Source organism: Paenibacillus sp. 05T425, assembly GCF_056396205.1.
Genome location: NZ_JBFTLA010000010.1, coordinates 115,344 through 316,456 on the forward strand (window position 1 = coordinate 115,344; position 201,113 = coordinate 316,456).

The window sequence follows — 201,113 nt, forward strand, 5'->3', positions numbered from 1 at the left end:
AACTGGATCGAAAATGTTCGTGACTGGTGTATTTCCCGCCAATTGTGGTGGGGACACCGTATTCCGGCATGGTACAACGATGCTACCGGCGAGATTACCGTATCGCGCGACGACGTTCAAAATACGGAGGGCGCAACGTTCACACAGGATAACGACGTACTGGACACTTGGTTCAGCTCTGCTTTGTGGCCGTTCTCGACGCTTGGCTGGCCGGAGGAGACGGAAGAATTCAAGCGCTACTACCCAACAGACGTGCTCGTTACGGGCTACGACATTATTTACTTCTGGGTAGCGCGAATGATCTTCACGGCGCTTGAATTCACAGACGAAATTCCGTTCAAGGACGTGCTGATCCACGGTCTTGTCCGCGACGAGAACGGGCAGAAGATGTCCAAGTCGCTTGGCAACGGCGTTGATCCGCTCGATGTTATCGAGAAGTACGGCGCGGACGCTATGCGTTATATGCTCTCAACGAGCAGCACGCCAGGTCAAGACTTGCGTTACCGCAATGAGCGTGTCGAGCAGGCGCGCAACTTTGCCAACAAAATATGGAACGCATCACGCTTCGCGCTTATGAACCTGGAAGGGTTCACCGCAGCGGATATCGATATTACGGTTAATCTCGGCACGTCCGACCGTTGGATCCTGCATCGTCTGAACGAAACGGTGCGCGATGTTACCCGCCTAATCGACAGCTACGAGTTCGGCGAGACGGGACGTTTGCTCAATAACTTCATCTGGGACGATCTTTGCGACTGGTATATCGAGTTTGCCAAGCTCAGCCTATATTCAACAGACGAAGCGGCTAAAAAAGCGACGCAGTCCGTCCTTGCTTATGTGCTTGACCGTACGCAGCGCTTGATTCATCCGTTCATGCCGTTCATCAGCGAGGAAATTTGGCAGCACTTGCCGCATGTCGGCGAGACGATCACGCTTGCGGAATGGCCGGTATACGATGCGGCGCTTGAAGCGCCTGAAGCAGTGAAAGAGATGGAGCTGCTGATGGGCCTCATCCGCTCCGTGCGTAATATTCGCGCAGAAGTGAATGTGCCAATGAGCAAGAAGGTCGAGCTTCTCATCAAGCCTTCGAGCGAAGCGGAAGCGGCGATTCTCGCGCGCAATGAAGAGTTCATCAAACGGTTCTGCGGCACATCGATGCTGGAGACGGGAACTCACATTAATGCTCCGGACAAAGCGATGTCAGCAGTCATTACGGGAGCGGAGCTTTACTTGCCGCTGGCTGGCTTGATTGACATCGAGCAGGAAATCGCCCGTCTTGAGAAGGAACGTCAGAATTTGACGGCCGAAGTTGAGCGTGTGGAGAAGAAGCTGGGCAATGAAGGCTTCGTAGCGAAAGCACCGGCTAAAGTCATCGAAGAGGAAAAAGCGAAGATGGCCGATTATGCGGAGAAACGCGAGAAGGTAGCGGCACGTATTGCGGAATTGCGCGGCTGAGATTAAGGGAAGAAGGATCGATACGTATGACGGAACAGTTCAACGAGCAGCGGCCGGCAGGGCCGCTGCATTCCTATACTGAAGCGGTGGAGTGGATTACAGGCCTCATCCCATTCGGCATCCGTCCGGGCCTTGACCGGATCGAGAAGCTGATGGAGCTGCTGGACAATCCGCATCGCAGATTGAAGTTCATTCACGTTGCCGGTACGAACGGCAAAGGCTCGACATGCTCATACTTGACAAGCGTGCTGCTTAAGAGCGGTTATGATGTCGGTACGTTCACGTCGCCTTATATTACGAAGTTCACGAATCGCTTTCAATACAATGGCGTGGATATTGAGGAAGAGACGCTGCTGAAGCTTGCGAATGAGCTGAAGCCGCATGTCGAGGCAATTGCAGAGACGGAGCTCGGTTCGCCGACCATGTTCGAGGTATCGACGGCTCTTGCTATTTTGTTCTACGCAAAAGTGACGTATCCTGACTATGTCGTGTGGGAGACCGGACTCGGCGGCAGGCTGGACGTAACGAATATCGTTCATCCGGTTGTGTCGGTCATTACGAACATCGGACATGATCATATGGATCGTCTCGGCGATACACTTGCTGCAGTCGCGAGCGAGAAAGCCGGCATTATTAAGGCCGGCATTCCGGTCGTTAGCGCCGTATCGCAACCGGAGGCAGTAGCTGTTATTAAGCAAACTGCTGCCGGTAAGCATAGCACGCTTTATTTGCTCGGCGAGCAATTCAGCGAGACGGCCGTTTCCGTTCAGGAAGACGAGCAGACTTTCCGCTTCGACGGATTATTCCGCTCGATCGAGCCGCTGACGATTACGCTTAACGGAGCGCATCAACGAACGAATGCGGCAGTTGCCGTCATGACGCTAGAGGTGCTGCGTCAGTACAATGCGCTTGTCGTAGAGGATGAAGCGCTGGAGGAAGGACTTCGGGCAGCAGCTTGGGCGGGCAGACTTGAGATGGTTTCGCGCTCGCCGCGTATTTTGCTGGACGGAGCCCATAATCCGGAAGGCGCGGAGACGCTCGTAAGCGCGCTTCGGTCAACGTATAAGTACGACCGTCTTCATCTCATGATGGGGATGCTGGAGAATAAGAATCATCAGGATGTACTCAAGCATATACTACCAATAGTGGATACGCTTATATTGACCGAGCCTGATTTTCGAATGAAGATGGATGCACCCGCGTTAGCTGCTATCGTTAGCGATATGAATAATCAACAGCCTGCGGAAAGCTCGTTCGAGCTCATCGTAGAGCCGGATTACCGCGCTGCGCTTCAAAAATTACAACAGTTAACCGGGGAAACAGACCTTGGGGTCGTGACAGGCACGCTATATTTGATTGCTGACGTTCGCTCCCGCATATTGTACAACTCGGATTCTGAAAAAGGTTGGTGAACCGTCTTTGAATACGGCAGAACACGTTCATTTCATCGGAATCGGCGGTTACGGAATGAGTGCCATAGCCCGCGTCATGCTGGAAATGGGCTATAAGGTTACCGGTTCCGATGTCGCGCGTCAGGAGCTTACGGAGAAGCTCGCGGCGAAGGGGGCCGATATTTATATCGGCCATCAGCCCGAGCATGTGAATGGAGCAGATTTGGTCGTTTATTCGACTGCGATCTCGAAGGACGACGTCGAGCGGAGAGCGGCGGAGCAGCTTAACATCCCTGTTCTGCACCGCTCGCAAATGCTGGCGAGATTGATGAATATCGGTAAAGGCATCGCCGTTGCAGGCGCGCACGGGAAGACGACGACTTCCTCGATGATTGCCCTTGTTATGGAGTCCTGCAATGCTGATCCGACTTACATTATCGGCGGCGAGATTGTTAACTTAGGTACAAACGCGAAGGCAGGCAAAGGCGAATACGTTGTTGCGGAGGCCGACGAAAGCGACGGGTCGTTCTTGCATTATCACCCTACGCTTGCAATCGTGACGAACATCGAGCCAGACCATTTGGAAAATTATGACGGAGACTTCGGCAAGCTGAAGGCAGCGTATGTTCAGTTCCTGCAGCAAGTCAAATCCGGCGGCAAAGCTATCGTATGCGCGGATGACGATAATGTGAAGGAACTGATCCCGCTTGTGTATACGGGAGCGGAAGGCGAATCGCAGCTTGTGACGTACGCTATCGATGGCGAAGCGGAATATAAAGCGAGCAATATCGTCTTGGGCGACCGCAAAGTATCGTTCGATATGACCCATAACGGAGCATCTCTCGGTACGATCGTGCTGTCCGTTCCAGGCMGCCATAACGTATACAATGCAATGGCGACCGTGATCACTTGCTTGGAATCGGGATTGTCGTTCCGGGAAATCGCCGAGGCGATTCGCGAGTTCAGCGGCGCGAAGCGCCGCTTCCAGGTGCTCGGGGAAGTCAATGACATTCTGGTCATTGACGATTACGCGCATCATCCGACAGAGATTCAAGCGACGATCAGTGCGGCCAAAGCAACGGGCAAACGGATCATTGCCGTATTCCAGCCGCAGCGGTATACGCGGACATTCTTCTTGTTCGATCAATTCAGCCGCGCTTTCCCGGAAGCAGATGAAGTCATTATTACCGACATCTACTCTCCGGCGGGCGAGCAGCAGATCGAAGGCGTGCATTCGCATAAGCTCGTTGAGCTTATTAAGAGCAACAGCAATGCGAACACTCTATATCTGCCGACCAAGGAAGACGTCCTCTCTTATTTGACGGAGCACGTAGCGCCGGGCGATCTTGTCATAACGATGGGCGCAGGCGACATTTGGAAAGTAGCTGATCAGCTCGCCAAGTCGTTGAAGGCCGCCAACTAAACATATATACGATAAGGGGCCGTCCCAATAGCCAGTAGGCTGCGGGGACGGCCCTATGTTATTTAAGCGCACAAGTGTAAGGAAACGAGAAGTCGCTATTTTGGAGAAGTTTGATTGAATCGTGGGGCTAAAGTTCAAATAGCGTTTACTAGGTTCGTTACACGCTCACATCTCGAATATATCCGCAAATAACGCTATACCGGTTCCTTAGTCTATTTAGGTGGGGAGAAACGACCTGGAAAGTTAGGGTGAACGTCTTAGAAGGCCGGCTAACATCCTTCGTCGGTCTAAATCTCTCACTTGTCTCATAGAATACTAGCAGAAGCTATGGGACAAGGAGAGATTTGCATGAGCTCAAAAAACCGGATTACCTATCGTTTTGACCAGGCAGGTCGCAACGTGACTGATAAACCTATCAAGGAGGCTAAGCGTACGGATACTCATGCGGAGAATGCGGGGAGTCCGGCGAAGTCGAATGTCGTGCCTCTATATCCGCCGCATGAATCGCCCGTTATGAGCGAGCTGACGCCCTGGAACAGCCCGTTCCAGGAGGACATTGTGGCGTTGGAGCAATTAATTCGCGACATAGAGCCGAATTCGAAAGAGAATGCTTCAGGCAAGCTGCCGCCTAATTTTTCGGCGAAGGATGGATTCCAAGGACCGATTCTACTAAATAAATTGGATGCTCCTCTAGCACCGCCCGAAGGTGATCCGTTCGAATCTGTCCTGCTGCCTATCGATGATAGCGAAGCAGAGAGGAAACCTTTGGCAGCCGCGGCTAAAGCCGACAACGGACTAAATTACGAGGCTTCAAACGAACTCTTTTATGATGAAACAGAGGATTTAAGCAGAAACAAAGGTAAATACAAAGCCGTTCGTTACAAAAGACCATCGTCTCCGCCATCTTGGTTCAATGTTTTTTTATCTGTCGCAGGCGCGCTTGCAACGGGAGCGTTGTTCGGTTATTTGCTGCTGTCGCTGTTCACAGGGTCGCCCGTACTGCCCGGCGGCGAGAAAACGGCAGACGGCAAACAGTCCCCTGCCGTTGATACGAATGTCGATCAGCCCGCAACAGGCGGAGTGGGAGTCAGCGATCCTGATTCCGATCCGAATGAAACGCTGCCTGATGAGAGAGGCCCGTTAACAGACGGACCAATGGCCGTATTGACTGGTCTTGACCAAACCTACTATTTGTTGCAATTCGGCGTGTTCAGCAACACGGAAGGCAGAGATACGGCGCTCGCCCAACTGAAGGACAAGGGGCTTGCCGCCGCGGCGCTGGCGACGAAGGATGATTACCGCGTATTCGCCGGAATCGCCGGAAATAAAGATCAAGCGACAGCGCTGCGTGCCTCGATGACGGATACCGATCTGTTCGTTAAGGCACTAACGGTCACCGCGCCTGGCGAATTTCCTTTCGATGGCGATGCCGCAGATGCCCAGAAGTTCTTCGAGCGGACGAGAGACGTCGTCCAAATGTTGGATGATTTGGCTCTGGCGCAGCTCGAGCAACCGACTCTATCGCCGCTTAGCGATGCCGCATCCGTTGCATGGGAGAACAATTACCAGCTGTGGAAACAGGCGGTGCCGATTATGCAGAAAGGCACGAAGTCCGCGGAAAATCTAGCATTTCTGAACTCTATCGTCACTGCTCTAGACAATGCGGCCAAAGCGATGCTTGAATATGACAAGAAACCTTCCGCGTCACATCTCTGGTCTGCGCAATCCTCGTTAATGGCAGCGGTCATTGCACAAAAAGGGTGGTTTGAGTCCATCAGCGCATTGTAAACGAATAGGGATCTGCGTATAATAGAATCAGGTGTCATTTCGTGGCGAGAGGCGTTGAAAGATGAAGAAAAACGGCTGGATCCTACTCATTTTCATCGTATTAGGCTTATTAGCCGGCACGTTGGTTGCCAGATGGCTTACTCCGGTTCCGGGAATATCATTTCTTACGGATCCGCTTGAGGCTGCTTGGTCGCCTGCAATCGATTTATATGTACTCAGCTTCAATCTGTCGATTCATCTGCAAGTTAGCATGCTAAGCATCATAGGTGCTATAATTGCTATCTGGCTTTACCGCAAAATATAAGCTGCCCAAGCGTACTTTCCTATTTCCGGACACAGCCGAGCCGCGGTGGCAGCAATGAAGGAGCATAGTCATCCATTAATGGGACATACACAACTAGGCAATGAACCGATAAGCCGGATTGTATTGGCTTCTTCGTCACCGCGCCGGAAGGAACTGGTTGCATCGCTGGGCCTTTCCTTGCCGGTTTATATTTTGTCTACCGATACCGATGAATCGATTGAACTCGGCTGGAAACCGGATTATGTCGTCGAGCAGCTCAGCTTGCGGAAAGCCTCCGCTGCTGTCCACATGCTGCAAAATGAATCCGATAACCAGCCGTCGCTCGTTATTGGAGCAGACACGATCGTCGTGCTAGACGGAGAAGTGCTCGGCAAGCCGAAGGACGAAGCAGATGCGAAGCATATGCTGCAGCGTCTGCAAGGGCGATCCCATGAGGTTTATACAGGGGTGGCCTGCGTACCTTCCATGAATGGCGAGACGATTGTCATGCACCGTATGACGAGGGTGTGGATGAAGCCGCTTAACGACAAGCAGATCGCGAATTATGTCGCATCGGGCGAACCGATGGACAAGGCGGGCTCCTATGGCATTCAGGGGCTCGGCGCAACGATAGTCGAACGCATTGACGGCTGTTACTTCAACGTCGTCGGATTGCCGCTGTCGCTGCTCTCGGACATGCTGGCGCGTTATGACATTGCTGTGTTTTGAAGGAATGAATGAGTATTTGACGTTATGCGAATGAAAACAAATGTGAATGGAACACATGCAACAACCCGATAGGCGGATAACACATGCCTGTCAGAGTTTGATGGAAGCCGGTTAGCTCAAAGTCGTCGATTTGCTACCGCAAGATGCGGTCATACAATATAGAATGGCCTTGAAAGCATTTTTTTTCAAAAATTAGGCAGGATATGAGAGAAATCTAATGTAGCGAAGGCGGGATCGGGACATGGAGCCGCAATACTCGGTTTTGCGTGATGTCCCCCATGAAGAACGTCCAAGAGAGCGCATGATGCGATATGGGGCAGAAGCACTTAGCCATGCAGAGCTGCTGGCTATCTTATTACGAACCGGCACGCAGCGGCAATCCGCGATTCATCTAGCGGGTTCGGTCTTGCAGCAGTGCGGGAGCTTGCGCAATTTGATGGATATGAGCATGGAGCAATTGACCGCTATCCGCGGCATCGGACCGGCAAAGGCGCTGCAATTGCGCGCCGGCATCGAGCTAGGCAGACGCATTACGCGGAGCAAGCTGGGGGAAACGGTTACGGTTCGCAAGCCGCAGGATGCAGCTGACTATGTCATGGAGGAGCTCCGTTATTTGAAGAAGGAGCACTTCCTTTGTCTGTTTCTCAATACCAAAAATCATATTATTGCCCAAGAAACGTTGTCTGTAGGTACGCTCAACGCCTCGCTGGTTCATCCTCGCGAAGTATTCCGAGCAGCCATTCAGCGCAGCAGCGCGTCGATTATATGTGTCCATAATCATCCTAGCGGCGACCCAACGCCAAGTCCGGAAGACATTGCGCTTACGAAACGACTGGTGGAAGCGGGAGAGCTCGTCGGGATCGAGGTATTGGATCATCTGGTCATCGGGGACGCGCGTTTTGTAAGTTTGAAGGAACAAGGATATATGTAATATAATATAAGGGATTGTGCAATGAGAAGGGAGCAACATCATGTTTGGTGGTTTTTCGAAAGATTTGGGAATTGATTTGGGTACTGCGAATACGCTCGTATTCGTGAAAGGCAAAGGAATTGTCGTAAGGGAGCCTTCCGTGGTAGCCCTGCGTACCGATACGAAAACAATTGAAGCTGTAGGCGAGGACGCCAAAAAAATGATCGGCAGGACGCCTGGGAACATTCGCGCGGTTCGTCCGATGAAGGACGGCGTTATTGCCGACTTCGAGACGACGGCTACGATGATTAAATATTTCATTCGTCAAGCGCAGAAGCAGCGCTCGTTGTTCCCGCGCCATCCGAACGTGATGGTATGCGTGCCGTCCGGCATTACTGCGGTTGAGAAGCGTGCGGTTGAGGATGCGGCGAAGCAAGCCGGCGCGCGTGAAGCTTATACGATCGAAGAACCGTTCGCAGCTGCGATCGGTGCTGATCTTCCGGTATGGGAACCAACCGGCAGCATGGTTGTTGATATCGGCGGCGGTACTACCGAGGTTGCGGTTATCTCGCTAGGCGGCATCGTAACAAGCCGCTCGATTCGTGTAGCCGGCGACGAAATGGATGAAGCGATTATTCAATATATTAAACGTGCGTACAACCTCATGATCGGCGAGAGGACATCGGAGCAACTGAAGATGGAGATCGGCTCGGCTTTGCCGCTGGACATGCCTGAGAAAATCGAAATCCGCGGCCGCGACCTCGTATCCGGCTTGCCGAAGACGCTTGCGATTACATCGGATGAGATTACCGAGGCGCTTACGGATACGGTGAACTCGATCGTGGATGCCGTTAAGATTACGCTTGAGAAATGTCCTCCCGAGCTTTCTGCCGATATTATGGATCGCGGCATCGTTCTTACAGGTGGCGGAGCGCTGCTTCGTAATTTGGACAAGCTGCTGCAACGCGAGACGGGCATGCCTGTTATTGTAGCGGACAATCCGCTTGACTGCGTTGCAATCGGAACGGGCCGTTCGCTGGACAATATTCATCTGTTCAAGAGCAGAGGCAGTTCGTCGTCGCGCTCCAAGCGATAAGAAGCGTCCATAGGGGAATGGATATGAAACGGGCAGGTGATTGAGCTGTTTAAGCTAATGCGAAATAAGCGGATGTTTATGCTTATGATCGGGTTTATTCTGTTCATTGCGGTAATCGGCTTCTCGCTTAGTGACCGCAAGGAATTGACTTGGCCGGAAAAATTCATCAAGGATACGTCCGCATACGTTCAGCAATGGTTTTACAAGCCCGCTGGTTCTATAGCGGGCTTCTTTGAGGATATAAGCGAGCTTCGTCTTCTCTATGAAGAGAACGAGCAATTACGTATAACGGCGGCGGCATACGCTAGAGAAAAAGTGAATTACAACTTCGTGCAGAAGGAAAACGAGCGGTTGAAAGAAGCGCTCTCCTTCACCGAACGCCAGAAGCAAATGTATAACTATAATTATCTCATTGCACAGGTTGTATCGGTAAGCAATGACGCCAACAACCGTTCGATGAATATTAACCTTGGCTCCAAAAACGGCATTAAGCCGAATATGGCGGTAACGACGATTGACGGACTTATCGGACTTGTTGATTCCGTAACGCCGTATACGGCAACGGTAACGCCGATAACGGAGCTGGATGAATCGTCGCCTACCTTCAACTCCATCGCGGTTACGGTAATGGGACGCGAGGATCGTTCCTTCGGTATTCTTAGCAGCTATAATACGGAGACGCAAAGACTTCTTATGACGAAGATCGCAGAAATCGATCCGATGACCGTCGGCGACACTGTCATTACTTCGGGACTCGGAAATGTGTATCCCCGAGGTCTGGTGATCGGCAGGGTGGAGACGAAGCAGGTTGGCGATTTCGGTCTGACATATACGGCAACCATCGATCTTGCTGCAAGCTTTGATCATTTGACCGAGGTGTTTGTCGTAGAGGTTCCCGCATTGGAGGACGTCAAGGAATGACGATTAACCGTATTATCGGGTTGATGATTCTTTTATTTATTGTAGAAGGCACTATTATGCCGTGGATTATTCCTGCGGGGTACGGTGAGCGCATTATTACCCATTTTACGTTCGTTATGGTTATCTACTCTGCGATGTACAGCGGAAGACATTATGCCTTATTGTTCGGGATTGGCTTTGGCATGTTGCAGGATATCGTATATTTTGGACATTTGATCGGGGCTCATGCTTTCGCAATGGGACTTATCGGGTATTTCACTGGCGTATTGTTTGAACGCAAGCGAGCCACAATCATGATGGCGTTATCCGTGATCGGCATAGCCTGCTTGCTGTACGATACGATGATCTTCTTTATATACAAAGCATTCCGAATTACGAACGAGACGTATGCCTGGGCGGTGCTCGATCATATTTTGCCTAGCTTATTCATCCAGCTTGCGTTCGCGTTGGCGGTTTATGTGCCGGCAAGACGCATGTTCGAGTCGCAGAATAAGCTGAAKACCGAAGAAGAGGAACAATGATTAGCAGCCGAAGGCAGTTTTCTCGGTAAATATTGGGGCATTAGCAGGAATTTGCGCCTTGCGTCAAGAATCCAATAGGTTGGGGAGGGGCTAACGTGACCGAGAAGCAACATATAATGATAAAAGGCGTTAAGGAAGGTCTCGTGTTCCTTCTCAACGATCAGTGTGAATTCGCTACACTATTGGATGAGTTGCAATATAAGCTGGAGAAGACGCACCAACAATTGCTGACAGGGCCGCTCGTGCACGTGCATGTGAAGCTAGGGACACGGCAATTGTCCGATGATGACAAAGAGCGGATTAAGACGGTCATTCGTTCGCAGGGCAATCTGATGGTTCAGTCGATTGAATCCGAGGCGAAGGCAGTAAGCGAGCAGCAGGTGAACGCTCAGCAGCTTCACGCTCTGACGACGATCGTAAGATCGGGCCAGACGGTCGAGCATGATGGCGATTTGCTGCTGATTGGCGATGTGAATCCGGGTGGAACGCTTCTATGCACCGGCGACATCTATGTGCTCGGCGCGTTGCGCGGCGTAGCGCATGCCGGGACAAGCGGTCGAACCGATGTTATTATCGCAGCTTCGCTAATGAGGCCGACGCAGCTTCGGATCGCTGACGTCATAAGCAGGCCGCCGGAGGAATGGATGACCGGGGATGCGGCAATGGAGTTTGCTTTTCTGAACGAAGGCCGTATGCAAATTGATAAAATTACGCATTTATTCCGCATCAGGCATAATCCTATTATGTTTAAAGGAGTGTAGAACATGGGAGAAGCGATTGTTGTAACATCGGGCAAGGGCGGCGTCGGCAAGACGACGACATCGGCCAATTTGGGTACAGCTCTAGCGTTGCTTGGCAAAAAGGTATGCATGGTCGACACGGATATCGGCCTGCGCAACCTGGACGTTGTAATGGGGCTCGAAAATCGGATTATATATGATTTGGTCGACGTAGCGGAAGGCCGCTGCAGGCTTAGTCAAGCGCTTGTGAAAGATAAGCGTTTCGACGAGCTGTACATGCTGCCTGCCGCACAGACGAAGGATAAAGATTCTGTAACGCCTGAGCAAGTGCGCGACATCGTGCTGGAATTAAAGAAGGACCATGATTATGTCATTATCGATTGCCCGGCGGGAATTGAGCAAGGCTTTCGCAACGCGATAGCGGGGGCGGATCGAGCCATCGTTATTACGACACCGGAAAATGCGGCTGTCCGCGACGCCGATCGCGTAATCGGCTTGCTGGAACAAGAAAAAATACCAGCTAAGCTCATCATTAACCGTATTCGCCAAAATATGATGAAAACCGGGGAAATGCTTGATATCGATGAAATTTGTCAGGTGCTTGCAATCGACCTGGTAGGTATCGTCCCTGACGATGAGAAAGTCATCTCTGCAGCGAACAGCGGCGAGCCGACCGTTATGAATCCGGCATCCCGCGCAGCTATCGCATACCGCAATATTGCGCGCCGTATTCTGGGAGATATGGTGCCGCTTATGCTGCTCGATGAGAAGGCAGGCGCGTTCAAGCGTTTCCGCAAGTTTCTTGGAATAGGATGATTGCCCCGTGCTTAACAAATTAAAGAAGCTTGACTGGGGGATATTAGGCATATTGCTCCTCTTCATGGTCATTAGCTCCGTGGTTCTCCACAGCGCGACGATCAATGATCCAAGGTATGCCAGCTCGGATACGAAACAAATTATTTTTTATGCGCTCGGTTTTTTTGTAGCGATTGTCGCTTCCATGTTCGATTACCGAATCGTGCTGAAGAGCTGGCATGTGTTATATGGCATAGGGGTTACGTCGCTTATACTCGTTTATTTCGTCGGAGCGAAGATCAACGGTGCGCGAGGCTGGTTCAAAATTACGGAGACGTTAACGATTCAGCCCGCAGAGATCGTGAAGATCATTATTATAATAGGCATTGCTTACTTGATGGGACGAAGGCAAGGCGACAAGCTGACCTTCATGCGGGATTTGGTGCCGATCGGCGCATTCGCCGCTTTGCCGTTCATGCTCGTTATGATCCAGCCCGATCTAGGGAATGCCATTATCTATTTGGTCATCGTGCTCGGCATGCTGTGGATCGGCAACGTCAAGTACACGCATGTGCTGATCGGCCTTGGAACGGTTATTGCGAGCATCGTGTTATTCGTCAGTCTGTTCACGATGTTCAATAACGAGATCAAGGAATTTATGATTGATAAGGAACTAACGCACTGGTATGAGCGTATCAATACGTACATTAACCCGGAAGAGGCAAGCTCAGACGCGAAGCATCAGTCGCTTAATGCGAAGATCGCGATCGGTTCAGGCGGGCTGAACGGCGACGGATACTTAAAGGGAGATATGAAGAACGGCGGCTTCGTGCCTTATCCTTATTCGGATTCCATCTTCGTCGTCATCGGAGAGGAATTCGGCTTCCAAGGCGCGGCGATTCTGCTGCTCCTGTACTTCCTGCTTATTTATCGAATGATCATTGTCGCGTTCAAATGTTATGATATGAAGGCATCGTTTATTGTTATTGGCATTGTATCGATGTATGTGTTCCAGGTGTTCCAAAACATCGGCATGATGATCGGCCTTATGCCCATTACGGGCATCACGCTTCCGTTCATCAGCTATGGCGGCACGTCGCTGCTGCTTAATATGTTGTCGATCGGACTTGTGTTAAGCATCAAGTCTCATCAAGAGGTATATGAGCTGGCGGATTAGATATCCAGCTCAGCTTAACGAACCGTTCATGCGGAAAGCATGTACGGTTTTTTTGCGTATTGAGCCGCATACTTGTCTACTCCCGCTCATAGGATGAAGGAAGTGATAGTGATACAAGCTCTCTCTAGGGCAGGGGAGGAAGAACGAGATGAATACGAAGGATAGCGTGAAGCTGCGTCGGCAGCAAAAAATAAAGCAGTTGATGGAGCAGCAGCCGGCCGGCAAGGAAACGGAGATGCCTTTCTATGACGGTGGCGCTACTGACGCGCCGATCTATTACGAGCCCGCTTATCGCGAAGAAGCGATCGAGCTCGATCCGGAGACTGCTTGGAAGAGCAATCCGAATCCTTGGGCAAGCTGGCGGGAGGATGTAGGGTTCGGCGACCATAAAACGTTCATTAAGAGCGCTTATGACCCGACAAGGCATGCGAAACCGCCCAAAAAACATCCGTTCCGGCGTGAGCTCATGTGGAAGCTCGCAATTGCCGTGTTGCTATTCGGCGGCGTGTGGGCGATGTTCGGCAACGATTCGGAATGGTCGCTTAAGGGACAGGCGATCGTGAAGAACGCTTTGACGGAAGAGATTGATTTTGCAGCGGCAGCTGCCTGGTATAAAGAAACGTTTGCAGGAGCGCCATCCTTTATTCCGATCTTCGAGGACAATAAGGGCGAGGCGATCGGCGCTGACGGAACGGTCAAACTGCCGGTCGTCGCGCCGCTTGCAAGCGGTGCGCTCGTTCGTACGTTCGCTGAGATGCTGAACGGCGTGGAACTGGCCGGCGCATCGGAGGAGACGGTTGTAGCCGTTGAGACGGGACAAGTTATTGTGATTACGGACGGAGACGACAAAGGCGCATCGATCGTCATACAGCACGCGAATAAGCGCGTAAGCGTGTACGGCAAGCTGGGCGAGACGGAAGTAAAGGTAGATGATTGGGTGGAAGCGGGCGACCCGATCGGCAAGTTGTTCAAGTCGAACGATACGGAGCCGAGCTTGCTCTATTTTGCGGTAATGGAGAATGACAAGTATGTCGATCCTCTGGACGTGATTCCGTTTGATTAAATGGAAAGGGATCGTTTGGTCGGTCCATCCGTTGTTCGTCATGATTATGTTGGCATCGGTATTCACTGGTTATTTTGCCGAGCTGTTGACGTTGTTTCTCTTAGTTATCGTTCATGAGCTTGGACATGTCATCATGGCTCGGAGCTTTGGCTGGACGGTACGGGAGGTAAAGCTGCTGCCGTTCGGCGGCGTTGCGGAGGTCGAAGAGGCCGGGGGAGTATCGGCGGCCGAGGATGCGATGGTCGCGATTGCCGGGCCGCTGCAAAATCTATGGATGGGACTGGCTGCTTGGGGCTGCGGGCAGCTCGGATTATGGGATGCGGACTGGGCAACGTATGTGTGGAAGGCGAATCTGATGATTGGCATGTTCAATCTGCTCCCGATCTATCCGCTCGACGGAGGCAAGCTGCTCCAGGCAGCGCTTAGTTACGTGATGAATTATTATTCCATGCTTATCTGGTCGGCTCGAATTAGCTTGTTGCTCAGCGCCTGTATGATCATCGGCTCTTTGCTGCCTTGGCTGATCTATGCGGATGGCATTCAATTGAACTTGCTCGTTGTCGGCTTCTTTTTGATAATGACGAACTGGACGTATTCGCGCAATCGTCCTTTTTTGTTCTACCGGTTTCTCATGCATCGGGGCCGAGTGGCGGCCCGTGTTCTAACGCGCGGCGAGCAGGCGAGTCCGCTCATCGTTAGCGGAAGACAGTCCATTCTGTCGGTCGCGCGATTATTTCGCAGGGAGCGATATCATCTCATCTATCTAGTCGAGCCTTATGACAAGCAGGTGAAGGTGCTGCCTGAGCAAACGATAGTTGAGGGGTGTTTGTCGGATCATAATCCAAATCGTGCAGTATTGGAGCTTTTCAGGTAAAATAAATGAAAAGCGACTGGATGGTGATGCCCGGAATGAAGCAAATGTTCATGCACGCAAGCAGCGAAATGCTGCAGACTGCCGTGCTGCAAGACGGCCGACTTTTCGATTATTTCGTCGAGCGAGCCAAAGGAAGCGGTTTGGTAGGCAATATATACAAAGGTCGTGTCGTCAACGTATTGCCGGGCATGCAGGCGGCTTTCGTCGATATAGGAATCGGCAAAAATGCGTTTCTGTATATCGATGATCTGCTCCATCCCCACCTGGAGAAGCAGCCCGAGACGAAGCCGTCGATACAGGACGTAGTAAGTGCTGGCCAAGAGCTGATCGTACAAGTGATGAAAGAGCCATTGGGCGGCAAAGGGGCAAGAGTGACCACTCACTTCTCCTTACCGGGCCGTTGGCTTGTCTATATGCCGATTGCCGATTATATCGGCGTATCGAAGAAAATTGCAAGCGAGCAGGAGCGATTGCGGCTGCGTGATATTGGCGAGCAGCTGCGCAAAAACGAGGAAGGCTTCATAATCCGTACAGCTGCAGAAGGCGAGAACGAGCGAGCGATTGCGGCCGATGTATTAGAGCAGCGAGAGCTGTGGAGATTAATCGCGGCAAAGAGCGTGCAATCGAAAGCGCCTGCGGTGCTCCATTACGAAGCGGGTCTGCTGCGGCGTGTCATAAGGGACAATATAAAACCGGATATTGATGAGGTATGGATCGATGACCCCATCAGGCATGCCGAGGCAGCTGCTCTGCTGAAGGAGATGGCTCCGTCATTAAGCGAGCGGCTTCGACTGTACAAGCTGCCTGCATCGAAGGCGCTCTTCGACGCTTATCGAGTCAACGATCAGATTCATTCGGCTTTCGAGCGTAAAATATCGCTGCCGAGCGGCGGCTATCTCGTATGGGACAAGACCGAGGCGCTCACGGTTGTTGATGTCAATACGGGCAAGTTCATCGGCACATCCGATCTGGAGGATACCGTCTTCCAGACGAATATGGAAGCGGCCGCCGAGATTGCCAGACTGCTGCGAGTGCGGGATGTAGGCGGTATCGTCATTATAGACTTTATAGATATGGAGCAGGAGCATAATCGCGAGAAGGTACTGTATCAGCTTATGGAAGGCACTCGTCCTGATCAAACGAAATGCACGGTCGTTGGCTGGACAAGGCTTGGCCTCGTAGAGCTGACGCGCAAGAAGTCGCGCGAGAATTCTTTTGCGAATACGTGAGAATAGGTTGATCTAGGCAATAATGTATGATAAACTGTTTTGGTGTATGTCTGACACATACGTGAATCAGGCATATGGATACCGCTCCGATCGGGTAAGCAAGCGCATGCGGCATACGTCGCAAGCCACCTGGATTAGGCGAGTCTTCGAAAATAAGGAGGTGCACTAACTATGTTCGCAATTATTGAAACTGGTGGCAAGCAATACAAAGTCCAAGAGGGCGATGTGATCTACATCGAGAAACTGGACGTTAACGCAGGTGAAAATGTAACTTTTGACCGTGTTTTGGCCGTATCCAAAGGTGAAGGTCTTGTGACTGGAACTCCGGTTGTTTCCGGTGCGACGGTTTCCGCTAAAGTCGAGAAACAAGGCAGAGGCCAAAAAATCATCGTTTACAAATACAAAGCCAAAAAGAACTACCGCCGCAAGCAAGGTCATCGTCAACCGTTCACAAAAGTAACAATCGAGAAAATCCAAGCGTAAGAGGAATTTCGCGATGATTGACATTACTTTTGTCAGGCAAGCCGCTGACAGGCGTATCGTATCCTTCGCTGTCGTAGGACATGCTAAGTATGCGAAGCACGGTAAAGATATCGTGTGCGCCGGCGTATCGACCGTTACGGTTGGTACCGTCAATTCGATTGAGACATTAGCAGGCGTAGAGCTTCCCGCTCGGATGAAGGACGGCTGGCTGTCATCGGATATTCCGGTGCTCCAGGACGCCGAAGCCGACGGAAGAATGCAGCTTTTGCTTGAATCGATGGTTGTCATGCTTGAGTCGATAGCTACATCATACGGCAAACACGTCGTCTTGCATGAGACGCTTGTATAAGCGCCCTTGAGGACGAATTTTATCATTAAATTCCTTAAACAAGGAGGGAAATTACTATGTTGAAACTGAATCTTCAGCTATTCGCTTCGAAGAAAGGTGTAGGCTCCACGAAGAACGGACGTGACTCGCAGTCGAAGCGCCTTGGCGCTAAACGCGCTGACGGTCAAGTCGTATCGGCAGGAAGCATCTTGTTCCGCCAACGCGGAACGAAGATCCACCCAGGAACTAACGTAGGCATCGGCAAAGACGACACTCTTTACGCTAAGGTTGAAGGCGTAGTGAAGTTCGAACGTTGGGGACGCGATCGCAAAAAAGTGAGCGTATACCCAGTTGATCTGGCTCCGGTAGCCGCAGCAGTAGAAGCTTAATTTTTGACATTTGCATCAAGCCCCGGCCTGCATCGCGCTAGGCCGGGCTTTTTTTTGTGCTGGTAAGTGACCAGTAGTCCTCGCGCATGCTATACTGGATAAGCTAGGAAACACGGGTGAAAGTGGGTTTAATCAAATGGAACGCTTAACAACGCCTAAGTATTATGCAGCGGCATCGGTGTTACTTCCTTGCGCTGCTGTGCTTATATGGCCTTCTAAAGTGTGGTTAACTGCTGTGTTTCTCATTTGGATCATCGCTGCGGCCGGTTTCTGGATCCGGCTAGAACGGAAGGAATACGAGGAGCGCAGTGAAAGAACGATTCATTCGTTGCAGTCATCGGCTATTCGGACGTTGAACCATCATCGTCATGACTGGATGAATGATTTGCAGGTCTTGTATGGCTATATTCGGCTTCAGAAGCTGGATAAAACGGTTGATTATATGGAGAAAATAAGAGAGAAGATGGGCAACGAGAGCAGCATCGGCAGGCTTGGCAGCCCGTCACTGGTCAGCTTCATTCAATCGTTTCGGACGATGACGAATGCGCTGGAGCTTGAAGTCGATGTTAAAGGCGAGATACAACTTAGTGAATTCGCTGGTGATTGCGACAAGATTGCCGATACTCTTATACATACAATCAATGCTTATCGCTTCGCTACGAAGCCTGGGCATGGAGCTGTAGCGACGCTGCGCGTGGAGCTGTCGAAGGATAGCGGGGCGCTTTATGCGGCATTTTATTATGAGGGCGAGCTTATGAACGAACAGCAATGGAAGCAAAAAATACAACAGCAGTTGGAAGGCGCGCCTATGCAACCGATCAACTTCGAGCAGCCTTATTCCAAGGTGCTGCTGAAGGCGGAATTGCGCGCTTGAACGGGGGTACACCATGTTTGTCGATAAAGCGAAAATATTTGTAAAAGGCGGCGACGGCGGCGACGGCATCATCTCATTCCGTCGCGAGAAGTATGTCGAGAACGGCGGACCGGCAGGCGGCGACGGCGGTCGCGGCGGCGACTTGATCTTCCAAGTCGACGAAGGATTGCGTACGCTCATGGACTTCCGCTATCAGAAGCACTTCAAGGCGCAGCGCGGCGAGCGCGGCAAAGTGAAGACCATGCACGGCGCAGGCGCTGAGGATACAATCGTCCGTATCCCGCCCGGAACGGTCATCATCGATGATGATACGCAGGAAGTCATCGCGGATATGACGCGTCATGGTCAGAAGATTGTCATTGCGAAGGGCGGGCGCGGCGGACGCGGCAATACCCGGTTCGCGACAGCGAACAATCCGGCTCCGTACATTTCGGAGAACGGAGAGGAAGGCCAAGAGCGCTGGGTCGTGCTGGAGCTGAAAGTGATGGCGGACATCGGACTGGTCGGATTCCCAAGCGTAGGCAAGTCAACGCTGCTCTCGGTCGTATCCGGTGCGAAGCCGAAGATCGGCGCTTATCACTTCACGACGATTACGCCGAATCTAGGCGTTGTCGATGTCGGAGATGGACGCAGCTTCGTCATGGCAGATTTGCCGGGCTTGATCGAAGGCGCACATGAGGGCGTTGGCCTCGGCCATGAGTTTCTGCGCCATGTCGAGCGTACGAGGGTCATTATTCACGTTATCGACATGTCGGCGTCCGAAGGACGCGATCCGTTCGATGACTGGGTGAAGATCAATGCCGAGCTTTCGCTATACAACGAGAAGCTGGCGGATCGTCCGCAGATCATTGCTGCCAATAAGATGGACATGCCGGAGTCGGCTGATAATCTTGAGCTGTTCAAGCAGCAGCTTGACGAGGTGCGCGGAGAGCGGACCTATGAGATCCTGCCGATATCMTCGCTAACGAAGCAAGGAATTCAGGAGCTTCTGTACAAGGCGGCAGACGTGCTGGATACGGTCGTCGAGCAAGCTCCGGTCGAAGAAGTGAAAGATATCGAAGAGCGTAAAGTATATACGTACGAGAAGCGCGAGGAGACGACATTCACCATCCACAAGGAGGACGAAGTATTCGTCGTCGTGAGCGAAGGCATCGAACGTTATATGAAGCGTATGAACTTGAACTCGTACGACGCTGTAATGCGATTCGCACGTATGATGCGCAAGATGGGTGTCGATGCGGCGCTGCGCAAGCAAGGTGCGAGAGACGGCGATATGGTCAGAATCAACGACTTCGCTTTCGAGTTCTTCGAGGGCAATGATTACGATCCGAACCGGTAGACGTAGCAGTTCCTGAATGTTGTGCAAAGAAGCTTCCATATCCACTATATAAGTGGGGATGGAAGCTTCTTTTTGCGCACATAAATCGATATTCATGTTGCAGCCGATATGACGATGGATATCCTTTTTTATTTTGTACCAATTGGAAATTCTCTACAAGATCGTGGAATTGTTGTCGATATTAATGTCATCACATTGCTAAGTACTAAGGAGCGAATCATGACATGAATCGATTTATGAGGGTTTTGACGTTAGGTGTATTCATAGCTATCGGCATGATAAGTGTAAACATGAATGAGGATTCTGTTTCTGCGGCAACAACTGCCCAAAGCAAAATAAAGGTAATGATTGACGGTAAAGCAGTCAGCTTGGAGAAGCCGCCAATCGTTATTGGCGGAACAACATTTGTGCCGTTAAGAGGTATCTATGAGAAGCTTGGAATCGATGTGAAATGGGATTCCAGCACGAGAACTGTAACGGCGACTAAATATGCCAACAAAGTAGAATATACGATTGGATATAGTTGGGCCAAAATAAATGAGTACACTTATCTAAACTTGAGCGAACCGGGTCAAGTTATCGGAGGTACTACAATGATTCCGCTACGATTCGTAGGGGAATCATTTGGCGCAGATGTTCGCTGGGATAGTTCAACGAAGACGGTATCCATATCTACGGAAGAGAAGTTGTTAGCTACGATGTCTTCTGAGCCGACGGGCAACACGAACTCCAATCTGAACCAGAACGGGGTCGTGGTCGTTCAAGGGGATTGGATCTATGGCGTTGAGGATCCCGCGAGCCAAGCTCAAAATGGCGGTTACTTATATAAGAGCAAACTAGGGGGAGAGGATAAAGTCAGCCTTTTTCCAGGGAATATCGTTTCTTCATTGAATATTCAAGGCGACTGGCTGTATTTCGTGAGTGAACGGGATGTTTACAAGATGAAGACCGATGGCAGTTCGATCGAGAAGCTGACAGAGGATCAGACCGTCTATAAAGTGTATGTCATGAATGATTGGCTCATCTACACAAATCATGACGGTATTTATCGAATGCGTGCAGACGGCAAGCGTTCACTGAGGGTAGTTCAAGTTGCCAACGTTGAAGAGATATCTGTTTCGTCAGGTTGGATATATTATAGTTTCATAGCCACAAATAAAGAAGGTACGTATCCTACAGCTATCGGGAGAGTGAGAGTAGACGGATCGGCTGCATTTATTTACGACAACGATCTCGGTTATTATCTTAAAACAATGTCGGTGAAAGGAGATTATCTCTATTTTATATATTTGAAGAAAAGTGAGTTTATTTTAGCAAGGCAGCATGTAGGCGATGGAAACATCGAAGATTTGGTGACCGGGGCAAGCCAAATGAATCTTAATGGAAATACGATCTATTATATTTCGGATGATGATAGACTGTACCGACGTGAATTGGATGGGGAAGATGCCTGGAATACGGCTGAGTTGCCAAACGCTTGGGCTATTCAATATTTTACGTTTCAAGGCGACCGACTTTATTATTATGATAACTTGATTGATAGCAGCAATACGGAACAAGGCAAGTTGTATTCACTTGATCTGAAAACGAAAGAAACGAAAAGTGTCTTCGGCAGAACCTATTTCAGTGGCTACAATCAGGCAATTATTGCCGATAAGTACGGAAGCGATTATTCATTCATAAATTCAAAGCTAGCTGATACGTATAAAAAAGCGAAGGAAATTGTGCAGTCTACGATAACGTCAGACATGCCGGAGAGGGAGAAAATTAGAGCGGTTCATGATTACGTAGTGCTGAATGCGGCTTATGATTATGACAATTATAAACGAGGAACGATACCGGATGATTCATATTCGGAGTATGGCATATTAATGTTGAAGACAGGTGTGTGCGAAGGCTACGCATTGACTATGCAATTATTGTTCAACCTGGCTGGAATTGAATCGTATTACCTGGCAGGAACGGCTAACGGCGGTGGTCATGCATGGAATGTAGTTAAACTGGATGGTAAATACTATCATCTGGATGCGACTTGGGATGATCCGGTGCCTGATCGTCCTGGCAAAACGCGTTACGCCTATTTCCTCATCTCGGATGAGCAGATGGCTCAGGATCATAAATGGGATATGGAAAGCTTAAATAGGCTGCTCGGTAGATAGACCCGAAAGAGACGGCGAAAGCCGTCTTTTTTTGCTGCAGACGAATTATTAGTCCTAATGTCATTCTTACCCGCGATTTAACTATTGCCCCAAGCTGGAAATTCCGATATAATGTCCACTATAGGAATACATTTGTCTTTTTGAGGAGGACGTATAGTGACTGAGCGCTATTATGTCGTTCGAGAGGACATTTTACCGGAAGCGATTATTAAGACGATACAAGTGAAAGAGATGCTCGGACGCGGCGAGTCGCTTACCGTACATGAAGCGGTGGAGCGCGTCGGACTTAGCCGCAGCGCCTTTTATAAGTATAAAGACGGCGTATACGCGCTCAATCAGTTGGAACGCGAGCGCATCGCAACGATCTCGATGGATCTGGAGCATCGCTCCGGCGTGCTGTCCACGGTGCTGGGCCTTGTTGCCGGCCTGGAAGGCAATGTGCTCACGATGAATCAGAGCATTCCGCTGCAAGGATTCGCGAACGTCGTCATTTCGGTCGATATATCGCAGCTATCCGGGGAACTGTCATCGCTTGTCGAGACGCTCCGCAATCAGGCGGGCGTTCGCAAAGCATCCGTTATAGGGCAAGGCTAACAGCAGGCAGCAGCTTGACACATATTGGAGGGTATTATTATGAAGCCGATTAAGGTAGGTTTATTAGGTTTAGGAACAGTTGGAACAGGCGTTGTCCGTATCGTAGAAGGACACCAGGACGATCTGCAAAGCCAAGTCGGCTCTCCGATTGTAATCGAGAAGGTGCTCGTTCAAAATAAAAACAAATCGCGCAGCATTTCAATCGACGCGGACAAGATGACGGAGGACCCGTGGGAAATTATCCGCCATCCGGATATCGACGTCATCGTTGAGGTAATGGGCGGCGTAGCGCAAACGAAGGAATATATCTTGGAAGCGCTGGAACGCGGCAAACATGTCGTAACGGCCAATAAAGATTTAATGGCGATGCACGGAACGGAAATTTTGGAGAAGGCGAAGCGCCATCAATGCGACATCTTGTATGAAGCTTCAGTAGCGGGCGGCATCCCGATTCTGCGGACGCTAGTGGAAGGCTTTTCTTCGGATCGCATTACGAAGATTATGGGCATCGTGAACGGAACGACGAACTTCATCCTCACGAAGATGAGTCAGGAAGGCGCGTCGTATGCCGACGTGCTGAAGGAAGCGCAAGAGCTCGGGTATGCGGAAGCGGATCCGACCTCCGACGTTGAAGGGCTCGACGCTGCTCGCAAAATGACGATTCTCGCGACGCTTGGTTTCCACACTAACGTAGCGCTTGAGGACGTATCTGCGCAAGGCATTTCTTCGGTTACGAAGGACGATATCGCTTACGCGAAACGTCTCGGCTACGAAGTAAAGCTGCTCGGCATCGCAGAGCGTCAAGACGATCTGATCAGCGTCAGCGTTCAGCCGACAATGGTGAAGCAATCGCATCCGATCGCTTCGGTTAACGGCGTATTCAACGCTGTGTATGTGCACGGCGAAGCGGTAGGCGAGACGATGTTCTATGGCGCAGGCGCAGGCGAACTGCCGACAGCTACTTCGATCGTTGCCGATCTTGTTGCGGTTGTGAAGAACATCAAGCTTGGCGTTAACGGCAAGCAAAGCGGCGGCGCATACAAGGAGAAGAAGCTCAAGACGGATGAGCAGATCTCGTCGAAGTACTTCCTGCTGCTGCAAGTAGCTGACCGTGCTGGCGTGCTCGCACGCATTACGCAAGTGTTCGCTGATTTCGAAGTCAGCCTGGAATCGGTGCTGCAACAGCCGAACCCGAACATTGCGCAAGCGGAAATTATCGTCATAACACATGATGCGAACAAAGCGGCTATCCAGAAGGTGCTTGCAAGCTTCGAGTCGCTCGACGTCGTACACAAAGTGAAGAGCGTATATCGCGTCGAAGGATAAGGGGAATAGCAGCATGAATAATCGTCGAGTAATTGTTAAGGTGCCGGCTAGCACGGCTAACTTGGGTCCCGGCTTCGACACGCTGGGCATGGCCCTTTCGTTGTATGCATGGATCGAGATGAGCGTAGCTGATCGGACAGAGTTCCAATTCTATGGGGATCAGATGCAGGGCTTGCCTCGCGACAAAAGTAACTTACTCTATAAAGTAGCCCAGCTTGTATTTACTGAAGCGGGCGTATCCATACCTGAGCTGTCGATCTCGATGGTCAGCGATATTCCGCTGACGCGCGGCCTCGGCAGCAGCGCCTCGGCGATTATCGGGGCGCTGGCAGCGGCTAACGCGCTGATCGGCAGTCCGCTCACGGACGACAAGCTGTTCCAGATGGCAACAGCGCTAGAAGGTCATCCCGACAACGTCGGGGCCTCGCTGTTCGGAGGCATCGTCGTGTCGGCATGGGACGGCCAGCGCGCGGATTACGTGCGGCTGGCGCCGAATGAGAGGCTGGAGACGCTTGTTGCGATTCCAGCGTTCCAGCTCTCTACGGAGAAGGCGCGGCATGCGCTGCCTTCGCAGATCAGCATGGCCGACGCGGTATTCAACGTCGGCCGCAGCTCGCTGCTCGTCGCGGCGCTGGCCAGCGGCGAGCTTGGCCTGATCCGTCATGCGATGAAGGATCGGCTGCACCAGCCTTACCGTGCAGCTCTCATCCCCGGCATGACGACCATCTTGGAGCGCGCAGCCGACTATGGCGCGCTGGGCGCAGCGCTCAGCGGAGCGGGTCCGACGCTGATCGCGTTCGTATCAACCGATTGCCCGGACAAAGGGGCGATCGAGCAGTTTCTGCTGGATACATTGAAGCAAGAGGGCATCGAAGCGGAGACGCTATGGCTAGCGCCGTGCCCGAACGGCCCACAAATAACGGTAGAGGACATATCGGCGGTTGCCCCTATGCCGCTCCCGGATCGAATTAAAGGAGAAGTTAAGGCATGAAGACAATCGCACTTTTACCCGCTGGTTCGGTATCGGATGAAGCGGCGAAACATTTTATCGGAACGCAAAATGTATCCTGGGATCACCATCGCCTCATCTCCGACGTGTTCTTATCTACCGTGAATGGCGTCAGCAATTATAGCGTCATTCCAATCGAGAATACGATTGAGGGCTCGGTCAGTCTGCATTTGGATTGGCTCGTGCATGAGGTAGACTTGCCGATACGCGCTGAGTGGGTATATCCATCGATTCAGAACCTGATCGGCAGGAAGAGCGAACTGCTTGGCGAAGACGGCGAGATCGACTTCAGCCGGATCAAGAAGGTTATTAGCCATCCGGTCGCCATGGCTCAATGCCTGCAGTTTCTTCGCAGCAAGATGCCGCAGGCGATTACCGAGCATGTAAGCAGCACCGCCGAATCCGTTCGTATCGTGCGAGATAACCCGGGTCAAGGCATCGTGGCGATCGGTACGACAACGGCCGCTGCGAATAACGGGCTTGACATACTGGCAAGCGGTGTGACCGATCATGACAACAACTATACGCGGTTCTTGCTAGTCGGACCTGAGGCGTATTCGGAGCGTCAATCGGATTCGGAGAAGACAAGCATTCTAATTACGCTGCCGGAAGACTTTCCGGGCGCGCTGCATCAGGTGCTTGCGGCGTTCGCATGGCGGAAGATCAACTTATCGCGCATCGAATCGCGTCCGACGAAGAAGAAGCTCGGAAATTACTACTTTTTCATCGATATCGATATGTCGCTGGAATCCGTGCTTCTGCCCTCGGCTTTGGAAGAAATCGAGGCGCTTGGCTGCCAAGTTCGCATTCTAGGATGTTATCCTAGCTTTACGTATGAGCAGCTCGCTGTAACCGAATAGAGATAGGATGCCGGGGATGTTGCCCTGCATATAAAGTGAAGTTAGGCCCTTATGACAAAATATGGGCCAAGCTTCACTTTTTTTTTGCGTGAAAGTGGAGACACCTGCCCATATTCTGCATAGGATGTAAGGATCGATAGCAGGCATTAGCCGTGCCTTGTTATTCAGAACGTGACAGGAGGTAATTGGCGCGTGAAAATTCATATCGTAAAAAAAGGCGAGTCGTTATACTTAATCGGCCAAAAGTATAATGTAACGCTGGAAGAAATTTTGAAGCTTAATCCGGGGATCACGAATCCGGACGCAATCGAGATCGGGATGAAGGTGAAGATTCCATCCAGTCATCCAGGGAGCGGCGGCGGCATGGACATTATGCACCAGCATGTCGTGAAGCAGGGCGATACGCTTTGGAAACTGTCCAAGTCATGGGGAGTTCCGCTTGCGGACATGATTAAAGCGAATCCGCAGCTCAAAAATCCGAATGTGTTATTGACCGGCGAGATCGTTAACATCCCGAAGGTAGGCACGACGCCGTCTGATGTGACAGGTCTTCCGGGCACGACCGTGGCGCAAAGCGCTGGCAATCAGAAGTCGCTTATGCAGAACGTCCAAGGCTGGGTCGGCAAGCTTAGCACGGCGCCTATCATAGGCAAGACACCGACCGGACCGGCCACGACGACGCCTGGCAAGACGTCTACTGCGCCAGCTGCCGGGAAGACACCAACAGCGCCGATCGTCACTCCAACGCCTCCAGCGCCGTTGCCAGCTCCTCCTCCGGCAGCTGTGAAGCCAGCGCCAGAGAAGACAAAGCCGGCTGAGAAAATCAAGCCAGCCGAGAAGACGAAAGCAGCGGCAGAGAAAACACTTCCGATAGAGAAGCCGGTTGAGAAAAAATTATCGCCTATTCATTCGGAGTATCAACCGAACGTTGATCTGTTCAAGCAATATGGCATTCCTGCAACGGAAGCGATGTCGTTGTACGATTTGCCGAAAGCGCCTGAAGCCGTATCGCCAGCCATGCAACAGCCTTTTTACGGCGGTTATGGTAACGGCTATGGCCAGCCGATGGTGCACCCTGCACAGATGGGAACGGGCTATGGCAATTGGCAGCAGCCTACGCCGTTCAGCCCTATGGTCAGCCCTGCAGCTGAAAATGCTGCAAATGCTTTGAACGCAATGAATGCTGCTCATGCAGCCAACGCAGCCAATGTAGCTCCACTGGCGAATGCTGCTAATGTGTCGCCTTTAGCGAACACGGCTCATGCCGCCAACGCCGCTAATGTGGTTCAAGCTGCGAATGCCGAAGAATGTCCGCCGGGTATGGTCATGACGACGGGAGGCTACGGCTACGGCAATCCGTTCGTGTCCCCGCAAAGTGAAGGGCCTTGGGGATATGGAGCGCCAATGGTAAGTCCATTTACTCAAGGGCTTGGTGAAAACAACAGTCCGCTTGTAGCAGGAGCCAGCACATTGCCAGAGCAAGACCATTATGGTCACGGCATGGTGTCCCCAGCGTCCTTACAGCCAGAGTATGGCCACTACGGTCATGGCATGGTGTCTCCAGCGTCCGTACAGCCTGAATATGGTCACTACGGCTATGGAGGCATGGTGTCCCCGGCATCCGTACAGCCTGAATATGGCTACTACGGCCAAGGTGCTGTATCGCCAGCATCGATGCAGCCGGATTACGGGTACGGAGGGGCCGTCTCTCCGATTGCCGGCGGCCATGGGTACTATACGCCATATCCAACATGGCCGCAAACAGCAGGAGCCGGAACGGGCCCAAGCAATGATTGCGGCTGCGGCGGAGAGCGCGAACCTCAGGTGGGCGCGAACGTGTCTGAAATTAACGAATCACCAATCGGAACCAAGCCGGCTGTGGCGAAGAAGTCTACCAAGAAGGCCGTTATCCGCACAATCTCTACTCGTTCCAGCAAACCAAAGAGCGGGTTCAGCCGTCCATGGATTAATCGATAAGTAAATGCAAAGCAAAGAGCAGGCGAGGAGACAATCTCCTAGCCTGTTCTTTGTACGTTCAAAACATTTGGCGCTTATTGAATAATTAGGAAGCAGTGGTGCACACTAACAGCAAAAATACAATAAAGGGGTCTTCCTTATGATGGAATTCAGCCTTTGGAAGCAGCTAAAGCGACGTTTGCGCCGCAAACGAAGGCCGTTATGGATGTTGGGAGGTTTGTTGCCTCTCCTTATTATGACTGTTGCCATTCCACAGCAGGCATATGCAGCCCTTTCTATGGAAGACAATCACGCGACAGTCCTCCAGGCGCTCCGCAGCCAGCATGGGCCGGTTACGGTTAACGTTCACCGGCTGTACGTATGCGGAGAAGAGATGAGGCCGCTTGGACGCATCGATTCCAAGCAGCTTGTTCAGCTGCTTACCGCCCATCCCGAATGGGAAGCGGCAGCTTTTGATCAGAGCAGCAGCAGTCTATTGATTGAGCATCATGTCGACGATTTGTCGGCCTACTGCAAGAGCCATGCCTATATCGGAATGGATAAGGACGGCAACCTAACCTTGTTCGACGGCGAGCCGAAAAAAGAGAAGGTCGTGCGGACTTTTTTCCAACTGGATGTCCGTTACATGGAGAGCAGCCTACCGCAGGACAAGCTGGATCAACTGACTCGGGGCATACGGATTAGCGATATCGACGAATATAACAGCGTATTATCGACGTTCAGCGATTTTGCACGATCAGATAACGAGAAAGTGATGAAACCGTCGTACTAGATTGCAATTAAGAAGAGCGGCCTGTTCAATCAGGTCGCTCTTCTTGTTATGTCGGTGCTAGACGGATGATAGGCTCGAAATATCAAACGCGCGTTCTCATTCTCGGCAAGTTTTGCTATAATGGAAGGATGATTAGTGTTCATTGAGGGAGTTGGCGGGTTGCGAGTACTAGGAATTGACCCCGGTATTGCGATAGCGGGCTTTGGATTTATTGATAAGATGGGACATAAGCTGACCCCCGTACAATATGGCTGCATTCAGACTGAGGCGCATACGCCTCCCGAGGAGCGGCTGCTCCAAATCTATGAAGCCGCAGGCGCGCTCATGGATAAATACAAGCCGGATTCCGTTGCCGTCGAGAAGCTGTTCTTCAATCGCAACGTAACGACCGCGTTTGCCGTCGGTCAGGCTAGAGGCGTTATTATCCTTGCCGCTGCGCAGCGGAAGCTGCCGGTAGCGGAATATACGCCGTTGCAAGTAAAGCAGGCTGTCGTCGGATACGGCAAGGCGGAGAAGCGACAGGTGCAGGAAATGGTCAAAATGTTTTTGAAGCTGTCTGCTATTCCGAAGCCGGACGATGTGGCCGATGCGCTCGCCATAGCGATTTGTCATGCCCATTCGGCTGTATTGACTCAAAAAATAAATGAGGTGAACCGTTCGTGATCGATTTTTTAAGAGGACTTGTCGTACATATGGATACTGAGTACATCGTCATGGACGTAAGAGATACAGGCTATCGCGTGTTCACGCCTAATCCGTATGCTTTCGCGAAGAAGGAAGAGGCGGTTACCGTCTATATTCATCATCATGTTCGCGAGGACGCCATTCTGTTATTCGGCTTCGAGACACGCGAGGAGCAGACGTTATTCCGCAAGCTGCTGGAAGTGTCGGGCATCGGTCCGCGCGTTGCGCTTGGCATTCTCTCAGCCGGCAAGCCGGAAGCCATCATATCGGCCGTACATAACGAGAACATTGCATTCTTGACGAAGCTGCCGGGCATAGGCAAGAAGACGGCGCAGCGCATTATATTGGATCTGAAGGATAAGCTTGCAAACTTCGGAATGAATACCGGCTTGTTCGCGATTGGCGGACTGTCTCCGGATATGGAGGGCGCTGCCGGTTCGAAGCAAGGTGCGGGCACGGCATGGCAGGAAGCGCGCGAAGCATTGATCGCGCTTGGTTACACGGCTGCTGAGTTAGACCGCGCTTGGAGCGGGCTCGAGCAATCCGTTACGGCGGAGGACAGCGTAGAAGTATTGATGAAACGGGCATTGCAGCAACTGTTCAAAGGTTGACGGAAGGAGAGTAAGCTTACATGGATGATCGAATCATATCCGCTAACCTGATGATGGAAGACCAGGCAGCCGAGTTTAGTCTTCGTCCGCGTTATTTGGGCGAATACATCGGGCAGACGAAAGTGAAAGAGAACTTAACGATATATATCGAAGCAGCTAAGATGCGCAAGGAAGCGCTTGACCATGTGCTGCTCTATGGGCCGCCGGGGCTCGGCAAGACGACGCTGTCCAACATTATAGCCAATGAGCTTGGCGTTAATCTGCGGACGACGTCCGGCCCTGCGATCGAGAGACCGGGCGATCTTGCAGCTCTGCTGACGAATCTGCAGGAGGGCGACGTACTGTTCATAGATGAGATTCATCGTCTTCATAGAACGGTCGAAGAAGTGTTGTATCCGGCGATGGAAGATTTCGCCCTCGATATTATGATCGGCAAAGGTCCGAGCGCAAGATCCGTTCGCCTTGACTTGCCGCCATTCACGTTAATCGGCGCCACAACGCGCGCGGGCTTATTGTCTGCTCCGCTTCGTGATAGATTCGGCGTCGTTAGCCGATTGGAGTTCTATACGGTGGACGAGCTTGCCTTCATTATCTCCCGCACCTCCGAAATATTGAATGCGGGTATTGTCGGCGAAGCGGCTATGGAGATCGCCCTGCGTTCAAGGGGGACGCCGAGGATAGCCAATCGCCTGTTGAAGCGGGTTCGTGACTTCGCGCAGGTTCGCGGCGACGGCATCATCACGCAGGAGATTGCTGGTCTAGCGCTTGAATTGCTCCAAGTCGACCCGATGGGACTGGATAGCATCGACCACAAGATGCTTCATGCGATGATGACGACTTTCTCAGGCCGTCCTGTCGGACTAGATACAATAGCCGCAACGATCGGCGAAGAGAGTCAGACGATAGAGGATGTGTACGAGCCGTATTTGATGCAAATCGGATTTCTGCAGCGAACGCCTCGCGGAAGGATTGCTACCGAGCAAGCCTACCGCCACTTAGGAATTCCTTATCCGGACGGAAACCGGTAATCAATGCCGGCAACAGCACATTGCACATAAGGAGAGGAGTAAGATCATGTCCGTAAATATGAAGCGGCTCGCGCTTTCAGCGCTGTCCGCCTTGCTGCTTATATCGTTATGCGCTGCGATTCCCGCGCAGGCAGCAGTACCCAAGCTCGATACGATCCGAGTCGCTATGTTCTTACAATTGCCTGGGAAATATACTGACACTACTGCTGCCGCCACATTCTCGGCAGCTGGCGGGCTGTCGATCGGCTTAAGAACGCCAAGCGGCGTTCAGAAATGGTTCCAGACAGCAGCAGGCTCGCAAACAAGGTTTGCATTGGACAGCTTCAAGGTGAAGGTGTTCGAATCATCCAACTTCGCATCCGCTCAAGCCGCTTACAAGCGTATTGTTGCAGCGAAGGGAGCGGGCTATCTAACTTCGGCGGCGAAGAAAGGAACGATCGTCTATCAGGTCACCGAAGGTACCTATGCGACGCTAGCCGATGCGAAGACAGCTATGACGCGTTGGGCGACAGATGCAGATCTTGCTAAGCTGACAGCTGGGTACAAGTCTTCGGTGCAAGGTGTGCTTCGGTTGGAGACACCGGCAATCGCGAATAAGGCAGCAGCCGTAACAACTATGAACAGCTACGCGGCTGCCGGCTTGGATGCGTATGTAGCTGTACGCGCATCGGCTGCAGGAGCTGCTGTATATTCGGTAATGGTCGGCTCAGCTGCCGACGCAGCGGAACTGCAGATCGTTAAGGCTGCTGCAGCGGGTGTAGCTGGCGCAGCAACGCTCAAGCAAGCCGACGCGGCAGCGCCATATTTGCTGCTGAAGAACGATCATGCCGTTACCGGCAAGGCGGAGAGCAGCCTTGAGCTTTACAGCTTCCCGCAAGCAGCCATGAAGATATGGATCGAATCGCTTGCAGCCGACCCTATTAAATTGACGGAGAGAAGCGGTCGTACCTACCGAGGACAATTCGAGCTCAGCTCGCTTAACGGGGCAATGGCTGTTGTTAACGAGCTTCCTTTCGAGCAATATTTGTATTCGGTAGTTGGCAGCGAAATGTATGCCACTTGGCCGGCGGAAGCACTTAAGTCACAGGCCGTTGCGTCGCGTAACTATATCCTCTCCAAAGGATTTGGTTTCCAAATCGCCAATGTCGTCGATACCGTGCTAAGCCAAGCCTATAATGGCGTTGGTTCAGAGCGGCAATCAACGATCGATGCCGTCGAGGCGACTCGGGGCGAAGTGTTAATGTATAACGGCAAGCTGATCGAAGCGTTGTATTCATCGAATGCCGGAGGCATGACGGCGGATGCGACAGAAGCATGGAATAATTCGATTGCATACTTGCAAGCGATAAAGAGCCCGGATAATTCTTCTGAGACAGGCTTGAAGAGCTGGTATAGGGTCGTGCTTTCAAGCGGCTTGATCGGTTATATCCGTGAGGATCTGCTTAACGATACGGGCTCGACGACGGCTGCCGGAAGTAAAATCATGCAAGTAAACACAGACAGCACGAAAGTGAGGCAGCATCCCGTTATTCAAGACACGATCACGTTGATCGCGACCGTTAATTCGGGAACGAAAGTGACGGTGCTGGAGAAGACGATCGAATCCAATTCAATGACTTGGGTTAGAGGGCCTTATAAACCGGAAGAGCTGCTCACGGTTATTAATGCGAGAGTGAAGACGAAGATAGCAGGTCCGATTCGGACGCTTGAGGTTAGTGGGCGCGGGCCATCCGGCCGAGCGACGGAAATAATGGCTAATGKAACGAAGCTAGACGTAGCGAATCCCGATGCGTTCAGATCCACGCTAGGCGTACAGGGCTCATTGCCTAGCACGAAGTTCCAAATCGATGAGACTGCCAAGGTTGCTATGATCGGCGGGGGCTCTCAGCAAAGAATGAAACCTAATGACAGCAGTCCCGTATATAGCATTGGCGCCGGCGGCAAGACGACAGAGCTTACGGATACGAATCTGTTCATTCTAGACGGCAAAGGCAATCTCAGAGCAGCAACGAAGGAGCCTTCGTTCCGATTTGTCGGAACCGGCTACGGACACGGAGTTGGAATGTCCCAGTTCGGAGCGCTTAGCCTTGCACAGCAAGGGTATGACTACCAATATATTTTGAAATACTACTATAAAGATGTAACTATCGCTAAGGAATGATTGCAACGTTATGAACGTAGATTGGTTTGACTTTGAATTGCCAGAGGAACTTATCGCGCAGACGCCTCTGCTGGAGCGTACCGCTTCAAGGCTGCTTGCGCTGAACAAACGGACAGGTGATATCGAGCATCGCACCTTCACCGACCTGGAGCAATATGTCCAGGAGGGAGATGTTCTCGTATTGAATGATACGAGAGTGATGCCGGCAAGACTTATGGGCATGAAGAGCGATACAGGCGCCAAGGTTGAGCTGCTCCTCTTGAAGCAGCTCGAAGGAGATCGTTGGGAGACGCTTGCCAAGCCCGCCAAACGCTTGAAGATCGGCACTCCTCTTTCTTTTGGCGACGACGGCAACGGTAATCCGTTGTTGCGGGCGTATATTGAAGAAGAAGGCGATATGGGTGCGAGAGTCGTGCGGTTCGAATATGAAGGTATATTCCCCGAGCTGCTGGATCGACTAGGCGAGATGCCTCTGCCTCCTTATATTAAGGAGCGGTTGGAGGAGAAGGAACGTTACCAAACGGTATATTCGAAGCATGAAGGTTCGGCAGCTGCGCCTACCGCAGGACTTCACTTTACGAAGGCGTTTCTGGAGCGGCTTCAGAGCAAAGGCGTTAAGCTTGCTTACGTAACGCTGCATGTTGGTCTTGGCACCTTCCGTCCGATGTCGGCGGAGAAGGTAGAGGACCATGAGATGCACGCCGAATATTATGAGCTGGATGAAACGAACGCGAAGCTGATCCGTGAAGCTAAGGCTGAAGGTGCCCGTATTATCGCAGTTGGGACAACCTCCTCTAGAACGCTAGAAACGGTCGCACAGCGTTATGGAGATGAGCCGATTGGGGCGTGCAGCGGCTGGACTTCGATATTTATTTTTCCGGGCTATGAATTTAAGCTGGTGAATGCGTTGTTAACGAACTTCCATTTGCCGAAATCAACGCTCGTCATGCTCGTCAGCGCTTTGGCGGGACGCGATCATATTATGGCTGCTTACCATGCTGCGATTGAGGAACGATATCGGTTCTTCAGCTTCGGCGATGCGATGTTTATTTATTAACTATAGAAATAGGGTGCGAGAGCAGTGGCAGTCAAATACGAATTTATTAAACAATGCAAGCAATCGGGAGCGCGTCTAGGACGCGTTCATACACCGCATGGCGTGATCGAGACACCGACTTTCATGCCTGTAGGCACGCAAGCGACAGTGAAGACGATGAGCCCTGAAGAACTTAAGGCAATGGATGCCCAAATCATCCTTAGCAACACCTATCATTTATTTCTGCGGCCTGGCCATGATCTCATTAAGCGTGCGGGCGGGCTGCATAAGTTCATGAACTGGGATCGTCCGATCCTGACGGATAGCGGCGGCTTCCAAGTATTCAGTCTAAGCGAAATGAGAAAGATCACAGAAGAGGGCGTTCATTTCCGTTCCCACTTGAATGGAGACAAGCTGTTCTTGTCACCGGAGGTGGCAATGGAAATTCAGAATGCGCTCGGTCCGGATATTATGATGGCATTCGATGAGTGCGCGCCGTATCCGGCTGAGTACGACTATGTGAAGCAGTCTCTTGAGCGGACGACTCGTTGGGCAGAGCGCTGCTTGAAGTCTCATGCAAGGCCGCATGATCAAGCGTTGTTCGCAATCGTTCAAGGCGGGATGTTCAATGATTTGCGCATTCAGAGCGCTAAGGATTTGACTTCCATGGATTTCCCGGGGTATGCTATTGGTGGACTAAGTGTAGGCGAGCCTAAGCATCTTATGTATGATGTTCTGGACCATACCGTTCCCATTCTGCCTGCCGACAAACCTCGTTACTTGATGGGCGTCGGTTCGCCTGATGCTTTGATAGAAGGGTCCATCCGCGGTATCGATATGTTCGACTGCGTTCTGCCGACCCGGATTGCCCGTAACGGGACAACGATGACAAGCACGGGAAGACTCGTCGTACGCAATGCAAAGTACGCAGAGGACTTTGGTCCGCTTGACCCGAATTGCTCTTGCTATACATGTACGAACTATTCGCGGGCTTACATACGGCACTTGCTTAAAGCAGACGAGACGTTTGGCATGAGGCTGACAACGTATCACAATTTGCACTTCTTATTGCAACTCATGAGGGACGTTCGCCAAGCGATAATGGATGACCGGCTGCTTGATTTCCGGGATGAATTCTTTACGCGGTACGGCCTGTTCGATAATGAGAAAGGGTTTTGAAAGGGGGGATTACGATGTGGCTAGCAGCAGATGCAGGTGGCGGTACTAATATTTTAGGAATGATTTGGCCGTTTCTTCTTATGTTTGCGGTATTTTATTTTCTTCTAATTCGTCCGCAACAGAAGAAGCAGAAACAACGTTCGTCCATGCTTAACCAAATCAAGAAGGGTGACAAAATCACTACGATTGGCGGTTTGCACGGAACGGTAGTAGAGTTGACTGACGATACGGTTATTATTCGCGTAAACGATACGACGAAGATGACGTTCGAGCGCAGCGCGGTTAATACAATCGTGAGCGCGGCTCCTACAGCAGCGGTTGACTTGGAGAAATAAGCTTATACATGTAAAGGAGTTGTCCTGCTAGGTTGCGTTAGCACCTGTCGGACAGCTCCTTTTTTAATTGGATTGTATCCGTTTGAATGGAGCTCGGAGACTGTCGTTTCATTATGGGCACTCCAGCCCTAAATCGAAGTACAAGACCTCTCTTGCAGATGTTGCGTTTGCCTGTATTTCATACAGGCTAAGCGGTCCTAATTGCCTGTAAAGTGACTTTTGAATGGAATTGATACAGCCAAAACCGGCCATTTAGCCCTCAGTAGACTTTTTCCGTCCATTTGACTGCACAAAATCCACTGAAACTCCGAAATCTTCTCGTTCCTATCCTTTTGACTGTATGAAATCCATTCAAAAAATCGAGCACATCTCTACTAGGCAGAATGAATCAACAGTCTTAATCGTCCAAGCTAATGAGGAGGGAGAGATGATATTGGTATTGGTTATTATGGGTCAAACGGATAGTAGGCAAGCTTCGGCGACTAACTGGGAGTAGTATGCGCTTATTTTCGCATATTAACGCCAATCATCCCTCCAAAAGCGCCTGCAAGCGCTGCCGCGCCAACAATAAGCGCACTGCGGAGCGTAATCGATGCATCAGATGCCAAGAAACTGATTATTAATACGATTAGACCGTATATTAGTCCTAATAAAGCTCCGTAGTACCAACCGCGCTTCTCCGTTCGTTTCCCTGTTGCGAAGCCGCCCGTCAAAGCTGATACAGCATGGACAATGAGCGCTCCCGATGGCAGATTCGCTTCCTTCATACTGGTGAAGTGCAGCAGAATCGACAAGAGCAATGCGCCAGCCGCCAGCCACAATATCGAAAAAACGATTCCCGCCGCTATCGGTGAAGAGATGACCATAGCTTTAGGACCTTGCTTGATCGAGTTCATCATTCGTTTCATCCCGCCTTTTCGTACGTATTATTAATCCTTATGGTCAAGCTTGATGGAATATTACGGCTTGTCATGTTTTATTCAAGTTGGAGGGGGCATTTGCTGTTGCCAATTATTCGTCTGTCGCCGCTCGTATGATGTCTGGAGGCGGAGGCTAGAATAGCTTTACGGACAACAACAACTGAACACAGTTGGCATAACATGTCGAGGAGGCGGATTCCAGTGGAGTTTTGGAGCCTGTTAGTCCGGACGGTTATTATTTATTTCGTTGTATTTCTCATCATGAGGTTCATGGGAAAACGCGAGATAGGCAAGTTATCGGTGCTTGATCTCGTTATTTCGGTTATGATTGCCGAGATTGCGGTCATTGTCATCGAGGATGTGGGACGGCCGATGTGGGACGGCATACTGCCGATGGTCGTGCTCATGCTTATTCAAGTGGGGAGCGCTATCGTTTCGATGAAAAATCGCAAGCTTAGGCTGCTGCTCGACGGAAAACCGAATGTCATTATCGACAAGGGTAAGATTAACAAGGATATTATGCGCAAGCAGCGCTATAACTTGGATGACCTTATGCTTCAATTGCGTGAAAATAAAATCAGCTCCGTAGCCGACGTTGAATTTGCGATCTTGGAGACGAGCGGCAAGCTGTCCGTCATTCCTAGGGAGAACACGGCTGCAGCGGATGAATTGAATGACGGCACCGACGAGGAGTCAACCGAGAGAAGTACGTCTTCTATCGCTATCGCGGAAGCGGATGAACAGAAGGTTAAGCCGGAATGGAGGAAAAACATCATTCCTCCTCATTATCGGTTCGAAATATTGCCGATACCGCTTATTATGGACGGCAAAGTGCAGGATGAAAATTTAAGCAAAATGGAAAAAACGAGATTTTGGCTCAAAAATGTGCTGCAGGAAGAAGGCGTAACCGACTTTAAGGACGTATTCTTCTGTACGATCKATCATCGCGGCAAACTATTCGTCGACACGCATAAGCGACGTCCGAACTAAGAGCAAAAGACAGCGTAGAGGCTACTCTATACGCTGTCTTTTTTTCATTATTTAAACCATCTTCGCAATAAGGGGATTCGAATCATGTCGTAACGGTCGATGAATTTCATCCAAATCATGAGCAGCAGGTAGACGATCGCGCTGGCTGCGCAAGCAATAATCAAATTGATCCATTCCGCCGAAAGCGGCTCTTGATTCATCGTAAAGCGCGCGGCGGCTCCCATGATGAACATCGCTGCAATCACTTTGACGAAGTCAAGAAGCTTCATTCGGAAGCCGATAAATCGAAGCACGCTAATCGCATGCAGCAGCGTAACGAGCACGATATTGACGTTGATCGCGATAAGCGCGCCGTAAATGCCGAACTTCGGATCGGACGCTAGCTGCACGATCAATACAAGCTTGACGGCTGCTCCAAAGAAGGTGTTGACTAGCGCCGTACCAGGCTTATCGAGCGCTTGGAGGGCAGCCTGAAGCGGTCCTTGCAAATAAATGAACAGCCCAATCGGTGCGATAAGCTGCAGCATAGGGGCAATATCTGCATTGTTGTATAGAATGCGGCAGATGGGTTCGGCAAATAATAACATGACGACTACGAAAGGCGCTCCGAAAACGAGGGACAGCCGCATCGATTGGTGAAGCCGCTTATGAATTAAAGCGCGATCCCCCTTGGCTGCAGCCTCCGACAGAGACGGGACAAGCGAGACGGAGAGCGAATAGGTGAGCGCGGTTGGCAGAAGCAGCAGCGGAATAATCATCCCTTGCAGCGCGCCGTACTGAGCGGTTGCAATACCCGTTGCAATGCCTGCTGCCGCCAAGCTCCTTGCGGTGAAGATCGATTCCAGCAAGTATGACAATGAACCGACGAGGCGGCTGCCTGTTACGGGAATCGAAAGGCTAAGCAGCCGCCGAAGCGCTGGTGTTGCCTTCGTATTCGCAGTCGATTTTTCAGCAAGACCGCTTTCCCTTTTGTCACGCATGTATCTCCATAGCAGCACGGTGAAACCGCCGATCTCCCCTACTACTGCGCCAAGCATAGCTCCAGCCGAGGCCCATTCCAATCCTCGCGGCAGCAGCAGATACGCGAAAGTGAGGGAGGCGATTATACGGATAACGGTCTCCGTAATTTGCGAGATCGCGCTTGGAAGCATATTTTGTTTGCCTTGAAAATAGCCGCGATAGACCGATGAAACGGCAATGATGAGCAGCATCGGCGTCATCGCGACGAATGTGCGGTACACACGCTCGTCAGGAAGCACATGGGTCGTAATCCAAGGGGCGAACAGCAATAGAAGGGCTGTCATGCCGATACCTAATGTTGTAACTAGCCCCATTGCAGCCTTGAATATTTGCTTCACCCGGGCGGAGTCGCCTTGGCTCTCGGCTTCGGCGATCCACTTCGCAACGGCCAGCGGAATGCCGCCTGTTATGATGGTGAGCATGACCGTTAAGAACGGATAGCTTAGTTGGTATAAGCCAACGCCTTCGGCCCCGATAATGCGAGGCAATGCGATTCGCGGCACAAATCCGAGCAAGCGATTGATGATGCCTGCCGCCAGCAGAATCATCGCTCCTTTGATAAACGTTTGCTTCGTCATAGTTCATTGCCTCTTCTCTTCCGTATAGGGATGGCCCGCTTATTTTCGGATCAATGATTAGACAGGCTGGTAGTATCATCTTTATGCGAAGCATGTCCGGTTCAATGTCAGTCATTTTTGTGAAATCGTGATTACAGGGCAGGAATATGTACAACGGGCATCGAATAATACATGTCAGTCCGCTTACAGAGGAACAGATTAGGGGAGGTGCGTCATGGCTATCGAAAGCGAAGAGCTCAGCGTAATGATCGAGGAGTTGTGCAACAGCAAGGCAGAAGAATTCAGACTGATCGGCTACGAGCATGTTACGGGCAAGGAAGTATGGGAGTGCGTAAATGCAAAGTATGTCAAGAAAGGGCAGCCTGAATTGCATCAACTCGTCAATGACATCTTATCGCTTAAGGTGACGCAGTTCATGAATTATATGACGCTCAGCGCGTTCAAAGGAACTCCATTCTAACGAAAGGAGTTCTTTTCTTTTTGACTCGTTTTTGCAGCGTCTGTATAATAGGAATATTGAGATCATAAGGAGGATTCAGACGTATGTTTGGGAAGAGAATATTTGCCTTCCTTGCGATCGTGGTGATTATGTTTGGCGTAATCGCTTGGACAAGCCCGTCGCTCGTGAAAAATGTTCGATTAGGCCTTGATTTGAAAGGCGGCTTCGAGGTTCTGTACGAGGCGGTTCCGCTTGAAGGCGGGGAAGCGGTTACACCTGAATCGCTGAAAGAGACGGCGAGAAGCCTGGAAGAACGTGCTGACGCGCTCGGTATCGCCGAGCCGGAGATTACGACTGAAGGCACGAACCGTATCCGCGTTAAGATTGCGGGAGTTACAACGGAGGAAGAAGTTAAAGAAGTGCTTGCAAAGCCGATTAACCTTACCTTCCGCGACCCTGATGGTAAAATCAGGCTGGACGGCAGCGACTTCGTTCCGGATGGCGCGGGCATCGGTTATGACGAGTTGAACCAGCCGTTCGTAACGATCAAGCTGAAGGATGCGAAGAAGTTCGAAGACCTTACAAGAGAATTGATCGGTAAAACGTTAGCGATATATCTTGACGAAGACCCATTGTCAGCACCTATGGTCAACAGTGCGATCCCAGGCGGATCTGCAACGATTACGGGCAATTACACAACAGATGAAGCGAAAGACTTGCGCGACAAAATCAATCTGGGCGCATTGCCGCTCCAGCTTAACGAAAAATATACGCAATCCGTAGGCGCGAAGCTTGGACAAGAGTCGCTTCAGGATACAGTTACAGCAGGCATTATCGGTACGGCCATTATCCTCGTGTTTCTCGTTATTTTGTTCCGGATTCCGGGCGTCGTTGCTGGTATTACGGTAATAACGTATACGTGGCTGTTAGTTGCCGTGTTTAACTTGATGAATGCGACGTTAACCTTGCCTGGTATAGCGGCCTTCGTTCTCGGAATAGGGATGGCCGTCGATGCGAATATCATTATGTACGAGCGGATCAAAGAAGAGATTCGAAGCGGCAAGAGCTTGCTGTCGTCGCTTAAAGCCGGTTCGAAAAACTCGTTCCGTACGATCATGGATGCGAACATTACGAATATTATCGCAAGCGCCGTGTTGTATTACATCGGCAACGGTGCGATTCGTGGCTTCGCGCTTACGATGATATTCAGTATTCTTGTAAGTATGCTTACGAATATTTTCTTGTCGCGTTTCCTTATTATGCTGTTAATTAAGAGCAATATGTTTACGAAACCAAGCTACTATGGCGTGAAGGAGGCTGAGATTCGTGAACTATAATACGAAGATTCGGTTCGATTTTATTAAGAATCGGAATAAGTTTTTTATATTCTCGATCGCGCTGACTGTATTGGGTATTTTATCGCTGCTCATCTTCAACCTGAACTTCGGGGTTGATTTCAAAGCGGGTACGAATATGGATATATCCGTTGGCAAGAGCACGACGCAAGCGGAAGCGAAAGCGGTAATCGAGCAGGCGGGTATTAAAGGCATTACGCCGACAGTCGGCGGTGCGGGCAACGAGCGTGTATCTGCAAGGTTCGACGAGGTGCTCTCGCAAGACAAGATTACGGAAATCAAGAAGCTGTTCACGGAGAAATACGGCGAGCACGTATCGGCGGAGGTTAACGTTGTATCGCCAGATATGGCACAAGAGCTAGGCATTAAGACGATCTGGGCGATACTGATCGCCAGCGTCGCGATTATGATTTATGTGATGATTCGTTTCGAGTGGCGCTTCGCGCTTGCGGCGAATATTGCGATCCTGTATGATGCATTCGTCGTTATCGCGCTATTCTCGATCTTCCGGCTGGAAGTCGATCTGCCGTTTATCGCGGCGGTGTTAACGACGATCGGTTACTCGATAAACGACAAAATCGTTATTTTCGACCGGATCAGGGAAAATCTTCGCTTCGGTCAATTCAAAAGCCGCGAGCAGCTTGCGGAGATGGTTAACGCGAGTATTTGGCAAACGATGGCACGGAACATTTATACGGTACTTGCCGTGTTAGTTGTAGCTCTCAGCTTGTTCATCTTCGGCAGCGAATCGATCAAACTGTTCGCCCTGGCGAAAATTATCGGTCTGACAAGCGGCGCTTATTCTTCGATCTGTATCGCGAGCCCGTTGTGGCTCATGTTCAAAGGCGATCCGAAGACGAAGAAAGCGGCCAAAGTTTCAACAACGCCATAATAAAGATACAAAGCAGCGGTTAGGTTTGCGCAAGCGAGCCTAGCCGCTCGCCTCGCTTACGAGGCTGCAGAAGGAATAAGTTAATGCTTACGAAGTAAGTTTTGCTTCGCAAAACTTTTTAGGAGGGTGCCATGTCAACCGCACAGCGATATGCACAAGCAGAGGCCGAAGGATGGTCCGGCTTATGGGGACACATGCTGCTTACAATTATAAAAGGCGTAGTCGGCTGGCTGTCGGGCAGCAAAGCGTTGCTTGCTGACGCATTCCGTTCGGCTGCCGAGGCTGCGGGAGCTTTTGCCGCGCTGTCAGGGCTGCGCGACAATCGTCTGCGTAAGGAAAATAAGAAGACGATAACGACGAATAAGCAAGTGTCCGGCTCGAGTACGGGAGCACGAATTTTAATGTCTGTTCTGCTGCTCATTATCGGTTTGGAGATTGGTATATCCGCCATCCGCGAATTAGTTGAGGGCGTTGTTGATGCGCCTCACTGGAGCGCCCTTGTGGCGATTGCTGCAGGCTGGCTTTTCAAAGAGTTGTTCTCAGCGCAGAAGGAGAGGCATTCCGGTCTATATTGCTCGCTCGCGGCCTTTATCGGCGCTGGTGCGGCAATGGCCGGTAAGGCGCTGGACATTTCTGCTCTTTATTATTTTGACCCGGCAGCGGCGCTCGTCATAGCCGTTATTGTCGTGTACAACGGCTTCCAATTGGTACAGGCAATCGCCCGGAAGGACGCCAAGCAAGAGGCTCATGAAGAAGATCCGGATGAGCTTATGCAGCTTATTCAACGGGTGGAAGGTGTTGTAACGGTTGAATCGTTGCGCGCTAGGGAACATGGACATTACGTTGTTGCTGACGTAGTCATTAGTGTCAATCCGCGTATTACCGTACTTGAAGGACAGGAAATAGCTAAGCGTGTAAAGCAACTGCTGATGAAACGATTTTTGCATCTGACTGATGTATCTATATATGTAGAGCCGTACGATCCAGGTTATCCGTACAAATCGAATCATGATCCGAATCAGGAGCAGGTGCCAACGCTGCTGCAATAATGGCTGTGAGCAGACAGCGGAAGGGGGAAGCTTTTAAAATGATCCATAGGAAGACAAGATGGGAGATCGCGCCATGGAGCGAGCAGGACGAACGCCAAGCCGGTCTTATAGCTCAGGCGCTTCGCGTACCGTCTCTTGTTGCGAGACTGCTTGTCCAGCGAGGCCATAACAGCCCCGAGGCGGCAACGCGCTTTATCAACGGAGGGGAAGAACATCTTCACGATCCGTATTTGCTTCTAGGCATGGATAAGGCGGTGGAGCGCATACGAGCTGCCGGAGCTGCCGGGGACAAAATTCGCATATACGGCGATTACGATGCCGACGGCGTCTCAAGCACATCGTTGCTTATCTATTTATTTCGTCATTTAGGCTATCATTTTGATTATTATATTCCGCATCGCGCATTGGAAGGGTACGGTATGAACCGCGCTGCAATCGCACTGGCGGCCGAGGAAGGCGTTAAGCTGATCGTTACGGTCGACACCGGCATAAGCGCTTATGAAGAGGTCGAATACGCGAAGGAGCTCGGTGTAGAAGTAGTAGTAACCGATCATCACGAGGCACCCGAGCGTATTCCGAACGCGTATGCGGTCGTTAATCCGAAGCAGCAGGGCTGCGGTTATCCGTTCAAAGGGCTTGCAGGCGTCGGCGTAGCGTTCAAGCTTGCTACGGCGCTATTGGAGCGCCCTCCGCTGGAATGGACCGATATTGTCAGCTTAGGCACGATTGCGGACTTAATGCCGCTAGTCGACGAGAATCGCATCTTCGTCAAATATGGCTTGGAGCGGATTCGCTCCGATGCGGGTGTCGGCTTCCGAGCGTTGTCTGAGGCTTGCGGCATTGAGCTTGATGTCATGACATCAACGTCTGTTGCCTTCGGTATCGCGCCGCGTATCAATGCGGCAGGACGCCTCGATCATGCGAAGCGGGCCGTTGAGCTCTTAACGACGACCGATTACGATACGGCTATATTAGCTGCATCGGGTCTCGACAGTTTAAACAAGGAACGCCAGCGTATTGTAGAATCAATGGTAAAGGATGCCGAGCTACAGTGGCTTGCGAAGTGTGCAGCGGCAGAAGACTCAGGCAAACCTTCGCCATCGGTCATTGTGCTTGCAGGGGAAGGCTGGAATGTCGGCGTAATCGGCATCGTAGCTTCGAAGCTGCTTGAACGGAATTATAAACCGGTGATCATACTCGGTATCGATGAACAGACAGGTATGTGCAAAGGGTCGGCCAGATCGATAGAAGGTTATGATCTGCACGCCGCTTTGACGGAATGCGAGCAATGGCTCGATCATTATGGCGGACATCAGGCCGCCGCCGGCATGAGCCTGCATCGTGATCATTTGGAAGCCTTCGAACAGAAGTTATGCGAGCTTGCACAGGCATGGCTAACCGAAGAGGACTGGATACCGAAGACGGCAGTCGATATTGTATGCAAGCTGGATGACGCATCGTTAGAAACAGTCACGCAGCTTGCTCAGCTTGAACCATTCGGGATGGGCAACCTTTCTCCGCGGCTGTTGTTCCAGTCGGTTGAGCTTGCAGAGAAACGAACGATAGGCAAAGAGTCGAAGCATCTAAAGCTGCTGCTTGGAAGCGGCAGAAAGCTGCTTGATGCCATTGGCTTCAGCATGGGGCCGATATCGGAAGGGTTGGATCCGGGCTGTTCGATCGATATCATTGGGGAACTATCGATCAATGAATGGAACGGCAGACGCAAGCCTCAGCTTCAACTCCAGGATCTTCATTACCAAGCCGGAGAGAGAAGGCAGCAGTTCCCTGAACGGGAGCAGTTTATTATCATATACCAACAGCTTAAGAAGCTCGGCAGCGCTCCGCTTGACGGCTTGATCGCTAAGCTTGCAAGCCAGCATAAAATGCCCCTAGAGACGATAGAGCTAATGCTCGATGTCTTCGAGGAGCTAGCTTTCATTGAACGGCGAGACGGCTTGATGAACGCGGCATTGTCTCCAAGCAAGCGGGACTTATCCACTTCAAAACGTTATACGGATGCGCGAGAAATTGCCATGTTGCAGAAAGCGTAGATTATGTTAGGATAGAACAGTGATACAAGGAATAGAAAGGGTTGACGGTTCGTGTCGAATACAGAATACAACTTTAAAGATTATATAAGGGTCATCCATGATTTCCCGCAGCCAGGCATTCGCTTCAAGGATATTACGACTTTGCTTAAGGATGGCGGCGCTTATCGCGCAGCGATTGAAGAAATGCGCAAAGCCGTTGCTGATATGAAGATCGACATTGTTGCAGGTCCTGAAGCGCGCGGCTTCGTGGTAGGAGCTCCGCTTGCGCTTGCGCTAGGCGTAGGCTTCGCCCCTATTCGCAAGAGCGGCAAGCTGCCAGGCGAGACGATTACGGCAAGCTACGACCTCGAGTACGGTAATGATCAGCTTGCTATGCATAAAGATTCGATTCAGCCGGGACAGCGCGTTCTGATTGCTGACGATTTGCTTGCGACGGGCGGAACAATTGCGACTTCAATCAACCTTATTCGTCAGCTTGGCGGAGAAGTTGTGGGAGCTGCGTTCTTGATCGAGCTTGCATACTTAACTGGACGCGAGAAGCTAGAAGGCATTGATGTATTCTCGCTTATGACCTATAACTAACGACCAATCCGCTGCCCGCAGCGGGATCAACCGCCACTTTCGCTGCCTTATGGACGCGGGAAGGGCGGTTTTTGCCAATATTAGAGGAAATTAGCAGTGGTAGCTGTTTACGCTGAACAGTTGACGCAATGCTGTAGTTACAGGCATAATATTAGAAAACTCGGAAAATGCATGGGCGGTCCTCATCTGCGATGCTTTCGATAGAATTACCGACATTATATTCACAGCATAAATTTCATCGCGAAACGAGCTTGTGCTGCCATTACAAATGGCTTCAGCTGTTTACGCTTTAAATTTATTGGTGAGTGAACCTCCGGTATCACCATCACAGCATAAATTTCATCGCGAAACGAGCTTGCGCTGCCATACGAATGGCTTCAGCCGTTTACGCTTGGAAAGGGAAGTTTCATGGGCATTGAGCAATTACTTGAGAAGGCATCCGCCTATATGAAAGAGCAAGACCTCATACGCATTCAGGAAGCCTATGATTTCGCGGAACAAGCCCATCACGGACAAGTTCGAAAATCGGGAGAGCCCTATATCCTTCATCCGGTTACGGTTGCAGATATCCTTGTGGATATGCAGATGGACGTGCTGTCGATTATCGCAGCGCTGCTTCATGACGTTGTAGAAGATACGACCGTTGATTTGCAGACCGTGCGCGCGAAATTTGGCGAAACCTGTGCGATGCTTGTCGACGGCCTTACGAAGCTGGAGAAAATCCGTTTCCAGTCGAAAGAAGAGCAGCAGAACGAAAATTATCGTAAAATGTTCGTCGCCATGGCGCAGGACATTCGCGTCATCTTGATTAAATTGGCGGATCGTCTTCATAATATGCGGACGCTTAAATTCCAGTCCGAGGAGGCGCAGCGGCGGATCGCTTACGAGACGCTCGAGATCTTCTGCCCAATCGCGCACCGGCTTGGTATTTCGGCGATCAAATGGGAAATGGAAGACATCGCTCTTCGTTATTTGAATCCGCAGCAATATTATCGCATCGCCAATTTGATGAAGAAGAAACGTGCTGAACGCGAGCAATTTATTGAGGACGTCATCTCAAGAATTACCGAGAAGCTCGATGAAATGGGTATTGAAGGCGATATTTCGGGCAGACCGAAGCATCTGTACAGCATTTACAAAAAAATGACCAGCCGCAATAAACAGTTCAACGAAATTTACGATTTGATGGCTATTCGGATCATCGTCGACAATATCAAGGACTGTTATGCGACGCTGGGCATCATTCATACGCTTTGGAAGCCGATGCCGGGCCGCTTCAAGGACTATATCGCTATGCCGAAGGCGAATATGTACCAATCGCTTCATACGACGGTCATCGGTCCTAACGGAGAGCCTACCGAAGTACAGATTCGTACATGGGAAATGCATCGGACGAGCGAATACGGTATCGCGGCGCATTGGGCTTACAAGGAAGGCTCGATTGTACCAGGCGGAAGCTTCGAAGATAAGATGACGTGGTTCCGTGAAATTTTGGAGCTTCAACACGAAGCGCGTGACGCATCCGAATTTATGGAATCGCTCAAAATGGACTTTTTCGCCGATTTATTATTCGTCTTTACGCCGAGCGGGGAAGTCATTGAGCTGCCTGCGGGCTCCGTTCCGCTCGACTTCGCCTACCGCATTCATACGGAAGTCGGAAACCGTACGATTGGCGCGAAAGTAAACGGAAGAATCGTACCGCTCGATCATAAGCTTAAGACTGGCGATATTGTCGAGATTCTGACCTCGAAGCATTCTTACGGACCGAGCCAGGATTGGGTGAAGATCGCTCAGTCTTCCCATGCAAGAAGCAAGATCAGGCAATGGTTCAAGAAGGAGAAGCGCGAGGAGAACGTGGCGAAGGGCCGCGATCTGCTGGAGCGTGAGCTGAAGCGCCTTGGACTTGAGCCGTCGGCGTGGCTGAGCGAGGATAAGCTGCAGGATGCAGCCGGCAAGTTCGCATTCAATGATATTGAGGATATGATGTCGGCCATCGGCTTTGGCGGCATAACGGCAGCGCAGATCTGCACGAAGCTGACGGAGAAGTTGCGCAAGGAAGCCGAAGAAGCGAATCTRATCGAGCTGACAAGCGAGCCGAAGGAGCTTAAGTCTCCGGGTGCGAAGAAACCTCGCCCTAACCACGGCGTTACCGTGAAAGGTATCGATAACCTGCTCGTTCGTTACGCACGCTGCTGCAATCCTGTTCCAGGTGACGCGATTGTCGGTTATATAACGCGCGGGCGCGGCGTATCCGTTCACCGCATGGACTGCCAGAACATCCCGTTCGGCATGGACGGCGAAGAAGCGGAACGCGTGATCGAGGTCGAGTGGGAAGAATCGACAGACGCCAATTACAGCGTTGACATCGAGATCACCGGTCATGACCGCCGAGGTCTGCTGAACGAGGTACTGCAGGCGGTATCCGAGAGCAAGACGAATATATCCGCCGTGACAGGACGTTCGGTCAAAAACAAAATGTCGCTCATCCATATAACGGTGCTCATCCGCAACATCGATCATCTCTCATCCGTGGTCGAGCGCATTAAGCGAGTGCAGGACATCTATTCCGTTCAACGGACGATGCAATAAACGAAGGAGCGTCAGCATACATGCTTGTGTGCTGGCGTTTTACATATTGGGGGATTAGTGAAGTGAGAGTCGTCGTACAACGAAGCAAGGAAGCGAAGGTAGTTATTGATGGCGAGACTGTAGGAGCAATCGACTTTGGTCTCGTGCTGCTGATAGGCATTACGCACGAGGATACGATTGACGATGTGAAATGGATGGCTGACAAAGTGGCAGGATTGCGTATTTTCGAGGACGAGTCGGGTAAAATGAATCTTGCCGTAACCGATATCTGCGGACAGTTGCTATCAGTATCGCAGTTCACACTGTATGGGGATTGCCGGAAGGGGCGGCGTCCGAACTTTATGGCGGCAGCTAGACCGGAGCAAGCGGAGCCGCTGTATGATGCGTTCAACGCTGCGTTGCGTGAACGCGGGCTTAAGGTCGAGACTGGACGTTTCGGCGCGATGATGAATGTGGAGCTAGTTAATTCCGGGCCGGTGACGCTTATTTTGGAGAGCGGCGCTTAAAGGGTGCAGGAGCGGGCAACAATAAGCATAATACGGCGGCTTGCCGAAGGCGGGCGGCTTTAAAATGCGAATTGGAGGACGATACCGCTTATGCATCAATCACGCAAGGAACAAGGGATAGAGCGCGCGATGAGAAGGCTGCTTCATCCGGATCGACGGGAAGCGAGAGCGATGGCCGAGCTGGAAGAGGATGTGGAGGCGGCCGAGGAGTGGGCAGGATTTCCCCAGCATCCGAGGCGCGACAACCCTTAGTTTCGATGAAACAGTGAGGCTGGCTCACTTAAAGATGAGGGTAATTTCGCTGAATTACACAAATGACGATTACTTGATCGATTTAGTGAGGTAAATCTCATAACCATGAAGCTAGGTTCACGGGAAGTAAGGTTTACCTCACTGTTTGTACGTGAAACGGAGCAGGCGGTCGATTTGAATGAGGATGGCAGCAGTAATAGTGAGATTTGCCTCACTTCTAGATGGTTTAGACAAGGCATAGATTGCAGTGGCAAAGGTTCGTCGTAAAAACGCTTACGAATTTGTAATATTACTGTAATCAATCTCTAACTTTTTCTTAACACTGCTGTCCTATAATAAACCTCGACCCCCTTTTTTAAAATATATTTTACTTTTGGACCTACAACTCGTTTGTAGGTTTTTTTCTTTGTATGGGCAGCATAGATAAGAGCCGCTTGACTTTACACGTCGCGACAGGTAAAATAAGTCCTCAGTATAACTAAATTGGATTTGTTGATGGGAAAAAGTAATTCTTCTCGTATACCCAGAGAGGGGCGCCACTTGGCTGCAAGCGTCCTTATAACGATTGAATGAACAGACCTCCCGGAGAACAGACAGTGAACCTCGTAGTGCGCAAGCTATCAAGCTTGTTCTTACGTAGAAGTAGCTGGCTGCGGCTAACGGACGTTAACCGTTTTGAAGCGAGTCACCTTCCAATAGGAAGCGGCTCGGAATGTGGGTGGTACCACGGGAGATACACTCTCGTCCCTTTCGGCGCAAGCCGTTAGGGCGGGAGTTTTTTTGTGTTCAAATGAGAAAGCAAATGACTAACAATGGCAGGGGGCTTTACGATGGCATTTCAAAAATCTCCGGGAACGCAGGATATTTTGCCGGGCGTGGTGGAGAAATGGCAGTACGCGGAGCAGAAGGCCCGCGATATTTGCCGCCGGTATAATTTTCGCGAAATAAGAACGCCGATCTTCGAATCGACGGAGCTGTTCCAGCGTGGTGTCGGCGAGACGACGGATATCGTGGAGAAAGAGATGTACACGTTCACCGATCGCGGCAACAGAAGCGTCACGCTGCGCCCGGAAGGAACGGCGGGCGTTGTCCGCTCCTACGTGGAGAATAAGCTGTATGGCGAGCCGGACGTAACGAAGCTCTATTATGTGGGGCCGATGTTCCGATACGAACGTCAGCAAGCGGGGCGTTACCGCCAGTTTCATCAATTCGGCATCGAGGCGCTCGGGTCGGTAGATCCGGCGATTGATGCAGAGGTAATTGCGCTCGGCTACACGTTCTACACCGAGGTCGGCCTGAAAGGCGTCCGCGTCGAGATCAACTCGGTCGGTACGCCAGCCGTTAGAGCGGTGTTCCGCGAGCGTCTGCTTGCTTTCCTAGAGCCGAAGCGGGAACTGCTTTGCAAGGACTGCCAGTCGCGCATGGATCGTAATCCGCTCCGCGTGCTTGACTGCAAAGTCGATCAACAGCACTTCACGGACGCGCCGTCGATTCTGGACAGCTTGGACGAGGAATGCAGCAACCACTTTGACAAAGTAAAAATGTATCTTAGCGACATGGGCATCCCGTTCGAGATTAATCACAGGCTCGTCCGCGGTCTCGATTATTACACGCATACCGCTTTCGAATACAAGGCGGAAGGCATTGGCGCGATCGATACGATCGGCGGCGGCGGCCGATATAACGGTCTTGTCGCAGAGATCGGCGGTCCCGATCAACCGGGCGTCGGCCTCGGTCTTGGACTTGAGCGGACGATCATGCTGCTTGAGCATCAGGCAACCGAGCTGCCTGCGCTGAATGAGGTGGATGTATATCTCGTAGCGTTAGGAGAAGCGTCCGAGCGTGAGGTAACGAAGCTTGTCTATCAATTGCGGCAGCGCGGCGTACGCGCAGAGCGCGATTACCTCGGCCGCAAGATGAAGGCGCAGATGAAGTCCGCCGACCGTCTGCAAGCGAAGTTTACAGCTATCCTTGGCGACGACGAGCTTGCACGCGGCGAGATTGCGCTGAAGGATATGGCCAAAGGCGAGCAGCGCCAAGTCGCGCTGGATAAGCTTGCCGAAGAGATATTGGGTTCAAGCAACAGTTAAATAGATGAACGATGGAATGAATTTATCACCCATTAGAAGAGGAGCATGAACATTATGACTATGATGTTAAAAACGCATAACTGCGGCAGCTTGACGAAAGCCGACGTAGGGCAATCGGTAATCTTGAACGGCTGGGTACAACGTCGTCGCGACCTTGGCGGCGTATTATTTATCGATCTTCGCGACCGTACGGGTATCGTTCAAACGGTATTCAACCCTGATTTCTCCGGTGACGCGCTCGCTATTGCCGACCGTGCCCGCAACGAATTCGTACTTGCCGTAGAAGGCAAAGTCGTAGAACGCGATCCAGAAACGTACAACGCGAACCTGGCAACAGGCGAGATTGAGATCCGCGTAACGAAAATCGAAGTATTGAACGCAGCCAAGACTCCTCCGTTCCCAATCGAGGATGGCGTTGAAGTAGACGAATCGCTTCGTCTGAAATACCGTTACCTGGACCTGCGTCGTCCGGAAATGCAAAAAACATTGCTGCTTCGCTCGAAATCGGCTAAGATTTTCCGCGATTTCCTTGACGGAGAAGGCTTCATAGACATTGAAACGCCAATCCTGACGAAGAGCACGCCGGAAGGCGCTCGCGATTACTTGGTACCAAGCCGTGTGCATGAAGGTGAGTTTTTCGCGCTTCCGCAATCGCCGCAAATTTTCAAGCAATTGCTGATGGTCGGCGGCATTGAGCGCTACTACCAAATCGCACGCTGCTTCCGAGATGAGGACCTTCGCGCTGACCGTCAACCGGAATTCACGCAAGTCGACATCGAGACGTCGTTCCTGTCGCAGGATCAATTGCTAGCTCTTATGGAACAGCTTGCTGCTAAGCTGCTTCGCGAGACGATTGGCGTCGAGCTGGCGCATCCGTTCCAACGCATCACTTACGCGGACGCGATGAACAAATACGGCTCCGACAAGCCGGATCTTCGTTTCGGCCTGGAAATCCAAGACATTACCGACATCGTATCGACGAGCGAAGTGAAAGTGTTCGCAAGCGTTGCTGCTGGCGGCGGCGTTGTCAAAGCTTTGAACGCGAAAGGCTGCGCGAGCTGGAGCCGCAAGGAGCTAGACGACCTGCAACCGTTCGCGGCACGCTACGGCGGCAAAGGTCTTGCTTGGATCACGGTGAAGGACGGCGAGTGGCGCGGTCCGATCGTGAAGTTCTTGAAGCCTGAAGAAATTGCAGCTTTGACAGAGCGTCTTCAAGTTGAAGAAGGAGACTTGCTTACCTTCTCCGCCGACAAGAAAAAAGTCGTTGCCGACGTGCTTGGCAACCTGCGCCTGAAGCTAGGCCGCGACCTCGGTCTGATCGACGAGTCGCAATTCAAATTCGCATGGGTCGTTGACTTCCCGCTGCTTGGCTATGATGAGGAAGCGAAACGTTATGTTGCAGAACATCACCCGTTCACGCGTCCGAACGAAGATGACCTTCATTTCTTCGATACCGATCCAGGACAAATCCGCGCGCAAGCGTATGACCTTGTTCTGAACGGCTACGAAGTAGGCGGCGGTTCGATGCGTATCTACAAACGCGAAGTACAAGAGCAAATGTTCAAAGCGCTTGGTTTCACAATGGAAGAAGCGCAAGAGAAATTCGGCTTCTTGCTTGATGCTTTCGAGTACGGAACGCCTCCGCACGGCGGCATCGCCTTCGGCTTCGACCGTCTCATCATGCTGCTTGCCGGACGCACGAACCTGCGTGAAACGATTGCCTTCCCTAAGACGGCAAGCGCAACGGATCTGCTCTGCGATGCGCCTTCCGAGGTGGAATTGTCGCAGCTTGAGCAGCTTCATATCCGTACCGTGCTTAAGCCTAAGCCGGTTGCGGCAGCTGCCGGAGCGGCCAAGGAACAAGGCGAATAATAGACGAAGATTAGCAAAGGAGGCGGCAGCTGAATGCTTCATCAATTTTCACGTACGGAGCTGGCTATAGGGCCTGAAGGACTCGAGCTGATGAAGGGGAGCACGGTTGCCGTGCTCGGCATCGGCGGCGTCGGCTCGATCGCGGCGGAGGCGCTGGCTCGTACCGGCGTCGGCCGCATTATTCTGATCGACAAGGACGTTGTCGATATTACGAATATTAATCGGCAGATTCATGCGCTGACGACGACGGTCGGAGAGCCTAAGGCCGATCTGATGCGCGACCGCATTAAGCTTATTAATCCGGAATGCGAGGCGATCTCGCTGCGGATGTTTTATACGGAAGAGACATATGAGCAGCTGTTTGCTTATCCGCTCGATTACGTGGTTGACGCTTCGGATACGATTTCGTACAAAATCCACTTGATCAAGCAATGCCTGGAACGGAAGATTCCGATCATCTCCAGCATGGGCGCTGCGAACAAAATGGATCCGACGAAGTTCCAAGTCGTCGACATCTCCAAGACGCATACCGATCCGATAGCGCGCGTCGTTCGCACGAAGCTGCGCAAGGACGGCATCAAGAAGGGCGTTAAGGTCGTATTCTCGTCCGAGCTGCCGAATAAGCCTCGTGAAGATGTTACGCAGCGAATCGTGCCGGAGAACGCGCCGGAAATTCGCAAAGCGCAGCAGCCGCCGGCAAGCAACGCTTTCGTTCCGCCAGTCGCGGGACTTATTATGGTGAGCGTTGTGGTCAAGGATATGTTGGAGGCCGGAGGCATCAAGGTATGAATGCGGAGCTCGTCAAGAAGCTGCGCTTAAGCGCCGAGATGGCAGTGCTCGTCATTCAGCCGCCCGATAGCAGCTATTTGACGGAGCTTGGCTTATCCGAGCTGGCTGTGGAGGCTGAGGCAGGCGAAGGGCATTACGATTACGTACTGCTGTTCGCCAGATCACTTGCCGATCTGGAGGCCAAGGGTCCGGCCGCGATTCGCTCGCTTAAGGAAGACGGCATGCTTTGGATCGCTTATCCAAAGGGGACGTCCATGATTAAGACCGATCTGAATCGGGATACGGGCTGGAAGCTCATGCAGACGATGGGGATGGAAGGCGTGGCGATGATCTCGATGGACGATACGTGGTCCGTCATGCGCTATCGCTCCGCATCTGCTGTCAAGAAGAAGCCGGCGAGCTTGAAGAAGGCTGCTTCCGCATCCGTGGCAGCGGTACAATCCTCCTCTGTCGCGGCGGAGACAGTAATCCCTGAGGATGTAGTCGCAGCGTTCGGCCAGTCGCCGGCAGCCCAGCAGTTCTTCGGAACGCTGACCGCTGCTATGCGCCGCGATTACGTTAACTGGGTAACAGAAGCGAAGCGCGAGGATACGCGTACGAAGCGGATTGCGTCGATGGTCGAGAAGTTAGAGCACGGCCTGAAGCGTCCGACGGACAAGCTATAAATTGGGAAAGGACCATGACTTGAGCGGCTTAGCGCCGCTTCGGTCATGGTCCTTTTTTTTTTGTTGGGCTGTTACATGACAAACATCCACCTCTGTAACGGCATATGTGCTCATTGATGAGGCAATAAATATAACTGCAAAATACGGAATAGACTGTTGACCGCAACGCTGGCGAACAAATGTGCTTGTATGCTATGATCGAGTTAACAGATTAACAGGTGGAGAAGGTAGAGGGACAGCATGGACTTATTTTCATACCAAGAGGAAGAAGCGCCGAGGGCAAGGCTGCTGGCTGATCGAATGCGTCCGCAGACGCTGGATGAATATATTGGACAAGAGCATATTGTGGGAACGGGCAAGCTGCTTCGCAGGGCGATAGAGGGCGACCAAGTGTCATCGATCCTTTTATACGGTCCGCCGGGATGCGGCAAGACGACGCTGGCTCATATTATATCGCTGAAGACGGCAGGAGATTTCGTTAAGCTGAACGCGGTCGATGCGTCGGTGAAGGATGTGCGGGAGGTTATCGACCGTGCCCGCGTGAGCAAATCGATGTACGGCAAGAAGACGATCCTGTTTCTGGACGAGGTCCATCGGTTCAATACATCGCGTCAGGATGCGCTGCTGCCTGCTGTGGAGCAGGGCATTATTATTTTCATAGGGGCGACGACGGAAAATCCGTTCCATCATGTGAACGGCGCTTTGCTGTCGCGCTCAACGCTGTTTCAATTGGAGCCGCTGGGCGAGGAGCATGCGTACGAGGCGATGCGCCGGGCGCTCGTGGATCGCGAGCGCGGCCTCGGCTTCATGACGCTGCATGCCGACGAGGAGGCGCTGCAGCATATCGCGTCGATGGCCGGCGGCGATATTCGCCGAGCGCTCAATGCGCTTGAGCTGGCGGCGGTGACGACGCCTTCCGAGCCCGACGGCTCGGTGCGCATTACGCTGGAGGTTGCGCAGGAGTCGGTACGCAAGCCGTCCATTCGTGCCGACATGTCCACGCAGTATGACGTACTGTCGGCGTTTCACAAGAGCGTGCGAGGTTCTAGCGACGCCGCGCTGTTCTGGTTCTTGTACGCGGTAGAGAAGCTGGGCATGGACCCGATGACGTTCATTCGGCGGCTTATCGTCGCGTGCAGCGAAGACATTGGACTTGCCAACCCGCAGGCGATGATCCAGGCAGTGACGGCGATGGACGCCTATCACAAGATCGGCTGGCCGGAGGCGAAGTACAATATCTCGCAGGCGATTTTATTCGCGGTCGAGAGTCCGAAGTCGAACGCCACAGCGATCGCCATCGGCAATGCAACGGCAGCAATCGAACGGGCGGGAAATGCCGAAGTGCCGCTGCATCTGCGCGATACGCATTATAAGGGTGCACAGCAGCTCGGGCATGAAGGGTACAAGTATCCGCATGATTACCCGAACCATTACGTGAAGCAGCAGTATTTGCCCGACGTTTTGCACGGAGCTGCTTTCTATAAAGCTACAGACCAAGGCACGGAAAACAAAATACAGCAAAACCAGAATCATCGAAAATCGTCGCATTAAAATTTTGGAAATTCCGATTGACGCTGGAAATGTTATATGATACCATTTAAAGCATACTAATCCACTAGGAATAAACGGTATACCGGTTAACCGGAGACCCTATCTAATCAGATAGCGCGTCTTCGGTTTTTTTATTTTATTATCGCAATAGAACGAGGAGGCAGACCAATGAGCAAGGCAAACAGGCAAATCAAGCTAGGCGCTTTCTTAATGACGCCCGGCCATCATGTAGCGGCGTGGAGATATCCGGATACGGAAGCTTCGGAAGTGTTGAATTTCAAGTTTTACAAAAAGCTGGCCCAAATCGCGGAGCAAGGCAAATTCGACTTGTTATTTCTCGCTGACGGTTATGCGGTATCTGAAACGTATCCAGAAGCGGTTACTCAGACGGTTACGGTGCGGCCGGAACCGATTACGCTGTTGTCCGCGTTATCCTCGGTAACCGAGCATGTCGGACTTGTCGGGACGGTATCAACCACATACAATGAGCCGTTTCACGTAGCCCGCAAATTCGCTTCGCTCGATCATCTTAGCGATGGCCGGGCAGCCTGGAATGTGGTTACCTCGGGAAATCCAGCCGAAGCGAAAAACTTCAACAAGGATGACCATTTGCTCCATTCGCTTCGTTACGAGCGCGCGCAAGAGTTTCTTGATGTGGTGAAGGGCTTGTGGGACAGCTGGGAAGACGATGCTTTCGTCTATGACAAGGATAACGCGGTATTCGCCGATAGAAGCAAGCTGCATACGCTTCACCATAAAGGGGAGTGGTTCTCCGTTCGCGGTCCGCTCAACGTGGCCAGACCCGTACAAGGGTATCCGGTCATTGTGCAAGCAGGCGCTTCCGAGCCAGGCAAGGAGATTGCGGCAAGAACGGCAGAGGTTATCTTTACCGCCTGGCAAACGCTAGAAGAGGCGCAAGCATTCTATTCGGATGTGAAGGGACGGTTACGCAAATACGGTCGTTCGCCGGATGAACTGCTCATCATGCCGGGGGTATTCCCGATCATTGGACGTACGGAAGAAGAAGCGAAAGAGAAGAAAGCCCAATTGGAGCAACTGATTCCTTTGGAGGCCGGGGTAAGCTTGCTCTCCAATCTGATTAGCGTGGATCTAAGCCCGTATCCTGTTGACGGCCCGTTGCCGGATCTTCCCGAGCTCGAGCAAATTAACGGGGGGAAAAGCCGCTTCACGCTGCTGAAGGATTTGGCGGAACGAGAGGGCTTAACGATTCGGCAATTGTATCAACGAATCGCGGGAGCTAGAGGACATCGCGAGATTCTTGGCACGCCTGTCCAGATTGCCGATCAATTGGAGGAATGGTTCGTTAACGGCGCTGCAGACGGCTTTAATGTTATGCCTCCTTATTTGCCGGGCGGCTTAGAGGATTTCACCCGGCTCGTTGTACCTGAGCTGCAGCGCAGAGGGTTATTCCGTACCGAATACGAAGGAACGACGTTAAGGGGCAATTTAGGACTCAAAAGACCTCCGCACCCCGCTGTTGTTCAATCATCATTCGAGAGCACAATCGAAACCGACCGGTCAACCGGAGGTCTTGTCTCCCCTAATAAGGCAGATGAGGCCTCTTTTCATTCCGTGAAGAGGTAGGAGGAGAAAGATGACCATGAACAAAAGTCAGGAGACAATCGCAACGACAAGCCGGCGTACCATTCGACTGGATGAGAAGCTCATCGGCGCTGCAGAGGAGCATACAGCCTATGGCCGTGAATGGACGAAAGTCGCGCATGTAACGGACAATGCGGAGCATCCGCTTAGGGAGCAGGCCTACCTGCTGCCGAGTTCACTGGATGATCTGAGGCGCAAGAGAACCGGATATTACAGCTTATCCGATGGCGGTTCGGTATTCGGAAACGGTTGGGCTGATTACGCGCATTCCTTGCTTGCGGGGTGGTACGGACATGTATCCTTGCTATCTTCTGTGAATCCGCCAGCAGCTAAAGGACGATTGGCGGCTCTGTTCCAGCAAAGCTTAAAGCAGCGGGCGATTATTACGACTTCATTCCAGCCAATAGTTAGAAAAAACGCGGATCTGCCGATTGTTCAGTATACGAAGGAAGGTATAACTTTGCATGGCGAGCAGACCTTTGACTCCGATACGTTGTTCGCGGACGAATTACTGGTGTTCATTCGTGAACAAGGGGAAGCAGCGCCTGCTTCGGCGGTTCTTATTCCCGTTCAATCTGCCGGATTAGAACTCAGACCGTATGGAGCCCAGGCAGAGAGCCTGAACGCAGGTGTTCAGGTGTCGTACGAACATGTAGTGATACCGAGGGAGAGAATATTGCACGATAACGATGCTCCGGAGCTTCGCAGTCTGCTAGGTCATCACCATGTCAAAGCGATCGCCGACTACCAATGGGTATCGAGACAGCTTGATGCGCTGGAGCTTGTTACGGGCACGGCATTCGCTCTGGCGGAGCTGACAGGCGAGGTCAAGGAGCTGCATATTCAAGGCGACCTAGGCGAGGTTATTCAAAATGTGGAGACGTTAAAGGCGCTGATCCATGCTGCGGAGATCGGGGCGGATGCCGGCTTAACCGGAATCGTTCTGCCTTCGAGTGTTCCGCTGGAAGCAGCTCGCAAAGCAGGCGGCCTCTATTATGCTCATGCCGTGCAAGTGTTGCAACGGATAGGAGCCGGCATATTTGTGCGTGACCAGCATCTCTTGCGGCAAAGGAAAGAGGGGGAGAAGCCAACGATCCTCCAGCTGGCTTGGCGGCTCTCGGGAAGCGCGGAGGCTGCTAAGCGCAAGCTGCATGAGTTGCATGCGTTTGGAGATCCGATTGTGCAGTCGTCAGAGTTGTTCAGACAATATCCCGTACAGGTGCTGCGTGAAAGATATAAGCAATTCTGGCAAGGCATTGATACAAGGTCGAAAGCAAATCCAAAGGAGGCTCAGCTATGACGGTAAAGATAGCGGCGAGAAAGGTTGGCATGCAGTTTAAAGCATTGAATGAGGCTGGCAAGAAAGACAGTATATCGGTGCTCGACGACTTCGATCTAGACGTCAAAGAAGGAGAATTTCTTGCTATACTCGGGCCGAGCGGCTGCGGCAAGTCGACTTTCTTGAATATATTGGCGGGGCTATCCCGCCAAACGGAAGGAGATATCGAGGTTGACGGCAAGCCGATCAACGGAGTCGACAAGAAGCACGGCGTCGTGTTCCAAGGGTATGCGCTGTTTCCATGGCGCACGGTGCTTCAGAACGTCGAGGTAGGCCTGCAAATTCGAGGGGTTCGAGCGAAGGAGCGGAAGGAAATCGCGCGTGAATATATCCAGCTTGTCGGCTTGCAAGCGTTCGAGAACCGTTATCCGCATGAGCTGTCCGGCGGCATGAAGCAGCGTGTAGCGATTGCCCGTTCGCTAGCCTACGAGCCGGATGTGCTGCTCATGGATGAGCCTTTCGCTGCGCTTGACGCGCAAACGAGGGAAATCCTTCAGTCGGAGCTGCTGCGTATTTGGGATTCGAAGAAAAAAACGATCGTGTTCATCACGCACAGTCTGGACGAGGCGATCTTCTTGGCCGATCGGGTCGCGGTCATGACGGCAAGACCCGGCAAAATTAAAGAGTTGATCGACATTCCGCTGGAGCGACCGCGACCGGCCGATATTCGCAATTCCGAGGCGTTCGTCAAGCTGCGCCAAAGAGCGTGGGAGATCTTGAAGGATGAAGTAGATAAATCCGATTCATTGGGTCAACTTGGAGTTAAGCCGGCGCCTGCACACACCGTTGTAGCAATAGCAGGAGCACATGGGGGAGGACAGCCGTACCAGGTTGCCGCTGAATTATTGCCCGAGAAGGCAGCGAACCATGGCTAAGACGGATGAAGGATGTGAGTGCTTATGACGTCAACGGCAGGAAGCCGCTATATACAAAGATTGAATGACGGAAGAAGAGTATGGCTGAACGGAAATATCGTACCGGATATAAGGTCGTCCCCCGCCTTTCGGGGGACGATTGAATCGGTGGCAGCCATTATGGATCTGCAAGACGACCCGTCTGTAGAGCAACAGTTAACGTTCATTGCCGAGACCGGGGCTAGAGCGAATCTTGCCTTCCTCATACCGGAGCAGAAGGAGGATTTATTTCGTCGCAGCCATTCCTTCAAGCTATGGTCGGATGCTACATTCGGCGTTATGAGCCGCGTCGGCGGATTTTATCGCTCGCAGTTGACCGGTTGGCATATTGCCAAAGGACTGATCCGCGATGAGCAACCGCAATTTGCCCAAAAAATATCCGATTACTTCGCTTACGTAAGAGATAATGACTTGCTTCTTACAGCGGCGGGTCATGATCCGCAGATCGATAGGACGAAGCTTGCGTCGGAATTAGGCGATCTGTACACTGCGGTTCGCATCGTGCGTGAGACGGAAGACGGAATCATCGTAAGGGGCGCGAAGATGATTGCTACAGGCGGACCTTATATGGATGAAATCATGGTCTCTCCTCATAGCAAAAAAACAGGCGACGAGCAGCAATATGCCGTCATGTTCGCCATTCCTGTCAATCAAGAGGGTGTTCATCTTATTTGTCGGGAATCGTTTGCCTCGGARCGAGATGAATGGGAGGATCATCCGCTCAGCGCGCATTACGATGAGATKGATGCCGTGCTCGTATTCGAAGATGCGCTGATACCTTGGGAACGGGTGTTCATTAAGGAAGATCCTGAAGCGATCTGGAAAATCCGCTCCGATCGAACGGTATCTTCGCTCAGCCTGCACGAGAACATCGTTCGTTTGGTAAGCAAGCTGGAATTTACGGCAACGGTCGGCAACGAGCTTGCTGAATCGATAGGCATTACGAGATTCGCGCATGTTCAGGATAAGCTGGCCGAGCTTTTCTTCCAGCTGGAGTCGATCAGATCTCTTCTCTTATCCGCCGAGCATCATGCGATCTATAGCCCGCATGGCGTATGGGAGCCCGCGCTTCAGCCGATCTTGACGGCCAAAAACTTAGGCAATCGTTATTATCCGAGAGCGCTGGAAATCCTTCAGCAGCTATCGGGCGCCGGGATGCTGCAAGTGCCGTCTACCATTGCCGAGCTGAGAGGCCCGCTTGGCACCCAGTTACAAACCTATTACCGGGGGGCGGACCGTGGAGCGGAAGAGCGAGTCAGACTGCTTAAGCTGGCTTGGGAGCTGGTAGGCAGCCAGCTGGGCGCCAGGCATGAGCTGTATGAACGCTTCTATGCGGGCGATCCCGTACGTACATACGCAGGCCAGTATACCGAGTACGACAAACAAGCGCTGCTCGATAAGGCTTTGCGCATATCCGTATGATCCCCGTCATTCGGCATCGTTTGTTCCGTATCGCGGTCGGGTTTACGCTGCTGCTAATGGCGCTTCTCGCATTCCCTTATGCGTCTGTATCCGCACATTCGTCATTGACGAGAGCAATACCGGCACCGGATAGCCGACTGGAAGCTTCGCCTCCGGAAGTTACGCTATCGTTTAACGAAAGAATTGAGAATACAGGCTTTGAGGTAAAGGTATATAACCGTCAAGGACTACCGGTTACGGAATCCGAGGCGGTCATAGATAAGAATCGAAAAACGTTGACTTTAGCGCTCCCGCGGCTGGAGGGCGGAGGTTATACCGTCACTTACCGTCTCCTGTCGGCAGACGGTCATCCGATCAAAGCATCGTATGTATTCACGGTAGGAGCAATGACGGACGCCAATATCGGCTATTCCTCGGCTGCGCGTCTTCATGAAGAGCATGATATCGGGAAAAATGCAGGTTATTGGGTCATAAGAGCTTTCTATTATCTCGCTTTGCTTGCCGCGACTGGCTGGGCTGGCTTGCAGCTATACGCCAAAGGGCTCGTCGATGAGAATCGTCGGAAATATATGCAGTGGCAAAAGCTTCTGCTAACGGTACTGTTGCTGGCGTACGGGCTCCTTGCTTGGAGCGATTACCGCAATTTGGCGGAAGAATTCGAAGCGTCTGACCTCACTGCTATACTGACCCGTACATCGATTGGTATTTCTTACATGCTTTCCTTGGTTATCGCCGTCGCTGGATATTTCATATTAGGCAGGCGGAAAGGCGTCGATGCGGGTTGGGTGCTGTTGCTTATCGCTGCTAAAGGCTTGAATGGCCATGCTATGGGATTTGCAATTCCGATCGTGACATTCGCGCTAGATGTAGCGCATTTGGTTGCGGCGAGTCTATGGGCAGGTGTTCTGCTTGCATTCGTAGCGTTCGGAACAAGAAAGAGAAGCAGCAATGCCGAATCGTACTATCCCGTGCTCTCGCAAACAGCTCTTATAGCAATCGCTCTGCTTGTCGTCAGCGGCCTGACCACTGCAATCTTGTATACGGACGGCTTCAAGCATCTGCTCGATACTTGGTGGGGAAGGTTGATGCTTGGCAAAGCCGGGCTTGTGCTGCTCGTGATTGCAACAGGCGGACTCATTCGCTCGCAAATCAGAAAGCGAAGGCGAAGCCGATTGTTTGCGTGGTTGGGCGTGGATCTCGTATTGTTCGTGGCCATCATCGCAATAACCGGCATATTCACGTACCTGAATCCGCTCGCCGCGACAGGGCCGCTATTCTGGCATGAGAACGTGAAGGGCGTACATATTGCCGTCATTATTACGCCTAACGAGCCGGGATCTGTCAATCAATTCAATGTTTCCGTTGGCGGTCAAGCCGCAGGAGGCAGCGAAAAAGAGCTTAGAAAGGTAACGCTGCGGCTGCATTACGAGGATAATCCGGATATTGCGCCGGTCGATGTCGCATTGAAAGAGGTCCGAACGAATGGAAGCCCGTTAAGTCTTTACGACTTTAATTACAGCGTAGAAGGGAACTATCTCTTGTTTCCCGGCAAATGGAAGCTTGAGGTGCGCGTTCTGAACGCGGACGCGGATGAATTCGCGACCGAGAAAGTGTTCTATAGCGAAGCAAGATAGGAAACCCGGTCAGCAATAAACAGGAGGAGAGGGAGAGGTTATGAGAAGAGTATTACCGATAGCGATTATCGCCGCACTGTGGCTGACGCTATTCGCCGGAACGGCTTCGGCGCATGTAACGGTATCTCCTGCGGAAACGACGCAGGGGTCGTATGAGGTGTTTACGGTAAGAGTTCCGACGGAGAAGGAGTCGTCGACGACGAAAGTGGAGGTGTTATTCCCGGACAGCGTATCGATAAGCCGCGTACAGCCGCAAGCAGGGTGGAGCTACCGATTCGATACGAATGCGGACGGTAATCATACGGCGATCGTATGGACGACGGAAGGAGAAGGTCTGAAGGACGGCGAGTTCGGTGAATTCAAGCTCCAGGGCAAGGTGTCGGATGATGCGAAGGAGCTTGTCTGGAAAGCGTTCCAGACGTATGCGGACGGTTCGGTAGTGGAATGGATCGGAGGCGCAGAGGCGGATACTCCTGCTTCGGTTACAAAGGTGCTTCCCGGAACAGGCAGCGACGGCCACCATGCTGCAGGCGCGGGGCATGTTCTAGCCAGCTCGCCGCCCAATTCGGGTTATGAAGGTTGGCTAAGCTCATCCGCTTTCTATGTCGCGCTTGCGGCGCTGGCCGCTGGAGTTATCGCCTTGTCTTTGACGCTGCGTAGAAGAAAAGGAATTGCTTAACGAAAGTTACTATTTTCATATGAGGAGCGTAAAAAAATGATAATCGACAAATTAGCAAAAAAGGGACATTTAACAAAGCTGGCCGCCATCATCGTGCTGGCACTTTCGATTAGCGCATGCGGCAATGCCGGTAATAAAGAAGGAAATTCCACTACAACTGGCAATAGCGGGGCCGCGTCGGACAATAAAGAGATCGTAGAATTCAAATATCCTGACAACCCGGGCTTTGATCTCGTTTACTTGGCAGATGAGCTTGGTTATTTCGACGGAACGACAACCAAACCAAAGTATGTCGGCAAAATAGCCGCACCGCAAATTATTCCATTGGTCGGCACGGGCGACATCGATTTTGGCTCCCGTATGGTGCCGCTTGTCATATCGGCAATTGCTAGCGGCGCCGACATTAAAGTCGTCTCCGCAGGGGGCAAGACGCTTCAAGAAGCACCGCATATGAAGTATTTCGTAAGGGACGACGGCAGCATTAAAACGCCTAAAGATTTGGAAGGCAAGACGATTGGATTCAATAGCTTCGGAGCTTGCGCGGAATTTGTATCGAAGAAATGGTTCAAGGAGCAGGGAGTCGACATTAGTAAAATCGAGTTCCTCGTCGTACCTGACGATAAGCAGGAGCAGACGCTGGAGCAAGGCGGAATCGATCTTGCCATTATCCATGCGCCGTTCTCGGGCAAAGCGGAATACAATGAGAAGCTGGTCAAACTATGGAGCGACTACGATCTTGACGGCGGGTTAGGCGGAATGGCCCCGTACAGCGTAAACGGCAAATTCGCGAAGGAGCATCCGCAAGCGGTTAAGGATTTTGTATCGGCAATTGCCAAAACCGCGAATTGGGTCAATGAAAATCCAGATGAAGCAAAAGGAATTATTGCGAAGCGGCTCGGCGTAGATGTGAAATATATCGATCGCTTTGCATATGTGGATGACCTGGTTGTAACGGAGGATCCGATTCAATACTATATCGATATTTTGGAAGAATACGACAAAATTCCGAAGGGCAAGATTACGGTCAAGGACGTATATAMGAATGAATTCAATGAATTCGCCGGGAAGACGGCTGCTATAACGGACACCGACAAAGAGAGCGGCAGCGATGCTACTACGTAACGGTATCTTTGTTCTTATAAATCCAACTAAACCAATGAAAGGAGTATAGTATGAAGTTGAACACTAAATGGCTTTCAAAAACGATCGATCGCAGTTTGGCGATTCTATTATTCTTCGTCGTATGGGAGCTGCTGCCTCGTCTCGGCATTGTTAACCCGGCCTACTTAAGCCCGCCGTCCGATGTTGTCATCTCCATTGGGAAGCTCATCTCGAACGGAGAGCTTTGGACGCATGTCTCGGCAAGCTTGCGCAGGTCCTTATCCGGCTTGCTGCTCGCGATTGCATCCGGTACGCTGCTCGGTTTGCTGCTGGGCTGGTTCAAGCGCTTCGAAACGATTCTGGATCCGTTGCTGCAGTTGGCAAGGCAGGTATCGGCATTCGCCTTGTTCCCTGTATTCATTCTTTTTCTAGGTATCGGCGAATCTTCCAAAACGGCTATTATTTTTTGGGCATCGTTCTGGCCGATTCTGCTCAATACCGTGAGCGGCGTCAAGCATGTCGAGAAGCTGCTTATCGATTCGGCAAAGTCTATGGGCGGCTCGCAGCTGTTCATTTTCTTCCGGGTTATTTTGCCGGCGGCCGCTCCCAGTATTTTCACGGGCATTCGCTTAGGCGGGGCTTATTGTATCACGGCATTGGTAGCTGCTGAAATGATCGGCTCCTCGGCGGGGCTTGGCTTCTATATTCTCAACTCGCAGGAAATATTCCAAATTCCAGATATGTATGCAGGCATTATTTTGCTTGCGGTAGTAGGTCTGCTGCTCAATTATGTGCTTGCCTTGATCGAGGCGCGGTTCACACGCTGGCGGAAAGGTCTGGCGAACAATGCCTAGCTATAGGAGGCAGTCGGTATGAATAGGTTGCAGGGCGGCATAGCTTGGTTACTCCTGCTGGCGGCTTTGTCGCTGCTGATAGGCTGTACTCGGCAGCAATTTGCCGCCGGGCCATCTGCTGAGCAAAAGATCCGGTTGCCTGTCGAAGCAGGCAAGCTGAAATTCGGTTACAGCGGCAACAGCATCTTCATCGGACTTAAGGAGCAAGGCAAGCTTGAGGCTAAGCTTGCTTTGCAATCGATTGTTCTGGAATGGACGTCGTATGATGACGATGCGGCATTGTATGAAGCGATTGAGGCGGGGCGTGTCGATATCGGCTCGGTAGGCGATGCGACTCCCGCTTTCTTGTATAGGGAAGGTTCGTCTGTTGTTTATTTGGCTGCCGAGCCAGCGAATCCGACCGCTTATGCCGTTGCGGTGCCGCTGGATTCCGACATCTATTCGGCGGATGATCTGAAGGGAAAGAAGATAGGCTACACTTCTTATTCGAATGAGCACTTGCTGCTGCTTCAAGTCCTTGCGAGCGTACAGCTGAAGCAGAAGGATGTGAAGTCCGTAGAGCTCAGTCCAGCAGAAGTAGAACCCTCCTTCGCGGATGGGAAGGCGGACGCTTGGGTGATCGGCGAGCCTGAACGGAGCGAGATCGAAGCTCTTGGCTTGCGAGTCATCGCAGATGGCTCAGCTTCGGCGGCGAAGCGCGATATCTTAGTGTCTACACAAGAGAGCATGGAGGGAAGAGAGGCGTTATTCGAGCTCGTATTAGCGGAAATCGGAGTTTACGAGGAATGGGTGACAAGCAACGTTCACGATGCAGCCGAGCTGCTTACGACTCATACGAGCATCGAACATATCAGTTGGCTAGGTGCGTTCAGCCGCAAAGCTTACGGTACAGCACCCCTGCTGGAGAGTATCGCCAAGGATGAACAGCTTGTCATAGACACGGTCGCTTCGCTAGGCGGGAGAAAGAAAGAGTTCGGCGTTGATGAATTATTAAAATGAAAAGGCAGATCCCGTGTTGGCAATTATGCTGCCAGTGGGAACTGCCTTTTTTAGAGTTTAAACAATCGAGAACATGAGGCCAAAATATCCGAACGCCGCTACGAGAAGCCCCATCAGAAATGCGGGCATCAGGCGGTTCGCGCGATACATCCAAATGAGTCCGCCTGCCATTAGCAGAGCGGCTGCAAACATCAGAATGCTCTCGAGGCCGGGCTTGAATGCAATCGAAATGTCCGGACTAAAGCTGCCTTGATACAAGCCGGTGAACAATGGCGACGGCGACACGGACTGCAGCGTTTCCTTCACCGTATGCGGCGGGGCTTGTTGACCTAGAACAGCGGTTGCAATCAGTACGAGAAGCGCTACGATACTTTCTGCCTTCAGCCATCTTCGCGGATTGAATGCTGCATCGCGTGCGGCAACCTTCTTGTATACGAACCCGTTCGTGAAGGCGAAGAAGAGTAGCGGCAGTATGAGCAAGTGCTTAATAAGAAGCATCTGGCCGTAGGGGAGCATCCAAGCGTTCACATATTCAGGCGTTGTGAATGTCATCAACATAATGCCTGCGCCGATCGCAACGAGGACAGCGCCGATCGCAACAGGCGAGAACCAGCCGAGGAACGCCTTCCAGTTGTCATTGTTGACCGAGAACCAGCTTACGACGAACAATATGCCGATCCATATGCTGACTGCCAAGAAGTGCGCCGAATGGACGACGAGCCCTTTGAACCCGTACAACGATGAGGCATGCCCTGCATATCCGAGCCAAACGATAAGCAGCAGGGTGATGAACAAAGCGACCTTCGGCATATGCTTGTCTGTGTTGAACGCTTTGATGCCGAGCAGACAGAGCAGACCGGCTGAGCCGACAACGGTCCAAATCCACGCCTTGCCGATGTTAAAGTCGAGCAAAATACTTTTCAAAATAGAGCCGTAAGACATATCGAAGTCCCGAACATATATGACGGCGTTATTATGTATAGGAACATAGGAGAGCAAAGGGATAGCGATGGTGCATACAACGAGCAGCCAGTTCGGTACTCGGACATCAGGCCTTCTCTGCTCCGGAATAATCCGGAGCAGGAAGCCGCCTGTCAATAGCGCAAAGCAAATGTACAGTAAGCTTTCGCTAATGTAGGTCATCTATTTGCGCCTCCGAGCAAGTAATACTACAGCCGCAATTACGATGATTGCACCAATGACGATTACTGCGGTAGTCGTCCCGCTGATGCCAGAGCTATCCTCATCGCTTGAGCTCGTGTCGGGAGCTGCGGTTTCTGCAGGATTGTCTGTAGCGGCAGGCGTGTCAGTAGGCGCCGTTGTCGGCGCGGTCGTTGCTGCCGGCTCTTCCGTTGCAACCGGTGCGACGGTAGGTTCAGCGGCTTGCACGGTGAATGCATATTCGCCTTCTACGGAGTGTCCGTCCGTTCCGATGATTGTCCATTTGACGGTGTAGATACCATTCTGCAAGGCGCTTGGAACCGCAGCGCTCATCGTCTTGCCGTCAACAACGGTCTTATCGGTAGTAACCTGTTCACCAGCAGCATTGAACAGCTTCAGATTGCTCAGGTCCTCGATCTTCGTATTATAGGAGAGCTCGATGCTCTGCGGCGACACGGCAACAGTAGAATCTTTCTCGGGTACTGCCGTTTCAAGTTTGGAATGGGCAGATGCAACCCCCGGTACGAGCCAGAGAGCTGCGAGCAACAGTAACAGTATTTTTTTCACGGTAATCCTCCTGAAAGATAGTATGGTAGAGATGGGTCGTATACAGAATCTGATTGAATTATATCAGATTAACGTTTGCGTTAGCTTAAAAATAAATGGCTTATTCGTCTCAGCATTATGACAAATTTATGTCCGAATGGGCTTAAGGTATGCATGTTGGCGGGCTTACGGCGAATATACTTCATTACACAATACACAAAGATTGCCAAATCTTTGGCTAACAAAGGAGGTGCGCCTGTCATCGCCGCAGGCTGTGCCTAAGCGAGTGGCAGGAACCGATTGGGTGAACCTCTACCGCTCGGATTGTCTTTAACGCTCATTGTCGTTTTGGTGTTTATGAACGGTTTTTTTGTCGCTGCCGAATTTGCGATGGTGAAGGTACGGGGAAGCCGTATCGACGCGCTGATCTCCGAGGGACACGCGCGCGCGAAGCTGGCCTCACGCATGACGAACAACTTAGACGCCTACCTGTCCGCTTGCCAGCTAGGTATTACGCTTGCATCGCTTGGTCTCGGATGGATTGGTGAGCCTGCCGTCGCCAGCCTGCTTGCGCCTTGGTTCGCTCAGGTCGGCTTTCAGAACGAAGTGTTCATCCACACCGTCTCGTTCATTATTGCATTTAGTTTTATTACGGTTTTGCATATCGTGCTTGGGGAGCTCGCTCCTAAGACGGTCGCCATTCGAAAATCCGAGACGGTAACGCTGCTGACGGCGACACCGCTCGTTTTTTTTCACAAGCTGATGTATCCCTTAATATGGCTGTTGAACGGCATGGCTAATCAGTTGCTTAAAGCGATCGGCATCGAGCCGGCAACGGAGAAGGATGCAGCGCATACAGAGGAAGAAATACGTATTCTGATGAAGGAAAGCCACAAGAGAGGACTCATCGACAATACGGAGCTGACGCTTGTTGATAATATATTTGATTTCACAGAAACGAACGCGCGCGAGATTATGATTCCCCGCACCGAGATGATTTGTTTGAACACGGCGCTGACGATAGACGAGAACAAACGAATCGCGCTGGAGCAGATGCTGACGCGGTATCCGGTGTGCGAGAACGATAAAGACAATATTATCGGCTTTATTCATATTAAGGATTTGCTGAAGGACACGGCGCATAGCATCACCGATATTGCACAAATTACGAGGCCGATTACGTCCGTGCCGGAGTCCATGCAAATTAGCATGCTGCTCAAGCTAATGCAGAAAAAAAAGACGCAAATCGCGATTCTGATCGATGAATACGGAGGCACATCGGGGCTTGTTACGCTCGAAGATATTATGGAGGAGATTGTCGGGGAAATCCAGGATGAGTTCGACGAGGAGCGGGCCGATATTGAGAAGCGGGATGATGCTTCCTACTCCATTAACGGACTCATGTTAATTGAAGCGGTTAACAGCTACTTCGGACTGGATATTGATACGGATGATTTCGATACGATTGGAGGATGGATCTATTCGCAGATCGATATTCCGCCTAAGCGCGATCAACGGGTGCATTATCCCGGCGGGTTCACCTTCATCATCGAAGAAACCGATCATTTGCGCGTATCCCGCATTAACGTGCGCAAGGATGACTGGGATAAGGGCGACGATAGCGGAAGCTCCAGCCAGTTTGGCTAACGGCAAGGTATGGTGAGAGTGGTTTGTTGCGGACCATAGGAACGCTAATTGAGCGTTTCAGCGATAAAGGAGCTCGTTAAGGACACAGGAGTCGCTAATTCGACAGAAGTGAAAATATTTATTCGAGTTTTACGTTATAAGGGTTTCTAGAGTCCGCAATATGACCAATGTTACTTGATGCGAGTGATTAGCTCCTTCTGAGTCCGTAATGTATTTGTATCTGGGTAGAGTGCATGGGGACGAGGCGCATGGGATAAGCTGAAGCGTTACAATAAGAAGGGATGCCTGATAAATTTCAGGGCATCCCTTATTGTTGTGCTTATTTGGCTTGCAGTTGCGCTTCGAATGCTGCTGCGTCGACCTTGTGGACGACGTCGATCGTGCCGCCGCCGAGGCATACTTCGCCGTCATAGAGAACGACGGCTTGGCCAGGCGTGACTGCCTTTTGCGGCTTGTCGAACACAATGTCGGCAGTGCCGTCCGCACGCATCGTAACCGTTACGCCTTGGTCTTGCTGGCGGTAGCGGAACTTGGCCGTGCAGTGGAACGGAGCATCAGACAGCGTTGGCGCAATCCAGTTAAAACCGCTTGCGGACAAGCTGTGCGAGTATAGGCTGGCATGCTGCTCGCCTTGAACGACGTACAGAACGTTGCTCTCCAGATCTTTGTCCGCAACGAACCATGGCTCGCCTGTGCCGGATCCGCCGATGCCAAGTCCTTGTCGCTGACCCAGTGTGTAATACATAAGGCCGTCGTGGCGGCCTTTCTTCTCGCCGCTGCGAATATCGATCATATCTCCGGAGCGGGCAGGCAAGTAGCCGCTTAGAAACTCCTTGAAATTGCGCTCGCCGATGAAGCAAACGCCGGTGCTGTCCTTCTTTTTCGCCGTATACAATCCAGCCTCTTCGGCAATGCGGCGAACTTCCGGCTTCGGCAAATGGCCGATCGGGAACATCGCTTTCTCAAGTTGCCTCTGATTAAGCGAGCTTAGGAAGTAGGTCTGATCCTTGTTCGAATCGACGCCGCGAAGCAGCTTCGTGACGCCGTCTGCATCTCGCTCTACACGTGCATAATGGCCGGTAGCCAAGTAGTCCGCTCCAAGCTCAAGCGCGCGCTGCAGGAAGTCTCCGAACTTAATCTCGCGATTGCACATGACGTCCGGATTAGGCGTGCGCCCCCGTTTGTATTCATCCAAGAAGTAAGTAAACACTTTATCGAAATATTGCTTCTCGAAATTAACGGTATAATAAGGGATGCCGATCTGGTCGCAGACACGGCGAACGTCCTCCGAGTCCTCTTCGGCCGTACAATGGCCGAACTCGTCGGTATCGTCCCAGTTCTTCATGAATATGCCGACTACGTCATAGCCTGCTTGCTTGAGCAGCAGCGCCGTAACGGAGGAATCAACGCCTCCGGACATGCCGACGACAACTCTCGTCGAGCTGATTGGTTTTGTCATAGGTGAAACACCGCCTTGCTTGTCATTTCGTGAAAATCACGTCTATTGTAACATACACGCAAAAGTTTTTCATGAAGATGACAACCTTTTTGCACATGGCAAGCGGGGGATATGTTAACATAGAAGTAATATGGGAATACAGTGGATTAAAGAGCAATATGAACAACGATGAATGCAACAACAAAATATGATGAATTTAAAGGGGTGCCTACACTTGAAAATTTCAACGAAGGGCCGTTATGGCTTAACCATTATGATGGAACTTGCAGCAAAGTTCGGCGAAGGACCGATCTCGCTGAAGAGCATTGCGGAACGCAATCATTTATCCGAGCACTACTTGGAGCAGCTCGTCGCTCCGCTTCGCAACGCAGGGCTCGTTAAGAGTATTCGCGGCGCATACGGCGGCTATATTCTATCGAAGGATCCCGAGCAGATTACGTCGGGCGATATTATTCGTATCCTTGAAGGTCCAATCTCGCCTGTTGACTTCACGGAAGAGGACGACCCGGCTAAGCGCGACCTGTGGCTTCGCATTCGCGACAGCATTGCAGCGGTGCTGGATTCCACAACGCTTGCCGATATGATCAACTTCCAAGATGCCGGCGAAGCAGACAGTTATATGTTCTATATCTAAGTAAGGATGCGACTGCAATGATGAATAGATATTACTTTGACCATGCGGCGACGACGCCGATGCATCCCGAGGTTGCGAGAGCGATGCTCGAGGTCATGCAAGGTCCGGGAGGCAATCCTTCCAGCATGCATGCGTTCGGCAGAGAAGCGAAGCAGCAGGTGAACCGCGCCCGCGACCTCATCGCGGCGGCGATCGGCTGCCGACCTGCCGAGCTGCTGTTCACCTCCGGCGGAACGGAGAGCGACAATGCGGCGCTGGTCGGGGCGGCGCGCGCGATGCGGCGGCGCGGCAAGAGCCATATTATAACAGCAGCAACCGAGCATCACGCCGTGCTGCACACCTGCGAGTGGTTGAGCAAGGAGGAAGGTTTCACGGTAACGTACCTTCCCGTTCAGCAGGATGGACATATCGCTCCGGAGGCGGTTGCATCTGCAATGACCCCTGAGACGGGGCTCGTAAGCATCATGCATGGCAATAATGAAGTCGGGACGATACTGCCGATCGAAGAGATAGGCAACATTGTAAGAGCTGCCGGTGCGTTGTTCCATGTGGACGCCGTCCAAACTTTGGGAAGCGTGCCTTATCGCTTGAACGAGCTGCCGATCGATCTCATGAGCTTCTCGGCGCACAAGATTAATGGCCCGCAAGGCGTGGGCGCATTATATATAGCGAATGGTACGCCATATGAAGCAATTCAGCATGGCGGCTCGCAGGAACGCAAGCGCCGGGCAGGCACAGAAAACGTGCCCGGCATTGTTGGTTTTGCCGCGGCTGTTGACATTTGTGTGAACGAACGCAATCAGAAGCAACCTTTTATGGACAAGCTTCGTAATAGATGGGTAGAGCTGCTTAGAAACACATTGCCAGATGTGGAGATCGTCGTAAACGGGAGCGAGGAGCATCGCCTGCCTCATATCGTTAATATTAGTTTCGTCGGTATTGATACCGAGACGATGCTCATGAACCTCGATTTGGAAGGCATTGCGGCTTCAAGCGGATCGGCCTGCACCTCGGGGGCGCTGGAGAGATCCCATGTGCTTAGAGCGATGGATATTCCGCAAGAGCGGCTTCTTTCAGCGGTAAGATTTAGCTTCGGTTTGGGGAATACTATGGAGGAATTAGAAGAAGCCTCGCAGAAAATAGCGACAATTGTGCGGCGTATTCGAAAGTAACCTTTAGGAGGCCTCGAATCAAGGCGTGATTAAACTTCAACGGCTTATTGGACTGCCCGTGATCGTCATTCATTCGGGTAAGCTGGTTGGAACGGTTAAGGATGCGTACTTCGATGAGCATTGGCAATTGCAAGGGCTTGTACTAGAGAGTCCGAGATGGCTCGCATTATCACTCAAGATCGTTCGCTGGACAGACGTGCTGACATGCGGCGAGGATGCAGTCATTATTGGCAGTGAGGGCGCGGTTGTGAGGCTGAAGCCGAAGGAGCTGCTGCGATCCTTCTATACCGGGATCGTCAAGCTGAAGGATTTGCCCGTGGTTACGGTGCAAGGAAATCAACTGGGCCGAATATCGGATGTTTATTTTTATCCGTTTCAGGGTACACAAATAGTAGGCTACGAGCTTACGGACGGTTTTGTTTCGGATCTGATGGAAGGGCGTAAATGGCTGAAGGCGCCGAGTGATCCAGATACCGTATTACTCGGGGAAGACGCGATTATCGTTCCTGCTGTCAGTGAAGCGGAATTGGAGCCTGTCGCAGCTTCCAATTTCAAAGGATAGGGAGAAATGTTAGATGATGAGATGTCCGAATTGCAATTCGAAAGATATCGGCAAGATCGGTTCCCACCAGTTCTACTGCTGGGGCTGCTTTATTGAACTGACTGTTAACGGCGACAAAATGTCGGTTTACCAAGTGGAAGAGGACGGAACGTTAAGCTCGCTTGATGATTTGTTCTTCGAAGAAGAGATTGCGGGATCGCAGGTTCAGATTAACTAGTCGGCCTGCGCCATTCGATATGAACGTTAAAGCGCGGCCCTATGAGGGGGCCGCCTTTTTTTTGCCGCCTCAAGGATGATTTGCACCGCTTGTACATATACTTTATCAGATCCGGCATGTGCGCTCGGAAGACAGCGAAAGCAGGATGAAGATTGTACGGAGGTGTGGACGGTGGAGCGTTTCACGAACAGCCGTCTGTTTGTTTGGCTGGTTTATCTCATACTGGGCTTAATCGCGATTTATTTGCTGCTGCTTATTAAGCCGCTGCTGCTTAATGTATATGTTTTTTTGAGAGCGGTGCTCGCTCCCTTTATTATCGCTATGATCATATCCTACGTGCTTAACCCGATCGTCTCGATGCTGCATGAACGCAAAGTGCCGCGAACGATTGCCGTGCTCTTGATCTATGCCGTGTTCTGCGCTGCCATTACGGTGCTGCTCGTCAATCTGATTCCGATGTTCATCGAACAAGTGCAGGAATTCAACCGTCATGTGCCGGAACTGTCGATGCGCGCCCAAAATATTGTGTCGGACATTAACAATACGTCTTTCTTGCCGGAGAGCTTCCGCGGGGGCATCAACAAGTCGCTGCTGACGATGGAGAAGAAGGTATCGGAGAGCTTGCTCGGCTTCATTAACAATATCGGCTCGATGCTGAACGCGGTATTCATCGCCTTCATCATTCCGTTCCTTGCTTTCTATATCCTGAAAGATTTCGATGTATTCGAGAGAACGGTCATTACTTACGTGCCGAAGTCGCATCGCAAGAACACGGTCAGACTGCTTAAGGACATCGACTCCGCGCTTGGCAGCTACATTCGCGGTCAGTTCCTCGTCTGCTTGATCGTTGGCGTGCTTGCCTACCTCGGCTATCTTATTATTGGAATGCCTTATGCGCTTCTGCTCGCGGGCATTGTGGCGATAACGAACGTCATTCCATACATGGGTCCGTTCTTCGGCGCTGCGCCCGCGCTCTTAATTGCTTCGACCGTTTCTCTGAAAATGGTGCTGCTCGTCGCCATCGTCAATACGGCTTGCCAAATTCTTGAGGGCAACGTCATCTCGCCGCAAGTGGTCGGCAGAACGCTTCATCTGCACCCGCTGCTCATCATCTTCGCATTGCTTGTCGGCGGTGAACTTGCAGGTGTCGTCGGTATGATTCTAGCCGTACCGATCTTCGCTGCTTGCAAGGTCATTGTACAGCACATGTTCGCTTACTACGTGCGAAGAAAGATCATTTGACAGCGGCTGACGGCGTAGCTATAATTTGATACTAGTAGAATAGTGCTATACACTAGGAAAGCTTTGACGAAATGAAGTAAGCCGCTGCCCGTCAGCCAGAGAAAAGCCTCTTCGTTGTCTGTCCCGATATAGGGCGGCAGCGTCGGTTGAGAAGGCTTGATGACGAAGAACGGCCGAAAGCTGATTTCGGAGCGTGAATGAACTTCGCCGGTTGGACCCGTTATCGTCTTCTAAGGCGATTGCATGTGCGTGGAATAACGGCGCAGCAATAACCAGGGTGGTACCGCGAATGCATTTCGTCCCTGTCTCTGACAGGGGCGTTTTTTGTTTTCCCACAATAGAGGAGGCGTACTTATTATGAAAGCTAGTGAAATACGTGCCAAATGGCTTGCTTTCTTCGAAAGCAAAGGCCACAAAATCGAACCAAGCGCATCGCTCGTCCCGCATAACGATCCGTCCTTGTTATGGATCAACGCAGGCATGGCGCCGCTTAAGCCTTACTTTGACGGGCGCGTCGTGCCGGAGAACCCGCGCATTACGAATTCGCAAAAATGTATTCGCACGAATGACATCGAGAACGTAGGCAAAACTCGCCGTCACCATACGTTCTTCGAAATGCTGGGCAACTTCTCTATTGGCGACTATTTCAAGGAAGATGCAATTACGTGGGGCTGGGAATTCTTGACGAGTCCGCAATGGATCGGCTTCGATCCGGAGCGTCTGTCGGTAACGGTCTACCCGGAAGATGAAGAAGCTTTCGCGCTGTGGAATAATAAGATCGGCCTACCAGCAGAACGCATCTACAAGCTGGATGAGAACTTCTGGGATATTGGCGAAGGCCCTTGCGGTCCGTGTACTGAAATCTTCTACGACCGCGGAGACAAATACGGGGATCTATCCGATCCTGAATGCTGGCCAGGCGGCGAGAATGAGCGCTTCCTCGAAGTATGGAATATCGTATTCTCTGAATTCAATCATAATAAGGACGGCAGTTATACGCCGCTTCCGAATAAAAATATTGATACAGGCGCAGGACTGGAACGTTTCACTTGCGTACTGCAAGATGCGGATTCGAACTTCGATACCGACCTGTTCTTGCCGATCATTGACCGCACCTGCTCCATTGCTAGCGTGAAGTATCACGTGAACGCTGAGCATGACGTTGCACTTAAAGTCATTGCAGACCATATTCGTACGGTTGTATTCGCGGTAGGAGACGGTGTTATGCCGTCGAACGAAGGTCGCGGCTACATTATCCGCCGTTTGCTCCGCCGCGCAGTGCGCTACGGCAAGACGATCGGCATCGACCGTCCATTCCTTTATGGATTGACAGGTATCGTAGGCGAAGTGATGGGCGTGTATTACCCAGAGGTGGTAGACAAACGCGAGTTTATCGAGCGCGTTATCCGTACAGAGGAAGAACGATTCCATGAAACGTTGTCCGATGGCCTTGCGATGCTCGCTGAGCTGGTAGCTGCGGCAACGAAGGCGGGAAGTAAAGAAATTAGCGGCGACGATGCGTTCCGCTTATACGATACGTACGGCTTCCCGTTCGACTTGACGGAAGACTTCGCTGCAGAGAACGGGATGACCGTTGATCGCGCAGGCTTCGATGAAGCCATGGAGCAGCAGCGCGAGCGCGGCCGCGGCGGCCGTCGCGAGACGGGCAGCATGAAGGTGCAAGGCGGACCGTTGTCCGACTTCACGGTTAAAAGCGAATTTGTTGGCTATAATGAACTGGTAACTGAGTCCCAAATTACGGCTATTGTTGCCGGTGATGAAATGGTTGAAGCGGCTGGCGAAGGTAGCCAGGTTCTCGTTATTCTTGACCGCACGCCATTCTATGCGGAGAGCGGCGGACAGATCGGAGACCGCGGTACGATTACGGGCAATGGCTTCACGCTGCAAGTCGAGAACGTGACGAAAGCGCCGCACGGCCAAACCGTTCATCATGCGGTCGTATCGTCTGGATCGGTACGTTCGGGAGAGACGGTGCAAGCTGTCGTAGCGAAGCCAATCCGCGAGGATATTATCAAAAATCATACGGCAACGCACTTGCTGCACAAAGCGCTTAAGGAAGTGCTCGGCGATCACGTTAACCAAGCGGGCTCGCTCGTAGAAGCTGAGCGTCTGCGCTTCGACTTCTCGCACTTCGGCAGCATTACGGCAGAAGAGCTTGTCGACATCGAGCGCCGCGTGAATGAGCAAATATGGCTTAGCACAGGCGTTACAATCGAGAACAAATCGCTTGACGAAGCGAAAGCGATGGGCGCTATGGCGCTATTCGGCGAGAAGTACGGCGACGTTGTACGCGTCGTGCAAGTCGGCAGCTATAGCCTCGAACTTTGCGGAGGCTGCCATGTAACGAATACGTCGCAGATCGGACTGTTCAAGCTGCTGGGCGAGAGCGGTATCGGCTCCGGCGTAAGGCGGATCGAAGCGGTAACCGGCAAGCACGCTTATAACTACCTGGAAGGCCAGCTTGATCTGTTGAAGCAGTCGGGGGTTCTGCTGAAGTCGAACACGTCCGAAGTGCCTAAGCGGATTGAAGCTTTGTTCGGTCAAGTGAAGGAGTTGTCGCGCGAGAACGAATCGCTGCAAGCTAAGCTGAGCCGTATTGAAGCGGGATCACTTGAATCGCAAGCGAAGACGGTTAACGGTATCTCGGTGCTTAGCGCTAAAGTCAGCGCGCCATCGATGGACGCGCTTCGCAGCATCGTAGACGAGCTCAAAGTGAAGCTTCCTTCGAGCGTGATTGTGCTTGGCGCCGTGCAGGACGATAAGGTGAACTTGGCGGCAGCGGTGTCTGCCGATCTCGTGAAGAAAGGCTTCCATGCCGGCAAGATCGTGAAGGAAGCGGCTGTACATTGCGGCGGAAGCGGCGGCGGCCGTCCGGATATGGCCCAAGCAGGCGGCAAAGACGCATCCAAGCTCGATGAAGCGTTGAAACTTGCGCAAGAACTAGTTGTAAGCAGCGCAAATGTGATATGATAAGGATGTATATCTAGCCGAATAAGGGGGCAAAAGCAAGGAAACGCGCTTTACGCCTCCTTAGGCGCTTGTAAATGCAGTTTTGGAAAGCGAGGTGCTGGCGATGAGTTCAATGGACCAAACGATGAAGTTTAATGTGAAGGCGGAGGGAGTCGAATCTTCTTCTGGAGACATCCTGCTTGCCGTACACGAAGCGCTTCTAGAGAAGGAATACAACCCGATCAACCAAATCGTTGGGTATTTGTTGTCCGGAGATCCTGCGTATATTCCGCGGCACAACAACGCCAGAAGTTTAATCCGCAAGAAGGAACGGGACGAATTAATTGAAGAGCTTGTCCGCTTCTACTTGAATTCTAAGAAATCATAGGTCTCGCGCTTGTACCATAAGAACAATACGATTAAGCTTAGGAGCCAACGCAAGAGATGAGATTAATGGGATTGGATTACGGAGATCGGAACATCGGCGTCGCGATAAGCGATGCGTTCAGATGGACGGCGCAAGGAACGGGCGTCATCGAGCGCAGGCGCGATGGGGGAGAATTCGACCGCATTGCCGAGCTGGTGAAGGAACATGAGGTTAGCGAGATCGTTGTCGGCTTGCCGAAGAACATGAACGGAACGATCGGGCCGCGTGGCGAAATTTGCATCGCATTTGCAGATCAGATCCAGCAGAAACTAAACATACCAGTTCACCTTTGGGATGAACGGCTGACGACGGTAGCGGCCGAGAGGACGCTTATCGAAGCGGACGTCAGCCGGAAGAAGCGCAAGCTAGTCGTGGACAAAATGGCGGCGACGCTGATTTTGCAAAATTATCTCGATTCTAAAACGAAAAGGTGAGGGTAACGATGACAAAGGACGACATGCAGTTTGAAGAGCCGGAAATTATTTATATTCCGGATGAGGACGGCAACGAGGAAGAATTCGAAGTCATCATGAAGTTCGAAGTTGACGGCTCGGATCAAAAATATATGATGGTCGTTCCGCTTGCCAGCGACAACGAGGAAGAGGACGAGGTGTACGCTTTCCGTTACGAAGAAGAAGGCGACGATCTCAAGCTCTACACGATCGAGGACGAGGAAGAGTGGAATATGGTCGAGGAGACATTCAATACGCTGCTCGGCGAAATAGAGGAGCAGGATTAATGTCAACGACTGAAGGCGGAGCGCCAAAACGTCTGTCCGTGCTTAAGGAAGCATTCGGCAAGGAGATTGAGCTTGTCGCAGAGGACGGCGGCATGGAGCTGTACGTAATTAAGGCTGAATTCCAACTAGGCGACATCGTATACGCAGCACTGCAGTCTGAAGCTATGAGCGGCGAAGATGAAGTGGAGCTGTTCCGAGTCATTCAAGACGGCGAAGAGCCAGAGCTTGAAACGATCGAGGACGATGAAGAATGGGAAGCGGCTGCCGAGGCCTATGACGATCTGCTCTTTGCAGACGATCAAATGCCTTAAGCGACCGCAAGCGATATACAAGCAAGGAAAAGGGCGGTCTACAACCGCTCTTTTTCTTGAATTCGTTTGTCATAAGAGTCGAGGAGGGTTAACAGGTTGGACAAGTCCATTCATCGGCAGGAGCAGAGCGAAGGTAAGGCTCGTTCCGGTCCAAAGCGCAGCCGCATCACGATGTGGGTTATATTGAGCTTGCTAGGCATATTCATTGTCGGTGCCGGCAGCGTTGCTTACTACATCTGGAACGGCTTGCAGCCGACAGCTGCAGGGGAAACGAAGCGAATCGAAATTGCTAAAGGGATGTCAGCAATTAAAGTATCCGATTTGCTGGAAGAGCAAGGTATTATTCGCAATTCATTTATTTTCAAATATTATTTGAAGCTGAACGATCAAGGGGCTAGGTTCCAAGCCGGGCAATACGATCTCAATCCCGGGATGGAGCATGACGCCATTATCGCGAAGCTGAATGCTGGCGATACGGTGCAGGCAGAGACGATTCACTTCACGATTCCGGAAGGCTTCACCGTGCTTCAAATTGCCGATAAGCTTGCCGAACAGGACTTGATCGACAAAGCGAAGTTTCTAGACCTTGCAGCTAGTCAGACAGCATGGGGAGATGCGGAGGCTGTTCGCCAAATTCCGGATAATGCCGAGCTGCATCAGCGGCTGGAAGGCTACTTGTTCCCTGAAACCTACGAGATGAAGGTAGGCAGCACGGAGGAAGACATTATTAAGCGCATGACAAGCGAACTTGATCGGAAGTTAGGCGAGCTGTCTGAAGATTGGACGGATGAGCTGGAAGCGAAGAAGCTGACATTGCATGAGCTGCTGACGATTGCTTCGCTCATTGAACGAGAGGTCGTCGCCGATGAGGAGCGCGCCCTTGTTGCAGGCGTTATCTATAACCGCATAGCCGAAGGTATGCCGCTTCAGATTGACGCTACCGTTCAATATTTGCTAGACAAGCCTAAAGAACGGCTGATGGAGAAAGACCTGCAAATCGAAAGTCCTTATAATACGTACAAGATTAACGGATTGCCGCCGGGACCGATCGCAAGTCCAAGCATCGCTTCGATTGAAGCGGCATTGAATCCGGAGCCTTCCGAATACTTTTATTATGTAACGAAGAAGGACGGTACGCAGACGCATTTGTTCGCGAAGACGTACCAAGAGCATTTGAGAAATATCGATAAGAGCAACGAGACAGCGGGTTAACGTTGCGTCATGCAAGATTAGTTAGCGCGGCAAGTCTAGGGGATACAACGGGCCCCTGCGACTTGCTGCGCGAAGCTGTTTTATGAGATCCTGGGAGGAATGGAAGATGGCTTACAAGCCGGAATTACTAACGACGGCCGCCTCGATGGAAGAGCTGGAGCGGTTGATGGAAGCGGGCGCTGATGCGTTCGTTATAGGGGAGTCGCGTTACGGCGCAAGACTCGCGGGACAATTCACTTTGGAAATGATAGCTGAAGCGGTGAAGATTGCGAAGCCGCGAGGCGTCACAATATATGTTGTCATTAACAATCTGATCGATAATGCAACAATTGAGTCGTTGCCGGCTTATATATCCGGCCTTGCGGCAGCAGGCGTAGATGCCATCGTGTTCGGAGATCCAGCCGTTCTAATGGCAGCTCGGGTGAATGCGCCGGGAATGCCTCTTCATTGGAATGCGGAGATGACATCGACTAACTATGCGACTGCTGATTATTGGGGTCGCAGAGGAGCAACCCGTTTCGTGCTTGCCCGCGAGCTTAATATGGAGCAGATCGTCGATATCAAAGCGAATACGAAACTGCCGATTGAGGTTCAAGTGCATGGCATGACGAACATTTATCATTCCAAGCGTTCGCTTGTGAACAGCTACATGGAGCATCAGCAAGAGCCGGAGAAGCTTGAAGACTCGAGCTTAGAGCGCGGCCTGTATGTGATGGAGGCAGAGCGTCCTGACGAGAGGTTCCCGATCTATGAGGACGCTAACGGTACGCATATTATGAGCTCAGGCGATATCTGTATGCTGGATGCGCTGCATGAGCTGCTTGAGGTTGGCGTGGACAGCTTGAAAATTGAGGGCTTAATGAAGCCGATCGAATATAATGAAACGGTCGTTCGGGCTTACCGCAAAGCGATAGATGCCTATATTGCCGATCCGGAAAGCTATGAATTCCAAGAGCAATGGCTTGACGACATTCGTGCGGTGCAAGATCCGAAGCGCGAGCTAACCTACGGTTTCTTTTTTAAAGAGCAAGTGTATTGATAGAAAGGTGGGACAACAATTGACGGCAACGACAAAAACAACCCCGCGTTATCAGGGGAAACGCCATAGGCTGGATAGACCGGAGCTGCTTGCTCCTGCGGGAAATTTGGAGAAGCTAAAATTTGCTATCCATTATGGCGCGGATGCGGTATATATCGGAGGGCAGAAATACGGTTTGCGTTCGAATGCGGACAACTTCAGCTTCGCTGAAATGAAGGAAGGCGTTGAATTCGCGAACCGATATGGCGCAAAAGTGTTCGTAGCGACGAATATATATGCCCATAATGAAGATATTGCAGGGCTAGAGGATTATTTGCGAGGCCTTCAGGAGGCTGGGATCTCCGCCATCATTGCAGCGGATCCGATTATAATCGAGACGGCGCAGCGAGTAGCGCCATTGCTTGAGGTACATCTAAGCACGCAGCAATCGACATTGAATTGGCAAGCCGTGCAATTTTGGAAAGAAGAAGGACTGCCGCGCGTCGTGCTTGGCCGCGAGACAAGCTTCACAGAAATCGAAGAAATTAAGAAGCATGTCGATATCGAAATCGAAGCTTTCATTCACGGCGCGATGTGCTCCTCGTATTCGGGCCGCTGCGTGCTGTCGAACCATTTCACAGACCGCGATTCGAATCGCGGGGGCTGCTGCCAGTCATGCCGCTGGAAGTATGATTTGTTCGTGGATGACGCGCCGTTGTACGGCGAAGGCGAGGATCAATTCACGATGGGCTCCAAGGACTTGTGCATGATCGAATATTTGCCGGAGCTGATCGAGGTTGGGGTAGACAGCTTCAAGATTGAAGGCCGCATGAAGAGCATTCATTACGTGGCAACGGTTGTTAACGTATATCGTCAAGCGATTGATGCGTACTTTGCCGATCCCGAACATTTTGAGCTGAAGCAAGAATGGGTGGAAGAGATCAACAAAGCGGCGAACCGTCCGCTGAATACAGGCTTCTTCCTCGATACGCCGGGTGCGGAGGATCATATATACGAGCCTGAAGAGAAGGCTGCGCCTTATGACTTCGCAGGCATTGTTGTCGATTACGATGCAGAGACGGGATTGGCAACTGTACAGCAACGAAACCACTTTAAGCCTGGTCAAGAGGTAGAGTTCGTCGGCCCGGGCGGCAGATTCTTCAAGCAGACCATTACCGAATTGTTCGATTCGGAAGGGCAGCCGCTTGACGCTGCTCGTCATCCGCTGCAGCATATCCGCATTCGTACCAGCGAACCGGTTAAGGCGATGGATATGATGCGCAAGAAGATAGGCAAAAAATAATCATTCGCAATGAGGGATCGCAAATGGCCAAGCACAAGAAGAAGCAAGGGGCGCCATTCAAGAGTACGCAGCCGAAGGAAGAGAAGGATAATGGGCTGCTGTTAGGCGACTTGCTGAATGCAGATACGATTAAGAAGCTTAAGGGGCAAGCGGAAGAGCTGAAACAGCAGGAAGCTGCGAAGAAGCTGCAAGCTCGCCAAGAGGAAGAGGAGCGCAAGGCACAGGAGCAGAAGCGCAAAGAAAACGATTTTGCTTATTTACTGGAGAACAGCGATCCGAATTGGAGCAAACATAAGTAATTTATAGGACTAAAGCCTTATCTTCGACAGAAGATAAGGCTTTTTTCAATTCTATTATTTCTAATTGACAAGTATCTTCCGATATAAAATAATAGACTGTAAATAGGTATTCCAAATATCGGCAAGATTCGCTAGCATCAGACGAATCCTTATAGGCTAACAATTAAAAAGGCGGTGTCTTTCCTAATGAAGAGCAAAGAGAACAAAGAGCAAAAGCCCAAAAAAGAAAAGAAGCAAAAACTGCCCAAGGGCGTTAACGACAACCCTTCAGCAGCCGTTTTGAAAGCGCAATCAGGATTGAAGAAAGCAACAGGTTTGTTGCAATCGGTAGGAGGCGCGCTCAAAGAAACGAAGATATCCAACCCGATTAAGTCAGTCGGGACAAAGCTGTTTTTAATCATTTTTTGCTCCATCATCGCCTGTGTGTTGACGGTAGGGCTAATGGCATATTCGCAAGCCAAATCAATCGTAGAACGCAAAGTATCGGATGCAAGCTTCCAAACCGTTAATCAGGTAGCAAGCAATCTAGACGTTATTTATAAAACATATGAAGATTTATCGCTTCAAATTTTGATCGACAAAGATTTCCACACGATCGTTCGATCGATTCTCGAAGGAGAAGACGATTACACGAAGTTCGAAGCGAGCCGCAAGTTAGGCGATAAGATGCAAAGTTATGTCATGGGCAACAATTCAATCCTTGGCATGGTGCTGCTGCCGATCGTTCCTGAACTGGACATCGTGACGGTGGGCAGCTCCACGACGACAAAGGCCGAAGAGCTTATGAAGAGCGAATTTTTCCAAAAGGCGATTGACGGCTCCGGCAAGACGGTATGGATCGCTCCGCAGGCAGATGGATTATCTACGACAGCAGGGCAAGCTTCCTTTGGGGTAAGCCGCTTGATTAAGGACAGTACGTCGAATGAAGCGTCTTACGTGCTTCTTATTGACATTGGATTGAACAGCCTAAGTGAGCGTTATAAAGATGTGGAGCTTGGCGAAGGCAGCCAAATGTCGATTATCGATGAGGCCGGCAATTATGTTGCGAACCTGGATGCTTCTCTGATTGGCCAGCCTACAAGCATTGGGTTGCCGAAGGAGGGCGAAGAAGCGTGGGAAGGCTCGATTAAGACCTCGGATCAGAACGGCGAGGACGTGCTGGCAGCCTACAAAACATTCGAAACGATGGATTGGAAGCTGGTCGGAACGATTCCGGTCAACGAGCTTGTGAAAGACGCGAAGGTTATTCGCAATATGACATGGATTACTGCTGCGGTAGCTGTATTGATTGCAATCGCAATCGGTGCGCTTGTCCTTACGACAATTGCTCAGCCGCTCGTGAATATGCGCAATCTGATGAACGAAGGAGCGCGCGGCAACCTGACGGTTCGATCACGGATGAAGAAGCGCCAAGACGAGATCGGTGAGCTTGGCAGCAGCTTTAACCTGATGATGACGCAGATTACGGCACTGGCTCAGCAGACGACACGTTCGGCGGAGGATGTGCTTAGTACGGCAACCGAGCTAAGTGAAGCTTCCCGCAAGACATCCGTATCGGCGAAGGAGATCGCGGTCGCGACAGAGGAGATTGCAGGCGGAGCAACCAGCCTTGCAATGGAAGCTGAAAGAGGCACGGATCTTACGAATAATATTAACGAGCAGATGAAGCAGGTTATCGAAGCCAATGAGCAAATGGCAAGATCGGCAGGCGAGGTCGACCATGCAAGTAAGCAAGGTACAACTTACATGGGCGTTCTCATTCAGAAGACGGGCATGACCGAGGAAATGACGCGCTCCATGGTCGAGAAGGTCGATGCGCTTAAAGAAAGCACAGGCTCTATCGTTAAGATTCTCGACGTGCTTAACAACTTAACAAAGCAAACTAACATTTTGTCGTTAAACGCAACGATTGAAGCTGCAAGAGCAGGGGCTGCGGGTAAAGGGTTCATGGTCGTAGCCGACGAAATCCGCAAGCTGGCTGATCAGTCCCGTCAATCGATCGACGTAGTTGCTAAGATTACAGAGAAGATTCGGAAGGAAATCGATGAGACGGTAAGCGTGCTGTCGGATGCCTATCCGTTGTTCCAAGAGCAGATTGGCTCAGTTAAGGAAGCGAACCAAATCTTCTTGACGGTTCAAGGTCAGATGGGTCAATTCGTTGAGAAGCTGGATCTGGCTACCGAATCGATCAGCAAGCTGGATGAAGCACAGGCGGTTATGGCGGAAGCGATGACGAACGTAAGCGCCGTAGCCGAGGAGTCCTCGGCAACCTCAGAAGAGGTTGCTTCCCTCAGCAGCGAGCAGCTTAGCGTTAGCCAAAGCTTGGTGCATCTGTCCGAGAAGCTTGACGCTGTATCGCGTGAGCTGAAGGAATCGTTGTCCGCATTCAAAATTGAATCATAAAGCATGGATTTGGAGCCCGTCTGCTACCGTGAAATTCACGGTTAGACGGGTTTTTTGTTTGTTGCAGAATGCATGATCCTCGAAAAACGTCTATTTTTGATGACTAACTATCACAGGAGTTCATGCAAACCCATAGAATAGAGGACGATAGGAGGATGAAGATGGTTAAATTAATAGCAATAGATGATGGTCATGGACTGGAGACCCCTGGCAAGCGAACGCCGTCTCTTCCCGATGGTACGGTCATGAGGGAAAACGAATTCAATAGAGCTGTGGCTGCGCAGCTGGACGTGCATTTAAAGCGCTGCGGCTTCCAGACGCTGCTCGTTGCACCGGGAGACACGGACATCCCGCTTAGCAATCGTACGAATACGGCGAATAAAGCGAAAGCCGACTTCTATATTTCCATTCATGCGAATGCGTATGGCGACGGTTGGAATAACGTAAGAGGTATTGAAACGTATCATTATCCCGGCAAAACCTCAGGCCAGCAAGCGGCCAAAATTATTCATAATCAGTTGATTCAAGGGACAGCGCTGCCGAATCGAGGCGTCAAGGAAGCGAACTTCCATGTGCTGCGCGAGACGACTATGCCTGCGGTTCTTGTCGAGCATGGCTTTATGACAAATATGGAGGATGCCTTGCTGCTGCTGTCGGAGGCTTATCGCGCGGAGTGTGCGGTCGAGCTGGCGAAAGGCATTTGCCAGCTGTTCGGTGTCGCTTATATCCCACTTGTGACTGCGGAGCCGAAGCCTGAACCCAAGCCGCCCGTAACGGAGCCAAGCGAACCGGAGGAGGAGATTGCATTGCTCTCGGTAGAGGACGCTAACAAAATCATTGCTTTCTTGTCTGCTTCTTATATGGCAACGACCAACAAGGAGGCTCGCAAAGAGTTCAATCGACTAGCGAACGAGCTTCGTAAAGCAAGCGGACAGAAACCGACATAATGGGAAACGTCGATCGGATGATCGGCGTTTTTTCTTTGAATGCGAATAGCAGCATGCAAGAAATGAGCTTGTCAGGAGGTTTGCTCATATGGGGACAAGGGAGATACTGTAAGTAACGGGCAAGCAAGGGAGATTAAGCTTTATGGCAAAAGGGATATCGAGAAGAGTATGGGCGGCGGCGCTCGTTCTATTTTGTATTATGATTTTATTCATTGTGCGTCTTGCATGGCTGCAGCTATTGCCGTGGAGCTCGCATGCGGCGGTTCATGCCGCCGTGAATCGCGGCGGATGGCAGCGGCTCTCGGTTATTCAGCGGCAGCGGAATCTGGTGCTTGACAGCGGGAGAGGTGATTTTGTCGACCGCTACGGGCAGGCGATTACCGGTGAAACGTATTCGGCTGCTGCTTTTTTTCCTGTACGCCCGGACGCAAGGGGCGAAGCGGGGACGGTTCGCCAACTTGCGGCATTGCTCGGCGTATCTGCTGAGCAACTGCAAAGCTATTGGGATGCGGTCCGCGAGCCGGTGTTCTGGACGGCTGGTGCCGGAAAATTGCCATTGCGGCTTAAAGCGGAGCAAGCTGAAGCGATTGAGCGTCTAGGTCTAAACGGCGTAAGCGTGCTGCCTTATCGGAATCGGTATGTGAGCGGCTTCGAGGCGAAGCATATGATCGGCTTCACAAGCCAGCATCCGGAGTGGCTGGCGGCGAACCACTCGAAGGAGCTTGCTAGCGGGAAGCGGAAGCTGAATGAGCAGGTGGGCGGGGCGGGACTTGAGAAGTCGCTAGACAAGCTGCTGCACGGCATCGGCGCAACTTCGGTGTCGTATTTCATCGACGGCCGGAATGCGCCTGTCCATGGTCTTGACTATCGGATTACGCAGCCTGGAAATAGCTATTACCCGCTGAAGGTGCAGACGACCATTGACTTGAAGCTGCAAAATAAGCTGGAGGCCTATGCGGACGCACAGGGGCTTAAGGAAGGCGCGATTGTCGTGCTCGACGCTGACAATGCCGATGTTATCGCTATGGTGTCCCGTCCAAAGCTGAAGCCCGGGCAATTCGAATCATCGGACGGCAGCGAGTGGAGCAATCATGCGCTGACGGCTGTTGCGCCGGGCTCGATCTTTAAGCTTGTGACGGCGGCAGCAGCCATGGAAGCCGGCGTCGTCAGCAAGAAGGAGAAGTTCCATTGCAATGGCGAGTACGGCAAATATGGACTTAGCTGCTGGAAGGAGGGCGGCCATGGAACGATTACGCTCCAGGAAGGTCTTGCCCAGTCCTGCAATATCGTGTTTGCTACGATTGCTGAGCGTATGAGAGCCGCTGAGCTGCAGCGTGTCGCCTACGCGCTTGGTATCGGGCGCAAGGCAGGCTGGCATCGGGACAAGCCGTTCGGGCCGTTCCGCAGGCCGCTTAGGCTGCTTGAGGAGGAAGAGCAGGGACAGCTCTTCGCGGGTGTTGATAGAGGTGCGACGGGGGGGATGTCGCAGCAGGCTCTTGCCGCCGTAGATGGCGGCGTTATGGCGCAGAGCGGCATCGGGCAGCGGGACGTGAGAATGTCGCCGCTTCAGGCCGCGAACTTGATCGTGACGCTGCTGCACGAGGGGCGCGTCATGGAGCCGCGCCTCGTCAGCGAGATCCGCTATGCGGACGGCCAGCGGATGGTGAAGCTGCCCGCACAGCGGGCGCAGGGCGGGCGTGGCCGCATTCATGCGGGCACGACCCATGCGCTGCTGCGCGGCATGCGGGCGGTCGTCGACCATGGAACCGGTCGATCGATCCGCCAAGGGGTCTGGACGGTAGCCGGCAAATCCGGCACCGCCCAGACCGAGCGAGCGGGCGTAGCCCTGAACCACCAGTGGTTCACGGGCTACGGCCCGGTCAAGTCGCCCCGCTACGCCGTTGCCGTGCTTGCGGCGAACCGTACGCCTGGCAGTCCGCATCAGGCGACCAAGCTGTTCCGCGGCGTCATGGATATCGCCGCCCGCAACGAAAAAGAGATGAAGCGCTAACTTGCGTTAAACATCGTGCGGTTAGGACAAAAAAAGCGGTGGCATAGGATCAACCTGCGCCACCGCTTATTATTAGTCCTTCTTATCCGTGCCCGCAAGTCCCGTTGCCGACTCGGCGGTCAACGTTGTGCCGGCCTTGCTCTGACCGGCAGCCTCGCCGCCCGCATCGTCTTCGGGGGAAGCCGTGTCGAATTCGCCAAGAGGCGCTCGAATCCAACGGTGGAAGTACCCCTGATCGTATAGCGACTTAATGAGGATCATCAGAATTGGCGACAGGATAACGCCTGAGATGCCGAATAGTTTCAAGGAAACGATCATGAACGCAAGCATCGTGAAGGCGGATACGCCAAGGGAATCACCCGTTATTTTTGGTTCTAATATTTGGCGTGTGATGACGACCACAAGGAATAAAGCCGACAACCAGATTGCAAGCGATATTTTGCCGACGATAATCAAATAAATGATCCATGGTATGAACACCGTTCCGACGCCCAGCAACGGCAATATATCGAAGATCGCTGCTACGACCGAAATGACGAACGCGTTCTCGACGCCAAGCAGCACGAGCGCGACTAAGATGACAATGAACGTGATGCTGATCATTTTGGCTTGCGCTTTAATGTATAGCGCGATTCCCTTGAACACGTTGTCGCGCAGGAAGAAAAACACCTTTTTGAACGTTTTTGGCGTTTTGTCTTCGGCCGTTTTCTTCCAAGATTTAATCTCGATACTTAAGAAGTAGGCGAGAATTGTACCGATAACGACGTTCACGACAAACGCAGAGAAAGAAGAAACGTAATTGACCAAGTTAAGCAGGACGGTTTTGCCGAATCTGCCCAAATAGTCCGTAATGCCGCTAATAAGCTCGGTCGAACGCTCGACCAGATTTAAGTTCGGCGGAAGCGTCTCAAGCTGCTCTTGAATTTGAGCGGTGCTCTTGGCGACTTGCTTCTCCAGCATCTCCTGATACTTCGGAAAGTTGTCGATCAGCTCCGAGCCTTGTTTCGTTATCAGGTAAGCAGCACCCGAGAAGGCGCCAAGGATAAGAATGATGAACAATAATATCGAGATGCCGGTTGCAATCGACTTCTTAATGCCGAGCTTGTTCAATCGCCGAGCAAGCGGCTCGATGCACATAAAGATAAGGAAGGAGAAAAAAATCGGCGTCGCGATCCGATACAAATAGCTGAATGAATACATAATGAGATAGACCGTGAGTGCGATCAACGCAATGTCGAACGCCGTTCTCCAATATTTTTTATAAAATGGCAGCATGTCGTGGCTCCTTCTTCCAAATTCATATTTCCAATAAGATTGTACTATAGTTTTTAAAAAGATGCCTATTTTTTAATGCAATATGCTACAATTAAAGTTATCGTTGTTGTTTTGTACCGCTATCCATTCGTCGACTAAATCATATAACGGTGGGGAAAACAAATGGTAAATTTGTTGTTGTGGATTTTATATTTTGCGACTTTGTACGCCTTCCTGCCTGGAATTATTAGCCGAACTTTCGGTTATCGCGTGTTCAAGCGCGGACGTGTGGAGAAAGAGATCGCATTAACGTTCGATGACGGTCCGGATGCCGAGTTCACGCCGGAGCTGCTCGATCTGCTCGCGCGCTATAAAGCGAAGGCGACTTTTTTTGTCGTTGGCTCCCATGCGGAGGGACAGGAAGGGCTGTTGTCTCGAATGAAAGCGGAAGGGCATGTTATCGGCATTCATAACTATGTTCACAAGTCCAACTGGCTAATGAGACCGGGTACGGTTCAACGCCAGATTGAGATGACGAACGACATTATCGAGAAAGCGACCGGCAAGCGTTCGATTTATTATCGTCCGCCATGGGGGATCGTAAACGTATTCGACTTTGCGAAAGCAGGGTACTTGCACATTATTTTGTGGTCGGCGATGTTCAGTGATTGGAAGCTGAACGTAGGGGCTGAGAAGCTGAAGAAACGGATGATGAAGCGACTGAATCCGGGCGAAGTGCTGCTGCTGCATGATTGCGGAAGAACGTTCGGAGCTGATCCCGAGGCCCCTAAGAATATGCTTATAGCGCTTCAATCGTATTTGGAGGAAGGCACGAAGCAAGGCTTCCGCTTCGTTGGCATCGACGAGATGATCAAGCTGACAGAGGCGGCACGCGTAGGCCATGCGTCGATCTGGAAACGAAGCCTCATCTCAAGTTGGCTCATGTATGAAAAAGCTTATCATGTTCTGTTCCGCTTGAAGCAGGTCGGTAAAGGAGATCCTACCTTTTATTACCGCGTTACGAAGTATAACGGCGAGCCTGTGCAACTGGAAGAAGGAAGCCGCATCGTGAAGGGCGATCATATAGCCGAGCTGCATTTTGACAATAAAATGTTGTCCAGCATTGCAATGAAGGCCAAGTCGCCGGTAGCGGCGGGCATCAAGATGCTGCGCGAGATCGATGAGGCTTTACCGCAGCTGGCGGATCAGTTGGCCGTGGATGCCGAAGCGCAGGACATTAAGGCCGTGTACGGCGTTACGATGATACACCGGGGCGCCGATCGCCTCGGCTTCGAAATATTCCATCTGCCTGAGGGCTGGTTCGCTCGCGCTACAAGAGTTTATTTGAAAGTTCTGATGAGCGTGTTGACGAACAAGCCGCGAACACTGAAGAAGAAGCAAAGCCAGAACAAAGAGGCGTTCTCCCCTCGGATGCTGCTTATGCCGGCTTCGACGATCAGACGTTATGCGACGAATAAGCTTAATAAGCTGCAAGAGGAAACCGAGCGTCTCACGGACGCCGTGGAAAGATCGATTGGCGCAGCTGCCGACGAGGCTGCTCAATTAGGTACGAAGACAACAGCCATATAGGAACGGATCGGAATGGTATTATTGCTAATATTGCCGGTATATCGAGGTTAACGCCTTCATATGCCGGCTTTTTTTCTTTGCTGACTGCAAATACACAAAAAGGCGGAACATGGTTATCCATGTTCCGCCTTCCTATACGAGGAGCTAATTACATTTTCATTACGCCGCCCGTGCTGGCGGATGTAACGAGGTGAGCGTAACGCGCAAGGTAGCCGCGTTTGATCTTAAGCTCGAAGCCAGGCCATGCGGCACGGCGTTTCTCGAACTCTTCGTCGCTGATGAGCAAATCCATCGTACGGTTGTTCATGTCGATCTCGATGATGTCGCCGTCTTGTACGAAAGCGATTGGTCCGCCTTCAGCAGCTTCCGGCGATACGTGGCCGATACTGATGCCGCGGGACGCGCCGGAGAAACGTCCGTCTGTGATAAGGGCAACCTTCGCGCCTAGTCCCATGCCGACGATTTGCGACGTAGGAGCGAGCATCTCAGGCATGCCAGGGCCGCCGCGCGGTCCTTCGTAACGGATGACAACGACGTGGCCTTCTTTGATCTTGCCGTTAGCGATACCGTGAAGCGCATCGTCTTGGGAATCGAAGCAGATAGCAGGACCTTTGTGGTAGCCGCCAACCGACTTGTCGACAGCGCCTGTTTTAATGATTGCGCCGTTAGGTGCAAGGTTGCCGAACAATACAGCCAGGCCGCCGCGAGCGGTATGCGGGTTGTCGATCGTGTGGATGACTTCCGTATTCTGGATCTCGCAGCCTTCGACGTTCTCGCGAAGCGTCTTGCCCGTAACCGTCAATGTAGTGCCGACCAATGCGCCTTCCTTCTTGAACAGCTCGTTCAGAACGGCGCTAACGCCGCCTGCTTCGTGCACGTCCTCGATGTGCCAATCGGATGCAGGAGCGATTTTAGCAAGATGCGGTACGCGCTCTGCTACTTCGTTGATGCGCTCGATTGGGTATTCAATGCCTGCTTCGTGAGCGATAGCAAGCGTGTGAAGTACAGTATTAGTCGAACCGCCCATTGCCATATCAAGCGCAAAAGCGTTATCGATTGCGTCTTTCGTAACGATATCGCGCGGCTTAATGCCGAGATCGATAATTTTCATAAGCTGGCGAGCAGCTTCTTTAACGAATTCTTTACGTTCCGGGGATACGGCAAGAATCGTGCCGTTGCCTGGCAATGCAAGGCCAAGGCCTTCAGCCAAACAGTTCATCGAGTTCGCCGTGAACATACCGGAGCAGGATCCGCAAGTCGGACAACCGAATGCCTCAAGCTCGAACAATTGCTCGTCGTTGATTTTGCCTGCTTGGTGAGCGCCAACGCCTTCGAATACGCTGGATAGCGAGATCGAACGGCCGTCGGATGTTTTGCCGGCTTTCATCGGTCCGCCGCTGACAAGCATCGTAGGGATATTGACGCGAAGCGCGCCCATGATCATCCCTGGCGTAATTTTGTCGCAGTTCGGGATACAGACCATGCCGTCGAACCAGTGCGCGTTAACGACCGTCTCGATCGAGTCTGCAATGATTTCGCGGCTTGCAAGCGAGTAGCGCATGCCGATGTGGCCCATTGCGATACCGTCGTCGACGCCGATTGTGTTGAATTCGAAAGGTACGCCGCCAGCTTCGCGAATCGCTTCCTTAACGAGCTTGCCGAATTCTTGAAGATGCACATGACCGGGAATAATATCGATATAGGAGTTGCAAACTGCGATAAAAGGCTTGTCGAAATCTTCCTCTTTAACGCCTGCGGCACGCAATAAGCTGCGATGCGGTGCGCGGTCGAATCCTTTTTTGATCATGTCTGAACGCATTCTCTTAGCCGCCATTATAAAGCCCCCTTAACATAATTGGATCATTGTGGAATAATAAAATTCGTCATGCATGCATGACGTTATAAAAAACATCGATACTCACCAGTTTATCATATCGGACAACCGTTGGCTACAGAGTTGACTGCTCATTAATGAAGCGTTAGGCAACGTATGGGAAAGGGGAAGAAAGCTAAAGAAATCATTAAGAAACGCTTAAACATTGTGAAATTGCGCCGTACGACAGGACATGTCGAATCGAATCCTGTATAGTGAGCTCATCAAAGCTTGCGGACTCAATGACGAAAGGGTGGTTAAAAGTGGATCGACGCATATTAATTGTAGACGATGAGCGGGAAATTGCCGATCTGATCGAAATTTATTTGAAAAACGAAGGGTTCGAGACGGTGAAAGCTTATGACGGCGAACAGGCACTGGATACATTCGTGAAGCACTCGTTCGATCTCGTCATTCTCGATATTATGATGCCCAAGATGGACGGACTTGAAGTATGCAGACGGTTGCGGCAGAATCAAGCCGTGCCGATTCTCATGCTGAGCGCGAAAACGCAGGATATGGACAAAATAATGGGGCTGATGACGGGTGCGGACGATTATATGATCAAACCGTTTAATCCGCTTGAGCTGCTTGCGCGGGTACGCTCCTTGCTGCGCCGTTCGTATCAGTACAATACTCCTTCGGCAGAAGCGCCCGTGTCTGCGCGCGAAGATCGCGAGCTGCGTCTCGGCCCTCTCCGCATCGACAGGCTTAGCCATACGGCGGAGGTGAACGGCAAGGCGCTGCATCTCACGTCTACGGAATTCGGCATCCTATATTTGCTTGCGGGCAACCCGGGGCGCGTCTACAGCGCGGAGGACATTTTCCATCATGTATGGAAAGAGAAGTACTTTGATTCAAACAATACGGTTATGGTGCATATAAGCAAGCTGCGGGATAAGCTCGATAAGGAGCTTGGAGAAAAGCTCATTATTACGGTATGGGGGGTTGGCTACAAAATTGAAGGGTAACATCGCTTGGCGTCTTATGTGGCGCTTGATTTGGCATTTGGCGCTCAGTATGGTTCTGGCCGTTATTTCGGTTGCCGCTGCATTAATGGTCGTTGAAACGTTAGTTTCCGGCACGGTGTTTCGTTCCTATCTGCGTGATATTGTCGATATTTTCGGAATGAGCGTACTGACGTATACGGCTGGCGTAATTTTATTTTTTGTTTATTTTTTCATATTGCAATGGCTGCAGTATCGTTACCTGATAACAATTAATGATACGGTAAACCGGATCGCAAACGGCCAACTCGACTTTGATTACCAAATGGAAGTGAATGTGCGCTCGCCGTTTGGACCAATGGCCGGCAATCTGAACCGTATGGCTGGCAGACTCGATCAAGCGCTTTTGGAGGAACGAAGGGCTGAGCAGGCCAAGAACGAATTGATCACGAATGTATCGCATGATCTTCGGACGCCGCTCACTTCCATTCTCGGGTATTTGGGATTGATCGAGCAGGATCGATATCGGGATGAGGTGGAGCTTCGCCATTATGTCCAGATTGCCTATTACAAGTCGCAGCGGCTTAATGTGCTCATCAACGATTTATTCGATTATACGCGCATGAGGCATGATTCCGTAGCGATCCAGCGTATAAGCTTCAATCTGATCGAAGTGCTTGGTCAACTGCTTGTCCAGTATCATATGCCGCTGCAGGAAGCGGGAATGGAAGGGCGCCTGCATACGGTTGAAAAATCGATGATCGTTAGCGGAGACCCGATCATGCTCGTGCGCGTATTCGAAAATTTAATCGCTAATGCGATGTCATACGGCAAGGAAGGCAAACTGGTGGAACTGCGCGTTCAGCGCGATGCTTCAGGGGCGAAGGCTACTGTAGAAGTCATCAACTACGGCGAGCCGATCTCCGCACTTGATCTGCCGCATATATTCGAACGATTCTACCGCGCGGATAAGTCGCGTACCGAGTGGGCCGGAGGCTCGGGGCTTGGGCTTGCGATTTCGAAGAGCATCGTCGAGAAGCATGGAGGGTATATTGATGCGGTAAGCGACGCGAGCCGGACGGCATTCCGGGTAACCTTGCCGGTTGTTAAGGAATAGTGAGGCCATTTTAAGGTTTTCTTATGATTTATTTACGTTCTCCTTAAACTGCGGCTTCTATAATGAAGCCAAGCATGAAGGAGAGGGGTATGAATCATAATGAGACAACAAGCAGGACAAACGAATCGGAATCCTAACGGCGGCGGATTTAAGGTAAGGGTCATTGGAGTCGCGGTTGTTGCTATAGCGTGTTTTTATTTGATTAACGTTTGGCATGGAAAGACTGGCGCGGCTGCGCCGCATGTTGAGGCGAAGGCTGCGATCATGATGGATGCAGGCACTGGTGAGGTGTTGTTCGAGAAAAACGCGGACGTAGCGCTTCCGCCGGCCAGCATGTCGAAAATGATGACGGAGCTGATCGTGCTCGATCTCGTTAATGAAGGCGCGCTGAACTGGAACGAAGTCGTAACGACGAGCCGGTATGCGGCAGGCGTACCGGGCTCCCAGGTTGGCTTTAACGCCGGTGAGAACTTCACGGTACGGGAATTGTTCGAGGCGCTGACCGTTCATTCGGCTAACGATGCCGCAGTCGCCATTGCCGAGTATGTGGCGGGGAGCGAGCCTAAGTTCGTTGCCTTGATGAATAGCCGAGCAGAGCGAATCGGAATGTCCGAGCAGGCAGTATTCGCGAATGCGACAGGACTGAATCGCAACGACCTGACGCCTTTCGCTGAATCCGCTTCGGATGGCGATACAATGCTTACTGCTTCCGATATTGCGCTGCTCGCTGGACATCTGTTGAACAAATATCCGGAAGTGCTTGAAGTGACGAGCCGAAGCAGCATTAAGCTTGCGACCTCTGGACAACGACTTGCCTCTACGAATCAGATGCTGGCAGATATGCCGTTCGCCTATCCGGGCAACGACGGTCTAAAGACGGGTTATACGCCTGAGGCCGGTTATTGCTTCACAGGTACGGCTAAGCAGGACGGACGTAGGCTGATCACCGTCGTCATGGGGTCGGCAACATCGGAATCGCGGTTCGAGGAGACACAGCAGTTGTTCAAGCTTGGCTTCCACGGGCAGAACGGTGGACTGCTCACTGCTGTTCAGAATAGTCTCGGACTAATGGGAGAGACGATCATTGGCTTTGGCCGTTAGATGAATGTTTGGTTATCTATATATAGATGGATGTGTAGTCCAGTTGCTGGCATTTATGCGGCGGCTGGATTTTTTTTGCATGCTGGAGATTGACAAGCATAAGCTTTCTATTAAATAAGGTCGCTTCTCGCATTTCTAGAGAAAAACCGTTCTCTATGGAAATACATGTATGTCGATGTCATAAAATCTAACATCAATTATTTACTTCCATTGTGGGGGTGTCTATAATGGAAACATTAGGAGAAAAAGAAGAGGTGGAACGATGCAGTTAACCGAACGCGAGAAAGAAAAGCTGCTCATCACAGTTGCGGCGGATCTGGCTAGACGCAGAATGAATCGTGGCGTGAAGCTGAATTATCCGGAAAGCGTCGCTCTTATTACCTCTGAAATCATGGAGGGCGCTAGAGATGGTTTAACGGTAGCGCAGCTTATGGAATACGGGACGACTATACTGAAGCGCGATCAGGTCATGATTGGTATTCCGGAGATGATCCATGATGTGCAGGTCGAGGCGACGTTTCCGGACGGTACGAAGCTGGTAACCATTCATCATCCGATAAGCGGCTGACAGGACATTATTGTGAAGGGGGCATGGCTTTGATACCAGGACAATATCGGACGGCTGCTGGAGAGATTGAGCTTAACGCAGGCCGCAGAAGAGCGCAGCTAATCGTCGTGAATACGGGTGATCGCCCTGTGCAGGTTGGCTCTCATTATCATTTTTTTGAAGTGAATCGCGCATTGACCTTTAATCGGGAACAAGCTTTCGGCATGCGTTTGGACATTGCCGCAGGCACAGCGGTACGTTTCGAGCCTGGCGAGGAGAAACCGATCACGCTCGTGGAGCTAGGCGGTTCGAAGCTCGCATACGGACTAAACGGCTTAAGCCGCGGCAAGGCGGAGATGGGCCAAATGCCGGATGACGTTCGGGAGCGGCTCGCCGCTTGGGAAGGGGGACAAGCATGAGCAGAATGGATCGTCAAAGCTATGCTGCTATGTTCGGCCCAACGACAGGCGATGCGGTCAGACTGGCGGATACAGAGCTGTGGGCGCAGATTGAGAAGGATTACACCTTTTACGGGGATGAATGCAAATTCGGCGGCGGCAAAGTCATTCGTGACGGGATGGGTCAGTCCAGCGGTGCATTGAGGGATGAAGGCGTGCTCGATACGCTTATTACGAATGCTGTCATCATTGATCATTGGGGCATTGTGAAGGCGGATATCGGCATTAAGGATGGCTTGATCGTAGGCGTCGGCAAAGCGGGAAATCCGGATATTATGGACGGCGTAACGCCGAACTTAATAGTCGGCGCAAGCACGGAGGTCATCGCCGGCGAAGGCAAAATCGTTACCGCGGGCGGCATCGACTCTCATATTCATTTTATATGTCCGCAGCAGATCGAGACGGCATTATCGTCCGGCGTGACGACGATGATCGGCGGCGGGACAGGTCCGGCTACCGGGACGAATGCGACAACCGTAACGCCAGGAGCCTGGCATATGAGCCGGATGCTGGAGGCGGCAGAGCATTTCGCGATGAATATCGGTTTCACGGGCAAAGGCAACGCCTCGTTCACCGCTCCGCTCATTGAGCAGATCGAAGCTGGTGCGATTGGGCTAAAGCTGCATGAGGATTGGGGAACAACTCCGGCAGCCATCGATGCTTGCTTGCAAGCTGCCGATCAATACGATGTGCAAGTCGCGATTCATACCGACACGCTTAATGAAGCGGGGTTCGTTGAAGATACACTGGCGGCCATCGGCGGCAGAACCATACATACGTACCATACGGAAGGAGCTGGCGGCGGCCATGCGCCGGATATTATCGTCGCTGCAGGCGAGCTTAACGTATTGCCGTCATCGACGAATCCGACCCGCCCGTTCACGATCAATACGATCGAGGAGCATCTCGATATGCTCATGGTCTGCCATCATCTGGACAGCAGCATACCTGAGGATGTCGCTTTTGCCGATTCGCGGATTCGGCCGGAGACGATAGCGGCGGAAGATATTTTGCATGACATGGGCGTGTTCAGCATGATCAGCTCTGATTCCCAGGCGATGGGCCGAGTCGGCGAAGTCGTCATCCGTACCTGGCAGACTGCTGACAAAATGAAGCAGCAGCGCGGTCCGCTCGCTCCAGACACGGAGGACGGCGATAACTTCCGCATTAAGCGGTACATTGCCAAATATACGATCAATCCAGCGATTACGCATGGGATCTCGCATATTGTCGGTTCGATCGAGCCGGGCAAGTTCGCCGATCTCGCCATCTGGCAGCCGATGTTCTTCGGGGTTAAGCCCGACCTAGTACTGAAGGGCGGCATGATTGCCTATGCGCAGATGGGCGATCCCAATGCTTCGATACCGACGCCTCAGCCGGTATTCGGCCGGCCGATGTTCGGCAGCTTCGGCAAGGCRGTTCAGAGCAGCTCGATTACATTCGTGTCGCAAGCGGCCTTTGACCGTGGGATAGCAGAGAAGCTTGGGCTTCAGAAGCGGATCGAACCGGTAAAGGGCTGCCGTTCGGTGACGAAGAAGAACATGATCCATAATGATGCGACACCGACGCTGAAGGTCGATCCGGAAACGTATCATGTGACGGTCGACGGGGAGCATGTCACCTGCGAGCCCGCTGAAGTGCTGCCGATGGCTCAGCGTTACTTCTTATTTTGAGAGGAAGGGGGTAGCCGGTTGAACGACAATGTACGATGGCTCGCCATGCAGCAATTGCTTGATTCCGCGCTGCCGATCGGCGGATTCTCCCATTCCTTCGGTCTGGAGACACTCGTGCAGGAGGGAAGGTTGACGTCATCCACCGCGCTATACAACTATGCAAGTACGATGCTGCTCCAGAGCTGGGCGACGTCGGATGCGATGGTTATCAAAGCGGTATACCGAGATGCGCGGGCTGAAAGCTGGGAATCGCTATGGGCGGTCGAACGGCTTGCGCATGTGCAGCGAGTATCGTCTGAGACACGCGGCGGTGTAGAGAAGATGGGGCGGCGGTTGTTGCAGCTCGCTTCTGCGATTCATCCGCAGCTCGATTGGCTTCCGCTTCAATCAGCGTTGAAAGAAGGCCGATGTTTCGCGACTCATCCGTTAGTTCACGGCTATGCATGCTGGCAGCTCGGATTGTCCGAGGAGCGCGCGATTCAAGGCTATTTCTACACTTGTATTGTCACATGCATCAACAGCGCGCTTCGGCTAATGTCGATTGGTCAGACAGAAGGCCAATCTCTCATTGCGAGATTGACTCCGTTAACGGAAGACGCACTCGCAGTTGCCGCTCGCTTGCAGCCTGAGGAAGCTTACTCGAATATGCCGATGGCGGAGCTTGCCATGATCCGGCATGAACGTTTGTACTCGCGGTTATTTATGTCATAGGCTTTGCGAAAATCCAATATAGCAGCTAATTAGGCTCCAAATATGTGTTCTATCCTGCAAAAATCCAATATAGCGGATAGTTGTGGTTTTCATTCTATATAGTTGGCTTGAGAAAGAATCTAAAACAAAAACGGAGGAATGAATATGTGCCAAGGACAAGGACATACACATCAGGAATGGGAAAGCCCGATTATAGATGCTTCAAGACCGATACGCATCGGCATTGGCGGTCCGGTAGGCTCAGGCAAGACGGCGCTTGTTGAACGATTGACGAGAGAGCTGCATGAAAAATACAGCTTGGCTGTCATTACGAACGATATTTATACGAAAGAGGATGCGCGTATTCTGTTCAATACCGGCGTTCTTCCCGAAGAACGGATTATTGGCGTGGAGACGGGCGGCTGCCCGCATACGGCGATTCGCGAAGACGCTTCGATGAACTTCGAGGCTATTGAGGAGCTGGAGCGCCGTTTCCAGCCGCTTGAGCTGATCTTCATTGAGAGCGGCGGCGACAATCTGGCGGCTGCCTTCAGTCCGGAGCTGGTTGATCGGTTCATCTACATTATCGACGTAGCGCAAGGGGAGAAAATTCCGCGTAAAGGCGGTCCGGGCATTATGCGCTCCGACCTGCTAGTCATTAATAAGATCGACCTGGCGCCTTATGTCGGCGCTAGCCTTGAGGTGATGGAGGCTGATTCGCTGCGGATGAGAGGCACGCGCCCATTCGTATTTTCCAATATGCACGGCGGCGATGGCGTTGATGAGATTGTAAGCTGGCTGGAGCATGAGATTGCCCATGCGCGCGGCCATGCCCACTCCCATACGATCCAACTGGACAGCACTCCGCCAAGCCATCGCCATTCAGCTTCCTAATGAAGCAAGAACATTATGCGGCTGACGATGTCAGCATAGAGCAAGAGCAGCTCAGCATTGCATCAGGCATCGGCATGCCCCTTAGAATATCGGAGCTTCGCGCGGTCTTCGCTGTTGGCGTTGGACAGACGTATGTTGCAAGCAAATATCATACGGCACCGATTAAAATCGCCAAAGCATTTCCGATCGACGGACAGCTCGCAGTCATCGTTATGGATGTATCGCCCGGGCTGCTGAACGGCGACCGTTATGCGATGGAATGGATTTGCGAGGCTGGCGCGCATGTGATGATTACTAATCAATCCTATATGAAGGTCCATCCGAGCATGCCCGGCTGCGGTTCGTCGATGCTTCAAACCTTTGAGCTTGCCGACAACGCAATTGTCGAGAATATGCCTGAGCCGGTTATGCTCTTCAAAAATGCATCGTTCGCGAATGAGTCGATCGTGCACCTTCGTCCCGGCGCCGTATGGATGCAAGCCGACGTCCTTTGTCCAGGGCGGACGCTGCGGGGCGAAAGCTTTGACTACGTCGGCTACCGTAATTCGTTAACGGTGTACTATGAGGATGAACTTATATTCGCGCAGCGTCAACGGATCGAACCGAAGCAGCAGCGGCTTGAAGATGCAGGCTGCATGGCCGAGATGACGCATTTGGCGACGTTTTATTTGTTCTCCGATCGAATTTCATCCGCCCATCTGGAGCTGCTGCAAAATAAGTTGGATGAATACAGCGGGAATGAGTCTTCCGCCCGTCACAGCATAATAGCAGGAGTGTCGCGAACGCATAGGCACGGAATTGCCGTTACAGCGGCATCTACGGCAGCGTGGCCGTTGCAGGGGCTCATGCGCGAAATATGGCAGACATGCAGAGAAGGGTTGCTCGGTAAGCAGCCGCTTCGTTTCATGCAAGGGTAGCGCTGGTGACTGAAGCAGCTTAAATGCTGTCCCTTAAGGTTGTTTTTCGCCTTTAGGGACGGCTTTCTTTTTTTTAGTCAGGATTGACGCCGCAAGCTTTAAAAACTTATACTTCTCTAAAAGTAAGCCATTTACGACGATTAGGGGAGATGGCAGGTTTGAACGAGAATAATCATGACAAATTAAGTTTAATGCGGCAACTCGACGAGTCGTTTCGCCTCGTTCGAAGACAAATTAATATGGAATGGAATAGCTACAACGTACATGGATTAGGCATCACGCATGGCAGAATGCTCGTTATTCTTGGGCAATGCGGTGCTCTTAAGGCTTCATCGCTGGCTGAACAGCTTGGGATTACGAGCGGCGGAGTAACCGGTATTGCGGATCGGCTGATTGAGCTTGGCTACATCKAGCGCGAGCGGGGCGAGCAGGATCGGCGCGTCGTCATGCTTAAGATTACGGATGAAGGCAAAAAGATGGTTGAATTAATCGACCAAGTTCGCGATAAAATGATGGTTAGGCTGTTCGACGGCATGACGTTAGAGGATATGCAACAGAGCTTGCGTATCTTTCAAATTATGGAGAAGAATATGGAGAAAACGAAGTCTAAGGCCTAGGATGCGATACGGTTGACCTATAGAAAATGTTCTTATCGCATGAAAGCGTATGATTTTGTTACAAATCGATGTATTATTCGACATTTATCACCGTTCGGCCCCGAAATGATGTAGAATAGAGAAGAAATTTGTCGAATTATTAGGATTGACAAATTCCGATAATACAACTAGGATTAAGAGGAATTAGACATCAATTATTTAGGGGAGATTAGGATGAAGAAAACAATCGTACTGGCTCTAGCATTGATTCTGATGGTAGGCTTAGTCGCTGCTTGCGGCGGTAACAAAAACAATAATGCAGGCAACACAACAAATAACGGCGCTGCTGAGGGCAACAACGGTGGCGATAAGAAAGACGCAAAGAAAATTGCGCTCGTATTGCCTGAGAAAATCGGCGTTAACAAGTTTTTCGTATTGATGGATGAAGGCTTCAAAAAAGCGGGCGAGGAATTCGGCGCGGAAGTGAAAACGATCGAGTCGACTGACCCTGCCGGATTCGAGCAAAACCTTCGCGCAACGGTTGCCGAAGATTATGATCTGATTATCACGGCTACGTTCCAAGCAGAAGACGCTCTGAAAAAGGTAGCAACTGAAAATCCGGACAAGCCGTTCGCGATTATCGATACAGTCGTAGACCTTCCTAACGTGCGCAGCGTTAACTTCCGTGAGCACGAGGCTGCTTACTTGATGGGCGCCCTAGCTGGCCTGTCCACAAAAACAAACACTGTAGGCGCTATTGTAGCAATGGATGCACCGTTGCTTGGCAAATACACTTCCGGCTTCGACCAAGGGCTTAAAAGCGTGAACCCGGATGCGCAGTTCCTCGTGAACTACGTAGGCAGCTTCGCTGATCCAGCGAAAGCGAAAGAACTTGCTTTGCTTCAATTCGACAAAGGCGCTGATTACATCGCAGGTATGGCTGCAGTTGGCGACAACGGCGTATTCGAAGCAGCTAAGGAAAAAAGCTTCTTCACTTCCGGTCAAGATACAGACCGTACGGACGAAGATCCTGCGCATGTCGTTCTGTCCCAGTTGAAAGGTACGGACGCGGTTGCTTACGAAACGGTAAAAGCATTCGTAGAAGGAACCTTCGCTTACGGCGCAGCCGACTACGGTTTGAAAGAAGGCGGCGTAGGTCTCACTTACGTAACGAAAGAAACAGCAACTCCGCTTAACAGCTTCATCAGCCAAGAAAATGTCGACAAAGTAAAAGCAATTGCCGAAGACATTATTTCTGGTAAAATCGTAGTTGAGAACCCGCTTACGAAATAATAGCTAATGTCGGCTGCTGACCAGCAGCCGGCTAGTTATCTCCTTCAATAGAACCTACCTCTGCAGCAAATAGAGGCGGTTCTTTTGTTGTGATTAGAGAAGAAAGGAGCTGAACGCCTTAATGCTGCTGCAAATGGACAATATTACAAAATCGTATGGAAGCGTCACGGCCAATAGCGGCGTAAGCTTCAACCTGCAGAAAGGCGAGATCCATGCCCTAATTGGCGAGAACGGTGCCGGCAAAACGACGCTGATGCGTATTTTGTACGGAATGGAGAGCCCGACAAGCGGTGAAATTAGGTTGAACGGGCAAGCCGTTTCATTTGACAGCCCTGCGGCTGCAATCGCGAATAAGATCGGCATGGTTCATCAGCATTTCATGCTTTTCCCCTCGTTCACCATTGCTGAGAACATTGTAATCGGACGAGAGCCGTCGAAGGTCGTAGGCTTCGATCGCAAAACGGCGATTGCCGATGTCGATGCGCTGAGCAAGCGTTACGGGATGCCCGTCGATCCTACGCAAAAGGTGGAGGAGTGCTCGCTGGGCGTTCAGCAGCGCGTCGAAATATTGAAGGTGCTGCATCAAGGCGCGGAAATCATTATTTTGGACGAGCCGACCGGCGTGCTGACTCCGCTTGAGGTTAAGGAGCTATTAATTGCGATTAAGGAGCTTGCCCGTACAGGTAAGAGCTTCATTATTATTAGCCACAAGCTGCAAGAAATTATTGAAGTTGCCGACCGCATTACGGTTCTCCGCGACGGTAAAGTAACCGGTTCGATGAGAGCGGCGGATACGAATGAGGACGAGCTATCGCGTCTCATGGTTGGACGTGAATTAGTGCAGTTAACGCGCAACGAGGCAACTCCCGGCAAGCCGGTATTGGAGGCTCAGAACATCTCCATCCGCGGCTCAAGGACGAAGCCGACGCTTGATGGGATCAGCTTGCAAGTAAAGGAGGGCGAGATTGTCGGTATTGCCGGGATATCCGGAAACGGACAGTCAGAGCTTATTGGAGCGATCGCCGGTCTCGTGAAGATTGATAGCGGCTCGATTAAGCTGCTCGGACAAGAATCGGCTGGAGCACCGGTTCGCACCATTCGCGAGCGGGGTCTTGCCCATATTCCGGAGGACCGTTACCAATGGGGCGTTGCAAAGGATGCAACCGTAACCGAGAACGGGTTGATGGGGCATGCGAATAAGCAGCAGAAGTACGGCTTGCTGCGCGGAGCATCGATCCGCGATATGGTCGCGGAGTGGGTCAAGCGATTCGGGATAAAGACGGGATCGTTGTCGACGAAAGCGCAATATCTATCGGGCGGCAATCTGCAGAAGCTGATCGTTGCGAGAGAGCTGGCGCAGAATACGCCGTTCTTAATCGCTGCCGAACCGACAAGGGGCGTCGATGTCGGCGCAATGGAAATCATTCATGGCGAACTATTGAAGAAACGCGATGAGGGCGGCGCCATATTGCTCGTTTCCTCGGAGCTTACTGAAATATTGAAGCTCTCGGATCGGATCCTTGTTATGTTCGAGGGACGTATTGTCGGGGAGCTTGAAACGCATTCGGCTACGGAAGAGCAGATTAGTTTATTAATGGCGGGAGGGAAGCGGCATGGAAAAGCTGAAACAACTTAGTAGCGGGATGCTCCAGCCGCTCCTGGCGATCATTGTCGGATTGGCAGCTGGTGCCATTGCGATTGCCGTTGTCGGCGGCAACGTGCTTGAGACGTACGGCGAGATGTGGAAAGGGGCTTTCGGAAGCTTCTTCTTCGTGACGAATACGCTGGCGAGAGCAACACCGATCATACTCATCGGTCTTGGCGTAGCGCTCGCATTCCGAGCCGGATTTTTCAATATGGGCTCTGAAGGACAGATGGTGCTCGGCGCGTTAAGTGCTGCGCTAACCGCCATTTATTTGCCCGGTCCGGGCTGGTTGAAGCTGATAGCTGCGCTAATCGCTGGAATTATTTCCGGGGGAATATGGTCTGCGTTCGCGGGCTGGCTGGATGCTAGATTCAGAATGAATTTGCTTATTACGACATTGCTTCTTAATTATATAGCGACCTTGTTCGCCGGTTATATTGTATCTTATCCTCTGAAAGACAAGACGGGTTCAGCAGCTATGGCACAGACGGTCATGATCGAGAACAGCGCCTGGCTGCCGAAGCTGTTCAGCGGCATGAGCTTGCATGCCGGATTCCTATTTGCTTTCGCCGGAGCGCTACTCTTGTACTTCTTCATGAAGTATACGGTGAAGGGCTACGAGATTCGAATGCTTGGCGGCAATCCGTTGTTTGCAGGCTACGGCGGCGTTAATCGCGGCAAACTAATGATGTTCAGTATGTTCGTGAGCGGCGGCTTCGCGGGACTGGCCGGTTCCGTCGAAGTGCTGGGTACTCAATACCGGTATATCGACGGCGCTTTAACGACGCCAAGCTACGCATGGTCGGGCATTATGGCGACGCTGCTCGCAGGCTCTAATCCGATAGGCACGGCAGTCGCTGCTATCCTATTGGCCGCGCTTCAGACAGGCGGCATGGGCATGGAGCGGAATACCGAAGTGCCGCTGGAAGTATCGAGCATTATTCAAGCGGTGCTCATCTTGTTCGTATCGGCGAAATTTACGTATTCCTTCATTAAACGTAAGAAAGCGAGGGGTGACAATGGAACTGTTTGATGTCTCGCTCTTTGCTTCCATGCTTCGGCTGGTAACGCCGATTCTGCTCGCGGCGCTCGGCGGCGCCATCTGTGCCCGTGTCGGACTGTTCAACGTCGGTCTCGAAGGATTGATGCTGACAGGAGCCTTCTCGGCTATCGTCGGCAACTACTATACTGGCAATGTGTGGCTAGCCGTCCTTTTCGCGGTATTGTGCACGGTGATCTTCTCGATGTTGTTCGCGTATATGAGCATTCATCTGAAGGCGAATGCAATCGTTGTCGGTATCTCTCTTAACTTCTTGGCAGCCGGATTAACGACATTCCTGTTGCGTGTTATATTTGATGTGAAGGGCGCTTATTATAACAAGGATATGGTGGGCTTGCCCAAGTGGGATATTCCGTTACTGCGCGATATTCCATGGTTCGGCGATGTGTTGTCTGGCCATACGCCGCTCGTATACTTATCGATCATACTCGTTATCGCGCTTCAGCTGTTCTTTTTCAAGACGGTTACAGGCTTCCGCTTGCTGGCATCCGGCGAAAATCCGACTGCCGCGAGAAGTCTCGGCATTAAGGTTACGCGCATTCAGTATGGTGCGGTGCTGCTGTGCGGAGTGCTCTGCGGTCTTGCCGGAGCTCAGCTATCGCTCGGCAACGTGACGATGTTCACGGAAGGAATGACGGCGGGCAGGGGATTCATCGCGCTCGTCGCGACGATGCTTGGTCAGTCGAATCCGCTAGGCGTAGCGGCGTCCAGCTTGCTGTTCGGTCTTATGGATGCGCTCAGCTTGAGATTGCAGGGCTTCTCGCTGCCGACCCATTTTACGATGATGCTGCCTTATGTGGTAACGATTGTGGCTATGCTCATATTCAAAGACAAAAGCTATATGCAGGAAGCGCGCAAGGCGAACGAAAGCTCGCGATAAGGCGGGCTTACCTGCAAGACAGAGGAGGTACGGGAGATGCATAATAAAGCAGAACGACTGAAGAAGGTGAAAGCGGTCAAGCAAGCCGCCGTAGCGCCTGAGATCGCGCATCGCGTGCCGCCGGGCCAGACCGTTACGGAACGATTCCCGATTCTGCATGAAGGCGATGTGCCTGAATACGATCTAAGCACATGGTCGCTTCGTGTATTCGGCGAGGTCGAAGAGGAGCGCAGCTTCAGCTTTGACGATCTGCTCGCGTTGCCGCAAACGTCGCAGGTGAACGATATTCACTGCGTGACGCGTTGGTCCAAGCTCGATACGGAGTGGGAAGGCGTGCGATTCATCGATTTGCTGCCGCTGCTCGGCGTGAAGCCGGAGGCGAAGTACGTGATGATTCATGCAGACGAAGACTATGATACGAACTTGCCGCTTGAAGACATGATGCGTGAGGACGTGCTGCTTGCTCATCGCTTTGACGGTGAGCCGTTAACCGACAAGCATGGCTGGCCGATGAGGCTTCTTGTGCCTCACTTGTATTTCTGGAAGAGCGCCAAATGGATTCGCGGAATTGAGTTCATGAAGGAAGACCGCCCGGGCTTCTGGGAACGCAACGGCTTCCATAACTACGCCGACCCGTTCCAAGAGCAACGGTTCACGAGCGAAGAGGACGAAATGCCCGAAGACGAATGGATGAAGAAGGAGTTTGATTAATACATGTCTACTATGTTGCCTATATTGCAAGTAAATCCGGAAGACTTGCCGGAGTACGCGATCGTATGCGGCGATCCTCGCCGCGCGGAGCTTATATCGCGCAAGCTGACGAATGCGAAGGAGCTGGCGTTCGCGCGCGAATATCGTACGTTCGTGGGCGAATACGAAGGCGTTGCGCTGGCTGTCGTCAGCCATGGCGTTGGCTCGCCTGGGGCAGCAGTATGCTTCGAGGAGTTGATCCGCGGCGGCGTGAAGACGTTAATCCGCGTTGGTACGGCGGGCTCGTATTCGGCTGACCATCCGGCGGGAAGCTTGATTGTCAGCACGGCTGCCGTGCGTGCGGAAGGACTTACGCATCAACTCGTACCTGACGGCTTCCCAGCCGTTGCCGACAGCGACATCGTTGCGGCGCTATACGAATCCGCGTTGGAGAGCGAAGGCATCGTGAAGAAAGGCATTACGGTAACATTGGATGTGTTCTTCTCCGGCGTCGTCGATGTTCCGCACAAGCAATACAAAGCCGCAGGCGTGCTTGCCGTAGAGATGGAGATTGCGGCATTGTATGTGGTTGCATCTTTGCGGGGCGCAAGAGCGGGCGCGATTCTTGCCTTGGACGGCTACGCCGACTCCGATCTGGCGGGCGAATACGATCCGCATACCGATGTTGTCGCGAATGCAGTAGAGCGCGAGATGGATACGGCGCTTAAGGCGATCGTGAAGCTGGCTTCTGCTTAGCAGAAGGCGATCGACGCGAGAGCATAATATGCAATTATTACATTTGTTAGAATAACTGGAGTAACTCCCTCTATTTCAGAAGAATGGTTCATATTCTGAGGAATAGCTGGAATTTCTCCAGTTATTTTTGCTACGGAGGCTCTTATTGAGCGGACATTGTTCAGGTTACGGTTACTATGCACACGGATTTTTGCGGCTATGTCAATCTTTCGACAGGTTTGATATGCTAGGGGGACTAGGAAAGACAGGGGGAAACGGTTGTGAGCGGCGCGCTATTCAAGTCGGACTGGCTGGATCAAAATGTTCATCCGCATGTATATGCTTATTACTTTAAGGAGTGGTCGAACTATACGATGAACGATCATCGGCATGATTCGATCGAGATCATGTATGTGATATCGGGTCAGTGCCGAATTGAGCTCGCGGCTACAACACGCCGTCCGGAGCGTTCCTTCTCGCTGAAGAAAAACGAGTTCATCATTCTAGACGCGAACGAGCCGCATCGGCTCATCGTGGACGAACGCGGCCCATGCCGAATGCTGAACGTGGAATTCGATATGCGCGAGAAGGAAACGGCGTTTCCTTCGATCCGGCAGCTTGCCTCCGAGGATGAGGATGTGAACCTCTTGGTTGCGCAGCCATCGTCTTATTTGGTGCTGCGCGATACGAATGATCTATATCCCGTGCTGAAAAATCTCGTTCTCGAGCTCGATAATCGGGAGAAGTCCAGCCGCGTGCGGACGCAGCTGCTTTTTGCCCAATTGATTATGACGATTGCACGTATCTATAGCGACGATCTGAAGCAGGGAGCGAATGCGGCAGATCTCTATGTGAAGCAGGCTACGGAGTACATGCATCATCATTATGATCAGGATATTCAGGTGAAGGACATTGCAGCCGCTGTCAATCTGCACCCCGGCTACCTGCATCGTCTATTCACGGCGAATACGGGCAAGACGATTACGGTGTACTTGACGGAGCTGCGGATGGAGAAGGCGAAGATGCTGCTGCGCCAGACCGACATTGCTATAGCCGATATATGCGATTACGTGGGAGCGCAGAGCCGACAATATTTTCATGCGATGTTCAAGAAGTATACGAATCAAACGCCGATTGCTTACCGCAACTCGTTCAATACGCATAACATGGACGGTTGGAGAAAACCCGAAGGATTAGGAAAGTGACGATTTCTGACAGGTTGCCGCTTAGGTAGTCACAATATTGATAACGCTTCCGATTCATCGTTGCTACAATGAAGTTGAGCTTGAACAACGATAGTTGATTATGAATCGGAGGGAAAACATATGTCATCATTCAAAATCGCTTTTATCGGAGCCGGCAGCATCGGCTTCACGAGGGGTTTGCTGCGCGACCTGCTTGCCGTGCCGGAGTTTCAAAGCATTGACGTCGCTTTTACCGATATTAACGCACATAATCTGGGCATGGTTACGGAGCTGTGCCAGCGCGACATTAACGAGAACGGTTTATCGATTCAAATTAAATCGACGACGGATCGCCGGGAGGCGCTTAAGGATGCAAAATACATTATTTGTACGATTCGCGTCGGGGGACTTGAAGCTTTCGCTACGGATGTGGACATCCCGCTGAAGTATGGCGTCGATCAATGCGTGGGTGATACGCTGAGCGCTGGCGGCATTATGTACGGTCAACGCGGCATCGCCGAAATGCTGAATATATGCAAGGATATCCGCGAGGTTGCCGCTTCTGATGCGCTGCTGTTGAATTATGCGAACCCGATGGCAATGATGACGTGGGCTTGCAATAAGTATGGAGGCGTACGTACGATTGGTCTGTGCCACGGCGTGCAGGGCGGCCACTGGCAGATAGCTGAAGCATTCGGACTGAAGCAAGAAGAAGTCGACATTATTTGCGCGGGCATCAACCACCAAACGTGGTATATCCAAATCAAACATAATGGCGAGGATCTAACTGGCAAGCTGCTTGAGGCGTTCGAAGCGCATCCGGATTTCAGCCGCACGGAGAAGGTTCGCATTGATATGCTGCGCCGCTTCGGCTATTACAGTACCGAATCGAACGGACATTTGAGCGAATATGTGCCTTGGTATCGGAAGCGTCCAGAGGAAATCATGGATTGGATTGATCTCGGTTCATGGATTAACGGCGAGACTGGCGGTTACCTGCGCGTATGCACGGAAGGGCGCAATTGGTTCGAGACCGACTTCCCGAACTGGATGAAGGATCCGGCAAATGAATTCAAGAGCGAGCTTCGCAGTCATGAGCATGGCTCATACATTATTGAGGGGCTCGAGACGGGTCGAGTCTATCGCGGACACTTCAATGTCGAGAATAAGGGTGTCATTGCGAACTTGCCTAATGATGCGATTATTGAAGCTCCCGGTTACGTTGACCGCAACGGCATCTCGATGCCGACAGTCGGCGACCTGCCGCTAGGCCCGGCAGCCGTATGCAATGTGAGCATATCCGTACAGCGTTTGGCTGTTGAAGCAGCTGTTCATGGCGACGATAAGCTGCTGCGCCAAGCGTTCATGATGGATCCGCTTGTCGGAGCCGTGTGCAATCCGAAGGAAATTTGGCAAATGGTCGATGAAATGCTGGTGGCACAGGAGCAATGGCTGCCGCAATATTCGGATTCTATCGCTGCTGCGAAGAAGCGTCTGGCGGAAGGTCCATTGCTGCCGACGAAGGATTATGCAGGTGCGGCTCGCTTGAAGGTGAAGACGGTTGAGGAAATGCAGCAGGATCGTGATGCTGCGAACAAAAACGCCGGCGAGTCCGATAAAGGCAAAGAGCGCGCCAGCGTCTAGCACGCTCTAGTCCCTTATTAGCCCAAACGAGGCGCATATTGCAGCTCAATGGGGAAGAGTACGGCATTGTCCGGACTCCATTTGGGCGGACCGTATTTCTTAATATAACCGAGCTTGTTCAGATCGCTTGCTGCGGATTGCTCTCTGTCCATCTCACGGAACAGCTCCCAGCAGGCGATTACGTCGTTCAGGGCACGATGCCCGCCGATGAGCGGAATGCCGTATTTGTCGCACATATCCTTGAGCGTATGCGGATAGTGATGGCGCATACGGCTCATCGTCAGCGTATCGATAAACGAATTGCGGAACGAACGGCCGGCGATTCGCATCAGCGAATGGTGAAGGAACCCGAGGTCGAACAGTGCATTATGGGCAATCAGCACATTGTCGCCGATCATTCGGTTCAGGATGCGGAACGCCGTATCCTCGTCCATGCCCCCGGCGGTCATCTTGTCCGTGATGCCCGTCAGCTCAGTAATCTTCGGCGACAATTTGCCGTCGAACGTAACAAGCGTGCTGAATTCGCTGGCGATCTCGCCGCCCACGCAACGGATGGCAGCGATCTCGATGACGCGATCCTTAGCCGGATCAAGTCCGCTAGTTTCAAAGTCGATAACCGTATAGTTAAGTGCATTATTCATTGCTTGAATCACCACATTTTCATCATATAATAAGTTCGGAAGGTTAACCTGTTACGATAAAATATTCGACAACGTTCGTTAGATCCCTTTCAAAACAAACAAAAAAACGCCTCATTCCGCTCAGAAGAGCTGAAGAATGAGGCGTTCTTTATTTCTCGTATGGATGCTTAGTGGTTGTTGCCGGATGCGTTTCCTTTTTTGTCGGACGATTTCGTTGTCGTGTTTTTGGCGCCATGGCCTTGCTGTTTGGACATGTCTGTTCACCTCCTATCGATGGGATCAGGTTAGTATGCGATGGGATTATAGCAGGCTATACTTCAAAGCTGGGCCGTTTCATCGAAGTTTGCGGTTTTCAAGCAGGGAATGGGCGTTTAATTAGAAGAACTACCGAATAAGAAGGAGGAAACAGGTTGCTGCGTTGCGATTATCCGATGATAACCTGCTTTTTCACGAAGAGAGCGCTTTCGCAGGGCGATGCCGACCCACAATCCTATGTTAGAATGGACGCAAAGACATAAAAAATACAAAAAATGATGACGGTTAATCGGGGGATGCAGCAAATGGCAGGGACGAGCACGAGTTTGAGTACCAGGTTAAGGTCAATATGGGGGTTTGCGAAGAAAGAGCAGCTGCCGCCGGAACGAAGACTGAGCAAGGATGCAGTCACCGCGTTAATCATTCATAGCTGCTTTCAATTTGGCGCTTCGATGTCGGGGCTGTTTCTTAATCTGTATTTATGGCGGCTAACGCAGGATTTGACGGTCAACGGCATCTATAACATCGTCGTCTTCTTGCTGACACCGCCTACATTCGCGCTTGGCGGGTGGCTGTCGAAACGTCGCGACCGGATGGTTACTTATCGTCTCGGTATTGTCCTCATCGCATTATTCTACTTGATGGTCGTTATAGCTCAAGAGCAAGTTGCTCAGTACTACATAATGTTCGCTATCTTTAACGGTATAGCTGCTGGTCTGTATTGGACCGGCTACCTCGTCATTCAATATGATGTGTCGACAGATGCGAATCGTATCCGGTTTCTTGCTATCAACATGGTCGTGTTCAATTCTGCAGGGCTTGCCGGACCAGCGCTTGCGGGATTCATTATTCAGAGGAGCGAAGGGTTGCAAGGCTACATCTTCATCTTCATGCTCGCGTTCATCATGTTCGTCATTGCCGCTATTGTCAGCTTCCGCATCCCGATGATGCGAAATCATCACAAGGCGTATTATTTGAAGTTCATGGGGCTTGTGATGAGCAAAAATAGACAGTGGCTGAAGGCGTTATACAGCTTCCTCGTGCTCGGTTTGTTCCAAGGCATCATGCTGTTTCTTCCCAATATTATGTTGTTCCAAACCGTAGGCCGTGAGGATTGGGTCGGTTATCTGGGTGTATTCTTCTCGTCGCTGACGGTTGCGACCGGATATGTCATTTCGAGGATGGCACAGAAGGAGCATGTTCGCAAATATGTGATGCTGTCTACAACGGGAGTCGTGATCGGTTCGGCGCTGCTGCTGGTGCAAATGGAGTTTTGGTCGGTAGCTGTATTCATGATCCTTTTCTCGATCTGTAATCCACTGGCTGTCAACACGCTTACCTCGTATTATTATCGATTAATCGGTACGCTGCCGCTCAAAGGTCAGCTTCGCGTCGAGTCGGTCGTCATGCGCGAGCTGTTCCTAAATGTTGGCCGTGTTGTGTCCATCACGCTGCTCATCTGGCTAGCCACTGATCTAGAGTCGGCATGGATGCCTATTGTGCTGTTCACCATGGCAGTGCTGCAATACGTGCTTGTGCTGCTGATCAAAGAGAAGCAGGAAGCGGCAAAGGAGAACTGAGAAATGAAAGTTGTGCTGGCATTTGATTCGTTCAAGGGCAGCTTAAGCTCGGAGGCGGCAGGAAGGACGGCGGCTCAAGCGATCCGTTCGTTATTTCCGGATGCCGAGTGCGACGTTATTTCTCTAGCCGATGGAGGAGAAGGGACGGTCGCCGCAGTGGTCGAGGCAGCCGGCGGTTCCTATGCATCGCTGCAAGTAACGGGCCCTTTAGGAGAAGCGGCGACTGCTGTAATCGGACTCATTCATGATGATATAGTCGAAGGACCGACGGCCGTGCTGGAGGTAGCTTCGATATGCGGCCTAACGATGGTACCGGAAGGGGACAGAGATCCTTATCGTACAAGCTCTCAAGGAGTAGGCGATGCCATTATTCAATTGCTAGATCGAGGGATTCGAAGTTTTGTTGTAGGACTTGGAGGGAGCGCGACGAATGACGGCGGAATGGGCATGTTGGCTGCGCTCGGAGCAGAGTTTAAAGATAGCTCAGGCAATCGGCTTCGCGGGAGCGGGGGCGACCTGGCGTCTATCGCATCGATTGAATGGTCAGGAATAGATTCTCGGCTTATGGAGAGCGAGATCAAAATAGCGACCGATGTGAGCAATCCGTTATGCGGTTCTACTGGCGCAACGATGGTGTACAGCAAGCAAAAAGGCGCAACGCCTGAGCAGCAGGCTAGTCTTGAACAGGCGATGGAGACGTATGCCGATTACATTGAAGGGGCAGCCGGATCCTCCTGGCGGCTCATTCCCGGGGCAGGAGCGGCAGGCGGTCTTGGCTTTGCGTTTCTCTCGCTCGGCGGAGAAGTTGTCTCCGGCGCAGGCTGGTTGATCGATGCCGTATCGCTCAGAGAACGAATACGAGACGCTGATTGGGTCATAACAGGCGAAGGACGCAGCGACAAACAGACGGTATACGGCAAGCTGCCGATTCAAGTAGCGACTGCGGCGTCAGAGACAGGAACGAAGTGCATGCTTCTGTCCGGCAGTCTCGGCGATCAGATGGAAGAGCTGGAAGAAAAATTCGATGGCTGCTTCTCTATCGTCAACGCGCCTGCCTCCTTGGAAGCTTGCATGGAGCAGGCGGAGGAGCTGCTGGAACAGGCAGTCCGACAGTTGTTCAGGCTTCTGCGCGCAGCTCGTTAGGTGGCTTGGTTGTCCCTATATAAAAAAATAAAACGCTTGACTTTTGATAGGAATTAGACGGCTCTTGACACCCCTGTGTTATATTGAAAAAAGTTATTTCATGCTTTAGCTCAATAGACAGGCACAGGAGGTTTATCATGTTTCAACACAGCAGTCAAAGATACGAAGGGGTAGACTTTAGCTCACAGGATTTAAAGTATGGGGAGTTGATCAGTTGTACCTTTAATCGTTGCTCGTTTGCAAACGGTTCGCTTGAGGAAATTACTTCGAGCAACTGTCGGTTTATTGAATGCGATTTTCGCGGGGCTATGCTTAATGGCTCGATACATAAAGAATCGGCGTTCGAGAACTGCAGCTTTAATGGAGCGAATCTATTTGTCTCGAAATTTGATAAATGCAAAATGACGGGTTCGGATTTTTCTGGCTCATCCATGGATGGGATAACTATATTTCAAGGCGATTGGTCCTATACGAACTTAAGATACACAAGACTAGTCAAGCAGGATCTGCGAGGAATTAAATTTTTTGAAGCGGACTTATCTGGAGCTAATCTGGAAAAAGCGGATCTGAGAGACAGCGATCTGACAATGGCTTTGCTGGCGAAAGCAAACGTACAAGGGGCTGACTTAAGAGGAGCGAATATGGAAGGTGTCGATTTTAAAACCTTTTCCATCACCGGGATGAGGATGGATAAGGAGCAAGCTGTATTGTTTTCTATATCGCATGGAGCTAAGGTGGTGTAGCCATTGGAGCACGAGAATACGATTTCTATGCTTGTTAACGATTTAAAACAGGTAAACGGCGTGAAAGCTATCGTTCTTGGCGGTTCAAGAGCGAGGGGCAGCCATCATGCCCAATCGGATATCGATATTGGCTTATATTACGATTCCAGCAGTGAACTGGATATTCAAAAGCTGCAACAGGTTGCCGCTCATCTGGATGACGCCGGCAGGCCGCATTTAGTTACCGAAATCGGCGGATGGGGGCCATGGATTAATGGTGGCGGTTGGCTGGTTGTTAATCAATATCCGGTCGATATTATATATCGCGATCTGAATAAAGTGCGTGCCGTCATGAAGCAATGTCTCTCAGGCGACATTACCGCCGACTATCAGCCGGGGCATCCGCACGGATTTATGAATTCGATTTATTTCGCCGAGGTCGCATTATGTAAAGTGTTATGGGATCCATCTGGCATAATTGGAGAAATGAAAACTAAGACGGTTCCCTATCCAGCTGAATTGAAAAACGCAACGATTCAGAAGTTTTTGTGGGAAGCATCATTTGCGCATGATACAGGCAGAAAAGGCATCTATAAAACAGATCTAGCCTACATCGCTGGATGTGTATTTCGGTCAGTATCCTGTTTGAATCAAGTTTTGTTCGCAGTGAACGAATGTTACTTGATGAACGAAAAAGGAGCGGTTGCCATTGCGGATTCCTTCCGAGTCGCACCAAGGCAGTACGCCAAAAGAGTAAATGATATAGTCAGTTTGGTTGCAGAGGATCACGCACAATTGGAGAAGTCCTTCAGCGAGCTGCATGACTTGATTGAAGAAACAAAGTCATTATTATGAGTATGTCACTTGGCGTTTTTTTTGCCTATGCTACCAACCATCCACAACTCCCGCAGGAACATTTCTTAGCTCGGGTCTTCCAATAATCTTCGCAAGCGGTAAGCGTTCATTGCCGATTCGCCAAGCTCCTCGAGAATGGTGTAATTCGCCCATGCGCCTGCTACAGCTCCGATCCCCGGCACCATCTGCAGCATTTTTCGAAAATCGATAGCGTCGCGGTATTCCTTTTGGAACGTCTCCCAGTCCATATGCTTGGAGTACTCGTTATCCGAGAACCACAGCTCCTTCTCCTTATCCCAATGCTTAATCGAATCTAATAGCATGGCACGTTGATCGGGTCCGGAGAACGCCAGTTGGAACACTTTAAGAATGAACACCCGCTCGGGAAAATGTTTCGTATCAAATCCGTAGACATGAGCCAGTTCAAACAGAAATTTCATCTTGATTGCGATTAACGCAGGGAAGTCCACGATATTAAGCATAATGCCGCCTGCCCCTGTACCGGCGCCTTCGGCAGTCGCGATTTTTTGGTATAGGGAAAGCAAACGCTTCGCCTCTTGATCGGCGAGTTCAAGATGGAGAGTCTGCTGCACCGGCCTTTGAGGCGTATATTCCGCTCCGAACAGCGCTGTACGGACGATCGACTTGATGGTTGTCGTAATGACATCGTGCACCTTAGGTGGAATCAAGTCGTTAATTCGCTTACCGATCGTCTTCGATGTTCTCTCCAACCATCCCGGCGCTTTGAATAACTTCTGCTCCCATGCTGTGATTTCGTCGTACACTTTCTGTTCGTAATTCAATGCTGATCGCTCCTTCAAACTAATTTGCCTATATTGTACCGGAGAACGCCGCGAATCGGAACGGCCTGCAGCCGGTGGCGGAACCCGACAAAAGTCGTGGAATTGAGGGTTGAAAAAAGCCCATCAGCTCACAGTAATGGAGTTGACGGGCTATTCGTATCGATTAATTGACTCCCTAAAAAAGCCATGGATACATAATAGTCTATAAAAAAATTCAACAGAAGTCTATTACTTTTTTAGCATAAATTGTATGGTATTAAAGCGGCCGCGGTTAACTAGCATGTTAACTAGCATTTTACTAAGAAATTGAAGGGAGAAGACCTGCATGATATCGCTTAGAAAAATCACGTTGGATAACCGACGTGCCATATTTAACCTTGAAGTAACGGAAGATCAACGGCGCTTCGTTGCGTCCAATTTGTCGAGCGCGGCTTCGTGTTACGTCCTAGCAACCAATGGGGGACATCCTTTTCCATTTGCCATTTACGAGGATGAACAGCCGGTCGGTTTTGTTATGATAACTTATAGAATTACCGGATATGAGCTTCCGTCAATCGGAGACGACAGCTATTGCATCCTGCGACTGATGATTGACAAGCAGCACCAGAAGAGGGGCTACGGTCGGGAAGCGATGCACAAAATATTGGAATTTATCCGTACCTTTCCGGCAGGGCCGGCACGGTATTGCTGGATTTCTCATAAGGCGGATAACGTGACTGCCGGCAAGCTTTATGAAAGCTTCGGCTTTCGAGATAGCGGGGAAATCATTAATGACGAGTTAATAACTGTATTGTCACTTTGATTGACTATTAAATCTGTTTAKGGGATCGTATATGGATTATACGAAATGGTACAAGGAAGTTTTAAAGCATTATTATTTTGTTGACCCGATCGTAGAATGGATTCGGCATAATGAAAACATCACTTACAAGGTACGCAATATCGGTTCAGCGAAAACGTATTTGTTGCGTATTCATAAGCCGATTACCACAAACATGCAGGGTCTACAGAACACAAACGAGGCTATTCAATCGGAATTAGAGATTCTATTGGCGTGGTCGTCTCATTCCCAATTACCCGTTCAAATTCCTGTTCCAAATGTGCATGGCAAGCTGGTTACAACCGTTTGGATTGAAAATGAAGAAGTGCACTGTTCAATCTTAGAATGGATTGATGGGGAAACCATGTCCAAGAACGATTTGGAAAGTGAAGAGAGGGTTAATACCCTTGGGAAAGAAATTGCATTATTGCATCGATTTTCACAGAGTTATCAACTCGCTTCAAGTTTTACAAGACCCGAATATGGGCTAGAGTGGACAGAAACGATGCTAAGCAAATTGCGATCAGGCGAGGAAATCGGTATTATCTCTACTAAACATTTTCATATTGTTGAAAATACGTTTTCGTTGATTAACGAAAGGTTGAAAGTGATGAGCAACAAGAATGAGACTTGGGGATTCATCCATGCCGACATTAACTATAGTAACTTAATCCTCTCTGCAAAGGGCATTTCATTCATTGACTTTGGTTTATCGGGGTTTGGATATTACGCAATGGATGTCGCTATGGGTGCACTATTGACGAAGAAAGAGTTGCGAGATACTTTACTTGCCAGCTATACAAACCTCATTCCCGGAAAAATAGATATCGAGCAACTAGAGGGCTTTATGTTTTTGGCGATAGCTGCATATTACGCTTTTCTGGTAAGTAATAAGGATCAACATACGTGGATACGCGATAAAATGCCGGGTTTGATTGAACATTTTTGCAATCCTTTCCTAAACGGCAAAACGGTTTTTTACAAGATTTGATTTATTCGAATGTTGGCTGTTTCTATGTGCGTCGTGAACAATAATTTACGGGAGTTTAGCTTTGAAAGAATTGAACGAAACAAAACCCCTCATAGACTGGAACATAAGCCATCCAAAAGGAATGTCGAACAATCCGAACAAAGAATGAGAATGGCAACAGAAAACCATAGGTTAAATTCATTTGATGGAGAAATTGCTATAAAGAACTATATGAAGATCAACAATACCAAGTTAGCCCCAGTAGAGGTAGCCAGTAGGATTAAAGAAGAGTTTAGTTTATAAGTATTACTACGTTAAGCGGCAGTCTGTCACTTTATTTTCTGTTCCATGACTGCCGCTTTATCAAGTATGGTCACGCTGCTTCCACAGGTTGCCTCATTGTTGGACCAAACCTCCGACCAAATCATCAAAGCGCCAAGAAATCTCATGTCCGTGGAGATGCAGTCCCCCAAACCATTCGTCGATCCCCTGGACGGCGATACGATCCTTTGATCCGCTCAGTACCGCATTGCCCAACGCAGTCAGAGTTACTTGGCGGTTTAGAAAGTCGGGTATTCTCCTTACATCAATGCCGCTCTCGGCCCCTTCAATAACGAGCAAAGGATGCTCGCCTTGCATCAAAGCGCGAATTACTTTCCAGTATTCGATATCGCCCATGCCGAGCACATGAAGGGAATCCGTTACAAGACGGAACAATTCTAGCGGAGTACTAACTCCGTTACGAACGGCCTGAATCGTGGTCTGTTCCACAATGCCAAGACCATTCCGCTTAGAAGGCAACCGCTTGAGATGCGCTGTGAAGGCATCATAAGCATATGGAAGGCCCGATCCGGCCAGCTCTGCTTTCTTATTAGTCAACAATGTGGAAAGTTGAAGAGGGTCAGGTGATGCATATGCTTGCCAAAGCTCGCTTCCGAGCTCCAATTCATGCCGACCAATAGCTCGCCATTTCCCGGATAATGTCTGAAGCTGTGCCGGGGTTAGCTGTCCAAGACCATAAAACCGTTCGATTCCCGGGTACTCTCCAATACATAGCAGACTCAGCTTTGTGCGGTCGAGGTTCTGTCCTTTGAACCAGTGTAGTAGATAGGCGAGCATACTCTGGTCAAACAGATCGTGTTCAAACCATAATACGACTTCATCGTACTTGATATATTCACGAAGGTTCTGCTCTTGTTCCTCACAGCTCTTTATATAATCGCTGGCCGGAATGTCCATCGTTTCTTGAAGGACACGGGCACGCATTGCCCGTTCATTTGCCCCTACTGGATTCGTAAATATCGGACCTGCAGGATATACCTCTCTCCATACAAGCACATCTCCCTGAACAACTCCCTGCTTCAGCTTATCACCAACAACATCTCCGTTAACGATATGCAGCATGTCCAATCCTCCTTGGTAATAAATATTTGATCAAAGCGTCAAACTGCCCTCTCCTTGGTAACAAGTTGGGGGCTGTTTGACGCTCCCCTATTCTGATATTTTGCAACAACCCAATCAATAAAGAAGCCTGCGGCCAGTAAGATAAGAAACACATTCGGGTAACCATATCGGTTGAAGGCGACGAAAGGAACATAGATCACGGTAAAATATGCAAATGAAAGCAGTATAAATAAATAGGGAATACTCTTTTGTCGGAAGGCTCGCAAAAACATAATCAGCATACCGGCTGCTCCAAGCAGCATGAATACGACATGATAAACACCAGTGATCCATATATTTATACCAAATATCGTTTTCCAATAATAGGGGGAAGCATATAATCCAAAAACTTTATCAATCGTATACCATTTCAAATATTTCAAAGGCTGATTCTTGAAGCCGAAAATGACCATTTTTTGGGCCGTTTCGGCCAAAACAGCATCTGAGCCAACAAAGATATGATCACTGTTGCCCTCATACTCCGGATGAGCGTCGATGAAGGCTTTTGAAGGCGCCCCGTAGTCAATAAGTGCACCTAATAGAATCGGATTGCCTGCGGACTGAGTGAATGGAATGAATTTATCAAACGTGATGTAGTTCCTAACCCACCATGGAGATAGAAGTAGGATCATCGTTAGTGAAACTACTGCCGTATGCTTCACTATCTTTTTCCAGGATAGCCTCTGCACAAGCCATAAAACGAACCAAACAGCTGGGAAAAGCACCGTATGCGGTTTGAAATAACAAGCTAGTCCAACTATAAAGGCCGCGATAACGTAATGCTTCGTTTGCTGGCTTCTTAAGGCGAGAAGGCTGAAGCAAATAAGCAATAGGATAAGGGTACGGAATATGGACTCCGATAAAATGACGCCGGAAGAAAAATAGTCGGGTAAATAAAGTGCTGTTGCAATACTGGAAATAATAGCTGCTCTACTATTAAACAGCTGATTTGCTGTTATAAAAACGAAATAGACTGATAAAGCCTGCAAGGCTGCTTGCAGGACTCGGAATGCGATTATCGCTTCATCTCCTTGTCCGAAGATAAGCATGAGAACGGCCAATACGACCGGCATTCCCGGCATGATGTATGTTGACGGCTTCTCTCCGCTGTTATAAGTAATCGTATGCGTATCCAATAAAATCTTAGCGCTATTTATATATTTGACGTCGTCATTATTCATTTTCTCATAAGACCCTATTAGAAAATGATCGCCATAAAAAAGAACAGATGCGGTGCTTATCAAGAAAACGAGAATAATGGTAACGAATAATGTATTACGAATAGGGCTGCTTACATGATTAAGGTTAAACAGAGCTTACACACCTTTCTCTTACAAATTCGACAGGTACAGGATTTCCTTTATACTATAATAGAATCATGCTTGGAATGGAAATGGCATCAAATGCGACTTATAGGAGGAGTAAAGATGAAGATAGACTTAGCAACTGAGTCAGACTATGCATATATACGAGAACGTGACCTTTACATTTCAGAAAGCTTAATACGGTCAAAAATAAAGGGGAATGAAATATACATATTGCGGAATGAAGACGATAACGATATCGGATGGATGAGGTATGGTTATTTTTGGGACAACACTCCTTTTATGAACCTGATCTGGGTCGACGAACCCTATCGAGGCAAGGGTGCAGGTAAACAAGTTGTCCTTTTCTGGGAAGAGCAAATGAACCAAAAGGGCTTCAAATTGTTAATGACATCGACTCAATCGGATGAAGGTGCTCAACACTTTTATAGAAAATTAGGCTATAAAGATGCAGGATGCTTAGTACTAGATACGCAACCTATGGAAATACTGCTTACTAAGAAGTTAAGCTAGGCTGTTTTTGTGAAATAACACTGACATACAGTTGTCAGGTTTACCGTTGTATGATGAATACATAAGTAACAGCGAAAACCGGAGGTGATTGAAATAAAGGATCATTGTTTGAGATTTTACGACTATCACGTTTGGGCCAATAAAATAATCTTTAATCGATTAAAAGAGCTTCCGCAGCACCTGTACAATCAGGAAATTCAAAGCGTGTTTTCGTCGGTGTCGAAGGTCATGGCACATATCTACAAGGTGGATTGCGGTTGGCTTGACATCTTGATGGGTAAAAGTATGAATGATGCGATGAAAGATTCTTATGAAATCGAAGCGGATGCAGAAGCTAGAAGCCTTGAGGAACTGGAAGCCATGTATGACGATTTGTCCGTGAGATTCAGAGCGTGTATTGACGAGCATCCGGATATTGAGAAAGAAGTTGTCTTGGATAATCCTTACGCTGGAATTTTGAATACCAGATATTCAGAATTCATTATCCAAGTAGTGAATCATGGTACGTACCACCGAGGCAATCTGTCGGCTATTCTTCGTCAACTGGGCTCGTCCTCTGTTATGACGGAATATGGACTTTTTATGTACCAGGATGAATTAATTCCAAGTATGTCACCAGTTCATGCCAATTAGGGAAATAACAAAAGGGAGATGTTGATATGTATAAACACATTGAGGATTTTGCCGCAACTTGGCGGAATGAAACGGCAGCAACATTGCGGACGCTGGAGACGTTAACGGATCTGTCTCTTGGTCAACAGATCACTAGCGAACATCGAACGCTTGGACGTCTTGCTTGGCACCTTGTACAAACATTGCACGAAATGCCAACTCGGGCTGGGTTGTCTTTCGAAGGCCCAGGTGAAGAAGAGCCGGTGCCAGCGTCGGCAGCATTTATTGCGGCGGTCTATAAGCGGACCTCACAAGCGCTTCTTGATGCTGTACAGACCAGCTGGAAGGATGAGAATCTGCTTGTTATGAGCGAGATGTACGGCGATMAATGGCCGAACGGCTTGGTGCTGGATGTCCTCATCAAGCATGAGATTCATCATCGCGGTCAAATGACGGTCTTGATGCGTCAGGCAGGTCTTCGAGTCCCGGATCTCTATGGCCCGACGAAAGAGCAGTGGGCCGAATTTGGAGCGCCGGCTCCGGTCATATAGAGTAAGATTAAATCTCGCTTTGGCCGTTAGGCTGAAGCGGGATTTTTAAGTTTTTATTAGGAATGATATCATTGCATTTATTAAGGTGAAAGCATTGAAAAAAGGTTGACACCGTATAGTTCGGTTTAAACTGTCCATTCCCTTTTACTTTGTAACAGCTCTTTGTACGATTAATAGATAGACCACAATGGCTAGGCTATCGATACATGCACAACAGATATAAACCGTTACGCTAACAGGATACGATGAGAAGGGGAATGACGGATGGCAACAATTGATGATTTTATGAAACTCGATATACGTGTTGGAACTATTACTCAAGCGGAGTTTTTTGAGGAAGCAAGAATACCCGCAATTAAACTTCAAATTGATTTTGGGCCCGATATCGGAATTAAATCGTCAAGTGCACAAATAACAAAACGATATAAGTCGGAGGACCTTATAGGGAATCAAATAATAGGTATAGTCAACTTTCCGGCTCGACGCATAGCGGGTTTCAAATCAGAAGTATTAGTTATTGGCGGAATACCGGAAAAGGGCGATGTGGTTTTATTGAAACCAGATAGTACCTTGCCTAACGGAACTCCTATTGGCTAATTTAGAGAAATCAATGTGTAAAGCCATAGAACTTGTTTTCAAGGAGGTAAAACATGGAATACCCTTCACCGATTGAAGAGGCGTTAAAGGTGAAACGTAGGCCTAAAGATACTATAGCGGCGCGTCGTCGTCATTCCGTTGGTCTTAAATCGGACGGAACGGTGATGGCTGTAGGCGATAATAAATATGGCCAATGTGAAGTAAGCGGCTGGCGCGATATTGTGGCGGTTGACGCTGGTAATGTTCATATGGCGACGAACACGGGTAATGCTCATACAATCGGTCTTACGTCTGACGGAACGGTGATGGCAGTGGGTTGGAATAAGCATAACCAATGCGATGTAAAGGACTGGCGGGATATTGTAGCAGTTGCGGCGGCTTGGCGACGTACCGTTGGGCTGATGTCGGATGGCACGTGACGGAACGGTGGTTGCTGTGGGCGATAATGAATATGGCCAATGCGATGTAAGCGGCTGGAGTGGAATCCAACTGCCGTTGAGCTGACCGTCAGCGGTATAGTTGAAAAAGGAACTTAAATTTAAATCTCGAATATCTAGTGTATTCGGATATCTAATTTGATGACAGACAGGAGTTGGAGATAATGATAAAAGGTTTCGGAGGAGTATTTTGGAGAACTAACAATCTTGAAGGCACAAAAAAATGGTACAGTGAAGTGTTGAAGATTGAAATAGATAATTGGAATGGGACTGTGATAAAACCCGAATTAGGAAATGAGACTATCTTTTCTTTCTATACCGAGAATGACAGTTATTTTCCAACAGAACAACAAGTGATGTTAAATTTCCAAGTACATAATCTAGACGAGGTTATTAAGCATCTTGAGCATATTGGTGTACCTCTCGCAAAGAAACAAGAGATTAGTGAATTTGGAAAGTTTATTTGGATTGAAGACCCTGACGGTCGGCTGGTCGAGCTTTGGGAGAAATAACGAGCTGTAATCAATTGCTATTGAGCTAGAGCAGATCACAACGGTGGTCTGCTTTTTCATAAGCTGCACCACGTTTGAAGGAGGAAGAAAGATATGACCATTAATTATATCGTTCAACGAGCGGAACGAATTGCATGCGATTTTCTTAAAGAACGAGCGAAAACATCATATCTTATCATTGATAAAGGCATTGTAAATCAGGTTTGCGTAGTTGAGACATTGAGCTGTAAAGTCGTTGTCCGCATGAACGATATAGGAACATATTCAAGCTATGTGAAAGAGCGATGGTGTATCGAACAGTCTGCTGCGGTCGGCATTCCAGGACCTGAGGTGCTGTCTATTGGTATAACAGACGACGCTGCGTATATGATTCAAACCTTCGTAGATGGAGACAACGGGCTAGACAGTTCGGTTCCCAAATCTAGTATTTGGAGACAGCTTGGCGAATATGCCAAACGTATTCATTCCATTCGGGTCAAGGGATACGGGGAAAATCTGATTGATCCCGTCCATGGTGAGTTTCAATCACCTCCTCATGCAGGATCGAATGGCAGTTGGTTAGGGTATGTGCAGTATAATATCAATAGTTTGACGGAACTCGATCCATTGATTGGACTGGGAGTAATCTCTCCTATGGAATCGCAGAGAGTGCGTAAACTGTTTGAACATATGAAGCAAAGAACGTACCGCTTCGGTTTAATCCATGGAGATATCTCATTGAAGAATACGATTGTCACTCAGGCAGGACAAGTGATATTAATAGATTGGGGCTGCGCTGTAGTAAGCACGGTACCGCATGGAGAAATTACATATCTCATGCAGCGCTATATACAAAGCGAAGGCCCAAATAATGAGGAATTCAAAGCATTTATAGACGGCTACGGTATAAGTGAAAAGGACCTTGATGATTCTAGACATATACTGCTATTAAGTGCTTTCGATAAGCTCAGGTGGGCCATTGACCGAAGTCCGGACCTGATCGAACCCTATGCTGCGTACGCGAAAAAAGCGGTTAAGTTGAAACGTTTGTAACGGATAGAATCAGCAGTTGCCCTTGCAGTTGTTGTAGATTGCTTCCGCTTCACGCAAGCATTCTATCGCAGGCCTGCCCCTGAGCCTGCAAGCAATGATGTATTGAGTTTCTGTAATCCGGCATAAAGGAATTCTTAAACGGTTGTGAAATGCATTTTGTAAAATTCGATTTACAGAACACGGAGGGGATCCCAGACCTCATTCAAGGGATGCTTGAACGGGCAGTTCATCCCGAGCTAGAGTCAATAACCTTAATCAATAACGCAGCTCAAGTCACGCCATTAGGTTCAATAGATTGTTGTTCACCGGAAGAAACGATAAGACATGTAAAAACAAACGTATTAGCTCCGATCTTGTTAACCCAAGCTTTAATAACGCAGACCGAGCAATGGGCGATTCAAAGAGTCATCGTAAACATCTCTTCGGGTTCAGCAAAGCAAGCGGCAGCTGGCATGAGCGTGTACTGTGCCTCGAAAGCTGCATTAAATATGTTCACATTATGTATACAGCTGGAAGGCTATACGTCGATCCAGGTATGGTTGACACCGATATGCAGGCAGAGGCAAGGAACGAAGAAGGATTCGCCTTATCGGCTTTTTTTAGGGAAGCTAAAGAACAAGGTTCTTTGAAGTCTGCCGCGGATGCTGCGAAAAAATAGTTAAAAGGGTCTTAACGTAAATTATTAATTCCTAAAATGGAGGGAACTCATGAGAGCAAATAAGCTTCGACCGTTTATTCCATCAGGCAAAGATTATATCCTTGTACAACATTTTTTTGAAGATCTTGGTTTTGAGAAAATCTACTCCGACGACGGATTATGTATCTTTCGAATAGGGGAACAGGAATTTTTTCTGCAAAACTTCCATAATCAAGAGTTCCAAGAGAATTACATGTTAGAACTGGTCGTTGAGGATTTAGATGGTTGGTGGTCACACATCCAAACCATTATTTTATCGAAGAAGTATCCGGTAAAGGCAAATGAACCCAAAATGTATCCTTGGGGGAAACGCGAGATCAACCTTATAGATCCCGCTGGCGTTTGCTGGCATATTTCGGAAGAAGTTAAATAGGTTATTGGATGCCAGTTCATACTGCTTTCAAACGAAAGGACACCTTATCGGTGTCCTTTCATGTTTGTGTTCAGCATTACATTCATCACATTACGGTCCAGGATTCAATTGGTAAGTGAAGGAAGTAGTCAGGCCTGATTGTGATAAAGGGTCTACTGCATTATAAGAGATGATTGTCTTTGGCGTTTCTCCTAGATCATTAAGTATTCGCACCCGACTTGGGGATTTGATACCAGCTGATCTTAACAGTGCTCTCATTTGCAGAACTCTTTTGTTTGTGCTCGTTTGCGTGTCGCCGATAATCGCTACAAACTTAATTCTGAATGGATCGTCGCTTGCCAATTTCGTAGATAACTTGGCAATTTGAAGTAATGCGCATTTAACAGACAGGGCCATAAGATCACTCCTTAAATTAATATAGGATATCTTATGAACCATTGAGAGAGTGTGCTTGTACTAATGACTTGTTGACCTCTAATTTTGATAGATTTGTTTACTGTTGTGGTTGACAAAACCTTCTTATTTCAATACAATCTAATTTAATATATGTCTAATTAGATGTTTGTTAAATTAACTTTTTGGATAGGTGGTCAATTTAATGCAGTTAGACAAGGTAGTTAATTATCATAAAGCTCTTGCAGATCCTACAAGAATAAAAATTTTAATACTGCTGGCTGATGGAGAGCTTAATGGACAAATTTTGGCGGAAAAGTTAAGCGTAACGCCAGCGACAATCACACATCATGCTGCGAAACTGCGCGAAGCTAGCTTAATTAATGAACGACGGGATAAAAATACAATTTATTTTTCATTAAATCATTATTTCATCAAGAATAGCGCTAGTGCTACGGAAAACCTGATTTACCGAAATGACAAAGGAGGTTTGACAAGTATGGAAGACGAACATAAACGAATAAAAGAATCCGTCATAAAAAACTTTTTTACAAACGAAGGGAAATTGAATAATATTCCTGTTCAACTTAAGAAGAAGCTTATTGTATTGGAACTAATGGTTTCTAAATTGGAAATGGGACGACCGTATAGCGAGAAAGAAATCAACGAATTTATAAAAACATTCCATAGTKATTTTGCAACGATAAGAAGAGAATTTATTATGCATCAATTCATGTATAGGGAGAACCAAATTTATGAGCTAAACCCGCAAGAAATGTGGGCGAAGTGGGATGGCTTGTAAATGAGTGTGACTTTCTATCTTGTAAGGCATGCAATAAAAGAAAAAGCGATTGGAGATGTCTCAATTACTCCCAAAGGCATATTGCAAGCACAATCGACTGCTCGTCGTTTTTGTAACTTACCGATAACAACTATAGTTACGAGTCCTCTGAGAAGGGCAAAAGAAACCGCAGCTTATATTGCAGCACAAACGAATTCATCTATTTCAGAGGACAAACGACTGCGGGAGCGTGCTAACTGGGGGGATTTACCTGAACAAACATTTGATGAATTTGTCGAGATGTGGGAGCGATGTACACGTAATCCCGGCTATGTACCACCCGTAGGTGATTCTGCGAAGCAGTCAGGTGAGCGCCTCTCTTCCTTATTGTTAGAATTGGCCAAAAAATACCCGTCGGGAAGTAACATTGTATTGGTTACTCACGGAGGGTTAATTACTGATTTTTTGGTTCATACATTTTCCGAGAACGAACTAAATGTTTGGCACCTTAATTTTGTGGAGGTACAAAGCAATCTGATTCCTGAGTGCTCGATAACAAAGTTGATTTATAATAGTGGAAAATATAAACTGGATAATTTTGCATCAGTAGAACATTTAAAATAGAGAAAAAGGACCTCAGTTGCACTTTACAGTGGAATGTTTGAGGTCCTTCGTGTTAAATCGGGAGGGAGACTCAGCTGTCGATTAACTGTGACTAACCAATAGTTGTACGAAATATCGTATAAAACAACCTTACGGATAGGTCAAATTAAGGTTTTTGATCGAAAAATCGTACAAAATCATCGGCCGCGTGAATGGATTAACGACTTCTGTATGATAAATCGTATAAGTTGTGACAATGTACATCTTGTTTAACTGGTCTTGTGTGAAAAATCATATAAATTGATATCATATCTAATTAGTAGCTGAAACTATTGGATCATCCATGGAATAGCACATTTTAATAGTTGGAGTCGGGAATAAGAGTCGTCTTGCAAAGATTAATATTGAAGAAGTACTTGTTAACAGCAATAATAAGCCTATAGTTGTGAAAATTCGGATCCACAATCGCAATTAAACAAAGTCAATAATGGAACGGCTTCAGATCGGGATAAGATTTATGGTATTACAATTAATCATGACGAAGAGATACAACAGGTTATTATTAAGTATCGATATTTTGGAATCTCATATGAAAAGGTTGTTCAAACCTTATGAATCTATCATTAGTAGTTCTTCAGGGGCCAAGCGCTTCTGGCAAAAGCACCATTCAGTCCATGCTGGGACTTCAGCGCATTGTAACCTGGACATCTCGCTCGCCACGCGCCGGCGAGGTGGACGGAGTCGATTACTTTTTCAAAACAGAAGCAGAAATGCAAAACCTTTACGAGCAAGGTCAAATGATCGAAATGACTAAGTACCATGAAAACCTATATGGTACACCGACGCAGTTAATTGAAGAAATCATCCGGAATTCGGAACGCAGATCGGTTATTTTGGATGAAGCCGGCGCAAAAAGAATCAAACAGCTATACAGCGACAAGGTGCTTCTAATAGGTGTGAAAGCGGAACGCCATGAATGTGCGCGCCGACTTGAAGCTCGCGGTCATAGCGCCAGGGAGGTTAACGAGCGTCTCGGTTCATTCGAGAAGGAAATCAGCGCATTGTCCCATTGCGACCTTGTGTTGAACAATACGGATGGAAATAAGAACAAGATTGACCATATCGCGGGTTGGCTTATGGATTCGTTAGCAAGGAAACATTGAGCTCACGAGCCGCATAGGATAATAAAGGATGGCATCCTTAAATTGGCTAGGCAAAATAGCCGAAAAAAAGGTTCATGGAAATGTACGATTATTTAAATCTATGACTATTAGTGATACACTATAATAGATTAATAATTGTAGATTCAGAAAAGATGTGTGACTAGGTCGCGTCCTGGCTTGCTCGCTTATTGTGCTGCGCTTAAGCAGGTTCGCTACATCCTTTCTGTAAATTTTAGGATATAAGGATGGTAAAAATGAGCAACGGAGAAACGAAAACAGACGTCATCTTAATTGGCGCCGGAATCATGAGTGCGACTTTAGGGACACTTCTGAAAGAACTAGTACCGGAATGGAATATTAAAGTGTTCGAGAAGCTCGAGAGCGCGGGTGAGGAAAGTTCCAACGAATGGAATAATGCAGGTACGGGGCACGCGGCGCTGTGCGAGCTTAACTACACGTCTGAGAAGCAGGACGGTTCTGTAGATATTAGCAAGGCTATCAACATTAATGAGCAGTTTCAGCTTTCCATGCAGTTCTGGTCTTATCTCGTCAACAGCAATCTGATCGGCAATCCGCAGGACTTCATTATGCCTTTGCCTCATATGAGTATGGTGCTGGGTGAGAAGAATGTTGCTTTTCTTAAAAAACGTTATGAAGCGATGACCAAAAATCCTCTGTTTAAGGGTATGGAGTTTTCCGATGACCCTAAGAAATTGATGGAATGGATCCCGCTTATTATAAAAGATCGTTCATCGAATGAACCTATAGCGGCGACCAAAATCGACACGGGTACGGATGTCAATTTTGGCGCTTTGACGCGCATGTTGTTCAATCACTTGAAAAGCAAAAACGTTGAGATTAAATACAATCATAGCGTCTCTAATATGAAGCGTGCCTCTGACGGCTCGTGGAAACTGAAAGTTCGCAACAGCAAGGGCAACGTTGAGAACCATGCTGCTAAGTTCGTCTTCATCGGAGGCGGTGGAGGCAGCCTGCATTTGCTGCAAAAATCCGGCATCCCTGAAGGAAAACATATTGGCGGTTTCCCAGTCAGCGGTATATTCATGGTGTGCAAAAATCCAGAGGTTGTTGCACAGCATCATGCGAAGGTTTATGGCAAAGCGAAGGTAGGAGCTCCTCCAATGTCCGTCCCGCATTTGGACACCCGGTTTATCGACAACAAAAAGTCGTTGCTGTTCGGACCGTTTGCCGGCTTCTCGCCTAAGTTCCTGAAGACGGGTTCAATGTTCGACCTAGTGACTTCCGTCAAACCGGATAATCTCGTCACCATGCTCGCGGCAGGCGCCAAGAACATGTCGTTGACCAAATACTTGATCGAGCAAGTGATGTTGTCGAAAGAAAAGCGCATGGAAGAGCTGCGCGAGTTTATCCCTAACGCGAGAATCGAGGATTGGGATTTGGTCGTAGCCGGTCAGCGTGTTCAAGTGATTAAGGATACGGAAGCTGGCGGCAAAGGCACGCTTCAATTCGGTACCGAGGTTATTACTGCCGGTGATGGTTCGGTTGCTGCTTTGCTTGGCGCTTCGCCAGGTGCTTCGACCGCTGTACATGTCATGCTCGAGGTCATTAACAAATGTTTCCCGCAGCATAAGAAAGAATGGGAACCTAAGATTAAGGAAATGATTCCTTCTTACGGCCAGTCGCTGTTGAAAAATCCGGAGCTTCTGAAAGAGGTTCATACTTCTACCGCAAAAGCGCTTGGACTAAGCGAGAAAGAACTAGCTTATAATTAAGAAAAACGGCAGTCTGGGACATGATTATCTTGTCCAGGGCTGCCGTTGTTTATTTAAGGCCGCCTGCTGGATCAGAGAATATTTAAAAGAAAGATCAGAAAAAATAAAAAGATATTTTTGGATACGTCGTTTATCCTATAAGGATTAGAAATAGAATCCAAGATTCATGGAAGGGGATAGCGGGATGCAAGGAGGCATGCGGCTAACGCAATTTGTTGTCTTCTTCGTTGTTGTGGTATTGGTTGCTGCAGGTTGTGCTGCAAACAATAACGGGAAAGCGAATATCGGACCCGAGAACGCAAACGATTCGATTCCTTACCAAGAAATGGTGACGCTTACTTTTTGGCGTAACTCGGGTAACAGCGCCGAAAACATGGCTTACGAGAAGCTCATCGCAGCATTTATGGATCAGCATCCGACGATTCGCATTCAGATGACACCATTCCCGTACAGCGATTACGATACGAAGCTTCGTACGTCGGTCGCGGCGGGTAAGCCGCCCGATGTGATGGCGATCGACGCGCCTAATTTGGCGTCATACGCAGAGGCAGGAGCTTTATTGCCGTTAACGGAGTCTTTTAAGAAGGACGGACATTTGGATGATATTCCGCAAACGACGATCGAAGGGTACAAGTATAAAGATGATATTTATTTGGCACCGATGACGGAGTCGTCGATTGCGATGTTTTATAATAAAAAAATGTTCGAAGAAGCGGGTTTGCCGCTGCCTTCACGTGATCCGGATGAGGCATGGACGTGGGAGCAGGTGCTGGACGCTGCCATCCGAATTAATGATCCGTCTAGGGGCATCTATGGCATCGACCCTGCGCAAGGTTTCCAAAACGCGGGAGCTACCGCCTATTTCAAGTATCCGATCATTTGGCAATTCGGTGGCGAGGTTATGAACCCGGAGGGGACGAGCTCGAAAGGGTACTTGGATTCGCAGGCAACGAAGAAAGCGATTGCCTTCTACCGCGACCTGTTCACGGTTTCCAAGGTGGCCGCTTTCGAATATCCTGTCGATGCATTCCCTAACCACAAGCTCGGCATTACGATTGACGGCACATGGTCGCTTACCTATATGGCCGAGAAGTATCCCGACTTCAAGCTGGGCGAAGACTTCGACGTTGCGCCGCTTCCGAAAGGCACGCGGCAAGCGGTAGCGAACGGAAGCTGGGCGCTTGGCATATCCTCCAAAACGAAGTATCCCGATGAGGCATGGCTGTTCATTAACTGGATGACCAGCTACGAAGGGCTTAAAATTTACAGTGGCATAACGCATGACATACCAGCGAGATACTCGGTCGCCAAGGAGTTCAGCGAGCTGAACGAATATCCGAAAAATATTTTCGTAACCCAGAATCAGAAATATGGCCGTCCGCGGCCGATAACGCCGGTGTTCCCGCAAGTGTCGGAGGCCGTCAAAAACATGTTCGAGGAAGTGACGCTGGAGAAACGGGATTTGGATGAGGCCGTTCAAGACGCGATCGATATGATCGACAAAGCGTATACAGACTCCGAGTCTCTAATGCAATAACTCAGATTCAATTCGAAAGGTGGGGCGCTGCTTATGTTTTTCTCATTGCGATCACGACTTATGGCGGCGTTCTCGCTGCTGCTGATCGTGCCGTTCACCCTACTTGTCTTCCTGCTCACCGAAGAGTCGGCAAAACTCATCCGTGCTTCGATTGAAACATCAACGGGGCAAACCATTGAGCAGTTCAGCTCGCATGTCCATACGTCGATGACGCAGATCGAGGAAATCGGCAATCAGGTCATGAGCAACCGCGTGACGCAGGAGTGGATAACGGCGCAGATGAGTCAGGATAGCACAATTGAAGAGAGGATGATCGCGAAGCAAAAGCTCGTCGAATTCGTAGCTTCTTATTCCATCAACAATTCCAGCGGCATCTCGATTGGCGTTTTCTCCGATTATGGCGGCGGAATATGGGCACAGGACCGGACTTACTTGGAGCAGGAGTGGTACAAGCGGTTCGGGGAATCGGATGTACGCTGGACAAAGGCCCACTCCGATCCCGATCAGGCGGATGTGATCATGACGTCACGGCTGGTGAACAGTTATTTGCTTCCGCTCGTCCAATTGCAATCGTTCACGAAATCAGGCTTTGTCAAAGTCAATTATCCGACCTCCGTACTGAGGGACGCGATTGATAAAATCCAATTCGGAAAGTCGGGACGCGCCTATTTGCTGGCCGCTGACGGAAGCGTCATCTTAGATCAACAACTCCCATCAGACCGGGAATCCATCCTAAAGGAAGGACTCGCGCGTATTCAACGCGTTCTGTCGCCCGCACAAAGCAAAGATAATGGATTTTTCTCGATTACGAGCAGCGGAGAAACACATTTGCTGTTCTATCGTTATTTCGAAGCGCAAAATTGGTACGTCATTGGCGAGGTTCCCGAGAGCGAGCTATTCGTAAAAATCGAGCAAATCCGCCGAACGATGCTGCTCGTCAGCCTTATTCTGCTGCTGCTCATCATATTGGTCGCCTATTGGCTGTCATCGGGTATTACAAGGCCTTTGACAAGAATGGCTAGAGCCATGAAGCATGTAGAGCGCGGCGAGTTTGCGCAAGCGCTGACGATGATGCCGTCTGTCCGGACCGGCCACAGCGAGGTCGGCTATGTAACGCGCATATTCGAAAGCATGACGAACCGGCTTCGTTATTTGATCGAGACGGAGTTCGAGACGAATCTGCGCCGCAAAAACGCAGAGTATAAGGCGCTGCTGCTGCAAATCAATCCGCATTTCTTTAATAATACGCTAGAAATCATCGGAGGGCTGGCGGCTATGAAACGCAATGACGTCGTCATGGATGCAACCGAGGCTCTTGGCCAGATGATGCGTTATTCGTTGAATTTAAACAGCGATTTGGTAAAGGTTAAAGAGGAAATGAGTTACATTCGCGATTATTTGTTTATTTTACAGCTAAGGTACGAGGAGCGTCTTCAGGTCGAGATCGAAGAGGATCTCGTTTCGGGTCAGCTTATGATTGCCAAATTTATTTTGCAGCCAATTGTAGAGAATGCCGTTAAGTACAGCTTGGAGAAGGGCGGCGTTGCGAGAATTGCGATTTCGGTCAAAATGGAGGAATCGCGGCTTGTGCTGCGTGTATCGGATAACGGGATCGGAATGGAAGCCGAGCTGATCCGGCATCTGATGGCGGAGCTTCACCAGACGGATGGCGTTGATATATTGAACAGCGGAGGGGACAGTATCGGTCTCCGCAACGTGTTGTCTCGCTGCCGTCTCTATTACGGAGAGCAGCTAGAGGCAACGATACAATCGGAACGCGGCAAGGGAACCGACATTCGGCTCAGCCTGCCGGCGGTAAGAGGGTGATTCAGACGTGAACCGTATTATGATCGTTGACGATGAGGCTGGCGTGCGAGGCAGTATTAAAGCTAAGATTGATTGGCAGGCGGCAGGTTTTCGAATTGATGCAGAAGCTTCCAACGGTGAAGAGGCGCTTGCGCTACTGATGAACAGGCCGCTGCCGGATGTGCTTCTAACCGATATTCGCATGCCGCAGATGGACGGTATTGCGCTTATCGATGCGTGCAAGCGGTTGTACCCGTCGCTCAAAATCGTCGTATTGTCGGGTTATTCCGATTACGTCTATATGCAGGCAGCCATCCAAGCTGGAGTCAAAGATTATTTACTCAAGCCGGTCGGGCGCAGGGAGCTCTCTGAGCTGCTAGCGAAGCTCGCAGCGGAGATCGAGACGGAGCGAGCGGGCGAGAGGCTGCGTTATGCCGACCGAATGCAGCGCGAACAGCAGCTCCAAGAGCTGCAGGAGCAGCTGCTGCTCAGGCTCGTAAAGGAGCAGTTCCTCGGTCAGTCGATGATTAGAGAAAGACTGGAGCAGCTTCATATGTCTTCGCTGGCCGACGAGCGTCGCTATGTTCGGTTCGTCACGGCGGAGATGAGAGTGCCTGAAGGCAGATGGGGAGAGGATCGCGAGCATCCCGATCTGATGCACCTCGCTTACCAGATGCTATGCAGAGAGACGGCAAGCGCATACGACGAGATCTATCCGTTTTATGACGCAAGCCGTCCGACGATGATTCATTTTCTCGTGCTGGCAGCGGAAGCTGGCGCTGCGGGAGAATTGGCCGAACGATTCATGAAGCAGCTGCGACATCACCTGAAGCATTACTTAAGGCTGGATTGCGTGATCGGCATCGGGGAAGCGGTACGCGGCTTTGGCGAATACAAAAACGGCTATTCCTCGAGCATGCTCTCCTGGAGCCAAAGCACGATCCACGGGACGAATACAGCGGGAGAGCGCCAAATTCGGCAGTTGATCGCATCTTTTTCACCGGAACTGGAAAGACAGCTTGCCGTTGCGGTAGAGAACGGGGACTATAAGACTTATACCGCTTTAATGGAGAAGATTATACCGAGGCATGCCGACCTGCCGATGTTTTCGTTCACGTTCATGGCGTCCCGCATATTGCTCTTGTTTCATTCCATTGCCAAGAAGGTCGAGGTTGGAGAAACAGCGCTGCAGAAGAGACTATGGGATTGCCAAACGACGATCGGCGACTTTCATTCGCGCGAGGACATTATGGGAAGGCTGGAGGAATTGGCGCGCCTTGTCATGGAAGAAGCGATGAAGTCGAGGAGCAGCGGCGGCCAGGCGGTTGTGGAATCCGTTCGGAAGTATGTGGACGACAACTTCGCCTACGAGCTGACGCTGACAATGCTGTCGGGCATGTTCCATATGAACGAAACGTATTTGTCAGGCCTGTTCAAGCAGCATGTTGGCGTTAACTTCAGCGAATATTTGACGTGCCTGCGTATGAAAAAGGCGGGAGCGCTGCTGTTGGACAGCGATTTGAAGTTAACTGATATCGCGATGCTTGTCGGTATATCGAGTTCGAGCTACTTCAGCACGTCGTTCAAAAAGTTTCACGGAATGAGCCCGAAGGAATACCGCGAGCGGCATTCCAAAGGGAAATAGCAAGAGACAATTACGGGTTTAATCGGAGCCATTCATCATGTCTCCTACGTTCTTGTTCAAGGAAACGGAGAATGGCCGAAGGATCGGTTGTTTTGATTAGCGGAGCGTTCAGCATGTCGGCGGTATTCTCGCCGATCGGGTCTGTCGGGTCGATATTTGCAAGAATGTAAGTGGGGTAGGCAGCAACGTTAAAGCTCCATACGTCTTCTCGCGCCTCATCGATTGTGAGCATGAAATAATCGCGGACATTGTCGTATTCGTAAAACGAATCCAGCAGATCATCGTCGATGTCGTCATTCTCATCCTTCATAATGACGATAAGCCAGAACGGCTTCGGTTTTTTGCGCTCGATTTCTGCCAGTCTCGCTTTTTTCATGCCTTTGATTTTTTTGGATGTTACAAAAATAACCGCTGCGAATACGAGCGTGATAAGCAAGCCGACAACGAGAGCCGCAATGTTGTTGTCGTCCAATAACCCGATGGACGCAGCGCCGAATAGAAATGCTCCCAAATAACCGATTATGCGCAATAATTGCAAAATAAACATTTTTGAGTACGCACCTTCCTATGAGTTGAGTTCAGATTATTTTGTATCAAGAGGATAATGTTGTCAATCCCTCAAAAAAGCCTTGCCTTTCATTACCGGTGTTAAGCGTCCGGTTTTTGGAGCGGCAGGGCTTTTTTTGCGTTTGTCAGAAAATCTATCCATCCTTTCTGCACTTAGGCGGGTTTGGATGGATGGATTCCATTCAAAAGTCAGTGACAGCCAATGATAAACGTTGGCGACCGCCGTTTGCGCTAAGTCTGCGGATGACCCAAAAACATTGAAAGTCGAAACCTAAGAATAGTGAAATTCGCGCGGAAAACATTTTGATATAGTGTTCATGCAGCAGCAATTCAGTAGACTATCGACACGCGAAAGCAAGCGGGCGAAGTTAGGAAAAAACGAATTCGGGGGCTTCTCATGAAGAAATCATGGATGTTTTATACGGTGATGTGCACGCTCTTGATCGTCACGTTGGTAATGACGGCGGCAGCGTCTTACAAAGAGGAAGCGGCAGTGTCTGCTGCTTCATACAAGCTAGCGGATGCCCCGCGTCCCGCGGACGGCATCATGCTGCAAGCCAGCGGGATGGACGGACTGTCCGCGAACGCGTCTCTCCTCTCCGAGTGGAATGGACGGAACGAAGTTGCCGAGTGGAAAGAGGGACAGACGCTGGAGTGGACGGTTGACATAGCGGATGAAGCGGACTACGAATTGGCGGTCGGTTATTACCCGCTTGAGGGCAATGGTCAACCGATCGAGTTTCAACTCATTGTTGACGGCAAAGCCACATCCGAAGCTTACACGCCTCTCGAGCTGAACCGATTGTTCTACGACGAACCTGGACCTCTCAAGAAAAGCGGCGGCAACGAGATTCGTCCGAAGCAGCTGGAGGGCGGAGTTTGGCTTCATACGACGGTTGCGCAGCCGGGCGAAGCAAGTGATGGTCCGCTCAAGCTTGCGCTCTCGAAAGGCAAGCATACGATACGTCTAGAGAACGTGAGGGAGTCGGCAGCAGTTGATTATGTGCAGTTGAAGATAGCTGCCGAGCTGCCTTCGTATGCCGATTACAAAGCGGAACAGGCTTCTGCGGCAGGAGCAGGAGCTGGGACGGCAGGCAAGGCAGGCGAGGACGCCTTCATTACGATTCAAGCGGAGCATGCATACGCGAAGTCGGCATCGGGACTATATCCGACGACGGACCGCACCTCGCCTCTGACGACGCCTTACCATCCTTCGGAGCTTCGGATCAATACAATCGGCGGGAGCAATTGGGATCTGCCCGGCCAATGGATTAGCTGGAAGTTCGAAGCGCCGGAGGATGGCTGGTACAAAATCGGCTTCCGTTATCATCAGAACAAAGTAAAGGGCAGCTTCGTTTCACGCAAGGTGATGCTCGACGGAAGCGTGCCTTTCCGGCAATTGAACGCCGTTCCATTCTCTTATGACTTGAAGTGGAAGGTAAAGGAGCTGGGTGACGAGACGGGCGATCCGTATTTGTTTTATTTGAAAAAAGGCGAGCATGAGCTGAAGCTCGAGGTGACGCTTGGAGAGGTCGCTCCGTCAATCGGCGAAGTGCAGCAAATCATCTACGATCTGAATCAAATGTATCGCAAAATCGTCATGATTACAGGCACGAATCCGGATGCGTACCGCGATTACGAAATCGATAAGAGTATTCCAGGATTGCTAGAGCAGTTCGGAGCGCTTTCTACACGAATGACGGGGGAAGCAGACCGGCTTGACCAGATGTCGGGACAGAAGAACGCGGGCTCGCGAACGCTGCGGCTGCTCGCATTGCAGCTGGACAGCTTCATCGATCGTCCCGATCAAATTCCGAAGCGGCTCGAAACGTACAAAACGAACATTACGGCGCTGGCTGATTGGATGCTTACGGTGAAGAAGCAGCCGCTTGAGATGGATTACGTATACGTTGCCTCGGAGGATCGGCAGAAGCCGAAAGCGGAAGCGGGCCTTGTCGCGCAAGGCATCCATGAGATTCGTGCCTTTGTCGGCTCCTTCCTGCAAAATTACGACTCTATGCAAGGAGACGGAGACAGCGGCCGATCGATCCAAGTGTGGACGGGACTCGGCCGCGACCAGGCTTACGTACTGAAGCGGCTGATCGACGAATCGTTCATACCGGAAACCGGAATCAGCGTTAATCTGAACCTCGTCGGAACATCGCTTGTAACAGCCGTTATGGCGGGCGAAGGCCCTGATATTAACTTGTTTACAAGCCGCGGCGATGCGATGAATCTGGCCGTACGCGGGGCATTGACGCCGCTCGACGGGATGAACGGATTCAGCGCCATTCAGAAGGAATATACGGACACCGCTTTCTTGCCTTATCAATATGAGGGCAGAAACTTCGCTATTCCGGATGATCAGGAGTTTTTCATGCTGTTCTACCGAAAGGACGTTTTGGAGGAGCTGGGAATAGCGATGCCGCAGACCTGGGAAGAGCTGTTGAAGATCGCACCGGTTCTGCAAAACAACAATATGCAAATCGGCCTGCCTTATGAAAATTTGGATGCTTTCCAGCTTCTGACCAAAGGCATAGGCTCGCTTAATCTGTTCCCGACGCTGCTGATGCAAGGCGGGAGCGGCATTTATAACGAAGCGCAGGACGGCACGCGGTTCAATGAGCCGCAGGCGTTTGCCGCCTTCAAGCAATGGACGGACTTCTATAATTTATACGATTATCCGCTCTACAAAGATGACTTCAACMGCTTCCGGACGGGGGAGATGCCGATCGTGATCTCAACCTACAAGCTGTATACGAGACTTGCGGCGGCAGCGCCTGAGATTGCCGGCACTTGGGAGATGGTTCCCATACCGGGGACGAAGCGCGAGGACGGCTCCATAGACCGTTCGACGGGGGCGACCGGAACTGCCGCTATTATTCTGAAGGATGCGGCGGACAAGGATGCGGCATGGACATTCCTGAAATGGTTCAACCAGCCCGAGATCCAGACCGAGTTCGCTAACGAACTGGAGAATGAAATGGGCATCCTCGGCCGGAGATTGCCGGCGAATCAGCTTGCTTTTCCCGGTACGAACTGGAGCCGCTCTGAGCAGGCGAGTCTAACGGAGCAATGGAAGCAGGTGGAAGAAATTCCCGAGCTTCCAGGGGGTTACTATACCTCGCGCAATATCGACAATGCTTTCCGCGAGGTTGTGTTCCAGAAGGGTAATGCAAGAGAAAGCCTGTTCTATTGGAACAAGGATATCAACGAGGAAATAAAACGAAAAAGGTATGAATTCGGGGTGGAGCAATGAAACCTTCAATCTTGCAGACGATCGGCAGGCATAAGGAAAGTTACTTATTGATGACGCCGTACATGATATTTTTTCTGCTCTTCACCATCTTGCCGGTCGTTCTGTCGATCGTGCTCGGCTTTACTTACTACAACATGATCGAGCCGCCGCGCTTCGTCGGCTGGTACAACTACGTCCGGCTGTTTCTCGACGACGACATCTTCATCATCGCGGTGAAGAACACGCTGTTCTTCGCTTTCGTCACCGGACCGGTCAGCTACCTGCTCAGCTTCCTGGTCGCCTGGATGATCAACGATTTGTCCAAGACGCTGCGTTCGATCGCGACGACCGTGTTCTATATCCCGACCATTATCGGGGTGTCGGTATTCCCGATGTGGAAGCTGATTTTCAGCCCGGACGCTTATGGCTACTTGAATGGTCTGTTAATGGGGCTCGGCGTCATAAGCGATCCCGTCGCATGGCTGCTCGATAAAGAGCATATTTTGCTCATCCTGATCGTCGTTCAGCTATGGATGAGTCTTGGCATCAGTTTCCTCGCTTTCGTGGCGGGGTTGCAGACGGTCGATCGCAGCTTGTACGAAGCGGGCGTCATGGACGGCATTAAAAATCGGTTCCAAGAGCTGTGGTATATCACGCTTCCGTCGATGATTCCCCAGCTCATATTCGGGGCAGTCATGCAAATCGTCATTTCGTTCAGCGTCGCAGACGTATCGATTCAATTGGCCGGCTTTCCGAGTACGGAGTATGCGGGCGAGACGATGGTGACCCACATTATGGACTATGGCAGCATCCGTTACGAGATGGGGTATGCGTCCGCGATGGCGGTCGTGCTGTTCTTCTTGATGGTGTTCACGAACCGGCTCGTTACGAAACTATTGAATAAGGTCGGAATCTGATCGCGGGAGGACTTGCATGTTCAAGATACACAGAAGAAAATCCGGCATGAAAGCAAGACGCTCGCTTGCCGGCAACATCGCGATATTCGGATTCGTGGCGGTTCTCGGTTTATTTTCCGCTTTTCCGTTCTTGTTCGCAATCATTACGTCGCTTAAACCGATCGACGAACTGCTGCAGTTTCCGCCGCGACTCGTCGTCATGAGGCCGACGCTCGACAACTTTACGGACTTGTTCCAGCTGGCTTCGAATATGTGGGTGCCGCTGTCGCGCTATATTTTCAACACGGCGATCATATCGGTCGTCGGAACGGCGCTTCATGTGCTGTTTGCGGCAATGGCCGCTTATCCGTTGGCCAAACATAAGTTTCCGGGCCGAAATGTATTGTTCTCGATTATCGTCATGGCGCTTATGTTCGTGCCGCAGGTGACGTTCATCCCGCAATTCGTGCTGATGTCGCAGCTTAACATCGTGAATACGTACGCTGCGCTCATCCTGCCATGGATCGGGGCATCGCTGGGGTTATTCCTCATGAAGCAATTCATCGAGCAGCTGCCCGACGCAATCCTGGAGGCTGCGCGGATCGACGGGGCAAGCGAGTTCCGAACGTTCTTCACGATCATCTGGCCGAACTCGACGCCGGCGATTATGACGGTCGTTATCTTTCAATTCATCAATCTGTGGAATTATGCGCCGAAGGAGCTCATCTACGGGGAATCGCTTAAGGTGTTCCGCATGGCGCTCGAGCAAATTATGGCCGGAGACCCGATCGCAAGGATGGGTGCCGGTGCGGCCGCCGCAGTCATTCTCATGATTCCGCCGATTATCGTATTCATCCTGCTGCAACGGAAGGTTGTCGAGACGATGACCTTCGCGGGGATCAAATAAGGAAGGGGCGAGCTTACGCCATGAAAATAAAAACGGTGCTGGCTGCCGCGTTGCTTATTCCCTTGCTCGCCGCGGCGCAGGCGACGGCGGTTCATGCCGAAGCGCCTTATCCGTCATACGTGTACAACGAATGGGACAAGTCGAAGGCGGCGCCGGCCAGCTACTTGCCGGAACGCACCTATTCGGGCATTGAGGTAGGGGCAGGCTCGTTCAATGAGCCGCAGGACCTGTTCGTCGATAGTCGCAATGCGATCTATGTTGCGGACACGGGCAACAAACGAATCGTGAAGCTAAACGATAAGTTCGAGCTGATCGAGGTGATCGACAAGCTCGACTGGGACGGCAAAGAGCTGACGTTGTCGGCGCCAACCGGGCTGTTCGTATCCAGCGAAGGCGTCATGTACATCGCGGACAAAGACGGCGGCCGCATTATCCGCGCGGGAGCGGACGGCAAGGTGGATCTCGTGATCGAGAAGCCTAACGATCCGCTCATTCCCGAAGGCTTCCAATTCAAGCCGACGAAGGTGGCCGCCGATAATGCGGGACGGATTTACGTCCTATCCGAGGGGCAATTCTACGGCTTGATGCAGTTCGACAGCAATGGCCGATTCACCGGCTATTACGGCAGCAATAAGGTTGAAGTGACGCCGGCCGTCGTGCTGGAGACGTTCTGGAAGAACATCCTGTCCAAGGAGCAGAGGTCGGCCATGATGAAGCTGCTTCCGATCGAATATTCCAATCTGGATATTGGGATCGACAACTTCGTCTACACGACGACGATCATATCCAAAAACTCGAGAGAAGAGATCAAGAAGCTGAATCCGCTCGGCAATAACGTACTGGCCAGCGCGCAAGGCGGCTCGGATTTCGGCGATAAGGAATACTCGTTCAAGCAGGGCGTGAAGCAGGATACGTCTTTCCTCGACCTGGCCACTGACACGGACGGCTTTATCGCGGGCCTTGACCGGACGAGGGGACGCATCTTCGAATACGATTCGGAAGGTAACCCGGTCGCGGTATTCGGCTCGCTCGGCAATCAGAAGGGAACCTTCCTTCAGCCTTCGGCCGTGTCCTACTGGAGAGGCGAAGTGCTCGTTCTGGACGCGGCGAAACGCAACATTACAAGGTTCGCGATGACCGAGTACGGCAGTCTCGTTCGCAAGGCAACGGTCATTTACAACCAAGGTCTATACGAGGAAGCAGCAGACGTCTGGCGGGAGGTAGCCAAGCGCAACGCCAATAACAGCATCGCTTATATCGGCATCGCGAAGGCGCTTGAGAAGGAAGGCAAGTACGATGAGGCGCTTTCCTACTACAAGCAAGGCACGGACCGCTCGGGCTACTCCGATACGTTCGGGCAAATCCGAATGCAGACGGTGCGCGACAATCTTCCGATCATTATGACGCTATTCATCTCCCTGTTCGCAGCCTACTACGGCTATAAGGGAGTCAAGGCGGCGAGAAGCAAGAAACGAAAGGGGGTCATCCAATGAGCATGCTTACCGCTTCCGGCGGCAAGAAGCTGAATCCGCTTCGCTGCTTGCTCCATCCTTTCGACAGCTTCTATGCGGTCAAGGAGGAAGGAAAAGGCTCACTTATCGCCTCGGCTGTTATCGTTGCCGTGTTTTTCCTGGCGACCATCTATCAAAGGCAAAGCACCGGTTATACGTTCAACAGAGTTGATCTAAGCGCGCTTAATGTGTGGATCATGGCGGCTAGAACAATCGCTTTATACGGACTGTGGGTCGCCGGCAATTGGGCGGTAGCGACGTGGATGGACGGCGAGGGCAAGGCGAGGCAGATCGGCATCGTCAGCGCCTACGCCATGATCCCTTATGTGGCGGCCATCATTCTCTCAACGCTGCTCAGCAAGGCGCTCGTGCAAGAAGAGGGGATGTTTCTCGGCTATGTGACGACGGTGGCGATGATCTGGAGCGCGATTCTAATGTTCATCGGCCTGCTCATTATCCATGATTACGGAGCCGTGAAGACATTGCAGTCGATCGCGCTTACGTTCGCCGCGATGGGGATCGCCGTCTTCCTGGTCATGCTGTTCTACACGCTGTTCCAGCAGGTGTACGTGTTCATCTATACGATTTATAACGAATGGCTGTTCCGCTTATGAGGCAGCGGGCGGAACGGGAAGGGGAGGCAGCATGAAAATACGAATCATGACAGTCGTTATGGCGGCGATGCTGCTTGTAATGTCAGCTGCCGGAGGCTTTGCGCCAACCATATTGGCAGATGAAGTTACACCAGCGTTACAGACCGGCGGCGGATTCGTCCGAGCAGCGGCGAAGGGCAATTTGACGCTTGATTATAATCCGGTTACGGCGGAAATTATCGTTACCGATAACGCATCGGGGGCATCATGGGCCAGCAATCCGCAGGACAGGGAATCGGATCAGACAGCCAAAGGCGCTAAGAAGATGGATCTGTCGTCGCAGCTGCTGCTCGATTATGTAGATGATCAGAATAAGCCGTTCCAGCTGAACAGCTTCACGGGCAGCGTGAAGGAAGCGGCGCCGGTATGGACCAAGGTAGAAGGCGGCATCGAGGTTGTATATGAATTTCCGAAGGCCGGCTTCACCGTTCCTGTTCGGTATACCTTAAACGATGATTCGATGTCGGCAACCATCCTGTCGGAGGGAATTAAGCAGTCCGGCAAGTTCAAGCTCGTCGGCATTAGCCTGCTGCCTTTCTTCGGCGCTGCCGGTGCGGATGACGAAGGGTATCTATTCGTTCCGGACGGCAGCGGGGCTCTCATTAACTTCAATAACAACAAAAGCATGTATCGAAGCTATAGCGAGCGGGTCTACGGGCAGGATCAAGCGCTCGATCTCGCGAGCAAAACCGAGGACAAGGAAACGATCCGAATGCCGGTATTCGGCATGAAGAAGGCCGCGGCCGCTTTCCTTGCCGTCATTCATAAAGGCGCTTATCAAGCAGGCATTACGGCTGAAGCAGGCGGCAAGAACAATAGCTACAACAATGTCTACAGCTACGCAAGCCTGATGGAATTCGAAACGAACGTGCTGCTGGAAGGGACTTTGAACGAGAAGCAGGTCACCCGCGCGTCGCAATCGATGACCGGGGGCACCGACTTTGAGGTCAAATACTATTTTCTAGGCGGAGAAGACGCGAATTACGCAGGAATGGCGGTCAAATATCGCAGCTACTTGCAGTCGGAGCAAGGTGTGCAGCTGATTGTCGCCGAGCAGGGCGAAGGTGAAGGCAAGCTTCCAATGCTCGTTGATTTTGTAGGCGGCGTGAAGAAGAAAGCGACGTTCCTCGGTATCCCTTACAACACGGTCGAAGTGCTGACCTCGTTCAAGGATGCGAAAGCTGCGGCGGATCGCTTGCTGGCGGGCGGCGTGGACAGCCTCTCCTTGCGTCTCGAAGGCTGGACGGCGGGCGGAGCGAAGGACGAGGTGCCGGTAACGCTTGACGCGGAAGGAAAGCTTGGCGGTGACAATGGACTCAAAAAGTTGGCGAAGGAGCTGGAGGAGATGGGAGTAGCCTTCTATCCGGTCGTCGATCCGGTCCGATTGTTCGAAGGCGGCAACGGCTTCAGCAAGTTCTCGGACGCCGCGAAAGGAATAAGCCGCGCGCCGGTGCTCAAGTACGAATACCGGTTAAGCGACAGCGCGAAGAACAAGGAGCTGAAGCGCTGGTACTTGCTTAAGCCTATCGCTGCAACTGAAGCGATCGATAGGTTCACCTCGGCAGCAGAGAAGAACGGATTGAAACATGTTTCGCTGCAGACGATTGGTTCGATGCTTTACTCCGACTTTGGCCGGAACGGGCAACCGAAAAATGCGACCGGTGCCGATTGGGAGACCGGGCTCGCCCAAGGCAAAAGTAATCTAGGCGGCGGCTTCATGTATGACCGACCCAACGCCTACGTCCTTCCTACGGCAGAGCGCTTGTCGGATGTGCCGCTAAGCTCAAGCGGTTTCGACATCGAGGATGAATCGGTTCCGTTCTACAGCATTGCGATAAGCGGTCTCATACCGGCTTATAGCGAGCCTATCAATCTCTCAAGCAACCCTCGGAAATATGTGCTGAAGCTTATCGAGACCGGGACTTATCCGGCTTACAAGCTAATTGCCAGAGATTCGGCGTTGTTGGCCACTACGGAATACGACTCGCTATATAGCGTGGAGTTCAAGCTTCTCTACGATGAGATGATAGAACAATATGACCAATTGAACGAAGCGCTTGGCGATGTAATGGGACTATCCATCTCCGATCACGAGAAGCTTCAAGACGGCGTATTCCGCACGACGTACGAGAACGGCAAGAGCGTCGTTGTCAATTATAACGAGAATAGCGTGAGGGTCGGCACCGACAGCATTCCGGCTCTTGGTTATCTCTTAAGATAGGGGGTGAAAGCAAGCATGATCAGACAACTACGGGCATTGCCCTATACGAAGAAAAAGCAGCTATACGGCTATTTATTCGTTTTGCCATGGATACTCGGCTTTATCTTGTTTTTCGCGAAGCCTTTATTCACGTCCCTTATCTACTMGTTCAAGAACATGGAGATGACGCCAACGGGACTGGCCGGCACTTTTATCGGCCTAGATAATTTCCGCTATGCGCTGTTCCAGGATCCGGCGTTCATTCGCGAGGCGACGAATTCATTCGTTAACATGCTGTACGGCGTTCCGCTCATTCTCGTGTACAGCCTGTTCGTGGCCGTGATGCTCAAAAACAAATTCCGCGGAAGAGGCTTCATGCGAGCCGTCTCCTTCCTTCCGGTCATTATCGCTTCGGGCGTGCTGATGCAAATTTTGAAGGAGGACGTGTTCTCCCAAGGCATGCGGGGCGGGGCGGAAAGCGTCTATTTGTTCACGGGAGCGGGCATTAACGGCATTTTGCAGGAACTTGGCTTAGGGGCGCAGCTTATCGAAGTATTCAACAACGTCATTGCCAGAATCTTCGATCTGACTTGGCGCTCCGGCGTGCAGGTGCTGTTGTTTATGGCTGGCCTTCACTCGATACCCGGCTATTTGTACGAAGCATCGGAGGTGGAAGGGGCGAGGCCTTGGGAGCAGTTTTGGAAAATTACGCTGCCGATGCTGATGCCGATGATGCTGCTCAATATCGTCTACACGATCATCGACACGTTCACGGATTACGGCAACAGCGTCATTCTGATGATCTACAATACGGCTTTTTCACAGGTCAGGTTCGGCTACAGCAGCGCGCTGGCATGGCTGTACTGTCTGCTGATCGCCGTGTTCCTCGGCGTCGTCTACATGCTGCTTAAGAAACGCATTGTCTACATGCAGGATTAACGGAAAGCGAGGAACAAGATGTGAACGCAATCATGAATAAAAAGATTATGAACAAGACGAGGAAGACGCTTACGTCCGTCATTCGCTTCTCGCTCTTGGCGGCGCTGGCTTATCAGCTGCTGTATCCGCTCCTCTATATGCTGAGCATGGCGTTGCGCCGCCCCGAGGAAGCGATGGACCCGAGCGTCATCTGGTTGCCGAAGTCGCTCACGCTGAGCAATTTCACAGATGCGCTTCGCGTTATGGACTTCTGGGATGCGCTTCAGAACAGTGTCATTATCGGCATCGGCTGCGGGCTGCTGGACGTGTTGTCCTGCGCCTTCGTTGCCTACGGCTTCGCCAGATTCAAGTTCCGGTTCTCGGGACTGCTGTTCACGCTCGTCATTATGACGCTGGTCGTGCCGGTTCAGACAATCATTCTTCCGCTCTATGCGGATATGAAATACTTCGATGCTTTCGGCATCATGAAGCTTACCTCGATGATGACCGGCGGACCGGAAACGATTAGTCTCGTCGGCAGCTACAACGCTTTCTTCCTGCCGTCGCTGCTTGCGATGGGACTGCGGTCGGGGCTGTACATTTTCATCTTCCGCCAATTTTTCGCCGGAATGCCGGGCGAGTTGGAGGATGCGGCTTATATGGACGGCTGCGGCCCGTTCAAAACGTTCTTCAGCGTCATGCTTCCGAATGCCAAAAACGCGATGATAACGGTATTTCTGTTCTCCTTCGTCTGGCACTGGAACGAATTCTATATGTCGAACCTGCTGCTCGGCAATATGAAGAAAAACTTCGCCATCGCGCTGTCGTCGCTGCGCGTCGATCTGCAGTCCGTCGTGAACGTGCAGACAATCAGCGATCCACTCGTTATCGTAACGCGGATCCAAGCCGGCGCTTTGCTGGCTATCCTGCCGCTGTTCATTCTGTACTTGGTGACGCAGCGTTACTTCGCGGACAGCATTGAGCATGTTGCGGTCAAGTAGGATGACGGAGCTGCATGAAGGGAGGCGATGCGAGGCGAGATATGGTTTAGTCCGCTCAGTTGTTTTGCAATAATTATCGAACGCAAATAAGGGGAGGCAATACTCAGATGATGACTAATAGGAAATCGTTCGCGCTTATGCTTGCTGCAGTTGTAATGAGTGTAACGGTCATGTCCGGCTGTGCCAGCAACGGCGGCAGCAAGGATAACAACGAAGGAAATACCGCTGCTAACGGCGGCAACGGAGCGGCGGCAACGGAAGCGCCTAAAGAAGAAGCGCCAAAGCTCGATAACGGCAATATTACGATTCTTTATCATACGTCCAAGGAGCAATACGAGGAAAATAAGGCGGCGAATCCTGCTGCTTACGACGCGGTGTGGGAAACCGTGCCGCAGTTCGAACAGGCTTACGGCGGCAAGGTAAACGTCATTGCCGTTCCTTGGGGCGACCAGAAGTCGACGCTCATCTCGATGGTTAACGCCGGCGATCAAGTTGACGTTGCGCAAGCGAACGATCAGAACTTCCCTGTCTATCCGCTCAAAAAAATCGTTCAGCCGCTTGATTCATACATGGACATGACGGATTCGTTCTGGAACGCATCCGTTACGAAGGCGTTCACGTTCGGCRGCAAGCCTTATGCAGCAGGCGTAGGCGCAGCTCCGATCGTTATCTACTACAACAAAACGCTGTTCGACAACAACGGCGTGAAGTCGCCAGGGGAGCTGTACAGCGAAGGCAACTGGAACTGGGAGACGTTTCGTTCCACGGCGATGGAGATGACGCAGGATACGGACGGCGATGGCGCGAGCGATCAATTCGGCTTCGGCTGGTGGGATGCCGGTTATGCGTTGATGGTTGCTTCCAATGGGCTGACGCTGCTCTCGTACAACGAGGATGGCACGATCGCTTCGAATTACGAGTCCGACAATGTGAAGGAAGCGATGCAATTCACGCAGGATGCGCTATTAAAGGATAAGTTCATTGATAAGGACAAGGAAGGCGACTACTTCAACGCGGAGTTCAAAAACGGCAAGCTTGCGATGACGGCCGAGTACGGCTTCGGCGGCTTCACCGTATTCAAGAGCGATTACGAGCTTGATTTCGTACCGGTTCCGACAGGTCCGAAGGGCACGAAGGATGCTGGCCCGGGCGGCATGTCCGGCTGGTCGATTCCAACGGTTTCGAAAAACCCGCAAGGCGCGGCCGCTTTCATCAAAATGCTGTCCGAGAACGAGCTGAAAGTCGCGACGGACAACAACGTCAAGATGTTCGGCCAAGCGAAGGTCGACCAAATGAACGAGCTGGCCGGCAAAATTTTGTTCGCGCCGATCGGCGTCGAGAAGTATTGGGACGCGAATACGGCTGCTCTGACGGGCATTAAGGACGGCACGCCGGTGGGCACGTTCGCGGCTACAGCCAAGGCCATGGCCGAGGAAGGCATCAAAATCACGCTCACCCAATAATCAATAGCCAATAGCTTAGTCCCTCTATCCGCCGTCATGCGAGCATGGCGGCGGGTAGCGTTTAAGGGCAAGAACGGAGGAAAAGGATGATGGACGCGAGAAAAAAGTTCGCGACCTTGGCGGCGGCAGTCGGGATTGCCGCCGCGGCGCTGATCAGCGGCTGCAGCAATAACGAGTCAGCTAACCAACCGAGCGGCACGGAAAATGCCGGAAAGGCTTCTTCCGAGCCATCGCTGGAAACGTCTCTGGCGGCGGAGGATCGTATCTTTTGGAAGCCGCCTGTAGGCTGGGTAGGCGATATTATGCCGTTCAGCGAAGGCGATAAGCTTCATTTGTTTTATTTGCAGGATTGGCGCGACGGCGCGCCGGGTTTCCATCCGTGGCATATGGCTTCGACGTCGAACCTGACAGATTACGAGTATGCAGGCGAAGCGATTCCGTTCGGCGTAGAGCGGGATCAGGACTTGGCGCTTGGTACGGGCAGCGTCATTAAGGCCAATGATACGTATCATGCTTTCTATACGGGCCATAACTGGCAGTTCCCTGACCAAGGCAAGCCGAAGGAAGCGGTCATGCATGCGGTCAGCGTCGATCTGAAGACGTGGACGAAGGTTCCCGAAGATACGTTTTATGCTCCAAACGGCTATGAAACCCATGATTTCCGCGATCCCTTCGTCCTGTACAACGAGGAGAAGGGCGAGTATTGGATGCTGCAAAGCGCGAGGAAGAGCGGCAAAGGCGTCATCGCCTTGTTCGCCTCCAAGGATCTTAGCAAATGGGAGCTTCGCGAGCCGCTAACGATTGAGGCGACGGACAATTTCTTCATGTTGGAATGTCCGGACGTGTTCTATATGGATGGCAAATGGTATCTCGTGTTCTCGGAATTCAGCGACAAAAAGGCGACGCATTACCGCGTCAGCGACTCGCTGGACGGGCCGTGGAAGAAGCCGGAGTCGGATATGTTCGACGGCAGGGCGTTCTATGCGGCGAAGACGGGAACGTTAGGCGACCGGCGGATGCTGTACGGCTGGGTGCCGACGAGGCAGCTCGAGAAGGATTATATGCAGTGGGACTGGGCGGGCAATATGGTCGCCCACCAAATGAAGCTGTCAGCGGACGGCTCGCTTGGGGTGAAGGTGCCGGACGAGATCGATGCGCTGCTGTCGAAGGAGGAAGCGCTGGCTGAGCCGAAGAAGATCGGAGCGGCAGCGGGCGATAGCAAGGCGTGGAAGCTGTCCGCCGCCGCAGGAGGGGTGGCCGGAATCGTCTTCGGCGAGCTGCCGCAGACGGCGAAGATTACGGGTAGCGTGCGATTCGACGAGAAGGTGGAATACAGCGGCTTCGTCGTCGGCGCCGGCGACGAGCCGGAGAAGGCGTATGGCATTCAGCTCGAGCCGGCCAAGGACCGCGTACGTTATGATGCGGTGAAGGGCGACACGCTGTCCTCGGTCGAGCCTGACGTGCAGGTGTCGGCGGAGCTTGAAGCGAATACAGATTATTCGTTTACGATCGTCATTGAGAATGACGTTGCGGTATTGTATATCGGCGATTCCGCGCTCACGACGCGCATATACAAAATGCCGGGACAGGCATGGGGCTGGTACTCGCGCGGCGGCGAGACGACGCTGAGCGGTCTCAAGCTGTTCGTCCCGACTAAGTGACGAGGCAATGGGAGGCGAAGACGTGACGGAGTTGTACAAGGAGCTTTATCGGCCTCGCTATCATTTGACGCCGCCGAGCGGTCCGATGAGCGATCCGAACGGAATGGTTTATTGGGAAGGCGAATATCATCAATTCTATCAATACACGGGAAGATGGGGGCATGCGGTCAGCCGCGATCTAATACACTGGGAGCACCTTCCGCTGGCGCTTGTCGGGGACGAGCTTGGGGACATATGGTCGGGCAGCTGCGTGGTTGATAAGCGCGATACGAGCGGATTGTTCGGTGGGAAGGCCGGTTTAGTTGCCATCTTCACGCATTTCAAGGACGGCTTGCAGTCGCAAAGCATCGCCTACAGCAGCGATGCGGGTAGAAGCTGGATCAAATACGCGGGCAACCCGGTCATTCCGAATCCGGGCATTCGCGACTTCCGCGATCCGAAGGTGCTGTGGCATGAGCCAACCGGCAGGTGGATCATGATCGTATCGGTTGATAAACGGGTCTACTTCTATTCCTCGGCTAATCTAACACAGTGGACGTTCGAGAGCGAATTCGGGGATGGACAAGGCTCGCAGGCTGCGGTCTGGGAATGCCCCGATTTGTTTCAACTTCCAGTCGACGGTGATAAGTCGAGACAGAAATGGGTGCTGCATGTCAGCATCGGCGATAACGAGGAGACGGACGGATCCCATGCGCAATATTTCATAGGCGAGTTCGACGGCAAACGATTCGTGAACGACGACATGTCTGGAACAAGCGTGAAGTGGACCGACTTCGGCCAAGACTTCTACGCGGCGGTCACGTATGCGGATATCCCGAATGAGGACGGCCGCGCGATATGGCTCGGATGGACGTCGAATTGGAAATATCCGTTCGAAGGGCCGACCTCCCCATGGAAGGGAGGCATGTCGATCCCTCGGTCACTTACGCTCAGAACCTCTAGCAGCGGAGAGATCGTCTTATGTCAGCAGCCGGTCGAGGAGCTCAAGAAGCTGCGGGAGAACGCGCTTCGCTTCGCTCCCGTGGTCGCGAATGATAAGACGGTAAAGCTGGACTATGAAGGGACCGCTTACGAGCTTTACGCCGAGATCGAGTGGAACGATGCCGATGTATTCGGCATTCGCGCAAGATGCTCGAAGGATGGCACCGAAGCGACGGAGATCGGATACGAGCCTGCTACGGGCAGCCTTTACGTCGATCGGCATCGTTCCGGCGAGAGCCGGTTCGTTAATCGCGTTGGCGAACCGTTCCATTTCGGCAAACGGTTCGAAGCGAACCATCCGCCGCAAGGCAATCGAATCCGGCTGCGATTATTTGTCGACGAATCGCTAATTGAGCTGTTCGTCGATAACGGCGAGACTGTATTTACGACGCTGATCTACCCTGCCGCGGACAGCGAAGGACTTGAATTGTTCGCGACTGGCGGGACGGCGCTGTTCCGTTTCGTGGACGTGTATAGGATGAAATCTATTTGGAGTGAAAACGTTAGAAAAGGATAGGTGACCCGAGTTGGAGCATACCGCTGGCAATTATAAGGAACATCAGTCATTTATTGCGATGGCCGGAGAGGCGCTGAAGGAGAACGTCAAAGCGATGGATACGGCATATCGTCTTCATTACCATATGATGCCTCCCGCAGGTTGGATGAATGACCCGAACGGTTTGATTTTTTTTAAAGGCGAATATCATTTGTTCTATCAGCATGACCCTTATCAGGCTAAGCAAGGACCGATGCATTGGGGACATGCGCGCAGCAAGGATCTAGTTCATTGGGAGCATCTGCCGGTAGCGCTGGCTCCATCGGAGCCGTACGACAAAGGCGGCGACCATGGCCAAGGCTGTTGGTCGGGCAGCGCAGTTGACGATAATGGCGTGTTGAAGCTTATCTATACCGGGCATGTGGATGGTAAAACGCCGGAAGAGGTGCAATGTCTAGCGACGAGCGAGGATGGCGTGATGTTCCATAAACATGCCGCTAATCCGATTATAGGCGATTCACCGGATGCTCAGCGCTTTGGATTCCGCGATCCCAAGGTATGGAAGCAGGGCGAAAGATGGCATATGGTCGTCGGCTACGGCAAGGACGGCTTGGGCAAAGCGATTATGTACACGTCCGCCGATCTGCTGAGCTGGCAATACGAAGGCGCTGCGGTAGAGAGCAATGGAACGATGGGCGATATGTGGGAATGCCCGGACCTGTTCCCGCTTGGCGGTGAAGACCGCCATGTGCTGCTTATTTCGCCGATGAACGTCGCACCGGTCAAAAACTTGTATTTGTCGGGACGGTTCGATTACGAGAGTTGCCGGTTCGAGAATGCTTACTCCGAGCAGATCGACTACGGCTTCGATTTCTATGCGCCGCAGACGCTGATCGACGGGCAAGGACGCAGAATCATGATCGCATGGATGAACATATGGGGCGCAACGATGCCGGAGCAGGAGCATGGCTGGTACGGCGCGATGACGCTGCCGCGCGAACTAACGCTGGCGGAGGACGGCACGGTTCGCAGCCAGCCGGTTCCGGAGCTGGAGTCGCTGCGAGGCAAGCATGCAGCAGAGTCTGGTCTTGCGCTGGAAGACGGTGTGTATGTCGAGGTTGACGGCGTGAGAGGCGATTCGATAGAGCTTGCAGTCGTGTGGGATACCAAACAATCGGATGCGGCAGAATTCGGACTGCGCATCCGATGCTCGGAAGACAGCTCGTCTTATACGGAAATCCGTTATGTGCCTCGGGAGCAAAAGCTGTTCATGGACCGCGAGTTAGGTGGGGCCGGAGACGGCGGCGTCAGCGCCGCGCCGCTTGCCCCGATGGAGGACGGCCGCGTCCGGCTTCGCTTGTTCATCGACCGCTCCTCGGTCGAATTGTTCGCGAATGACGGCCGCATGGCGATGACGAATCGCCTGTATCCGAATCCGGCAGACGCAGGCATCCGCTTTTTCGCCCGTGGAGGAACAGCCGTTATCGAGACGCTTGACGCTTGGGAGCTTGCGCCGATATGGGAGTAAGAAACTACGCTAATGACAGTACATTTGATGTCGTTGCGCTGGGCGAGCTGCTGATCGACTTTACGCCGCATGGCTTATCGGAGCAGGGGCTGCCGCTGTACGAACGCAATCCGGGCGGCGCGCCTGCCAATGTGCTTGCTGCGCTTGCGAAGCTCGGCCGCAGGACGGCATTCATCGGCGCTGTTGGCGACGACGCCTTCGGCCGATACTTAAGCGGGGTGCTCGATTCTAGCGGGATCGATACAGATGGGCTAGTTCATACTGCCGAGGCGGGGACGACGCTTGCCTTCGTTCATCTGGATGAGTCCGGCGACCGTTCGTTCACGTTCTATCGCCAGCCTGGCGCGGACCATATGCTGCGCACTTCCGACATTGACTTTAGTCGGATTGCATCGGCTCGCGTTTTTCACTTCGGCTCGCTATCGATGACGCATGAGCCTTCGCGCACGGCGACGCTGGAAGCGGCATCGCATGCGAAGCGCAGCGGCGTTGCCGTCTCGTACGATCCGAATTTGCGGCTGTCGCTATGGGACAGCGCCGATACGGCGAAGGAGCGGATCCTCGAAGGAATGCGCTTCGCGAATATCGTGAAGTTGTCGGAGGAAGAGCTGTTGTTTCTGACGGGCACCGACGAGCTGGAGCGGGGAACGAAGCTGCTCATGGAGCAGTATCCGCTAGATCTATTGCTCGTAACGCGAGGGGCTGCGGGCAGCTATTGCCGTACGGGGAAGGCAACCGCCAATCACGCCGGTTACAAGGTTGACGTTGCGGATACGACTGGTGCTGGCGATGCTTTCTTGGCGGGCATTCTTTATCAGTGGCTGAATGCCGCACCTGATGCACCGCCGTTCGAATGGACGAGGGATCGGCTTGAAGCGATGCTCGCATTTGCCAATGCCATGGGCGCTCTAGCCGCTTCGGGCAAAGGCGCGATCCCGTCCATGCCTGCGATCGAGCAAGTGCTTGCCCTGCAAGCTGAATGATAACAAGGGTTGCCTCTTTCTATGGAGGCAACCCTGTTTTTTTTCTAAAGCGGCTCATATAACGAACATACTGATTTCTTTGTATTGAAGCAAAGGGATTTGTTCAAGGTACCTTTTTCGTATGCAGATTGTCCAGTCGTCGTTTTGTTTGTATGGCTAACGGACATTTAGGACGCTAATGGCCATTATTCCGCCGTTGCTGCAACGTAACGGACACCACAAACCCTTACTGCGCTAATCGAAGCGATTTCGCTGCCCAACACACCTGATAGAGTCTTATGTGTCCGTAAGAACAGCTAAAATCGTCAATCAAGCCTGTAAAGACCTCTGGTGTCCGCTATCCGTAATGCAGCCATAGTACGAAAAACGTTCACACAGGTACGAATCCTGTTCGCTAGAAGGCAACAGGAAACGTCAATCTTGAAACCGCTACCACTCCCGTGCTAAAGCGCCTAGCCTATACACTATTAGCAGGGAAACACAAGAAGAAGCTCTCAAGTTCAGCGGGTAGTAAGCGCTTACTACAAATGGACAGGGCAGCGGATTGTCACACTTAAGTAGGAGGGATTGCATGAAGACGGCTATCCGAAGGCAGAGTTCGCTTGCGCGAAGCAGCGGCAGCTTCATCTCTGACCGGTTCCGGTTATTTCTGTTCGCGCTGCCGTTTCTGTTGCTCATACTCGTATTCAGTTATTTTCCATTGTACGRCTGGCTCTACGCTTTTTATAACTACCGACCGGGCTTCTCGTTATTCGATACGCAGTTCGTCGGTCTCCAATGGTTCAGATCGATCATCTCCAATCCAACGCAAACGCAGGAAGTTCTTCGTGTCATGCGTAATACGCTGGCGATGAGCGGACTCGGTATCATTACGTCGGTATGTCCCGTATTATTCGCGATTTTCCTAACGGAGATCAAGACGACCTGGTACAAGAAGACGGTGCAAATCTTTACAACCTTGCCGAACTTCATTAGCTGGGTGCTCGTGTATGCGATCGCGTTCATGATGTTCTCCGTCGATAACGGCATCATCAACAAGTTCATGATGGCCATCGGCTTGCAGGAAGCGCCGATTAATTATTTGGCTTCCTCGGAATGGATTTGGCTGAAAATGACGTTTTGGGCACTTTGGAAAGGGCTAGGCTGGGGCGCAATCATGTACATAGCGGCGATCGCTTCGATCGATCAGGAGTTGTACGATGCGGCGAAGGTCGATGGCGCGGGACGCTTCCGCATGATCTGGCATATTACGGTGCCTGGCATTATGCCGACCTACTTCGTCTTGCTGCTGCTCTCGATCGCGAATCTTATTAATAACGGGATGGAGCAATACTTCGTGTTCCAGAACGCGCTTAATCGGGACACAATCGAGGTGCTCGACTTGTACGTGTACAATACGGGGCTGCTCGGCTTTAACTTCTCGTTCGCGACTGCGGTTAGCATGCTGAAGTCGATTATTAGCATCATTTTATTATTCGTAGCCAATCGTCTGTCCAAAATGGTACGCGGAGAGTCGATCATCTAACCGGGGGAGGAGGCAGTCTATGCTAACACGGCGCAAGTACGGCGATGTGTTGTTCAACGTCTTGAACTATACGTTTTTTGCAGTGTTCACGATCATTTGTATATTTCCGTTCTACTACTTGTTCATCAATACGATCAGCAGCAATGATTTAAGCTCGCGGGGACTCGTTACCTTCTATCCGAAAATGATTCATCTGACCAACTATGTCGAGGTGCTGCAGGTGAAAGGGCTGTCGCAGGCGGCTCTCGTATCCGTTGGCAGAACGGTCGTCGGCACGCTTCTGACGGTGGTGGCGTCGGCGTTCCTCGGCTTTCTGTTCACGAAGCAGAAGATGTGGGGCAGGCGGTTCTGGTACCGATTCGTCGTTATCACGATGTACTTCAACGCAGGCATCATTCCATGGTACATCATCATGATGAACTTGAACTTGACGAACAATTACTTGGCCTATATTCTTCCGGCCATCGTCTCGCCGTTCTACGTCATTCTCGTGAAGACGTTCGTTGAATCGATTCCCGAAGTGCTGCAGGAGTCGGCGGAAATGGACGGAGCGGGTTACCTGACGATTTTCAGCCGGATCATTATGCCGCTTATCACGCCGATAGCCGCTACAATCGCGATTTTCTCGGCCGTCAGCCAGTGGAATTCATTCGTGGATACGCTGTTCCTTATGACCGACAGCAAGTATTACACGCTGCAATTCGTCTTGTACAAATATTTGAACGAATCGACATCGCTTGCGGCCATCATCCGCAACTCGCAGGGCTCGGGCGGCAACATCGATTTGACGAATATGCAGACAGCTACTTCCGTACGAACGACCGTATCGATGATCGTCGTCCTGCCTATTCTGTTCGTGTACCCGTTCTTCCAGCGTTTCTTCGTGAAGGGCATTATGATTGGCGCTGTTAAAGGGTAGCAGGCTAGAGGAGGAAATGCTGAAGGGAGGTGAGCGCGGCAACGGTGTCGACATCAAGGGCAGTCAGAGACGAGGGTAACCAATCATTTTGGACAAAAAAAGGGAGGCTCATCTCATTGAAACCCATTCGTAGATCAATGGCAGTATTTCTGGCGATTATTTTAATCGTAAGCACGGCGGCAGCTTGCTCCTCGAACAACAACAAAAGCGGCAATAATACTGCGACCAATAAGCCGGCCAGCACGGACAAAGCGGCAGAGGAAACGGCTCCTCCGAAGGAAGAGCGCGAGGAAATTACGATCGACGTCTTCTCGATGCTCTCGAACTTCGCGGGCGAGCAATCCGGCTGGTATGCGAAGCTGATCAAAGATAAGTTCAACATTAAGCTGAACATTATCGCATCGAACCTAGAGGGCGGCGGCGATACGAAGTTCGCGACGATGATGGCTTCGGGCGACCTCGGCGATCTGGTCGTATTCGGCGATGACGGCCAGAAGTATCTCGATGCCATTAAGGCTGGCATGCTAGTAGACTGGACGAAGGACGGTTTGCTGGATACGTACGGCAAAAATATTTTGCAATATGCGCCTAAAGCGATCGAGAAAAACAAAGCCAACTTCGGCGGCGGCTCTAGCGTATACGGCATCGGCTTCGACGTCGGCGACAACAAGGACGGCCCATCCGAAGGCCAAGACTTGACGTATCACCCGAACCTGCGCTGGGATCTGTACGATCAGATCGGTCGTCCGCAGATTAAGACAATGGAAGATTACTTGCCGGTACTTAAGCAGATGCAGGAGCTGCAGCCAAAAAGCGATTCCGGTCGTCCGACGTACGCTTTCTCCTTGTGGGCGGATTGGGACGGCAACATGATGATGAACGCGAAGGCTTGGGCAGGTCTGCACGGATTCGACGAAGGCGACGGCTTCAACCCTGGCGGATTCTCGCTCGTATCCGCGGATTCCGACGAGTACCAAGGCGTATTGGACGAGGACGGCTACTATCTCCGCGCGCTGAAGCTGTATTATGACGCGAACCAAATGGGTCTGCTCGATCCGGATTCGGTAACGCAAAAGTTCGAAGACGTCGTGAACAAAATGAAAGACGGACAGCTGCTCTTCACTTGGTTCCCATGGCTTGACGATACGTACAACACGCAAGAGCATCTGAACGAAGGCAAAGGCTTCGCGCTTGTGCCGTTCGATGAAGAGCGTACATTCTCATACGGCTTTGACCCTTATGGCGGAAGCCGGGTATGGGCGATCGGTTCGAAAGCGAAGCATCCGGAGCGCGTCCTTGAATTCCTCGACTGGCTGTACAGTCCAGAGGGTATGATGGTCAGCAACAACGGTCCGGAAGGACTCACCTGGGAGATGAAGGACGGCAAAGCGGTATTGACGGACTTCGGCGTTGAGGCGCTTCCGTCTAACGATACGGCCGTACCTGAAGAATTCGGCGGCGGCTCGTTCAAGGACGGCAAAAGCCAAATCAACAACACTTCGTTCAAGTTGACGAATATTAACCCGAACACGAACGAGCCGTACGACTACAACTTGTGGACATCGGTGCTCGAGAAGTCGCCGACGAAGCTGGATCAGAACTGGCGCGCAGCGAACGGCGGCGCTTTGACGGCTAAGGATTATTTGATCAATAACAACAAGCTCGCTGTCCTGAAGCCAATCTTTACAGGCACCGCGCCGGCAGTCAGAAGCGATGAGCTGGAGCAAAAACGCGGCCAAGTGGCAGACGTGATCAAACAATATTCGTGGAAAATGGTATTCGCGAAAAACGACGGTGAATTCACGAAGCTTCGCACGGAAATGATCGACAAAGCGAAAGGTCTTGGCTATGAAGAAGTACTCGCTTGGGGCGTAGAGCAGAACAAAAAAGTGTTTGAATACCGCAAGCAATAGTTCGTTTCGCACGGCTGGAGAGCTGGCAAAGGAAAGGGAGAGGAGAGCCTGCTTGCGAGCAGGCTTTCCTTCCTCTTGTTTTACTGCAGCCGACATAGTCGGAATCGCATATTGACCATAACTTGTTATTGGACCAAAATGGAGATGTAAGCGCATTACGAAGGAGGGCTTGGATGATTAGAGCGATCGTCGTCGACGATGAAAGACTGGTTCGCAAAGGTTTTATTGCGTTATTCGACTGGACCTCGTTCGGGATCACCATCGTAGGCGAAGCGGCCGACGGGAAAGCAGCGCTTGAGCTGCTGGAGCAGACGGAGGTAGATATGCTTTTCACCGATATTACGATGCCGAGGCTGTCGGGCTTCGAGCTTATTAGCCAGGTAAGACAGCGTTATCCGCGAGTGCGCTCGGTCGTGCTCACATGCCATCATGAATTCGATTATGTCCAAGAAGCGCTTCGATTGGGCGCTATTGATTATATAGTAAAGACACTTCTTGAGCCGGAAAGCGCGGACGAGGTAATGAGCCGGATCGTCGCTCGGCTGGAATGGGAGATCGGGAATCTAGGCGAGCGTCTGCTGGGATCGGAGGAGGAGAAGCTGCAAGCGTCGGAAGCGTTGTTGTTCTATCCTTCGAATCGTGAAGAGAACAGCAATGAATTACTGCGCCTTGCCGTCGTGAAGCGTAATCCGCTGCTTGCGGTTAAGGAGATGTGGCTCGTACCGATCATGCATTCCTTGTCTAGAGCAGAGATGAATAGGGAGCTGGCTCATAGCTTGAGCAGCCGCTGGCAGCCGGTATGGATTACAGGCTTGTATGGACAACCTCTTGATGAAGTGAAGCGGGAGCTGGCCGAGTCGATGGCGGATGAATTGTTTTATAAGCAGCGTCCAAATGATGAACCGCTGGAGCTTCGCTACGATGAGTTGAAGGATACGGCAGCTGAGCGACGCAAAGGATTGGGAGGAAATGAGCTTTCCTCGAGTGATGGTATGAGCATGAAATGGATGCTTAGCGCGCCCGACTGGGAGCATTTCATAGGGAAGATTGAGCAGCAGCGCCCGTCCTTCGAATGTATCGTGGCTTTCGGAGAAGGATTATGCGCGGATTGGCGCGGTTTGCTGATGAAGGAGAGCGAAAGCTTGGCGATACGAAGCGATATTCGGCGCAATCATACGTGGGCGGAATGGCGCTTGTGGCTGCGTCGATTCTCCGATCATGTTCAACGGCGCATGATGGAGCTGGGCTTCTCGAAGGAGGTTATGCTCTGCTTAATCCGCGCAATCGTATATATGCGTCAGCATTCCAGCGGCAAGCTGAGCCAAGCCGATGTCGCCGATTATGTGAAGATGAGCCGCAGCTACTTCAGTCAATGCTTCGCGAAGCTTGCGGGCGAGCCGTTCGGCGTTATGCTGCGGCGGATGCGAATAGAACGCGCGAAGACGCTCCTGCTGGAGACCGATACGCCGGTGTACGAGATCGCGTTCGCCATCGGCTTCGAGGACGACAAGTACTTCAGCAAGCTGTTCCGCGAGCTCGTCGGCAGACTGCCGAGCGAGTACCGTGCCGACGGCGCGCTGAACGGTACGCGGTAGTAAAGGCGGAGTGGAAGGTTGGCAGGGTATAGGTATGTGAAAAGCAAAAAGGAGAGGATGCGTATGGCATCCTCTCCTTGATTCGTTTATTAGAGGCGTCTGCGTTTGTAGAATACGACGAATACACATGAGAGCAATAAGATAACGATGGCTATGCCTGCTGTGTAAGCTTCTTCGGCAGTTCCTTGCTGCGCAGCGGCTTGTTGGCCGGGCTGGCCGCCGAAGCCGCCCATGCCTCCAGGACCACCCATGCCACCGCCCTGACCGTCAGGCGGCTGCATGCCTCCGCCACCAAAACCTCCGCCGCCGAAACCGCCTTGGCCACCACCCATGCCGCTGCTTCCGCTGCCCGAGCCGTCTCCCGATGAGGGAATCGTTCCGTCAAGCTGCTGAGCGATGGATGCCGTTTGCGTTAAGTTGAACGAAACGACCTGTGCTACGCCTTGCTCATACTGCTCATAGGTATAGAAGGCTGATGGATCGGCCTTCACCGATTCAGAGATTAATGCAGAGAGCTCTGTTGTTCGCTTAGCAAACGCGGCTTCGGATAAATAGCCGTCCAGCATCTCTGCGATTATCGAGTGATATTGTTCCAAATATGCTTCATTCTCCAGCAGTTTAGCGACTAGCGGCCGATCCGCGAGTGTGCCGGAGGTCGGCTCGTCGATCAAAATTCCCGATCCCCCAAAGCCGCCGAATGACATATTATAATCCCATGGCAGAATATTGAAAATGCCTTCATCCTCATACAAATAGTAGTTATGCTTCTTCTCCGATAAGTAGCTGTCCATATTGCCCGCCACGGCGTTAAGGGCAATAAATTTCAGCGCCTCCTCGACGTCCAGAACACTCTCGTAATCGGTACCGTTATTCAGTTCATCCAGCATAGTCAGCAAAATATCATCGTTCGACTTGTCCGACTTCAGATCAAGGCCCGTGTAAGCATCAATCGTCTCCAGCCAGTTCAACTCGCTGCCGTTGCCGCCGTTTGCTTTGTACAACGCGCCGTAAGAGTTGCCGAAGTTGCGCTCCAGGTACGCGTCGCCGATTTGCTCGACTGCTAGATAGAAGCCCCATAACTCGCCGTTCACATAGACGTTAACGTAGCTGTATTTTGGCGTGGGCAAGCCCATACTCTCAGCAAGCTCATACGACAGAAACTCCCGCATATAAGAAGCATCGCTGTAATTGTTATTCAGATTGATTTTGCTAACGCCGGCCAATGTCTGGTTCACATATTCATCGAACGACAGCTTGAAGCTGTATCGATCCGAATCGGCCATATTGACGACACTGTTCAAGCTCAGATTGCCTTTCGTCCGTATACCGACATTGTCAAAGTGTTGTCCGTTATAATCAATCGACGCTTCATGCATCTCCTCGGCGCTGGCATTGTCCAGCATGTTCTGGAACTCATCCTCGTCAATCGTAATTTTCACGTCGATAACTTCGTCCTTCGGGAACACTTTTTCATCAAGCTGTTGCTCTTCCTTCGTTGCTGTTGCCTCGGAATCTGAATCCGTTAAACCGATGAGGGAGGCGAAGTCGGTGTTAGACCCGGCCGCGCATCCCGTCATTCCGGTTATGAGGAGCAGAGAGAACAGCACGAGAAGGAAGCTGTGGAACTTCGCATTCATACGTGTTACCTCCTATTCCTCTCCTTAGGAAACATAATCCCCGCTGTAGCTAATAAGCACGGCATTCTTGACGCCTCCAAGACTTGACAGCTCGCCCACGAATTTGCCTTCTTGGTCGCGTAGTCGCACTTCGAGCGTCATTTCGATATTGCCTGCCGTAACTGTTTTTTGCTTCACGTTGTAACGTTTGACCAGCTTGCCCATGCGGCTGTGAATTTCTTTCTCGGTATCGTCTCCATCGCAGTTAACAACAAGCAAGTAAGGCGTTTCTACAGTGCCTCCTTTAATGAAGAAGAACAGAATAAGACCAACGACAACCGAACCGATAACGGCTAACGTGAAGAAGCCTGCTCCCGTTACGATACCCGCGACTGCTGCCCAGAACAGGAAGATGAGGTCGGTCGGGTCTTTGATTGGCGTTCTGAAGCGAACGATCGACAAGGCGCCGACCATGCCGAGCGACAGGACGAGGTTCGAGTTGATCGCGATAATGACCACGGCTGTAATCATCGTCATGCCGATGAGGGAGACGTTGAAGCTCTTCGAATAGAGCACGCCGCTGAAAATCCGTTTATACAGGACGAAGATGAAGAAGCCTATTAGAAAAGCGACTGCGAGCGTTATTAATATTTTCGCAATGCTAATGTCCGTGCTGACGTTTTCGAGTACTGATTTTTTGAGAATATCGGTAAAATTAGTCGTAGAATCCGATGTTGTTGTGTTTGTTTCCATTTTTAATAATCMTCCCATGTGTTGTATTTCAGAAACTTGCGGCAAATGACGTATTTGGACGCCGACTGCCTGTTCAAGCCTTCAAGCTGCAGCGCGGAACGGATATAGGCCGGAATATATTCGTCGTATTTGACCTCAAGAATAATGAGATTCTCGTCGATCGCTCTTACCGGTTCCAGATTCTTATCGAAAATATCATGTGAATGCAGCCCGGATCGCAGCTCCTTATCGAACGTAATCCGAACGTTCCCGTTCTCGCATACGTAGGGCTCGCGGACGTAATCGACGATGACTTTGGGCCTCAGCAGCTTCTGTTTCATCTCGTTGTACAGCTCCAGCATGAGCGGCTTCAAAGGATTGTTGAGCACCTCGTAATTGCCGGCCATGATTTMATCGTACATCGCTCTCGTAAGCGGCACCTTGACCTTGGCGATATAGTCCTTGAATTTGATTTTTTTCTCAAAATGAATGACGTTGTCGCTTACGTTGTATATGCGAATGCGGTATTTGGAACGATCGCGAATGCCGCCGAGCTTCTCATGCAGCGCTTTATTGTTAACGTCATCGAAATATAGGCTTCGGATATGGTACTCGCCAGTCGGGCCGACATGATCGTCCTGCTTCATTAGGTTTTTCAAGCGCTGGCGAATAATAAAGTATTGATGCTGGTTGATGAAAAACTTCAATTCATTGCGGTATTTTAATGTGGTTGTCATGTTCACACCTCGTTTCATTTCCGGTTTGCGTGGCCTGTGTTACTTACTGGAGCAATTGTACTCGCCTTTACTGATTCTTAACTGAATGCCGGCTGAAAGATTGCTGAATGCGCTTTATGTAAAGTTTTTGTTAAGATGAAGGGAGAGGAAGGAGGCGGTACGATCGATGAGAAGTAGAGATACTTGGCTGTTGCTGCTGTTCTGCTTGCTTTTGGTTGCCGCCGTGTACGGCTTCGAGAAGTGGAGAGCTGTGGATGCAGATAAGCCTTATGCAATTGTGACTACATTCAAGGGTGACCCGCAGACGAGCCGCGCGTTCACTTGGCATACGAAGCAAGCCGGGGATAAAGCTGTTCTGCAGCTTGTTAAGGGAACCGATGCTGATTTCGATGGCAAAGATGTCATGACAGTAGCGGGAATTACGACGGTTATGGAGCTTGGGAGCAGTGAGAAGAGGGGCGTGCACAAAGCGGAGGCAACCGGACTCGAGCCAGGTGTTACTTACACGTACCGGGTGGGGATCGGAGAAAAGGGCGGCTGGAGCGAGGCGGCAACCTTCGTGACGGAGTTTGCAGGTGCAGAGGAAGAGGACCAAGAGTCGTTCACGTTCATTAACGTAACGGATTCGCAAGGCGTGACGGAGCAGGATTTTGACCTTTGGGGCAACACGCTTGATCGGGCTTTCGCTACGTTCGAGGAAGCGAAGCTGATCGTTCATAATGGCGACTTGACCGAAAATCCCGACGAGGAGAGCGGTTGGACGCATTTGATCGAGAAGGCGGCTAAATGGGTGAGAAGCGTGCCGTTCATGCCCGTAACTGGCAATCATGACGAGGTCGAAGGAAATGCGGATATGTTTATCTCGCACTTTAACTTGCCGGGCAACGGCGCGGAAGGCTCCATTGAAGGAACAACCTATTCCTTCGATTATGGACTTGTCCACTTCGTGATGCTGAACTCGGAGTCGAATCGCAAGGCGCAGACGGAATGGCTGCAAGATGACCTTGCGGCAACGGACAAAAAATGGATTGTGGCCTCGATTCATCAAGGGCCGTATGGCGGCAATTCTTATAAGAAGACGCTCGATTGGGCGGAAGTGTTCGACGAATACGGCGTTGATCTCGTTCTGCAAGGCCATAATCACGAATACTCCAGGTCGTATCCGCTAAAGGGCGGGGAAATTGTCGGAACAGGTGACGGCGAGGACGGGAATCGCGAAGGTACAGTCTACGTCGTTACGAATACGTCAGGACAGAAGTTTAACGAGAAAAAGGATGACCAGTTCTACCACAAGGTTCATTTCCAAAATAATAAGCAGATGTTCGCTGGTATTACGGTCGACGGGAATAAGCTGACGTATGAGGCGTATGACGTGGACGGTGCGAAGCTGGACTCGTTCGTTATTGTTCGTTGAGGATCGGAATAGGCGCGTGGCGGATTATGGTTCCGTTGCAGAATGTGCAACAGAACCATGGAGCACCCCAGCACCCTAGCAACTCAGCCCTACAGCAATACAATATCCAAGTAACCGAGCACCTCAGCCCTCAAGTACTCCCTCAACTCAGCCTCCAGCAACTTAAGCCTCAACCAACTCACTTCTTACCCTGAGTGATCTCAAGCGGCAGCAGCACGCGGAATTGCGTGCCGACGCCGGGCTCGCTTGCGACGTCGATCGAGCCGTTATGCGCATCGACGATCGACTTCGTGATCGATAGCCCGAGTCCGGCGCCACCGCTCTTGCGTGTGCGCGACGATTCGCTGCGGTAGAACCGCTCGAACAGATGCGGAATATGCTCGGCGGCAATGCCTGTGCCGTTATCTGAAACGGTAAGTTGCGTATGGCTGCCGCTTACGCCGAGGGAAAGCGAGATGCTGCCCGTATCGGAGTCTGTATGCTGGACGGCATTCAAGAACAGATTCAGCACGATTTGCTTCAGCTTGTCGGCATGATAACGTCCTGTAACCGGATTGCCGCCAGTCTCGATCTGTACCGAACGGCTACCGGCGAGCAATCGAAGCTGCGGCTCCATCTCCGTAATGAGCAGATCGAGCCGCACCGGAGCAAGGACAAGCTTCGGCGCCTGATCTAGCTTCACGAGCGTGAGCAAATCCTCTACGAGCTTGTTGATTCGCCGCGATTCGAGCCCCATGCTCGCAAGCGCGCGGTTCAACTGCTCGGGACTCACTGCCGCGCCGCGCTGAAGCACCTCGATGAAGCCGTGAATCGAGGTGAGCGGGGTGCGCAGCTCGTGGGACGCGTCGGCAATAAAGCGCCGCATCCGATCCGTCGTTCGCCGCTCGGCTTCGAACGACAGCTCCAACCGCGCGAGCATGCCGTTGAACGCTTCGGACAGCCGATCGATCTCCAGCTGTCCTTGGTGCGCAGGCAATCGGATGTCTAGGTTGCCGGCATCGGTGTCCGACGCTGCCTGCACCACTCGCGACAGCGGCGTCAACGTCTTGCGAAGAAGCGGCAAATAAAGCGATAGACCAGCCGCCAGTGCTAGGACGGCGAGCGAGATGAAGATCGCAAGCTGCGTAAATAGCAGCTTTTGCAGTGAGGCTGTCTCTGCTCCGGCTTGAACCATGCCGGCCGCCCGGTTGCGAGGATCGGCGAGCCTGAGCACAACAAGCTGCTCATGACCGTTGATGTCAGTCGCAATGCGATAGCTAATCGACTTGCGACTCAAGAGCTCTGCCTTTATATCCGCATATTGCAGCGCGGTCAACTGAGGCGAAGCAAGCTCTGGATTATCGGTTAAGTCGTCCACGACCCCGTCGTTGCCGACGAAAGCGAACGACATGCCCGGTTGATAGAAGACGGGCGCTTGAGGCCGCTGCTTAGGCGGTTCCATGCGAGGAGCAGCACCTTTGCCCTCCCTATCGTCAGGCTTGCTTACGCTCACGCCAAACCAGTCCATTGGCATCGATAGGAGCTGGGCACCCAGCGTGTTGGCTTTATTTTCATAGACGAAATCCTTCATCAACACATATTGCAAGACACCGATTAATAGCAGCAGCGCTGCGAGCAGGAGAAGCGTTCTGCTTAATAGCTGGTAACGAAGGGAGCTTGGGGCAGCGAAACGCATGATTCGGCTCATCAACGGCTGCTTCATGGCAAGTCGAGCCGGTATCCGGAACCGCGCAGCGTGCGGATTAGCCGGTGCTCCTTGTCGCCAAGCTTGTCTCTAAGCGAACGGATATACACCTCGACAATGTTCTCTTCTCCGCCGAAGTTATAGCCCCATACTTTGTCCAAAATAAGCGATTTGCTTAGAACGACGCCATTGTTCATGACAATAAACTTAAGCAGCTCGTATTCCGTAGGAGATAGCTCAAGCACATGATCATTATAAATAAGTTCCTTACGGCGGTCATCGATGCGGAACGGGCCATATGTTACTTCGCTTAGCAAATTCGGGAATTGATTACGCAGTCTTGCCCCGATTCGGGCTAGCAACTCGCTGAAGCTGAACGGCTTCACCAAATAATCGTCGGCGCCGAGCGTTAGCCCCTTCACGCGATCCTCTACTTCATCCTTGGCCGTAAGCATAATAACGGCTACTTGATTGCCTGAACGTTTGATCGCGTCGCATACTTCGAAGCCGTTCATGCCCGGCATCATGACGTCCAAGACAACGATATGGGGCTGATGCTCCCGATAGCGCTCCAACGCGCTTTCACCATCCGGCGCCGTATAGATCTCGAACCCCTCGTTCATGAGTCCAAGCTCTAGAAACTCCAAAATATGCGGTTCGTCATCGACGAGCAAAATCCTGATTCCTTTCTTATTCGCAGCAGGCATCGATCAATACCCCTTTCCAAGGACCTAAGATCATTATCGAATATGTGGACGATTGTTGCATCTTTTTCGTTGTTCTTTCAGCAAACTTTAAGGTGTGTGAGTACGGCCGGCTATAAGCGCGATCAGTTTGGATGGTTATGCGCGAATTGCGCAGGTGTGCTTCCGGTCGTTTTTTTGAACAATTTATGAAAATAGGATACGTCGTTATAGCCCAAATAAGCCGCGACCTCGCTCACGTTAAGCAATGACTCGTTCAGCATGTAGATCGCCGTGCGGATGCGTACCGAATGGACGTATTCACTGATGGTTTGGCCCGTCATTTTGCTGAACAGGGTGGCGGCGTAGTTAGGCGTTACACGGATGCAGGCGCCCAGCTGCTCCTTCGTTATTTTCTCGCGATAGTGTTCGGCGATGTAAGTCTTCATTCGCTCGACATTAGCCTTGGCGCCCAAGGAGGAGGCGCTTTGCTCCAGCTCTCTGCTCCAAAGGGCAAGCAGCTCTGTTACTTTCGCTTGACCTCTAATCGCGGCATAGGGMAGCTCCTCTATCCACTCGGTATAAGTTACTTTAAGCAGATCAAGGATGAGCTCGTAATAACCTACTTTGGATTTCAGCCGCTGTCTGCCAGCTAGTATTGGAAGCTTTGCTTCTTCATCAGCCAGCGTGTTGAATCGAACGACATATTTTTCATGGAAGACGGTTGGGATTGTTTTGCCGTAATAACGGATGCCCGCGGGCAGCAGAAGCATTTCGCCCTTCTCGACGATGACCTTCTCATCTTCGATCCAGTACACAACTTTGCCATAAGTAACGAGCACGATGGAGAACGAGGACTCCACGCCGTTATAATCCTCATACCAGTCCATGCCTTGGTCGCGACGTACGGTCTGTAGCTCAAGCATCGGCACGCTAACCTTCTTTCGGATACAATACTATATTACATGTAGTGTACTATAGTTTATTTCAATGGGATACCTATCCTTTTATAATTAAATAAAAAACTACGTGAACTTGAAAGGATAGACAGATGAGAAAAACAAAAATTGTATGCACAATGGGACCAGCCTGCCAATCCGGCGAAGTCATGCAACAAATGATCAAAGCGGGAATGAACGTTGCCCGGCTCAATATGGCACACGGCGAGCTTGAAGATCACAGTGAACGGATTAGAACGATTCGCGCAGCAGCGGAAGCTACGGGCAGCGTCGTTTCCATCATGATGGATATTAAAGGACCTGAGGTTCGCATCGGCAAGCTGCAAGGCGACTCGTACGAGCTTGTCAAAGGCAATAAGCTGACGCTGACAACAGAAGAGATTCTCGGCACAGCCGAGCGCATCTCGGTTAATTACTCGGAACTGCCTTTGGTCGTAAGCATTGGCGGCAAAATCCTTCTCGATGACGGTTTGATCGAACTCGAGATCGAATCGGTGGAAGGGACCGAAATCGTCTGCACGATCATCAACGGCGGCATCATTAAGCCGAGAAAAGGCGTTAACCTTCCAGGCGTACGCACTACGCTTCCAGGCGTTACGGAACGCGACATTATACACATTAACTTCGGGATCGAGCAAGGCGTCGATATGATCGCCGCTTCGTTCGTTCGCAAAGCAGAAGATATATATGAGATCAAGCAAATTCTAGAAGAATCGGGAGCGAGCCACATTCAAGTGCTTTCGAAAATCGAGAATGAAGAGGGCGTCATCAATCTTGACGCGATTATCGAAGCTTCGGACGGTATCATGGTTGCCCGCGGCGACCTCGGCGTAGAAATTCCGGTCGAAGACGTGCCGCTTATCCAGCGCGAAATGATCGAGAAGAGCAATCGTGCGGGCAAGCCGGTTATCGTAGCGACGCAAATGCTTGATTCGATGCAAGTGAACCCGCGCCCTACGCGCGCGGAAGTAAGCGACGTTGCAAGTGCCGTATTGCAAGGCACGGACGCGATTATGCTGTCGGGCGAGACGGCTGCCGGCAAATATCCGATTGAGTCGGTGCTGAAGATGGCATCCATTGCCGAACGCGCTGAGAGCATTTTCGATTACTCGAGCCATTTCCAAAAGCAAGCGGAACGCCAAGCAACTTCGATTACCGAAGTGATCTCGCAAGCGGCTGTCAGCTCCTCACGCGAGCTGGGCGCGAAAGCGATCATTGCTCCTACAGAGAGCGGCTTTACGGCGCGCATGGTATCGAAGTACCGTCCTGAAGCGCCGATTATGGCGATTGCTACGGATGAGAAGACGCTGCATAAGCTTTCGCTCGTATGGGGCGTTATTCCGGTGAAGGGCAATCGCCCGGCATCTACGGATGAGTTGTTCCAATCTTCGCTTGAGAAGGGACGCCAAGGCGGATTGCTTGAATCGGGAGATTTTGCGGTCATTGCAGCAGGCGTACCGATCGGCAAGACCGGTGCTACTAACTTGATCAAAATCGTACAAGCGGACTAATTATATAAGTTTGAGGGAGAACGGGAGGGCGGATGCCTTCTCGTTTTTTTTTATTTGGCAGCACATAGATAGGCATTATCTGTCGCTTAACGAATCTAGACACGCTTATTTATTAATTCCAGAGGTAATTTGGTATGTAACGAATCGTAGTATCGTTATCTCATCGCGATTTCGGTGGGATTCATGAATTTGAGGGAAATAAGAATGTCTGGGTTCCTTATCGACGTTAATAGGGGTGAAAAACGGACATTAAGATGTCTGAGATTCGTTGCTTGGATCGTATTTTTTATTTTGAAAATAGTTATCGATCCATGCAAGCATTTTGAATTATTGGGGATAGTAATTGAGGGATCACGAGAAATAATTTCACAAAAAGGAAGGTGTCTAGTTGGATGCAACATCATGAGGAAGCGGCCCGTCCGCGCAAAAAGGGTACATTTGGCCGGAACATAGGCAAGTTTTTGGGGGCAGCGCTTCTTGGGGTTACCTTGACGTTCAGTATGCCGCATACGGGTCTCGCGGTTGGCAAAAACGCCAAAGGGCCGGAAGTATACGTCATCCAAGGGATGCTGAAGTCATTGGGGAGCTACAGCGGCAAAATTAATGGATACTATAACGCAGACACGGTTCGCGGCGTTAAGTATTTTCAGAAGAAGCATGGACTGCCTGTAACTGGTGCGGTTGACGCGAAGACGCTCAACTCCATTACTTACTCTTATACGACATTGAAGTCGCCTAGCAAATCGAAGAGCAAATCGCAAAGCAAAGCGAAGTCGATCGGAAACGGCAGCGGCGCAGGTAACGGTGCTGGTGGCGGCGCAGGCGGCGGAGCTGGTGGCGGCGCAGGCGGCGGAGCTGGTGGCGGCGCAGGCGGCGGAGCTGGTGGCGGCGCAGGTGGTGGCGCAGGCGGCGGAGCTGGAGGCGGCGCAGGCGGCGGAGCTGGTGGTGGCGCAGGCGGCGGAGCTGGTGGTGGCGCAGGCGGCGGAGCTGGAGGCGGCGCAGGCGGCGGAGCTGGAGGCGGCGCAGGCGGCGGAGCTGGTGGTGGCGCAGGCGGCGGAGCTGATGGTGGCGCAGGCGGCGGCGCAGGCGGCGGAGCTGGAGGCGGTGCAGGCGGCGGAGCTGGAGGCGGTACAGGCGGCGGAGCTGGTGGTGGCGCAGGCGGCGGAGCTGGAGGCGGTGCAGGCGGCGGAGCTGGTGGCGGCAAAGGCGGTGTAGGCGGCGGTGGCAGTCAAGGCATCGAGAACAACCGTCCTGCCCCTGGCGGCGAGAACAGACCAATGCCAAACGGGCGTCCTGAGAACAACCGTCCACATGGCGGAACTGGCAATGGCGGAGGCAATGGCACTGGATCCGGCGCGGGTCAAGGCAGCCAAGGCGGCAATGGCAACAACATTGCGCCGAACCGAGTGCAAGAGAACGCTCCTGCTCCAGGCGCGAGATAATCGTTATTAGAACAGTGGCTGTTCCGCCGAATGAAAGTTCGCGCGGGACGGCCTTTATTTATGTCCGAATGTTGGCTCACATCCGCGACCAATGGCAATGACTTCCGTAAAGTATTACAATGAAATTATTTCAAACTAACTTCTGGAGTGAAGCTTGCATGAAATCGGAAGCTCAGGTGAGAAAGTTGAGCGTCAGCAAATGGGCGGGCACGCTGCTTATTGGCGCTTTTGTCGGCATGCTGGCCGCTTTTCCTTTTCAACATACGTTTGTTGGCGGTATCGTCTTCGCGATTTGCAGCGCGGCGGCGATCGGCGGCTTGGCGGACTGGTTCGCGGTTACTGCGCTATTCGGGCAGCCTCTTCGCGTGAAGTGGCCGACGTGGATGGGAACGAACATTATTTCAAGGAATCGGGAGCGGCTCATTAATGAGCTCGTCGGTATGGTGCAGACCGAGCTGTTGTCCATTCCGAACATTCGAGCGAGACTCGATGAGCATAATATCGGCGCCGTATTGCTGAATTACTTGACGGAGCATAACGGCGAGAAGGCTGTTAACGACATCCTCCAAAGGCTGGCGGGCGACGTCATGTCCAAAGCCGATCTGAAGGATTTAGCGAGCGTCGTTCAGAACTATCTACTCGATCATGCCGATGCCATTCAGGTGTCGGAGATTATAGCAGACGTAGGGGAATGGACGCTTCGTAATCGTTATGACGACCGAATCGTGGAATTTCTTGCGGCGGAGCTGATCAAGCTGGTTAAATCCCATTCGTTCCGTATGATTGCCGAGCGATTGATTGATTCCGCCTTACAATCGTATGAGAACGGCTTGTCTCGCCGCAAGTGGGTGAATTCGGCTGCAGGTCTGAGCGCGCCAGCCATAAGTGCTAAGCTGCAAAGCTGGTTGACAGGGTATTTGCAGGAAATGTCGGATGCTCATAATCCGCATCGGATCCAACTGAAAGAGATGATTGAGCAATATGTTGTCCGTCTGCGTACAGATGATCAGCTTCGGGCGCGTATTGAAGCGAGCAAGATGAAGCTTGTGAATAACTTGAAGGGTCATATCCATGTGGATGCCTATATCTCGGAAAATCTCGAGTCGTTCAGGCAGGCCGCAGCTTCTGGCGCTTCTGGAGAGAGCGGAGCTTTCCCATGGATTACGAGCAAGGTGCGGCTAGCTGTCGATCAAATGGAGAATAAGCCGGAGCTGCTTGATCGGATCGATGGCACGATTAAAACGTGGCTCTACGCCTTCATCGAACAGAAACATGATTATATCGGCAAGCTCGTTCAGGATAAGCTCAGCACCTATTCGGAAGAAGAGCTCATTAAGCAGGTCAAGCAGCATGCAGGACGGGATTTGCAATATATCCGAATTAACGGTACGTTAGTTGGCGCTTTTATAGGAGCGGTTCTCTATTTATTGACTTATATCGTTGAATGGATCACATCATCACTTGGGGGGTAGGATACAATGACTATGAGGAAGTGGGCAAATGGCAGTCTCGTTGTGCTGTCCGTGCTGTTCATTGGAGCGTTATGCTGCGTCGTTGCTTATCCTGAAGCATGGTGGGCTCGCATGCTGTTATATACGTTCGAAGCAGGTCTCGTTGGGGCGCTGGCTGATCTGTTCGCGGTAACCGTTCTGTTCCGGCATCCATTCGGCATTAAGAAATTTCCGCATACGGCGATCATACCAAGGAACCGTGATAAGCTGGTTGACAGCGTCGTCACCATGGTGGAAGAGCAATTGCTGAGCAAAGAATCGCTTAAGGCAAAGGTAAAGCAGTTCCATATCGTCGAGGCATTGGTCGGCTGGGTGGACAGGAGGCCTGACGGTTTCGTATCGAAACAAGGCTGGGCTATTATTGCTACGCTATTGTCCAAGATTGATCTGGAAGGCGTATCGGTTATGCTCGATGAGCAGGCGCGCAAAGGACTGCGTCAGGCGAACGTATCTCCTTATGCCGGTACGGCGCTGAAGTGGGTGCTTGCGAAAGGCGACTTCCAAAGCTGGATTGGCGGAATCATTGATTTCGCGGCCCAGCGGATCGCCGTAGAGGAGACGAAGCAAGTCATCCGAGATATGATGATGAAGGAAAAGGATAAGTTCGAAAATACGGGCGGCACCGTGTCCAAATGGTTCAAGCGAATGGCTGTAATCGTCGCCGAATCGACCGACTCGCTAAATATTGACGATGCTGCCGAAGCGATGTACCGTGACATGCTCGCTTTCATCGAGCAGCTTCGTAATCCCGAGCATGAGCTGCGCGTTCTCGTATCTGATATGGTGCACAAGCTTGCTGATGACCTTCAGCACAGCCATGAGCTGTCCGGTACGGTGAACAATTGGAAGAACGATGTGCTGGATAAAATATCGCTGCTCCCATCCATTCAGTCATTGCTTGGTTCGTTCAAGCAAATGCTGACGGATGAAGGAGAATTGAAATACATTGTGACGGAGAAACGATCTGTTAATCACGAAGATATTAAGCAATGGGTAGGCGAGTTCATCCAAAGTTATTGGGACTGGTTCAAGAGCAGCCAATCGTCGAAGGACTGGTTGGAAGGATATGTTCAACAGTTCATAGGAAAGCTGATCGAGACGCAACATGCCTTAGTCGGCATTATTGTAAGAAGAACGCTGGAGGATTACACCGAGGAGAAGCTCGTGGTGTTCATCGAGAGCAAGGTCGACACCGACCTCCAGCGTATTCGGCTGAACGGCGCGCTCATCGGCTCTTTAGTTGGCGCAGGACTATTCATTTTCCTGCATGGCATATACCGTCCGATTCTGGATTGGTTGGCTTAAGAAGCTATGTGTTGGAGCTGCCCAAACCTATGCCCTTTTTTTACGAAAAAGCATGGGAGCAAATCATTCTGAATCAATTGTCCAAGCCGCCAGCCGCGATTTTCATAGAATACTATATTCTAGCGAAAGGTTGTGGTCGGCAATGACCGTCTTTTACAAATTTACTACCGGTCCTGTTGAAAACGTGATAGAAGGAGGTCCGATAGGCATCTCCAATCAGGTTTACGTCAAGGCGCTTAACAACTGCAAAACGAATAACGCAAAAGTGCGCATCAAAGTGTACAGCTTGAATACCGGTCATAAAAAGCTGGTGGACTCCAAATCGTTCACGTTAACGCCATGGCAATCGGACTTTGAGAGGTTTATCACAAACTCGTATGTTCAATACGAAATTGAAGTTTCAGTGAGCAGCGCTGACGTGCTGGTAACCGTCTGGGGCAAGAACAGAGCCGGCCGACTTGTTGCGGCGCATAGGTTCACTCAGCAGGAGCTGACGATGAAGAAAATTCGAAGAAAGTAATGCAAGGGCTGTCCTTAAGGTCAAATACTGACCGGGGGCAGCCATTTTTTTTGAATTCTTTGAATTAACTTTGTACAAATCGACAAAAGTTACTATAATTATACATATTAATCTATTTGTTATTTGGGAGGGAAAGTAGTGAGGAAATTTCGTTTCAAAGGATTGAAAGTGATGTGTCTTGCTTTTCTGGCGGCACTGCTCTTCGTTACACCGGTTGCTCAAGCAGAAGGCATTAAGTTGAACTTGGATGGACAAGTCGTGAAGAGCGATGTGCAGTCGATTAATAAAAAAGGAACGATGATCGTGCCGATCCAGGACATCGCTACCGCAGTAGGTGCCACCTACGTATGGGATGCCGGAACAAAATCCTTGGTCGTCAAAAAAGGCAATACAATCGTAAAGTTCGTAGAAAATGCGGTTAAAGCAACTGTCGTATTCGGTTCGATAACGACGGAAACTACGCTTAGCCAGCCGTTACAAACAATCGACAAGCAGTTGATGGTTCCGCTTCGCTTCGTCGCGGAAATATTCGGAGCAACGGTCAAATGGAATGATACGTTGCAAGAGATTCAACTTTCGATGAACGTTGCGGCAGGAGGGATCGGCGAGACGGGAGCAGCAGGTGCGCAAGGTCCGCAAGGTCTACAAGGTCCAGCAGGCTCTAGAGGCCCAGCAGGAGAAGCAGGCTCGGCAGGTCCAGCAGGTCCAGCAGGTCCAGCAGGCCAAGCGGGTCCAACAGGCCCGGCGGGTCCAATAGGTCCAGCAGGCGCGACAGGTCCGCAAGGGGAACAAGGTGAGCAAGGGATTCAAGGACCGGCTGGTGCGGATGGAGTAAACTTTGCAGAAGAAGGATTTTCGGCTTTCCTAGATAAACAGTCTACTAGTTCCTCAACGCAATTAGTAGGTTGGTCTGCGAGCGATCCTTATTTCGAGGGCAATAACTTTGACGCGGCAACCGGCGTATATACGGTGCCTGCTACAGGGAAGTATTCTATCAAAGCGACTATCAATTATGCATTGTCTGCTGCTGCGACTATAAGTCTCGGACCAAACGATAATCCGACCTTTTCGGTAGATAATCTATCTACGGAGGCGTCGCTCATTACAGGATACTTGCCCATTCTCAATGTTAATGTGGCTTTGGTACTTACGTTAAGAACCGTTCTAGGTCAAAGCACCGTTACATTGGAGGGGGACGTCATCTTGAACGAGGGTGATCAGATCGCGTTGTCTTACAATAATGTTGGTCTGACCCTACCGATTAATATCGGTGGCAATGACTCCGCCGGCGTCGTATGGTCCGTTCATCAGCTATCCAACTAGCATCATACTCCATATTCAACAAAGCTCGTCTGGCTAATTAGCAGACGAGCTTTTTTTATGTTACGCATTAAGCCTAGACTGACGATACTCGGTCGGCGTAATCCCTTTGTATTCGCGGAAGAGCCGGCCGAATACGTTGTACGAGCTGAAGCCGACCTCGAGCGCGATATCGAGAATGCTCATATCAGTCGCGCTGAGCAAGCCGCAGGCGTGGCGAATTCTTATTTTGTGAAGCAGATGAAGGAAGTTGATGCCGGCATGCTTCTTGATTTCTACGCTAAGCCTCGTTGGAGGGATGCGGAACAACTCCGCTAAGCCGGAGAGCGAGAGATCATCGCGGTAGTGATAGTGGATATATTCGATAACCGGCCAGATCGAGCCGTTGCCGGCGAGGTAAGCACGCTCCTGCGATTCCGTACTTTGCTTCGACACCCGAATCCGCTGAAACATCATTAATATTTCGTGGAGCCTCAAGGAGAGCAGCTCGTTACGGAAAGGATGGCTTTGATTGTATTCGTTATACAAATTCAGAAGCAGCTTTTCGAACTGGATTAACTCGTCATTGTCCAAATGGATGAAGGGCTGTTGATTTTCGGTGAGCAGCGATTGCAGGTAAGATGAGCCGGATTTGACCGTGGATACGAGCAGCTCCATCGCGAACATGCAGTTGAACAGGCGGATCGGCGTCTGGGAATATGTCACGATGTCATGAACCTGATAAGGAAGCAAGAAGGTGAACGTTCCCCGCCTCATAGGATGTCTAATTCCGTTAATTGTCTCATGTCCTTCCCCTTCGATAACGAGCGAGCACTCCAGGAAGTCGTGCCGATGGGCAGGGAAGGAATGGCGCACCTCATTGATAGATACATAGAAGGGAAAGTCCGCCGCAATCATTTCGTAATCGGATAAGTCTTTGTTCATCGGAAAAATCGTCAAAACGAACCCTCCCAAAAAATACATGAAAAACTAGTGTGTTGACAATAATTTTTGCACCATTCACGGACAAATTATACCATAAACTGTGTTTGTAAGCGCTACATATTTTGCAGAATTGCAAGGAGGATTTTACATGTCACTACCGCCAATCGGCTTGATCGGCGACCTGGCCTCAAGCCCGGTCATGCTGCGTCACCCGAACAATCCCATTCTTACGAGAGAGGATGTTCCTTACAATCCCGCGCTCGTATTCAACGCTGGCGTAACTAAGTTCCAAGGCCAATACGTGATGGTGTTCCGCAATGATTACGGTCAACCGGACAGGCAGACGCTTTCCCACTTTGGAACGACGAACCTCGGCCTCGCGTTCAGCCGCGACGGAATCGAATGGGAAGTAAGACCTGATCCGATCTTCGATCTAAGGGATGAAGAGGTCATTCGTACTTACGATCCGAGGTTAACGGTCATCGACGGACGCTGTTACATGTGCTTTGCCGTCGATACGCTGCATGGCATTCGCGGCGGAATCGCGGTAACCGATGATTTCGAGCATTTCGAGGTACTGAGCATGAGCGCTCCAGATAATCGGAATATGGTGCTGTTCCCTGAGCAAATAGGCGGTCGTTATGTGCGCTTGGAGAGACCGTTCACGATCTACAGCCGTGAGGGCAAGGAACGGTTCGACATTTGGATATCCGATTCGGCGGATTTGAAAGACTGGGGCAATTCGGAGCTGCTGCTGCCCGTCGAACGCGTACCGTTCGCCAATGCGAAGCTGGGACCGGCTGCTCCGCCGATCAAGACGAAGAAGGGCTGGCTAACGACGTTCCATGCGGTCGATATCGATCCGTCCCGCGGCAAGAACGGCTGGGAAGATACATGGAAGAAACGGTATTCGGCGGGGCTTATGCTGCTCGATCTTGAGAATCCGAAGCGGATCATCGGCTTATATGAAGAACCACTGCTGGCCCCCGACGCTTCCTATGAGAAGGACGGCGGATTCCGCAACCATGTTGTATTCCCGGGGGGCATGATCCTCGAAGATTCAGGCGAGGTGAAGATCTACTACGGAGCAGGCGACACCTACGAATGCTTGGCTAGCGCGCATGTGGACGATCTGCTCAGCCTGGTCCTGAAATAGTCATTTCGCTTAAAGGATGGAGGTGTGCACCATGTTTGCGACAAGCATGAAAAAATCATTTCGTTATTTGAACAAGAAAAAATATTTGTACCTTCTGTTGCTCCCCGGCATTGTCTATTTTCTAGTATTCAATTACGTGCCGATGTACGGAGTCATCATCGCCTTCAAAGATTTCAACTTCGCCAAGGGCATCTGGAACAGTCCGTGGATCGGCTTCGAGAACTTCCGCTACATGTTCGGTCTGAGCGACTTTTACACCGTATTCTGGAACTCGCTGTATTTAAGCTTCTTGAAGCTCGTCATCGGCTTCCCGTTTCCGATTATCCTCGCGCTCTTCTTGAATGAAATGCGTAACCGTACCTATCAGAAAATAACACAGACGATTATTTATCTTCCGCATTTCATCTCATGGGTCATTATCGGCGGTATCCTGATCAACTTCCTGTCCCCTTCCTGGGGTGTGTTGAACCTGTTCCTGAAGCAGCTTGGCATTGAGCCGATCTTCTTCCTCGCCGACAACGATTATTTCCGGCCTCTCGTCGTGCTAAGCAGCATATGGAAGGATTCCGGCTGGGAGAGCATCATTTACTTGGCGGCAATCGCCTCCATCAATTCGGAATTATACGAGGCTGCAAGCATCGACGGCGCAAGCCGCCTGCAAAGACTATGGTACGTGACCATTCCGAGCATCAAGTCGACGATTGTTATTTTGCTAATCTTGCGACTTGGCCACATCATGAACAACGGCTTCGAGCAAATATTCGTGCTTCAGAATCCGATGAATCTCGGTGTCTCCGAAGTGTTCGAAACGTACGCCTACCGGGTAGGCATACTCGGCGGACGATTCTCCTTCGGCGCTACGGTAGGGTTGTTCACCTCCGTGATCGGTCTCATCTTCCTGCTGGCAAGCAATCGGATTGCGAAGCTGATGAAGGAAGACGGGATATGGTGATGCGGACACGTCTTGCCAGCGGCATATCGACAGGAGGTCGTTTCTTATGAGTATCAGATCCAGAGGGGATAAGCTGTTCGACATTATCAACTATGCGTGCCTAACGCTGTTCGCGCTTGCTTGCCTCTTTCCGTTCTTTTATGTGGCTGCTTTCTCGGTTACGCCTTACAACGAATATTTGGCGAATCCGCTTAAGCTGATCCCTAACAAACTGGAGTTCAGCGCGTATACGCAAATTTTCAAGATGGATCAGCTTTGGACCGGCTATCGCAACACGATCATCATTACTGTGCTTGGCGTGTGCATCAACATTTTCCTCATGATCATCACGGCGTACCCGCTTTCGAAGCGGGATTTGAAGGGCAGAAGCGTGGCGCTCGTTCTTATTACTTTCACGATGTTTTTCAACGGCGGGCTTATTCCTAACTTCTACTTAATCAAGTCGCTTGATCTGTACAACACGTTATGGAGTCTGGTATTGCCGAATGCGCTCGGAGCTTACAACCTGTTGCTGATGAAAAACTTTATCGGCAGCATTCCGCCGAGCCTCGAAGAATCGGCGTCGATCGACGGTGCCAATGAGCTGAAGATTCTATTCCGGATTATCGTGCCATTGTCGAAGCCGGCGATTGCGACATTCGTTATTTTCCACGCGGTAACGCAATGGAATACGTTCTTCAACGCGATCATCTACACGTCCAAAAGAGACCTGTGGCCGCTCATGCTCATCGTCAGGGATATGGTCGTCGACAGCGGCGGGGTAGCCAAGGACTTGATGGATACAGGGACGTCCGGCGTAACCGAGTTCACGATCAAGATGGCGATCATTATTTTCTCCACGCTGCCGATTATCATGGTCTATCCGTTCATGCAGAAGTACTTCATGAAGGGTATTCTAGTAGGCTCTATCAAAGGTTAAGGAAATAGATTAGCCGTTTCTATCGGTTAAATCTGCGGTTAGCCGCGGTTTAATATAATTCGATGATCAAAGGGGAGAAGGACATGGTTATCAAAAAACACCGCATCGCCAAAACATTCATTTCCTTGTTGATTCTGGCAATGGCGCTTGCAGCCTGCAGCTCGGGCAACAACGGCGGCAATTCGAATTCGAATGAAGGCGGCACGAACGCGCCGAAATCGACGAATAAGGCAAGCGAGGAGCCGGCAGTCAAGGAGCCGGTAACGATTAAAGTGTTCAACAGGGTCAACGCGGAGATCGTCCTCAAGGACAATCCGGTTATTGCCGAAGTGGAGAAAATCGCGAACGTGAAGCTGGAGATCGAAGCGCCGCCGATTAACAACTACGTCGATAAGCTTCAAGTGCTCATGGCGTCCGGCGACCTTCCCGACGTGATCTACAACTGGGGAACGGCAGGCAACGGCGCCGACGCGAACATGGAGAAGTGGGCGCAGAACGGCTTGCTGGAGCCGCTCGACGACAAGATTGCGAACTATCCGAATCTGATGAAAAACATTACGCCGGACATGTGGAATGCGGTTAAGTCGGTTACGGACGGCAAGACGTACATTATTCCTAGAACGAATGCCGTCAATCACTGGGGCTATATGATCAATCAGCAATGGCTGGATAAAGTTAGCCTGCAAGCTCCGACGACGCTCGACGAGCTGACGAATGTATGTAAGGCGTTCACGGAGCAGGATCCGGACGGCAACGGCCAGAAGGACAGCTATTGCCTAAGCTTCTCCGGGCCGGACCTTGGCCGCAATACGATCTGGAACGCTTCGAACTTCCTGGCTGCAGCGTTCTCCCTTCCGGTTGTGGATGGGGTGAAGGACGTAGACGGCACTTACAAAATCAGAGAAAAGATGTCCGGGTACATCCCGTACCTGACGTACTTGAAGAAGCTTAACGACGAGAAGCTGATCGATCCTGAATTCTTAATCAACAAAATTTACGTCGACCAAGAGAAGCTGAACCAGAACCGCGTTGGTATCATCTATGCGCATCAAAGCACAGTTCTCGGCAACATTAGCAAAGATCCTGAGTCCGACAAAAAGTATACGTACCATGGCGTACTGAAGGATGCTAACGGTGTTGCTGCGGACTGGGTAACGCCTGCAATGTGGGGCGGCTGGATGATTCCGAAAGGTTCCAAAAACGTAGATGACGTTCTAGCCTTCCTGGACTGGGGCAATACGGCCGAAGCGAATGCATTGTTCCAGCTTGGCGTTAAGGGCGTAACTTACGACAGCTACGATCCAGCTACGAAAGCGATCTCGCGTACCKACGAGCAGACGACATTGTTGTCGACGCTTACGAGCAGCTACATGACGCCGGCGAATGCGATTAACGGCGAAGGCGCATCGATCGTCAACGCAACGACGCCAGAACGCATTAATTTGTACAAAACGCAGCTCGATGCGGCACTCGGCCAAATGACCGTCGTTAACGTACCTGCCGTGAGAGCGCCGAAGATCGCTAGCTTGAACAGCACGATTCCGGATCTCGTGAAGAAGAAGGACGATAACGAAATCAAATATATTACCGGCGCAATCAATGAAGAGAAGTTCAAGGAGTTCCTGGAGAAGGAATGGTATCCGGCTACAGCGGAAGCAGAAGCTGAATATGTAGCCTTCATGAATTCATTAGGCAAGTAATGGCTTCAAACCCGCAAGTCGCAGCAAAGCATAGGACTCTTATCAAAGGGAACGTTATTGCGCTGCGTTTTGCGGGTTTATTTTTTCAACTAACGAAAGGGGTTGCAATTGTGCTAAAGATCGGTATCCGCAGTTTATTCTGTTTGATTCTCGCAGTCGTGTTAAGCATGTCGAGTATTCCGTTTGTCCCGAATGGATCGGTACAGACGGCAGAAGCAGCCGGCTCAACGATCACGAAAAGCGGCAATACTTGGACACTGGAGAGCGACGTTCTGCGAGTCGTGCTTTCCTTTGCCGGCGGCAGCATTCAGATGACCAGCTTCTACAACAAAGAAGCCGGCAAGGAATATTTAACGGGAAGCGGCAGCAACTATTTGTTTTACTACAATTACGGCGGAAGCGACTTATACGCCAATGACGGCGGCTGGACTTTAGGTGCGGATACGATTAGCAACATCTCCTTGTTCAGCACGACATGGGGCAAGAGGCTGGAAATTCCGATTACGAGAACTTCACCTCAAAATGTAACGATAACGCTCCGATTTGAAATGTATAACGATAGGGCGGGACTTAAATATTCCAATTTCATCAAGAACAACAGCACGTCCAATAAGACGATCACCGCTTCGGACGTTATTGCGCTTAACTTCCCGAACGATGCCCATACGCTGCATTACGTTCCGAACATGACGTGGAGCAGCACGACGGGCGCGCTGCCGATGAACGCAGGCAAAAACGCGATTACGAGATACAATACAGGCGATGGCTGGACGCTCCAGCCGGAGATGAACTGGAAGACGCAAGGCGCGACGGACAACCTCCCCTTCGCCGGCATTAATGCTTGGAGCGGCATTTCCGGCGTCAAGGTGTCGACGAACCCCGGCTCTCTGCAGCTCGTGTTGTTCCCGAACGAGAAGTTCGAATACATTTCGGTCAATATGACCGCGTTCAAGGGCGATATTATGGACGGCAAGATGGCGGTCGAGGAGCATTTCCGCAAAAGATTCAAATACCATCATACGACGTCCGTCTTCACGACGAACGACTGGGAATGGCTAGGCAACCGCAACGAAGCGTATTATCGCAACACCGTTATCCCGAAGGCGACCCAAGCCGGCATGGACATGGTCATGGTCGACGATTTCTGGAATACGACGAGAGACACGACGACGGCGGCGAGCTCCTTCACGACGAATCTCGCGGCGCTCACGGACACGATTGTTGCGGCAGGCATGCGCTTCGGCATCTGGTTCAGCATGACCGGGGACAATCATAATGCCGGTCGTGATTTGGCCGACCCGGCCAATATCGAATTCAAGCGCAGCCAAGTGGAAGATGATATGATTCCGAACTACCATCTATCCCATCAGATGATCGACCTGACCGAGTTCTGGCCGAATACGGCGGCTACGTCGACGTCGCATCCGAGCGACAGCGTTTACCGCAAAAACGTACTCGTCCGCGATTACAACAACGATATCGTCTCGCGCCATCCCGACTTCCTGACGAAGCTGACAAGCGAGGTCGATATTTATCCGACGCAGGGAGACCGCAACATCGGTCTGCTTCATATCGGCGACAACGGCTTCGTCTCTTCGAAGGGCAACGTCGATAAGAGCATGCTGATTCAAACGAACAGCTTTGGCTATTTGCCGCTTAACTCGGTTTACTACGGCGGCCTTACGACGGGCAAAGTGGAGGATTATTATTCGTACATGCCTGCCCGCGTCATTAAGTTCGCGAAGGATCCGAGCTCGTGGAGCGCGGCTGGCATCAGTACGCTGAAGAAGTTCAACGATTGGCGGAAAAATCCGCGTATCAAGGCGCTAACCGACGGTATCATCCGACCTCTGTACGCCGGCCCGAACTATGATACGGCAGGTCCTTACGCCTGGATGTATGCGCCGGACGACATGAGCAAAGCGCTGATTATCGCGACGGCGGGCAACGAGGCTGCCGCGCCGGACGAGTTCACGCTTGATCTGCGGTGGTTGGACGACAACAAAACGTATTTGGTCGAGGATGTTACGATGAACGATAGCGGCGCTATCGGCTATAAGTACAAGGGAAGATTTACGGGAGCCGAGCTGAAGTCGCCCGGATTGACCGTCAACTTCAAAGAAAATACGTCCAGAGGCAAGGCGTTCTGGATTCAAGAGGACAACGGCGCCGACATGCAGGTGCTGTACGCGGACGAGAATATTACTTCGTTTACCGCGTCTTCAGGTACTTCCAGTCTTACGATTAATGCAGCAGGTCCGGCAGGCAAGACCGGCAAAGCGGTTGTCTATGATCGTACGGCGAACAAAACGATCATCGCCGATATCGTCATCGGCGCTGGCGGGAGCGGCAGCGCAACGGTGGAATCCGGCTTTAAGCACGAGGCGGAGAGTCTGACGCTGACGATGTCCAGCGGCGGCACTTCCTCGAACGGCAGCGACGCTGCGGCAAGCGGAGGATCGCTCAGCTATGCGAACGGCAACGCGGTTGGCGGATATGCCGACTATACGGTTAATGTGCCTAGCTCCGGTACGTATAACGTGAAGGTAAGAGTGAAGAAGCATCCGGATCGGGGGATCGCGCAGCTGTATATCGATGGCGTGGTGGTAGGAGCGCCGATCGATCAATATGCGAGCACTCCGGGCTACGTCGAAGTGAATCTAGGCAATTACGCTTTTACATCGGCGGGGAACAAAACGTTCCGCTTCCAGCTTACGGGCAAAAATCCGGCCAGCGCGCAATACACGCTTGCCACGGACACGATTAGGCTGACCTACCGTTCACCGGATATGCAACTGCCGCCGCAAATTTACGAACCGGTGAAGTACGAGGCGGAGAGCGCAACGACGACAGTGTCTTCGGGAGGAACGAATACGGACGGTTCCGATACGTCCGCAAGCGGCGGGGCTTTAAACTATGCCAATCCGGTCAGTGTCGGCGGCTGGGTGCAATACGCGCTGAATGTTCCGGCGGCTGGTACGTATAACGTGAAGGTGCAAGTGAAGAAGCATCCGGATCGCGGAATCGCACAGCTTTACATTGACGGGGTCGCTCAAGGAGCGGCGGTTGACCAATATCAAAGCGCGCAAGGTTATGTATCGGTTGACCTCGGAGACGTAACGTTCAGCTCCGCGGGCACGAAGGCGTTCCGCTTCCAGTCTACGGGCAAGAACGCAAGCAGCAGTTCCTACACGTTAGCGACAGATTACATCGCCTTAACGAAGAAGCCGTTAACCTTCGAGAGCGAAAGCTTGGCTACCAACCTATCGGCAGGGGCAACGGTGACGACAGGGTCCGATTCGGCGGCGAGCGGCGGTACGTTAAGCTATAGCGGCTTTGGCGGCGTCGGCCAGTGGATCGAGTACACGGTGCCCGTGCCGGGAGCGGGAACGTACGCGATAAGCGCGAGAATCAAAAAGCATCCCGATCGCGGGACGGCGCAGTTGTATATTGACGGAGCTGCCATAGGCTTCCCTGTCGACCACTACGGCAACCCGCAAGGTTACGAGACCGTCGGGCTTGGAACGGCGACCTTCAGCTCGGCAGGCAGCAAGACGTTCCGCTTCCAAATCACCGGCAAAGATCCTGGAAGCAATTCCTATACGCTTGCTCACGATGCATTCATGCTTACGAAAACGGATTAAGCAGAAGACTTGGGGACGGGGAGGCGGATGCCTCCCCGTCTTTGACGTTAGCCGAGGCCGTCAAAGGACGGCACAGAACCGAAACTACGCCTTATCCTACTTCTCCTGACACCGCAGGAATGATGCAAAATGTGCTGATCAAGCATGGAAAGTCTCCCGCATCCAATCTCGGGGTTAGGGCTTCCGGCTAGGCGTCTTTTTTTTATGGACACTATGAACGCTTAGCGATCAATTAGCGCTACATTCATTTTCTAATGGACATGACGGATCGTTACAGGAACTTACTTAACTAAACCAGTATTCATTGGCCATCTTAGTGTTGCTTTTGTCCGTTAGCGCACCGAAATCAGTCGATAGGAAGTTTAAGCAGCTATTTTGTCCGTTATCCATTATCGATGCAGGAATAAATTTACGAAACAGCATTTCATCATGTACAATGGTTCGCAAGCGGGAGGTGTGAAGAACTTGACGATATCGTGGGTTAAGCATGTTAAGTCATCGGTAGCTGATATGTATTACGGCTTTTCGTTCAGGCAACGAATCAGCATTGCGTTTCTGCTGCTCATCGCGCTTGCCATCGGAATCGTAGGAACGACTTCCTACCTCATTGCGTCGAAGGAGCTTCAGCGCAACGCCTTCGCCTCCAGCCGCGAATCGGTTAGCAAGACGACCCAACTGCTGGATGACAAGCTGTACAGCGTATCGAAGTCCGTTCGCTCCATTATGCTGAGCGACTCTTACAATCTATTAATGCAAGACGTACAAAGCAATAATATTGCCAACTATTATGTTCACCTCTCCGAAATGCAATATCAGTTCTCGCAGGCGATGTTCAACGAGCCGCTTATCGAGAGCATTCTGATTGCGACGCCGATCGGCGATTTCTACCATTTATCTCAAAGACGTTCTCCAAATCGATCTTTCTATGAATCCAATTTATATTATTTGGCCAAGGACAATACCGGCGGTCTGTGGCTGCGAGGGCATACCGACGTCTTCTTCACGGGAGAGAGCCGCGTCCTCAGCTTCGTAACGAAAGGCACGCAGGATAATCTCTCTAATACGAACGTTTATTTCATCGTCAACGTCAGCGAAAGCGGACTGATTAGTATGATGAATCAAGGCTCCTCCCAGAAGGAAGGGAGCTATTTCATTGTGGATTCCACGGGCAACGAGGTGATGCGAACTTCGTGGTCCGCTCAGCATAATATGCGCAAGGACGAGCCGTTCCTTCGCAATGTGACGGACGATACTCAGGGCGCATTCTTCCACAACTTCGACAAGACGGAGTATCTCGTCAATTATTCCCGCTCCTCAACGGTGAACTATTGGCTGTTGTTCGGCATCAGGTCGAAGGACAAGCTGCTCGAACAGATGAAGGACGTGCAACAAACGACGATTTATCTGATGCTGCTGTTCCTGGCGGCGGCATGGCTTGTATCAAGCAAGCTGACGGGGCTGCTCGTCCGGCCGCTCCACAGGCTGCAGCGTCTCATGCGCGAGGTCGAGGACAACAGGCTGACCGTCCGCTTCGAGAGCAAGTCAAGAGATGAGGTTGCGCAGGTAGGCTTTCAATTCAACCGCATGCTGGATGAGATTAATCGTCTGATTCAAGACGTGAGAACGAGCGAGGCGGGCAAGCGGGAAGCGGAGATGCGGGCGTTGACCGCGCAGATGGAGCCTCATTTTCTATATAACACACTGAATACGATTTATTGCAAATCCGAGATGGGCGAGAACGAGGAAGTGAACAAGATGATTCTAGCTCTGTCGACGATGTTCCAGCTTGGTCTCAGCGGCGGGAAGGATTGGAATACGCTGGAGGACGAGTTGACTCATGTCGAGCAATATTGCGCCATCCAAAGCATGTGCTATGAGGAACTTTTTCGATATGAGGTCCATATCGCGGACCCTCAGCTGCTCACCTATTACGTCCCGAAGATCGTGCTGCAGCCGATCGTGGAGAACAGTATCCAGCACGGCTTCCAAGACAGACGTACTGGGGGCGAGATTACAGTAGACGTAGGGCAAGACGGAGGCAAGCTGCATATCGTTATTCAGGATAACGGATCGGGCATCGATCCTCTGCTCGTAAACGAAAGGATGAAGACGCTAGGTGAATCACCATCCGGAAAAGGTTTCGCGCTGTACAACATAGCCAATCGGCTGAGCCTTTATTACGGGGACGAGGCAAGGATGGAGCTTAGCAGTCCAGCAGAGGGCGGAACGAGGACGGACTTGTGGATTCCGATGCGGAGAGGGGAGATTCAGTGGCATGGCTAATGAAACCGGAACCGAGATTAAACTCGTCGTCATCGACGATATTCGCAGCGTAGTCGAGATGGTGTCGCGGAAGCCTCCTTGGACGGAACACGGCATTGAGTTCGCGGGAACGGCGCTCGACGGAGAAGAAGGCATTCGATTGGTCGAGGAGACGAAACCCGACATTGTGTTGACCGATATCCGCATGCCAAGGATGGACGGGCTTGCCATGACGCAAGCGATACTGGCTGCCGCCCCTGCCACCAAAGTCATTATCTTGAGCGCATACACCGACTTCGCATATGCGCAGCAGGCGATTCGGCTGGGCGCGTTCGATTTTCTGAAGAAGCCGTTCTCGGTTGATGAGATCGTGAAGACGGTATTGAATGCAAAGCAGGCATTGCTTGAAGAGCGGGAGGAAAGAGAGCGACGCCGCGAATTGGAAATGGAACGCAGGCGAAGCTTGCCGATGCTTCAGCAGGAGCATCTGTCGCTGCTGATTCACCATCCTTTCCGTACAGAGAAGGCGGTGCAGCAATGGAAGCAGCTCGGCATCGAGCTTGAGCAAGCTCACTTCAACGTCTTCGTTGTGGAATTCGATCATTTTATGGAGAAATATATGGAAAGGCCGGTGCGCGAGATTGAGCTGATGCGCTTCAGTCTGAAGAACGTGCTGGAGGAGACCGTCTCTCAGCGGACGAAGGGCGTTGTCTTCCGGGAAGCGTCGAACCGGTTCGTCTGCATCATGAATTGCAGAGACAACAAGGAAGCGGAAAGTATCTCGGAAGCTTGCCGGCAGAATACGCAGCAGTATACGCATTCCACGATTTCGATCGGAGTTGGGCTATGCGTCGAGACCATTCAAGAGCTGCCGAGCGCTTATCAGCAGGCAGTCAGCGCGCTATCCTATCATTTCTATACCGATGGCAACGGGGTGACAAGCTATAAGGTCGTGTCGGGCGGGGGCGAAGGACTCAGCCTGCTTCCGAACTATTCGCTTGCAGCGGAGCAGGAGCTGCTGTTCGCGCTGAAGTCAGGCAACAGCGGCAAATGCCGGTTGTTATTGGAGCGAATCTTCAACGATATGCTGGGGAGCGAGCCGCTGCCGGCTCCCCAGCATGTCGAGAGTCTCTGCTTCGAGCTGTCGGCGAAGATTTGTCGGACGATGCAGGAGCTGTTCCCGGGGGCGAAGGTGCATGAGCTTGAGAAGCGATGGCTGTCCGGGAGGGCTGGGGTTAGCTCGACCTTTGTGGAGATGCGGGAAATGGTCCAAGGTCTGTGCGAGGAGGCTTGCGGCTGGACACGGCAGGAGCGGTCCGACGAAACGAGCAAGCTGATCTATGAGGCAAAGGATTATATTTGCGACAACTTGCATGTGGACTTATCGTTGGAGCATTGCGCAAAGAGGTTCAACATCAGCGCGGGTTATTTCTCGAATGTGTTCAAGAAGGTGCTCGGCATCTCCTTCCAACAATTCGTCATCCATCAGCGTATGGAACGGGCAAAAGATCTATTGATTGCCGGCTATCAAGTGCAGGAGATCGCCCAGCTTATCGGTTACGAGCATAGACGCTACTTCAGCGACGCGTTCAAGAAGCATACGAACATGACGCCATCCGAATTCAAAATATACAGCACAGGTATCGCCGACGAGCCGCTTGACCTTGAGCAGGGCAAAGGGTAGCTAAGCGCTCAGGGCGATCGTTCGTTATGCAGCTTCTTCCGGTTATGGCCGGTAAGGAGCTGTTTTTGCAAAGTTTGAACTTGCGTGAGTTTTCGTGTGCGATCATGCAAAGAGATGAAGAAATCTGCCCTTCATGTGCGGTTTACCGCATTATGCCGCAGGACGTGCGCCTCTATAATAAAAAGTGTCAACACCTATCAGGAGCTTCTAGCACGAAAAAAAGGGAGGCAATACAAATATGAAAAAGAGATTGCTAATGACACTAGCCGCTCTCGTCATGGCGAGCAGCCTGGCAGCTTGCGGCAGCAACAAGGCGGAAGAGAACAGCGGAACCGAAAGCGGAGGAAGCGGGTCGGGCGAAAAAACGGTCATCAGCTACTGGACAGGCGACCGCCATGATTCGGAATTTATTAAAGAAATGGTCGACGAATTCAATGCCGCGAACACCGATAATATCGAGGTCGATCTAGTCATCAAGGGCGATGATTTCGACCAGGCGCTCGATATGTCGTTCCAAACGTCAGAGCCGCCGGATGTCATCCGCGTGAAGGAAAATACGATTCAAACGTTTTATAAAAAAGGTTACTTGGCGCCGATTGATGAGTTCTTATCGGATGAGCTTACGGGGAAATTCCCTGAGATGCCGAATCTGAACAGCTTTGAGGGGAAACGCTACAGCCTTCCTAACTACGGAACGACGATGCGCCTTATCTACAACAAGGAGCTGTTCGCGAGAGCGGGAGTTGCTGCACCGCCGACTACATTAGCCGAACTGGTCGATGTCGCTAAGAAACTGACGGCGGCTGGCAAGGAGAGCGGCGCATACGGCTTCGCACAAAACTTCAAAAATCCGGGCAGCGCGCTCGGCCGCTCGTCCCGCGTCATCGCCGAAGTAAGCGGCTACGGTGGTTTCGGCTACGATTTCAAGACGGCTCAATACGACTTCAGCCACTTTAAGCCGATTATTGAAGCGTTCAAGCAAATCAAGGATGACGGCAGCATGCTGCCGGGCGTTGAATCGCTCGATATCGATCCGCTCCGCGCGCAGTTCGCCGAAGGAAAGATCGGCATGTATCTGAGTTTCTCTGCCGAAGCGGGCGTCTACACGTCGCAATTCCCGGCGAAGATTGACTGGGCTGCGGCGCCTGTGCCTTCGATTGACGGCAGCTTTAACGGCGCATCGGGTTTCTTGGGCGGACAATGGCTCGCTATAAGCTCCAAGACGAAGAAGAAGGAAGCCGCATGGAAGTTCATGTCTTATATGTACTCGGAATCGCTGCTGCAGCAGTATCAGGAGAAGGGCTTCGGAATATCCATGGTGCCTTCGGTCAGCGAGGTTGCCGCGACGCCTAAGGTGAACGGTATCGAAGGTTTCTTGCCAAACCAATATGACGGCGTATGGCCAGTCTATCCGGTCGTAGCGGTTCAAGGGACGAAGTCAGACGATGCGTTCTTCAAATACATGGTTAGCGGCGGCGATCTTGACGCAATCATCAAAGATTTAAATGGGCGCTATAACGAGGCGCTGGCTCAGGCGGTTAAGAATGGCGAAGTGAAAGCCGAGCCGGATCCAAACTTCGATCCGAAAACGCTGGCTGGCAAGTTCGCCAAATAAAGAACGTTGTTGTACCTGATAAGGAGTGAAACCGGATATGAATAAAGCCAAACATCTCGCTTTCTCATACAGCTTCCTGTTGCCGAGCTTTATTCTAACCGTCGTTCTTGGCATCTACCCGATTGTCTGGGCAATGAGATATATGTTCTACGACTACAAGGGCTTCGGTGCGGAGCGATTCATCGGATTGGATAACTTCGCTCGAATATGGAAGGATCACGAGTATTGGGACTCTGTCCTGAACACGTTCATTTATGCCGGAGGCAAGCTTGCTCTGTCGCTGCCTCTGGCACTGCTGCTGGCTATTATTCTGAATCGGGGTCTCAAAGGGCGCGGCGTGTTGAGAGCGCTGCTGTTCATGCCGACGATTATAAGCACGGCCGTTATGGCAGTCGTTTTTTTCACTATTTTCAATTCGTATAACGGCATTCTGAATCAGTTCCTTATGAAGTATAACGTCATCGGTGCGCCGATCGATTGGCTGGGCGTCGATTACGCGATGCTGAGCGTCATATTAGTCTCCGTATGGGGAGCGCTCGGCAACTATATGCTGCTGTTTCTGGCAGGGCTTCAGAACATTCCGCAGGACGTATATGAGAGTTCTTCGCTGGACGGAGCGGGCAGATGGCAGCAGTTCCGGTATATTACGATTCCGATGCTCGGCCCTGTTATGCAGATGATTGTCATGCTGGCGATCATTAACGCGCTTAAAGGCTATGAAAGCATCATGGTTATGACCGACGGCGGTCCGATAGGACGAACGAATGTGATGTTCTTATATGTATATAAGCTGTTCTTCCCTACGGCTGGCGGTGCGGCGGCAACCCAGGTGCAGGAGATGGGCTATGGCAGCGCGGTAGCATTCGTGACGGCGCTTATCGTTGGCGCGATTACGATTATTTATTTCTACGGTTCGCGGCGTATGAGCCGGAACGACTAAGGAGGAAGGCATCATGAGATACGGATGGAAATTCATGACGTGGATTTTTCTGCTGGCGGTGCTTTTCCTTACGCTGTTCCCGATCGTCATTACGCTGCTCGGGTCGTTCAAGACGAATGCCGAGCTGACAGCMGGCGCGACGCTGCTGCCCTCGAGCTGGCAGTTCGGCAATTACGCGGAAGCATGGAGTACGGCGGGTTTTGGGAAGTATTCGTTCAATAGTTTGTTCGTCGCAGTCATGGTAACGGCGGGAACTTTGATCGTTGCATCGATGGCTGCTTATGTTGTGAACCGGATGAGCTTTGTTGGCAAAAAGATATATGTCGGCATTCAAGCGTTCACGATGTTCGTAGCGATTGGCGCGGTCGTACTGCGGCCGCAATTCGAGCTGATGATCGACCTTAAGCTCCACAATTCATTATGGGGTGTCATCCTCATTCTGATCAGCGCTCACGCATCGGCGTTTTTTATTTTACTGAGCTTCATGAGCGGCATCCCGCGGGAGCTAGACGAGGCTGCGCGAATCGACGGCTGCTCGCCGGCTTCCGTGTATGCGCGAATCGTGCTCCCGCTGCTGGCTCCAGGTCTTGGCGTTGCCGGCCTGTTCGCTTTCCGCGGCGCATGGAATGAATATTTGCTGCCTTTTGTCTTCACGCTCAGCAAGCCCGAGCTGCAGACGCTTACGGTTGGGCTTGCGAACTTGAAATACGGCGTATCGGCGGCAGCGCAGACGCATTACATGATGGSCGGCGCCTGTCTATCCATCGTGCCGATCCTCATTGTATATGTGTTCGCTAATCGATCGTTTATGCAGATGACTGCAGGGTCTTTGAAAGGGTAATTCAGAGCATGGGGAGGTTATCGGCTATGAAATCGGCTGATGAAGAGTGGAATTGGGACAAGCTGCGCGAGCCGGATAGCAGCTACAGATCCGTTCCGTTATGGTCATGGAACGACAAGCTGGAGATTGCGGAGCTGGAACGCCAGATCGAGGAAATGAATCGCGCCGGCATCGGAGGATTTTTCATGCATGCAAGGGGCGGGCTTCAAACGCCGTATATGGGCGAGGAGTGGATGGAGGCCATCCGTGCTTGCATTGTGAAAGCGGAATCGCTGGGTATGGAGCCTTGGTTCTATGACGAGAACGGCTGGCCGAGCGGCTTCGGGGGCGGGCGCGTGCCCGCCCTTGGCCTCGTTTACCAGCAGAAGAAGTTAGTTATGGAGCGAGCTAACTTCACGGAAGGAGACCGATCGCGTAATCTAGGGTATTACGTCTCGAGTGAGACGGGATGGCTGAGGCTGCCGGAGGAGAGCAGCGCGGAGGCAGAGGTTCGAATCTATTGGGAAGTGAATCCCTACTATATCGACACGTTAAGCCAAAAGGCGGTTCGCGCATTTATCGACAGTACGTACGAAGCCTATTGGGAGAAGTTCGGCGATGAGTTCCGGCATGTGCTGAAGGGGGTATTCACGGATGAGCCCCAGTTCGGCAGAGGTGAGATTCCATGGTCCTTCGAAATGGAAAAATGGTATGTAGATCGATACGGCAGCAGTGTGCTTGATATCCTTCCCAGCTTGTTCATAGATACCGCAAATGCGAAGGAGCATCGTTACCGGTTCTGGTCCTGTGTAACGGAATTATTCGTAAGCAGCTATGCCAAGCAGATCGGTGACTGGTGTGAGGACAAAGGTTGGTCATTAGCTGGGCATGTCGTCGATGAGCAGACGCTTATGGGGCAAGCGACRTCGGTCGGCGACTTGATGTCCTTCTATGAATATATGCAAATTCCCGGTTGCGACTGGCTGGGGCGATTCGTGGGCGAAGAGCCGCTCGTGCCGAAACAGGTCGGCTCGGTTACGCGTCAGCTTGGCAAGAAGCGTACGATTACCGAAAGTTATGGCTGCTCAGGTTGGAACGCCAGTATGCAGGACTTGAAGCGGATCGGCGAATGGCAGTTCGTGCACGGTATTAATATGATGTGCCAGCATTTGCAGAGTTATAGTTTAAGAGGATTGCGCAAAAGGGATTATCCGCCGTCCTTGTTCTATCAGCAGCCTTGGTGGTCGGAGTACCGGCATTATAACGACTATTTTGCTAGGCTGTCTATGCTGCTTGCCGAAGGGGAAAGGCAGGCCGAAGTTCTGCTCCTTCATCCGATTCGTTCGGCGTGGGTGGAACAGAGGGGATTGGACAGCTCAGCTATTCGTCCCTATCATGAAGCATTCGCCGACTTATCCCGGCAGCTCTGCCGCTCTTTCCTGGAGCATGACTACGGCAGCGAATCGATTTTGGAGCGCCACGGCAGAGTGGAGGGCGGTCGGCTGATCGTTGGGCAGGCTGCTTATTCGGCTGTTATTATGCCGCCAAGCGTGACTTGGAGCAGATCGACGGTGGAGTTGTTGATTGCTTTGCTTGAGCAAGGCGGTAGTGTGACGATCGTCGCGCCGTTCCCAACCTTGCTGGAAGGTAAGCAAGATGTGCTGCTTGAGCGTTTGACGGCTTTAGCAACTTCTACAAATGATGATGCGTCGATTGCTAATATCATTTCACAAGTGGTTGCTCCGCTTGCGAGCTTGAGAGATGCATCGGGGGATAGGATCGAATCCGATACCATCAACATACAGACATTGAAGCTCGGCGATTCATGGCTCTATTATATCGTCAATTCAGGCGAGTCGGGCTGCGGCGATGTAGAAATCGAGCTGCGCAGCGAAGGCAATGTGACGATTCTTAATCTCGAGACAGGTGCGGAAGAAATGCTGCCGCAGGTGCAGAAGGGCGGATTCGTACGCGTGACGCTTCCCCTGGCAGCAGCCCAGTCGTATATGCTGCGGCAAAGAAGCGAGGCTGTGGCAGGGAACAGCCAGCAGAACGCATCGATTAAGGAGGCAGCGACGATTGGTCAGACGCTTATGTTGGATGGTGCTTGGCAGGTGAAGCAGGCCGAGCTTAATAGCCTGACACTCGACACATGCCGAGTAAGTATTGAAGGCGGCGACTGGAGCGAACCGCAACCGGTTCTCTTTTTGCAGGAAAAGCTGTTGGAATTGGGACGCTCGGCGCGAATCGCTTGCGAATTCGTATTCCATGCGGCGTTCGATACGGGACGTGCACGGGAGATGTATTTGATCATGGAGCGGCCTGACACGGCAGCCATAACGCTTAACGGTGTTCCGATCTCGAATGAGGATTGCGGCTGGTGGCTGGATACCGCCTTCAAGAAGCTTGATCTTAGAGGAATGGTGCATACAGGAGAGAACAGGCTCATCATCGAATCCGAGTTCTATAATGCGCCAGAGACGTATGAAGCAATGGAACGAGCGAAAACATTCGAATCCGAGGGCAATAAGCTTACGTTCGACACGGAGCTTGAAAGTGTCTATTTGTTAGGCGACTTCGGGGTGGAGTCGCTAACGCCATTCGTTGACGGGGGGAACGGAACCGTTCTAGCCGAAGGTCCGTTTGTATTGACGGAAATGCCCGTTCTACTGGCTGGAGGCGACTTCGTGCGGCAAGGTTTTCCTTTCTATGCAGGGCGATTGACGGTTGAACAGAAGGTTAGCTTCGAGAACGTGTTTGCCGATTCGGAGATTTTGTGGTCGTTCACTACGCCTCCGGATGCGATCGTCGCGAAGCTTCGCATCAATGGCCGCGAGGTAAAGACCTTTCAGTGGGAGCCGTATGAGGCGGATATCGGACCGTTCTTGGTGACGGGAGACAATGTGATCGAGCTGGAATTGGCAGGCAGCTGCCGCAATCTGCTCGGTCCCCATCATCATATGAAAGGTGAGCCGCTTAAGATCGGGCCCGACAGCTTCACGAATAAGGTCGGATGGACAGATCGTGACTTGCCGCCGGATACGCAGGTATACCAGGATCGTTATGCGTTCGTTCGATTTGGGCTATCTGCGTCCCCGCGAATGACGATAAAGCACATCACAAATGATTTAAACTAACTAATCCCTTGAGCCGTTTATGCCTTCGATATTACAGTTGTAAGTAATAGGAAGGAAGGGGATTGTTGCATGACGCTTGTTGTGAGGAAAATGATTGTGCCGGATGATTACGCAGCGGTGGCTGCCATCATGACGGAGCATTACTCTGAGGAAGTAACCGTAGAGAAGATGAGGGACGAGGATGCGATTATACCGTTAACAGGGCAGCTTGATCGTGACGAGCAGGGACAGCTTACCGGCCACGATAGGCTGCGTCTGGTCGCGTTGAACGAAGAAGGGCGGTTAATCGGTTACGGTCACGCTTGGCGGGCGCCTTGGTCGACGCCGGGTGTGTTGTATGAACAAATTATCGTGGGCTGAAAAGAGCGTCAAGGCGGGGCGGGATGTGCGATCTACAAGGCGTTGATGAGCTACTCGGTCGAGGTAGGCGCGAGCAAAATCGTAGCCGATGTACGGGATGACGATCCGGAATCGGTGCGTTTCGCCTGCGCTAGAGGGTTCACGGAGAATCGGCATTTGTTCGAGTCGGTAATCGAGTTGAATGAAGCTTCGGAGCATGGTGGCTTGGCTTCCGCACGATTGGACGACATTCGCTTGTTGACGTTAGCCGATCTGCCCGGCGGCGAGCAGACCGAGCGCGAGGTGTATAACCTTTATTTCGCGACTCATCCGGATATTCCAGGCTTCGAGGGCGAATACATGTGGTACAGCGAATGGCGTAAAAGGACCGTAGACCGGGAAGACTTCGATCGCTCCTTGGTTCTATTGGCTTGTGAGGGGGAGCGTATCGTAGGGGCAGTCGAACTTCGGACGTTCGAATCGACTCAGAGCGTCTATAACGAGTTCACTTGCGTCGATCCGGCCTACCGCGGTCGCGGAATTGCAATGGCGCTCAAGAAGCTTTCAATCCATATCGCACGCAAACGCGGCTTCCGCTATATTCGAACGAACAACGATTCGTTGAATGGTCCGATGCTGGCTATTAACCGCAAGCTTGGCTACAAGCCGGTACCGGGTTATTTGCAGATGGTGGCGGAGTTGGCACGGGACTAGTATTAGTTACGCTTGTTATCGTTTTTTGTTCAATAAGGCAGTCCTGATAGGATTGTATTTGATTGGCCGAATGCAAATCGTAGATGCCGCATATCGAGGCTTATGCTTGACGAGAAGCTGATACATGCGTATTCTGCCTATCCGATCATTGCTATGGATGATGATCTTGGCCGGATAGGCGGCATTCGCGGCGATATATTTGGCTACGGCGGCCCCTTTCGTCTGGCCGATTCCGAGATTGTAGTCAAGCGAAAGCACAGTGATCGGATTGGCTTTGATGATCGCGATGCACTCCTCGGCCGTACGCGCCAAGTGGTAGCCTGCGGGGCAAGGCCTTCTATCATCGAGAAACAGCTTCACCTTAGTTCCTCCCTTCTGCATCGTCTTGTTCATTACCCTACTTTATGTCTATAGCGCGGCGATCGTTTGGGCGAGTCGCTCGGTAGAACGAGGTACGATAACCCAATAAAACAGCGGCAGTCTTGGACTTTATTTAACGTCCATGGCTGCCGCTGTTTGCTTTTGGGCAATAGTGGCATTTTGGGCAGCTAAATTGGGCTTTAGGAGAATAAGTGCCTCATTAGTTTGATTTTGGGCAACTAACGGGGCTTTTTTGACGTGGTGGGCGGAAAATGGTCATTTAGTTCGACGAAATGCCACTAAATGAGGCCTGTTAGGGTAGAGGACGAAATGAGTTCGACGAAATGCCGTTACAGCGTGTACGCAGCTTTCGCAGCAATAGAGTAACTCCCATCTCGAAACGCCGGGCTGCCTAGGTTATGGTAAAATAGTTGCAAACGAAGGAGGAGAGTCTGCTGCTGGATCATTATTCGGATTTCATACGTGCGCTGCCGAGCGGCCCGCTTGGGAAGGAGCAGCTGCTTGTACAAGAGCTGCTGCTGGACGCTACTCCGTCACAAGCTATGAAGCTCTATTATATTCCTTTCGAATATGTGAATGAGAACGCTAAAGTGTTCATTATCGGCATTACCCCAGGGTTTACGCAAATGCAAATCGCCTTTCAAACCGCTCGGGACTGTCTGAGTGCCGGCGTTCCGCTAGGCGAAATCGATCGTGAAGCGAAGAAGCAAGCGAGCTTTGCAGGCACGATGCGCCGTAATCTAATCGACATGCTGGACAAGCTTGAGCTTCACAAAGCTCTCTCCATACGAAGCAGCGGCGAGCTGTTCGAGGAGCGCCGCGACCTGCTGCATACGACCTCGGTCATTCGTTACCCGGTCTTCGTGAACGGAAATAACTATACCGGACATAGTCCGTCTATCTTGAAATCGGAGACCCTCTATCCGTACGCCGAGCGAATCTGTCTTGCGGAGCTTCTAGCCGTAAAGGATGCGCTTCTTATCCCGCTGGGCAAAGCGGTCGCTGAGGTCATTGAGTCGTTTGCGGCGCAGGGCTTGGTGGCTCGCGAACGGTGTTTGTTTGATTTTCCGCATCCGTCTGGGGCGAACGGGCATCGATGGACACAGTTCGAAGCGAATAAGGACAAGCTGACCAGACAGATTGTTGAATGGTTTCAATAATAGATTGGGAGGAATAGCGATGCGATTATCAAAAGGACATAAGGTTGACGTTACCAAAGGGAGAAACGTCGCCGAACTGGCATTGCAATTTGGGTGGACAAAGGCGAATGCCGCTATGAGCATTGATGCAGCCGCTTTTCTGCTATCGGAGCGGGGGCGCTGCGAGCGCGACGAAGATTTTATTTTTTACGGCAACCCGCTTGCCCGAGATGGAGCTTTGATGCATGCCGAATCAGACAAGGGCGACAAGGAAGCCATTAAGATTTCATTAAACCGAGTATCCGGCCAGGTATCGAAAATCGCTTTTACCCTAACGATTCACGAAGGCGAACAGTCCGGTCATTACATGCAGGACGTGTCGGGGTTATATGTCCGACTGATAGATACGGCTACCGGCGAGGAGTTATACCGCTACGAATACGGCGAGGATCTGACGAAGGAGACGGCCGTCGTGATCGGCGAGCTGTATAGACATAACGGAGAGTGGAAGTTCAGCGCGATCGGAAGCGGCTTCTATGGCGGACTCGCAGCTCTGTGCACAAGCTTCGGACTCGAGGTGGAGGCATCCGCCGCTCCTGATACCCTAGAGGTAGCAGCTGCAGTGGAAACCGCAATTCCATCGACGATCGATTTGCGCAAAAAAACGGTGCAATTCACGCTGCAGAAGAAACAGCTGACGAACGTCGTTGCTAGAGTAGGTATCGTGCTTGATATTACCGGATCGATGCAGCCGTTATACCGAAACGGTACTGTCCAAGAGGTCGTCGAACGGATATTGGCGGTTGCGACCCAATTCGACGACAATAAAACTCTCGATGTGTGGGTGTATGATACGGAGTTCAGCCGTCTTCCTTCGGTGACGGAGCGGGATCTTGGCCGATATGTGGATACTCATATTATGAACAACAGCAACATTCATAAGTTCGGCCGGAATAACGAGCCGCCAGTCATGGAGGACGTGATCCGCAAGTATACGGAGGAAGAATCCGATTCGGACACCCCGGTCTTTATTGTTTTCATTAATGACGGCGGTGTTGTGAAACCGATCAAGAAGGTCATCACATCATCATCCGTATTGCCGATCTTCTGGCAGTTCGTCGGCATCGGGCAGTCGGATTTCGAGGTGCTAAAGAAGCTGGATACGATGGAAGGGCGGGTAGTGGACAACGCTAACTTCTTCCATCTCGACGCGATCGAGAGGGTATCGGATGAGGAGCTTTACGATAAGCTGTTGAATGAATTTCCGTTGTGGTTGAAGGAAGCGAAGAACAAGAGAATTATTAGATAAACGACTTATCTTAAAGATGACGTAAAATTGTTTGTGTACCAAGATTTGTAGCCTTGTCGGACAACAAAAAAGTAGGGTATCCTCGGGGTTGCTGAAGCCACCAGAGAAAGGACCCTACCGATGACTAATATACCCGAAAACATGCTCACTAATCTATTTGAAAA

Annotated in this window: 176 protein-coding genes and 2 pseudogenes (1 of these 178 only partly in view); 158 read left to right on the forward strand and 20 right to left on the reverse strand. The window is 51.2% G+C overall.

Going from position 1 to position 201,113, the window contains the following annotated elements; genetic code table 11:
* The 35 genes from AC1DF0_RS22405 to yajC form a co-directional block, all read left to right on the forward strand.
* Positions 1 to 1,455, forward strand: the 3' portion of a protein-coding gene (locus AC1DF0_RS22405; RefSeq protein WP_477575365.1) for a valine--tRNA ligase. The gene continues 1,206 nt to the left of window position 1, outside the view; only the last 1,455 of its 2,661 coding nucleotides appear in the window; its start codon lies beyond the left edge, outside the window; the stop codon is at positions 1,453 to 1,455.
* Positions 1,456 to 1,481: 26 nt separating this feature from the next.
* A complete protein-coding gene (locus AC1DF0_RS22410; RefSeq protein WP_442048910.1) occupies positions 1,482 to 2,867 on the forward strand; it encodes a bifunctional folylpolyglutamate synthase/dihydrofolate synthase in 1,386 nt (461 codons plus the stop codon).
* Between the two features lie 7 nt (positions 2,868 to 2,874).
* Entirely contained in the window at positions 2,875 to 4,269 is a 1,395-nt protein-coding gene (gene murC / locus AC1DF0_RS22415; RefSeq protein WP_477575366.1) for a UDP-N-acetylmuramate--L-alanine ligase, read from the forward strand.
* 348 nt (positions 4,270 to 4,617) lie between these two features.
* Positions 4,618 to 6,057 carry an SPOR domain-containing protein gene (locus tag AC1DF0_RS22420; RefSeq protein ID WP_477575367.1) on the forward strand — a complete coding sequence of 480 codons (1,440 nt, stop codon included), beginning with the start codon at positions 4,618 to 4,620 and terminating at the stop codon, positions 6,055 to 6,057.
* Between the two features lie 61 nt (positions 6,058 to 6,118).
* Positions 6,119 to 6,361 (forward strand): DUF4321 domain-containing protein, encoded by a 243-nt coding sequence (locus AC1DF0_RS22425; protein WP_477575368.1) that lies wholly within the window; start codon positions 6,119 to 6,121, stop codon positions 6,359 to 6,361.
* A 78-nt stretch (positions 6,362 to 6,439) separates the two neighbouring features.
* Positions 6,440 to 7,069, forward strand: coding sequence for a Maf family protein (locus AC1DF0_RS22430; protein WP_477575369.1), 630 nt, complete (start codon positions 6,440 to 6,442; stop codon positions 7,067 to 7,069).
* A 241-nt stretch (positions 7,070 to 7,310) separates the two neighbouring features.
* Positions 7,311 to 8,000 carry a RadC family protein gene (gene radC / locus AC1DF0_RS22435; protein ID WP_477575370.1) on the forward strand — a complete coding sequence of 230 codons (690 nt, stop codon included), beginning with the start codon at positions 7,311 to 7,313 and terminating at the stop codon, positions 7,998 to 8,000.
* Between the two features lie 40 nt (positions 8,001 to 8,040).
* Complete coding sequence (locus AC1DF0_RS22440) at positions 8,041 to 9,075, forward strand: rod shape-determining protein (RefSeq protein WP_442048915.1); 1,035 nt, start codon at positions 8,041 to 8,043, stop codon at positions 9,073 to 9,075.
* 72 nt (positions 9,076 to 9,147) lie between these two features.
* Positions 9,148 to 9,996 (forward strand): rod shape-determining protein MreC, encoded by an 849-nt coding sequence (mreC, locus tag AC1DF0_RS22445; protein ID WP_442048916.1) that lies wholly within the window; start codon positions 9,148 to 9,150, stop codon positions 9,994 to 9,996.
* On the forward strand, positions 9,993 to 10,517 hold the full coding sequence (mreD, locus tag AC1DF0_RS22450) for a rod shape-determining protein MreD (RefSeq protein ID WP_477575371.1): 525 nt from the start codon (positions 9,993 to 9,995) through the stop codon (positions 10,515 to 10,517). Before mreC ends, mreD begins: the two co-directional genes overlap by 4 nt.
* Before the next feature lie 95 nt (positions 10,518 to 10,612).
* Complete coding sequence (gene minC / locus AC1DF0_RS22455) at positions 10,613 to 11,278, forward strand: septum site-determining protein MinC (protein ID WP_477575372.1); 666 nt, start codon at positions 10,613 to 10,615, stop codon at positions 11,276 to 11,278.
* Positions 11,279 to 11,281: 3 nt separating this feature from the next.
* Positions 11,282 to 12,073 (forward strand): septum site-determining protein MinD, encoded by a 792-nt coding sequence (gene minD, locus AC1DF0_RS22460; RefSeq protein WP_442048919.1) that lies wholly within the window; start codon positions 11,282 to 11,284, stop codon positions 12,071 to 12,073.
* A 7-nt stretch (positions 12,074 to 12,080) separates the two neighbouring features.
* The gene (locus AC1DF0_RS22465) at positions 12,081 to 13,229 is read left to right on the forward strand and encodes an FtsW/RodA/SpoVE family cell cycle protein (protein ID WP_442048920.1); all 1,149 of its coding nucleotides are present in this window, start codon (positions 12,081 to 12,083) and stop codon (positions 13,227 to 13,229) included.
* A gap of 148 nt (positions 13,230 to 13,377) precedes the next feature.
* The gene (locus tag AC1DF0_RS22470) at positions 13,378 to 14,292 is read left to right on the forward strand and encodes a peptidoglycan DD-metalloendopeptidase family protein (RefSeq protein ID WP_477575373.1); all 915 of its coding nucleotides are present in this window, start codon (positions 13,378 to 13,380) and stop codon (positions 14,290 to 14,292) included.
* The gene (locus tag AC1DF0_RS22475) at positions 14,285 to 15,166 is read left to right on the forward strand and encodes a M50 family metallopeptidase (protein ID WP_442048922.1); all 882 of its coding nucleotides are present in this window, start codon (positions 14,285 to 14,287) and stop codon (positions 15,164 to 15,166) included. Before AC1DF0_RS22470 ends, AC1DF0_RS22475 begins: the two co-directional genes overlap by 8 nt.
* A gap of 35 nt (positions 15,167 to 15,201) precedes the next feature.
* Entirely contained in the window at positions 15,202 to 16,395 is a 1,194-nt protein-coding gene (locus AC1DF0_RS22480) for an Rne/Rng family ribonuclease (protein WP_477575374.1), read from the forward strand.
* Between the two features lie 171 nt (positions 16,396 to 16,566).
* Positions 16,567 to 16,878, forward strand: a complete 312-nt coding sequence (rplU, locus tag AC1DF0_RS22485; protein WP_337099530.1) for a 50S ribosomal protein L21 — start codon at positions 16,567 to 16,569, stop codon at positions 16,876 to 16,878.
* A gap of 13 nt (positions 16,879 to 16,891) precedes the next feature.
* Positions 16,892 to 17,227, forward strand: a complete 336-nt coding sequence (locus AC1DF0_RS22490; protein WP_337099529.1) for a ribosomal-processing cysteine protease Prp — start codon at positions 16,892 to 16,894, stop codon at positions 17,225 to 17,227.
* A 56-nt stretch (positions 17,228 to 17,283) separates the two neighbouring features.
* On the forward strand, positions 17,284 to 17,595 hold the full coding sequence (gene rpmA, locus AC1DF0_RS22495) for a 50S ribosomal protein L27 (RefSeq protein WP_337099528.1): 312 nt from the start codon (positions 17,284 to 17,286) through the stop codon (positions 17,593 to 17,595).
* A gap of 136 nt (positions 17,596 to 17,731) precedes the next feature.
* Entirely contained in the window at positions 17,732 to 18,469 is a 738-nt protein-coding gene (locus tag AC1DF0_RS22500; RefSeq protein ID WP_477575375.1) for a Spo0B domain-containing protein, read from the forward strand.
* A 13-nt stretch (positions 18,470 to 18,482) separates the two neighbouring features.
* Positions 18,483 to 19,808 (forward strand): GTPase ObgE, encoded by a 1,326-nt coding sequence (gene obgE / locus AC1DF0_RS22505; RefSeq protein WP_477575376.1) that lies wholly within the window; start codon positions 18,483 to 18,485, stop codon positions 19,806 to 19,808.
* A gap of 224 nt (positions 19,809 to 20,032) precedes the next feature.
* Entirely contained in the window at positions 20,033 to 21,967 is a 1,935-nt protein-coding gene (locus AC1DF0_RS22510) for a stalk domain-containing protein (RefSeq protein ID WP_477575377.1), read from the forward strand.
* A gap of 156 nt (positions 21,968 to 22,123) precedes the next feature.
* A complete protein-coding gene (locus tag AC1DF0_RS22515; RefSeq protein ID WP_337099525.1) occupies positions 22,124 to 22,561 on the forward strand; it encodes an ACT domain-containing protein in 438 nt (145 codons plus the stop codon).
* Between the two features lie 39 nt (positions 22,562 to 22,600).
* A complete protein-coding gene (locus AC1DF0_RS22520; RefSeq protein ID WP_337099524.1) occupies positions 22,601 to 23,887 on the forward strand; it encodes a homoserine dehydrogenase in 1,287 nt (428 codons plus the stop codon).
* 13 nt (positions 23,888 to 23,900) lie between these two features.
* Entirely contained in the window at positions 23,901 to 24,878 is a 978-nt protein-coding gene (gene thrB / locus AC1DF0_RS22525; RefSeq protein ID WP_442048926.1) for a homoserine kinase, read from the forward strand.
* Positions 24,875 to 25,756, forward strand: coding sequence for a prephenate dehydratase (pheA, locus tag AC1DF0_RS22530; protein WP_477575378.1), 882 nt, complete (start codon positions 24,875 to 24,877; stop codon positions 25,754 to 25,756). Before thrB ends, pheA begins: the two co-directional genes overlap by 4 nt.
* 192 nt (positions 25,757 to 25,948) lie before the next feature.
* On the forward strand, positions 25,949 to 27,733 hold the full coding sequence (locus AC1DF0_RS22535; protein WP_477575379.1) for a LysM peptidoglycan-binding domain-containing protein: 1,785 nt from the start codon (positions 25,949 to 25,951) through the stop codon (positions 27,731 to 27,733).
* A gap of 139 nt (positions 27,734 to 27,872) precedes the next feature.
* Complete coding sequence (locus AC1DF0_RS22540; RefSeq protein WP_477575380.1) at positions 27,873 to 28,505, forward strand: BofC C-terminal domain-containing protein; 633 nt, start codon at positions 27,873 to 27,875, stop codon at positions 28,503 to 28,505.
* A gap of 159 nt (positions 28,506 to 28,664) precedes the next feature.
* Positions 28,665 to 29,168, forward strand: coding sequence for a crossover junction endodeoxyribonuclease RuvC (gene ruvC / locus AC1DF0_RS22545; protein WP_337099519.1), 504 nt, complete (start codon positions 28,665 to 28,667; stop codon positions 29,166 to 29,168).
* A complete protein-coding gene (ruvA, locus tag AC1DF0_RS22550; RefSeq protein ID WP_442048930.1) occupies positions 29,165 to 29,800 on the forward strand; it encodes a Holliday junction branch migration protein RuvA in 636 nt (211 codons plus the stop codon). The genes ruvC and ruvA overlap by 4 nt, the downstream gene beginning before the upstream one ends.
* A gap of 20 nt (positions 29,801 to 29,820) precedes the next feature.
* Positions 29,821 to 30,828, forward strand: coding sequence for a Holliday junction branch migration DNA helicase RuvB (gene ruvB, locus AC1DF0_RS22555; protein ID WP_337099517.1), 1,008 nt, complete (start codon positions 29,821 to 29,823; stop codon positions 30,826 to 30,828).
* A gap of 46 nt (positions 30,829 to 30,874) precedes the next feature.
* Positions 30,875 to 32,989, forward strand: a complete 2,115-nt coding sequence (locus AC1DF0_RS22560; RefSeq protein WP_477575381.1) for a SpoIID/LytB domain-containing protein — start codon at positions 30,875 to 30,877, stop codon at positions 32,987 to 32,989.
* A 10-nt stretch (positions 32,990 to 32,999) separates the two neighbouring features.
* Positions 33,000 to 34,046, forward strand: coding sequence for a tRNA preQ1(34) S-adenosylmethionine ribosyltransferase-isomerase QueA (gene queA, locus AC1DF0_RS22565; RefSeq protein ID WP_477575382.1), 1,047 nt, complete (start codon positions 33,000 to 33,002; stop codon positions 34,044 to 34,046).
* 24 nt (positions 34,047 to 34,070) lie between these two features.
* Positions 34,071 to 35,204: a tRNA guanosine(34) transglycosylase Tgt gene (tgt, locus tag AC1DF0_RS22570; protein WP_442048933.1), complete on the forward strand. Its 1,134-nt coding sequence runs from the start codon at positions 34,071 to 34,073 to the stop codon at positions 35,202 to 35,204.
* A gap of 14 nt (positions 35,205 to 35,218) precedes the next feature.
* On the forward strand, positions 35,219 to 35,539 hold the full coding sequence (gene yajC / locus AC1DF0_RS22575; protein ID WP_337099513.1) for a preprotein translocase subunit YajC: 321 nt from the start codon (positions 35,219 to 35,221) through the stop codon (positions 35,537 to 35,539).
* Between the two features lie 503 nt (positions 35,540 to 36,042).
* On the opposite strand, the gene AC1DF0_RS22580 is transcribed toward yajC, so the two are convergent.
* Positions 36,043 to 36,438, reverse strand: coding sequence for a TIGR04086 family membrane protein (locus AC1DF0_RS22580; RefSeq protein ID WP_442048934.1), 396 nt, complete (start codon positions 36,436 to 36,438; stop codon positions 36,043 to 36,045).
* Between the two features lie 222 nt (positions 36,439 to 36,660).
* On the opposite strand from AC1DF0_RS22580, the gene AC1DF0_RS22585 reads away from it, so the two are divergent.
* Complete coding sequence (locus tag AC1DF0_RS22585) at positions 36,661 to 37,449, forward strand: YetF domain-containing protein (RefSeq protein WP_477575383.1); 789 nt, start codon at positions 36,661 to 36,663, stop codon at positions 37,447 to 37,449.
* Between the two features lie 47 nt (positions 37,450 to 37,496).
* Here AC1DF0_RS22585 and spoVB read toward each other — a convergent pair whose 3' ends face one another.
* Positions 37,497 to 39,047 carry a stage V sporulation protein B gene (spoVB, locus tag AC1DF0_RS22590; RefSeq protein WP_442048936.1) on the reverse strand — a complete coding sequence of 517 codons (1,551 nt, stop codon included), beginning with the start codon at positions 39,045 to 39,047 and terminating at the stop codon, positions 37,497 to 37,499.
* A 214-nt stretch (positions 39,048 to 39,261) separates the two neighbouring features.
* Between spoVB and AC1DF0_RS22595 the strand changes: the two genes are divergently transcribed.
* The 23 genes from AC1DF0_RS22595 to AC1DF0_RS22705 all read left to right on the forward strand — a co-directional run bounded on the left by AC1DF0_RS22595 (position 39,262) and on the right by AC1DF0_RS22705 (position 66,294).
* On the forward strand, positions 39,262 to 39,507 hold the full coding sequence (locus tag AC1DF0_RS22595) for a post-transcriptional regulator (RefSeq protein WP_442048937.1): 246 nt from the start codon (positions 39,262 to 39,264) through the stop codon (positions 39,505 to 39,507).
* An 83-nt stretch (positions 39,508 to 39,590) separates the two neighbouring features.
* On the forward strand, positions 39,591 to 40,823 hold the full coding sequence (gene secD, locus AC1DF0_RS22600) for a protein translocase subunit SecD (RefSeq protein WP_477575384.1): 1,233 nt from the start codon (positions 39,591 to 39,593) through the stop codon (positions 40,821 to 40,823).
* Entirely contained in the window at positions 40,813 to 41,733 is a 921-nt protein-coding gene (secF, locus tag AC1DF0_RS22605) for a protein translocase subunit SecF (protein WP_477575385.1), read from the forward strand. Before secD ends, secF begins: the two co-directional genes overlap by 11 nt.
* Positions 41,734 to 41,864: 131 nt before the next feature.
* A complete protein-coding gene (locus AC1DF0_RS22610; RefSeq protein ID WP_442048940.1) occupies positions 41,865 to 42,782 on the forward strand; it encodes a cation diffusion facilitator family transporter in 918 nt (305 codons plus the stop codon).
* Between the two features lie 38 nt (positions 42,783 to 42,820).
* The gene (recJ, locus tag AC1DF0_RS22615; protein WP_477575386.1) at positions 42,821 to 44,833 is read left to right on the forward strand and encodes a single-stranded-DNA-specific exonuclease RecJ; all 2,013 of its coding nucleotides are present in this window, start codon (positions 42,821 to 42,823) and stop codon (positions 44,831 to 44,833) included.
* Between the two features lie 51 nt (positions 44,834 to 44,884).
* Positions 44,885 to 45,415, forward strand: a complete 531-nt coding sequence (locus AC1DF0_RS22620; RefSeq protein ID WP_477575387.1) for an adenine phosphoribosyltransferase — start codon at positions 44,885 to 44,887, stop codon at positions 45,413 to 45,415.
* A gap of 408 nt (positions 45,416 to 45,823) precedes the next feature.
* Positions 45,824 to 48,004, forward strand: coding sequence for a RelA/SpoT family protein (locus AC1DF0_RS22625; RefSeq protein ID WP_477575388.1), 2,181 nt, complete (start codon positions 45,824 to 45,826; stop codon positions 48,002 to 48,004).
* A gap of 62 nt (positions 48,005 to 48,066) precedes the next feature.
* Complete coding sequence (gene dtd / locus AC1DF0_RS22630) at positions 48,067 to 48,510, forward strand: D-aminoacyl-tRNA deacylase (RefSeq protein WP_477575389.1); 444 nt, start codon at positions 48,067 to 48,069, stop codon at positions 48,508 to 48,510.
* Positions 48,511 to 48,600: 90 nt separating this feature from the next.
* Positions 48,601 to 48,762 carry a hypothetical protein gene (locus AC1DF0_RS22635; protein WP_337099501.1) on the forward strand — a complete coding sequence of 54 codons (162 nt, stop codon included), beginning with the start codon at positions 48,601 to 48,603 and terminating at the stop codon, positions 48,760 to 48,762.
* Between the two features lie 830 nt (positions 48,763 to 49,592).
* Complete coding sequence (gene hisS, locus AC1DF0_RS22640; RefSeq protein WP_442048944.1) at positions 49,593 to 50,852, forward strand: histidine--tRNA ligase; 1,260 nt, start codon at positions 49,593 to 49,595, stop codon at positions 50,850 to 50,852.
* A gap of 60 nt (positions 50,853 to 50,912) precedes the next feature.
* Positions 50,913 to 52,724 carry an aspartate--tRNA ligase gene (aspS, locus tag AC1DF0_RS22645; RefSeq protein ID WP_477575457.1) on the forward strand — a complete coding sequence of 604 codons (1,812 nt, stop codon included), beginning with the start codon at positions 50,913 to 50,915 and terminating at the stop codon, positions 52,722 to 52,724.
* 33 nt (positions 52,725 to 52,757) lie between these two features.
* Positions 52,758 to 53,513: a tRNA threonylcarbamoyladenosine dehydratase gene (locus AC1DF0_RS22650; protein WP_442048945.1), complete on the forward strand. Its 756-nt coding sequence runs from the start codon at positions 52,758 to 52,760 to the stop codon at positions 53,511 to 53,513.
* Positions 53,510 to 54,178, forward strand: a complete 669-nt coding sequence (locus AC1DF0_RS22655; protein ID WP_442048946.1) for a YdeI/OmpD-associated family protein — start codon at positions 53,510 to 53,512, stop codon at positions 54,176 to 54,178. The genes AC1DF0_RS22650 and AC1DF0_RS22655 overlap by 4 nt, the downstream gene beginning before the upstream one ends.
* A gap of 240 nt (positions 54,179 to 54,418) precedes the next feature.
* A complete protein-coding gene (locus AC1DF0_RS22660) occupies positions 54,419 to 55,729 on the forward strand; it encodes a replication-associated recombination protein A (RefSeq protein ID WP_477575390.1) in 1,311 nt (436 codons plus the stop codon).
* 168 nt (positions 55,730 to 55,897) lie between these two features.
* A complete protein-coding gene (locus AC1DF0_RS22665; protein ID WP_442048948.1) occupies positions 55,898 to 57,334 on the forward strand; it encodes an LLM class flavin-dependent oxidoreductase in 1,437 nt (478 codons plus the stop codon).
* A 10-nt stretch (positions 57,335 to 57,344) separates the two neighbouring features.
* Positions 57,345 to 58,652, forward strand: a complete 1,308-nt coding sequence (locus tag AC1DF0_RS22670; protein WP_477575391.1) for a 4-hydroxyphenylacetate 3-hydroxylase C-terminal domain-containing protein — start codon at positions 57,345 to 57,347, stop codon at positions 58,650 to 58,652.
* Positions 58,649 to 59,566 carry an ABC transporter ATP-binding protein gene (locus tag AC1DF0_RS22675; RefSeq protein WP_442048950.1) on the forward strand — a complete coding sequence of 306 codons (918 nt, stop codon included), beginning with the start codon at positions 58,649 to 58,651 and terminating at the stop codon, positions 59,564 to 59,566. The genes AC1DF0_RS22670 and AC1DF0_RS22675 overlap by 4 nt, the downstream gene beginning before the upstream one ends.
* A gap of 24 nt (positions 59,567 to 59,590) precedes the next feature.
* Positions 59,591 to 61,027, forward strand: a complete 1,437-nt coding sequence (locus AC1DF0_RS22680) for a 4-hydroxyphenylacetate 3-hydroxylase family protein (RefSeq protein WP_477575392.1) — start codon at positions 59,591 to 59,593, stop codon at positions 61,025 to 61,027.
* Positions 61,024 to 62,661 (forward strand): copper resistance CopC/CopD family protein, encoded by a 1,638-nt coding sequence (locus AC1DF0_RS22685; RefSeq protein ID WP_477575393.1) that lies wholly within the window; start codon positions 61,024 to 61,026, stop codon positions 62,659 to 62,661. The genes AC1DF0_RS22680 and AC1DF0_RS22685 overlap by 4 nt, the downstream gene beginning before the upstream one ends.
* Positions 62,662 to 62,701: 40 nt before the next feature.
* Positions 62,702 to 63,340: a YcnI family copper-binding membrane protein gene (locus AC1DF0_RS22690; protein ID WP_442048953.1), complete on the forward strand. Its 639-nt coding sequence runs from the start codon at positions 62,702 to 62,704 to the stop codon at positions 63,338 to 63,340.
* Positions 63,341 to 63,376: 36 nt separating this feature from the next.
* The gene (locus tag AC1DF0_RS22695) at positions 63,377 to 64,462 is read left to right on the forward strand and encodes an ABC transporter substrate-binding protein (RefSeq protein ID WP_477575394.1); all 1,086 of its coding nucleotides are present in this window, start codon (positions 63,377 to 63,379) and stop codon (positions 64,460 to 64,462) included.
* Between the two features lie 50 nt (positions 64,463 to 64,512).
* Entirely contained in the window at positions 64,513 to 65,295 is a 783-nt protein-coding gene (locus AC1DF0_RS22700; RefSeq protein WP_337099489.1) for an ABC transporter permease, read from the forward strand.
* An 18-nt stretch (positions 65,296 to 65,313) separates the two neighbouring features.
* Complete coding sequence (locus tag AC1DF0_RS22705; RefSeq protein ID WP_477575395.1) at positions 65,314 to 66,294, forward strand: ABC transporter substrate-binding protein; 981 nt, start codon at positions 65,314 to 65,316, stop codon at positions 66,292 to 66,294.
* Between the two features lie 57 nt (positions 66,295 to 66,351).
* Here AC1DF0_RS22705 and AC1DF0_RS22710 read toward each other — a convergent pair whose 3' ends face one another.
* Positions 66,352 to 67,437 (reverse strand): copper resistance D family protein, encoded by a 1,086-nt coding sequence (locus tag AC1DF0_RS22710; protein ID WP_477575396.1) that lies wholly within the window; start codon positions 67,435 to 67,437, stop codon positions 66,352 to 66,354.
* Positions 67,438 to 68,022: a copper resistance CopC family protein gene (locus AC1DF0_RS22715; RefSeq protein ID WP_442048957.1), complete on the reverse strand. Its 585-nt coding sequence runs from the start codon at positions 68,020 to 68,022 to the stop codon at positions 67,438 to 67,440.
* Between the two features lie 279 nt (positions 68,023 to 68,301).
* Between AC1DF0_RS22715 and AC1DF0_RS22720 the strand changes: the two genes are divergently transcribed.
* Positions 68,302 to 69,648, forward strand: a complete 1,347-nt coding sequence (locus AC1DF0_RS22720; RefSeq protein ID WP_477575397.1) for a hemolysin family protein — start codon at positions 68,302 to 68,304, stop codon at positions 69,646 to 69,648.
* Positions 69,649 to 69,967: 319 nt separating this feature from the next.
* On the opposite strand, the gene mnmA is transcribed toward AC1DF0_RS22720, so the two are convergent.
* A complete protein-coding gene (mnmA, locus tag AC1DF0_RS22725) occupies positions 69,968 to 71,107 on the reverse strand; it encodes a tRNA 2-thiouridine(34) synthase MnmA (protein WP_442048959.1) in 1,140 nt (379 codons plus the stop codon).
* Between the two features lie 214 nt (positions 71,108 to 71,321).
* On the opposite strand from mnmA, the gene cymR reads away from it, so the two are divergent.
* From cymR to AC1DF0_RS22810, 17 genes are all read left to right on the forward strand, one after another.
* The gene (gene cymR / locus AC1DF0_RS22730; protein WP_442049015.1) at positions 71,322 to 71,741 is read left to right on the forward strand and encodes a cysteine metabolism transcriptional regulator CymR; all 420 of its coding nucleotides are present in this window, start codon (positions 71,322 to 71,324) and stop codon (positions 71,739 to 71,741) included.
* 20 nt (positions 71,742 to 71,761) lie between these two features.
* The gene (locus AC1DF0_RS22735; protein ID WP_477575458.1) at positions 71,762 to 72,913 is read left to right on the forward strand and encodes a cysteine desulfurase family protein; all 1,152 of its coding nucleotides are present in this window, start codon (positions 71,762 to 71,764) and stop codon (positions 72,911 to 72,913) included.
* A gap of 25 nt (positions 72,914 to 72,938) precedes the next feature.
* On the forward strand, positions 72,939 to 73,475 hold the full coding sequence (locus tag AC1DF0_RS22740; RefSeq protein WP_442048960.1) for a PRC-barrel domain-containing protein: 537 nt from the start codon (positions 72,939 to 72,941) through the stop codon (positions 73,473 to 73,475).
* A 13-nt stretch (positions 73,476 to 73,488) separates the two neighbouring features.
* Entirely contained in the window at positions 73,489 to 73,692 is a 204-nt protein-coding gene (locus tag AC1DF0_RS22745; protein WP_337099480.1) for a hypothetical protein, read from the forward strand.
* Between the two features lie 171 nt (positions 73,693 to 73,863).
* A complete protein-coding gene (locus AC1DF0_RS22750) occupies positions 73,864 to 74,934 on the forward strand; it encodes an AI-2E family transporter (protein ID WP_442048961.1) in 1,071 nt (356 codons plus the stop codon).
* A gap of 357 nt (positions 74,935 to 75,291) precedes the next feature.
* Positions 75,292 to 77,925: an alanine--tRNA ligase gene (gene alaS / locus AC1DF0_RS22755; RefSeq protein WP_477575398.1), complete on the forward strand. Its 2,634-nt coding sequence runs from the start codon at positions 75,292 to 75,294 to the stop codon at positions 77,923 to 77,925.
* A 103-nt stretch (positions 77,926 to 78,028) separates the two neighbouring features.
* Positions 78,029 to 78,292, forward strand: a complete 264-nt coding sequence (locus AC1DF0_RS22760; protein ID WP_307200181.1) for an IreB family regulatory phosphoprotein — start codon at positions 78,029 to 78,031, stop codon at positions 78,290 to 78,292.
* 56 nt (positions 78,293 to 78,348) lie between these two features.
* On the forward strand, positions 78,349 to 78,765 hold the full coding sequence (gene ruvX / locus AC1DF0_RS22765) for a Holliday junction resolvase RuvX (RefSeq protein WP_337099476.1): 417 nt from the start codon (positions 78,349 to 78,351) through the stop codon (positions 78,763 to 78,765).
* 8 nt (positions 78,766 to 78,773) lie between these two features.
* Positions 78,774 to 79,070, forward strand: coding sequence for a DUF1292 domain-containing protein (locus AC1DF0_RS22770; RefSeq protein WP_307200178.1), 297 nt, complete (start codon positions 78,774 to 78,776; stop codon positions 79,068 to 79,070).
* Positions 79,070 to 79,381: a DUF1292 domain-containing protein gene (locus AC1DF0_RS22775; protein ID WP_337099473.1), complete on the forward strand. Its 312-nt coding sequence runs from the start codon at positions 79,070 to 79,072 to the stop codon at positions 79,379 to 79,381. The genes AC1DF0_RS22770 and AC1DF0_RS22775 overlap by 1 nt, the downstream gene beginning before the upstream one ends.
* Positions 79,382 to 79,552: 171 nt before the next feature.
* Positions 79,553 to 80,593, forward strand: a complete 1,041-nt coding sequence (gene mltG / locus AC1DF0_RS22780; RefSeq protein ID WP_477575459.1) for an endolytic transglycosylase MltG — start codon at positions 79,553 to 79,555, stop codon at positions 80,591 to 80,593.
* Positions 80,594 to 80,699: 106 nt separating this feature from the next.
* Positions 80,700 to 81,632 (forward strand): peptidase U32 family protein, encoded by a 933-nt coding sequence (locus AC1DF0_RS22785; protein WP_477575399.1) that lies wholly within the window; start codon positions 80,700 to 80,702, stop codon positions 81,630 to 81,632.
* Positions 81,633 to 81,651: 19 nt separating this feature from the next.
* A complete protein-coding gene (locus AC1DF0_RS22790) occupies positions 81,652 to 82,914 on the forward strand; it encodes a peptidase U32 family protein (protein ID WP_442048964.1) in 1,263 nt (420 codons plus the stop codon).
* A 23-nt stretch (positions 82,915 to 82,937) separates the two neighbouring features.
* Positions 82,938 to 83,213: a DUF3886 domain-containing protein gene (locus tag AC1DF0_RS22795; RefSeq protein ID WP_442048965.1), complete on the forward strand. Its 276-nt coding sequence runs from the start codon at positions 82,938 to 82,940 to the stop codon at positions 83,211 to 83,213.
* A 186-nt stretch (positions 83,214 to 83,399) separates the two neighbouring features.
* Positions 83,400 to 85,616 (forward strand): methyl-accepting chemotaxis protein, encoded by a 2,217-nt coding sequence (locus AC1DF0_RS22800; protein WP_477575400.1) that lies wholly within the window; start codon positions 83,400 to 83,402, stop codon positions 85,614 to 85,616.
* A 161-nt stretch (positions 85,617 to 85,777) separates the two neighbouring features.
* The gene (locus tag AC1DF0_RS22805) at positions 85,778 to 86,563 is read left to right on the forward strand and encodes an N-acetylmuramoyl-L-alanine amidase family protein (RefSeq protein ID WP_477575401.1); all 786 of its coding nucleotides are present in this window, start codon (positions 85,778 to 85,780) and stop codon (positions 86,561 to 86,563) included.
* A 142-nt stretch (positions 86,564 to 86,705) separates the two neighbouring features.
* Positions 86,706 to 88,574 (forward strand): peptidoglycan D,D-transpeptidase FtsI family protein, encoded by a 1,869-nt coding sequence (locus AC1DF0_RS22810; protein ID WP_477575402.1) that lies wholly within the window; start codon positions 86,706 to 86,708, stop codon positions 88,572 to 88,574.
* 72 nt (positions 88,575 to 88,646) lie between these two features.
* Here AC1DF0_RS22810 and ytvI read toward each other — a convergent pair whose 3' ends face one another.
* On the reverse strand, positions 88,647 to 89,849 hold the full coding sequence (gene ytvI, locus AC1DF0_RS22815; RefSeq protein WP_477575403.1) for a sporulation integral membrane protein YtvI: 1,203 nt from the start codon (positions 89,847 to 89,849) through the stop codon (positions 88,647 to 88,649).
* Positions 89,850 to 90,011: 162 nt separating this feature from the next.
* Here ytvI and AC1DF0_RS22820 point away from each other — a divergent pair, with 162 nt between their 5' ends.
* Positions 90,012 to 91,418: a polysaccharide deacetylase family protein gene (locus AC1DF0_RS22820; protein ID WP_477575404.1), complete on the forward strand. Its 1,407-nt coding sequence runs from the start codon at positions 90,012 to 90,014 to the stop codon at positions 91,416 to 91,418.
* A 148-nt stretch (positions 91,419 to 91,566) separates the two neighbouring features.
* On the opposite strand, the gene ilvD is transcribed toward AC1DF0_RS22820, so the two are convergent.
* Entirely contained in the window at positions 91,567 to 93,252 is a 1,686-nt protein-coding gene (ilvD, locus tag AC1DF0_RS22825) for a dihydroxy-acid dehydratase (protein WP_307200160.1), read from the reverse strand.
* Between the two features lie 281 nt (positions 93,253 to 93,533).
* Between ilvD and AC1DF0_RS22830 the strand changes: the two genes are divergently transcribed.
* The 18 genes from AC1DF0_RS22830 (at position 93,534) to melA (ending at position 111,362) form a co-directional block, all read left to right on the forward strand.
* Positions 93,534 to 94,262, forward strand: a complete 729-nt coding sequence (locus tag AC1DF0_RS22830) for a response regulator transcription factor (RefSeq protein WP_477575405.1) — start codon at positions 93,534 to 93,536, stop codon at positions 94,260 to 94,262.
* Positions 94,252 to 95,355: a sensor histidine kinase gene (locus AC1DF0_RS22835; RefSeq protein WP_477575406.1), complete on the forward strand. Its 1,104-nt coding sequence runs from the start codon at positions 94,252 to 94,254 to the stop codon at positions 95,353 to 95,355. Before AC1DF0_RS22830 ends, AC1DF0_RS22835 begins: the two co-directional genes overlap by 11 nt.
* A gap of 99 nt (positions 95,356 to 95,454) precedes the next feature.
* A complete protein-coding gene (locus AC1DF0_RS22840; RefSeq protein ID WP_442048973.1) occupies positions 95,455 to 96,456 on the forward strand; it encodes a D-alanyl-D-alanine carboxypeptidase family protein in 1,002 nt (333 codons plus the stop codon).
* Positions 96,457 to 96,718: 262 nt separating this feature from the next.
* Positions 96,719 to 97,024, forward strand: coding sequence for an urease subunit gamma (locus AC1DF0_RS22845; protein WP_477575407.1), 306 nt, complete (start codon positions 96,719 to 96,721; stop codon positions 97,022 to 97,024).
* Between the two features lie 29 nt (positions 97,025 to 97,053).
* Positions 97,054 to 97,422 (forward strand): urease subunit beta, encoded by a 369-nt coding sequence (locus AC1DF0_RS22850; RefSeq protein ID WP_442048975.1) that lies wholly within the window; start codon positions 97,054 to 97,056, stop codon positions 97,420 to 97,422.
* On the forward strand, positions 97,419 to 99,134 hold the full coding sequence (ureC, locus tag AC1DF0_RS22855; protein ID WP_442048976.1) for an urease subunit alpha: 1,716 nt from the start codon (positions 97,419 to 97,421) through the stop codon (positions 99,132 to 99,134). Before AC1DF0_RS22850 ends, ureC begins: the two co-directional genes overlap by 4 nt.
* Positions 99,135 to 99,152: 18 nt before the next feature.
* Positions 99,153 to 99,845 (forward strand): urease accessory protein UreF, encoded by a 693-nt coding sequence (locus AC1DF0_RS22860; protein ID WP_442048977.1) that lies wholly within the window; start codon positions 99,153 to 99,155, stop codon positions 99,843 to 99,845.
* A gap of 144 nt (positions 99,846 to 99,989) precedes the next feature.
* Entirely contained in the window at positions 99,990 to 100,718 is a 729-nt protein-coding gene (gene ureG / locus AC1DF0_RS22865) for an urease accessory protein UreG (RefSeq protein ID WP_337099447.1), read from the forward strand.
* The gene (locus AC1DF0_RS22870) at positions 100,718 to 101,635 is read left to right on the forward strand and encodes an urease accessory protein UreD (protein ID WP_477575408.1); all 918 of its coding nucleotides are present in this window, start codon (positions 100,718 to 100,720) and stop codon (positions 101,633 to 101,635) included. The genes ureG and AC1DF0_RS22870 overlap by 1 nt, the downstream gene beginning before the upstream one ends.
* Positions 101,636 to 101,793: 158 nt before the next feature.
* Entirely contained in the window at positions 101,794 to 102,252 is a 459-nt protein-coding gene (locus AC1DF0_RS22875; RefSeq protein WP_477575409.1) for a MarR family winged helix-turn-helix transcriptional regulator, read from the forward strand.
* Between the two features lie 213 nt (positions 102,253 to 102,465).
* On the forward strand, positions 102,466 to 103,524 hold the full coding sequence (locus AC1DF0_RS22880; RefSeq protein WP_477575410.1) for a BMP family lipoprotein: 1,059 nt from the start codon (positions 102,466 to 102,468) through the stop codon (positions 103,522 to 103,524).
* A 121-nt stretch (positions 103,525 to 103,645) separates the two neighbouring features.
* Entirely contained in the window at positions 103,646 to 105,160 is a 1,515-nt protein-coding gene (locus tag AC1DF0_RS22885; RefSeq protein WP_477575411.1) for an ABC transporter ATP-binding protein, read from the forward strand.
* The gene (locus AC1DF0_RS22890) at positions 105,138 to 106,202 is read left to right on the forward strand and encodes an ABC transporter permease (protein ID WP_337099441.1); all 1,065 of its coding nucleotides are present in this window, start codon (positions 105,138 to 105,140) and stop codon (positions 106,200 to 106,202) included. The genes AC1DF0_RS22885 and AC1DF0_RS22890 overlap by 23 nt, the downstream gene beginning before the upstream one ends.
* Positions 106,189 to 107,109, forward strand: a complete 921-nt coding sequence (locus AC1DF0_RS22895; protein WP_477575412.1) for an ABC transporter permease — start codon at positions 106,189 to 106,191, stop codon at positions 107,107 to 107,109. Before AC1DF0_RS22890 ends, AC1DF0_RS22895 begins: the two co-directional genes overlap by 14 nt.
* 36 nt (positions 107,110 to 107,145) lie before the next feature.
* Positions 107,146 to 107,820, forward strand: coding sequence for a sulfite oxidase-like oxidoreductase (locus AC1DF0_RS22900; RefSeq protein ID WP_477575413.1), 675 nt, complete (start codon positions 107,146 to 107,148; stop codon positions 107,818 to 107,820).
* Between the two features lie 3 nt (positions 107,821 to 107,823).
* Positions 107,824 to 108,555 (forward strand): nucleoside phosphorylase, encoded by a 732-nt coding sequence (locus AC1DF0_RS22905; protein ID WP_477575414.1) that lies wholly within the window; start codon positions 107,824 to 107,826, stop codon positions 108,553 to 108,555.
* 260 nt (positions 108,556 to 108,815) lie between these two features.
* On the forward strand, positions 108,816 to 109,739 hold the full coding sequence (locus AC1DF0_RS22910; protein ID WP_477575415.1) for an AraC family transcriptional regulator: 924 nt from the start codon (positions 108,816 to 108,818) through the stop codon (positions 109,737 to 109,739).
* A 120-nt stretch (positions 109,740 to 109,859) separates the two neighbouring features.
* The gene (gene melA, locus AC1DF0_RS22915) at positions 109,860 to 111,362 is read left to right on the forward strand and encodes an alpha-galactosidase (protein WP_477575416.1); all 1,503 of its coding nucleotides are present in this window, start codon (positions 109,860 to 109,862) and stop codon (positions 111,360 to 111,362) included.
* A gap of 17 nt (positions 111,363 to 111,379) precedes the next feature.
* Here melA and AC1DF0_RS22920 read toward each other — a convergent pair whose 3' ends face one another.
* Positions 111,380 to 112,003 (reverse strand): 3'-5' exonuclease, encoded by a 624-nt coding sequence (locus tag AC1DF0_RS22920; RefSeq protein ID WP_337099434.1) that lies wholly within the window; start codon positions 112,001 to 112,003, stop codon positions 111,380 to 111,382.
* A gap of 581 nt (positions 112,004 to 112,584) precedes the next feature.
* Here AC1DF0_RS22920 and AC1DF0_RS22925 point away from each other — a divergent pair.
* The 4 genes from AC1DF0_RS22925 (at position 112,585) to AC1DF0_RS22940 (ending at position 116,558) form a co-directional block, all read left to right on the forward strand.
* Positions 112,585 to 113,838 carry an MFS transporter gene (locus tag AC1DF0_RS22925; RefSeq protein WP_477575417.1) on the forward strand — a complete coding sequence of 418 codons (1,254 nt, stop codon included), beginning with the start codon at positions 112,585 to 112,587 and terminating at the stop codon, positions 113,836 to 113,838.
* Positions 113,839 to 113,841: 3 nt separating this feature from the next.
* On the forward strand, positions 113,842 to 114,981 hold the full coding sequence (locus AC1DF0_RS22930; protein WP_477575418.1) for a glycerate kinase: 1,140 nt from the start codon (positions 113,842 to 113,844) through the stop codon (positions 114,979 to 114,981).
* 137 nt (positions 114,982 to 115,118) lie between these two features.
* Complete coding sequence (locus tag AC1DF0_RS22935; RefSeq protein ID WP_442048998.1) at positions 115,119 to 115,724, forward strand: pentapeptide repeat-containing protein; 606 nt, start codon at positions 115,119 to 115,121, stop codon at positions 115,722 to 115,724.
* Positions 115,725 to 115,727: 3 nt separating this feature from the next.
* Complete coding sequence (locus AC1DF0_RS22940; RefSeq protein ID WP_442048999.1) at positions 115,728 to 116,558, forward strand: nucleotidyltransferase domain-containing protein; 831 nt, start codon at positions 115,728 to 115,730, stop codon at positions 116,556 to 116,558.
* A 65-nt stretch (positions 116,559 to 116,623) separates the two neighbouring features.
* Here AC1DF0_RS22940 and AC1DF0_RS22945 read toward each other — a convergent pair whose 3' ends face one another.
* Positions 116,624 to 117,361: an EcsC family protein gene (locus tag AC1DF0_RS22945; RefSeq protein WP_442049000.1), complete on the reverse strand. Its 738-nt coding sequence runs from the start codon at positions 117,359 to 117,361 to the stop codon at positions 116,624 to 116,626.
* A gap of 325 nt (positions 117,362 to 117,686) precedes the next feature.
* Between AC1DF0_RS22945 and AC1DF0_RS22950 the strand changes: the two genes are divergently transcribed.
* Positions 117,687 to 118,163 (forward strand): GNAT family N-acetyltransferase, encoded by a 477-nt coding sequence (locus tag AC1DF0_RS22950; protein ID WP_442049001.1) that lies wholly within the window; start codon positions 117,687 to 117,689, stop codon positions 118,161 to 118,163.
* Between the two features lie 31 nt (positions 118,164 to 118,194).
* On the forward strand, positions 118,195 to 119,172 hold the full coding sequence (locus AC1DF0_RS22955) for a phosphotransferase enzyme family protein (RefSeq protein ID WP_442049002.1): 978 nt from the start codon (positions 118,195 to 118,197) through the stop codon (positions 119,170 to 119,172).
* 375 nt (positions 119,173 to 119,547) lie between these two features.
* On the opposite strand, the gene AC1DF0_RS22960 is transcribed toward AC1DF0_RS22955, so the two are convergent.
* Positions 119,548 to 120,555: a DUF1835 domain-containing protein gene (locus AC1DF0_RS22960; RefSeq protein ID WP_442049003.1), complete on the reverse strand. Its 1,008-nt coding sequence runs from the start codon at positions 120,553 to 120,555 to the stop codon at positions 119,548 to 119,550.
* A 38-nt stretch (positions 120,556 to 120,593) separates the two neighbouring features.
* Positions 120,594 to 121,775 (reverse strand): glycosyltransferase family 39 protein, encoded by a 1,182-nt coding sequence (locus AC1DF0_RS22965; RefSeq protein WP_477575419.1) that lies wholly within the window; start codon positions 121,773 to 121,775, stop codon positions 120,594 to 120,596.
* 246 nt (positions 121,776 to 122,021) lie between these two features.
* Between AC1DF0_RS22965 and AC1DF0_RS22970 the strand changes: the two genes are divergently transcribed.
* From AC1DF0_RS22970 to AC1DF0_RS23045, 16 genes and pseudogenes are all read left to right on the forward strand, one after another.
* Positions 122,022 to 122,432 (forward strand): GNAT family N-acetyltransferase, encoded by a 411-nt coding sequence (locus AC1DF0_RS22970; RefSeq protein ID WP_442049005.1) that lies wholly within the window; start codon positions 122,022 to 122,024, stop codon positions 122,430 to 122,432.
* An 84-nt stretch (positions 122,433 to 122,516) separates the two neighbouring features.
* Entirely contained in the window at positions 122,517 to 123,065 is a 549-nt protein-coding gene (locus AC1DF0_RS22975) for a DinB family protein (protein ID WP_477575420.1), read from the forward strand.
* 26 nt (positions 123,066 to 123,091) lie between these two features.
* Positions 123,092 to 123,595, forward strand: a complete 504-nt coding sequence (locus AC1DF0_RS22980; protein WP_477575421.1) for a DinB family protein — start codon at positions 123,092 to 123,094, stop codon at positions 123,593 to 123,595.
* Positions 123,596 to 123,859: 264 nt separating this feature from the next.
* A complete protein-coding gene (gene csaA / locus AC1DF0_RS22985; RefSeq protein ID WP_442049008.1) occupies positions 123,860 to 124,192 on the forward strand; it encodes a chaperone CsaA in 333 nt (110 codons plus the stop codon).
* Positions 124,193 to 124,245: 53 nt separating this feature from the next.
* Positions 124,246 to 124,678 (forward strand): annotated as a pseudogene (locus AC1DF0_RS22990) (chromosome condensation regulator); the annotation flags it as partial.
* A 115-nt stretch (positions 124,679 to 124,793) separates the two neighbouring features.
* Positions 124,794 to 125,141: a VOC family protein gene (locus AC1DF0_RS22995; RefSeq protein ID WP_477575422.1), complete on the forward strand. Its 348-nt coding sequence runs from the start codon at positions 124,794 to 124,796 to the stop codon at positions 125,139 to 125,141.
* A gap of 93 nt (positions 125,142 to 125,234) precedes the next feature.
* Positions 125,235 to 126,173, forward strand: coding sequence for a phosphotransferase family protein (locus AC1DF0_RS23000; RefSeq protein ID WP_477575423.1), 939 nt, complete (start codon positions 125,235 to 125,237; stop codon positions 126,171 to 126,173).
* A 149-nt stretch (positions 126,174 to 126,322) separates the two neighbouring features.
* Positions 126,323 to 126,802, forward strand: coding sequence for an SDR family NAD(P)-dependent oxidoreductase (locus AC1DF0_RS23005; RefSeq protein WP_477575424.1), 480 nt, complete (start codon positions 126,323 to 126,325; stop codon positions 126,800 to 126,802).
* 78 nt (positions 126,803 to 126,880) lie between these two features.
* Positions 126,881 to 127,243, forward strand: coding sequence for a VOC family protein (locus AC1DF0_RS23010; protein WP_477575425.1), 363 nt, complete (start codon positions 126,881 to 126,883; stop codon positions 127,241 to 127,243).
* Between the two features lie 598 nt (positions 127,244 to 127,841).
* Entirely contained in the window at positions 127,842 to 128,438 is a 597-nt protein-coding gene (locus AC1DF0_RS23015; protein WP_477575426.1) for a DUF2087 domain-containing protein, read from the forward strand.
* Complete coding sequence (locus tag AC1DF0_RS23020) at positions 128,439 to 129,041, forward strand: histidine phosphatase family protein (RefSeq protein ID WP_477575427.1); 603 nt, start codon at positions 128,439 to 128,441, stop codon at positions 129,039 to 129,041.
* Positions 129,042 to 129,631: 590 nt separating this feature from the next.
* Positions 129,632 to 130,183 (forward strand): guanylate kinase, encoded by a 552-nt coding sequence (locus tag AC1DF0_RS23025; RefSeq protein WP_442052062.1) that lies wholly within the window; start codon positions 129,632 to 129,634, stop codon positions 130,181 to 130,183.
* A gap of 254 nt (positions 130,184 to 130,437) precedes the next feature.
* Positions 130,438 to 131,937, forward strand: a complete 1,500-nt coding sequence (locus AC1DF0_RS23030) for a malate:quinone oxidoreductase (RefSeq protein ID WP_442052061.1) — start codon at positions 130,438 to 130,440, stop codon at positions 131,935 to 131,937.
* 184 nt (positions 131,938 to 132,121) lie between these two features.
* Positions 132,122 to 133,474 carry an ABC transporter substrate-binding protein gene (locus AC1DF0_RS23035; protein ID WP_442052060.1) on the forward strand — a complete coding sequence of 451 codons (1,353 nt, stop codon included), beginning with the start codon at positions 132,122 to 132,124 and terminating at the stop codon, positions 133,472 to 133,474.
* 33 nt (positions 133,475 to 133,507) lie between these two features.
* The gene (locus AC1DF0_RS23040; RefSeq protein ID WP_477575428.1) at positions 133,508 to 135,301 is read left to right on the forward strand and encodes a cache domain-containing sensor histidine kinase; all 1,794 of its coding nucleotides are present in this window, start codon (positions 133,508 to 133,510) and stop codon (positions 135,299 to 135,301) included.
* A 7-nt stretch (positions 135,302 to 135,308) separates the two neighbouring features.
* The gene (locus AC1DF0_RS23045) at positions 135,309 to 136,925 is read left to right on the forward strand and encodes a response regulator transcription factor (protein WP_442052058.1); all 1,617 of its coding nucleotides are present in this window, start codon (positions 135,309 to 135,311) and stop codon (positions 136,923 to 136,925) included.
* A 10-nt stretch (positions 136,926 to 136,935) separates the two neighbouring features.
* Here the strand turns inward: AC1DF0_RS23045 and AC1DF0_RS23050 are convergent, their stop codons facing one another.
* Entirely contained in the window at positions 136,936 to 137,472 is a 537-nt protein-coding gene (locus AC1DF0_RS23050) for a hypothetical protein (protein ID WP_442052057.1), read from the reverse strand.
* Between the two features lie 417 nt (positions 137,473 to 137,889).
* Between AC1DF0_RS23050 and AC1DF0_RS23055 the strand changes: the two genes are divergently transcribed.
* From AC1DF0_RS23055 to AC1DF0_RS23135, 17 genes are all read left to right on the forward strand, one after another.
* The gene (locus tag AC1DF0_RS23055; RefSeq protein ID WP_477575429.1) at positions 137,890 to 140,751 is read left to right on the forward strand and encodes an extracellular solute-binding protein; all 2,862 of its coding nucleotides are present in this window, start codon (positions 137,890 to 137,892) and stop codon (positions 140,749 to 140,751) included.
* Positions 140,748 to 141,647 carry a carbohydrate ABC transporter permease gene (locus AC1DF0_RS23060; protein WP_442052055.1) on the forward strand — a complete coding sequence of 300 codons (900 nt, stop codon included), beginning with the start codon at positions 140,748 to 140,750 and terminating at the stop codon, positions 141,645 to 141,647. The genes AC1DF0_RS23055 and AC1DF0_RS23060 overlap by 4 nt, the downstream gene beginning before the upstream one ends.
* Positions 141,648 to 141,663: 16 nt before the next feature.
* Positions 141,664 to 142,533, forward strand: a complete 870-nt coding sequence (locus AC1DF0_RS23065) for a carbohydrate ABC transporter permease (RefSeq protein WP_442052054.1) — start codon at positions 141,664 to 141,666, stop codon at positions 142,531 to 142,533.
* A 20-nt stretch (positions 142,534 to 142,553) separates the two neighbouring features.
* Positions 142,554 to 144,026 carry a hypothetical protein gene (locus tag AC1DF0_RS23070; RefSeq protein WP_442052053.1) on the forward strand — a complete coding sequence of 491 codons (1,473 nt, stop codon included), beginning with the start codon at positions 142,554 to 142,556 and terminating at the stop codon, positions 144,024 to 144,026.
* The gene (locus tag AC1DF0_RS23075) at positions 144,023 to 144,658 is read left to right on the forward strand and encodes a Yip1 family protein (RefSeq protein WP_442052052.1); all 636 of its coding nucleotides are present in this window, start codon (positions 144,023 to 144,025) and stop codon (positions 144,656 to 144,658) included. The genes AC1DF0_RS23070 and AC1DF0_RS23075 overlap by 4 nt, the downstream gene beginning before the upstream one ends.
* A gap of 31 nt (positions 144,659 to 144,689) precedes the next feature.
* Entirely contained in the window at positions 144,690 to 146,918 is a 2,229-nt protein-coding gene (locus tag AC1DF0_RS23080; RefSeq protein WP_477575430.1) for a DUF5696 domain-containing protein, read from the forward strand.
* Positions 146,919 to 146,933: 15 nt separating this feature from the next.
* Positions 146,934 to 147,836 carry a carbohydrate ABC transporter permease gene (locus tag AC1DF0_RS23085; RefSeq protein ID WP_477575431.1) on the forward strand — a complete coding sequence of 301 codons (903 nt, stop codon included), beginning with the start codon at positions 146,934 to 146,936 and terminating at the stop codon, positions 147,834 to 147,836.
* A 32-nt stretch (positions 147,837 to 147,868) separates the two neighbouring features.
* Positions 147,869 to 148,816, forward strand: coding sequence for a carbohydrate ABC transporter permease (locus tag AC1DF0_RS23090; protein WP_442052049.1), 948 nt, complete (start codon positions 147,869 to 147,871; stop codon positions 148,814 to 148,816).
* A 107-nt stretch (positions 148,817 to 148,923) separates the two neighbouring features.
* Positions 148,924 to 150,279, forward strand: a complete 1,356-nt coding sequence (locus AC1DF0_RS23095; RefSeq protein ID WP_477575432.1) for an ABC transporter substrate-binding protein — start codon at positions 148,924 to 148,926, stop codon at positions 150,277 to 150,279.
* A gap of 86 nt (positions 150,280 to 150,365) precedes the next feature.
* Complete coding sequence (locus tag AC1DF0_RS23100; RefSeq protein WP_477575433.1) at positions 150,366 to 151,940, forward strand: family 43 glycosylhydrolase; 1,575 nt, start codon at positions 150,366 to 150,368, stop codon at positions 151,938 to 151,940.
* Positions 151,941 to 151,962: 22 nt separating this feature from the next.
* Complete coding sequence (locus AC1DF0_RS23105) at positions 151,963 to 153,438, forward strand: glycoside hydrolase family 32 protein (RefSeq protein ID WP_442052046.1); 1,476 nt, start codon at positions 151,963 to 151,965, stop codon at positions 153,436 to 153,438.
* A gap of 10 nt (positions 153,439 to 153,448) precedes the next feature.
* Entirely contained in the window at positions 153,449 to 154,945 is a 1,497-nt protein-coding gene (locus tag AC1DF0_RS23110; RefSeq protein WP_442052045.1) for a glycoside hydrolase family 32 protein, read from the forward strand.
* Positions 154,936 to 155,928: a carbohydrate kinase family protein gene (locus tag AC1DF0_RS23115; RefSeq protein ID WP_477575434.1), complete on the forward strand. Its 993-nt coding sequence runs from the start codon at positions 154,936 to 154,938 to the stop codon at positions 155,926 to 155,928. Before AC1DF0_RS23110 ends, AC1DF0_RS23115 begins: the two co-directional genes overlap by 10 nt.
* A 571-nt stretch (positions 155,929 to 156,499) precedes the next feature.
* A complete protein-coding gene (locus AC1DF0_RS23120) occupies positions 156,500 to 157,453 on the forward strand; it encodes an ABC transporter permease (RefSeq protein WP_477575435.1) in 954 nt (317 codons plus the stop codon).
* A 19-nt stretch (positions 157,454 to 157,472) separates the two neighbouring features.
* Positions 157,473 to 158,372 (forward strand): carbohydrate ABC transporter permease, encoded by a 900-nt coding sequence (locus AC1DF0_RS23125; protein WP_337099401.1) that lies wholly within the window; start codon positions 157,473 to 157,475, stop codon positions 158,370 to 158,372.
* A 116-nt stretch (positions 158,373 to 158,488) separates the two neighbouring features.
* Entirely contained in the window at positions 158,489 to 160,285 is a 1,797-nt protein-coding gene (locus tag AC1DF0_RS23130; RefSeq protein WP_442052042.1) for an extracellular solute-binding protein, read from the forward strand.
* A 173-nt stretch (positions 160,286 to 160,458) separates the two neighbouring features.
* Complete coding sequence (locus tag AC1DF0_RS23135) at positions 160,459 to 161,880, forward strand: response regulator (protein WP_477575436.1); 1,422 nt, start codon at positions 160,459 to 160,461, stop codon at positions 161,878 to 161,880.
* An 89-nt stretch (positions 161,881 to 161,969) separates the two neighbouring features.
* On the opposite strand, the gene AC1DF0_RS23140 is transcribed toward AC1DF0_RS23135, so the two are convergent.
* Genes AC1DF0_RS23140 through AC1DF0_RS23150 form a run of 3 tightly spaced genes read right to left on the reverse strand, consistent with a single transcriptional unit; the run spans position 161,970 to position 164,965 of the window.
* Positions 161,970 to 163,517 carry a CotH kinase family protein gene (locus tag AC1DF0_RS23140; RefSeq protein WP_477575437.1) on the reverse strand — a complete coding sequence of 516 codons (1,548 nt, stop codon included), beginning with the start codon at positions 163,515 to 163,517 and terminating at the stop codon, positions 161,970 to 161,972.
* A gap of 24 nt (positions 163,518 to 163,541) precedes the next feature.
* A complete protein-coding gene (locus tag AC1DF0_RS23145; protein ID WP_477575438.1) occupies positions 163,542 to 164,249 on the reverse strand; it encodes a DUF4956 domain-containing protein in 708 nt (235 codons plus the stop codon).
* Between the two features lie 2 nt (positions 164,250 to 164,251).
* Positions 164,252 to 164,965 carry a polyphosphate polymerase domain-containing protein gene (locus AC1DF0_RS23150; RefSeq protein WP_477575439.1) on the reverse strand — a complete coding sequence of 238 codons (714 nt, stop codon included), beginning with the start codon at positions 164,963 to 164,965 and terminating at the stop codon, positions 164,252 to 164,254.
* A gap of 166 nt (positions 164,966 to 165,131) precedes the next feature.
* Between AC1DF0_RS23150 and AC1DF0_RS23155 the strand changes: the two genes are divergently transcribed.
* Entirely contained in the window at positions 165,132 to 166,379 is a 1,248-nt protein-coding gene (locus AC1DF0_RS23155; RefSeq protein ID WP_477575440.1) for a purple acid phosphatase family protein, read from the forward strand.
* A 178-nt stretch (positions 166,380 to 166,557) separates the two neighbouring features.
* Here the strand turns inward: AC1DF0_RS23155 and AC1DF0_RS23160 are convergent, their stop codons facing one another.
* From AC1DF0_RS23160 to AC1DF0_RS23170, 3 genes are all read right to left on the reverse strand, one after another.
* A complete protein-coding gene (locus AC1DF0_RS23160; RefSeq protein ID WP_477575441.1) occupies positions 166,558 to 168,066 on the reverse strand; it encodes a sensor histidine kinase in 1,509 nt (502 codons plus the stop codon).
* An 11-nt stretch (positions 168,067 to 168,077) separates the two neighbouring features.
* Entirely contained in the window at positions 168,078 to 168,770 is a 693-nt protein-coding gene (locus tag AC1DF0_RS23165; RefSeq protein WP_442052035.1) for a response regulator transcription factor, read from the reverse strand.
* A gap of 122 nt (positions 168,771 to 168,892) precedes the next feature.
* Positions 168,893 to 169,672: a helix-turn-helix domain-containing protein gene (locus tag AC1DF0_RS23170; protein WP_477575442.1), complete on the reverse strand. Its 780-nt coding sequence runs from the start codon at positions 169,670 to 169,672 to the stop codon at positions 168,893 to 168,895.
* Between the two features lie 125 nt (positions 169,673 to 169,797).
* Here AC1DF0_RS23170 and pyk point away from each other — a divergent pair, with 125 nt between their 5' ends.
* The 6 genes from pyk to AC1DF0_RS23200 all read left to right on the forward strand — a co-directional run bounded on the left by pyk (position 169,798) and on the right by AC1DF0_RS23200 (position 177,317).
* Positions 169,798 to 171,216 carry a pyruvate kinase gene (gene pyk / locus AC1DF0_RS23175; protein WP_337099390.1) on the forward strand — a complete coding sequence of 473 codons (1,419 nt, stop codon included), beginning with the start codon at positions 169,798 to 169,800 and terminating at the stop codon, positions 171,214 to 171,216.
* A gap of 392 nt (positions 171,217 to 171,608) precedes the next feature.
* Positions 171,609 to 172,658, forward strand: a complete 1,050-nt coding sequence (locus tag AC1DF0_RS23180; protein WP_477575443.1) for a peptidoglycan-binding domain-containing protein — start codon at positions 171,609 to 171,611, stop codon at positions 172,656 to 172,658.
* 158 nt (positions 172,659 to 172,816) lie between these two features.
* On the forward strand, positions 172,817 to 174,130 hold the full coding sequence (locus AC1DF0_RS23185) for a DUF445 domain-containing protein (RefSeq protein ID WP_442053070.1): 1,314 nt from the start codon (positions 172,817 to 172,819) through the stop codon (positions 174,128 to 174,130).
* A 6-nt stretch (positions 174,131 to 174,136) separates the two neighbouring features.
* Positions 174,137 to 175,474 (forward strand): DUF445 domain-containing protein, encoded by a 1,338-nt coding sequence (locus AC1DF0_RS23190; RefSeq protein WP_442053071.1) that lies wholly within the window; start codon positions 174,137 to 174,139, stop codon positions 175,472 to 175,474.
* Positions 175,475 to 175,616: 142 nt separating this feature from the next.
* On the forward strand, positions 175,617 to 175,994 hold the full coding sequence (locus AC1DF0_RS23195; RefSeq protein ID WP_477575444.1) for a hypothetical protein: 378 nt from the start codon (positions 175,617 to 175,619) through the stop codon (positions 175,992 to 175,994).
* A gap of 138 nt (positions 175,995 to 176,132) precedes the next feature.
* Positions 176,133 to 177,317, forward strand: a complete 1,185-nt coding sequence (locus tag AC1DF0_RS23200; RefSeq protein WP_442053073.1) for a copper amine oxidase N-terminal domain-containing protein — start codon at positions 176,133 to 176,135, stop codon at positions 177,315 to 177,317.
* A 60-nt stretch (positions 177,318 to 177,377) separates the two neighbouring features.
* On the opposite strand, the gene AC1DF0_RS23205 is transcribed toward AC1DF0_RS23200, so the two are convergent.
* Entirely contained in the window at positions 177,378 to 178,253 is an 876-nt protein-coding gene (locus AC1DF0_RS23205; RefSeq protein WP_442053074.1) for a helix-turn-helix domain-containing protein, read from the reverse strand.
* A gap of 133 nt (positions 178,254 to 178,386) precedes the next feature.
* Between AC1DF0_RS23205 and AC1DF0_RS23210 the strand changes: the two genes are divergently transcribed.
* The 13 genes from AC1DF0_RS23210 (at position 178,387) to AC1DF0_RS23270 (ending at position 198,120) form a co-directional block, all read left to right on the forward strand.
* Positions 178,387 to 179,394, forward strand: a complete 1,008-nt coding sequence (locus AC1DF0_RS23210) for a glycoside hydrolase family 130 protein (protein ID WP_442053075.1) — start codon at positions 178,387 to 178,389, stop codon at positions 179,392 to 179,394.
* A 31-nt stretch (positions 179,395 to 179,425) separates the two neighbouring features.
* On the forward strand, positions 179,426 to 180,346 hold the full coding sequence (locus AC1DF0_RS23215; protein ID WP_442053076.1) for an ABC transporter permease: 921 nt from the start codon (positions 179,426 to 179,428) through the stop codon (positions 180,344 to 180,346).
* 46 nt (positions 180,347 to 180,392) lie between these two features.
* Positions 180,393 to 181,265, forward strand: coding sequence for a carbohydrate ABC transporter permease (locus tag AC1DF0_RS23220; protein ID WP_477575445.1), 873 nt, complete (start codon positions 180,393 to 180,395; stop codon positions 181,263 to 181,265).
* Between the two features lie 83 nt (positions 181,266 to 181,348).
* The gene (locus AC1DF0_RS23225; protein WP_477575446.1) at positions 181,349 to 182,965 is read left to right on the forward strand and encodes an extracellular solute-binding protein; all 1,617 of its coding nucleotides are present in this window, start codon (positions 181,349 to 181,351) and stop codon (positions 182,963 to 182,965) included.
* 110 nt (positions 182,966 to 183,075) lie between these two features.
* Complete coding sequence (locus AC1DF0_RS23230) at positions 183,076 to 186,609, forward strand: carbohydrate-binding protein (RefSeq protein ID WP_477575447.1); 3,534 nt, start codon at positions 183,076 to 183,078, stop codon at positions 186,607 to 186,609.
* Between the two features lie 456 nt (positions 186,610 to 187,065).
* Complete coding sequence (locus AC1DF0_RS23235) at positions 187,066 to 188,892, forward strand: cache domain-containing sensor histidine kinase (protein WP_442053127.1); 1,827 nt, start codon at positions 187,066 to 187,068, stop codon at positions 188,890 to 188,892.
* Entirely contained in the window at positions 188,885 to 190,555 is a 1,671-nt protein-coding gene (locus tag AC1DF0_RS23240; RefSeq protein WP_442053125.1) for a response regulator, read from the forward strand. The genes AC1DF0_RS23235 and AC1DF0_RS23240 overlap by 8 nt, the downstream gene beginning before the upstream one ends.
* A gap of 238 nt (positions 190,556 to 190,793) precedes the next feature.
* Positions 190,794 to 192,170 (forward strand): ABC transporter substrate-binding protein, encoded by a 1,377-nt coding sequence (locus AC1DF0_RS23245; RefSeq protein WP_477575448.1) that lies wholly within the window; start codon positions 190,794 to 190,796, stop codon positions 192,168 to 192,170.
* A gap of 37 nt (positions 192,171 to 192,207) precedes the next feature.
* On the forward strand, positions 192,208 to 193,110 hold the full coding sequence (locus AC1DF0_RS23250) for a carbohydrate ABC transporter permease (protein WP_477575449.1): 903 nt from the start codon (positions 192,208 to 192,210) through the stop codon (positions 193,108 to 193,110).
* Positions 193,111 to 193,123: 13 nt separating this feature from the next.
* Complete coding sequence (locus AC1DF0_RS23255; protein ID WP_477575450.1) at positions 193,124 to 193,951, forward strand: carbohydrate ABC transporter permease; 828 nt, start codon at positions 193,124 to 193,126, stop codon at positions 193,949 to 193,951.
* A gap of 26 nt (positions 193,952 to 193,977) precedes the next feature.
* A complete protein-coding gene (locus tag AC1DF0_RS23260) occupies positions 193,978 to 197,067 on the forward strand; it encodes a glycosyl hydrolase (RefSeq protein ID WP_477575451.1) in 3,090 nt (1,029 codons plus the stop codon).
* 69 nt (positions 197,068 to 197,136) lie between these two features.
* The gene (locus tag AC1DF0_RS23265; RefSeq protein WP_477575452.1) at positions 197,137 to 197,427 is read left to right on the forward strand and encodes a hypothetical protein; all 291 of its coding nucleotides are present in this window, start codon (positions 197,137 to 197,139) and stop codon (positions 197,425 to 197,427) included.
* 45 nt (positions 197,428 to 197,472) lie between these two features.
* The gene (locus AC1DF0_RS23270; RefSeq protein ID WP_477575453.1) at positions 197,473 to 198,120 is read left to right on the forward strand and encodes an N-acetyltransferase family protein; all 648 of its coding nucleotides are present in this window, start codon (positions 197,473 to 197,475) and stop codon (positions 198,118 to 198,120) included.
* A 15-nt stretch (positions 198,121 to 198,135) separates the two neighbouring features.
* On the opposite strand, the gene AC1DF0_RS23275 is transcribed toward AC1DF0_RS23270, so the two are convergent.
* Complete coding sequence (locus AC1DF0_RS23275) at positions 198,136 to 198,480, reverse strand: cyclic-phosphate processing receiver domain-containing protein (RefSeq protein ID WP_477575454.1); 345 nt, start codon at positions 198,478 to 198,480, stop codon at positions 198,136 to 198,138.
* Between the two features lie 431 nt (positions 198,481 to 198,911).
* Here AC1DF0_RS23275 and AC1DF0_RS23280 point away from each other — a divergent pair, with 431 nt between their 5' ends.
* The 3 genes and pseudogenes from AC1DF0_RS23280 (at position 198,912) to AC1DF0_RS23290 (ending at position 200,949) form a co-directional block, all read left to right on the forward strand.
* A complete protein-coding gene (locus tag AC1DF0_RS23280; RefSeq protein WP_477575455.1) occupies positions 198,912 to 199,661 on the forward strand; it encodes a uracil-DNA glycosylase family protein in 750 nt (249 codons plus the stop codon).
* A 19-nt stretch (positions 199,662 to 199,680) separates the two neighbouring features.
* Positions 199,681 to 200,196 (forward strand): annotated as a pseudogene (locus AC1DF0_RS23285) (TerD family protein); the annotation flags it as partial.
* A 78-nt stretch (positions 200,197 to 200,274) separates the two neighbouring features.
* Entirely contained in the window at positions 200,275 to 200,949 is a 675-nt protein-coding gene (locus tag AC1DF0_RS23290; protein WP_477575460.1) for a vWA domain-containing protein, read from the forward strand.
* Positions 200,950 to 201,113: the final 164 nt, after the last annotated feature.

What these genes read in the sequence shown, in the direction of transcription:
- AC1DF0_RS22650 (WP_442048945.1), top strand. Translation starts at nt 52,758, where the DNA reads ATGCTTCATCAATTTTCACGTACGGAGCTGGCTATAGGGCCTGAAGGA.
- AC1DF0_RS22935 (WP_442048998.1), top strand. Translation starts at nt 115,119, where the DNA reads ATGTTTCAACACAGCAGTCAAAGATACGAAGGGGTAGACTTTAGCTCA.
- mnmA (WP_442048959.1), bottom strand. Translation starts at nt 71,107, where the DNA reads ATGACAAAACCAATCAGCTCGACGAGAGTTGTCGTCGGCATGTCCGGA.
- AC1DF0_RS22845 (WP_477575407.1), top strand. Translation starts at nt 96,719, where the DNA reads ATGCAGTTAACCGAACGCGAGAAAGAAAAGCTGCTCATCACAGTTGCG.
- AC1DF0_RS22905 (WP_477575414.1), top strand. Translation starts at nt 107,824, where the DNA reads ATGTCTACTATGTTGCCTATATTGCAAGTAAATCCGGAAGACTTGCCG.
- ytvI (WP_477575403.1), bottom strand. Translation starts at nt 89,849, where the DNA reads ATGCTGCCATTTTATAAAAAATATTGGAGAACGGCGTTCGACATTGCG.
- AC1DF0_RS22960 (WP_442049003.1), bottom strand. Translation starts at nt 120,555, where the DNA reads ATGCTGCATATCGTTAACGGAGATGTTGTTGGTGATAAGCTGAAGCAG.
- AC1DF0_RS22520 (WP_337099524.1), top strand. Translation starts at nt 22,601, where the DNA reads ATGAAGCCGATTAAGGTAGGTTTATTAGGTTTAGGAACAGTTGGAACA.
- AC1DF0_RS23160 (WP_477575441.1), bottom strand. Translation starts at nt 168,066, where the DNA reads ATGAGCCGAATCATGCGTTTCGCTGCCCCAAGCTCCCTTCGTTACCAG.
- AC1DF0_RS22510 (WP_477575377.1), top strand. Translation starts at nt 20,033, where the DNA reads ATGAATCGATTTATGAGGGTTTTGACGTTAGGTGTATTCATAGCTATC.
- csaA (WP_442049008.1), top strand. Translation starts at nt 123,860, where the DNA reads ATGGCAACAATTGATGATTTTATGAAACTCGATATACGTGTTGGAACT.
- AC1DF0_RS23250 (WP_477575449.1), top strand. Translation starts at nt 192,208, where the DNA reads ATGAATAAAGCCAAACATCTCGCTTTCTCATACAGCTTCCTGTTGCCG.
- AC1DF0_RS22970 (WP_442049005.1), top strand. Translation starts at nt 122,022, where the DNA reads ATGAAGATAGACTTAGCAACTGAGTCAGACTATGCATATATACGAGAA.
- AC1DF0_RS22955 (WP_442049002.1), top strand. Translation starts at nt 118,195, where the DNA reads ATGGATTATACGAAATGGTACAAGGAAGTTTTAAAGCATTATTATTTT.
- AC1DF0_RS23245 (WP_477575448.1), top strand. Translation starts at nt 190,794, where the DNA reads ATGAAAAAGAGATTGCTAATGACACTAGCCGCTCTCGTCATGGCGAGC.
- AC1DF0_RS23010 (WP_477575425.1), top strand. Translation starts at nt 126,881, where the DNA reads ATGAGAGCAAATAAGCTTCGACCGTTTATTCCATCAGGCAAAGATTAT.
- AC1DF0_RS22470 (WP_477575373.1), top strand. Translation starts at nt 13,378, where the DNA reads ATGAATACGAAGGATAGCGTGAAGCTGCGTCGGCAGCAAAAAATAAAG.
- yajC (WP_337099513.1), top strand. Translation starts at nt 35,219, where the DNA reads ATGTGGCTAGCAGCAGATGCAGGTGGCGGTACTAATATTTTAGGAATG.
- AC1DF0_RS23075 (WP_442052052.1), top strand. Translation starts at nt 144,023, where the DNA reads ATGAGCATGCTTACCGCTTCCGGCGGCAAGAAGCTGAATCCGCTTCGC.
- pyk (WP_337099390.1), top strand. Translation starts at nt 169,798, where the DNA reads ATGAGAAAAACAAAAATTGTATGCACAATGGGACCAGCCTGCCAATCC.
- AC1DF0_RS23265 (WP_477575452.1), top strand. Translation starts at nt 197,137, where the DNA reads ATGACGCTTGTTGTGAGGAAAATGATTGTGCCGGATGATTACGCAGCG.
- AC1DF0_RS23210 (WP_442053075.1), top strand. Translation starts at nt 178,387, where the DNA reads ATGTCACTACCGCCAATCGGCTTGATCGGCGACCTGGCCTCAAGCCCG.
- AC1DF0_RS22685 (WP_477575393.1), top strand. Translation starts at nt 61,024, where the DNA reads ATGATCCCCGTCATTCGGCATCGTTTGTTCCGTATCGCGGTCGGGTTT.
- queA (WP_477575382.1), top strand. Translation starts at nt 33,000, where the DNA reads ATGAACGTAGATTGGTTTGACTTTGAATTGCCAGAGGAACTTATCGCG.
- AC1DF0_RS23050 (WP_442052057.1), bottom strand. Translation starts at nt 137,472, where the DNA reads ATGTTTATTTTGCAATTATTGCGCATAATCGGTTATTTGGGAGCATTT.
- AC1DF0_RS23065 (WP_442052054.1), top strand. Translation starts at nt 141,664, where the DNA reads ATGTTCAAGATACACAGAAGAAAATCCGGCATGAAAGCAAGACGCTCG.
- aspS (WP_477575457.1), top strand. Translation starts at nt 50,913, where the DNA reads ATGATGTTAAAAACGCATAACTGCGGCAGCTTGACGAAAGCCGACGTA.
- AC1DF0_RS22760 (WP_307200181.1), top strand. Translation starts at nt 78,029, where the DNA reads ATGAGTTCAATGGACCAAACGATGAAGTTTAATGTGAAGGCGGAGGGA.
- AC1DF0_RS23080 (WP_477575430.1), top strand. Translation starts at nt 144,690, where the DNA reads ATGAAAATACGAATCATGACAGTCGTTATGGCGGCGATGCTGCTTGTA.
- melA (WP_477575416.1), top strand. Translation starts at nt 109,860, where the DNA reads ATGTCATCATTCAAAATCGCTTTTATCGGAGCCGGCAGCATCGGCTTC.
- AC1DF0_RS23060 (WP_442052055.1), top strand. Translation starts at nt 140,748, where the DNA reads ATGAAACCTTCAATCTTGCAGACGATCGGCAGGCATAAGGAAAGTTAC.
- AC1DF0_RS23155 (WP_477575440.1), top strand. Translation starts at nt 165,132, where the DNA reads ATGAGAAGTAGAGATACTTGGCTGTTGCTGCTGTTCTGCTTGCTTTTG.
- ureG (WP_337099447.1), top strand. Translation starts at nt 99,990, where the DNA reads ATGTGCCAAGGACAAGGACATACACATCAGGAATGGGAAAGCCCGATT.
- AC1DF0_RS23135 (WP_477575436.1), top strand. Translation starts at nt 160,459, where the DNA reads ATGATTAGAGCGATCGTCGTCGACGATGAAAGACTGGTTCGCAAAGGT.
- AC1DF0_RS23195 (WP_477575444.1), top strand. Translation starts at nt 175,617, where the DNA reads ATGACCGTCTTTTACAAATTTACTACCGGTCCTGTTGAAAACGTGATA.
- AC1DF0_RS23020 (WP_477575427.1), top strand. Translation starts at nt 128,439, where the DNA reads ATGAGTGTGACTTTCTATCTTGTAAGGCATGCAATAAAAGAAAAAGCG.
- AC1DF0_RS22890 (WP_337099441.1), top strand. Translation starts at nt 105,138, where the DNA reads ATGGAAAAGCTGAAACAACTTAGTAGCGGGATGCTCCAGCCGCTCCTG.
- AC1DF0_RS22425 (WP_477575368.1), top strand. Translation starts at nt 6,119, where the DNA reads ATGAAGAAAAACGGCTGGATCCTACTCATTTTCATCGTATTAGGCTTA.
- spoVB (WP_442048936.1), bottom strand. Translation starts at nt 39,047, where the DNA reads ATGACGAAGCAAACGTTTATCAAAGGAGCGATGATTCTGCTGGCGGCA.
- AC1DF0_RS22820 (WP_477575404.1), top strand. Translation starts at nt 90,012, where the DNA reads ATGGTAAATTTGTTGTTGTGGATTTTATATTTTGCGACTTTGTACGCC.
- AC1DF0_RS22920 (WP_337099434.1), bottom strand. Translation starts at nt 112,003, where the DNA reads ATGAATAATGCACTTAACTATACGGTTATCGACTTTGAAACTAGCGGA.
- AC1DF0_RS22690 (WP_442048953.1), top strand. Translation starts at nt 62,702, where the DNA reads ATGAGAAGAGTATTACCGATAGCGATTATCGCCGCACTGTGGCTGACG.
- AC1DF0_RS23145 (WP_477575438.1), bottom strand. Translation starts at nt 164,249, where the DNA reads ATGGAAACAAACACAACAACATCGGATTCTACGACTAATTTTACCGAT.
- AC1DF0_RS23165 (WP_442052035.1), bottom strand. Translation starts at nt 168,770, where the DNA reads ATGCCTGCTGCGAATAAGAAAGGAATCAGGATTTTGCTCGTCGATGAC.
- AC1DF0_RS23125 (WP_337099401.1), top strand. Translation starts at nt 157,473, where the DNA reads ATGCTAACACGGCGCAAGTACGGCGATGTGTTGTTCAACGTCTTGAAC.
- mreC (WP_442048916.1), top strand. Translation starts at nt 9,148, where the DNA reads ATGTTTATGCTTATGATCGGGTTTATTCTGTTCATTGCGGTAATCGGC.
- AC1DF0_RS22895 (WP_477575412.1), top strand. Translation starts at nt 106,189, where the DNA reads ATGGAACTGTTTGATGTCTCGCTCTTTGCTTCCATGCTTCGGCTGGTA.
- AC1DF0_RS22655 (WP_442048946.1), top strand. Translation starts at nt 53,510, where the DNA reads ATGAATGCGGAGCTCGTCAAGAAGCTGCGCTTAAGCGCCGAGATGGCA.
- AC1DF0_RS22675 (WP_442048950.1), top strand. Translation starts at nt 58,649, where the DNA reads ATGACGGTAAAGATAGCGGCGAGAAAGGTTGGCATGCAGTTTAAAGCA.
- AC1DF0_RS22700 (WP_337099489.1), top strand. Translation starts at nt 64,513, where the DNA reads ATGAAGTTGAACACTAAATGGCTTTCAAAAACGATCGATCGCAGTTTG.
- alaS (WP_477575398.1), top strand. Translation starts at nt 75,292, where the DNA reads ATGAAAGCTAGTGAAATACGTGCCAAATGGCTTGCTTTCTTCGAAAGC.
- AC1DF0_RS22705 (WP_477575395.1), top strand. Translation starts at nt 65,314, where the DNA reads ATGAATAGGTTGCAGGGCGGCATAGCTTGGTTACTCCTGCTGGCGGCT.
- pheA (WP_477575378.1), top strand. Translation starts at nt 24,875, where the DNA reads ATGAAGACAATCGCACTTTTACCCGCTGGTTCGGTATCGGATGAAGCG.
- AC1DF0_RS22540 (WP_477575380.1), top strand. Translation starts at nt 27,873, where the DNA reads ATGATGGAATTCAGCCTTTGGAAGCAGCTAAAGCGACGTTTGCGCCGC.
- AC1DF0_RS22930 (WP_477575418.1), top strand. Translation starts at nt 113,842, where the DNA reads ATGAAAGTTGTGCTGGCATTTGATTCGTTCAAGGGCAGCTTAAGCTCG.
- AC1DF0_RS23030 (WP_442052061.1), top strand. Translation starts at nt 130,438, where the DNA reads ATGAGCAACGGAGAAACGAAAACAGACGTCATCTTAATTGGCGCCGGA.
- AC1DF0_RS22500 (WP_477575375.1), top strand. Translation starts at nt 17,732, where the DNA reads ATGGAACGCTTAACAACGCCTAAGTATTATGCAGCGGCATCGGTGTTA.
- AC1DF0_RS23090 (WP_442052049.1), top strand. Translation starts at nt 147,869, where the DNA reads ATGAATAAAAAGATTATGAACAAGACGAGGAAGACGCTTACGTCCGTC.
- AC1DF0_RS22610 (WP_442048940.1), top strand. Translation starts at nt 41,865, where the DNA reads ATGTCAACCGCACAGCGATATGCACAAGCAGAGGCCGAAGGATGGTCC.
- AC1DF0_RS22440 (WP_442048915.1), top strand. Translation starts at nt 8,041, where the DNA reads ATGTTTGGTGGTTTTTCGAAAGATTTGGGAATTGATTTGGGTACTGCG.
- AC1DF0_RS22595 (WP_442048937.1), top strand. Translation starts at nt 39,262, where the DNA reads ATGGCTATCGAAAGCGAAGAGCTCAGCGTAATGATCGAGGAGTTGTGC.
- minD (WP_442048919.1), top strand. Translation starts at nt 11,282, where the DNA reads ATGGGAGAAGCGATTGTTGTAACATCGGGCAAGGGCGGCGTCGGCAAG.
- AC1DF0_RS22840 (WP_442048973.1), top strand. Translation starts at nt 95,455, where the DNA reads ATGAGACAACAAGCAGGACAAACGAATCGGAATCCTAACGGCGGCGGA.
- AC1DF0_RS22775 (WP_337099473.1), top strand. Translation starts at nt 79,070, where the DNA reads ATGTCAACGACTGAAGGCGGAGCGCCAAAACGTCTGTCCGTGCTTAAG.
- AC1DF0_RS22995 (WP_477575422.1), top strand. Translation starts at nt 124,794, where the DNA reads ATGATAAAAGGTTTCGGAGGAGTATTTTGGAGAACTAACAATCTTGAA.
- AC1DF0_RS22420 (WP_477575367.1), top strand. Translation starts at nt 4,618, where the DNA reads ATGAGCTCAAAAAACCGGATTACCTATCGTTTTGACCAGGCAGGTCGC.
- AC1DF0_RS23240 (WP_442053125.1), top strand. Translation starts at nt 188,885, where the DNA reads ATGGCTAATGAAACCGGAACCGAGATTAAACTCGTCGTCATCGACGAT.
- AC1DF0_RS22795 (WP_442048965.1), top strand. Translation starts at nt 82,938, where the DNA reads ATGGCCAAGCACAAGAAGAAGCAAGGGGCGCCATTCAAGAGTACGCAG.
- ruvX (WP_337099476.1), top strand. Translation starts at nt 78,349, where the DNA reads ATGAGATTAATGGGATTGGATTACGGAGATCGGAACATCGGCGTCGCG.
- AC1DF0_RS23115 (WP_477575434.1), top strand. Translation starts at nt 154,936, where the DNA reads ATGGGAGTAAGAAACTACGCTAATGACAGTACATTTGATGTCGTTGCG.
- AC1DF0_RS22810 (WP_477575402.1), top strand. Translation starts at nt 86,706, where the DNA reads ATGGCAAAAGGGATATCGAGAAGAGTATGGGCGGCGGCGCTCGTTCTA.
- AC1DF0_RS22670 (WP_477575391.1), top strand. Translation starts at nt 57,345, where the DNA reads ATGACCATGAACAAAAGTCAGGAGACAATCGCAACGACAAGCCGGCGT.
- AC1DF0_RS23220 (WP_477575445.1), top strand. Translation starts at nt 180,393, where the DNA reads ATGAGTATCAGATCCAGAGGGGATAAGCTGTTCGACATTATCAACTAT.
- AC1DF0_RS23100 (WP_477575433.1), top strand. Translation starts at nt 150,366, where the DNA reads ATGATGGACGCGAGAAAAAAGTTCGCGACCTTGGCGGCGGCAGTCGGG.
- ruvB (WP_337099517.1), top strand. Translation starts at nt 29,821, where the DNA reads ATGGATGATCGAATCATATCCGCTAACCTGATGATGGAAGACCAGGCA.
- rpmA (WP_337099528.1), top strand. Translation starts at nt 17,284, where the DNA reads ATGTTGAAACTGAATCTTCAGCTATTCGCTTCGAAGAAAGGTGTAGGC.
- AC1DF0_RS22665 (WP_442048948.1), top strand. Translation starts at nt 55,898, where the DNA reads ATGAGCAAGGCAAACAGGCAAATCAAGCTAGGCGCTTTCTTAATGACG.
- AC1DF0_RS22430 (WP_477575369.1), top strand. Translation starts at nt 6,440, where the DNA reads ATGGGACATACACAACTAGGCAATGAACCGATAAGCCGGATTGTATTG.
- AC1DF0_RS23035 (WP_442052060.1), top strand. Translation starts at nt 132,122, where the DNA reads ATGCAAGGAGGCATGCGGCTAACGCAATTTGTTGTCTTCTTCGTTGTT.
- AC1DF0_RS22660 (WP_477575390.1), top strand. Translation starts at nt 54,419, where the DNA reads ATGGACTTATTTTCATACCAAGAGGAAGAAGCGCCGAGGGCAAGGCTG.
- AC1DF0_RS23070 (WP_442052053.1), top strand. Translation starts at nt 142,554, where the DNA reads ATGAAAATAAAAACGGTGCTGGCTGCCGCGTTGCTTATTCCCTTGCTC.
- AC1DF0_RS23190 (WP_442053071.1), top strand. Translation starts at nt 174,137, where the DNA reads ATGACTATGAGGAAGTGGGCAAATGGCAGTCTCGTTGTGCTGTCCGTG.
- AC1DF0_RS22735 (WP_477575458.1), top strand. Translation starts at nt 71,762, where the DNA reads ATGAATAGATATTACTTTGACCATGCGGCGACGACGCCGATGCATCCC.
- rplU (WP_337099530.1), top strand. Translation starts at nt 16,567, where the DNA reads ATGTTCGCAATTATTGAAACTGGTGGCAAGCAATACAAAGTCCAAGAG.
- AC1DF0_RS23005 (WP_477575424.1), top strand. Translation starts at nt 126,323, where the DNA reads ATGCATTTTGTAAAATTCGATTTACAGAACACGGAGGGGATCCCAGAC.
- AC1DF0_RS23270 (WP_477575453.1), top strand. Translation starts at nt 197,473, where the DNA reads ATGAGCTACTCGGTCGAGGTAGGCGCGAGCAAAATCGTAGCCGATGTA.
- AC1DF0_RS22885 (WP_477575411.1), top strand. Translation starts at nt 103,646, where the DNA reads ATGCTGCTGCAAATGGACAATATTACAAAATCGTATGGAAGCGTCACG.
- thrB (WP_442048926.1), top strand. Translation starts at nt 23,901, where the DNA reads ATGAATAATCGTCGAGTAATTGTTAAGGTGCCGGCTAGCACGGCTAAC.
- AC1DF0_RS22785 (WP_477575399.1), top strand. Translation starts at nt 80,700, where the DNA reads ATGGCTTACAAGCCGGAATTACTAACGACGGCCGCCTCGATGGAAGAG.
- AC1DF0_RS22965 (WP_477575419.1), bottom strand. Translation starts at nt 121,775, where the DNA reads ATGAATAATGACGACGTCAAATATATAAATAGCGCTAAGATTTTATTG.
- AC1DF0_RS22950 (WP_442049001.1), top strand. Translation starts at nt 117,687, where the DNA reads ATGATATCGCTTAGAAAAATCACGTTGGATAACCGACGTGCCATATTT.
- hisS (WP_442048944.1), top strand. Translation starts at nt 49,593, where the DNA reads ATGGCATTTCAAAAATCTCCGGGAACGCAGGATATTTTGCCGGGCGTG.
- recJ (WP_477575386.1), top strand. Translation starts at nt 42,821, where the DNA reads ATGATCCATAGGAAGACAAGATGGGAGATCGCGCCATGGAGCGAGCAG.
- AC1DF0_RS22635 (WP_337099501.1), top strand. Translation starts at nt 48,601, where the DNA reads ATGCATCAATCACGCAAGGAACAAGGGATAGAGCGCGCGATGAGAAGG.
- AC1DF0_RS23215 (WP_442053076.1), top strand. Translation starts at nt 179,426, where the DNA reads ATGTTTGCGACAAGCATGAAAAAATCATTTCGTTATTTGAACAAGAAA.
- AC1DF0_RS23185 (WP_442053070.1), top strand. Translation starts at nt 172,817, where the DNA reads ATGAAATCGGAAGCTCAGGTGAGAAAGTTGAGCGTCAGCAAATGGGCG.
- AC1DF0_RS22900 (WP_477575413.1), top strand. Translation starts at nt 107,146, where the DNA reads ATGCATAATAAAGCAGAACGACTGAAGAAGGTGAAAGCGGTCAAGCAA.
- AC1DF0_RS22745 (WP_337099480.1), top strand. Translation starts at nt 73,489, where the DNA reads ATGATGAGATGTCCGAATTGCAATTCGAAAGATATCGGCAAGATCGGT.
- AC1DF0_RS22710 (WP_477575396.1), bottom strand. Translation starts at nt 67,437, where the DNA reads ATGACCTACATTAGCGAAAGCTTACTGTACATTTGCTTTGCGCTATTG.
- AC1DF0_RS22800 (WP_477575400.1), top strand. Translation starts at nt 83,400, where the DNA reads ATGAAGAGCAAAGAGAACAAAGAGCAAAAGCCCAAAAAAGAAAAGAAG.
- AC1DF0_RS22770 (WP_307200178.1), top strand. Translation starts at nt 78,774, where the DNA reads ATGACAAAGGACGACATGCAGTTTGAAGAGCCGGAAATTATTTATATT.
- AC1DF0_RS22490 (WP_337099529.1), top strand. Translation starts at nt 16,892, where the DNA reads ATGATTGACATTACTTTTGTCAGGCAAGCCGCTGACAGGCGTATCGTA.
- AC1DF0_RS23025 (WP_442052062.1), top strand. Translation starts at nt 129,632, where the DNA reads ATGAATCTATCATTAGTAGTTCTTCAGGGGCCAAGCGCTTCTGGCAAA.
- AC1DF0_RS22480 (WP_477575374.1), top strand. Translation starts at nt 15,202, where the DNA reads ATGAAGCAAATGTTCATGCACGCAAGCAGCGAAATGCTGCAGACTGCC.
- AC1DF0_RS23040 (WP_477575428.1), top strand. Translation starts at nt 133,508, where the DNA reads ATGTTTTTCTCATTGCGATCACGACTTATGGCGGCGTTCTCGCTGCTG.
- secD (WP_477575384.1), top strand. Translation starts at nt 39,591, where the DNA reads ATGTTTGGGAAGAGAATATTTGCCTTCCTTGCGATCGTGGTGATTATG.
- AC1DF0_RS22580 (WP_442048934.1), bottom strand. Translation starts at nt 36,438, where the DNA reads ATGATGAACTCGATCAAGCAAGGTCCTAAAGCTATGGTCATCTCTTCA.
- AC1DF0_RS22830 (WP_477575405.1), top strand. Translation starts at nt 93,534, where the DNA reads ATGACGAAAGGGTGGTTAAAAGTGGATCGACGCATATTAATTGTAGAC.
- AC1DF0_RS23140 (WP_477575437.1), bottom strand. Translation starts at nt 163,517, where the DNA reads ATGAATGCGAAGTTCCACAGCTTCCTTCTCGTGCTGTTCTCTCTGCTC.
- AC1DF0_RS22880 (WP_477575410.1), top strand. Translation starts at nt 102,466, where the DNA reads ATGAAGAAAACAATCGTACTGGCTCTAGCATTGATTCTGATGGTAGGC.
- AC1DF0_RS23000 (WP_477575423.1), top strand. Translation starts at nt 125,235, where the DNA reads ATGACCATTAATTATATCGTTCAACGAGCGGAACGAATTGCATGCGAT.
- AC1DF0_RS22870 (WP_477575408.1), top strand. Translation starts at nt 100,718, where the DNA reads ATGAAGCAAGAACATTATGCGGCTGACGATGTCAGCATAGAGCAAGAG.
- radC (WP_477575370.1), top strand. Translation starts at nt 7,311, where the DNA reads ATGGAGCCGCAATACTCGGTTTTGCGTGATGTCCCCCATGAAGAACGT.
- AC1DF0_RS22805 (WP_477575401.1), top strand. Translation starts at nt 85,778, where the DNA reads ATGGTTAAATTAATAGCAATAGATGATGGTCATGGACTGGAGACCCCT.
- mltG (WP_477575459.1), top strand. Translation starts at nt 79,553, where the DNA reads ATGTGGGTTATATTGAGCTTGCTAGGCATATTCATTGTCGGTGCCGGC.
- ilvD (WP_307200160.1), bottom strand. Translation starts at nt 93,252, where the DNA reads ATGGCGGCTAAGAGAATGCGTTCAGACATGATCAAAAAAGGATTCGAC.
- AC1DF0_RS22410 (WP_442048910.1), top strand. Translation starts at nt 1,482, where the DNA reads ATGACGGAACAGTTCAACGAGCAGCGGCCGGCAGGGCCGCTGCATTCC.
- AC1DF0_RS23180 (WP_477575443.1), top strand. Translation starts at nt 171,609, where the DNA reads ATGCAACATCATGAGGAAGCGGCCCGTCCGCGCAAAAAGGGTACATTT.